162 protein-coding genes, 5 pseudogenes and 1 riboswitch (1 of these 168 only partly in view) are annotated in these 184,844 nt (G+C 69.0%); of the genes and pseudogenes, 92 read left to right on the top strand and 75 right to left on the bottom strand.

What is annotated here, in order from left to right; translation table 11 throughout:
- Nucleotides 1-427 carry the final stretch of a molybdopterin-dependent oxidoreductase gene (locus ACFXKA_RS12985; RefSeq protein WP_379427340.1) on the top strand. Its footprint begins 1,148 nt before the window's first position, so 427 of the gene's 1,575 nt are visible here — the last part of the coding sequence; its start codon lies beyond the left edge, outside the window; its stop codon occupies nucleotides 425-427.
- 99 nt (nucleotides 428-526) lie between these two features.
- Here the strand turns inward: ACFXKA_RS12985 and ACFXKA_RS12990 are convergent, their stop codons facing one another.
- Entirely contained in the window at nucleotides 527-2,023 is a 1,497-nt protein-coding gene (locus ACFXKA_RS12990; RefSeq protein ID WP_379427341.1) for a DHA2 family efflux MFS transporter permease subunit, read from the bottom strand.
- A 14-nt stretch (nucleotides 2,024-2,037) separates the two neighbouring features.
- A complete protein-coding gene (locus ACFXKA_RS12995; RefSeq protein ID WP_364607256.1) occupies nucleotides 2,038-2,727 on the bottom strand; it encodes a PadR family transcriptional regulator in 690 nt (229 codons plus the stop codon).
- Nucleotides 2,728-2,975: 248 nt separating this feature from the next.
- Between ACFXKA_RS12995 and ACFXKA_RS13000 the strand changes: the two genes are divergently transcribed.
- On the top strand, nucleotides 2,976-3,101 hold the full coding sequence (locus tag ACFXKA_RS13000; protein WP_379427342.1) for a hypothetical protein: 126 nt from the start codon (nucleotides 2,976-2,978) through the stop codon (nucleotides 3,099-3,101).
- Between the two features lie 177 nt (nucleotides 3,102-3,278).
- Here ACFXKA_RS13000 and ACFXKA_RS13005 read toward each other — a convergent pair whose 3' ends face one another.
- Both ACFXKA_RS13005 and ACFXKA_RS13010 read right to left on the bottom strand, forming a co-directional pair.
- Nucleotides 3,279-7,070, bottom strand: a complete 3,792-nt coding sequence (locus ACFXKA_RS13005) for a multifunctional oxoglutarate decarboxylase/oxoglutarate dehydrogenase thiamine pyrophosphate-binding subunit/dihydrolipoyllysine-residue succinyltransferase subunit (RefSeq protein ID WP_379427343.1) — start codon at nucleotides 7,068-7,070, stop codon at nucleotides 3,279-3,281.
- 112 nt (nucleotides 7,071-7,182) lie between these two features.
- Complete coding sequence (locus ACFXKA_RS13010; RefSeq protein ID WP_379427344.1) at nucleotides 7,183-10,929, bottom strand: ABC transporter ATP-binding protein; 3,747 nt, start codon at nucleotides 10,927-10,929, stop codon at nucleotides 7,183-7,185.
- A 142-nt stretch (nucleotides 10,930-11,071) separates the two neighbouring features.
- Here ACFXKA_RS13010 and ACFXKA_RS13015 point away from each other — a divergent pair, with 142 nt between their 5' ends.
- On the top strand, nucleotides 11,072-11,605 hold the full coding sequence (locus tag ACFXKA_RS13015) for a VOC family protein (RefSeq protein ID WP_379427345.1): 534 nt from the start codon (nucleotides 11,072-11,074) through the stop codon (nucleotides 11,603-11,605).
- Here the strand turns inward: ACFXKA_RS13015 and ACFXKA_RS13020 are convergent, their stop codons facing one another.
- The 3 genes from ACFXKA_RS13020 to ACFXKA_RS13030 form a co-directional block, all read right to left on the bottom strand.
- Nucleotides 11,606-12,394 carry a hypothetical protein gene (locus tag ACFXKA_RS13020; protein ID WP_354833801.1) on the bottom strand — a complete coding sequence of 263 codons (789 nt, stop codon included), beginning with the start codon at nucleotides 12,392-12,394 and terminating at the stop codon, nucleotides 11,606-11,608.
- A gap of 223 nt (nucleotides 12,395-12,617) precedes the next feature.
- Entirely contained in the window at nucleotides 12,618-13,565 is a 948-nt protein-coding gene (locus ACFXKA_RS13025) for an ABC transporter ATP-binding protein (RefSeq protein WP_354833803.1), read from the bottom strand.
- Nucleotides 13,562-14,278, bottom strand: coding sequence for a hypothetical protein (locus ACFXKA_RS13030; RefSeq protein WP_354833804.1), 717 nt, complete (start codon nucleotides 14,276-14,278; stop codon nucleotides 13,562-13,564). Before ACFXKA_RS13030 ends, ACFXKA_RS13025 begins: the two co-directional genes overlap by 4 nt.
- Before the next feature lie 128 nt (nucleotides 14,279-14,406).
- On the opposite strand from ACFXKA_RS13030, the gene ACFXKA_RS13035 reads away from it, so the two are divergent.
- Both ACFXKA_RS13035 and ACFXKA_RS13040 read left to right on the top strand, forming a co-directional pair.
- Nucleotides 14,407-15,246 carry a helix-turn-helix transcriptional regulator gene (locus ACFXKA_RS13035; protein WP_379427346.1) on the top strand — a complete coding sequence of 280 codons (840 nt, stop codon included), beginning with the start codon at nucleotides 14,407-14,409 and terminating at the stop codon, nucleotides 15,244-15,246.
- A gap of 4 nt (nucleotides 15,247-15,250) precedes the next feature.
- Nucleotides 15,251-15,670, top strand: a complete 420-nt coding sequence (locus ACFXKA_RS13040) for a VOC family protein (RefSeq protein ID WP_379427347.1) — start codon at nucleotides 15,251-15,253, stop codon at nucleotides 15,668-15,670.
- A 5-nt stretch (nucleotides 15,671-15,675) separates the two neighbouring features.
- On the opposite strand, the gene ACFXKA_RS13045 is transcribed toward ACFXKA_RS13040, so the two are convergent.
- Nucleotides 15,676-16,707 (bottom strand): glutathione S-transferase C-terminal domain-containing protein, encoded by a 1,032-nt coding sequence (locus ACFXKA_RS13045; RefSeq protein ID WP_354833810.1) that lies wholly within the window; start codon nucleotides 16,705-16,707, stop codon nucleotides 15,676-15,678.
- A 205-nt stretch (nucleotides 16,708-16,912) separates the two neighbouring features.
- Between ACFXKA_RS13045 and ACFXKA_RS13050 the strand changes: the two genes are divergently transcribed.
- Both ACFXKA_RS13050 and ACFXKA_RS13055 read left to right on the top strand, forming a co-directional pair.
- Nucleotides 16,913-17,707 (top strand): enoyl-CoA hydratase/isomerase family protein, encoded by a 795-nt coding sequence (locus ACFXKA_RS13050; protein ID WP_354833811.1) that lies wholly within the window; start codon nucleotides 16,913-16,915, stop codon nucleotides 17,705-17,707.
- A 332-nt stretch (nucleotides 17,708-18,039) separates the two neighbouring features.
- Complete coding sequence (locus ACFXKA_RS13055) at nucleotides 18,040-19,278, top strand: class I adenylate-forming enzyme family protein (RefSeq protein WP_379427348.1); 1,239 nt, start codon at nucleotides 18,040-18,042, stop codon at nucleotides 19,276-19,278.
- Between the two features lie 32 nt (nucleotides 19,279-19,310).
- Here the strand turns inward: ACFXKA_RS13055 and ACFXKA_RS13060 are convergent, their stop codons facing one another.
- Nucleotides 19,311-20,045: a tyrosine-protein phosphatase gene (locus ACFXKA_RS13060; RefSeq protein WP_354833814.1), complete on the bottom strand. Its 735-nt coding sequence runs from the start codon at nucleotides 20,043-20,045 to the stop codon at nucleotides 19,311-19,313.
- Nucleotides 20,046-20,421: 376 nt separating this feature from the next.
- Here ACFXKA_RS13060 and ACFXKA_RS13065 point away from each other — a divergent pair, with 376 nt between their 5' ends.
- Nucleotides 20,422-20,904: a TetR family transcriptional regulator gene (locus ACFXKA_RS13065; RefSeq protein WP_354833816.1), complete on the top strand. Its 483-nt coding sequence runs from the start codon at nucleotides 20,422-20,424 to the stop codon at nucleotides 20,902-20,904.
- Between the two features lie 64 nt (nucleotides 20,905-20,968).
- A complete protein-coding gene (locus tag ACFXKA_RS13070; RefSeq protein ID WP_379427349.1) occupies nucleotides 20,969-22,147 on the top strand; it encodes an amino acid deaminase/aldolase in 1,179 nt (392 codons plus the stop codon).
- A gap of 20 nt (nucleotides 22,148-22,167) precedes the next feature.
- Here the strand turns inward: ACFXKA_RS13070 and ACFXKA_RS13075 are convergent, their stop codons facing one another.
- A complete protein-coding gene (locus tag ACFXKA_RS13075; protein WP_379427351.1) occupies nucleotides 22,168-25,752 on the bottom strand; it encodes an AAA domain-containing protein in 3,585 nt (1,194 codons plus the stop codon).
- Between the two features lie 391 nt (nucleotides 25,753-26,143).
- Here ACFXKA_RS13075 and ACFXKA_RS13080 point away from each other — a divergent pair, with 391 nt between their 5' ends.
- Complete coding sequence (locus tag ACFXKA_RS13080; protein WP_354833821.1) at nucleotides 26,144-26,866, top strand: alpha/beta fold hydrolase; 723 nt, start codon at nucleotides 26,144-26,146, stop codon at nucleotides 26,864-26,866.
- Nucleotides 26,867-26,883: 17 nt separating this feature from the next.
- Nucleotides 26,884-27,411 carry a gamma carbonic anhydrase family protein gene (locus ACFXKA_RS13085; RefSeq protein ID WP_379427352.1) on the top strand — a complete coding sequence of 176 codons (528 nt, stop codon included), beginning with the start codon at nucleotides 26,884-26,886 and terminating at the stop codon, nucleotides 27,409-27,411.
- On the opposite strand, the gene ACFXKA_RS13090 is transcribed toward ACFXKA_RS13085, so the two are convergent.
- On the bottom strand, nucleotides 27,405-28,052 hold the full coding sequence (locus ACFXKA_RS13090) for a phosphoribosyltransferase family protein (RefSeq protein ID WP_354834105.1): 648 nt from the start codon (nucleotides 28,050-28,052) through the stop codon (nucleotides 27,405-27,407). The genes ACFXKA_RS13085 and ACFXKA_RS13090 overlap by 7 nt on opposite strands.
- Nucleotides 28,053-28,106: 54 nt before the next feature.
- Entirely contained in the window at nucleotides 28,107-28,931 is an 825-nt protein-coding gene (locus tag ACFXKA_RS13095) for a carbon-nitrogen hydrolase family protein (RefSeq protein WP_354834108.1), read from the bottom strand.
- A gap of 251 nt (nucleotides 28,932-29,182) precedes the next feature.
- Here ACFXKA_RS13095 and ACFXKA_RS13100 point away from each other — a divergent pair, with 251 nt between their 5' ends.
- Entirely contained in the window at nucleotides 29,183-30,979 is a 1,797-nt protein-coding gene (locus tag ACFXKA_RS13100; RefSeq protein ID WP_379427353.1) for a DEAD/DEAH box helicase, read from the top strand.
- 81 nt (nucleotides 30,980-31,060) lie between these two features.
- Here ACFXKA_RS13100 and ACFXKA_RS13105 read toward each other — a convergent pair whose 3' ends face one another.
- Nucleotides 31,061-31,804, bottom strand: coding sequence for a hypothetical protein (locus ACFXKA_RS13105; RefSeq protein WP_379427354.1), 744 nt, complete (start codon nucleotides 31,802-31,804; stop codon nucleotides 31,061-31,063).
- Between the two features lie 230 nt (nucleotides 31,805-32,034).
- Between ACFXKA_RS13105 and ACFXKA_RS13110 the strand changes: the two genes are divergently transcribed.
- Together ACFXKA_RS13110 and ACFXKA_RS13115 are read left to right on the top strand one after the other, a co-directional pair.
- Complete coding sequence (locus ACFXKA_RS13110) at nucleotides 32,035-33,204, top strand: acyl-CoA dehydrogenase family protein (protein ID WP_379427355.1); 1,170 nt, start codon at nucleotides 32,035-32,037, stop codon at nucleotides 33,202-33,204.
- 9 nt (nucleotides 33,205-33,213) lie between these two features.
- Nucleotides 33,214-34,341 carry an acyl-CoA dehydrogenase family protein gene (locus ACFXKA_RS13115; RefSeq protein WP_379427356.1) on the top strand — a complete coding sequence of 376 codons (1,128 nt, stop codon included), beginning with the start codon at nucleotides 33,214-33,216 and terminating at the stop codon, nucleotides 34,339-34,341.
- A 194-nt stretch (nucleotides 34,342-34,535) separates the two neighbouring features.
- On the opposite strand, the gene ACFXKA_RS13120 is transcribed toward ACFXKA_RS13115, so the two are convergent.
- On the bottom strand, nucleotides 34,536-35,033 hold the full coding sequence (locus ACFXKA_RS13120) for a hypothetical protein (protein WP_379427357.1): 498 nt from the start codon (nucleotides 35,031-35,033) through the stop codon (nucleotides 34,536-34,538).
- Between the two features lie 303 nt (nucleotides 35,034-35,336).
- Between ACFXKA_RS13120 and ACFXKA_RS13125 the strand changes: the two genes are divergently transcribed.
- Nucleotides 35,337-35,582 (top strand): hypothetical protein, encoded by a 246-nt coding sequence (locus ACFXKA_RS13125; RefSeq protein WP_354833831.1) that lies wholly within the window; start codon nucleotides 35,337-35,339, stop codon nucleotides 35,580-35,582.
- Between the two features lie 11 nt (nucleotides 35,583-35,593).
- On the opposite strand, the gene ACFXKA_RS13130 is transcribed toward ACFXKA_RS13125, so the two are convergent.
- The 4 genes from ACFXKA_RS13130 to ACFXKA_RS13145 form a co-directional block, all read right to left on the bottom strand.
- Nucleotides 35,594-36,520, bottom strand: coding sequence for a hydroxymethylglutaryl-CoA lyase (locus ACFXKA_RS13130; protein WP_379427358.1), 927 nt, complete (start codon nucleotides 36,518-36,520; stop codon nucleotides 35,594-35,596).
- On the bottom strand, nucleotides 36,517-37,728 hold the full coding sequence (locus ACFXKA_RS13135; protein WP_379427359.1) for a CaiB/BaiF CoA transferase family protein: 1,212 nt from the start codon (nucleotides 37,726-37,728) through the stop codon (nucleotides 36,517-36,519). Before ACFXKA_RS13135 ends, ACFXKA_RS13130 begins: the two co-directional genes overlap by 4 nt.
- 270 nt (nucleotides 37,729-37,998) lie before the next feature.
- Nucleotides 37,999-38,949: a TauD/TfdA dioxygenase family protein gene (locus ACFXKA_RS13140; RefSeq protein WP_379427360.1), complete on the bottom strand. Its 951-nt coding sequence runs from the start codon at nucleotides 38,947-38,949 to the stop codon at nucleotides 37,999-38,001.
- Nucleotides 38,950-39,096: 147 nt separating this feature from the next.
- Nucleotides 39,097-39,867 carry a deoxyribonuclease IV gene (locus ACFXKA_RS13145; RefSeq protein ID WP_354833838.1) on the bottom strand — a complete coding sequence of 257 codons (771 nt, stop codon included), beginning with the start codon at nucleotides 39,865-39,867 and terminating at the stop codon, nucleotides 39,097-39,099.
- A 224-nt stretch (nucleotides 39,868-40,091) separates the two neighbouring features.
- Here ACFXKA_RS13145 and ACFXKA_RS13150 point away from each other — a divergent pair, with 224 nt between their 5' ends.
- From ACFXKA_RS13150 to ACFXKA_RS13185, 8 genes are all read left to right on the top strand, one after another.
- Nucleotides 40,092-41,987 carry a serine/threonine protein kinase gene (locus ACFXKA_RS13150; RefSeq protein WP_379427361.1) on the top strand — a complete coding sequence of 632 codons (1,896 nt, stop codon included), beginning with the start codon at nucleotides 40,092-40,094 and terminating at the stop codon, nucleotides 41,985-41,987.
- Between the two features lie 224 nt (nucleotides 41,988-42,211).
- Nucleotides 42,212-43,933, top strand: a complete 1,722-nt coding sequence (locus ACFXKA_RS13155; RefSeq protein WP_379427362.1) for a serine/threonine-protein kinase — start codon at nucleotides 42,212-42,214, stop codon at nucleotides 43,931-43,933.
- Nucleotides 43,934-44,033: 100 nt separating this feature from the next.
- The gene (locus tag ACFXKA_RS13160) at nucleotides 44,034-44,825 is read left to right on the top strand and encodes an ABC transporter ATP-binding protein (RefSeq protein WP_354833844.1); all 792 of its coding nucleotides are present in this window, start codon (nucleotides 44,034-44,036) and stop codon (nucleotides 44,823-44,825) included.
- Nucleotides 44,825-47,353 carry an ABC transporter permease gene (locus ACFXKA_RS13165; protein WP_379427364.1) on the top strand — a complete coding sequence of 843 codons (2,529 nt, stop codon included), beginning with the start codon at nucleotides 44,825-44,827 and terminating at the stop codon, nucleotides 47,351-47,353. Before ACFXKA_RS13160 ends, ACFXKA_RS13165 begins: the two co-directional genes overlap by 1 nt.
- A 157-nt stretch (nucleotides 47,354-47,510) precedes the next feature.
- A complete protein-coding gene (locus ACFXKA_RS13170) occupies nucleotides 47,511-48,521 on the top strand; it encodes an ABC transporter ATP-binding protein (protein WP_379427366.1) in 1,011 nt (336 codons plus the stop codon).
- Nucleotides 48,522-48,561: 40 nt separating this feature from the next.
- Nucleotides 48,562-49,614, top strand: a complete 1,053-nt coding sequence (locus tag ACFXKA_RS13175) for an extracellular solute-binding protein (RefSeq protein ID WP_379427367.1) — start codon at nucleotides 48,562-48,564, stop codon at nucleotides 49,612-49,614.
- On the top strand, nucleotides 49,611-51,326 hold the full coding sequence (locus tag ACFXKA_RS13180) for an ABC transporter permease (protein WP_379427368.1): 1,716 nt from the start codon (nucleotides 49,611-49,613) through the stop codon (nucleotides 51,324-51,326). The genes ACFXKA_RS13175 and ACFXKA_RS13180 overlap by 4 nt, the downstream gene beginning before the upstream one ends.
- Nucleotides 51,323-52,219, top strand: coding sequence for an exonuclease SbcCD subunit D (locus ACFXKA_RS13185; protein WP_379427370.1), 897 nt, complete (start codon nucleotides 51,323-51,325; stop codon nucleotides 52,217-52,219). The genes ACFXKA_RS13180 and ACFXKA_RS13185 overlap by 4 nt, the downstream gene beginning before the upstream one ends.
- 53 nt (nucleotides 52,220-52,272) lie before the next feature.
- Here ACFXKA_RS13185 and ACFXKA_RS13190 read toward each other — a convergent pair whose 3' ends face one another.
- From ACFXKA_RS13190 to ACFXKA_RS13200, 3 genes are all read right to left on the bottom strand, one after another.
- Nucleotides 52,273-53,145, bottom strand: coding sequence for an SDR family oxidoreductase (locus ACFXKA_RS13190; RefSeq protein ID WP_379427371.1), 873 nt, complete (start codon nucleotides 53,143-53,145; stop codon nucleotides 52,273-52,275).
- 168 nt (nucleotides 53,146-53,313) lie between these two features.
- Nucleotides 53,314-54,279 carry a DMT family transporter gene (locus ACFXKA_RS13195; RefSeq protein ID WP_379427372.1) on the bottom strand — a complete coding sequence of 322 codons (966 nt, stop codon included), beginning with the start codon at nucleotides 54,277-54,279 and terminating at the stop codon, nucleotides 53,314-53,316.
- Between the two features lie 172 nt (nucleotides 54,280-54,451).
- Nucleotides 54,452-55,909: a protein kinase gene (locus tag ACFXKA_RS13200; protein WP_379427373.1), complete on the bottom strand. Its 1,458-nt coding sequence runs from the start codon at nucleotides 55,907-55,909 to the stop codon at nucleotides 54,452-54,454.
- 367 nt (nucleotides 55,910-56,276) lie between these two features.
- On the opposite strand from ACFXKA_RS13200, the gene ACFXKA_RS13205 reads away from it, so the two are divergent.
- The 11 genes and pseudogenes from ACFXKA_RS13205 to ACFXKA_RS13255 all read left to right on the top strand — a co-directional run bounded on the left by ACFXKA_RS13205 (nucleotide 56,277) and on the right by ACFXKA_RS13255 (nucleotide 63,980).
- Nucleotides 56,277-56,879: a TetR family transcriptional regulator gene (locus tag ACFXKA_RS13205; RefSeq protein ID WP_354833862.1), complete on the top strand. Its 603-nt coding sequence runs from the start codon at nucleotides 56,277-56,279 to the stop codon at nucleotides 56,877-56,879.
- Nucleotides 56,880-57,004: 125 nt separating this feature from the next.
- Nucleotides 57,005-57,886 (top strand): LLM class F420-dependent oxidoreductase, encoded by an 882-nt coding sequence (locus ACFXKA_RS13210; protein WP_379427376.1) that lies wholly within the window; start codon nucleotides 57,005-57,007, stop codon nucleotides 57,884-57,886.
- Complete coding sequence (locus ACFXKA_RS13215; protein WP_379427378.1) at nucleotides 57,883-58,359, top strand: nuclear transport factor 2 family protein; 477 nt, start codon at nucleotides 57,883-57,885, stop codon at nucleotides 58,357-58,359. The genes ACFXKA_RS13210 and ACFXKA_RS13215 overlap by 4 nt, the downstream gene beginning before the upstream one ends.
- A 93-nt stretch (nucleotides 58,360-58,452) precedes the next feature.
- Nucleotides 58,453-59,301 carry an SDR family oxidoreductase gene (locus ACFXKA_RS13220; RefSeq protein ID WP_379427379.1) on the top strand — a complete coding sequence of 283 codons (849 nt, stop codon included), beginning with the start codon at nucleotides 58,453-58,455 and terminating at the stop codon, nucleotides 59,299-59,301.
- Nucleotides 59,302-59,508: 207 nt separating this feature from the next.
- Nucleotides 59,509-60,669, top strand: a complete 1,161-nt coding sequence (locus tag ACFXKA_RS13225; protein ID WP_379427380.1) for an acyl-CoA dehydrogenase family protein — start codon at nucleotides 59,509-59,511, stop codon at nucleotides 60,667-60,669.
- Nucleotides 60,666-60,848: pseudogene (locus ACFXKA_RS13230) on the top strand (zinc ribbon domain-containing protein); the annotation flags it as partial. The gene ACFXKA_RS13225 and the pseudogene ACFXKA_RS13230, both read left to right, overlap by 4 nt.
- An 18-nt stretch (nucleotides 60,849-60,866) precedes the next feature.
- On the top strand, nucleotides 60,867-61,115 hold the full coding sequence (locus ACFXKA_RS13235; RefSeq protein ID WP_379427456.1) for a Zn-ribbon domain-containing OB-fold protein: 249 nt from the start codon (nucleotides 60,867-60,869) through the stop codon (nucleotides 61,113-61,115).
- Entirely contained in the window at nucleotides 61,115-62,167 is a 1,053-nt protein-coding gene (locus ACFXKA_RS13240; RefSeq protein WP_379427381.1) for an acyl-CoA dehydrogenase family protein, read from the top strand. The genes ACFXKA_RS13235 and ACFXKA_RS13240 overlap by 1 nt, the downstream gene beginning before the upstream one ends.
- A gap of 23 nt (nucleotides 62,168-62,190) precedes the next feature.
- Nucleotides 62,191-62,400 (top strand): annotated as a pseudogene (locus ACFXKA_RS13245) (lipid-transfer protein); the annotation flags it as partial.
- Nucleotides 62,401-62,454: 54 nt separating this feature from the next.
- Entirely contained in the window at nucleotides 62,455-63,195 is a 741-nt protein-coding gene (locus ACFXKA_RS13250; protein ID WP_379427382.1) for an SDR family NAD(P)-dependent oxidoreductase, read from the top strand.
- Between the two features lie 236 nt (nucleotides 63,196-63,431).
- A complete protein-coding gene (locus tag ACFXKA_RS13255) occupies nucleotides 63,432-63,980 on the top strand; it encodes an MFS transporter (RefSeq protein ID WP_379427383.1) in 549 nt (182 codons plus the stop codon).
- A 30-nt stretch (nucleotides 63,981-64,010) separates the two neighbouring features.
- Here the strand turns inward: ACFXKA_RS13255 and ACFXKA_RS13260 are convergent, their stop codons facing one another.
- The 6 genes from ACFXKA_RS13260 to ACFXKA_RS13285 all read right to left on the bottom strand — a co-directional run bounded on the left by ACFXKA_RS13260 (nucleotide 64,011) and on the right by ACFXKA_RS13285 (nucleotide 73,249).
- On the bottom strand, nucleotides 64,011-64,721 hold the full coding sequence (locus tag ACFXKA_RS13260) for an IclR family transcriptional regulator (RefSeq protein WP_379427384.1): 711 nt from the start codon (nucleotides 64,719-64,721) through the stop codon (nucleotides 64,011-64,013).
- A 292-nt stretch (nucleotides 64,722-65,013) separates the two neighbouring features.
- Entirely contained in the window at nucleotides 65,014-65,448 is a 435-nt protein-coding gene (locus ACFXKA_RS13265) for a hypothetical protein (RefSeq protein WP_379427385.1), read from the bottom strand.
- A gap of 269 nt (nucleotides 65,449-65,717) precedes the next feature.
- Nucleotides 65,718-66,878 carry a VWA domain-containing protein gene (locus ACFXKA_RS13270; RefSeq protein WP_379427386.1) on the bottom strand — a complete coding sequence of 387 codons (1,161 nt, stop codon included), beginning with the start codon at nucleotides 66,876-66,878 and terminating at the stop codon, nucleotides 65,718-65,720.
- Between the two features lie 46 nt (nucleotides 66,879-66,924).
- On the bottom strand, nucleotides 66,925-69,267 hold the full coding sequence (locus ACFXKA_RS13275; protein ID WP_379427387.1) for a DUF5682 family protein: 2,343 nt from the start codon (nucleotides 69,265-69,267) through the stop codon (nucleotides 66,925-66,927).
- Entirely contained in the window at nucleotides 69,264-70,358 is a 1,095-nt protein-coding gene (locus tag ACFXKA_RS13280; RefSeq protein ID WP_379427457.1) for an AAA family ATPase, read from the bottom strand. Before ACFXKA_RS13280 ends, ACFXKA_RS13275 begins: the two co-directional genes overlap by 4 nt.
- A 2-nt stretch (nucleotides 70,359-70,360) precedes the next feature.
- Entirely contained in the window at nucleotides 70,361-73,249 is a 2,889-nt protein-coding gene (locus ACFXKA_RS13285) for a DUF5691 domain-containing protein (RefSeq protein WP_379427388.1), read from the bottom strand.
- A 137-nt stretch (nucleotides 73,250-73,386) separates the two neighbouring features.
- Between ACFXKA_RS13285 and ACFXKA_RS13290 the strand changes: the two genes are divergently transcribed.
- Nucleotides 73,387-73,677, top strand: coding sequence for a SelT/SelW/SelH family protein (locus tag ACFXKA_RS13290; protein WP_354833890.1), 291 nt, complete (start codon nucleotides 73,387-73,389; stop codon nucleotides 73,675-73,677).
- On the opposite strand, the gene ACFXKA_RS13295 is transcribed toward ACFXKA_RS13290, so the two are convergent.
- The 3 genes from ACFXKA_RS13295 to ACFXKA_RS13305 form a co-directional block, all read right to left on the bottom strand.
- Nucleotides 73,674-74,888, bottom strand: coding sequence for an FAD-dependent monooxygenase (locus ACFXKA_RS13295; RefSeq protein WP_379427389.1), 1,215 nt, complete (start codon nucleotides 74,886-74,888; stop codon nucleotides 73,674-73,676). The genes ACFXKA_RS13290 and ACFXKA_RS13295 overlap by 4 nt on opposite strands.
- Before the next feature lie 105 nt (nucleotides 74,889-74,993).
- Nucleotides 74,994-75,359: a hypothetical protein gene (locus tag ACFXKA_RS13300; protein WP_379427390.1), complete on the bottom strand. Its 366-nt coding sequence runs from the start codon at nucleotides 75,357-75,359 to the stop codon at nucleotides 74,994-74,996.
- Nucleotides 75,360-75,476: 117 nt separating this feature from the next.
- The gene (locus tag ACFXKA_RS13305; protein ID WP_379427391.1) at nucleotides 75,477-75,698 is read right to left on the bottom strand and encodes a zinc ribbon domain-containing protein; all 222 of its coding nucleotides are present in this window, start codon (nucleotides 75,696-75,698) and stop codon (nucleotides 75,477-75,479) included.
- A 111-nt stretch (nucleotides 75,699-75,809) separates the two neighbouring features.
- Here ACFXKA_RS13305 and ACFXKA_RS13310 point away from each other — a divergent pair, with 111 nt between their 5' ends.
- A complete protein-coding gene (locus ACFXKA_RS13310) occupies nucleotides 75,810-77,369 on the top strand; it encodes a carboxylesterase/lipase family protein (protein WP_379427392.1) in 1,560 nt (519 codons plus the stop codon).
- Nucleotides 77,370-77,401: 32 nt separating this feature from the next.
- On the opposite strand, the gene ACFXKA_RS13315 is transcribed toward ACFXKA_RS13310, so the two are convergent.
- From ACFXKA_RS13315 to ACFXKA_RS13325, 3 genes are all read right to left on the bottom strand, one after another.
- Nucleotides 77,402-78,697 (bottom strand): cytochrome P450, encoded by a 1,296-nt coding sequence (locus ACFXKA_RS13315; RefSeq protein WP_379427458.1) that lies wholly within the window; start codon nucleotides 78,695-78,697, stop codon nucleotides 77,402-77,404.
- 124 nt (nucleotides 78,698-78,821) lie between these two features.
- Nucleotides 78,822-79,538 (bottom strand): TIGR03089 family protein, encoded by a 717-nt coding sequence (locus ACFXKA_RS13320; protein WP_354833896.1) that lies wholly within the window; start codon nucleotides 79,536-79,538, stop codon nucleotides 78,822-78,824.
- Nucleotides 79,526-80,947: an LCP family protein gene (locus ACFXKA_RS13325; RefSeq protein WP_379427459.1), complete on the bottom strand. Its 1,422-nt coding sequence runs from the start codon at nucleotides 80,945-80,947 to the stop codon at nucleotides 79,526-79,528. Before ACFXKA_RS13325 ends, ACFXKA_RS13320 begins: the two co-directional genes overlap by 13 nt.
- 341 nt (nucleotides 80,948-81,288) lie before the next feature.
- Here ACFXKA_RS13325 and rfbD point away from each other — a divergent pair, with 341 nt between their 5' ends.
- Genes rfbD through ACFXKA_RS13340 form a run of 3 tightly spaced genes read left to right on the top strand, consistent with a single transcriptional unit; the run spans nucleotide 81,289 to nucleotide 84,151 of the window.
- Complete coding sequence (rfbD, locus tag ACFXKA_RS13330) at nucleotides 81,289-82,098, top strand: dTDP-4-dehydrorhamnose reductase (RefSeq protein ID WP_379427460.1); 810 nt, start codon at nucleotides 81,289-81,291, stop codon at nucleotides 82,096-82,098.
- The gene (locus ACFXKA_RS13335; protein ID WP_379394200.1) at nucleotides 82,095-83,015 is read left to right on the top strand and encodes a glycosyltransferase family 2 protein; all 921 of its coding nucleotides are present in this window, start codon (nucleotides 82,095-82,097) and stop codon (nucleotides 83,013-83,015) included. Before rfbD ends, ACFXKA_RS13335 begins: the two co-directional genes overlap by 4 nt.
- Nucleotides 83,016-83,059: 44 nt before the next feature.
- Nucleotides 83,060-84,151 (top strand): NDP-sugar synthase, encoded by a 1,092-nt coding sequence (locus ACFXKA_RS13340; protein ID WP_354833902.1) that lies wholly within the window; start codon nucleotides 83,060-83,062, stop codon nucleotides 84,149-84,151.
- A gap of 135 nt (nucleotides 84,152-84,286) precedes the next feature.
- Here the strand turns inward: ACFXKA_RS13340 and ACFXKA_RS13345 are convergent, their stop codons facing one another.
- A complete protein-coding gene (locus ACFXKA_RS13345) occupies nucleotides 84,287-85,267 on the bottom strand; it encodes an ArsR/SmtB family transcription factor (protein WP_379427393.1) in 981 nt (326 codons plus the stop codon).
- Nucleotides 85,268-85,325: 58 nt separating this feature from the next.
- Here ACFXKA_RS13345 and ACFXKA_RS13350 point away from each other — a divergent pair, with 58 nt between their 5' ends.
- Complete coding sequence (locus ACFXKA_RS13350; RefSeq protein WP_379427394.1) at nucleotides 85,326-86,528, top strand: MFS transporter; 1,203 nt, start codon at nucleotides 85,326-85,328, stop codon at nucleotides 86,526-86,528.
- Nucleotides 86,529-86,534: 6 nt separating this feature from the next.
- On the opposite strand, the gene ACFXKA_RS13355 is transcribed toward ACFXKA_RS13350, so the two are convergent.
- Both ACFXKA_RS13355 and ACFXKA_RS13360 read right to left on the bottom strand, forming a co-directional pair.
- A complete protein-coding gene (locus ACFXKA_RS13355) occupies nucleotides 86,535-86,753 on the bottom strand; it encodes a DUF4287 domain-containing protein (protein ID WP_354833907.1) in 219 nt (72 codons plus the stop codon).
- 75 nt (nucleotides 86,754-86,828) lie between these two features.
- The gene (locus tag ACFXKA_RS13360) at nucleotides 86,829-87,251 is read right to left on the bottom strand and encodes a DUF4267 domain-containing protein (protein WP_379427395.1); all 423 of its coding nucleotides are present in this window, start codon (nucleotides 87,249-87,251) and stop codon (nucleotides 86,829-86,831) included.
- Between the two features lie 90 nt (nucleotides 87,252-87,341).
- On the opposite strand from ACFXKA_RS13360, the gene ACFXKA_RS13365 reads away from it, so the two are divergent.
- Genes ACFXKA_RS13365 through ACFXKA_RS13375 form a run of 3 tightly spaced genes read left to right on the top strand, consistent with a single transcriptional unit; the run spans nucleotide 87,342 to nucleotide 89,868 of the window.
- Nucleotides 87,342-87,920: a TetR/AcrR family transcriptional regulator gene (locus ACFXKA_RS13365; RefSeq protein WP_379427396.1), complete on the top strand. Its 579-nt coding sequence runs from the start codon at nucleotides 87,342-87,344 to the stop codon at nucleotides 87,918-87,920.
- A 47-nt stretch (nucleotides 87,921-87,967) separates the two neighbouring features.
- A complete protein-coding gene (locus ACFXKA_RS13370; RefSeq protein ID WP_379427397.1) occupies nucleotides 87,968-89,449 on the top strand; it encodes a phytoene desaturase family protein in 1,482 nt (493 codons plus the stop codon).
- Nucleotides 89,450-89,466: 17 nt separating this feature from the next.
- On the top strand, nucleotides 89,467-89,868 hold the full coding sequence (locus ACFXKA_RS13375; RefSeq protein WP_379427398.1) for a hypothetical protein: 402 nt from the start codon (nucleotides 89,467-89,469) through the stop codon (nucleotides 89,866-89,868).
- Nucleotides 89,869-89,980: 112 nt separating this feature from the next.
- Here the strand turns inward: ACFXKA_RS13375 and ACFXKA_RS13380 are convergent, their stop codons facing one another.
- The 5 genes from ACFXKA_RS13380 to ACFXKA_RS13400 form a co-directional block, all read right to left on the bottom strand.
- The gene (locus tag ACFXKA_RS13380) at nucleotides 89,981-90,916 is read right to left on the bottom strand and encodes a cation diffusion facilitator family transporter (RefSeq protein ID WP_379427399.1); all 936 of its coding nucleotides are present in this window, start codon (nucleotides 90,914-90,916) and stop codon (nucleotides 89,981-89,983) included.
- 77 nt (nucleotides 90,917-90,993) lie between these two features.
- Entirely contained in the window at nucleotides 90,994-92,253 is a 1,260-nt protein-coding gene (gene manA, locus ACFXKA_RS13385; protein ID WP_379427400.1) for a mannose-6-phosphate isomerase, class I, read from the bottom strand.
- The gene (locus ACFXKA_RS13390) at nucleotides 92,253-93,440 is read right to left on the bottom strand and encodes a tobH protein (protein ID WP_379427401.1); all 1,188 of its coding nucleotides are present in this window, start codon (nucleotides 93,438-93,440) and stop codon (nucleotides 92,253-92,255) included. The genes manA and ACFXKA_RS13390 overlap by 1 nt, the downstream gene beginning before the upstream one ends.
- 70 nt (nucleotides 93,441-93,510) lie before the next feature.
- Nucleotides 93,511-94,887: a phosphomannomutase/phosphoglucomutase gene (locus ACFXKA_RS13395; RefSeq protein ID WP_379427402.1), complete on the bottom strand. Its 1,377-nt coding sequence runs from the start codon at nucleotides 94,885-94,887 to the stop codon at nucleotides 93,511-93,513.
- 189 nt (nucleotides 94,888-95,076) lie between these two features.
- A complete protein-coding gene (locus tag ACFXKA_RS13400; RefSeq protein ID WP_379427461.1) occupies nucleotides 95,077-95,466 on the bottom strand; it encodes a DUF3499 domain-containing protein in 390 nt (129 codons plus the stop codon).
- 251 nt (nucleotides 95,467-95,717) lie between these two features.
- On the opposite strand from ACFXKA_RS13400, the gene ACFXKA_RS13405 reads away from it, so the two are divergent.
- Nucleotides 95,718-96,197, top strand: a complete 480-nt coding sequence (locus ACFXKA_RS13405) for a metallopeptidase family protein (protein WP_354833925.1) — start codon at nucleotides 95,718-95,720, stop codon at nucleotides 96,195-96,197.
- 177 nt (nucleotides 96,198-96,374) lie between these two features.
- Here the strand turns inward: ACFXKA_RS13405 and ACFXKA_RS13410 are convergent, their stop codons facing one another.
- Complete coding sequence (locus ACFXKA_RS13410; RefSeq protein WP_379427462.1) at nucleotides 96,375-96,635, bottom strand: WhiB family transcriptional regulator; 261 nt, start codon at nucleotides 96,633-96,635, stop codon at nucleotides 96,375-96,377.
- Between the two features lie 599 nt (nucleotides 96,636-97,234).
- Between ACFXKA_RS13410 and cofD the strand changes: the two genes are divergently transcribed.
- The 4 genes from cofD to ACFXKA_RS13430 all read left to right on the top strand — a co-directional run bounded on the left by cofD (nucleotide 97,235) and on the right by ACFXKA_RS13430 (nucleotide 100,840).
- The gene (cofD, locus tag ACFXKA_RS13415; RefSeq protein ID WP_354834126.1) at nucleotides 97,235-98,194 is read left to right on the top strand and encodes a 2-phospho-L-lactate transferase; all 960 of its coding nucleotides are present in this window, start codon (nucleotides 97,235-97,237) and stop codon (nucleotides 98,192-98,194) included.
- Nucleotides 98,191-99,555, top strand: a complete 1,365-nt coding sequence (locus tag ACFXKA_RS13420) for a coenzyme F420-0:L-glutamate ligase (protein WP_379427403.1) — start codon at nucleotides 98,191-98,193, stop codon at nucleotides 99,553-99,555. The genes cofD and ACFXKA_RS13420 overlap by 4 nt, the downstream gene beginning before the upstream one ends.
- On the top strand, nucleotides 99,552-100,070 hold the full coding sequence (locus ACFXKA_RS13425) for an NUDIX domain-containing protein (protein WP_354833929.1): 519 nt from the start codon (nucleotides 99,552-99,554) through the stop codon (nucleotides 100,068-100,070). The genes ACFXKA_RS13420 and ACFXKA_RS13425 overlap by 4 nt, the downstream gene beginning before the upstream one ends.
- A 76-nt stretch (nucleotides 100,071-100,146) precedes the next feature.
- Nucleotides 100,147-100,317, top strand: a riboswitch (FMN riboswitch).
- 76 nt (nucleotides 100,318-100,393) lie between these two features.
- The gene (locus tag ACFXKA_RS13430; protein WP_379427404.1) at nucleotides 100,394-100,840 is read left to right on the top strand and encodes a 6,7-dimethyl-8-ribityllumazine synthase; all 447 of its coding nucleotides are present in this window, start codon (nucleotides 100,394-100,396) and stop codon (nucleotides 100,838-100,840) included.
- Nucleotides 100,841-100,983: 143 nt separating this feature from the next.
- On the opposite strand, the gene ACFXKA_RS13435 is transcribed toward ACFXKA_RS13430, so the two are convergent.
- Complete coding sequence (locus tag ACFXKA_RS13435) at nucleotides 100,984-102,348, bottom strand: cation:dicarboxylate symporter family transporter (protein WP_354833932.1); 1,365 nt, start codon at nucleotides 102,346-102,348, stop codon at nucleotides 100,984-100,986.
- Nucleotides 102,349-102,574: 226 nt separating this feature from the next.
- Here ACFXKA_RS13435 and ACFXKA_RS13440 point away from each other — a divergent pair, with 226 nt between their 5' ends.
- The 4 genes from ACFXKA_RS13440 to ahcY all read left to right on the top strand — a co-directional run bounded on the left by ACFXKA_RS13440 (nucleotide 102,575) and on the right by ahcY (nucleotide 107,604).
- Entirely contained in the window at nucleotides 102,575-104,035 is a 1,461-nt protein-coding gene (locus tag ACFXKA_RS13440) for an ATP-binding protein (RefSeq protein ID WP_379427463.1), read from the top strand.
- The gene (locus ACFXKA_RS13445) at nucleotides 104,032-104,745 is read left to right on the top strand and encodes a response regulator (protein WP_354833936.1); all 714 of its coding nucleotides are present in this window, start codon (nucleotides 104,032-104,034) and stop codon (nucleotides 104,743-104,745) included. Before ACFXKA_RS13440 ends, ACFXKA_RS13445 begins: the two co-directional genes overlap by 4 nt.
- A 192-nt stretch (nucleotides 104,746-104,937) precedes the next feature.
- Nucleotides 104,938-106,095, top strand: a complete 1,158-nt coding sequence (locus ACFXKA_RS13450) for an alkane 1-monooxygenase (protein WP_379427405.1) — start codon at nucleotides 104,938-104,940, stop codon at nucleotides 106,093-106,095.
- A 33-nt stretch (nucleotides 106,096-106,128) separates the two neighbouring features.
- The gene (gene ahcY / locus ACFXKA_RS13455; RefSeq protein WP_379427406.1) at nucleotides 106,129-107,604 is read left to right on the top strand and encodes an adenosylhomocysteinase; all 1,476 of its coding nucleotides are present in this window, start codon (nucleotides 106,129-106,131) and stop codon (nucleotides 107,602-107,604) included.
- Between the two features lie 80 nt (nucleotides 107,605-107,684).
- Here the strand turns inward: ahcY and ACFXKA_RS13460 are convergent, their stop codons facing one another.
- Together ACFXKA_RS13460 and ACFXKA_RS13465 are read right to left on the bottom strand one after the other, a co-directional pair.
- Complete coding sequence (locus ACFXKA_RS13460) at nucleotides 107,685-107,981, bottom strand: hypothetical protein (RefSeq protein WP_354833941.1); 297 nt, start codon at nucleotides 107,979-107,981, stop codon at nucleotides 107,685-107,687.
- Nucleotides 107,982-108,061: 80 nt separating this feature from the next.
- The gene (locus tag ACFXKA_RS13465) at nucleotides 108,062-109,150 is read right to left on the bottom strand and encodes a glycerophosphodiester phosphodiesterase (protein ID WP_379427407.1); all 1,089 of its coding nucleotides are present in this window, start codon (nucleotides 109,148-109,150) and stop codon (nucleotides 108,062-108,064) included.
- A 99-nt stretch (nucleotides 109,151-109,249) separates the two neighbouring features.
- On the opposite strand from ACFXKA_RS13465, the gene ACFXKA_RS13470 reads away from it, so the two are divergent.
- The 11 genes and pseudogenes from ACFXKA_RS13470 to ACFXKA_RS13520 all read left to right on the top strand — a co-directional run bounded on the left by ACFXKA_RS13470 (nucleotide 109,250) and on the right by ACFXKA_RS13520 (nucleotide 120,653).
- Nucleotides 109,250-109,897 (top strand): dTMP kinase, encoded by a 648-nt coding sequence (locus ACFXKA_RS13470; RefSeq protein ID WP_354833944.1) that lies wholly within the window; start codon nucleotides 109,250-109,252, stop codon nucleotides 109,895-109,897.
- Nucleotides 109,898-109,975: 78 nt separating this feature from the next.
- A complete protein-coding gene (gene mtrA, locus ACFXKA_RS13475) occupies nucleotides 109,976-110,653 on the top strand; it encodes an MtrAB system response regulator MtrA (RefSeq protein ID WP_033090495.1) in 678 nt (225 codons plus the stop codon).
- A pseudogene (mtrB, locus tag ACFXKA_RS13480) lies at nucleotides 110,650-112,317 on the top strand (MtrAB system histidine kinase MtrB); the annotation flags it as partial. The gene mtrA and the pseudogene mtrB, both read left to right, overlap by 4 nt.
- A 434-nt stretch (nucleotides 112,318-112,751) precedes the next feature.
- The gene (gene lpqB / locus ACFXKA_RS13485) at nucleotides 112,752-114,548 is read left to right on the top strand and encodes an MtrAB system accessory lipoprotein LpqB (protein ID WP_379427408.1); all 1,797 of its coding nucleotides are present in this window, start codon (nucleotides 112,752-112,754) and stop codon (nucleotides 114,546-114,548) included.
- Between the two features lie 16 nt (nucleotides 114,549-114,564).
- Entirely contained in the window at nucleotides 114,565-115,209 is a 645-nt protein-coding gene (locus ACFXKA_RS13490; protein ID WP_379427409.1) for a ComF family protein, read from the top strand.
- 183 nt (nucleotides 115,210-115,392) lie between these two features.
- A complete protein-coding gene (gene hpf, locus ACFXKA_RS13495) occupies nucleotides 115,393-116,109 on the top strand; it encodes a ribosome hibernation-promoting factor, HPF/YfiA family (protein ID WP_379427410.1) in 717 nt (238 codons plus the stop codon).
- A gap of 112 nt (nucleotides 116,110-116,221) precedes the next feature.
- The gene (locus ACFXKA_RS13500) at nucleotides 116,222-117,514 is read left to right on the top strand and encodes an acetyl-CoA C-acyltransferase (protein WP_379427411.1); all 1,293 of its coding nucleotides are present in this window, start codon (nucleotides 116,222-116,224) and stop codon (nucleotides 117,512-117,514) included.
- Between the two features lie 519 nt (nucleotides 117,515-118,033).
- Nucleotides 118,034-118,486 (top strand): hypothetical protein, encoded by a 453-nt coding sequence (locus ACFXKA_RS13505; RefSeq protein ID WP_379427412.1) that lies wholly within the window; start codon nucleotides 118,034-118,036, stop codon nucleotides 118,484-118,486.
- A 293-nt stretch (nucleotides 118,487-118,779) separates the two neighbouring features.
- The gene (locus ACFXKA_RS13510; RefSeq protein ID WP_379427413.1) at nucleotides 118,780-119,529 is read left to right on the top strand and encodes a hypothetical protein; all 750 of its coding nucleotides are present in this window, start codon (nucleotides 118,780-118,782) and stop codon (nucleotides 119,527-119,529) included.
- Nucleotides 119,508-119,825 carry a YciI family protein gene (locus tag ACFXKA_RS13515; RefSeq protein ID WP_379427414.1) on the top strand — a complete coding sequence of 106 codons (318 nt, stop codon included), beginning with the start codon at nucleotides 119,508-119,510 and terminating at the stop codon, nucleotides 119,823-119,825. The genes ACFXKA_RS13510 and ACFXKA_RS13515 overlap by 22 nt, the downstream gene beginning before the upstream one ends.
- Before the next feature lie 63 nt (nucleotides 119,826-119,888).
- Nucleotides 119,889-120,653, top strand: coding sequence for a type 1 glutamine amidotransferase domain-containing protein (locus ACFXKA_RS13520; protein WP_379427415.1), 765 nt, complete (start codon nucleotides 119,889-119,891; stop codon nucleotides 120,651-120,653).
- Between the two features lie 5 nt (nucleotides 120,654-120,658).
- Here ACFXKA_RS13520 and ACFXKA_RS13525 read toward each other — a convergent pair whose 3' ends face one another.
- From ACFXKA_RS13525 to ACFXKA_RS13555, 7 genes are all read right to left on the bottom strand, one after another.
- A complete protein-coding gene (locus ACFXKA_RS13525; protein ID WP_354833955.1) occupies nucleotides 120,659-121,195 on the bottom strand; it encodes a YceI family protein in 537 nt (178 codons plus the stop codon).
- A gap of 69 nt (nucleotides 121,196-121,264) precedes the next feature.
- The gene (gene bluB / locus ACFXKA_RS13530; RefSeq protein WP_379427416.1) at nucleotides 121,265-121,933 is read right to left on the bottom strand and encodes a 5,6-dimethylbenzimidazole synthase; all 669 of its coding nucleotides are present in this window, start codon (nucleotides 121,931-121,933) and stop codon (nucleotides 121,265-121,267) included.
- Nucleotides 121,934-122,039: 106 nt separating this feature from the next.
- Nucleotides 122,040-123,290, bottom strand: coding sequence for a fatty acid desaturase family protein (locus tag ACFXKA_RS13535; RefSeq protein ID WP_379427417.1), 1,251 nt, complete (start codon nucleotides 123,288-123,290; stop codon nucleotides 122,040-122,042).
- 95 nt (nucleotides 123,291-123,385) lie between these two features.
- A complete protein-coding gene (locus ACFXKA_RS13540) occupies nucleotides 123,386-124,840 on the bottom strand; it encodes a fatty acid desaturase family protein (RefSeq protein WP_379427418.1) in 1,455 nt (484 codons plus the stop codon).
- Nucleotides 124,841-124,971: 131 nt separating this feature from the next.
- Nucleotides 124,972-126,135 (bottom strand): ferredoxin reductase, encoded by a 1,164-nt coding sequence (locus ACFXKA_RS13545; RefSeq protein ID WP_379427419.1) that lies wholly within the window; start codon nucleotides 126,133-126,135, stop codon nucleotides 124,972-124,974.
- Nucleotides 126,136-126,429: 294 nt separating this feature from the next.
- Complete coding sequence (locus ACFXKA_RS13550; protein ID WP_354834135.1) at nucleotides 126,430-126,966, bottom strand: DUF6912 family protein; 537 nt, start codon at nucleotides 126,964-126,966, stop codon at nucleotides 126,430-126,432.
- Between the two features lie 46 nt (nucleotides 126,967-127,012).
- On the bottom strand, nucleotides 127,013-128,434 hold the full coding sequence (locus ACFXKA_RS13555; RefSeq protein ID WP_379427420.1) for a wax ester/triacylglycerol synthase family O-acyltransferase: 1,422 nt from the start codon (nucleotides 128,432-128,434) through the stop codon (nucleotides 127,013-127,015).
- A 483-nt stretch (nucleotides 128,435-128,917) separates the two neighbouring features.
- On the opposite strand from ACFXKA_RS13555, the gene secA reads away from it, so the two are divergent.
- The 3 genes from secA (at nucleotide 128,918) to ACFXKA_RS13570 (ending at nucleotide 135,217) form a co-directional block, all read left to right on the top strand.
- The gene (gene secA, locus ACFXKA_RS13560; RefSeq protein WP_379427421.1) at nucleotides 128,918-131,752 is read left to right on the top strand and encodes a preprotein translocase subunit SecA; all 2,835 of its coding nucleotides are present in this window, start codon (nucleotides 128,918-128,920) and stop codon (nucleotides 131,750-131,752) included.
- Between the two features lie 182 nt (nucleotides 131,753-131,934).
- Nucleotides 131,935-132,174, top strand: a complete 240-nt coding sequence (locus tag ACFXKA_RS13565) for a hypothetical protein (RefSeq protein ID WP_354833969.1) — start codon at nucleotides 131,935-131,937, stop codon at nucleotides 132,172-132,174.
- A 421-nt stretch (nucleotides 132,175-132,595) separates the two neighbouring features.
- Nucleotides 132,596-135,217 (top strand): AAA family ATPase, encoded by a 2,622-nt coding sequence (locus ACFXKA_RS13570; RefSeq protein ID WP_379427422.1) that lies wholly within the window; start codon nucleotides 132,596-132,598, stop codon nucleotides 135,215-135,217.
- Between the two features lie 31 nt (nucleotides 135,218-135,248).
- Here the strand turns inward: ACFXKA_RS13570 and ACFXKA_RS13575 are convergent, their stop codons facing one another.
- Both ACFXKA_RS13575 and ACFXKA_RS13580 read right to left on the bottom strand, forming a co-directional pair.
- On the bottom strand, nucleotides 135,249-135,566 hold the full coding sequence (locus tag ACFXKA_RS13575; protein ID WP_379427423.1) for a hypothetical protein: 318 nt from the start codon (nucleotides 135,564-135,566) through the stop codon (nucleotides 135,249-135,251).
- A 99-nt stretch (nucleotides 135,567-135,665) separates the two neighbouring features.
- On the bottom strand, nucleotides 135,666-135,869 hold the full coding sequence (locus ACFXKA_RS13580) for a hypothetical protein (protein ID WP_379427424.1): 204 nt from the start codon (nucleotides 135,867-135,869) through the stop codon (nucleotides 135,666-135,668).
- A 307-nt stretch (nucleotides 135,870-136,176) separates the two neighbouring features.
- On the opposite strand from ACFXKA_RS13580, the gene ACFXKA_RS13585 reads away from it, so the two are divergent.
- The gene (locus tag ACFXKA_RS13585) at nucleotides 136,177-138,849 is read left to right on the top strand and encodes an AAA family ATPase (RefSeq protein ID WP_379427425.1); all 2,673 of its coding nucleotides are present in this window, start codon (nucleotides 136,177-136,179) and stop codon (nucleotides 138,847-138,849) included.
- 57 nt (nucleotides 138,850-138,906) lie between these two features.
- On the opposite strand, the gene ACFXKA_RS13590 is transcribed toward ACFXKA_RS13585, so the two are convergent.
- The 4 genes from ACFXKA_RS13590 to aroA form a co-directional block, all read right to left on the bottom strand.
- Nucleotides 138,907-139,431, bottom strand: coding sequence for a nitroreductase family deazaflavin-dependent oxidoreductase (locus ACFXKA_RS13590; protein ID WP_379427426.1), 525 nt, complete (start codon nucleotides 139,429-139,431; stop codon nucleotides 138,907-138,909).
- A 15-nt stretch (nucleotides 139,432-139,446) separates the two neighbouring features.
- Nucleotides 139,447-139,665, bottom strand: coding sequence for a hypothetical protein (locus tag ACFXKA_RS13595; protein WP_379427427.1), 219 nt, complete (start codon nucleotides 139,663-139,665; stop codon nucleotides 139,447-139,449).
- A 72-nt stretch (nucleotides 139,666-139,737) separates the two neighbouring features.
- Nucleotides 139,738-140,781 (bottom strand): ribosome small subunit-dependent GTPase A, encoded by a 1,044-nt coding sequence (gene rsgA / locus ACFXKA_RS13600; RefSeq protein WP_354834138.1) that lies wholly within the window; start codon nucleotides 140,779-140,781, stop codon nucleotides 139,738-139,740.
- Complete coding sequence (gene aroA, locus ACFXKA_RS13605; protein ID WP_379427428.1) at nucleotides 140,742-142,025, bottom strand: 3-phosphoshikimate 1-carboxyvinyltransferase; 1,284 nt, start codon at nucleotides 142,023-142,025, stop codon at nucleotides 140,742-140,744. The genes rsgA and aroA overlap by 40 nt, the downstream gene beginning before the upstream one ends.
- A gap of 202 nt (nucleotides 142,026-142,227) precedes the next feature.
- Between aroA and ACFXKA_RS13610 the strand changes: the two genes are divergently transcribed.
- The gene (locus ACFXKA_RS13610) at nucleotides 142,228-142,521 is read left to right on the top strand and encodes a hypothetical protein (protein ID WP_379427429.1); all 294 of its coding nucleotides are present in this window, start codon (nucleotides 142,228-142,230) and stop codon (nucleotides 142,519-142,521) included.
- 78 nt (nucleotides 142,522-142,599) lie between these two features.
- Here the strand turns inward: ACFXKA_RS13610 and ACFXKA_RS13615 are convergent, their stop codons facing one another.
- Nucleotides 142,600-144,108, bottom strand: a complete 1,509-nt coding sequence (locus tag ACFXKA_RS13615) for an aldehyde dehydrogenase family protein (RefSeq protein ID WP_379427430.1) — start codon at nucleotides 144,106-144,108, stop codon at nucleotides 142,600-142,602.
- A gap of 131 nt (nucleotides 144,109-144,239) precedes the next feature.
- Here ACFXKA_RS13615 and ACFXKA_RS13620 point away from each other — a divergent pair, with 131 nt between their 5' ends.
- Nucleotides 144,240-145,007 carry an SOS response-associated peptidase gene (locus ACFXKA_RS13620; RefSeq protein WP_379427464.1) on the top strand — a complete coding sequence of 256 codons (768 nt, stop codon included), beginning with the start codon at nucleotides 144,240-144,242 and terminating at the stop codon, nucleotides 145,005-145,007.
- Between the two features lie 74 nt (nucleotides 145,008-145,081).
- Here ACFXKA_RS13620 and ACFXKA_RS13625 read toward each other — a convergent pair whose 3' ends face one another.
- The 4 genes from ACFXKA_RS13625 to ybaK form a co-directional block, all read right to left on the bottom strand.
- Nucleotides 145,082-145,378: a hypothetical protein gene (locus ACFXKA_RS13625; RefSeq protein ID WP_354833988.1), complete on the bottom strand. Its 297-nt coding sequence runs from the start codon at nucleotides 145,376-145,378 to the stop codon at nucleotides 145,082-145,084.
- Nucleotides 145,379-145,550: 172 nt separating this feature from the next.
- A complete protein-coding gene (locus ACFXKA_RS13630; RefSeq protein ID WP_379427465.1) occupies nucleotides 145,551-147,173 on the bottom strand; it encodes an MDR family MFS transporter in 1,623 nt (540 codons plus the stop codon).
- 71 nt (nucleotides 147,174-147,244) lie between these two features.
- Complete coding sequence (locus ACFXKA_RS13635) at nucleotides 147,245-147,793, bottom strand: MarR family winged helix-turn-helix transcriptional regulator (protein ID WP_379427431.1); 549 nt, start codon at nucleotides 147,791-147,793, stop codon at nucleotides 147,245-147,247.
- 155 nt (nucleotides 147,794-147,948) lie between these two features.
- Nucleotides 147,949-148,443: a Cys-tRNA(Pro) deacylase gene (ybaK, locus tag ACFXKA_RS13640; protein ID WP_354833994.1), complete on the bottom strand. Its 495-nt coding sequence runs from the start codon at nucleotides 148,441-148,443 to the stop codon at nucleotides 147,949-147,951.
- A gap of 149 nt (nucleotides 148,444-148,592) precedes the next feature.
- Between ybaK and ACFXKA_RS13645 the strand changes: the two genes are divergently transcribed.
- Together ACFXKA_RS13645 and rsrA are read left to right on the top strand one after the other, a co-directional pair.
- On the top strand, nucleotides 148,593-149,465 hold the full coding sequence (locus ACFXKA_RS13645) for a sigma-70 family RNA polymerase sigma factor (RefSeq protein WP_379427432.1): 873 nt from the start codon (nucleotides 148,593-148,595) through the stop codon (nucleotides 149,463-149,465).
- Nucleotides 149,466-149,473: 8 nt separating this feature from the next.
- On the top strand, nucleotides 149,474-149,749 hold the full coding sequence (rsrA, locus tag ACFXKA_RS13650) for a mycothiol system anti-sigma-R factor (RefSeq protein WP_354834147.1): 276 nt from the start codon (nucleotides 149,474-149,476) through the stop codon (nucleotides 149,747-149,749).
- Nucleotides 149,750-149,928: 179 nt separating this feature from the next.
- Here rsrA and ACFXKA_RS13655 read toward each other — a convergent pair whose 3' ends face one another.
- On the bottom strand, nucleotides 149,929-150,003 hold the full coding sequence (locus ACFXKA_RS13655) for a 50S ribosomal protein bL37 (RefSeq protein ID WP_154787346.1): 75 nt from the start codon (nucleotides 150,001-150,003) through the stop codon (nucleotides 149,929-149,931).
- 91 nt (nucleotides 150,004-150,094) lie between these two features.
- Between ACFXKA_RS13655 and ACFXKA_RS13660 the strand changes: the two genes are divergently transcribed.
- Entirely contained in the window at nucleotides 150,095-150,310 is a 216-nt protein-coding gene (locus ACFXKA_RS13660) for a biotin/lipoyl-binding carrier protein (protein ID WP_379427433.1), read from the top strand.
- Nucleotides 150,311-150,398: 88 nt separating this feature from the next.
- Complete coding sequence (locus tag ACFXKA_RS13665) at nucleotides 150,399-151,913, top strand: histidine kinase N-terminal domain-containing protein (RefSeq protein WP_357002128.1); 1,515 nt, start codon at nucleotides 150,399-150,401, stop codon at nucleotides 151,911-151,913.
- 215 nt (nucleotides 151,914-152,128) lie between these two features.
- Here ACFXKA_RS13665 and ACFXKA_RS13670 read toward each other — a convergent pair whose 3' ends face one another.
- Together ACFXKA_RS13670 and ACFXKA_RS13675 are read right to left on the bottom strand one after the other, a co-directional pair.
- Nucleotides 152,129-152,383, bottom strand: a complete 255-nt coding sequence (locus ACFXKA_RS13670; protein WP_011211115.1) for a WhiB family transcriptional regulator — start codon at nucleotides 152,381-152,383, stop codon at nucleotides 152,129-152,131.
- Between the two features lie 255 nt (nucleotides 152,384-152,638).
- Nucleotides 152,639-153,577 carry a diacylglycerol/lipid kinase family protein gene (locus ACFXKA_RS13675; protein ID WP_379427434.1) on the bottom strand — a complete coding sequence of 313 codons (939 nt, stop codon included), beginning with the start codon at nucleotides 153,575-153,577 and terminating at the stop codon, nucleotides 152,639-152,641.
- A gap of 198 nt (nucleotides 153,578-153,775) precedes the next feature.
- Here ACFXKA_RS13675 and ACFXKA_RS13680 point away from each other — a divergent pair, with 198 nt between their 5' ends.
- The gene (locus ACFXKA_RS13680; RefSeq protein ID WP_354834004.1) at nucleotides 153,776-154,213 is read left to right on the top strand and encodes a hypothetical protein; all 438 of its coding nucleotides are present in this window, start codon (nucleotides 153,776-153,778) and stop codon (nucleotides 154,211-154,213) included.
- 134 nt (nucleotides 154,214-154,347) lie between these two features.
- Here the strand turns inward: ACFXKA_RS13680 and ACFXKA_RS13685 are convergent, their stop codons facing one another.
- The 4 genes and pseudogenes from ACFXKA_RS13685 to ACFXKA_RS13700 all read right to left on the bottom strand — a co-directional run.
- Nucleotides 154,348-154,827: a GNAT family N-acetyltransferase gene (locus ACFXKA_RS13685; protein ID WP_354834006.1), complete on the bottom strand. Its 480-nt coding sequence runs from the start codon at nucleotides 154,825-154,827 to the stop codon at nucleotides 154,348-154,350.
- A 14-nt stretch (nucleotides 154,828-154,841) separates the two neighbouring features.
- Nucleotides 154,842-155,453, bottom strand: coding sequence for an acid phosphatase (locus tag ACFXKA_RS13690; RefSeq protein ID WP_354834008.1), 612 nt, complete (start codon nucleotides 155,451-155,453; stop codon nucleotides 154,842-154,844).
- Between the two features lie 73 nt (nucleotides 155,454-155,526).
- A complete protein-coding gene (locus ACFXKA_RS13695; RefSeq protein ID WP_379427435.1) occupies nucleotides 155,527-156,750 on the bottom strand; it encodes a hypothetical protein in 1,224 nt (407 codons plus the stop codon).
- Nucleotides 156,751-158,064: 1,314 nt separating this feature from the next.
- Nucleotides 158,065-159,330: pseudogene (locus tag ACFXKA_RS13700) on the bottom strand (DEAD/DEAH box helicase); the annotation flags it as partial.
- A gap of 483 nt (nucleotides 159,331-159,813) precedes the next feature.
- Here ACFXKA_RS13700 and ACFXKA_RS13705 point away from each other — a divergent pair.
- The 3 genes from ACFXKA_RS13705 (at nucleotide 159,814) to ACFXKA_RS13715 (ending at nucleotide 162,080) form a co-directional block, all read left to right on the top strand.
- Nucleotides 159,814-160,848: an alpha/beta fold hydrolase gene (locus ACFXKA_RS13705; RefSeq protein WP_379427436.1), complete on the top strand. Its 1,035-nt coding sequence runs from the start codon at nucleotides 159,814-159,816 to the stop codon at nucleotides 160,846-160,848.
- 104 nt (nucleotides 160,849-160,952) lie between these two features.
- Nucleotides 160,953-161,678: a ferritin-like fold-containing protein gene (locus ACFXKA_RS13710; RefSeq protein ID WP_379427437.1), complete on the top strand. Its 726-nt coding sequence runs from the start codon at nucleotides 160,953-160,955 to the stop codon at nucleotides 161,676-161,678.
- Nucleotides 161,679-161,852: 174 nt separating this feature from the next.
- Nucleotides 161,853-162,080: a DUF3107 domain-containing protein gene (locus tag ACFXKA_RS13715; RefSeq protein ID WP_354834015.1), complete on the top strand. Its 228-nt coding sequence runs from the start codon at nucleotides 161,853-161,855 to the stop codon at nucleotides 162,078-162,080.
- Between the two features lie 102 nt (nucleotides 162,081-162,182).
- Here the strand turns inward: ACFXKA_RS13715 and ACFXKA_RS13720 are convergent, their stop codons facing one another.
- Nucleotides 162,183-162,848: a TetR/AcrR family transcriptional regulator gene (locus ACFXKA_RS13720; RefSeq protein WP_354834016.1), complete on the bottom strand. Its 666-nt coding sequence runs from the start codon at nucleotides 162,846-162,848 to the stop codon at nucleotides 162,183-162,185.
- Nucleotides 162,849-163,379: 531 nt separating this feature from the next.
- Between ACFXKA_RS13720 and ACFXKA_RS13725 the strand changes: the two genes are divergently transcribed.
- Entirely contained in the window at nucleotides 163,380-164,339 is a 960-nt protein-coding gene (locus ACFXKA_RS13725; protein WP_379427466.1) for a DUF3152 domain-containing protein, read from the top strand.
- On the opposite strand, the gene ACFXKA_RS13730 is transcribed toward ACFXKA_RS13725, so the two are convergent.
- Nucleotides 164,324-165,742: a DHA2 family efflux MFS transporter permease subunit gene (locus tag ACFXKA_RS13730; RefSeq protein ID WP_379427438.1), complete on the bottom strand. Its 1,419-nt coding sequence runs from the start codon at nucleotides 165,740-165,742 to the stop codon at nucleotides 164,324-164,326. The two genes, ACFXKA_RS13725 and ACFXKA_RS13730, sit on opposite strands and share 16 nt — an antisense overlap.
- Before the next feature lie 127 nt (nucleotides 165,743-165,869).
- On the opposite strand from ACFXKA_RS13730, the gene ACFXKA_RS13735 reads away from it, so the two are divergent.
- From ACFXKA_RS13735 to ACFXKA_RS13745, 3 genes are all read left to right on the top strand, one after another.
- On the top strand, nucleotides 165,870-166,820 hold the full coding sequence (locus ACFXKA_RS13735) for a sigma-70 family RNA polymerase sigma factor (RefSeq protein WP_379427439.1): 951 nt from the start codon (nucleotides 165,870-165,872) through the stop codon (nucleotides 166,818-166,820).
- A 96-nt stretch (nucleotides 166,821-166,916) separates the two neighbouring features.
- The gene (gene moeZ, locus ACFXKA_RS13740; protein WP_354834022.1) at nucleotides 166,917-168,101 is read left to right on the top strand and encodes an adenylyltransferase/sulfurtransferase MoeZ; all 1,185 of its coding nucleotides are present in this window, start codon (nucleotides 166,917-166,919) and stop codon (nucleotides 168,099-168,101) included.
- A gap of 208 nt (nucleotides 168,102-168,309) precedes the next feature.
- The gene (locus ACFXKA_RS13745; protein WP_354834152.1) at nucleotides 168,310-169,161 is read left to right on the top strand and encodes a TIGR02569 family protein; all 852 of its coding nucleotides are present in this window, start codon (nucleotides 168,310-168,312) and stop codon (nucleotides 169,159-169,161) included.
- Nucleotides 169,162-169,285: 124 nt separating this feature from the next.
- On the opposite strand, the gene ACFXKA_RS13750 is transcribed toward ACFXKA_RS13745, so the two are convergent.
- Together ACFXKA_RS13750 and ACFXKA_RS13755 are read right to left on the bottom strand one after the other, a co-directional pair.
- The gene (locus ACFXKA_RS13750; protein ID WP_379427440.1) at nucleotides 169,286-170,746 is read right to left on the bottom strand and encodes an MFS transporter; all 1,461 of its coding nucleotides are present in this window, start codon (nucleotides 170,744-170,746) and stop codon (nucleotides 169,286-169,288) included.
- Nucleotides 170,747-170,919: 173 nt separating this feature from the next.
- Nucleotides 170,920-171,603: a FadR/GntR family transcriptional regulator gene (locus ACFXKA_RS13755; protein WP_354834026.1), complete on the bottom strand. Its 684-nt coding sequence runs from the start codon at nucleotides 171,601-171,603 to the stop codon at nucleotides 170,920-170,922.
- A 149-nt stretch (nucleotides 171,604-171,752) separates the two neighbouring features.
- On the opposite strand from ACFXKA_RS13755, the gene ACFXKA_RS13760 reads away from it, so the two are divergent.
- From ACFXKA_RS13760 to ACFXKA_RS13795, 8 genes and pseudogenes are all read left to right on the top strand, one after another.
- Nucleotides 171,753-172,976: an MFS transporter gene (locus ACFXKA_RS13760; RefSeq protein WP_379427467.1), complete on the top strand. Its 1,224-nt coding sequence runs from the start codon at nucleotides 171,753-171,755 to the stop codon at nucleotides 172,974-172,976.
- Between the two features lie 268 nt (nucleotides 172,977-173,244).
- Complete coding sequence (locus tag ACFXKA_RS13765) at nucleotides 173,245-174,735, top strand: nitrate/nitrite transporter (RefSeq protein ID WP_379427441.1); 1,491 nt, start codon at nucleotides 173,245-173,247, stop codon at nucleotides 174,733-174,735.
- A gap of 24 nt (nucleotides 174,736-174,759) precedes the next feature.
- Nucleotides 174,760-177,324 carry a nitrite reductase large subunit NirB gene (nirB, locus tag ACFXKA_RS13770; protein WP_379427442.1) on the top strand — a complete coding sequence of 855 codons (2,565 nt, stop codon included), beginning with the start codon at nucleotides 174,760-174,762 and terminating at the stop codon, nucleotides 177,322-177,324.
- Between the two features lie 64 nt (nucleotides 177,325-177,388).
- Entirely contained in the window at nucleotides 177,389-177,784 is a 396-nt protein-coding gene (gene nirD, locus ACFXKA_RS13775) for a nitrite reductase small subunit NirD (protein WP_354834030.1), read from the top strand.
- Nucleotides 177,781-178,926 (top strand): annotated as a pseudogene (locus tag ACFXKA_RS13780) (uroporphyrinogen-III synthase); the annotation flags it as partial. The gene nirD and the pseudogene ACFXKA_RS13780, both read left to right, overlap by 4 nt.
- A gap of 263 nt (nucleotides 178,927-179,189) precedes the next feature.
- A complete protein-coding gene (locus tag ACFXKA_RS13785) occupies nucleotides 179,190-180,002 on the top strand; it encodes a sirohydrochlorin chelatase (RefSeq protein WP_379427443.1) in 813 nt (270 codons plus the stop codon).
- A gap of 93 nt (nucleotides 180,003-180,095) precedes the next feature.
- Nucleotides 180,096-180,371 carry a hypothetical protein gene (locus ACFXKA_RS13790; RefSeq protein WP_354834036.1) on the top strand — a complete coding sequence of 92 codons (276 nt, stop codon included), beginning with the start codon at nucleotides 180,096-180,098 and terminating at the stop codon, nucleotides 180,369-180,371.
- A gap of 201 nt (nucleotides 180,372-180,572) precedes the next feature.
- Nucleotides 180,573-180,980, top strand: coding sequence for a nuclear transport factor 2 family protein (locus tag ACFXKA_RS13795; protein ID WP_379427444.1), 408 nt, complete (start codon nucleotides 180,573-180,575; stop codon nucleotides 180,978-180,980).
- Between the two features lie 12 nt (nucleotides 180,981-180,992).
- Here ACFXKA_RS13795 and ACFXKA_RS13800 read toward each other — a convergent pair whose 3' ends face one another.
- Nucleotides 180,993-181,631: a TetR/AcrR family transcriptional regulator gene (locus tag ACFXKA_RS13800; RefSeq protein WP_354834040.1), complete on the bottom strand. Its 639-nt coding sequence runs from the start codon at nucleotides 181,629-181,631 to the stop codon at nucleotides 180,993-180,995.
- Nucleotides 181,632-181,747: 116 nt separating this feature from the next.
- On the opposite strand from ACFXKA_RS13800, the gene ACFXKA_RS13805 reads away from it, so the two are divergent.
- From ACFXKA_RS13805 to ACFXKA_RS13815, 3 genes are all read left to right on the top strand, one after another.
- On the top strand, nucleotides 181,748-183,130 hold the full coding sequence (locus ACFXKA_RS13805) for a flavin-containing monooxygenase (RefSeq protein WP_379427445.1): 1,383 nt from the start codon (nucleotides 181,748-181,750) through the stop codon (nucleotides 183,128-183,130).
- 12 nt (nucleotides 183,131-183,142) lie between these two features.
- Nucleotides 183,143-184,291 carry a serine hydrolase domain-containing protein gene (locus ACFXKA_RS13810; protein WP_379427446.1) on the top strand — a complete coding sequence of 383 codons (1,149 nt, stop codon included), beginning with the start codon at nucleotides 183,143-183,145 and terminating at the stop codon, nucleotides 184,289-184,291.
- 58 nt (nucleotides 184,292-184,349) lie between these two features.
- The coding region (locus ACFXKA_RS13815) for an AMP-binding protein (RefSeq protein WP_379427447.1) at nucleotides 184,350-184,844 on the top strand (495 nt) is incomplete at its 3' end.

Consider the following 184,844-nt stretch of genomic DNA (forward strand, 5'->3'; position numbering starts at 1 on the left):
CAAATGGGTGACCGAGCTGGAGATCACCAGATTCGATCGCGCCGAGGCGTTCTGGACCAAGCGCGGCTGGTCGGCCAAGGGCCCGATCAAGACCGAATGCCGTATCGACACCCCCCGCGGCCGCGGCACCATCGCCCCGGGCAAGGTCACCATCGCGGGTGTGGCATGGGCGCAGCATCGCGGCATTCGCGGCGTGGAAGTCCGCATCGATCAAGGGGATTGGCGGCCCGCCCGGCTGGCGGTGGCGCCGTCCATCGACACCTGGGTGCAGTGGGCCTACGACTGGGACGCCACCGGCAGCACCGGCGTGCACACGGTCTGGGCGCGGGCGACCGACGGCACCGGGGAGACCCAGACCGACCGGGAACAGGACGTCGTGCCCGACGGCGCGACCGGATATCCCTCGCTCACCGTGCGAATCGGCTGAGGGCACAGCGGACTCCAGCGAGCCTGCCGCTCCGACCGCACGGACAGCGCTGCCCGCCGGGAAAGCCCCGGCGGGCAGCGCTTTTCGAATATCAGCGGATCAGTGCACCCCGATATCGGCCTTCGCCATATCGTCGCGCTGATCGCCCTCCGCCTTGCCGTGCCCGATGAACAGCGCCGAGGCGGCGACGCCGATCAACAGGATCAGGGCGGGCAGATAGATGGACTGGCTCAGCGCGGTGCTGAGCTTCTCCAGGATGGGACCTCGGACCTCGGCCGGCAGGCTGCTCAGGCTCTTGCCGCCGCCGCCCTCGCCGATCGGGCCGCTGGGCAGGCCCTGCGCCGAGATGCGAGCCGAGAGCAGTGCGCTGATCGTGGCCGAACCGAGTACCGAACCGATCTGACGGGTGGTGTTGTAGACCCCCGCGCCCGCACCGGCCTGCTGCACCGGCAGGTTGTGGGTGGCGGTGGTGGCCAGCGGCGCCCAGATGCAGGCATTGGCGATACCGGAGATGCCGCCGACGATCATGAACAGCGGGATCGAGCCGTCCGGCTTCATCAGGACGCCGAACCCGAACAGGGTCGCCGCGAAGAGCGCGAAACCGATGGTCGGAATGACGCGCGGCGCGACCTTGTCCGAGATCTTGCCGATGATCGGCGCGAACACACCGGTCAGAATCGCCATGGGCGCGAACACCAGTGCCGAGCGCGTCGGCGTCATGTCGTGTACCTGCTGCAGATAGAAGTAGGCGGGCACGAACACGCTGGTCACCGCCGCGCCCATGGCCGCGATGGCCAGGTTGGACAGCGCGAAGTTGCGGTCCTTGAACAGGCTCAGCGGCACCAGCGGCTCACCGGTATTGCGAGCCTGGTTGACGATGAACAGCGCCAGCACCGCCACGCCGGCGATGATCATGGCCCAGATCCAGGCGTCCCAGTGGTGGCTGTTGCCCTCCTGGATGCCGAACACCAGCAGGAACATGCCGACGCCCGAGAGCACCACACCGACCAGGTCGAACTTGTGCTCGTTGGTGGGCAGCGACGGCACCAGCCAGAAGGCCAGGGCGAAGGCGATGATGCCGATCGGCACGTTCACGTAGAAGATCCACTGCCAGCCCTGCCAGTCCACCAGCACGCCGCCCAGGATCGGGCCGACCAGGGTGGCCAGACCGGCCACGCCGCCCCACAGGCCCATGGCCGCGCCGCGCTTGTCCGGCGGGAAGGTGCGGGTGATGACCGCCATGGTCTGCGGCGTCATGAGCGCCGCGCCCAGGCCCTGCACGGCGCGGGCCGCGATCAGCATGTTGATGCTCGTCGACTCGGCACACCACAGCGAGGCCAGGGTGAACACGGCCAGGCCGCCGAGATAGATGTTCTTGGGGCCGAAGCGATCTCCGAGCCGGCCGGTGACCAGCAGCGGCACCGCGTAGGCCAGCAGATAGGCGGAGGTGACCCAGATGACCTGGGAGACATCGGCCTGCAGGTCCTTCATGATCGCCGGATTGGCCACCGCGACGATGGTCATGTCCAACAGGATCATGAAGAACCCGACGACCAGCGCGTACAGCGCCAGCCACGGATTGCGTTGAGTGGACATGGAATTCGGGTTTCCTATCTCGGGTGGTGGGTACGGACGGCGGCCAGGTCCTCGGCGGTGAGGCCCGCGCCCCAGTCATGGCCCTTGTTTTCCTCGGGGATGGCGCAGCGTTCGCCTTCGGCATCGAAGGGCTCCCACTCCAGTGCGCCGCTGTCCAAGTCGTCGATGAAGCCGCGCAGCCAGCGGGCCTCGGTCACGGACAGGTCGTGGACATAGTCGATGGCCACCCAGTACCGCCGGGGGACCTGGCGGTTGCTCGCCCACTCGCGCAGCGCCTCGAGTTCGGTGATCCGGCTCTCGATCCAGGCGATCCGTTCGCGTAGCACGGCGGCGACTTCGCCCGCGGGCAAATTGTGTGCCTCGGCCAGCGCGACCGGAAAGATCGGATACTCCTTCACCGGCTGCCGCAGTAATTCCGAGATGCGGGCCCGCAGTGCCGCGCGGCCGGCCGTGCGGATCCGGTAGGTGGTGCGTTCGGGCCGGTTGCCGGCGCGATCGGTGCCCTCGGCCAGGACCAGTTCCTGCTCGGCCAGCCGGGCCACGGTGTGGTAGAGCGAGCCGGGCTTGATCTTCACCAGCTCGTCCTCATGGCGGCTGATCAGGAGCTGATACATCTCGTACGGGTGCATGGGCCGTTCTTCGAGCAGCGCGAGCACCGCGATCGCCAAGGGCGTCAACGCTGGTATCGCCTGCCGTTTCGTCACCGGTCCTCCGTTCTCGTGACCGACGCTAGCGTCGGTCACCGACATCCTCCGTATCAAATATTCCACGTGGAATATACGACGCGGAACATGCTGAGAGCAACCCCGCCCCCCACCCCGCCCCTCTCTGTGATGACCATCACGACTTCGGTGAAATGCCTTGTCGCAGACCATTTCCCGACAGGCCGCAAGCAATTCCGGCCGGTAGCATCAACTTTCGTTACGGAAGTAGCAGAAAGAGGTACACGCAAATGTCCGATCAGGAATCGACCCAGGACACCGCCGCCACCGAGGGCATCGCCGCCATGATGGCGGTCTGGGACCTCGAGGGCGCCAACGATTCCGCCAAGGGCGACGCGGACGCGCAGGACAAGTAAGCGCTCTGGCAACGGAAAAGCAGGGAGCCCCGGCGCTGACAGCGCCGGGGCTCCTGTTTATTCATACGTAACAACTGATTTCGGGAGGCGAGGGTAACTCCCCGGCCACACCCGACATCGGTTCGGCACGTGACCGCCGGCACGCATGCACGGCGGTCAACGGCTCCTGGCCGGGGGCTACAGTCCCGGGGAGGCGGTAAAAGCCTCGTCGATGATCTCCTGCTGCTCCACCGCGTGCACCTTGGACGAACCCGAGGACGGGGCCGACATGGCGCGGCGCGAGATGCGGCGCAGCTTGCCGAAGCGGGCGGGCAGGATCTCCGGCAGGTTCAGGCCGAAGAACGGCCACGCGCCCTGGTTGGCCGGCTCCTCCTGGACCCACGCCAGATCGACGGCGTTGGGGTACTGCTCCAGCGCCTCGTTCAGGCGGAACTTCGGAATCGGGTACAGCTGCTCGACGCGCACGATGGCCACGTCGTCGCGGTTGTGCTTCTTCTTCTCGGCCACCAGCTCGTAGTAGATCTTGCCGGAGGTGAGCAGCACGCGCTTGACCTTGGCGCGGTCGCCGTCGCCCGACTCGTAGGTGGGCTCCTCGAGCACGGTGCGGAACTTGTTGTCCGTGAAGTCCTCGACCTCGGAGATCACGGCCTTGTTGCGCAGCATGGACTTCGGGGTGAAGACCACCAGCGGGCGGCGGATGCCGTCCAGGGCGTGGCGGCGCAGCAGGTGGAAGTAGTTCGACGGGGTGGACGGGACCGCCACCGTCATCGAACCCTCGGCACACAGCTGCAGGAAGCGCTCGATACGACCCGAGGTGTGGTCCGGGCCCTGGCCCTCGTGACCGTGCGGCAGCAGCAGCACGACCTCGGAGAGCTGACCCCACTTGGCCTCACCGGAGGAGATGAACTCGTCGATGATGGACTGCGCGCCGTTGACGAAGTCACCGAACTGCGCCTCCCACAGGACGAGTGCGTCCGGGTTGCCCAGCGAGTAGCCGTACTCGAAACCGACAGCGGCGTACTCGGACAGCGCCGAGTCGTGCACCGCGAACCAGCCCGGGTTCTTCGACCCGATGTTGTGCAGCGGGGTGTACTCGTCACCGCTCTTGCGGTCGATGATCACCGAGTGCCGCTGCGAGAAGGTGCCGCGGCGGGAGTCCTGACCGGTCAGGCGGACGGCCTTGCCCTCGTCGATGAGCGTGCCGAAGGCCAGCAGCTCGGCCATGGCCCAGTCGACCTTGCCCTCGTAGGCCATCTCGCGGCGCTTCTCCAGCACCGGCTTGACGCGCGGGTGCACGCTGAAGCCCTCGGGCACGTTCACGAAAGCGTCGCCGATGCGCTGCAGCACCGTCTTGTCCACGGAGGTCACCAGGTTCGGCGGCAGCTGCTGCTCGTCCTCGACCGACTCCGACGGCTCCGGCGGGAACTTCTCCAGCTCACGCACCTCGTTGAAGATCCGCTCCAGCTGACCCTGGTAGTCACGCAGGGCGTCTTCGGCTTCCTTCATGGAGATGTCGCCACGGCCGATCAGGCTCTCGGTGTACGCCTTGCGGACCGAGCGCTTGGTGTCGATCACGTCGTACATGCCCGGCTGGGTCATCGACGGGTCGTCGCCCTCGTTGTGGCCGCGACGGCGGTAGCAGATCATGTCGATGACCACGTCGCGGTTGAACTTCTGCCGGTAGTCGACGGCCAGCTTGGCCACCCACACACAGGCTTCCGGGTCGTCGCCGTTCACGTGGAAGATCGGGGCGCCGATGAACTTCGCGATGTCGGTGGAGTATTCGGTGGAGCGCGAGTACTCCGGCGCGGTGGTGAAGCCGATCTGGTTGTTCACCACGATGTGCACGGTGCCGCCGGTGCGGTAGCCGCGCAGACCCGACAGGTTCAGGGTCTCGGCCACCACGCCCTGGCCGGCGAAGGCCGCGTCACCGTGCAGCATGAGCGGCACGACCGAGAACGACCGCGCCTCTTCACCCTTGGTGACGATGTCTTCCTTGGTGAGCAGGTCCTGCTTGGCGCGGACCAGGCCCTCGAGCACCGGGTCGACGGCCTCGAGGTGCGAGGGGTTGGCGGTCAGCGAGACCTCGATCTCGTTGTCGCCGAACATCTGCAGGTAGGTGCCGCGCGCGCCGAGGTGGTACTTCACGTCGCCGGAGCCATGGGTGGCGGCCGGGTTCATGTTGCCCTCGAACTCGGTGAAGATCTTCGAGTAGGGCTTGCCGACGATATTGGCCAGCACGTTCAGGCGGCCGCGGTGCGGCATACCGATGATGACCTCGTCGAGGGCGTACTCGGCGCACTGGTCGATGACGGCGTCCATCATCGGGATGACCGACTCGGCGCCTTCCAGCGAGAAGCGCTTCTGGCCCACGTACTTGGTCTGCAGGAAGGTCTCGAACGCCTCGGCCGCATTGAGCCGGGACATGATGTACTTCTGCTCGGCCACAGTGGGTTTCGCGTGCTTCTGCTCCACGCGTTCCTGAATCCACTTGAGCTGCTCGGGATCCAGGATGTGGGTGTACTCCACACCCACGTGGCGGGCGTAGGCGTCGCGCAGGATGGACAGCACGTCGCGCAGCTTCATGCGCTCCTGGCCGTGGAAGCCCGCGACATTGAATTCGCGGTCCAGGTCCCACAGGGTCAGCCCGTGCTGGGTGACATCCAGGTCGGGGTGCGAGCGGAACTTGTCCTTCACCAGCCGCAGCGGGTCGGTGTCGGCCATCAGGTGGCCGCGGCTGCGGTAGGCGTTGATCATCTCCTGCACGCGGGTCGACTTGTCGATGCCGCGTTCCTGAATGTCCTTGCGCCAGCGCACCGGCTCGTAGGGGACACCCATGCCGTGGAAGATCTCGTCGTAGAACTCGTCGGAGATCAGCAGGTTGTGGACCGTCCGCAGGAAGTCGCCGGACTCCGCGCCCTGGATGATGCGGTGGTCGTAGGTGGAGGTCAGGGTCATCAGCTTGCCGATGCCCATCTCCGCGAGCTGCTGGTCGCTCATGCCCTGGAACTCGGCCGGGTACTCCATGGCGCCCGCGCCGATGATCGCGCCCTGGCCCAGCATGAGGCGCGGCACCGAGTGGTTGGTGCCGATGGTGCCGGGGTTGGTCAGCGAGATGGTGACACCAGTGAAGTCGTCGTTGGTCAGCTTGCCGTCACGGGCGCGGCGCACGACGTCCTCGTACGCGCTGTGGAACTGCGCGAAGGTCATGCCCTCGGCGTTCTTGATGGCCGCGACCGCCAGCGCACGGCTGCCGTCCTTGCCCGGAAGGTCGATGGCCAGACCGAGATTGGTGTGCGCGGGGGTGACCGCGTTCGGCTTCCCGTCGACCTCGGCGAAGTGCCGGTTCATGTTCGGGAAGGCCTTGATGGCCTGCACGATGGCGTAACCCAGCAGGTGGGTGAAGGAGATCTTGCCACCGCGGGTACGGGCCAGGTGGTTGTTGATGACCAGGCGGTTGTCGATCATCAGCTTGGCCGGGATGGCACGCACCGAGGTCGCGGTGGGGACGGCCAGCGACGCCGACATGTTCTTGACGACGGCCGCGGCGGGACCGCGTAGCACCTTGGTCTCGTCCTCGGCGGTGGGCTTGGGGCCGCCCGAGGTCGGGGCCGCGTTGGAGCTGGGGGCGGGGGTGGTCTGGGGGGTGCGCACCTGGGCGGGGGCCGGAGCCGGGGCGGGGGCGGCCGGGGCGGGGGTGGCGACGGGGGTGGAATTCACGGCGGGGGCGCTCTGGGCGGGTCCGGGGGCAGTAGGCACTGCGGCGGGTGCCGGAGCGACGGCGGCGGCCGCCTGGCTGTTGTTACCAATCTCGGCAGTGTTCTCCGGCGTGTAGTCCGCCAGGAACTCGTGCCAGCTCTCATCGACGGACGAGGGGTCTTGCTTGTACTTCTGGTACATCTCGTCGACAAGCCACTGGTTCTGTCCGAACTGGTCTGTTGAGCTGCTCACAGCAGGTGTTCGCCTCATTTCGTTCTTCGCGCTGCGACGTTTGTGACGTGCCCGGCACGGGTAATCGGCGGATGCGCGCCGATGCGCCCCCACTGAGGATATGCCCACCCCTGTTCGCCGTCGGGCATGGCTACCACCGAGCGGACACATTCTCTGATGACGACTCGTCTTCGCCCGAGAATATTCCTTCCGTCGCCTGCGCCGCAGCCCACAAGCGCGAGTACGCGCCCTGTGCCGCGAGGAGTTCGTCGTGGCCGCCGATTTCGCTGATCCGGCCGTGCTGCACGACGGCGATCCGGTCGGCCTGGGCGGCGGTCGCCAGCCGGTGCGCGACGATGACCGAGGTGCGGCCGCGCGTCACCGATTCGTTCGCGACCAGCACCGATGCCTCGGCGGCCGGATCCAGTACGGCCGTGGCCTCGTCGAGCAGCAGCAGATCGGGGCGGACCAGTTCGGCGCGGGCCAGGGCGATGAGCTGCCGCTGACCGGCGGAGAGCCCTCGTCCGCGTTCGCCGACCGGCTGCCGCATGCCCTGAGGCAGGGCGGTGATGGTGTCCAGCGCCCCGACTGCCGCGGCGGCCGCCTCGATTTCCCCGGGACTCGCAAAAGGTTTGCCAAATGCAATGTTGCTGGCGATGTCGCCGGTGAACAGGTGAGCTTCCTGAGGGACCACGCCGAGCCGCGAGCGGAACTCGGCGAGCCGATAGTCGCGAATATCCACGCCGTCCACGCGAATTGCCCCGGTGCCGTCCGGATCATGGCCGATGTCATGCATATCCGCTATGGAGAAGGGCGTAACACTGCCGGAAAGTTCGTGATTCCCGTCACCCGATGTCCGGGCTGTGTGGTCACCCGGTGTCCGGGGCATGTCATAGAGCCGGGCGAGCAGCTTCACGATGGTCGACTTGCCCGCGCCGGTCTCGCCGACCAGCGCCAGGCTGCCGCCCGCCGGGATGGTCAGGCTGACGCCCTCGAGCGCGGGCCGCACCGCGCCCGGGTACTGGAAGCGGACATTGTCGAAGACGACCTCCCCGCGCAGCCGCCCGTCGATGGGCGCCGCGTCCGCGGGATCCGGCGCGATGGAGGACCGGGTCCGCAGCAGTTCCCCGATGCGCCGCAACCCGACTCGTGCCTGCTGATACCCGTCGAACAGCTGCGAGAGCTGCATGATCGGCCCGAACAGCAGCTGCAGGTAGAGCACGAACGCCACCAGCGTGCCCGGCGTGGTGGACCTGTGCGCGACCGCCCACGCCCCGGTGAAGACCACCGACGCCAGCGCCAGATCCGCCCACATGCCGACGAAGGCGAAGAAGGTGGCGATGGCCCGCTGGGCCCGCATGCGGCTGACCCGGAAATTGTCGGAGTACCCCGCGAACCGGCGCGCGGAGATGGCCTCGTGCCGATTGGCCTGCACCACCCGCAGACCCGCAACATTCTCGGCGAAGTCGGCGTTCACGGTGGCCGAATGTTCGCGCGCCGCACTGTAGGCGGAATCGGAGACCTTGCGGAACCACCAGATGGCCAGGAGCAGCGGCGGCAGCGTCACGAACACGACCAGCGCCAGCTGGAAGTCGATCACCAGCAGTGCCACCGCGATGCCGGCCACCGTCAGCAGCGCGACGAGCGCGTCCGGCAGTCCGGTCTGCATGAAGGTGGACAGGGCGTCGATGTCGGTCGTCATCCGGGTCATGATGCGGCCGGACAGTTCTCGCTCGTAGAAGTCGAGCCCGAGCCGCTGCAGGTGGGCATAGCTGCGGACCCGCAGCCCGAAGAGCACGCGCTCCCCGGCCCGGTTGCTCCACAGCAGTGAGGTCGAGGCGACCAGCCAGCCGAGCCCGACCAGCACGGCTCCGATCACGGTGGCCTGCACCAGCGCCCAGCCGTCGTGCTTGCCGACGCCCGAGTCCACCGCGTACCTCACCACGGATGGGAAGCCCACGCCCACCACCGCGTTCAGCGCGAGCAGCACCATGGTGCCGGCGACCAGCCACTTCACCAGCCGCAGCGCATGACTCAGCCGGAAGCCCGGGTCGGGCCGGCGCAGCTCGGCCGCGTCCAGCCCCGGCCGCTCGGTGGCCGGGGGCAGCTTCCCCAGCACCCGCCGCACCTCCGCCGGGGTGTCCCGATCGACCGAGTGCCGGCCTCCGGCAGCCGTTTCCGCGATCACGTCCCGTGCGTCCGCAATCACCGATACCCGCTCGTCGCCGGATTCCGGTGCGGGCAGCCGGATCACGCGGTCGGCGTGGGCGAGGGTGGATTCGCGGTGGGCCAGGATGAGGGTGGTGCGTGCGGAATCGGCGGGGAGGGAGGCGAAGATGGCGGCCTCGGTGACGGCGTCCACCGCGGAGGTGGCGTCGTCGAGGACCAGGATGCGCGGGTCGGCGAGCAGGGCGCGGGCCAGCGCGATGCGCTGGCGCTGACCGCCGGAGAGGGTCAGGCCGCGTTCGCCGACCACGGTCGCGTAGCCGTCGGGCAGGGCGTTGATGAAGTCGTCGGCCGCGGCCTGTTTGGCGGCGGCCTGGATCTCCGCCTCGGTGGATTCGGGCCGGCCCAGGGCGATATTGGCGGCGATGGTGTCCGAGAGCAGGAAGGCCTCGTCGAAGACCACGCCGACAGCCGAGCGCAGGTCGGCGGCGCGCAGGTCGGCGATGTCGGCGCGGGAGTCCTTGCCGTACAGGGTGATCCGGCCGGAGCCGGGGGAGTAGAAGCGGGGCAGCAGCAGGCTCAGGGTGGATTTGCCCGAGCCCGCCGGGCCGATGACGGCCACCGTCTCGCCGGGTGCGATGTTCAGTGTGAAGTCGCGCAGCACGGGCCGGCCGGGCTCGAAACCGAAGGTGAGATCGTCGATTTCGATGCCGAGCGGTCCCTCGGGCACCTGTACCGGGTGTTCCGGATCGATGCGTTCGGGCGCGCTGTCGATGACCTGGTTCACGCGTTCGGCCGCCGCGCGCGTCAGCTGCGCCATGACCACCACGTACGACACGATCCGGGTGGAGTTGGTCATCGTCGACACGTAGGCGACGAAGGCCAGGAAGGTGCCGAGCCCGATGCTGCCGTGGAAGGCGAGCAGCCCGCCCGCCGCGATCACCGCGACCAGACCGGCCTGCGGAATCGAGCCCAGGGTGGGGCTGAAGCGGGCATCGATATGGGCGGCGCGCATGCGCTCCGAGTACAGCGTGCGGCCGTGCTGCTCGAGCACGTCGACCATGCGGGCCTCCTGCCCGAAGCCCTTCACCACGCGCACGCCGGTGACGGTCTCCTCGACATGCTGGGCCAGGTCGGCGGCGCGCTGCTGCGCGGACCAGGTGGCCGCGTACAACCGCGGCCGCACCCGGTAGACCACCAGCGCCAGCACCGGCACCACCAGCAGCGCGGCCAGGGCCAGTGGCGGCGAGAGCCAGAGCATGACGCCCGCGGCCAGCACGAATTGCAGTGCCGCCACCGCGGACCAGGGGCCCATGGCCAGCAGGCCCTGCACCAGGGTCAGGTCGCTGATCGAGCGCGAGATGACCTGCCCGGTGCGCAGCCCGTCCTGTCCGGGCCCGTCCAGCCGTTGCAGCGCGGACAGCAGATCCACGCGCAGTTCGTGCTGGACGTCGAGGGCGAGCCGCCCGGCTAGCATGCGCCGCCCGAAGGAGGCGAGGAAGCGGCCGACCGCGAGCACGCCCAGCGCCACGGCCATGGCCGCGATGATGCCGGTGTTCCCGGCGGTCGCGCCGTCGAGGGCGCGCTTGGCCAGCAGCGGGCCGGTCACCTCCACGATCGCGCCGAGCACGATGGCCAGCCCCAGCCCGGACAGCATCCACGGGTGCCCGGCGCACCGTTCCCACAACCTGCGCAGCCAGCCGCGCACCCTGTCCACATCCTTCGAAGTCATCCCGGAGAACAACCGTCTCCCCACCCCCACTTTGTTCCCGTCGTCGTGCCGCCCAGTCCAGTGTGCCGGGACGGTGGCTTGTGCGGCGCGGCACGCCGTGGTCGGCTGGATGGTCACGGTCCTTCGAAACGGAGTCGCCCCCATGCCGATTCAGCGTCTCAATCACGCCGTCCTGTTCGTCTCCGACCTGGAGCGCTCGGTCGCCTTCTACAGCGAGGTGCTGGGCTTTCGTCGCCTGCCCGGCGGATTTCCGGGCGGGGCGTTCCTGCAGGCGGCCGGGTCTGCCAACGACCACGACCTGGGCCTGTTCCAGTCGCCGGACCCGTCGGTCCCGCACCGTACCGGCCGGGTCGGCCTCTATCACCTGGCCTGGGAGGTGGACACGCTGAACGAACTGCAGCGGGTGCGTGACGCCCTGGTCGCGGCGGGCGCGCTCACCGGGGCCTCCGACCACGCCTCCACCAAGGCCCTCTACGCCGCCGACCCCGACGGCATCGAATTCGAGGTCTGCTGGCTGGTTCCCGACGCCGCGGTGGAAGCGGAGCTGGCCGCCATGACCGCGCCGAGCCTCCCGCTGGACCTGCCGGGCCTCATCGCGCAGTACGGTGCGGACACTCCCGGCGGTCCGCGCACCGATCACGAGGTGTGGCGGCGGTTGTTCTCCGGCCGCGCCTGATCAGAGGTCGCGGCGGGTGAGCATCCACCAGGCGCCCGCACCCGCCGCGGCGCTCCACAGCACCAGCAGCGCCATGGCGGCCGGGGTCGGTGCGATGAGCGCGCTCTTGGCGTAACGGCCGCCGCTGATCGCCCCGACCGTCGAGGACACCGGCAGGATGGCCGCCAGCCCGCCGAATCCGATGGCGCGCGCGGTGATCCAGATCAGCGGCTCCAGCACGGCCCAGCCCAGCACGGCGGCCAGCGCCCGGGTGGGCGAGCGCAGCAGGGCGCCGATCGCGGTGCCGATCACCGCCCAGCACACCGCGGCCAGCGCCACCCCGATCAGCACGCCGAAGAAGCCGCCGTCCATGGGCACCCGGGAGCCGCCGGCCAGCCGCATCGCGGCCCCGCCGAGCACCTCCATCAGCAGCACGGTGCCGAGCGAGAACGCCCCCGCCACCGCGAGTTTCGCGCCGAGCAGCAGGGTGCGGTCGGGGGTGTACAGCGAGCTCATCGCCAGCGATCCGGACTGGAAATCGGTGCCGGCGCCCAGCGCCCCGAAGGTGGCCGCCGCCGCGACCGTGAGGACCAGCACCCAGGTGGTCAGCAGCGCCGCCCAGCCGGATCCGGAACTGAAGCCCTGCGCATGCTGGTCGCCGGGCTGGAATCCGGTGCCCAGCCCCACGAACGCGATCACGCCCGCCACGACGACCCCGCCGCCGATCAGCCAGTTCGACCGCACCGAAGTCACCTTCCGCACTTCGGAATTCGCGGCCCGGACCACCACCGGCGGCACAGTGAGGATCATCGAATGTCCTTTCGTGGGAGGTCGTCGACCCCGCGCGGGTGGGTGGCCGCGATGAGGCGGGCGCGGCCTGGTCGCCGATGACCGGAATCCACAGCGGTGGCGGGAAACCCGGCCGGGGCTGTACCGGGCTGGCGGGCATGGCGTCCGCCGTTGGGTCGACGCCCGTGATGCTCGCCCGTCCGGTGTGCCGACCGGCGGCGGATTTCGTTGTGGCGCAATGACTTCACCGGTAGGTCCGGTGGGCGGCCGGGCTCGGGTACACGGGGGACGGGGGTCCGCTGTGGGTGAGGGCGGCCAGGACCTGGTCAGGATGAATGTGTTCGGGGGTGATCTCGGTGAGCTGGACGCGGGCCGTGGAGGCGGCCGATTCCAGTTGCGAGAGCGAGGCTTCCGCGATGGCGAGGCGGCCGTCGGGCCGCATGACCGCGTCGGTGAAGCCCTGCGCGGCCAGGGTGGTGGCCAGCGCGATCGGGCTGGAGGCCTTCACCAGCAGCCGGTCCGGGTGGCTGCGGCGCAGCCGGGCCGGGCTGCCCTGGTAGGCGATGCGGCCGCGGTCCAGCACCAGGAGCTCGTCGGCGATGGGCAGCACGGTGCTGAGCATGCGGGAGGTGAGCAGCACGGTGCCGCCGCGGCGGGCGTGGCCGCGCAGATAGTCGTTGAGCCAGGCGGTCTCCCCGATATCGAGCCCGGCGGCCGGATCGTCGAGCACCAGCAGCGGCGGATCGCCGAGCAGCGCGACGGCCAGCGCCAGCCGGGTCCGCATGCCCTCCGGCAGGCCGCCGATGCGCTGGTCGGCGGCTTCGGTGAGCCGCACCAGCGCCAGCAGTTCCTCCGCCCGGGCATCGGAAACGCCTGCGGCCGAGGCGTAGACGCGCAGCTGGGCGAACACCCGGCGGGCCGGGTGCAGGCCGCGCGGATTCAGCATGGCGCCCACCACCTGTCGTCCGGCCCGCACGCCGGAGCCGGGTCCGCCCACGCTCGCGGTGCCGGAGGTGGGGGTGAGCAGTCCGAGCAGCATCCGCAGCACCGTGGACTTGCCCGCGCCGTGCGGGCCCACCAGGGCGGCCACCTTGCCGGCGGGCACCACGAAGCTCACGTCCTCGACCGCGGTGACGCTCTCGAAGGTCTTGGTCAGCCCCCCGGCGGCGAAGGCGAGCGGCCGCGCGCTCACGGCTGCCAGGTCCGGGTCGGCGCCTCCACCGCGGGCAGCGGATCGGCGTCGATGACCAGGGGCTGGGGCCAGGTCAGCGGCGGCGCGCCGAACGCCCTGCGGGCATTGTCGACCACGCCGCGCCCGATCGCCCGGTTGCCGAATCCGCCGATGGCCGCGCCGATTCCGGCCGGAATCACCTTGCCGACCATGAGCGCGCCGCGTTTGGCGATGAACTGGATCACGAACCGTTTGAGCAGCGAATCGTTCATGGCGCTCAGGCCCGGGATCTTGCCCGCCAGCAGCCCGCCCCAGTTCGCGGCGGAGTGCCCGACGCTCTTCTGCACGATCTCCATGCCGCTCTCGCCGAGCACCACGGCCAGCACCAGGGCGCGGCGGCGCTCCTTGTCCTCGGGCGCGACTCCGTGCACGGCCGCCACCGCCAGGGTGAACACCGCGGACGCCTCCAGGAAGAAGGCGGTCTCCGCGCTCATGGCCGCCAGCGACGCCACCGTCCCGACGCCCGGCACCGCCGCGGTCGCGCCGACCGCCGTGCCGGAGGTGGTCACGGTATTGAGGTAGAGCTTCTCGATGCGGGCGATGATCTGCCCGGGCGTCTCACCCGGATGCGCATCCCGCAGCTTGCCCACGTATTTCGTGACAGCCGGGGCCTGTACCTGGGACCCGTTGTCGAGCAGCGAGACGACCGCTTTTTCGAGCCCGGTCTTGAACATCGACGACAACCCCTTCTTCGTGCGGTCCTCCAGACCGAAACTCTATGGCACCTCGACAACGATTCGCGAGATAGTCCGGTTCCGGGCGGGAGTCCCGAGCCGGAGACCATCGGCCTAGGGTGGACGGCGTGGCAGGCGTGTCCGAAGGCGCGTCGGGAGTGCCCGACCCGCGATTACGCGCGTACGTCCTCGGGTACGAGGGCTATCTGCTGCACGGCTTCGCGCCGGGTACGCATGTCGGGATGCCCGGGGCGGCGCTGACCGTGATCATCACCATCGACGAGCCCATTCACGTGCCGGTGTCCTCGCATCCGGAGCAGGCGGGCGGTCACTGGGACATGCTGGCCAGCGGGCTCACGGTGCGGCCGGCGGTGATCGCGCACAACGGGTTCCAGCACGGGGTACAGCTGAACCTGACGCCGCTGGGCTGCCGGGCACTGTTCGGGATGCCCGCGGCGGCGCTCGGATCGTGGATCGTGGATCTGGCCGACGTGCTCGGGTCGCGCGCGACGGAGTTGCGGGAGCGGCTGTCGTCGGTGCGCTCATGGCGGCAGCGCTTCGCCGTCATCGATGAAATCCTGCTGCGCCAGGTGGATCCGGTGCGCTGGGCTGCCGAGCTGACCCACGCCTGGACGCTGCTGTCGGGCCCCGACCCCGCGGTGCGGGTGGCCGCCGTGGCCGACGAGATCGGCTGGAGCCGAAGACATCTCGGCAGTCGCTTCAGCGCCGAATTCGGCATCACCCCCAAGGACGCCGTCCGGGTGGCGCGCTTCGAGCGCTCGCACCGCCTGCTGCGGGACCCGATCCTGCCCCCGCTCGCCGAGGTGGCGGCCGCCGCCGGGTACTACGACCAGGCGCACATGGCCCGCGAATGGCGGGAACTCGCGGGCATGCCGCCGTCGGTGTGGCGGGAACGGGAGGAGTTCCCATTCGTCCAAGACCAGCAGGCCGCCGAGATCGGAGGCTAGTCCCATGAGCGAAACGACAACCCCCATCGAGACCGGCACCGTCGTCTGGCCGACCCTGGTCTACCGCGACGCCCCGGCCGCCATCGCATTCCTGGAGCGGGCCTTCGGCTTCGAGACCACCGCCCGCTACGACGAGGGCGACACCGTCGCGCACGCCGAACTCGCCTGGCCCGGCGGCGGCGCCATCATGCTCGGCGGCGTCCGCGAGGGCATGGCGCTGGACTGCCAGCCGCCCGGCGTCGGCTCGGTGTACATCGCCGTCGACGACGCGGACGCCCTGTACGCCCGGGCGCGGGCCGCGGGCGCCTCCGTCACCCGCGAGCTGCGCGATGAAACCGATTACGAGTCACGGGGTTTCACCTGCCGCGACCCCGAAGGCGTCTACTGGAGCTTCGGCACCTACCGGGGCGCGGCCGGCGAGTAGCCGGGTCAGGCCGGGGCGTGTCCCGCGGGCACGCGCTCGGCCTCGACCGGCGGGGGCGGCGGGGTACCGTCGCCGAAGGGCCTGCCGCCCAAAGCTTCCCGGCCGTGCGGGGTCAGCCAGTTGCCGAGCTCGGGCCCCTTGGGCACCACCCGGGTCGGGTTGATGTCGGTGTGCACGATGTAGTAGTGCTGCTTGATCTGCACGAAGTCGATCGTGTCGCCGAACCCGGGGGTCTGGTAGAGGTCGCGGGCGTAGGCCCACAGCACCGGCATCTCGGTGAGTTTCTGCCGATTGCACTTGAAGTGGCCGTGATAGACCGGATCGAACCGGGCCAGTGTCGTGAACAGCCGCACGTCGGCCTCGGTGATGGTGTCGCCCACCAGGTACCGCTGCGTCGCCAGTCGCTCGGACAACCAGTCCAGTGCGGTGAAGAGCCGGTCGTAGGCGGCGTCGTAGGCGTCCTGCCCGCCCGCGAACCCGCACCGGTACACGCCGTTGTTGACCTCGGTGTAGACGCGGCGGTTCACCGAATCTATCTCCGCGCGAAGGTCTTCCGGATACAGCCGCGGCGCGCCGGGCCGATGGTACCGCGCCCACTCGGTGGAGAAGTCGAGGGTCATCTGCGCGTAGTCGTTGGTGACGACCGCGCCGGTGCGCTCGTCCACGATGGCGGGCACGGTGATGCCGCGCGGATAGTCGGGGAACCGCTTGAAGTAGGCGTCCTGCAGGAAGTGGACGCCCAGCACCGGATCCACCCCGCCCGGATCCAGGTCGAAGGTCCAGCTGCGCTTGTCGTGGGTGGGCCCGCACAGTCCCAGCGACAGCACCGATTCCAGTCCGAGCAGCCGCCGCACGATGAGCGTGCGATTGGCCCATGGACAAGCCCGCGCCGCCACCAGCCGATACCGGCCGGGCTCGACCGGATACCCGTCTCGGCCGTCGGCGGTGATCCGCGTGTCGATGTAGTTCGTATCGCGCTTGAATTCGCCCGGTTCGACGTAGGTCCCCGGCTCGGATTTCGAGGTCACTGTGTTCATTTTGCCCCTCCGCTTCGCTCCGGGGCGGGTTCGCGGCCCCTAGGTCTCGATTCTTCCCTCCTCCGCTCCTCCGCTTCGCTCCCCCGCTCCGTCAGTCCAGAATCGAGACGGCCGCGAACCATTGGCTGATCTACTACTCGGTCGGCATCGCCGATTTCGTGCTCGACCCTTTTGCAGAAGTAAGCGTCCGCATACATTCAGGGTCATGACTGACTCGAAGCCCACCCGCCTGGAGCGCATCGTCACCGACGGCGGCGCGGACGCGGCGATCCTCACCATCGACAATCCGCCGCTGAACCTCTTCGACAAGGCCCTGATGGACACGCTGGCCGCGGATCTCGACGAGCTGTCGGCGAATCCGCCCCGCGCGCTGCTGATCCGCGCCGACGGCAAGCTGGTCTCCGGTGGCGTCGACGTGCACGTCTTCGACGGCCTGTCGGAGGAGGAGGGCGCGCAGCTGTGGCGGACCCTGTTCGCGCGCATCATCCACCCGCTCGAGGCGCTGCCCTGTCCGGTCATCTTCGCCGCGCACTCGCTGACCCTGACCGCGGCCTTCGAGATGTCGCTGGCCTGCGACATCATCCTGGCCGCGCCCAAGGCCAAGTTCGGCCTGGTGGAGACCGTGGTCGGCCTGACCCCGTCGATGGGCGGCCCGCAGCGGCTGGCCGAGCGCGCCGGGTCCGGCCGCGCCCGCGAGTTCGTCATGACCGGTGACACCTACTCCGCCGCCACCATGGCCGAGTGGGGCGTGGTCAATGCGGTGCACGAGGATGTCGACACCGCGGCCCGGGCGCTGCTGGCCCGGCTCGCCGAGGGCCCGACCCGCGCGCACGCCGCCACCAAGGCGATCATCGAGGCCTGGCGCTCGGGTGGTGTGGCGCACGCGGATTCGGTGACTCCGGAGGTGTCCGGGCAACTTTTCGGCACCGCGGATCTGCGGGGCGCGGTGCGCAGCTTCCTCGAAGTCGGCCCCGGAAAGGCCACCTACACAGGCCAGTAGGCGCTGATCGGCCGTGCCGCGGCCGATCAGCTGCGCACGTCCGGGCGCGTCGGCTGCCGCCCGGGCGTGTCAAGCCCGCTACCTGCACTGGTATGGGATCGGGGGTGGCACGAGACCAGCCGGCGGGGAATCCCGGTGCGACTGTTGCGAAGCCACCGCAAAATCGATGTTTCCGCAGGCTCGATCGGGGGAATGGGGGGTCGACCGGGCGGCGATCTGTTTCCGTGGTGTGAAAGCCTGACATCCGTTTGCCGACAATCCGCCCATCGATGTGATCTGCATCATATAGTCACTCTTGCCTGCAGGGCTTCGAGGTACCCGGAGGGACGACGATGTCGCAGTTACTCGTGGAATATCCGCAGACGCGAAACGGCTGGTGCGACAACCCGCTTGCCCGCGCCGCAGACGGCATCCTGCGCTATGGCAACCTCACGCCCGCGCTCACCGAACTCCTCGACGTCCAGGTCCACACCTTCGCCGCCCGCGAGGCCGTGGTCGAGATCGGCGGCCCCCGGCTCACCTACCGCGAACTCTGGTACTCGGCCTCCCGCATCGCCGGCGGCCTGCAGGAACACGGCATCGGCTACGGCGACCGGGTGGCGGTCCGCATGCCGGTCGGCGCCCGCTGGGTGCAGGCGTTCCTGGGCGCGCTGCTCTCCGGGGCGGTGCCGGTGCTGGTCCACGACGGGCTGCCGGATGCCGTGGCGGACCGTGTGATCCACGACGCCTGCGCCGACTTCGTGCTCGACGGCGGCGGCCGCGCGGCGGGCTTCCGCGACGCGCTCCCCGACGGTGCGGCCTTCATCGACGACGGCGCGTCCCTCGGCGAACTGGCACTGCTCAGCTACACCAGCCCCTGCTCCGGGGCGGGCCCGCGCGGGGTGGAGCTGACCAACGAGAACCTGCTCTCCGCGGTCCGTTCCGTGGTCGGCGCGCTGGATCTGCCGACCGACGGCCTGCGCAATCTGGTGCTGTTGCCGCTCGCGCACGCCAGCGGCTGCGTCGACCAGTTGCTGCCCACCTTCGCGGTCGGCGGCACCGTGGTGCTGACCCCCGACCGGTCCGCGGTGCCGGAAGCCCTTGTCGCCGAACGCATCGACATGGTCGCCGCGACCCCGCGCATCTTCGCCGGCCTGCTGCCCGGCCTGGCCGGGCTGCGGGTGGAGCGGGTGCGGCAGATCTGCAGTGCCGGGCACCGCGCCGAACTGGCCGCGGCCGACCCGGCCACCTCCGAATCCGTCGCCAACTCCCTGCGTGCGGTCTTCCCGGAGGCCCGGCAGTGGTCGGTGTGGGGCGCGACCGAGACCTCCGGCATCGGGCTGGCCCGTGACGACACCGCCCCGGGCCGGGACGCGCTCGGATTCGCCTTCGGCGGAACCGAACTCGCGCTGTGCGGCCCGCTCGCGGCGGTCGGCCACGGCGAGCTGCTGTGCCGCGGGCCGAATGTCAGCCCCCGCTACTGGAACGACCCGCAGACCACCCAGTCCCGCTTCACCGGTTCCTGGTTCCACACCGGAAACCAGGTCAGCATCGACCGCAACGGCCTGGTCCGCCGGTCGAACGCGGACTGATCGCGCGCTGCCACGGAGAACAACCGCAGCGGTCAGACGAGCAGCCGGGCGCGCAGCGCGTCGCGCAGCTCCTGGGTGATGCCGATCTCGGCGAGATAGCCGTCCAGGCCGCCGTACATGGCGTTCATGGAGTTGGTGCCCGACTCCAGGTATTCGGGGCGGACACCGAGCAGATCGTCGGAGAGTTCCTCGTCGGTGCCCGCGGTCATCAACGCGCGCAGGTGGGGGACAGCGTCATTGCTGAGCAGGTAGTCGGCGTAGATGTCCTCTTCGGTGACATCGACCGCCCGCAGCAGTGTGGCCACGGCCCACCCGGTGCGGTCCTTGCCCGCGGCGCAGTGCACCAGCGCGGTGCCGCTCAGTACGGAGTCGGCGAGCGACCGGATGGCGACGTGCGCCTCGGGCAGGGCGGGGAAGAGCCGGTAGACCTCGAGCATGTGGCCGGAGGCGCTGCTGTGGCGGCGCGCCTCGTGCGGCGGGGTCTCGCCCATGCGGGGGTCGAAGGGGGTGACCTTCAAGCGCACGCCGTCCGGGACGACGTCGTGGCCGATGTGGTCGATCTCGGCGAACCCGCGCAGGTCGTGGACGTCGGTGACGCCCAGCTTCCCGAGGGTGGTGAGGCCCGTCTCGTCGAGCCGGCTGAGCTGGGCGGACCGCAGCAACACTCCGTCCCGCACGGTGGAACCGCCCGCGGTGCGGGCGCCGCCGAGATCGCGGAAATTGAAGGTGCCGGAGATCAGGAATTGGTCGTGGCGCGCAGAAGTCACCCGCTCAGGCTAACGGTGGGCGGGTAACGCCAGAGTGTCGAACAGTGGAGCGTTGTGGGTTCGCGCACACCCGCTATGTTTCATCGCACACCCGCCGATAAAATACCGTGCGGTCCAAACAACGGCTTTACCGGGCGATCGTTCAATTTGATCATTCCCATCCGGTCGCGGGCCTGTTCCAATTAGGTAACAAAACATTCTTGAGGTATGGAATCGGCTATCAAAGCTGGTTGCCGGGCCAGAAAAAGACGTAACATCAATACCCGTTGAACGGGTACGTAGGCGTACAAGCCGGAGATCAGTGCCGATCTGCAACACCCGTTGAGCGAGCCGCGCAGGCGAGGTGCGCGAGTTCTTTCGCCAAAGGGAGTCGTCGTTGAGCGCAAGTGGAGAAATCACCCAGGTCGGACTTCGTCCGGCCATGACCGAGGCCATCGAGACCGCGGCCGTGTCGCTTGATTTCAGGGGTAATCGTGCCCTGCGCATCCTGCTGCACGCGGGACTCAGCACGCTGTGGCCGATCCTGAAATCCTCCCCGGACCGGCAGATCCGTGCCTACGAGTCCACCCTGGCGGTGCTGCGGCGGCGTTGGGAGAACCAGGCCACCTGTGTCCCGGACCCGGTCGCCACGGCCATGTTCCGGGAGCTGGACGCCGACGTGACGTCCTTCCTGGACCACTGCGCCAGCCGCTCGGGCACCCAGTGGCTGGAGCCGGTGGATGCCATCGCCGCCTATCTGCTGGCCGTCATCCAGGGCATGGTGCTGCGCTGGCTGGCCGACTGTGATGACGAGATCTCGCTGGTGGTGCTGGACGACCTGGTCTCGTACCTGTCGACCAAGGCCGTCGACCTGCCCTGACACACCCGGCCTGCCCCGAAACTTAATGCTGGACGCATGACCAGGTTCATGGTCGAATGATCTGGTGACCGATTCGTCGCCGATCAGCGGGCTGCACGCGGCCACCGCCGACCTCGAACCTCCGCTCGCCGCGGTCGATATGACCGCCCTGCGTGCCAATGCCGACGATCTGGTGCGCCGCGCCCGCGGCGTCCCGATCCGGGTGGCCAGTAAATCCGTGCGCTGCCGCGCCGTTCTCGAGGAAGTCCTCGGGCCCAAGCTCACCGCCTCCGGCGGCTTCGCGGGCATCATGGGTTACTCACTGCGCGAAGCCATCTGGCTGGTCCGGGAGGGCGCGCGCGATGTACTGCTCGGCTATCCCACCGCCGACCGGCACGCCCTGGCGGAACTCGCCTCCGACCAGTTGCTGCTCGACTCCATCACCCTCATGGTCGACGACACCGCCCAGCTGGACCTGATTCGCGAGGCCGTCGGCAGCGAAAAGGTCGCGCCCCGTGTGTGCCTGGATGTCGACGCCTCCCTGCGCCTCGGCCCGCTGCACCTCGGGGTGCGCCGTTCGCCCATCCGCACCCCCGAGCAGGCCGCCCGGCTGGCCACCGAAACCCGTTCCCGCGGTTTCCGGGTCGTCGGCGTGATGACCTACGAGGCTCAGATCGCTGGTCTGCCGGACACCAATCCCGCTGTGCGCCTGGTGAAGTGGGCGTCCGCAGCCGAGATCGGGAAGCGCCGCCGCCAGGTGCTGGAGGCGGTGCGGTCGACGGCCGGTGAACTCGAGCTGGTCAACTCCGGCGGCACCGGGTCCATCGAGGTCAGCATTACCGACCCGGGCGTCACCGAGGTGACCGCGGGTTCGGGCCTGTACCTGCCGACCCTGTTCGACGGCTACCGCAATCTGGCGCCACGGCCGTCGATGTACTTCGCCACGCCGGTGCTGCGCCGGCCGGCGCCGGGCATCGCCACCGTCTTCTCCGGCGGCTACATCGCCTCCGGGCCCACCGGGGCCTCGCGGGTGCCGAAACCGGTGTGGCCCTTGGGCTTGAAACTGATCGGGACCGAGGGCGCGGGCGAGGTGCAGACCCCGCTGACGGGCGCCGAGGGCCTGGAGATCGGCGACCGGGTCTGGTTCCGGCACGCCAAGGCGGGCGAGCTGTGCGAGCGCTTCAACGAGGTGCATCTGATCGACGGGGACGGCAGCCGCACCACGGTGCCCACCTATCGCGGTGAAGGGCACTGCTTCGGCTGAGCCGAGGGACGGGGCCCGGGCTAGACCCGGTCGAGCTGCAGTACCGCGGCCAGGTCGGACAGCTCGGCGGTGGTGGCCGGGAGGTATTCGGTCAGCAGCGGCGAGCGCACGATGATCGCCGACCACATGGCCCGCGAGATCGCGCTGGTCAGCCAGTGCCGCGACAGCAGCGCGCCGATCCCGTGCGGGGCGTCCTCGGGCGCGGAGGTGGTCATGGAGACCAGCACCACCGCGGCCTCGCGGCCCTGGAAGTGGTCGGGCGTGCCGACCAGGACGTCCTCGATGCGGGCCCGCGACAGCAGGGTCCGGATGCGCGCCACCTGGGCGTGGTAGGGGGCCACCACCAGGATGTCGTGCGGATGCAGGCGGCGGGTGAGTGCGCCGGTGTGCCAGGGCAATCCGAGCAGCGTGCGCACCTGGCGCACGATTTCCCGTGCCTCCTCGGCGGATTCGGTGCTGTTGCCGTGATGCTCCACCGGCACGGTGCGCACGCCGGGCGGGATGCCGTCGAGTTCCCGTGCGAGGGTGACGGTTTCATTGGAGCGCAGCCGATTGTCGTAGCGCAGCCGCGACACCGGGCCACACATGCGCGGGTGCATGCGCCAGGTGCGGTCCAGGAAGTAGCCGTAGGCGGCGGGCAGGGTGCGGTGCGCGCCGAGCAGCCGGCCCAGCACGGATTCGGCGATCGGCTCGGGATGCGCGCCGTGTCCGGTCGGCGGCGCGGGGTCGCCGACCAGCAGCAGGTTCCGGGCGCACACGGCCACAGCCACCGCCTCGGCCAGCGGGAACTTCCCGGCGTCCACGATGACCAGCAGGTCCAGGCTGTCGCGCGCGATGCGCTCGGGGTCGGTGAAGTCGCTCGAGAGTCCGCCCACCACACAGCCGTTCACGGCATTGTCGAGGAAGCGCGGATAGCGCGAGGCCTCGATGGGCAGCCATTCCGGCGCCACCGCCCGGGTGTCGGCCTTGGCGACCAGCTCCGGCAGCACGCCCATCTGCACCACGGCGTCGAGCACGTGCTCGACCACCTGGTGCGAGCGCGCCACCACGCCGACCCGCCACCGGTAGCGGGTGACGAGCCGTTCCACGGCGCGCGCGGTGGTGTCGGTCTTGCCGGTGCCGGGCGGGCCCTGCACGGCCACATACGAATTGTCGAGATCCAGGACCGCGGCGGTGACGGCGGCGGCGTGATCGCCGAACACCTCGGGCAGCGCCGCGCCCGCGCGCAGGCGCGGCGGGCGGCGGCACAGAATGTCGAAGACGGCGGTCTCGGGCACCTGGGGGAGGGTCACCAGCAGCTGATGTGCGGTGTCCTCCAAGGCTTCCGCGAGATGGATGTCGTGGCCCGGCGGGCAGGGCGCGATGGCCGAGGGCAGCTCGTCGTAGGGTTCGCAGCCCACGGGGAGTATCTCCACCACCCGCACCACGTCCTCGAAATTGGTGTCCAGTGCGCAGCCGAGGACGGTGGCGTGTGCCGTCGCGCGCTGGCCCGGGGTGACCGTCATGCCGGGCGCGGGGCGATCGTAGAGGGTGAGCACCGCCGTGCCCGGCGGCGGTGCGTTGCCGGTGCCCAACCGGCCGGTGAGGGTCAGATAGCGGCGCATGGGCTGCTGTCCGGTGCCGTGCCAGTCGGTGTCGACCGAACCTGAGTCGGCGACGAGAACCCCTGCCGTGTCGGCCCATTCGGCTACCGGATGGTCGAGCCGGTCGTCGTGCGCCCAGCGCAGCGGCCGCCGCTCGCGCCGGTGATAGCCCAGCGCGGCCGCCGCGAGCCCGGCCGCCTCCTGCGCCGGGCCGCGCTCCTCGCCGTCGGTCTCCGCGAATTCCCGTAGGGCCGCCTCGATTTCGTCGGGCCCGGTCTCGGCGTAGTCGTAGGACCACCGCCGGCTGGGCCGGACCTCGTGCCCGGCGGCCAGGTCGAGCAGCCAATCCCGCAGCCGCAGTACGGCTTCCGCGCCACCGTCGCTCTCCTCCTGATTGGGCGGCAGCTGGTGCAGGTCGTAGGAGCGCTCGCCGACCACCAGCGCCGCCCGCACCACCGGGTAGAGGTCGGCCAGCGCGGGTAGCAGCTCCGCCACCACATCCTCACCCTCGGAATCGCGTTCGCCGATGGTGTGCAACAGGCCGCGCAGATCGCCGCGATAGTGGTGGATCCGCAGATCCGGGCATTCGCGCTGGCGCTCGATCAGGAACTCCAGCAGCGCGTCCGCGTCGTCGCGGCGGCGGGAACGGCTCCCGTGACCGAGGCCGTCCGGGCCGTCGGCTCGAATGACGAAGGTGCGCTCCGGTTTCGGCACGGCGGGCGCGGGCACGAATCCCAGCGCGACCGTGCTCACCCCGGGCCCCTGCTCGAAGGTCGCGACCGCGGCGCTGCCGCGCTGTTCGGCGAGCTGCTCGCCGTCGGCCGATTCCACCGGGTCCTGGACGAATATCGCCGGCGCGGAGGAGGTTTCGGCCGCGCGGAGGGCCGGCGCGGCCGGGTAGTCCGCCGGCGTCCGGTCGGCCGGCTCGAGCGCGCTGATCTGCACGATCACATCGCCTGCGGTGCGGGCGATTCCGGACCCCGCGCGCGGGAGGTCGGCGGTGTCGGGGGGATTGACCGGGGTGACGCTGACGAACAGGTCGCCACGGGTCGGCGCGGGCAGGGCGGCCAGCGCGGCCGGATCGATGAGGGCGTGCACCGGGCGGCCGGTGCGCTCGCGCAGGATCTGGACCTCGGCCTGGCGGCGCAGGGTGGTGAGGGTGGCGGACGGGATGCCGGTGACGGCGGCGTCGGCGACGGCCAGCCGGTCCACGCTGGCGATCCCCGCGTCGCGCAGGTGGGCGCGGGTGGCCGGGCGCATTCCCGCCACCAGCAGCAGATCCCGGCGGGTCTCGAGTTCGGTCGTACAGGTGGGGCAGTGGCCGCAGGCCAGGAAGCGCCGGTCACCCCACTGGACGGGGAGCAGCTCGCCGAGCTTGGTGTCGACGATGAGGTTCAGTCGCGCCCGCCGCGCCTCGTAGACGACCGCCATGTCGGCGAGCGTGTACGTGACCGGGACGCCGTCCTCCCACACCCTTACCTGCGGCGCGGATCGGAAGCCGTTGCGCCGCAGTGCCTCCGCGGCGGCGGCCAGGCCCAGCAGGGTCGCGATCCCGCCGCGCCGGCCCGCCACCCCGGCCACGATGTAGTCGTGTCCCTCGGGGGCGTGATCGCGCACCAGGAATTCGCAGCGCGCCACGAAGTCCCCGTCGAAGACCACACCGCCCGCGACCGCCTCGGCCTCCGCCCGCAGTGCCGTCAGCGTCCGGTCGTGCGCGTCCCGCAGTCCGGCCAGTGCGCGCTCGCGCAGGTCCTCGGAGACGAGCGCGGTCGTGGCGAGGGCGTCGGCCGCGGGCTCGGATACGCGGATGCGGGTGACGCCCGGCCCGTATCGGTCGCGTAGGTCGGCGAGGCGGTGTTCGACGGCCGGGTCGGGGGTGCGCGTGAGCGTGCCGGGCGACGGGAACTCGACCGGCGTCACCAGTCCCAGTTCGGCGTCGAGCGCGCGCAGCAGCGCGAACTCACAACGCGCCGCCGCCACCAGGTCTCCGGTGCTGCACACGACACGATCACCGAACAGCATCAATCGCGGCCCTCCTGTGCCTCTCCTCCGCCGACACCCGCACCCGGCCGGGGTCTCGTCGTCACATGGCCGAGTCGGGCCATAGCGTAATGACTACGGGCGGTGTGATGTGCTGCCAGGTGCGGCCCGCGCACCGGTCCGGACCCGCCATGACCCGCCCACGTCAGCACGCGTTTGCGGGCGATGTTGGGAGACAACGCGACTCGCGCGCCCCGCAGCCGCCGACAGCGGCTCGAGGCCCGGTCGGACACCAGAAATCGGATCGCCATTCCGGCGTGTCGCCCCGCGGACCGCCGGGCGGCGCGTCGCTGTCCGGCAGGTTCGCTCGTTACTCGCCAGTCGCTTGTTTCGAGCGGCCCCGCAACCCGTGCGCGTCTGTCACAATCTGCCGATGCTCTACCTAGCGGGCGCTCGCGGCCGCCTTCACTACCGCCGATGGCAGCTCGATGACGCACAGGCCGTCCTGGCGTTCTTACCCGGAATCGGCCAGCACAGCGCGCACTACCACCGATTCGCGCGGGCGCTGGCCGCCCGCGGCATCGAACTCTGGGCCCTGGACACCTCCGGGCACGGACTCAGCGAAGGAGATCCCGAAAGGCCGGGCACGATCCACGAGCTGGCCGCCGACGCCCGGCTGTTCCTGGACCAGGTGCACGCGCACGCGACTTCGACCCCGTTCCTGATGGGTCACTCCCTGGGCGCGGCCACCACGCTGGCCGTGCTGCGCGACGCGCAGCCGGGCGACTTCGCCGGACTGGTGCTGTGCGGGACGCCCAAGGCGGTGCTGGAGGGCAGGTCCCCGAAGTCCGCCCGCGGTGCCGAATCCGCGAATCATGCTCGCGCCCAGGGCGGTTCCCGCTCGCGTGCCGCACTGGCGACCGAGCAGGAGTCGGACTGGCCGGGACCGCGGCTGCCCGCGGGCCTGCCGGTGCTGATCGTGCACGGCGCGGACGATCGCCGGGCGCCGGTGGAACCGGTGCGGGAGTGGTCGGCCCAGGTCGGCGCGCGTTTCCACACCTACCCCGATGCCGGTCACGACCTGCTGCACGAGCCCGCGCACGCCGAGGTCACCGCGGAGATCGTCGAATTCGTGCACGCCCGCTCGCTGGTCTGAAGGATTACGGTGAGGGCGTGCCCCTCTACGAATTCGAAGGCAAGCGCCCGACGGTCGATCCGACCGCGTTCATCGCGCCCACCGCGACCCTGATCGGCGATGTGCGCGTCGAGGCGGGCGCCTCGGTCTGGTACGGCGCGGTGCTGCGTGCGGACCTGGCGCCCATCATCATTCGGGAACGCGCGAACGTGCAGGACAACGCCGTGATCCACGTGCCGCAGGACGTCACGGTGGAGATCGGCGCGGGTTCGACGATCGCGCACTCGGTGGTGTTCCACGGCGCGACGCTGGGCGCGGAATCGATTGTGGGCAACGGCAGTACGGTCCTGGACATGGCCAAGATCGGCAGCGGCGTCATGATCGCCGCGCACTCGCTGGTCGGCCCGGGGCAGGAGATTCCCGACGGCGTGCTGGCCGCCGGCTCACCCGCCCAGATCAAGAAGCCGCTCGCGGGCACCCCGGCCGAACTGTGGGTCAAGACCAATCCGAGCTTCTACGCCGACCTCGCGCAGCGACACCGCACGGGCATCACCGAGGTTCATTGATCCGCATCCCGGGAAGCGGTGGGGCGCAACAGCTTCACCACTTCCGCATCGGTGAGCTGATGGAAGTCCCGGTAGGCCCCGCCCACCCCGCCGAGGGCCCGCGGCACCAGCGGGCACACCACCTCGTCGGCGATCTCCTGGATCCGGTGCAGCGCTTCGACCGAGGACACCGGCACCGCCACCACCACCCGGCGCGGCTCGTGCAGCCCGGCGATCTCACAGGCGGCGGCAACGGTCGCGCCGGTCGCCATGCCGTCGTCCACGATCACCACGGTCCGGTCCTTCAGATCGATCGGCGGCCCGGCCCGCAGTATCCCGCGGCGGCGCTCCAGCTCGGCCCGCTCGACGCTCTCGATGTCCGCCAGCTGATCGGGCGTCACCCCGGTATGCCGCACCACGTCGTAGTTCAGCACCCGGACGTCGTCCTCCCCGATGGCCCCCATGGCCAGTTCCGGCTGCCACGGCACCCCGAGCTTGCGCACCAGCAGCACATCGAGGTCGCCGCCGATCACGTCGCGCACCGCCACGGCCACCGGCACCCCGCCCCGGGGCAGCCCCAGCACCAGCGGATCCGCCGCGCGCAGGTGCCCCAGCACCCCACCCAGCGCGCGTCCGGCGGCCGCCCGATCCGGATAGATCATCGCTCTGTCCATTTTGCCCCTCCGCTCCGCTCCGGGGCAGGGTTCTGGGTGGCTCTACTCTCCGCGGATCGTGTAGCGGCGTAATGCCAGGCTCGGATTCGTGGTGCGGACCTCGGTGAGGTGGCGCAGGTCGATGTGGGCGGTGGCGATGCCCGGCTGGTCGCCGAGTTCGGCCAGCACCGCGCCGGTGGGGGAGACGATCATGGAGGCGCCGGATCCGCGCGGGGCGGCCTGGTCGGCGGCGGCGACGTACATGGTGTTCTCGATGGCCCGGGCGCGCAGCAGCGTGGTCCACTGGTCGACCTTGCCGGGACCGGGAATCCACTGGGCGGGCAGCAGCAGCACGTGCGCGCCGGCGGCGGCCAACCGGCGAATTCCTTCGGGGAAGCGCAGATCGAAGCAGGTCTGCAGCCCGAACACCACGCCGTCCACGGTGAAGGTCGGGGACTGGTCCAAGGGCCCGGGGATGAGCAGATCGGATTCGCGCGATCCGAAAGCGTCGTACAGATGCACCTTCCGGTAGACGGCCGCGAATTCGGCGTCGGGCGAGGCGGCGACCAGGGTGTTGTAGACGTGCCCGGCGGGCTGGTCCGGGCCCCCGGACTCGACCACGCCGGCGACCACGTGCACCCCGAATTCGGCTGCGATACCGCGCAATCCGGTGACGAACGGTCCGGTGAGCGGTTCCGCGGCGGCCAGCACCCGATCGTCGAGGCGCTTGGTGGCGAACATCGAATACTCGGGCGCCACCACCACCTTCGCTCCGAGTTCGCTGGCGGCCTTGACCTCCGCGCGCAGAGCGGTGAGATTGGCCACGGTGTCGGTGTAGGGATCGAACTGCACCACCGCCACATCCACCGACCCGGCCGGTTCGGTCACGACGGGCCGCTCCGCCGCGGCGGCCGTTTCGTGCACGGCCGTCACCACTGCTCCCGAGCTGCCCGCATCGGCGGTGGCCAGGGTTCCGGTGACGTAGTTGCGAGCGGGAGCGGGTTCGGGATTTCCGAGTCCGGACACGGAACTCGAGGGCGTCGGGGCGGCGGGCGCGGGCGGGTTGTCCGGTTGCACGACTCCCAGGGTATTCACCCGATGGTCAAGCCCGCAGCTAGCAGGCAGTAAAATCCGTGGCAATGAGTACCTCACCGGCCGACAGCGTTCCCACTGACGACGAGAGGGACGTTTCCGGCCCGTCCTTCGCTGATTTGGGTATCGATGACCGCATCCTGCGGGCCATCGCCGATGTCGGCTACGAATCGCCGTCGCCCATCCAGGCGGCGACGATTCCGCCGTTGCTCGACGGCGCGGACGTGGTGGGCCTGGCCCAGACCGGTACCGGCAAGACCGCGGCCTTCGCCATCCCGATCCTCATGGGCATCGAGATGACCGGCAAGGCCCCGAAGGCGCTGGTGCTGGCCCCGACCCGGGAGCTGGCCATCCAGGTCGCCGAGGCGTTCGGCCGCTACGCGGTGCACATGCCCGGCCTGCACGTGCTGCCCATCTACGGCGGTCAGAACTACGCGGTGCAGCTGTCCGGTCTGAAGCGCGGTGCGCAGGTGGTCGTCGGCACGCCGGGCCGCGTCATCGATCACCTCGAGCGTGGCACCCTGGACCTGTCGCAGCTGCAGTACCTGGTGCTCGACGAGGCCGACGAGATGCTCAAGATGGGCTTCCAGGACGATGTCGAGCGCATCCTCGCCGACACGCCCGACGAGAAGCAGGTCGCGCTGTTCTCCGCGACCATGCCGTCGGCCATCCGCAAGATCTCCAAGCAGTACCTGAAGAACCCGACCGAGATCACGGTCAAGACCAAGACGTCGACGAACACCAACATCACCCAGCGCTGGGTGCTGGTGTCGTATCAGCGCAAGCTGGACGCGCTGACCCGCATCCTCGAGGTCGAGTCCTTCGAGGCCATGATCATCTTCGTGCGCACCAAGCAGGCCACCGAGGAGCTGGCCGAAAAGCTGCGCGCGCGTGGGTATTCCGCGGCCGCCATCAACGGCGACATCGCGCAGGCACAGCGTGAGCGCACCATCGGCCAGCTCAAGTCGGGTGTGCTCGACATCCTGGTCGCCACCGACGTGGCCGCGCGCGGCCTGGACGTGGAACGCATCTCGCACGTCGTCAACTACGACATCCCGCACGACACCGAGTCCTACGTGCACCGCATCGGCCGCACCGGCCGCGCGGGCCGCTCCGGTGACGCGCTGCTGTTCGTGGCCCCGCGCGAGCGCCGGCTGCTCGACGCCATCGAGCGCGCCACCCGCCAGCAGGTCACCGAGATGCAGCTGCCCAGCGTCGAGGACGTCAACGCCCAGCGTGTGCAGAAGTTCGGCGACACCATCACCGAGAATCTGACCTCGGTCAATCTGCCGTTGTTCCGCAAGCTGATCGAGGACTACGAGCGCGAGCACAATATCCCGCTGGTGGATATCGCCGCGGCGCTGGCGGTGGGCGGCCACGACGGCGACAACTTCTTCATGGAGCCCGATCCGGAGCCGACGGCGCGCGAGCGCCGCGAACGCGCCCCGCGTTCCTTCGACGACCGTGACCGCGGTCCCCGCGAGCGTCGCGAGCCGAGTGGCCCGTCCCGGCATCGCCAGACCGGCGCGGAGCTTGTCACCTACCGCATCTCGGTCGGCAAGCGCCACAAGGTCGCCCCCGGCGCGATCGTGGGCGCCATCGCCAATGAGGGTGGCCTGCGCCGCAGCGACTTCGGCCACATCAGCATCCGTCCGGACCACTCGCTGGTGGAGCTGCCGGCCGACCTGTCCAAGGAAACTCTGAATGCATTGAGCCGTACCCGGATCAGCGGTCAGCTCATCGATCTCCAGCTGGACCAGGGCCCGCCCGGAGGGCGCTCCATGAGCCGCGCCCCGCGCCGCGAGGGCAAGCGCCCGGACGCCCGGCGCAAGCCGCGGTTCTGAGCCCGCCGCTCGAAACGATCAACGCCCGCATCCGGAAGGGATGCGGGCGTTGCGTTTTCGAGGGTGCGGCGTTGCCGTAGGTCAGTTCGTTCCGGGTGCGCCCGCGGCGGGGGCGGCGTCGGGAGCCTGCGCCGGGGTCGCCGGGGCGGCCGAGGTGGTCGGGGCCGAGGCGTCCGGGGTGGCGGGGGCGGCAGGCTGGGCGGGCGGGGTGTCGGACACGGTGAACAGGCCGACGGTCGGCAGCACCACGCAGCGCGCGCCCGGGTAGTCGATGGTGCCCCACAGTGAGGCGACGACGGTGCCCGCGCCGGCGTCGACGGTCTTCGACAGCGAGGGCAGGTTGTACTCGGTCTGGTCGTCCAGGGCGGTGATGCCGCTGCGGCCGTTGTTCACATTGAGCCAGGCCACGTTCAGACCGGAGGTGGTCGGAAAACCGTTCTGCTGCGCCATGACCTGGAAGCTGACATTGCCCGGCGGCAGCGACACCGAGGTGTTGGGACCGGTGACGCCGGTGACGGCCATCGCCGAGGTCAGGCTGAACGGCATATTGAAGCCGCAGCCGAGGGTGGGCGCCAGGTACGAGAACGGCGTGAACTGAACGTTTTCCAGCTTCGCGGCGGCGATCAGCTGGGCCGATCGGGCGATGTCGGCGACCGCCGCTCGGCCGTCGGCATTGTCGCCGACGGCCTGGGTGAGCTGGTCGATGCCGGTTTCGACGGGCGTCTTCGGCTGGTCGGCGGTGGCCGCGCTGGTCGCGCCGACGGTGGCCGCGGCCGTGAGGGCGGCGACCGCCAGGGCGCGCCGGGACAGAGTCCAACCGTTCACTCGTGCTGCTCCTGCGTCGATATTCTCGCCGAGCCACAACAGCCCGACGTCCCGGAATTCGGGTATCGGATTCCTGGGCAACCTACCAGCTCGGCTCGAGAGCCGGGATGCCGAGTCGCTGCGAGCCGAGCGCCCGGGCCGTCCGGTCGGTGTGATCCGGGTGACAATCAGACCATTACCGGGGGGTAAGTTTGATGGCGACATCACAGCGACGCTCCTCGGGAGAAGCAATGAAGCTGGCCCTATCACCCGATGAGGTGAAATTCCGGGACGACCTGCGCGAGGTCTACCGGACCAAGATCCCGGCGGAGATCCGTGACCGCATGAAATACGGTCACGAGCTCTCTCGCGATGACATTGTCACCAGCCACCGCATCCTCAACGAGAACGGCCTGGCCGTGCCCAAGTGGCCGGTGCAGTGGGGCGGCCGCGACTGGTCGCCCATGCAGCTGCACATCTGGGAGGACGAGATGCAGCTGGCCTCGGTGCCGGAGCCGCTCACCTTCAACGCCCAGATGATCGGCCCGGTCATCGCCCAGTTCGGGTCCGAGGAGCTCAAGCAGCGCTTCCTGCCGGCCACCGCCAATCTCGACATCTGGTGGTGCCAGGGCTTTTCCGAGCCCGACGCGGGCTCGGACCTGGCGGCGGTGCGCACCACCGCGGTGCGCGACGGCGACTCCTACATCGTCAACGGCCAGAAGATCTGGACCACCCTGGCCCAGTACGCCGACTGGATCTTCTGCCTGGTGCGTACCGACCCGACCGTCAAGAAGCAGGCCGGCATCTCGATGCTGCTCTTCGACGTCAAGACCCCCGGCGTGACCATCCGGCCGATCAAGCTCATCGACGGCCACCACGAGGTCAACGAGGTCTTCTTCGAGAACGTCCGGGTGCCCGCCGATCAGCTGGTCGGCGAGGAGAACATGGGCTGGACCTACGCCAAGTTCCTGCTCGGCAACGAGCGCACCGGCATCACCGGTGTGGGCCGCACCAAGGTGAAGCTGGGCGTCGCGAAAGAGTATGCGGCGCAGATCCGTTCGGGCAGCGGCACGCTGCTCGAGGACCCGGCGTTCGCCGCGCGCGTGGCCGAGATCGAGAACGAGCTGCTGGCGCTGGAGCTCACGCTCATGCGCGTGGTCTCCAATTCCAATGACGGCAAGCCGAATCCGGCCTCCTCGGTGCTGAAGCTGCGCGGTTCGGAGCTGCAGCAGGCCGCCACCGAGCTGCTGCTGGACGTCGCCGGGCCGGACGCGCTGCCGGTGAACGCCGGGGACATCGCCTCGCCCGGCTGGGCACAGCGCAGCGGTCCCGGCTATCTCAACTTCCGCAAGACCACCATCTACGGAGGCTCCAGCGAGGTGCAGCGCACCATCATCGCCTCCACCATTCTCGGATTGTGAGCCGCCGCCATGGATTTCGAACTCACCGATGAACAGGTCATGCTGCGGGACACGGTCCGGGATCTGCTGGGCCGCGCCTACGACCCGGAGACCCGCCTGAAGGTCACCGACACCGACCTCGGCTGGAACCGTGACGTCTGGCGGCAGCTCGCCGAATTGGGCGTCCTCGGACTGGCTTTCGACGAGGAGGACGGCGGCGTGGGCGCCGGGCCGGTGGAGACCATGGTGGTCATGGAGGAGATCGGCCGCCGCAATGCGCCCGAACCCTTCCTCGACGCCGTGCTCGTGCCCGGCGGGCTGGTGGCCCGCGCCGGCACCGCCGACCAGCGGCAGCGCGTGCTGCCAGCGCTCGCCGGCGGCGAGACCCTGCTGGCCTTCGCGCACCAGGAGCCCGGCACCCGATGGCCCGCAACCGAACTGGTCACCACCGCGGTCCGCGACGGTGACGGCTATCGGATCACCGGCGTCAAGAACCCCGTCCCGCACGGTGACTGCGCCGATCAGCTGGTGGTCAGCGCCGCCCTTCCCGGCGGCGGCATCGGCCTGTTCCTGATCGCGGCCGACGCCGAGGGCGTCACCAGCACCCCCTACCGCACCTTCGACGAGCGCCGCGGTGCGCAGCTCGAATTCGCTTCCGCCGCAGCCGAGCTCCTCGGCGACGGCGGTGACGCGCAGCCGGTGGTGGACGCGGTGGAGGTGGCGGCGCAGGCGAGCCTGTGCGCCGAATCCCTCGGTGCGATGGAGGAGGCCCTGCGGCTGACCGCCGAATACCTGAGGACGCGTAAGCAGTTCGGCGTCACGCTGTCCAAGTTCCAGACCCTGACCCAGCGGGCCGCCAATATGTATGTGTCCCTGGAACTCGCGCGCAGCATGAGCCTGTACGCCACGGCCGCCGTCGCCGACGGTTCCGCCGACCGGGTGGCGGTGTCGCGCGCCCGGCTGCAGGTCGGTCGCTCCGCCCGCCACATCGGGCAGGAGTCCATCCAGATGCACGGCGGTATCGGCATCACGACCGAATACCCGGTCAGTCACTACGTTGCCCGTCTCACCGCCATCGCCCGCACCCTGGGCGGCGACCTGGAACACCTGCGCGTTCTCGCCGATCGCGTGGGCGACTACACCCTCGTGGAGTTCTGACCCGCACCACCGAGGCCGCGCCCCGCTCCAGCCGGAGCGGGTGCGTTGGCCGACGCAGAATTCACTGGTGCACAGTGGATCTCGGCATGCTCCTGCTCTCGGTGGTGCCGAGGGCCGGGTACACCAGCTCGGTGACCGGAAGGGCGCTCCGGTCGAAGACGGCGACTGGTGAGCTCGGTGGGGGACCGGCCGCGCTACCCGTCGGAGTTGTCCGAGGCCGGGTGATCCGTCGTCGGGAGGGCGGTCGGCGGCACCGTGGTGACCGGGAGTTCGGTTGTGGCGCGCGGGCTTTCGGTGGTGGCCGGGCGCGTGGTGGTGGCGCGCGACGGCGTGGAGCGGATGCTCGCACTCGGGTCCGCGGCCGGATCGTCGGGGGTTCCGGTGATGGTGGAGATCGGCGCGCGCCGGGAGGGCTGGTCGGCGGCCACCCGCCAGGTGGGGGACGGCGGGATGACGACGGCGGGCGTGGTGCTCGCGCTGCTGTTCGTCGAAGTCACCGGCGCCGCTTGCAGATCGGCGTTCAGCGGCGGCGGCGCGACGTAGGTGTCGTTGTGCCCGAGGCCGCAGGCGCCCAGGAGAATGAGCCCGGCCGACACCGCGCCGACTGCCGCGGCGGCACCCGCCACGGGCTTGGGCAGGTGACGCAGCGGGGTGAGGCCGCGCTCGTCCGCGCCGGCGTTGCTGCCGTCCATTGGTGGCACTCCTGATTCGTGTCGAGTGGGCTCACCCTAACGGAGGCCGCAGGGCGGGGCCAGGCGGGTGGTCGCTTCGATAACCGGACGGCGCAAGCGATTCCGTAGGCCTCGGAAATATCTCAAACAGCCATGATTCAGATATCGAATTAGTAAACTCACCGCGTTTTGGGCACGTGTCGTATGGACTTTCCGTTGCAGAGCCGTAATGTGTGTCCAAAGTTACACGTGAGACGCTCGAAATTTGCCGAGGGGCGCGCCGAAGAATCGCGAGACCCGGCGGGCGTCATCGAGGAGTGGATGATGGGTGCATTCTCGGCATCTCCGCTGCGCGCATCGGCGCGTGCAGGAGAACCTGCGGCCCCCGGGCTGCGGATGTCGGCAATCCTGGCCCGCGCCGTCGCCTGGCTGATCTTCCTGGGTGGGCTTACCGGCGCGGTACTCGGCATTGCCGGGCTACGCGTCGAAATCACCGTCGCCGGACTGATTCTCGCCTGCACCGCGGGTTTGGTGTTGCTCAAACTTCGGGCCGACGCGCACGCTGGCTAATCTTCCGCGAATTAGGCATTTGCGGCAATTACCCATTCGAATGCTTCGGCTTCGGATCGTGCGCCCTCAATCGTCCGAGATCGGTTGGGCTCACCGAGTTCCGTCAGCAACTCCTCGGAAATCCCCACCAGATCCGACAATACGGACGGGGTGAACCATTCCGGACGGGTAGCGAACAGCAGATCCTCGCTCGAGGTGTTGCCGGAGGCGCCCGGCGCGAACGGGCACCCGCCCAGCCCACCCAGCGAACCGTCCACCACGGCCGCGCCGGCGCCCAGGGCCGCCAGGGAATTCGCGACGCCCATGCCCCAGGTGTCGTGACCGTGAAAAACGATGCGGTGCTGCGGCGCTCCCCAGCGCCCGGTCGCCGCCACCGCGCCGATGAGCGCGCGGACCTGACCCGGATGCGCCTGGCCGAGAGTATCGGCCACCACGATGTCCGCCGACCCCTCGGTGCGCGGATCCGTGGCGATGGCCAAGACCCGCGCGGGATCCACGGGCCCGTCGAACGGGCAGGTGAAAGCCGTTGCGAGGCAGAGCTGAATGCGCCCGCCCGCCTCCGCGGCGAGCCGCACCGCCTCCGGCATGGCGGCCAGGCTGTCCTCGGTGGTGCGGCCGATATTGGCCTTGTTGTGCGCATCCGACACCGAGAAGCAGTACTGGAAATTGCGCACGCCGGCCTCCGCGGCCCGCGCCACGTGCCGGGGTGTGGCCACCCAGACCCAGCAGCGTTCCAGTTCCGCGGGCGTGAGCTGGGCGACCAGCTCGAGGGTATTGGCCATGGGCGGCACCAGATCCGGGCGCGCCATGGATCCGATCTCCAGCTCGGGCACGCCCAGCGCCAGCAGCTGCCGCGCGATCTGGACCTTGCGCTCGGTGGGCAGCACTTTCCCGGTGAGCTGCAGGCCGTCGCGCAGCGTGACATCGCGCAGGGTCATGAGTTCGCCTCCAGGGCATCGATATCGGCGTCGGTCAGGCCGAGCAGGCCGGTGAGCACCTCGCGGGTGTGCTCACCGAGGTCCGGGCCGACATTGCGGATGGGCAGCGATCGGCCGCCGATCACCGGGACGATGCCCGGGAAGCCGACCTCCTTGGGCTCGGGCTCGCCCACGTCCACCCGGAAGGGCTGGATCATATTGCGCGCCCGGTACTGCTCGTCGGAGACGATGTCGGCGGCGGTGTAGATCGGCCCGCACGGAATCGCGGCCGCCTCCAGCACCCGCAGCGCCTCCTCGCGGGTGCGCACCCGCGTCCACTCGGCGATCGAGGCGTCGAGCCGCTCGCGGTGGCGCCAGCGTCCGGCATTGTCCTGCAGCTCCGGATCGGCGGCGAGGTCCGGACGGTCGATGACCTGCATGTACCGCTGGAAGATGGCGTCGCCATTGCCGCCGATGATGATGCTGGTGCCGTCGCTGCACGGATAGGCATTGCTGGGCGCGATGCCCTCCATGCGCCCGCCGACGCGTTCGCGATTGATGCCGTAGGCCAGGTAGTCGGGCACCAGGGATTCCATGACCGACAGAATGGATTCGTTGAGGGCCACGTCGATCACGCGCTGCTCCAAGGGAACCCGCTGCACCCGCTCGCGCTGGAACAGCGCCATCACGGTGCCGAACGCGGCGTAGATCCCGGCAATGGAATCGCCGATGGACACGCCGACCCGCACCGGCGGCCGGTCCGGATCGCCCACGAGTTCGCGCAACCCGCCGACTGCCTCGGCCACCGCCGCGAAGCCCGGCCGCTGCGCGAGCGGACCGGTCTGGCCGTACGCGGAGATGCGGGTGATGACCAGATTCGGATTGGCCTCGTTGAGCGCCTCGGGCCCGAGCCCCCACTTCTCGAGCATCCCGGGCCGGAAGTTCTCCAGCAGCACATCGCACTGCTCGATCAGATCCAGCACGATCCTGCGTCCGGCCTCGGTGCGCAGATCCAGCGTGATGGACTTCTTGTTCCGGTTGACCGTCCGGTACAGCATCGAGGTATCGCCGCCGTAGAGCCGCCAATTCCTCAGCTCATCACCGGTTTTCGGCCGCTCCACCTTGATCACCTCGGCCCCGAAGTCCCCGAGGATCCGCCCGGCCGTCGGCGCGGCCACGTAGTTGCCCAGTTCCAGAACCCGAACGCCGTCGAGCGGCCGAATATCCATGCTCACAGTCTGCACGATGGGCGGTCCCCGAAAACGGCGAAGCCGGTGCGACGGTCGAGAGGACAGTTGCACCGGCGTGCCGATCGCGGAACCTACAACGACTCCACGAAAGTTCGGACCACCCTGTCGGTTCGCGGCCCGTCTCGTTCTGGACTGCGGCTTGATAGACCTCCGCCTCGGAGCGGGGGAGCGAAGCGGAGGAGGGACCAACGAGACCTTCAGGGCCGCGAACCCGCCCGGAGCGAAGCCGAGGGCAAATCAAACGCAGCTTCAGGCGGCGCGGGGTGGGACCTCCTCGATGATCGAGTAGTGCTCGGCATTACCGGTGATGATGGTGCTGGTTTCTCCGTTCACGCCGACCGGGACGTCGCCCGCCAGGGTGATGCGGGTGAGGCGGCGGGGCTGGCCGTCGTAGTCGTCGATGGCGTAGTGCTGGGTGGCGCGGTTGTCCCAGATCGCCACATCGCCGAGCTGCCAGTTCCAGCGCGTGGTGTTCTCCAACCGGGTGACGCGGTTCTGCAGCAGCTGGAACAGGGCCTGCGATTCGGCGGCGGAGAAGCCGACGAAGTTCTTCACGAAATGCCCGAGCAGCAGCGCGCGTTCGCCGGTGACGGGGTGCACGCGCACCACCGGGTGCTCGGTCTCGTAGTAGGTGGACTCGAATTCCTCGCGGTAGGCCTTGATATTGGCCGTCACCTGCGCGTTCTCGCCGCGCGCGACCTCGGTGCGGTCGGCGGCGTAGTCGTAGGCATTGGTGTGACGGGCGCGCAGGTTCTCGACGAGGGCCCGCAGTGGCGCGGGCAGCGAGTCGTAGGCCGCCACGGTCGACGCCCAGGTGGTGGAGCCGCCATAGGGCGGCAGGTGCACCGCGCGCAGGATGGACGCCTTGGGAATCCGGTCCACGAAGGTGACGTCGGTGTGCCAGCTGTTGGCGCGGCCGTACTCGGAGTCGATGGGCAGCGTCTTGACGCCCTTGGAGGTGACGGTCGGGTGCGGGGTGGTCGGCGCGCCCAGCAGCTGCGCGAACTCGTACTGCCCGTCCTCGGTCAGGTGCTCCTGCCCGCGGAAGAAGATGACCTTGTGCTTGTGCAGCGCGTCCTGGATGGCCTGCACGGTCACCGAATCCAGATCGCCGCCCAGTCGCACGCCGTCGATGCGCGCGCCGATCTTGCTGCCCAGCTGCACGACAGTGAGGTTGGATGTTGCGTAATCGACGGACATGCAATGCCTTTCGCCCGATGGAGTCCGGCCCGGATTCGAGCCGTGACCAGCACACCATCGCGGCCTCCGGTGAAACAGGTTCAGGATCAGCCGGATCGAAAGGCTCGTGAGCGAACGCCCGGCGCTACCCGAGGTGTTCGGGCAGAACTACCCGAGGTGTTCGCGGAGATAGGCCAGATCGTCGGCGACACCGTCGGCCGGGGTCTCCAGGATCACCGGCGCTCCGGCCGTGCGGCACACCTCGGCCAGCAACTGCGGGTCGATGGTCCCGTCGGCGAAGTTGGCGTGCCGGTCCGCGCCCGAATCGAAGGCGTCCCGCGAAGAGTTCAGGTGCACCAGGTCGATGCGCCCGGTGATCCCCTTGATCCGCTCCACGATCCCGACCAGTTCCTCACCGCCCGCCCAAGCGTGGCAGGTGTCGAGACAGAACCCGGCCCCGAAGTCGCCGACCGCGTCCCACAGCCGCCCGATATCGTCGAAATACCGTGCCATGGCGTGATTTCCGCCGGCCGTGTTCTCGATGAGGATGGGCACCGCGAATCCGCCCTTGTCCTGCTGCCGCTCGAACAGCTTGCGCCAGTTGACGAATCCCTCGGCCATCTCCTCGTCGGAGCGCACGTGGCCGCCGTGCACGACCAACCCGAAGGCGCCCAGCTCGGCGGCGGCCTTGGCCTGCTGCGCCACCGCGTTGCGCGAGGGCATGCGCAGCCGGTTGTTCAGGCTGGCCACGTTGATCTGATAGGAGGAGTGCACCACCAGGTCGATATCGCTGGCCTTGATCTCCTCGGCCCGCGGGTGGGGTTGGGGCTTGTCCCAGCTCTGCGGATCCACCACGAACATCTGGATGACGTCGGCCCCGAGCTTCTCGCCGAAGCCGATCGGGTCGCTGTCCATTCGGACGTGAGCTCCAATGCGCATGCGGCCAGCGTATCCCCGACCCCCGACAGCGCAGACGGGGTCACCAGCGGCGATAAGCAAACGTTGAGTGTTGCGTTAGCGGACTGCGCGTAGATAGTTCGGTAGGCCGCGAATCGGCTACAGTTTCGGTGTTTTCGGATCGGCCCGAACGATCACGCCGATCGTCTGTGGTACCTCGCGCGCTGGTGGGTCCCGGCACGTGGAATGGGAAGTGGGAGATCGTCATGCTGTCCAACGGTGACGTTTTTGCTGGGTATGTCATCGAACGGCAGCTCGGCCGGGGTGGCATGGGTTCGGTGTACCTGGCCAAGCATCCGCGGCTGCCGCGAATGACGGCGCTCAAGCTGCTGAATCGGGAGATGGTCTTCGACAAGGAGGTCCGCGCCCGCTTCGAGCGCGAGGCCGACCTGGTCGCGCAACTGGACCACCACAATATTGTCACCGTCTACGACCGCGGGCTCGAGGACGGCCAGCTGTGGATCTCCATGCAGTACATCGACGGCATCGACGCCGCCAGCGTGAATCCGCAGACGCTGCCGCCCGAGCGGGCCGTGCAGATCGTCGCCGAGATGGCCGACGCCCTGGATTACGCGCACCGCAACGAGGTGCTGCACCGGGATGTGAAGCCCGCCAATATCCTGCTGGCCCGCTCGACCGGCGGTAAGGGCGAGCGGGTGTACCTGACCGACTTCGGCATCGCGCGGCTGCGCGACGACAGCGGTCACCTGACCCAGACCGGGACGTTCACCGCGACCCTGGCCTACGCCTCGCCCGAGCAGCTGACCGGCTCCGCGCTGGACGGCCGCTCCGACCAGTACTCGCTGGCCTGCACGCTGTTCTGGCTGTTCACCGGGTCCGGTCCGTTCTCGGCGACCAATCCGGCGGCCGTCATCCAGGGGCATCTGCAGAATCCGCCGCCGCCGCTGGGCAGCGCACGCGCCGGACTGCCGCCGAGCCTGGACATGGTGATCGCCAAGGCCATGGCCAAGCGTCCCGAGGATCGTTTCCCCAGCTGCAGCGACTTCGCGGCGGCCGCCCGTCGCGCCCTGGCCAATCCGAGCGCGCCGGCCATTCCGCTGGTGCAGCGCACGTCGCCGCCGATGCCGGTCATGCCGTACACCGGCGGGCCGAGCCCGGTGGCGCCGTCCCCGACCGGGGGCGCCATGCCGACCGGTATGCCCATGTATACGGGTGGTGCCATGCCGACCGGCAATCCGATGACCGGAGGCTCGTACTCGACCGGGGTGCCGATGACCGGTGCGCCCATGCCGACCGCGGGCACACGCCCGCAGACCGCGCCGCCGTCCGCGGCGGTGCCGTATCCGGCTCCGACACAGGTCAATCCGGCTCCGCCCAAGCCGGTCGCCGGTAACTACACCGGGCGCGGGACCAATCAGTACACCCAGCCGCCGTCCTACACCTATCCGAGCCCGGGGCAGCCGCAGCGTCCGCCGGTCGCGCCGGTGGGGGCGCATCGGCCGGCGACGCCGGCGAAGTCGAACACCGGGCTCATCATCGGCATCGTGCTGGCGGTGGTGGTGCTGCTCATCGTGGTGGTCGCGGTGATCGCGGCGGCGGGCAGCAAGGCCGGTGGCAGCAAGGCCGGTGGCGGGCCGGACAGTGTGGTGAACACCTCGGCGGGCGCGGCGCCCGGGGGCGCCCAGCAGATCGACTGGTCGGTCGCGGCCAAGCAGTTCCCGAAGCTGCTGCCCGCCGTCAAGACCGGCGGCAAGGGTTACAACGGCGCGACCTGCTGGGTGGCCGACTCGCCGGTCTCCTCCGACGCCTCCGACGGCACCCCGGACTTCGGCGACTGGAAGGTGCAGTGGCGCTGCTACGGCGGCAGCAACAACAACGACCCCTTCTACCGCATCTTCGCCTACGACTCGGCCGCCACCGTGCAGACCGTTCTGAGCGGTCTGACCCCGGACACCAAGTCGCAGGACGCGAACGGCGGCAAGACCTACACCAACTACCAGCTCACCGACGACAGCCACCCGCGCCTGGTGACCGCCTTCACCGGCGACAACAACCGCGCCCAGTACCTCATGTACACCGACGGCCTCACCGGCAGCCTCGATCCGGTCCTGAAGTGGTGGAAGAACGCCCCCATCAACTGACCGCTCGCTGACCTCGCATATTCGAATCCCGAAGCTGATCAGGCTAGGGTCGGCGCAGTATCTGGTTCGCGGCCCGTCTCGTTCTGGACTGCGGCTCCATTGGCCAGCGCCTTGGAGCGAGACGGGGAGCGAAGCGGAGGAGCGGAGGAGGGACGAACGAGACCCCCAGGGCCGCGAACCCGCCGGAGCGAAGCGGAGGCAAATAGATACAGAAAGGGAAGTTTGTGCTGCGCGCTGGGGAAGTGTTCGCGGGTTACGAGATCGAACGCGAACTCGGCCGTGGCGGCATGGGGTCGGTGTATCTGGCCCGGCACCCCCGTCTTCCTCGGTTGATCGCGTTGAAGCTGCTGAGCCGGGACGTGTTCGGCGATATCGAGATCCGGCGGCGGTTCGAGCGGGAGGGTGATCTCGTCGCGCGGCTGGATCACCCCAATATCGTGCCGGTCTACGACCGCGGCATCGACGACGCGCAGCCGTGGATCGCCATGCGCTACATCGACGGTCCCGACGCGTCGCAGCTGGAGGCCGCGAATCTGCCGCCGCGCCAGGCGATCCGGATCATCGCAGAGACCGCGCGTGCCCTGGATTTCGCGCATCGCCGTGGCGTGCTGCACCGGGATGTGAAGCCCGCCAACATCCTGCTCGAACGGCTGGACGGCGAGGAGCGAGTGTTCCTGGCGGACTTCGGCATTGCCCGCCTACGCGATGACGCCACCAAGCTGACCCAGACCGGCTCGTTCACCGCGACGCTGACCTATGCCTCCCCGGAGCAGCTCTCGGGTCAACCGCTGGATCCGCGCTCGGATCAGTATTCGCTGGCCTGCACGCTGTTCCGGTTGCTGACCGGGGATGTGCCGTTCGCCGCCGAGCATCCGGTGGGCATCATCCACGGTCACCTCAATCAGGCGCCGCCGCCGGTCAGCGCGCTGCGGGCCGGACTGCCGCAGGCGCTCGACGCCGTGCTGGCCCGCGCGCTCGCCAAACACCCTGAGGGACGGTTCGATTCGTGCGGCGAGTTCGCCGCGGCGGCCCAGCAGGCGCTGGAGAATCCGGCCGGGGCCACCGTGGTGGCGCACTCGCCGTTCGCTGCGCAGTCCGGCGGATCACCGGCGGCGCCAGGGCAATTCGGTCCCGCGCCGACGACCCCGTACGGTGTCGATCCGAATCCTGTTCCCGGACAGCAGCCGCCCGCGACCATGCGCTACACCGCCCAGGCGCCGGCGCCCGCCCCGCCCGCGCCGCGTCCGGCGCCGGCGCGGAAGAAGCGGTCGAAGCTGCGGGGCTGCCTGCTGGGTGCGGCGGCCGTCGTGGTGCTGCCGCTGGTGGCGGTCGGCGGGTGTCTGGCCGCGCTGGATCGGAGTGGGACCTCGCACACCCCGGCGACCACCTCCGCGGCGCCCACGCCGACCACCGACGACGAGCCGGCCCCGACCGAGACCACCGATCCCGCCGCCGGTATCCCGGAGCATTCCGGCACCGACGCGCAGGTGCTCAGCCAGCGCTTCCCGCAGATGCTGCCGCAGTCCGACCCGAACGCCGACTCGAACTCCGGCACCGGCTACCAGGGCGCGGCCTGCGCGACCTACCAGCACTCCGCGCCCCCGCCCGACACCGGATCCGGCGATCCGGACCTGGGCAACTGGGCGGTGACCTGGAACTGTGCGGGCGGCGTCGGCCACCCGAGCTACCGCTTCGTCATGTACCGGTCGGCCGCCGACGCCGAGGAGGCCCTGAACACGCTGTCCGGGTTCTCCCGGTCCGACGTCAAGGTGCGCGGCAACCTGTACACGAACTACCAGCTCAGCGACAGCGCCCTGCTGCGTCCGCGCCTGGTGACGGAGTTCCACTCCCAGGACGGCAAGCACGCTTTCCTGATGTACAGCACCGGTTTCCTCGCCACCGACGACCAGCTGCTGGATTGGTGGCGGTCCGCCCCCATCAATTGAGGGCTGTTCGACGCGGGTGTTCGTGTGGAGTCTGTGAGGACATCGGCATCGGGGACATCCCGGATGGCGTCCATCTCACAACCTAGACACACTGGACAGCATGACTTCGAACGTCTCGGAATCCGCCACGCTCGCGCAGAGCACGGCCGCGGTCGCCGCCCGAGCGACCGATCTTGTGAAGATCTACGGATCGGGCGACACACAGGTACGTGCACTGGACGGGGTGACGGCCGAGTTCGCGAAGGGCGAGTTCACCGCCATCATGGGGCCCTCGGGCTCGGGCAAGTCGACCCTCATGCACTGCCTGGCCGGTCTCGACGCCGCCACCGCCGGCACGGTCCACATCGGTGACACCGATCTGACCAAGCTCTCGGACAAGCAGATGACCACGCTGCGCCGCGACCGCATCGGCTTCGTCTTCCAGGCGTTCAACCTGGTCCCCACGCTGACCGCGCTGGAGAACATCACGCTGCCGCTGGACATCGCGAACCGCAAGACCGACGAGGAGTGGCTGGCGACGGTGATCAAGCGGCTGGGCCTGGGCGATCGGCTCACCCACCGGCCCGCCGAGCTGTCGGGCGGTCAGCAGCAGCGCGTGGCCTGTGCTCGCGCGCTGGCCGGCAAGCCGGACATCATCTTCGGTGACGAGCCGACCGGCAATCTGGACTCGCACTCCTCCGGGGAGGTGCTCAACATCCTGCGGGCGGCGGTCAACGAGTTCGGGCAGACGGTGGTGATCGTGACCCACGAACCACACGCGGCCTCCTACGCCGACCGGGTCGTCTTCCTCGCCGACGGCCAGATCGTGGACGAATTGCGGGAGCCCACCGCCGATTCCGTGCTCGACAAGATGAAGTCGCTGGACACGAAGCGCGAGGAGGCGGAGCGCTGATGGCTGCCTCCCCGATGCGCAAGGTCGCCTTGCGCAATCTCGCCGCGCACAAGGTGCGCCTGGTGCTGACCGTGCTGTCCGTGGTGCTCGGAACCGCCTTCATCTCAGGGTCTTTCATCTTCACCGACACGCTGTCGAGCACCTTCGACAGCATCTTCGCCGCCCAGGCCAAGGGCGTGGACGTGCGGGTGCAGCCCAAGGAGCAGCAGTCGCTCGGTGTGCCGAACGACGTGGTGGACAAGCTCTCCCACCTGGACGGCGTCAAGACCGTCGCGCCCAGCGTCAACGGCCCGGTGGTGCTGCTGAAGGACGGGCACGCCGTACAGACCGGTGGCGCACCGAGTTTCGGGCAGTCGTATCTGCCGCCGGGCCAGTCGGTGGCCGAGCCGGACAAGTTCATCGACGGCGTGCCGCCCGCCCAGCCGGGTCAGGTCGCCATCAACAGGGGCGGTGCGGAGCGGGCCGGGCTGAAGGTCGGCGACCACACCACGGTGCTGGTGCCGTCCAAGGGCAATATCGACGTCACCGTCTCCGGCATCTACGACATCGACGCCTCCAATACCGGCGGGTTCGTCGCGCTGCAGTTCGAGGATGCGCAGGCTCGCCAGCTGTTCACCGACGGCCTGCACGTGGCGTACGTGGACATCGCGGCCCAGCCCGGATTGAAGGCCGATGATCTGCGCGATCGGATCAAGGCGGCGCTGCCCGACTACAAGGTGCAGGACGCCCAGCAGGTGCGTGACGACTTCAAGGCGCAGCTCGGTAATGCGCTGAAGTTCATCAACTACTTCCTGCTGGCGTTCGGGTCCATCGCATTGCTGGTGGGCACGTTCATCATCTACAACACCTTCTCCATGCTGGTGGCGCAGCGGCTGCGCGAGCTGGCGCTGCTGCGCGCCGTCGGCGCGAGCCGCGGGCAGATCTCGCGGTCGGTGGTGGGGGAGTCGCTGATCGTCGGATTGATCGGCAGCACACTGGGTCTGGCGGCGGGCGTCGGCCTGGCGTTCGGCCTGTCCGGGCTGCTGAATGCCTTCAAGCTGGGGCTGCCCACCGGCACCATGTCGCTGGAGTCGCGCACCGTGTTCGTTGCCCTCGGCGTCGGCACCGTGGTCACGGTGCTCAGTGCGTACGCGCCGGCGCGGCGGGCGGCCAAGGTGCCGCCGGTGGAGGCGATGCGCTCGGAGTCCAACTCGGCCGGAGAATCGTTGCGGCTGCGCACCATTATCGGCGCGGTGCTGGCGGTGGCCGGCGCGGTGCTGGTGGTGCTGGGTGCGCGCGGTACCGGCGGCAGTGCGGCGACGGTGGTCGGAATCGGCGCTGCCGCACTGATTTTCGCGGTGCTGTTCGCCTCCCCCGCGTTGTCGCGACCGGTGGTGACCGGGTTGGGTGTGCTGGTGCGGCCGTTCGGTCCGGTCGGAAGGATGGCGCGCAACAACGCGATTCGCAATCCGCGCCGGACCGCCGCGACGGCTTTCGCGCTGACCCTGGGCCTGATGCTGGTGTCCGCCATCGGCATGCTCGGCTCCTCGGCCAAGGCCAGCGTGAGCGACCTGGTCGACAAGGGCGTGAAGGCCGACTACATCCTGGCCGGGCCGCCCGGCGGCATCATCGGCGTCCCGCTGGCCGCCACCGCCACCGTCGCGCAGCTGCCGCAGGTCAAGGACGTGGTGGCCTTCCACGGTGTCGCCCTGCGGGTCGACGGCAAGCAGGTGATCGGCACCGCGCCCGAGGGGCCGATGGCCAAGGTGCTCAACTACACCGTGGAGCAGGGCACCGACCAGCTCGGCGACGACGACATCATGGTGTCGGAAACCTATGCCTCCGACCATGATTGGAAGCTCGGCGAGAGCGTCGAGATCTCCAGCATGGACTACAAGAAGTTCAAGGTCACCGTCGCGGGCATCTACAAGGACACCCAGCTGCTGCAGAACATGGTCACCCCCATGGCCCTGTACCAGAAGACGGTCCCGGTCAGCTACCAGTCCAGCTTCCTGGTCCTGGTCGCCGCCCAGCCCGGCGCCGACCTCCCCGCCATGCGCAAGAACCTGGAGAAGGCCACCGAGCAGTACGTCATCGTCCAGGTCCTGGACCGCAACGACTTCAAGGGCGCCCAGGGCAAACAGATCGACACCCTGCTGGCCATCCTCTACGGCTTGCTGGCGCTGGCGGTGGTCATCGCCATCCTCGGCATCGTCAACACGCTGGCCCTGTCGGTGGTGGAGCGCCGCCGCGAAATCGGCATGCTCCGCGCGGTGGGCATGCAGCGGGCCCAGGTCCGCCGCAGCATCTACCTCGAATCCATGCTCATCGCCATCTTCGGCGCGGTGGTAGGCGTCTTCCTCGGCCTCGCGCTCGGGGTAGGCTTCCTCAAAACCCTTGCCGACCTGGGCATTGCCACCATCGCCGTGCCCTGGGCCCAAATCGTGTTCATGCTCCTCGCCTCCGGCGTGGTCGGCGTCCTCGCCGCCCTCTGGCCCGCCGTGCGAGCCGCCCGCACACCCCCACTGGCCGCCATCGCCGACCTGTAAGCACTCCGGACCGATCTGGACCCCTCGGGATTTCGATCCCGAGGGGCCCATTTCGTCTCCACCGCCGCGGCCTCGCTGCCGGGCTGAGACGAGTTGTCATCGAGCGTTCACCCCGCGCGCCCGCAGAAGTCAGATTTGCTGCCTACTGTCAGCCGCCATGTTTGCTGTGGCCGGGGAGGGACTCGGGACGCGGGTCGTCCTGGAGGAACTGAGCCGTACCTATTCGGACGGGACAGGTTTGCTGCCCACCGATCTGGTGATCGAACCCGGGGAGTTCGTGTCGGTGCTGGGGCCGTCCGGGTGTGGGAAGTCCACGCTGTTGCGGCTGCTGGCGGGGTTGGATCGGCCGCAGCAGGGGCGGATTCGGCTCGGCGACGAGGTGGTCTGCGACGTCGGACGGGGAGATTTCGTGCCGCCGCGGCGCAGGCGTCTGGGGATGGTGTTCCAGGATCTGGCGTTGTGGCCGCATCTGACTGTCGCGGCGAATGTCGGGTTCCCGCTGCGGGTTACCGGCGTCGCGCGCGCCGAGGCGGGGCAGCGGGTGGCCGAGGCGCTGGCGCGGGTCGAGCTGGCCGCGGCGGCGGAGAAGATGCCGCATCAGTTGTCCGGCGGGCAGCAGCAGCGCGTCGCCATCGCCCGGGCGCTGGTGGCGCGGCCGAGCCTGCTGCTGATGGACGAGCCGCTATCGGCGCTGGACGCGGCGCTGCGGGAGCAGTTGCGCACCGAGATTCGCTCGCTGACCACGGAATTGGGTCTCACCACGGTATTCGTCACCCACGATCAGGCGGAGGCGTTGAGCATGTCCGACCGCATCGTGGTGATGCGGGCCGGGCGCGTGCTGCAGCACGGTAGTCCGGAGGAGGTGTATCACCGGCCCGCCGATCTGTTCGTGGCCGAGTTCGTCGGCACCTTCAATCCGCTGCCGTCCGGTGGCGGTGTGCGTGCCGAGGCCGTGCGGGTCCTCGGCGACACGCCCGCCGCGCCGGACGAAGTGACCGTGTCGGGGACGGTCCGGTCGTCCGTCTTCACCGGTGGCGCATACCAGTTGCGCTGCGCGGTCGACGGTGTCGATCGGCTCTGGACGGTTCCGGACCGGCGCGCGCACGCGGCCGGGACCGAACTGCGGCTGGCGGTGCGAGCAGACGACGTCGTCACCCCCGCCGCCTGAAACCGTTCTCCACCAGGCTTTTTCGAAAGGAATACTCGAAATGTCGATGTCCCGTCGCGCTTTCGCCGCGGCCACGCTCGCGTCGGCGCTCGTGCTCGCCGGTTGCGGTTCGGCCGCCGACGACACCGCGAAGACCGCGGTCACCAGCACCTGGACCGCCCCGGCGGGCCTGTCGGGCGAACTCACCCTGTACTCGGCCAACCCGCAGGAACTCACCGACGACCTGGTCGCAGCGTTCACCAAGGCGTCCGGCGTGAAGGTGAACGTCTTCGCCGGTGAGACCGGCAAGATCACCGCGAAGCTCGATGCCGAATGGGCGAATCCGCAGGCCGATATCGCCTACCTGGCCTCCTGGACCCCGGCCGCGAAGTACGCCGCCGACGGCCGCGCCCTGCCCTACCGCCCGGCCGGATCCGACCAGATCCGCGCCGGCTGGGCCGGCAAGGACGACGCCTTCGTAGGCCGCGACGGTTCGGCGCTGACGCTGGTGGTCAATACCAAGGCCACCACCGCCCGCCCGCAGGACTGGGCCGATCTGGCCGGGCCGGACTACAAGGGCAAGGTGATCATGCCCGACCCACGCGAATCCGGCACCGCCCGTGACCTGATCGCCGCCATGGTCGCGGCCTGGGGCAAGGACAAGACCTGGGAGCTGTTCGACAAGCTCTTCGCCAACGGCATGGTGGTGCACGGGGCGAACGGCCCGGCCCTCGACGATGTCACCGCCGGATCGCACGCCGTGATCCTGGGCGGTGTCGACTACTCCGCCTACGACGCCATCGCCAAGGGCGAACCGCTGCAGGTGATCTCGCCCTCCTCGGGCTCCACCATCACCCCGCGCCCGGTGTTCGTGCTGAAGACCGCCAAGAACCCGGCCGCGGCGAAGGCGTTCCTGGACTTCATGTTCGCCCAGCAGGGTCAGCAGATCTCGGCCGCGCACAAGATGATTCCGGCGCGGCCCGAGGTGTCCGTCGCCGACGGCACCCGCAAATACGAGGACGTCAAGCAGCTTTCGTTCACCTGGGACCAGGTGAAGAGCAGTGGCAGCGACGTACTCGCCGAATTCACCAAGCGCTATCTGGGCGCGGCGTGACCGCACGCCTCGACGAGGCCCCACCCGGTCGCGCGCCCACCCGCCCGCGCACCGGCGGTGGGGTCTACGCCCTGCTGGCGCTGCTGCTGGTCGGTGTGGCCGCGCCGCTGGTGGCGGTGCTCATCCGGGCGGTGACCGGCTACGACGGGCGGCCGTCCGCGCTCGGGCAGCTCACCGAATCGGCGAATCTGCGGATCGTCGGCAATACGGTGCTGCTGGGTGTGCTGGTCGTGGTCATCGCCACCGTGATGGCCGCGCCGCTCGCCTTCCTCATGTCGTGGACGCCGCTGCGGCGGCACCGGTGGATCGACATCGCCGTCATGGTCCCGTTCCTCACCCCGCCGTACGTGGCGGCCATGGCGTGGCTGGACTTCACCCGCGTCAACGGTCTCGCCGAACGGTGGTTCGGGCCGTTCGGCGCGGGGTTGCGCGCGGTGGTGGAAACCCCGGTCGGGATGGCGGCCATCATGGCGTGCGAAATCTTCACCTTCCTGTACCTGCTGCTGCGCAACCGGCTCGACACCATCCCCGCCAGCGCGGATGAAATGGCCGCGGTGGCAGGGGCATCCGCCGGACAGCGGCTGCGGCTGGTGCTGGCCCCGCTGCTGACACCCACCTATGCGCTGGGCGCGCTGATCGTGTTCATCCGCGCCGCGGGCGAATTCGGCACGCCGGTCACGCTCGGCAATCAGATCGGCTTCCCGGTGCTGGTGTCGGAGATCTACGGGAACGTCACCATCGACCCGCTGAATTTTCCACGGGCCGCCGCATTGTCGAGCCTGCTGCTGGCGATGGGCATGACCGTGTGGGGGCTGCAGCAGTGGGTGAGCCGCCGCGATATCGGGTTCGGCGGCCGCGCCGCGCGCCGCGCCACCGTCGGGACCGGTCGCTGGACCGCGGCCGCGCTGCTGTGGCCGGGCCTGGTGCTGCTGGTGTCGGTGGTGGTGCCGTATATCGCGATCCTGCTGGGCGCCATGACCATTCTGCGGTCCAAGCCGCCGACGCCGGACAATCTCACCCTCGATTACTTCGCGCGGGTACTGCGGCCGGGCCGGGGGCTGGAGGCGCTGCAGAACAGCGTGGTGCTGGCCTTCATCGCGGCCACCGTGACGACCGTGCTGGCCGTCGCCTGCGCCCTGGTGATCGTCCGGCGCGGCCGGGATGCCGTGCCGCGGGCGCGATCCGCGGCCCGGCGGGGCGTCGACCTGCTCGGTATCGCGCCCGACACCGTGCCCACCATCGTGCTGGTCATCGGCTTCATCTTCTTCTGGAACGCACCCTGGCTGCCGGTCACGCCGTACAACACGCGCGCGATGGTGGTGCTCGCCTATGTGGTCATCACCCTGCCCATGGCGTTGCAGCAGGTGAAGACCGCCTATGCCGCCATCGACGACACCCTGCTGGAGGCCGCGGCCGCCGCGGGCGCGGACACCTGGCAGATCCTGCGCCGCATCACGATTCCGCTGCTCGTCCCCGGCATCGTCGCGGGCTGGCTGCTGGCGTTCCTGCTCGGTGTGCGCGAGGTCGTCGCGTCCTCGATGGTGCGGCCGTCCTCGCTGCCGCTGCTGTCACCGTGGATTCTCGGCCAATTCGATCAGGGCCACCGTGCCGAGGCCATGGCCATGACGGTGATCGGCGTGCTCAGCTCGACCGTTGTCCTGGTGGTCCTGGAGTGGTGGCGGCGCCGCCTCACCGACCGGTCCACCCGATGATCCGGCTGGCACACGTCGCCGACGTCCACCTGGGTGCCCGCCTGCGGGCGGTCCCGGACTATCCCGGATGCCCCGCCATCGATCCGGTCGAGGACGCCTACGCCGCGTTCGCCGCTCTCCTGCAACGGATTCGCGACGAGCGCTACGACGGCGTCCTCCTCGCCGGCGACCTCTTCGACCGGCACGAGGCCACCCCTCGCGCCCTCGCCACCGCCGAACAGGCGCTGGCCGACCTGCACGATGCGGGCATCCCCGTGGCCCTCATCTGGGGCAACCACGACGCCGAATCTCCGCTCCCGCAACAGCTCCGGCTACCACCCACGACCTGGCTCGCCCCCGCCGACTACCCTGCCACCCACTACTGGCCCGACCTCGGCGTCGCCCTGCACGCCCAATCCATCGCCGCCCGCGACGACCTCCGCGACCTCGCCGCCGGCTACCCCACGCCCCTCGCCGCCGCGACCAACATAGCCCTTCTCCATACCAGCCTCACCGGTCGACACAGCCGACGCGCCTGCGCCCCGACCACTCTCGCCACTCTGGCCGCGCATGGCTACGACCACTGGGCACTGGGCCACGTCCACCAGCGCACCCATCTCGGCCCGGCCTCGTACGCGGGAAGCCCCCATCCCGCCCGCAAGTCCGAGACGGGCCCGCGTGGTTTCCTCGAACTGCGCCTGTCCGGCACCCTCACCACCCACCCCGTCGACACCTCACCGGTCATCCGCGAACCTCTCACCGCCACAACAGAAGGCGACATCCGGAAGCAGTTCGACAACTATCCGACGGCCGCCCGTCTCGTGATCTGGACCCTGGACGCCCCCGCGCACCTCCTCGCCCCCGCCCGCGCCGCAGCCCGCAACTACCCCAACTTCGCAGTGGCACTTCCATGATCAACCGCGTGTAGCCCGGCCTGGATGGCCGGGCTACACGGTCGGTGGAGTTGTCAGGCGCCGAAGTCGGCGCGGTGGTCTTCGGCCCACTCGGCGAGGGTGCGTCCGGGCTTGCCGGTCACCTCGGTGGCGGGACGTACCCGGTCGGGGGTGGTGAGGGTGTCGCTCCAGTAGTCGAGCAGCATCTTCATGATCGGCTCGGGAATGAATTGCGCTGTCTCGGCGCGGAATTCGTCGGCGGTGACCTCGATCAGCGAGATCTCCCGGCCGAGCACGGCGCTGAGCGTGGCGACCTGCTCGGTGCGGGTGAGCGCCTGCGGGCCGGTGATCGGGATGATCCGGCCGATGTGCTCGTCGGACAGCAGCGTCTCGGCCGCGGCCTCGGCGACGTCGAATTCGTGGATCGGGGCCTGAGCGGACGCCAGGTACGGTGCCCGGATCGGCGCACCCGAGCTGATCTGCCACCGCCATTCGAGCAGGTTGTTGGCAAAGGTGCCGGGGCGCAGGATCGCCCACCCGTCGGTGCGCTCGGTGACGGCGGCTTCCACGGCACTGTGGTGCAGCTGGCTCGCCGAGCCGTGGTCACGGGGGAATTCCATCGCCGCGGCCAGCGAGGACAGGACCGTGAAGCGTTGCACGCCGGCGGCGACAGCCGCGTCCATGAAAACGTCGACCCCCCGCGCCGGGAACACGAAGGCGCGATCAACACCTTCGAACACCTGCGAGCCGAGGGTCGACACCTCAGCCAGATCACCGGCGACGACCTCGAGCCCCTCGGGCAGGTTCGCGTCCTCGGGCTTACGGGTCAGCGCGCGGACCGTGACGCCGCGAGCGAGGAGGGTGGCCACGAGGTGGCGGCCGACGGCGCCGGTCGCTCCGGTGACGAGGACGGTCGGGCGGGAGTTGCGAATCTCTGTGCTGCTCATGACATGAATATTTCCGATAAAGCCCACCCCGCCACATCACGAGAATTCGTTATTTACCGCGGCATTCACTCGGTGGGTTGCCGTTGCGTCAGGCCAGGATCATCGGGCAGATCCAGCGGGTGGCGAACGCGTGGAGCTCGTGCTCGGTGGCCAGGTGCGGCGGCGAGATCAATTGTCCTGCATTCGATCAGGAAATGCGGGAGCGGTTTCGGGCATGGTCGTCTGCGCGAGCACGGCGCCGATCAGCATGATCACCGCCCCGACTATCTGTGCCGGTTCGAGCGATTGGCCGAGCAGCAGCCAGGCCAGGACGGCGGCGACCAGCGGTTCCACCACGGCCAGCACACTGGCCGGAGCCGAGGGCAGGTCGCGGAGGGCTCGGAGTCCGGCCAGGTAGGGCAGCACGGTGCCGGCGACGGCCAGGGTCAGCACGAGCAGCCACACCGGAGCCTGCAGGCCGCCCAATACAGCAGGGGCTGTGAGTAAGTGGGTGGGTAGCGTCCACGGCGGAGTGAACATTGCCACCACTACCGCGCCGATGGTCAATCCGAGGGCAGTCAGCCCGGCCGGGTCGTGCCTGCCGGCACCGTGCTCGCCGAGCAGGAAGTATCCGGCCGAGCAGATCGCCGAGCCCAGACCGGCGGCGATACCGAGCATGGTCAGGTGGGTGCTCTGCCAGAGCTGTGCGACCAGGGCCAAGCCGGTCAGCGCCAATCCGACGCCCAGCCAAACCGGCGCGGGCAGCCGAGTGTGCCGTGCCGTCTGCACCCACAGCGCGACCAGTACGGGCGCGAGATTGACCAGCACCATCGCTACTGCGACTGGGATCCGGGCCACCGCAACGAAGAACAACAGTTGCACCCCGGCGACGCCGAGCGCCCCATAGCCGAGCAGTAACCACAGGTCGGCACGGCGGAACCGCAGCGCCCGCGGCCGCAATACGGCAACGACCGGGACGAGGAGTATCGCGGCCAACGTGATCCGAACCGAAGTCACCGCCGCCGGGGACCAGCCCGTCGCCATCACCGCCTTGGCCACCGGCCCGGAACTCGCGAACAGTGCCCATGAGGTCAGAGCCCACCCGATCGCCTGGACTCGGATCGGAGGCCGCCCAACCCTTTCCGTCGTCGCCATCGCTGCAGTCTGACCGCGTGATAGCCCACCTGACCACAGAATTTCCGGCGTGCGTCATCGAAGCCGGCCGCTGCGACGCCTACCGGCGTGGTCGTTGCTCGGCCGATGGCACATCGCCGTCGGGCGGGCGGTGCTTGGCTGTAGTGGAACTCGGTTGACCGCCAGGGCTGGTTCAGAGGGTGATGTGGAAGGGCTTGTCGCCCAGGACGTTGTCGGGGGTCAAGGCGTCGGCGAAGGCGAGGGTGACGACTGTGTCCGGGTGTTGCGGGGCGTCGGCCTTGGACTTACTGCTCTTGATGATCACCGCGATCACGATGATGACGATGACCAGCACCGTCACGATGGCGGCGATCAGCCAGGCCGTCGTGTTCGAATTGCGTTGCGGGGGAGCGTAGGTCGGGGGTGGATTGGTGCGGGGGGCGTAGGCCTGCGGTTGGTTGCACGACGGGGACGGGGCGACCGCCGGATTCGAAAAGGTTTGCGGCGCGGACTGATTCGGGTACGCCGGGGTCGATACCTGCTGATTCGGAATCGGCTGGTTGGGGAAGGACGGGTTCGACGTGGGCGGGACCGGGTACGCGGGGCCCGGGCTGGGGTAGGACGGGGCCTGGTTCGGGTAGGACGGGCCCGGGCCCACGAGCGGGCGCGGCGTCGACGGTGTCGGACTGGGCGGCTGCTGGATCACCGGCTGTGGCCGGACGGGAGTCGGCGGGCGCGGGGCGACGACGGGCTGCGGACGCGCGGGTGTCGGCGGGCGCGGGGGCGCGGCGGTGCGGGGCGCCTGGAGGGCGCGTTCGGCGGCGGCGGCGAATTCGACGCAGGAGCGATACCGGTCGGCCGGCCGCTTGGAGAGCGCCTTGGTGAGGACCGCGTCGATGGTGCGCGGCAGCGCCTGGCGGAGCGGGCTCGCCGGCGGCGGGGGCTGCTGGAGATGGCCGCGGATGACCGCGGCGGGGCTGGTGCCCTCGAACGGGACTGTGCCGGTGAGGAGTTGGAAGAGCGTGCAGGCCAGGGAGTACTGGTCGGAGCGGCCGTCGAGGGACGCGCCGGTCAACTGTTCGGGCGAGGCGTAGGCGAGCGTGGCGGTGACCGTGCCGGTCTGGGTGAGGTGGCCGGTGTCGTCGCGCAGGCGGGCGATGCCGAAGTCGGTCAGGTAGACGCGTTCGCCGGAGCCCGTCTTGGACGACGAGCGGGCCAGCAGGATATTGGCCGGCTTCACATCGCGGTGCAGGACACCCAGGCCGTGCGCGTAGTCGAGCGCCTTGGCGGTCTCGCCGATGATCTGGGCCGCGCGCAGCGGCGGCAGCGTGCCGGGGGTGATCGAGGAGGCGTTGATCCCGTCGATGTACTGCATGGAGATCCACAGCTGCTCGCCCTCGTCACCGCGGTCGTACACGGTGACGATATTCGGGTGGTCCAGCCGGGCGACCAGATCCGCCTCGCGGATGAAGCGGGCGCGAATCTCGTCGTCGGCGAACATTTCCTGATTCAGCAGCTTCAGCGCCGTCATGCGTGGCAGCCGTGGATGCTTGGCCAGATACACCGAGCCCATGCCGCCGCGTCCGAGCTCGCGTTCGATGACGTAACCGGCGAACACATCACCAGAGCGCAATTCAGCCCCCGTTTCCACGAGTCAAATCCGCAGGGCAGCCTATCAGTGTCCGATGCTGCCCCATTGTCGCCGACGCAACACCCGAGACAGCGTGACCGGGGACGACGAGCGCTCGGTGCGAAGAGCGGCAACGGGTTGCCTTGGCACAGTGTGGCTTCCGGTTCGACACGCGCCCGCAGGAAACACTCGGCGGGTTTCCCGGGCGCTGATGCGGGGCCTGCGAAGGCGAAGGCGCCCGGCGGTTTTTCTGCGCTTCCGCTGACCGGAATCGCCACCTGGGCAGGTGAGAGGTAGGAGTCACGATGGCACAGTCGGTCGGGCTCAGCGGCGGGTAATTTTGGCGGAGACGACAACGACAGCCAGACATCACACACGGAGGGACGCTGTGCCACGCATCGCGGAGGATCGGCTTCCGGCCCAGCCGAGTTCACCCGAACAGGAGTCGCGTCGTCAGCGGATCCTGCGTGCCGCGGCGCACCACGGGGCCGAAAAGGGCTTGGAACGGGTTCAGATGCACGATGTCGCCAAGGATGCCGGGGTGGCAATTGCCACGCTGTACCGCTATTTCCCGTCTAAGACACACCTGTTCAACGCACTGTTGTCCGACCGCGTGAAGCATCTCGCCGAGACAACCCCACTGACTCGCCCCGGCGTCGACCGGGTGCAAGCGGTCAGCGATCTGCTCGTCGAGGGCGGCCGCGAGCTACTGTCGCGACCGTTGCTCGCGCATGCGATGCTGCAGTCGAATCTCGCTGCCGTCGCCCAGGCCGGCGGTGTGGTGACCAACCGATTCAGCGACTTGATCACCCAGCTGCTGGGGGTCGAAAACGCCAGCGACGCCCAAGTCCGCCTGGTGCGCATCACCGAGGCGGCCTGGTACGGGGTGCTCAATGCGGCGCTCAACCACCACATCACCGCCGAGCAGGCCGAGGAGGACACCCGGGTAGCGTGCCGGAAGCTGCTCAGCGGTATCGAGGAACTGGCGTGATGATCGAACTGGCGTAATGATCGCGCCACGGGCGGCCCGGTGCCGACTGTCGCCCTGGCGGCGATGTCTCGCTCACCGAAAACCTCCCAGCTGCGGTGCCGCGCAGCTCCGTAGCATCGCCGTCCATGAAATACGCGATCATCGCCCCTGCGGCCGCGGGCACCAGCGCCGATCCCGCGTGGATATCCGGCTTCGCCAAGCATGTGGAAGCGTGTGGCTTCGAATCTCTGGTCGCCATCGAGCACGCCGTCGTGATGAGCCACTACGCCAGCGTCTACCCCTATGCATCGTCGGGAAAGATGGAGCTCCCCGACGACTGCGATATTCCCGATCCCCTCGAACTTCTGTCGTTTCTGGCCGGCCAGACCACGCGGCTCGGCTTGGCGACCGGCGTACTCGTGCTGCCCAATCACCATCCCGTGGTGCTGGCCAAGCGGCTGGCCACCCTCGATCGGTTGTCGAACGGGCGGCTGCGGGTCGGCATCGGTATGGGGTGGATGAAGGAAGAGATCGAGGCATGCGGAGCCCCCTTCGAGGCCCGCGGGCGAAGGGCCGACGAGCAACTGGAAGTGCTCGCCACATTATGGGCCGATACAGGCGAGACCGGCGTCGACCACAAGGGTGAGTTCTTCAGCTTCCAATCAGCGATGTGCTACCCGAAGCCGGTCCGGGCCGGCGGTGTGCCGATTCACGTAGGCGGCCACACCAAGGCCGCGGCGCGCCGCGCGGGACGATACGGTGCCGGGCTGCAACCACTGGGAGTCACCGGTGACCAGTTGGCCGCGCTGGTCGCGCTGATGCACGAAGAAGCGACCCGAGCAGGCCGCGACCCTGCGGAGCTGGAGCTGTCGCTGGGCCACCTGGTCTCCCGTATCGACCTCGACCGCGCCGGCCGCCTGGCCGAACAGGGCGCCGATCGGCTCTTGCTGGCCCCGACCGCGACAGCGGATCTGCAACAGGCGATGGACGAGCTGTCGGCCTGCGCGCAACGGCTGGGCCTGTCATGACCGGGCTGACCATTCACGACCGAATCGCCCTACAGGACCTCGTCCACCGCTACGCGGAAGCGGTCGACGAGCGCGATTTTCCCAGAGCCGCCGCACTTTTCACCGGTGACGGGGTGCTGGAGCTGCCGAATCCGCCGGCCACTCTCGACCCGGTCGTCTCGCATACCGGGATCGATGCGGTGACCGCGGCACTGGGCGCCGTGGCCGCCGTGCCGGTGACATTCCACGCGATCGTGGGCGCTGCCTTCGATCCCGGGCCCACCGCGGCAACGGCCACCGGGAGGGTCACGTGCATCGCACATCACCTCACCCGACGCCACGACCGCGACGCCGACCTGGTCTGGCACATCATCTACCGCGACCACTACCGCAGCACCCATACAGGCTGGTTGCTCGCACGCCGCAGCCTGCATGTGGCATTCATCGAGTCCCGGCCGGTGGCGGCGATGCGAGCACCAGGCCCGACAGGGTAGACGTCGTCTCCACCCCGATTCCCTGTTCATCTCCGCGGTCCGCAGGCCCGTCCACCGCGCCGAGGGACCATCTGTCTCGAGGAGCTTCACACAATGTCTTCGTCTCGTCCCACAGCACTCGTGACCGGCGCCAGCCGAGGTATCGGCCGCGCCACAGCGCTGGTGCTGGCAGGCTCCGGATTCGACGTCGCATTCACCGCGCGCACCGTGGTGGAAGGCGAAGGGACCGTGCCGGCGCGCACTACGCGGGAAGGGGAAATCAGCTTCGGTGTGCCGGGCAGTCTGGCCACGACCCGCGCTGAGATCGAAAGACTCGGAGCGCATGCGTTACCGCTGCGGATGGACCTGGCAGATCCGGCCTCGGTGACCACGGCAGCAGCGGAGTTGCTTGACCGCTGGGGAGCCCCGAACCTGTTGGTCAACAACGCCATCCTGCACAAGCCGCACGCACGGTTCCTCGAATTGGATCTCGATGACCTGCGAGAATCGCTGGAAGCCAATCTCATCGAGCAGATCCGCCTGACCCAGGCACTTCTGCCGGCGATGATCGATTCCGGCGGCGGCACGATCGTCAGCCTGTGTTCGGGCTCAGCCGTCGTCGATCCCCCGGCCCCGCCCGGCGAAGGAGGCTGGGGGCTGGGCTATTCGGCGGCGAAGGCAGCTTTCGGGCGCCTGGCCGGCGCCATCAATGCCGAACACCGCGGCGACGGGATCCGCGCATTCAATATCGAGCCGGGATTCGTCATCACCGAGTCGGGCGCCGCCCGAGGAGGCACCGCCGACATCAAGGCCAGCGGCTTCACCGGGGCACCCCCGGACGCGTCGGGCCGAGTGATCGCATGGCTGGCCTCGGCACCGCATACCGAAACCGACCCACTCCTGGGAGTTCTGATCAACGCCCCCCGCGTCGCCAAATCCCTGGCCACGCACACGCAACGGTAGGTTCCCCGCCGACAAATTCTCGCAGCAAACCGCCTTGGGTGGCGCCGTCGATCGACCATCGACGACGCCGCCCCGTCTGGCATTCGCTGATGGTCCACGACCGCCCATCGACGGCTCTGTTCGCGCAAATGCCGCCCCCAAATGCCTTGTCCCGGTGAGCAGAAGGGCCGGTTGCACGTTCTCGCCCCGACAGCAGAATGACGACCCATGGATCTGCGAGAGACAACCCAGCAACGGGCCCTGCGCAGAGAGCTGCGCGAGTACTTCGCCCGACTCCTGCCCCCGGCGCAACGTCGAGAGGTGGCCGAGGCCGGCGCCGGCGGGCCGCGATTCCGCGAGGTGACGCGCATGCTCGGCCGGGACGGATGGCTCGGCGTCGGGTGGCCGCCGGAGTACGGAGGCCGCGGGTTGACCGCCGAGGAGCAGTTCATCTTCTACGACGAAATTCAGCGCGCGGGAGTGCCGTTCCCCCTGGTCACCATCAATACCGTGGGCCCGGCACTCATGCAGTACGGCACCGAGGAACAAAAGGCCAGGTTTCTTCCGGGCATGCTCAGCGGCGAGATCGTGTTCGCGATCGGCTACACCGAACCCGAGGCGGGAACAGACCTCGCGTCCCTGCGGACTCGCGCTGTCGCTGACGGTGACGGGTTCATCGTCGACGGAACCAAGATCTTCACCACCGGCGGCAACACCGCCGACTACGTGTGGCTGGCCTGCCGCACCGACCCCGAGGCCCCCAAGCATCAGGGCATCTCGATCCTGATCGTGCCCTGCGATGACCCCGGCTATTCGTGGACCCCGATCTCCACCGTCGGCGGCATGACCGTGACCGCCACCTATTACTCCGGCATCCGTATCCCCGCGACCGACGTCGTCGGTGAGGTCAATGGCGGCTGGCGGCTGATCACCACCCAGCTCAACCACGAACGGGTGGCGCTGGCCGCCCTCGGCGGCCGGATGATCCAGCTGTGGGAGGAGACGCTCGCCTGGGCCCAGGACACCGGAGCCGCCGAACAACCCTGGGTGCGGCGCGAATTCGCGCGCACACACGCGCGGCTGGAAGCGATGCGGCTGATGAACCACCGGCTCGCAGCCGAGGTCGGTAACGGAACCCTGAGCCCCGAGAAGGCCGCCGCCGCAAAGGTTTACGGCACCGAAACCCATATCGACCTACAGCGGTCGATGAGCTTCGTGCTCGGCGCCGGTGGACGGCTCCGCCCCGAGGCGGGCCGGGCCGCGTTGCACGGACAGGTCGAGCAGCTGTCCCGGCAGGGCATCGTCAACACCTTCGGCGGCGGAGTCAACGATGTACTGCGCGACATGGTCGCCACCAGCGCCCTGGGGCTGCCCCGAGGTGCGCGATGAACCACGAATCCTCCGACGGCACCGGAGCAGAAACCCGCGAGCTCCGCCCGCGGCCGGCGATCAACCTCGACAACCAGTTCTGGTTCGAAGCCGCACGCCGGCATCAGCTCCTGGTGCAACGCTGTGCAGCGTGTCGAACACCTCGGCACCCACCCGGTCCCCAATGCCCGCGGTGTCAGTCCTTCGACTGGGACGCCGTGCAGGCAACCGGTCGGGCCACCCTCTACTCCTGGGTCGTGGCCCACCATCCCCGCCACCCCGCCTTCGACTACCCGCTGATCGTGGGGCTCGTCGAGCTCGAAGAAGGAACCCGGCTGATCACCAATCTCACCGACGTCGCCATCGCCGACCTCGAAATCGGCATGCCACTGATCCTCGGCTGGTTCGACGCCGACTCCGAGCTGAGCCTGCCGGTCTTCGCACCGGCCACTATCGAGGACCGCTGATGGACTTCCGACTCACCGATGAACTGCTCGAGGTCCAAGCGCTGGCCGCCCGCCTGTTCTCGGCGCTCGGCGATTCCGACACCCTGTGGACCGAACTCGGCCGTACCGGACTGCTCGGGCTGGCCCTCCCCGACGAGCACGGCGGCGCGGGACTCGGCATGGACGCTGCCTGCGTGCTGCTCGAAGAACAGGGCCGGACCGTCTCGGCCGCCCCGGTCTGGCCACACATCGTCGCCGCCACGGCGCTGGCCCGCCACGCCTGCGGCGACGTGCTCACCGGCATAGCCGGCGGCGCCGTCCGACTGACGGTGGCGCTCGAGGAATACGGGAGTGCCACCGCGGCCGCACCGACGTGCCGAGCTACCCCCACCGAGTGCGGAAGTGGCTCGGGCACATGGCGACTGTCGGGTGTCAAGGCTGCGGTCCCGACACCCGAGGGCGCTGATTTCGTGCTCGTCTCCGCCGCCGCCGATGACGGGCCGGGCCTGTATCTGGTGACGAACCACGATCTGGCCTGGGAACCCGCGCCGACGACCGATCTCGACCGCGCGCAGGATCTGGTGCTCGAGTCGACACCGGCTCTGTGGGTCGGTGGTAGGCAGACGTTGACCGAGGTAGTGCGCTGGTCGCGGCTGGCGGTGGCCGCACTGCAGGTGGGCGTTGCCGACGGCGCGCTGCGCCTGGCCGCCGACTATGTCCGCGACCGCCGCCAGTTCGGCCGCTCCATCGGCTCGTTTCAATCCGTTCAGCACCAGCTGGCCGACTGCTGGACCGACGTCGACGCCATGCGCCTGACCCTGTGGCAGGCCCTCACCTGTGATACCGACGAAAACCATGCGGACAGAGCGGCATTGGTCGCCGCATGGTGGTGCGGGCAGGCCGGACTCGATGTCGTGCACCGCGTCCAGCATGTCCACGGCGGCATCGGAGTCGACACCGATTACCCCGTCCATCGCTACTTCCTCTGGGGCAAACAACTCGCCGCCACCTTCGGCGGACCCGAAGCCGTTCTGCAGGAACTCGGCGAACTCCTCGCAGGGAACGAACGATGAGCCCATCCATCACCGGTGCGGCGGCGATCGCCGGCACCGGGGCCACCGAATTGAACACCCACGGCGGCCAGCTGGGCGAGGCATATCTGCATGGAATGAACGGCATCGCAGAGGCGGTACGCCTGGTCCGGGGAACGGCGGTGAACCAGCCGCCCGACCTCGCCAACGTCCTGGTCACCGCGGGCACGGGCGTGCCGATCAGCGGTCTCGTCCTCGGCAATATCTGCCCATGACCCATCGCATAACTCCGGAAATACACGGCGTCATCGAGAAATGAGAAAACAAGTATGCAAACACTGAAAGACAAAGTCGCAATCGTCACCGGCGCAGCCGGGGGAGTGGGTCGCGGTATCGCCCTCGCCCTCGCACATGCGGGAGCCCGGGTGGCAATACCCGATATCAAACCGGCCGACGATCTCGTCGCCGAACTCGGCGACGACACCGCACTCGCAAAGATCTGCGACATCCGCGACAGTTCCCAGGTCAACGCCTTCGTCGACGAGGTTGTAACCAGGTTCGGGACCGTCGACATTCTCGTCAACAATGCCATGGCATCCGCACTGTTGCCGCTGACCGAAACCAGCGACAGGGATATCGAACTGGCGATGAGTACCGGCCCGATGGCCACCCTGTACTTCATGCGCGCCTGCTATCCGCACCTTGTCGACGGAGGCAGAATCATCAACCTCCGATCCGGCTCGGAAGTGACCGCGATTCCCAACTTCGTCACCTATATCGCGGCCAAATCCGCGATCGCGGGCATCACTCGCGCCGCCGCGCGCGAGTGGGGCCGATCCGGCATCACCGTGAACGCCATCTGCCCGTTCGTCCTGTCCGACGCCGCTGCAGTCGAATTCGAAAAGCACCCGGGACAGCTCGACAACATCCTCGCCAACCTGTCGATCCCTCGCCTCGGCCATGCCGAGAACGACATCGGGCGAGCCGTGGTCTACCTGGCCGGACCGGACGCGAGCTACGTCACCGGAACCACCATCAGCGTGGACGGCGGCGCCGCCTTCTTGGCGTAGCGGTCGCATCGCCTCGACCTCCCACCCGCTATCGCCAAGCGCCCCAAGGACGCCCGATGGCCCCAGCCACCTCGACCGACGCCAGCCCTCCGCCGTCCCAGGTTCCCTCGGCTGCGGGGCGCCCGATCGCCGACCGTTCCCTGCGGCGCCTGTTCCTCAGCGCGCCGTTCGCGCACATCTGCCCACAATTGTGCTTTCGGTCCGTCGGATATTTCGCTGCGCTGCAGGTCCAGTCGATGGATCCCGATCACAAAGTGCAGCAGCTCGCACTGGTCAACGCGGTCGTCGCGACCGTCTCGGTTCTCACTCAACCGGTCGTGGGCGTCTTGTCCGACCGCACGCGGACCCGGTTCGGAGCACGATCGCCATGGATGCTGGCCGGCGCACTGCTCGGATTCCTGGGCCTGATCGCGGCCGGGTTGTCCACGTCGGTCGCGACGCTGCTGATGACCGCGAGCATCGCCTACCTGGGCTTCAACACATTCGGTGGCCCCCTCACCGCAATCCAGCCGGACCGGGTGCCGGTGGATCGGCGCGGCCGCTATTCAACCCTGGCCGGCCTGGGAACAGTGATCGCGGCGATCATCGGTCCGGTGATCGGGGCAATCTTCGCCACCCGAATCCCCTTGGGATACACCGTCATCGCCACCATCGCCCTCGTCTTCTCGCTCGGATTCCTGACAGCGAACCCGGACGCCGACACTCGAAACAGCAGCCGATCTCCTCTTTCGGTCAAACGCTCGAAGTCCCGCGTGCGCAGCAACGGGCGGTGGTGTCGAGTTTGAACTACCCCTGCAGTTCGGAAGGTGGGCGAATCAAGGTTGGGGAAAAATCGCGGCGGTCACCTGTCGGGCAGCGTCGAGCACCAGCGGCGCGACTCGCTTCAGCTGTGCGTCGCTTTTACCGGTCAACGAGATTGCACCGATCGTGCTGTCGAGGGGGGTGCGGATAGCGACAGCGGTGCAGGCGATGTCATCGAAGCATTCTCCGCGCGCGAACGCGATGCCGTTTCGGTCGCGTATGGCGCCGAGTTGCTTGTGAAGCAGGTTGATATCGGTGATGGTGCTCGCAGTCGACCGGGTCATCGCGCCCGCGACGCGTCGGTCCACCTCTTCGGGTGTGAGCCGAGCCAGCATTGCTTTCCCCAGCGCCGTCGCGTGCGCGGGTGCTGATGCACCGACACGCGACGGCACGCTTGCGGCGAAGTGGCCACCCATCTTGTCGAGGAAACACACCTGCCCTTTGTCGAGGGTTGCCAGGTGCACTGTCATACCCGTGCGCAGCATCAATGCGTGCAGCAACGGTGCCGCGGCCGATCTGAGGGCGTTGGCGTCGTCGTTGCTGCCGACCTGCAGCGCCCGGGGTCCCAGGCTGTAGCCCAAACTGGTGCGATCGAGCCACCGGACTCTGATCATCTGTTCGATGATCCGGTGGGCGGTGGAGCGGGGCAGCCGGGTAGCTCGGGCGACATCGTCGAGTGTCAGGCGGCTGGTGCGGTAGGGGAACGTGTCGAGGATCAGGCTCATCCGCTCGATCATCGAGGGCGGGACCTGTGGACTCTGGGGGTGTGAAGCTGCGAGGACTGAGGCAGTCACGGGACCTCCGGAAACGGAACTGAAATGAATTCTAGTGACGGCTCCACGTTAGCAGCGCCCTGACCTCACAGGAAGGAAAAACTGAAATTCATTCTGCCCAGTGGTCGGCTGGGTACCTCTCCCGCGTGCCTGAAATCGAAGGCGCCGCGACGCCGAGCAGCTCGAGGGTCGCCGCCCAGATCTGTGCGCCGGGCGATCCACTGCGAGGCGTCGAGCCGCCTGCCTATCGAGCGCTCGGAAACGAGGTGCTCAGCGCTGCACAGGGGATGTCGTGCAGAGAACTCCGGCGCGGCCGGACGGCTCGGCAGCCGGCACTGGTCTGCCCGCGCGGCACCGTCTCGGCGACGAGAACCGCTGCGGCCGTGTAGAAGAAGCCGAGCGCCAGCCCGAAGGCTGCGTTGGTGAGGGTGAGAATGTCCCAGGTGTGCGATCCGGCAGCCTCGACAAGTGCGCTCGCCGCGAACAGCACCGCGGCGGACCACAGCGGGAGCCGGGCGCGAAGCCGACGCGCCACGACCGCGCCGATCACGCCGAAGGCAATCGTGACCATGCCTTGCAAAAGCGCGATACGCAGGCCGTACTCGTGCGTGGTGAAGCCACTGCTGTAACTGAATCCTGGGACCAGGCTCACCTCGACGGCTTCGGGGGGCAGCAGCATTCCGCCGGCCTGCGCAACCTTCGCGAGTGTGCCTGCGACAACACTGTTTTCGATCTCGGCCGGGCTGGGTGTGCGGGCCCTCTCAGCTATTGTCCGGTGCGTCGATCCAGGGTATCGATGACGCCGTGAACCAGTTCCATCCCCGGGCATTCCACACTCTCGAATGAGTGGCGAGCCGCTGCCTGTAATCGGGCCAGTCTGGCGATGAACGACCTGATCAACTCGGTTGGCACCGCCCGTGCGTCGCTTCCTCATTTACGAATGCGGCGTCAGCCCGCGTTGAGATGCGCCCAAGCCTGCACGTCACCGCGATCGAGGGCCACCGCGAGCAGGTCGGGGAAGCGGTCCGGAGTGCAGGCGAAAGCGGGCACACCCAGCGCGGTCAGCGCCGCCGCATTGTCGCGGTCGTAGGCCGGAGCGCCCTCGTCCGAGAGCGCCAGCAGCACCACCACCTGCACCCCGGCCTCCTTCATGGCGCGAATGCGCCGCAGCATCTCCGCGCGGACGCCGCCCTCGTACAGGTCGGAGATCAGCACGAACAGCGTGTCCGCCGGCCGGGTGATGAGCGATTGCGAGTAGGCGATGGCGCGATTGATATCGGTGCCGCCGCCCAGCTGCGTGCCGAACAGCACCTCCACCGGATCCGCCAGCTTCTCGGTGAGATCCACGACGGCCGTGTCGAAGACCACCAGCGAGGTGCGCAGCGACCGCATGGACGCCAGCACCGCGCCGAACACCGAGGCGTACACCACGCTCGACGCCATGGATCCCGACTGATCGATGGCCAGCACCACATCCCGTTTGACCGCCTGCGCCTTGCGCCCGTACCCGACCAGCCGCTCGGGTACCACGGTCCGATGCTCGGGCAGATAGTTCGCCAGGTTCTTGCGAATGGTCCGGTCCCAGTCGATGTCTCGCAGCTTCGGCCGCGACACCCGCGCCGCCCGGTTCAGCGCCCCGCCCACGGCGGCCACGGTCGCTGCCGCGATCCGCCGCTCGATCTCCCGTACCACCTTCTCCACCACCGTGCGGGCGGTGGCCTTGGTGGTCTCCGGCATCACCCGGTTCAGGCTCAGCAGCGTCCCCACCAGATGCACATCCGGCTCGACCGCCTCCAAAAGCTCGGGCTCGAGCAGCAATTCGGTGAGGTCGAGCCGATCCACCGCGTCCCGCTGCATCACCTCCACCACCGTCGACGGGAAGTACCGGCGGATATCGCCGAGCCACCGCGACACCTGCGGCGCGGAACCCCCGAGCCCGCCCGAGCGCCGCCCGCTCCTGCCCTGCCCGCCGGAATCGTAGAGCGCCCCCAGTGCCCGATCCATCGCCTGATCGTCGGCATTGCCCAGCCCGCCCCCGAGCCCGGCCTCACCGGCGCTGCCGAGCACCAGCCGCCACCGCCGCCCCTGTGTCTCGTCGATCTCGTTCATGACAATCCCCTCGAAAGTTCGGCAACGCCCCGGTTTCGATGTGCAGTCATCCCGCCACTCCGAGGATCTCGGCCGCCCCGCGCATGGCGAGCTCGCCGCGGCCGGTGTCGTAGTCGGTGCGGCGGGCGCCCGAAGCCGTTGGCGCGCCGTGCCGTACGGCCTGGCCGATGGCCTGCCGCTCGCCGGATTCGAACGCTCCGAAGGTCCGGCGCAGCAGCGGCAGGGTGGCGACGAATTGCGCCTCGTCGAGTCCGCACAGCCAATCGTCGATGAGCGACAACAGGTTTCGGTCGTGGACCAGGAGCAGTCCGCGCCCGCCCAGGAAGCCGTCGATCCAGGCAGCCTTGTCGGGAGGGGTGCGCCCGACCGACAGTGCCGCGGATAGTCGGCGTGCGGATTCCGAGCCGTCGATGCGCTCGGCATCGCAGAGCAGGCGGACCGCGCGCCCGACGATCCCGCCGTTGACGTCATCACGATCGGCGAGAGTCTCCAGCGTGGACAGCCAAGTCCCGGTGGCCCATTCGTCGTCACGCGCCGACAGCGCCAGATGGACCGCATCGATCTGAGCCCGCAGCGCGGCGGACGCGTCGGCATCCAGCCCGGTCACCGCGCCCGGCAGACCCGCGCAACTGCGAACCAGCAGACTGTCCGCCACCCGGGTCAGCGCCGCGCTGTCCGTGCCGCGCACATCGCCGTAGCGCACGATCCGCAGCAATCCGGGCAGCGCGGACATCAGATGGGTGACGTCGTGATCCAGTGCCGCAACCGATTCCAGCCGCACGATGAGCCCGTCGGTGGCCCCGCCGAGATCGGCCAGCAGCGCCTCCTCCAGCGCGGACGCCACCTTCCCGACCGTCGCGTCCGGATCCTGCGCCGTATCGAGGATTTTCGCCTCGGCCGCCGACCGCAGCGTGGTGCCCCAGCGCGACGCCTCGACGATCGAGATCGCCAGCTCCGGCCGCCATCGCAGCGTCCAGGTTTCCCGGAAGGTGCCGGTATTGCGCACCTGGCTGTCGGTCAGCCTGCCCCACCCGATGCCCAGCAGCCGGAGCCGGTGCAGCAGTCGCGATCTCGCCAGCCCGCCATCGGTGCGCAGATCCAGATCCACCGTCCGTTCCAGGGCCTGCTGCTTCAGCCGCAGCGTCCTGATCTGGGCCCGCAGATCCGCCTCCAGCGGCACCGTCGGCGTCCCGTCCGGGACCGTCCCCAGCGCCTCGCCCACCACCAGTTCGGTGCTGACCAGACGCAACAGCGTCTCGTCGCCGTCGCACAGCACCGACCGGGTGGCCTCGGTGACCTCCGACAGTCCGGCCAGCGGCCGCCCCCGCAGGGTCGCGAGGGTGTCGGCCAGCCGGACGGATTCGATGATGTGCGCGCTGGACACCGGCAGATCGTGGGCCCGCAGCGTGCCCGCCACCTTGGTCAGCCACCGCGCGATGGGCTGCTCGGTCTCGGTGAACAGGTGGTGGTACCAGCCCGGCGAGGTGATGCCCGCGCCGTAGCCGGACGAGCTCGCCAGCCGCGAATGCGTCCACGGCACCCAGGTCAGTGTGGCCTTGCTCTTCGGCATGCCCTTGAGGACCCGGGCATCGGCCGCGGCCGGTCCCAGCTTGCCCTCCAGTGCCGGCGCGTGCCACGCGCCGCACACCACGGCGAGCCGCCGTGCACCATCCTTCAAGGCCTTTCGCATGATCTGCCGCATGTGCGCCTCACGCCGCAACGTATGCGCGTCCACTGTGATCCGCACCGATTCGATGGAGACCGGTCCATCCTCCGGGAACGGTTCGCCCTCCTCTGCTGTCCCGGACCCCTCGAACGGGACAACGGAATCGGATTCCCGGCCGGTGGTCGCATCGTCCAGGTGCTCGGCGTGCTCCCGCAAGGCGCCCATGGCCTCGTTGACGGCAGCGAAGATATCGGCGTCCGAGGCGGATTCGACGATGGCGTCCCACCAGCGTTCGGCGTCGTCGTACCCGGCGGCGGCCGCCAGGATGGCCAGTGGATCGGTCCGGTCGCCGGGCTCGTCCGCCACCGCGAGCGCGACACTCGCGGGCAGATCGCAGAAGCCCACGGCCACATCGTTGTCCACCGCGTACCGCAGTGCCACCCACTCGGGCGAGAAGGTCGCGAAGGGCCAGAACGCGGCCTTGGCCGGGCTGTCGGGCTGATAGGCGAGCAGCGCCACCGGCGGCGACATCCCCTCGGCCGCAAGGTAACCGATGAGCGGATCGGCGTCGGAAGGCCCCTCGATGAGGATGGCGTCCGGCCGGAACCGAGCCAGCGCCAACGCGAGCGAGCGCGCCGAACCCGGCCCGTGGTGGCGGATGCCGAACACCCGCGTCTCGGTCGACACTCCGGCCTCGGTCGACACCGCGACGGCAGTGGTCATTCGTGGACCTCGCGGCAGGCCCGGTAGAAGTCGGCCCAGTCGGGGCGCTGTCGCACCACGGCCTCCAGGTATTCCGTCCACACCACCTGGTCGGCGACCGGATCCTTGACCACCGCGCCCAGCACCGCGCCCGCGATGTCGGCGGGTCGCAGCACGCCGTCGCCGAAGTGCGCGGCCAGCGCCATGCCATTGGTGATCACCGAGATCGCCTCAGCCGTCGACAGCGTGCCCGTCGGCGACTTGAGTTTGGTGCGCCCGTCCTCGGTCATGCCCGAGCGCAGTTCGCGGAAGACCCGCACCACGCGCCGGATCTCCTCGGCCGCCGCCGGGACGGCGGGCAATTCCAGTGCGGCGCCGAGCTGTTCGACGCGGCGGGTCACGATGGAGACCTCCTCGTCCTCGCCGGCCGGCAGCGGCAGCACCACGGTGTTGAACCGGCGGCGCAGCGCGGAGGAGAGCTCGTTGACGCCGCGGTCGCGGTCATTGGCGGTGGCGATCACATTGAAGCCTTTGGCCGCCTGCACCTCCAAGCCCAGTTCCGGCACCGGCAGTGTCTTCTCCGACAGCACCGTGATCAGCGCGTCCTGGACATCCGAGGGGATGCGGGTGAGCTCCTCGAGCCGCGCGATGGAGCCGGCGCGCATGGCGGTCATGATGGGCGAGGGCACCAGTGCGGCCTCGCTCGGACCCTCGGCCAGCAGCCGGGCGTAGTTCCAGCCGTAGCGGATGGCCTCCTCGGCGGTGCCGGAGGTGCCCTGCACCAGCAGTGTGGAATGCCCGGCGATGGCGGCCGAAAGGTGTTCCGACACCCACGTTTTCGCAGTGCCGGGCACGCCGATCAACAGCAGGGCGCGATCGGTGGCGAGGGTGGCGACCGCGACCTCCATGAGCCGGCGCGGGCCCACGTACTTGGGGGTGATCACGGTGCCGTCGGCCAGCGTGCCGCCCAGCAGGTAGGTGACCACCGCCCACGGCGACAGCTTCCAGGAGGGCGGACGCGGGCGATCGTCGGTGGCGGCCAGGGCCTTCAGTTCGTCGGCGAAGGCCTGTTCGGCGTGCGGGCGCAGCAGGGCGTCCTGTTCCTGAGTCATGGTCACTGCAGCTCCTCGAGCATCGTCTTGCGGTCGATGAGGTCATGGGCGAGCTGGTCGAAGGCCTGCTCCCAGTACGGATCCGCGCACCGGCGGGCGATACCGGACACCATGCCCGCCACCGCCACCGGGAAGTGAGCGGACGCCGCGCGGAACAGCGTCCGATAGGAGCCTGGCACCAGGCTGGGCGCACCCGGCCGGTCGGCACACAGCTGGGCGCGCTCGGTGAGCAGCCGCAGCACGTGCTCGGCCATCGGGCCGGGCCACGGATGCGGCATGGCGCGCAACATGGATTCGATCTCGGCCAGCCAGCTGGAATCCAGGCCACGCAGGTAGCGCACCTGATCGGCCTCCGGCTGGAGCGCGAACAGCTCGCGCAGCTTGTCGGTGTCGGCGTCGCGGGCGTCCGCGCCGGAGACGGCCCCGAACAGCGCCCGGGCCCACTCCGGATTCCGTTGTGCCAGCGCGGCATCCGACCAGCCCGCGATCATGGGGCCGCGCATGCCCTCGGCCATGGGCACCCGCACCGCCTCCGCGGCCGGGCCGAGCAGCCGCTCCCAGTGCCGCAGCGGCGTGGCGGCCACCACCCGGTGCAGCCATTCGGTGGACAGATCGGGGGCGCCGTCGGCGCGATAGGCGGTGTAGCCGAAGGAGTCTCCGACACCGTCGCGCCGGGCCTCCTCGTCGAGGACGCCCGGACCGGTGGTGACCAGCTGCGGCCGCACCGGACGGGAACCGAAACTCAGCCAGGCCGCGGCCCGGCCGGCCATCCGCCGCGCGAAGGCCGAATCCGGCAGCCGCCCCAGCAGATCCGCGGCCAGCCGGCGCACCTCAGCGCGCCGGTCGTCGAGGGCGGTCTCCAGCAGCGCCTCGTCATCGAGTGAGAGGCCGTCCGCCAGCACCGCCAGCAGTTCGGCCTTGCCCGGCCCGGACTCGGTGCCCCAGGACGCCGCCAGCGCCGCCCGCGCGGCCGCCGCATCCCGCTGTCGCAGCTGCGACAGCCAGCTGCGCCGCTCCGCGGCCCGGCCGTGCGACCACACGCTCTCGTCCTCGGCGGCGGCCCGCACCAGCGACTTCCAGCCGGGATGCTGCGCGGCCAGCCAGCGACCCCGCGCACCCGCCAGCCGCAGCAGCGGTTCCCGATGCGACGCCAGCGCCTTGGCCCGATCCAGCAGGCCGCTGACCATTGCGTCCGGAGCGCGGAAGTCCCGCGGCCCGGCCAGCGCGAACCACTCGTCGAGGAACGGCGAATTGTCGGCCAGCAGGTGGGTCAGCCGCGCACCCGCCGCGACCGGCAGCAACCGCCGTTCGTCATCGGCCGCGGCCGCGCTGCGCTCCGCCGAGGTGGCCGAGACGCCGCCGCGTGCGAAACAGTCCTGCAGCGCAATCGATTCCAGCAGGACCGCGGCCCGATCCCCGGTCAACGCGGTCGTCGCGGCGGCAACCGGCGACGCCAATCCCGACAGGTCGGCCTGACGTCGCGCCGTGCCGACGAGCGCCGCCGAAACCAGCTCGGCACTCGCGGTATCCTCGACGCCACCTCGGATCGGCATCGGATTTCCCTGTGCCACACCGACATCCACCATGGTCCCGGCGGCGAGTGCCGCAACCGGCACCAACCCGTCCACCGTCCACTCGCCGATCACCGTGACCGGATGCCCACCGGAGAGCCCGAGCAGTCGCCACGGCTCACCTTCGGCTGTCGACACCGGCAGTGCGTCGCCACCGGATTCCGCTATGTACCAGCCCTTTTCACCACGAACGGGCACGACCTCGGCCAGCAGCACCGGCCACGACCGCAGAAACGGATCGGCCCCCAACGCCCGCGCCTGCTCGGCGAGAGCGGCGGCGATGGTGCCGTTCCGGTCCGGGGAACCGGCCATGTGCAGCGGGATGGTGGTGAAGGGTTCTGGGATGTCTTCGTGGCGGTCGCCCCAGAGGGCGCGCAGGGGTGCGGCGCTCGGGTAGAAGTGGAGGTTCGCGTCCACCTGGAAGCCGGGGGCCGGGGTGTCGTTCGGGAAGGCGGGGCTGCCGTAGTGGTGGTCGACGAGCAGAGCCCAGCGACCGGATGCGCGGCCGCGCAACCAGACTCGGCGGGTGTAGAGGCCGTCTTCGGTGGTGATCCGGATGCCCAGGACCAGCCAGCGGTCACGAACCGCCGGTTCGGCGCGGACCGTGTCGGCCGGCGTGGGGTACCCGATGTGGGTGCGCACGCTGGCGCGCAGGCCGGGGGAGAGGGCGTCGAGACGGGCGTGCGCGGCGGTCAGCAAGTGCAGGCGGGCGTATTCGCGCAGCAGCAGCCGAGGCCATTCGGAATGGGTGGTGGCGAGCGGCAACTGGCGCAGGGTCGCGGCGATGCCGGGAGCCTGCGCGTCGACCATGCGGGCCGCCACCGTCTCGAAGGCCCGGATCGAGCGATCCGACTGCGCGAGGCCGGTGCGCACCTGGTCGGTGAGCCAGATGTCCAGATCGGCCAGACCCGCGGTGACCCGGACGCGGCGCTGATCGGCGGCAGCCCCGGCGCCGCGGGCGGGCTTGGCCTCGGGCGCGGCCTGCTTCTCAGCGCGGGCGGCCCGGCCGGCCAGCCAGTCGGCGGCGAAATCGGCCGCTGTGTCCGCGGCGGGCACGTCACCCGCACTCCACGACAACAAAAGGGACAGTGCGTGTTTGCACGGAAACTTGCGACTCGGGCAGGTGCATTTGTACGCGGGCCCCGACAGATCCACGATGGTCTGATACGGTCGGCTGCCGCTGCCCTGGCACAGTCCCCACAGCGCGGTGTCGTGAATGCCGGTGCCGCTCCATTTGCCACGCAACGTGCGCGCGGCGGTCAGCGCTGCGGCGTCCGGTGCGAGCGATCCGACGTGATCGGCGGTCCAAGCGGTGGTCATCCATCCCCCCTTCCTCGGTTGAGCAAAGTTGTATCCGAGGGCACCGACAGATCCGGGCCATGATCGGGCCCGCTCCAACAACCACGAGCGGGCCCGCTCCAACGGCCGCGCGGGGCCGGCCCGGTAAGGTCGCGGACATGCCCCGCGTCGCGATCGAATACTGCACGCAGTGCCGCTGGCTGCTCCGCGCGAGCTGGATGGCTCAGGAGTTGCTCACCACCTTCGCCACCGACCTGTCCGAGGTCGCCCTCATCCCCGGCGAGGGCGGCGTCTTCCGCATCACCGTCGACGGTGACCAGATCTGGGAACGCAAGGCCGACGGCGGTTTTCCCGATATCGCCATCCTCAAGCAGCGCGTCCGCGACCGGGTGGCGCCCGGCCGCTCGCTCGGCCACGCGGACAAGAAGGACACCGAACCGGCGAGCTAGCGGCTCGAGCGGGGCGCCATCGCGAGCTCCCCACGGCGGGCAGCCCGCCGCCACCGCTGTCCGGAGTCGATGGCACGCCTGATCTTGCGCACACTGGGTACCTGTGTGAGCAGGTGCAGCTGATACCGCCACGGCATTTGCCGCCCGTGCCGGACCGACATCGCATAGGCGAACTGCACGGCGCCGCGATCGAGATACCGGTCGGCGTGTTCGAACCAGACCATGCTGGTACGGGCGGCGGCCTGTATCGGGCGCAGTGCAGCGCGCCGCTGCGCATCGTAATTCTTCAGTGCGTCGGCGACCTCGGCATGCTCGTACAGGTTCTGTGCGAGCACGACAGCGTCGACGATTGCCAACCGGGTGCCCGAGCCGATGGTGAAGTGCGTCGTGTGCGCCGCATCGCCGAGCAGCACCACGTTGTCGTGATACCAGGTCTTGTTGGTCACCTCGGGAAAGCGGCTCCACCTTGCGAATTCGCCTCGTGTCTTGCTGATCAACGAGTGACCGTCGAGAGGGCGGCCGAATATGTTCTCCAGAACCCGCACGTTCTCCAGATTGTCCAGGGAATCGAATCCCAGTCCATGCCAAGTCCGCGGTTGGCATTCGACGATGCAGGTGCTGATTCTCCCGGCAATCGACGGGTAGGCGTGAAACCAGATCCAACCGGCCGAGGTGTGTTCGAAGGCGAAGGTGAATCGGGTGAAGACCTTGTCCGTGCCGAGCCAGATATATCGATTCTCGCCGAGTGTGACCGACGTGCCGAAACGATGATCACCCAGCTGTCGTATCCGGCTGTTCGCGCCGTCGGAGGCGACGATGAGATCGAAATCGTCGAAGCCGGACAGATCATCCACGTTTCGCCCGTGCTGGACATCGACGCCCAGGTCCCTCGCCCGTCGCGAAAGTACGTCGAGCAAGGCCGCGCGTCCCATGCTGAACCCGTAGCCCCCGAAATGCGCGGTCTCGTTGTCGCCCACATGGATTGCCTGTTCACGCCATACGACCGACCCGGCACGCACCGCCTGGGCGCTGTCGGGGTCATTCCGATACAGAATGTCGAGCAGGTCGTCCCAATACACGACGCCCCAGCCATAGGTGGACCCGGGAGGATCGCGGTCGATCACCGTGATGTCATGGGCCGGGTCGCGGCGCTTCATCGAAATAGCGAAGTACAACCCGGCCGGCCCGCCACCGACACACACGATCTTCATCTCGTCACCGGCTCCAGCCGAGTTGGTCGAACCTGGCTTCACATGGGTGGTACTCGATGCGACCGAGCCCGGCACGCTGTGCGTGTCCGGGCTCGATCACCAGCGCTAGAAGCTGCCCCAGCCACCGGGTAGCCACCAGCCGGGATTCCATCCCCAGCCGTTGCCGCCACCCCAACCCCAGCCACCGCCACCCCAACCCCAGCCGCCGCCACCCCAACCCCAGCCGCCACCGCCCCAGCCGTGGCCGCCGCCCCAGCCGGGGCCGTTTCCCCAGCCGTGGCCGCCGCCCCAGCCATGGCCGCCGCCCCAACCAGGGCTGTCGACTTGCTGGGTTACAGACGTTGGCGTGGTTGCTTGCGCGGTAGGCGCTTTTGCCGCGGCTGCGGCGACCGGAATCGCGGCGAGTGCGGCTATACCGGCGGCAGCCGCCAGCCGGGTGAACCTTGTGCGTGAACTCTTTCTCTCGGTCATGATAGGGCTCCAGAAATGCTGTCCCGACCTGCTGGAAGTCTACGCGGTTTCGCTGAACTCCAGAAGACATAGCATTGGCCCATATATAATGCCCGCCGCGTCCCGCCGGCCGCCGGCTCAGCTACAGCAGCCGCCCCCACAGCAGCCGCCACCGCTCGACGGGGCCGGCGTGGGTGCGGGGGCGGTGCCGCCGCGAGTCACGGTCCCGAAGGTGGTCAGGAGTTTGACGGTGTCGTCATGGCCCTCCGGGCAGCTCGCAGGGGCGGACGCCTCGGCCATGGGACGGGTCAGGTCGAAGGTGTCGCCGCAGCTGCGGCATCGATACGCATAGCTCGGCACCCGCCCAGCGTAAACGACGCCCGGGCGTACCGGCGGCGCGCTGACGTCGATCCCGCGGTGCACCCGGGACCACCCAGTACCCTCGATTTACGGAGTACGAGGAGGTGTGGTGTGAGCACTCGATTCTTCGACAGGCTGTCGGAACGTAATGGCGCGCCGGTTGCGCGGACCGCGAACGGCGAGGTGTCCGGTGTGCTGGACGGTGCGGTGGCGCTGTGGCGCGGCATTCCCTACGGCGCCAGCACGGCCGGGCCCAATCGCTTCCGATTGCCCCAGCCCCCGCAATCCTGGACCGGCGTCCGCGAATGCGTGCGTGTCGGTGACGTCGCACCGCAGACCCCGGGCTTCGTGCCCGTCGACGCCAACCTGCGCATGGGCGAGAACTGTCTCTGGCTCAATCTCTGGGCCCCGGTCGCCGACGCGGACGAACTCCGCCCGGTCCTGGTGTGGCTGCACGGCGGGGCCTTCTGCTTGGGCACCGCCGCCCAGGCCATCTACGACGGGCGGCGGCTGGCCGAGACCGGTGACGTGATCGTGGTCGCGGTCAACTATCGGCTCGGCGCACTGGGTTTCCTCGACCTGTCCTCGCTCGGCGAGGAATTCGTCCCGAATCTGGGCCTGCACGACCAGATCGCCGCCCTGCAGTGGGTGCGCGACAATGCCGCGGCCTTCGGCGGCGATCCGGGCAATGTCACCATCTTCGGCGAATCCTCCGGCGCGGGCTGTGTCACCGCGCTGCTCACCTCACCGCTGTCGGCGGGCCTGTTCCATCGCGCCATCGCCCAATCCCCGCCCGCCACCACGGTTTTCGGGCCCGAACGCGCCGCCGTGGTGGCCAAGCGCTATCTGGAACTGCTGGAGCTGACCCCCGACCATTCGGCCGAGCTGCTCACCATGCCCATCGAACGCATCGTGACCGCCGCCGGCGCCCTGCTCGACGAGGTGCCGCTGCGCGAACCCGGCCGGCTGGCCGCCGCGCCCGTGGTGGACGGCAACCTGCTGCCCGCGTACCCGAGCGAGCGCTTCCAGCAGGGCCGTTCGCACCGGGTGCCGCTGATCATCGGCACCAACAAGGACGAGGCCTCGCTGTTCCGGCTGTTCCGCTCGCCCATCATGCCGGTCACCCCGGACGCGGTGAACGCCATGCTGCGCGGGGTGGCCGCCGAACACCCCGGCCTGTCACCGGAGCGGCTGGCCGAGATCGCCTCCGCCTATGAATCCAGCACCCCGCGCGGCGCGCTCACCATGTCCACCGACGCCGCCTTCCGCATGCCCTCGCACTGGGTGGCCGACGCGCATTCGGCGCACTCGCCGACCTGGATGTACCGCTTCGACCACGCCACCCCGATGCTCAAGGCCGCCCGGGTCGGCGCCGGCCATGCCACCGAATTGCCCTATGTCTTCGGCAATTTCGGCTCCTTCGACTACGACCCCACCTTCTGGCTGGGCGGACGCAAAGCGGCACAGGAGGTTTCGGGCCGCATGATGCGCCGCTGGCTGGCCTTCGCGGAATACGGCGTGCCCGCCGCCATCGACGGCTCCAAGCACTGGCCGCCCTACAGCGCCGCGACCCGCACCACCCTGGTCATCGACAATATGGACCGGGTCATCGACGACCCCGACCGCGATCGCAATACCGTGTGGGGCGACGACGTGGTCGGGTTCTACTGAGCCACAACGGATCACACGGTGGGCACAATCGATCACACAGTGGCGGTGGCGCGCCGGCCCAGCCGGGCGGGCATGTGCGCGTAGCCGTGCAGGGTGTAGAGCCGGCGGCGTTCGGGCGTGCTCGCCAGGGTGAGATCGGGGAAGTTGTCGAACAGCGCGCGTAGCGCGTACGCGCCCTCCATCCGGGCCAGGCTCGCACCCAGACAGGTGTGGATGCCGCTGGAGAACGTCAGGTGTTCGCGGGCATCGGCGCGGGTGATGTCGAAGCGGTTGGGGTCCTCGAACTTCTTCGGATCCCGGTTCGCGCCCGCCAGCGACATCACGAGCACCGTGCCCGCCGCGAGCCGGAAATCACCGACCTCGGCGTCGCACAGGGCGATTCGCGCGGTCATGGTGACCGGTGGGTCGAAGCGCAGGATCTCGTCCACGGCCTGCGGCCACAGGTCCGGGTCCGCGCGCAGCATGGCCAATTGCTCGGGATGCGAGAGCAATTGGACGATGCCGTTGCCGATCAGGTTGACGGTGGTCTCGAACCCCGCGCCCATCAGTAGGCTCGCCGTCGCCTTGAGCTCGCGCTCGTTCAGTTCCCCGGCCGTCACCAGGCTGGAGAGGATGTCCTCGCCGGGCGCGCGCCGCAGTTCGGCCAGGTGTTCGTTCAGATAGCTGTCCATGACACCCATGGCCGTGTAGGCATCGCGCCACGACCGCCAGGAGATGCCGATGTCCAGTAGCGGGCTGGCCGCGTCACCCCAGCTGAGGAACTCGTCGCGGGAGGCCTGCGGGAAACCCAGCATCTCGGTGATGATGGCGATCGGTACCTGCTGGGCGAAATCCGCGATGAGGTCGGCGGAGCCGTTCGGCGGCAGCGCGTCCAGCAGCTCGGCGGTCACCGACTCCACCCGGTCGCGCAGCCGGCCGACGGCGCGCGGGGTGAAGGCCGCCGACACCGACTTGCGGATGCGGGTGTGATCCGGCGGATCGATCATCAGCATCGACGGCGGTTCGACCGGATTGGGCGGGGTCTGCGCCCGCTTCAGCCGATCGCGCAGCCACGCCGGCATATCCACGCCATCGGGCCCGAATGCGCCGAAGCGATTGTCACGCAGGATGGCCCGGGTCAGCTCGTAGTCGGCGCTGGCCCAGGTGTACGGGTTGTGCACCAGGCGGCCGCGGCGGCGAATCTCCTCGATATGCGGATACGGGTCGTGCAGCGCGTCCGAGGTGGTGATCAGTTTCGCGAACGGGTTGTCCTGCCGCGCCTGCAGTCGCAGCGCCCACCGCGGGGCGCCGTGCTCGACCAGCCACCGGGTCCAATATCGCGGACTCATCATCGCGGGACTCCCTCGTCGTCGGATGATTCCACCGTACGGAAACCGCCGCGGACGAGAAACATCCCGAGGAGGGAAAAGGCCCTCCTACCGCGGTAGGAGGGCCTTACTCGGAAAGGCGTGCTCAGCGGCGCTGGGCGGTCACCCGCTCCGATGTCAGGCGGCGTTCCTGCGCGGCCGGGTCGGGATTGGCGACCTGGACCAGCGAGGCGCCCGCGGCCAGTACCGCCACGAACCCGTCGACGAGTTCGGCCGGGGTGTCCCAGGACGCGGTCGACAGCACCCGGTCCTCGGCGGTGAAGCCCTGGCGGGCAGCGGATTTGCGGGCCTCGTCGAGGACGGCGGAGACCGAGGTGCCGTCGAGCGCGCAGCCGATGCCGCGCGGATGGAACTGGTCGCCGTGCACGCGCACCGCGGTGGCGTAGTCGGTGACGCCGATCGGCAGATCGCGCACCGGCATGCCCATCGGATCCAGGGAGAGGGCGGCGACCTCCGCGATCCCGTCGGCCTCGTCGATGCGGTCGGCGGTGACCAGCGCCAGCTCGGCGTCGGGATCGGCGTGCAGCACCACCTCCACACCCGCCCACCAGCAGCCCAGCAGCACGGCCGCGGTCTGCCAGTGCGCCGGGAGCAGCACCGCGACCCGGGCGCCGGAGGACAGCCCGAATTCGTCGCGAATCATATTGGCGGTCTTGGCCGCCCAGTTGGCCAGCGTCAGCGCGGACAGCTCGATCCGCGCGCCGGTGGCGTCGTCGTAGTAGGTGATGCGCGGGCCCGCGGGGTCGCGGGCGAGGATGGGGTCGAGTACCGCTTCGGTGAGGGTCTCGTTCAATTCACGCATTTCGGTCCGTTCGTACCGGCGTCGATGGGTGGGGCGGGCGGCACCGGCGTCGCGGTCGTACTGCTTCCGGAGAAGTCGAAGGAGGCGCTGCCGGTCGCCGAACCCGGACCAGCGTAGTCAGTCGCCAGCACCACGCGAACCGCCCCCTCGGGCAATCCCGACTCCGCCATCACCGGCAGCCCGCCCAGCGCCTGCGCCACCGCCCGCGCCTTGGCGTCGCCGCCCGAGGCCGCCAGCACCCGGCTGCTCTGGATCGGGCCGCCGATCCAGTTGTCCACCGTCCCGGTGCGGAAACCCTTGGCCGCCAATGCCTGCGCCGCCTGCGCGGCCAGGCCGGCGGTGCCCGAGGCGTTGTAGACGTCGACGGTCACCGTGAACGGGTCCACCCCGCCCTCGTTCGGGGCGTCGTCGCCGACAGCCCTGGCCACGTACTTGCGCACCGCCGCCGGATCCACCCGGACCACGGATTCGCCGTTCTCGGTCCAGCCGTTGAGGTCCTTGACCGGGATGGTCTCGAACTTCACCTGGCCGCCGGACAGGTCCTGCAGCTCGTGCAGGAAGCCGAGCACATCCCAGCCGTCGTCGAGCACGACGGTGCGGCCGACGGCGTCGCTGAGATCCTCGAGCCGGCTGGGACTGGTGAGCGTCTTGGCGCTGAGCACCTGGTGCACGAGCTGCGCCATGTACACCTGCTGGCGCACGATCCGGTCCACGTCGCCACGTGGCAGCTGGTGGCGCTGGCGCACGAAGCTCAAAGCGTGTGCGCCATCGAGCTTCTGCTCCCCGGCGGGGAAGTCCGCGCCCGAAAGCGGTTCGTCCACCGGATTGTTCAGGCACACCTCGACGCCGCCGACGGCATCGGTGAGCAGCACGAACCCCAGCAGCCCGACCTCGGCGTAGTGGTCGACGTTGATGCCGGTGAGGTTGGCCACCGTCTTGACCAGCGCCTGCCGCCCGGCCTCCGTCGACTGCCGATCGGCCTCGGCCGGATCGGTGCCCTTGTCGATCAGCTTCTGCTCCGTGGTCGCCTTGGTGATGCCGTAGGCGGAGTTGATCTTTCCCATGCCCACCCCGGGGATGTCGACGTAGGAGTCGCGGGGGATGGAGATGGCGGTCGCGGAGCTGCCGTCGTTGGGCACCCGGATGAGCACGATGGTGTCGGTGTTGAGCCCGCCCTCGCCGTCGTCGCCGGCGTGCAGCATGGCCAATTCAGCGGCGGTGAGCGAGTTTCCGTGGGCGTCGGTGCGGGAGTCGATGCCGACCATCAGGATGTCGGTCGCGCCGTCGGCCTTGTCGCCGCCGAGCCCCAGATTGCCGATCCGCTCGATGCCCGCCACCAGCTGATCCACGCTGTGCCAGCCCAATCCGGTCACCGTCAGCACCAGCGCCGAGAGCACGGCGGCCAGCACGCGGCCCGGACCGCCGCCCCATAGCTCGCGCGATCCCGTACCGGAGCGCGGCGATAACGGCGCGGATGCCCAGGTGCGGTCCGGCAACCCGATCTCCCTTTCGCGTCTTCGGCCGAGCGGACCCCGATGAGCGAGGTCGCGTCGATGGGAAGCCCCCGTCAGTCAGGCTAGTGGCGGTAGCGGCGATGTTGCCGTATCGCCGGCTCCGTGAGTCGTGCGGGGTCCGTGCCAGACTGGCAGCCGTGACCGCCCATGACGTGAGCCCGACCACCGGCCGACCGCGCCCGGATTTCGCGCGACTGCTGGTGACGGGGGCGCGCGGTCAGCTCGGGCGCGCAGTGATGAGGCTCGCACCCGGCGCGCGTGGCGTGGCTCACACCGATCTCGACATCACCGACGCCGATGCCGCGCGCAAGCTGGTGAATCCCGGTGACGTGCTGATCAACTGCGCCGCCTACACCGCCGTCGACCGGGCCGAGACCGACGTGGACGCCGCCTTCGCGGTGAATGCCACCGGGCCGGGCGTGCTGGCCCGGGTGTGCGCCGAGAACGGCGCGCGGCTGATCCACGTCTCCACCGACTACGTCTTCCCCGGCACCGGCACGCACCCGTACGAACCGGACGATCCGACCGGCCCGGCCACCGTCTACGGACGGTCGAAACTGGCTGGGGAGCAAGCGGTTCTGGAGTTCGCGCCCGAGGCGGACATCGTGCGCACCGCGTGGGTCTACACCGGCGCGGGCGCCGACTTCGTGGCCACCATGCGACGGCTGGAAAGCGAGCGCGACACCATCACCGTGGTGCGCGACCAGATCGGGTCGCCCACCTACGCGCGCGATCTCGCGGCCGGCCTGCTGGAACTGGCGAGCCGGCCCGGCAATCCCACGACACCCCGAATCCTGCACGCCACCAATGCCGGACAGGCCAGTTGGTTCGAGCTCGCCCGGGCCGTCTTCGCCGGTCTCGGCGCGGACCCGGAACGTGTACTGCCCTGCGGCACCGAGGATTTCCCGAGACCCGCTCCGCGCCCGGCATATTCGGTCCTTTCGGGCAATTCGTGGTCCGCCGCGGGCCTGGCGCCGCTGCGTCACTGGAAGCAGGCACTGAACGACGCACTGACCGCCATCTCCGACTATCCTGGGCCCCCGTGAGCCCCTCGGATTCTGTCGGACAACCCCCCGCCGCGGAGAAAAAACCGCAGCTGGCCGTTGTCACGGTGACCTACTCGCCCGGCGAGCACCTGGAACACTTCATCAGCACGCTGGCCACCGCCACCGGTGAGAAGCCGCAGGTCATCCTGGCCGACAACGGCTCGGTGGACGGCACCCCGGAAATGGCCGCCGAGGCCAACGCCCACGTGCGCCTGCTGCGCACCGGCGGCAATATCGGCTACGGCGGCGCCATCAACCGCGCGGTCGCCGAGATCGACCCGGACATCGAATTCATCGTCATCGCCAACCCGGACGTACGCTGGGGCACCGACTCCATCGACGAGCTGCTGGCCGCGGCCCGCCGCTGGCCGCGCGCCGGGGCCCTGGGCCCGATGGTGCTCGAGCCGGACGGCAGCACCTACCCGTCCGCGCGCTCGGTGCCCGGCATCGCCGACGGCGCCGGCCACGCCATCCTGGGCAGCATCTGGCCCAAGAACCCGTGGACCCTGCGCTACCGCCAGGACAACGAGGAGATCTCCGAGCGTTCGGTCGGCTGGCTGTCGGGCTCGTGCCTGCTGGTGCGCCGGGCCGCCTTCGACTCCATCGACGGTTTCGACTCCCGCTACTTCATGTACATGGAGGACGTCGACTTCGGTGATCGGATGGGCAAGGCCGGCTGGCACAATGTCTTCGTGCCGTCCGCGGAGGTCACGCACGCCAAGGGGCATGCCGCGGGTCGTCACCCGGAGACCATGCTGCCCGCGCACCACGCCAGCGCCTATCGTTTCCAGGCCGACCGGCATCCGCACTGGTGGCAGGCTCCGCTGCGCATCGCGCTGAAGGCTGGACTTGCGATCCGATGCCGGCTTGCGGTTCGATCCGCACTGCGCGAACGTGATCGAAACGAGAGTGTTTAACATCGCGGGCGCGCATTCCTGACAACCTGACAACAGGGGAGAAGATGGCGAACAGCGGTAGTACCGCCGGGTCGACGGACGCGGTGATCCTGGTCGGAGGCCAGGGCACCCGCCTGCGTCCGCTGACCTTGTCCGCCCCCAAGCCGATGCTGCCCACGGCCGGACTGCCGTTCCTGCAGCATCTGCTGGCCCGCATCGCCGATGCCGGCATCACCCACGTGGTGCTCGGCACCTCCTACAAGGCGGAGGTGTTCGAGGAGCACTTCGGTGACGGCTCCGACCTCGGCCTCGAGCTCGAATACGTCACCGAGACCGAACCGCTGGGCACCGGCGGCGGCATCCGCAATGTGCTGCCCAAGCTGCGCGCCGACACCGTCCTGGTGTTCAACGGCGACGTGCTCGGCGGCACCGACCTCGGCAGCGTCCTCGAGACCCACCACACCTCCGGCGCGGATGTCACCCTGCACCTGGTGCGTGTGAGCGACCCCCGCGCCTTCGGCTGCGTCCCCACCGACGAGAACGGCCGGGTCACCGCGTTCCTGGAGAAGACCCAGGATCCGCCGACCGATCAGATCAACGCGGGCTGCTACGTCTTCCGCCGCGAGTACATCGAGAAGATCCCCGCCGGCCGTCCGGTCTCGGTCGAGCGGGAGACCTTCCCGTCCCTGCTCGCCGAGGGCGCGCACATCCAGGGTCACGTGGACATCTCCTACTGGCGTGACATGGGCACCCCCGAGGACTTCGTCCGCGGCTCGGCCGACCTGGTCCGCGGCATCGCCCCGTCCCCGGCCCTGCCGGGCCAGCGCGGCGAATCCCTGGTCCACCCCGGCGCGGGTATCGCCCCCGGCGCCCTCCTCATCGGCGGCACCGTCGTCGGCCGCGGCGCCGAGGTCGGCGCGGGCGCCCGCCTCGACGGCGCGATCCTCTTCGACGGCGCGCGCGTGGAAGCCGGTGCCACCGTGGAGCGTTCGATCATCGGCTTCGGCGCCCGCATCGGCCCGCGCGCCCTGGTCCGCGACGCCGTCATCGGCGACGGCGCCAACGTCGGCGCCCGCTGCGAACTCCTCCGCGGCGCCCGCATCTGGCCCGGCGTCGACATCCCCGACGGCGGCATCCGCTTCTCCACCGACGTCTGACCCCGCCAACCCTACCGGCCGTCCACCTCCCGAGGCGGACGGCCGATCACGTTCCGGCAGTTCGACATTCGCCACGTAGCGGTCGCCATACACTGTCCATCGCGGGCGACGATAACGTCCGATCGCGGACCGCGATCACTCCGAAGCGAGTGCGGCCAGCAGGGATTCGCCGCGCGGCGTGAGGTGGTAGACGACGTTTCGGCCCGTGCGGGCGCCGGCGATGATGCCCGCGTCGCGCAGTACGGCGAGGTGGGCGCCGACAGTGCCGAGGGAGATGTCGAGCAGGGCGGCCAGCTGGGTGCTGGTGGCGGGGGCCGTCAGTTCGCGGGTGACGCGGGCGCGACCGGGGCCGAGCAGGGTGGCGAGCGGGTCGGAATCGGGGGCAGGCATGGGGGCGGCGGTGCCGCGGGCCTGGTAGACCAGGGCGTAGGCGGGCGGATTGTCGCAGGTCCACCAGCCGCCCGGGGTAGTGCGGGGGACGAAGATCAGGCCTTCCCCGGTGATGTCGAGGTCAGGATAGTCCTGGTTGCTGAAGCGGATGGCGGTTTCGGCGGCGGACCAGATGGGTTTGGCGCGCAGTGAGGCGATGGCCTCGTGCCAGCCGTGGTCGGCGACCAGTCCGGCGCGAAAGGTGATGTCGCGGTCCAGGATCGCGCGCCGGCGCGCCCAGTCCGGGGCGACCAGCGCGGTCCACGCGTGCTCGAAAACGGCGGCGACGCGCGGTCCCAGATTGTCCAGCGTCAGCCAGCCGGTGTCCGGTTCTGCCCAGCACGCCGTCAGTGAATCGCGGATCTCGGCCCGCACCAGATCATCGGAATAGGCTGCGACCGAGGCCAATTCGTCGGCCAGGCGGGTGTTCATCCCACCGGTGGGCGGGATGGCGACGAAGGACGGGAACCATTTGGTGGCGGCGACCAGCGGCACCAGCCCGGCGGCCACCGGATCGCGATCCAGCCATTCCGAAAGAGCGGGCCGGAGGCGGGCATGCCGGTCCGAGTAGGCCGGATCGGTGTTCGGCCGGTGCAGGGCGATGAGCGTGCCGAGCGTTTCGGCCAGGGGTGACAGGGCGAAGCGGCACCGCGTCAGCGCGACCGCATTCAATCTGAGCAAGGTCATGTTTCGCCTTTCTCCGAAGCGTTAGCCTAGCGAGCCCCCGCCTGATGAATATCGGAGCGTGGTCTCGCTTTCCGTTCAGCCCCGTCTGTCGCCGCCGTTCCGGCGGTTCCTGCTGATCCGTGCGATCTCGCTGGCGGGGAGTGCGATGACGCCGGTGGCGTTGGCGCTCGCGGTGCTGGGGGTGTCGGGGCGGCCAGGGGATCTGGGGATTGTGCTTGCGGCGCAGGTGATTCCGCAGATCGGCTTGCTGTTGGTCGGCGGGGTGGCCGCCGATCGGTGGTCCAGGCGGGCGGTGTTGGTGGGGGCCAATCTGTGTGCGGGAGTGACACAGGCCGGGGTGGCGGCGGTGCTGATCGGCGGGCACTACAGCCTGCCGGTGATCGCGGGGTTGGAGTTGCTCAATGGGGCCGCCAATGCGTTCGCCGCGCCCGCGTTGCGCGGGATCGTGCCGGAACTGGTGGCGGATGATGCTCTGCAACGGGCGAATTCGCTGTTGGCGGGGACCCGCAATGCCGCCAAGATCCTCGGGCCGACGGTGGCGGGGGTGCTGGTGGCCACGGTCGGCGGGGGCTGGGCGATCGCGGTCGACGCGGCGAGCTTCCTCGTCGCCGCCACGCTGCTGACCCGGCTGCGGCTCGCCCCGGCCACCACCCCGCCGGGTGCCGGGCTGTGGCGGGAGCTGCGGGCCGGGTGGCGGACCTTCCGGGGCATCCGCTGGGTGTGGATGATCACGGTGTCGTTCTGCCTGATCAACCTGCTGTATGCCGGTGTCTGGCAGATACTCGGCCCGGCGCTGACCCAGCAGCGGGCCGGGGACGCGGCCTGGGGACTGGTGCTCGGCGTACGGGCGCTCGGACTGCTCGCCATGAGTGCGCTCATGTATCGGCTCACGTTCCGATATCTGTTGCGCGCCGGGCAGTTGCTCGGGGTGTTCGGCGGATTCGGGCTGCTGGCACTGGGTTTCGGGGCCGGTCTGCCGATGCTGCTGGGGTGTGCCTTCCTGGCGGGGGTGGGGTTCACCGCCCTCGATATCGCTTCGGAAGTCTCACTGCAGCAGCATGTTCCGCGTGACATGCTCTCGCGGGTCACCGCCTACGGCGATCTGCTGTCCTATGCGGCGATCCCGGCCGGGCAGCTGATGGTGGGGCCGTTGGCCGCCCGTTTCGGTGCGTCGCCGGTGACGCTGGTGGGGGGATTCGCCTTCGCCGCGGTGTCGCTCGGGCCGCTGCTGGTGGCCGAGGTGCGTGACCTTCCCGGGTAGGGCGGGTCAGCGCTCCCACTTGCCGGGGTTGAGGTGGAACTGGACCAGGGCGGTGGCGTGGCCGTGACCCAGCTCGTGTTCGGTCTTCAGCCAGCTGACCAGGTCCTTGTGGCCGGTGCGGCCCGAGGTGGTCAGTGCGGCGAACCATTCGTCCACGGGGCGGCCGTATTTGGCCTCGATGGAGGGGAAGTACGAGGCCGGGCCGTGGGGTTTGGTGGTCGCCATGATCATCTCCTTGCGCTGTGGTGTCGAAGGGATCGACGGTGCGGCGCGGGCGAATTCATCGCGGTGTGACGCGGGTCATGCTGTGATGGCGCGGCCTGCGGTGGCGGTGCGCTCGTTGACCAGGAGCAGGCCGGTGGCGGCGACCAGGGCGGCGGTCACGCCGTGGACGCCGAAGGCCGTGGCCGTCGAGCCGTCGTGGCGCAGGATGGTGAGCATGTCGCCGGTGGGGATGGTGGCCATGACCAGCATGACGATGCCGAGTGCGTACCGCTGGCGGGCGGCGAGCAGGGCCACGATGAGCAGCGCGCAGGCCGCATCGCGGACGCCCTTCACGTTCAGGAAGTCGGCGGCTTCGCCGGTGGGGGAGACCCGCATGCCGAAGGTGGGCGCCATGGCCTGCGGATCGGTCAGATAGCGGAACCCGATGTAGGCGATGAACCCTGCTCCGGCGACGGCGAGGGTGGTGGCGATGCGGGAGGTGAGGCGCGAGGCGATCATGTCCGGTGCTCCAAGTTCTAGCGATGCTAACTGATGAAGCAACGCTAAATCATTCATCGGTAGTTTGTCTAGCGATGCTAGAGTTTTCCTATGAGCGTCATCCAGACCCGTAAGGAACGTGAGCGCGCCGAGCGCCGGCAGCGCATCGTCGACACCGCACGTGAGATCGCCGAGACCGACGGCTGGGACGCGGTCACCGTGCGCAAGCTCGCCGAGCGCATCGAATACAGCCAGCCTGTGCTGTACAGCCATTTCGCGGGGAAGGACGCCATCGTGTCGGCCGTCGCCGAGGCGGGCTGTACCGAATTCGCGGCGGTCGTCAAGCAACTGCGCGCCTCCGCCGCCACCCCGGAAGAGGCGTTGCGCGCGGTCGCCCAGGGCTTCCTCGACTTCGCCCGCGACAGCGCCGCCCTCTACGACGCCATGTTCCTGCTGCACACCGACCTGAAATTCGGTCCCGAGGCGCCGCAAGAGTTGAAGGACGCCTTCGGCGAGCTGCTGGAGACCTTCGCCCCCTTCGCCCCGCCCCACGACCCCGAGACCTTCACCGAGGTCGGCTGGAGCAGCCTGCACGGGCTGGCCACCCTGGATCGCAGTGGCCGCCTGCGGCCCGGCTTCCGGGACCAGCGGCTGGAAATCCTGGTCGCGCAATGGGTTCGCGGTAACTGACCCCATGGTTGCGCCACTACCGGCCGTGCCCGGCCTACGCTGAATTCATGGCTGACGCGGTGGTGGTCGGATCCGGGCCCAACGGGCTGGTGGCGGCGGTGATCCTGGCCCGGGCCGGGCTCGAGGTGGAGGTGTACGAGGCCTCCGACCACATCGGCGGGGGCTGCCGCACCGGCGAGGTGACCCTGCCGGGCTTCCACCACGACCTGTGCGCGGGCGCGCATCCCATGGCGGTGGCGTCCCCGGTCTTCCGGGCTTTCGATCTGAAGACGCACGGTGTCGAACTGCTCACCCCGCAGGTTTCCTACGCGCATCCGCTCGACGGCGGGCATGCCGGTCTGGCCTGGCTCGATCTCGACCGCACGGCCGACGGCCTGGGGCGCGACGGTGGTTCCTGGCGGCGGCTGTTCGGCCCGCTGGTGCGCAAGTGGGAGGACCTGGTCGGGCTGGCCATGTCGGACCTGCGGCATCCGCCGATCGACCCGGCCGGCCTGCTGCACCTGGATCCGGGCATCGAACTGCGCTTCGTCAGGCGGCTGCTCGAACAGTCGACGCCGTTGTGGAACATGCGTTTTCGCGAGGACATCGCACCCGCCCTGCTGACCGGCGTGGCCGCGCATGCCATCCGGCCCCCGCGCGGTGTGCCGGGCGCGGGCGTCGCGATGCTGCTCGGCACCCTCGCCCATGTGAGTGGCTGGCCGGTCCCGCGCGGCGGCAGCCAGGCCATCGTGGACGCGCTCGCCGATGATCTGAAAACCCATAGCGGCCGCATCTTCACCGGCCACCGCGTGGATTCCCTCGACGAATTCGACGAGGTCCGGGCCGTGTTGCTGGATGTCGCGCCCGCCGAACTCCAGCGCATCGCGACCCTGCCCGCCCGATACAACTTCGCGCTCAACAGGTTCCGCTACGGCGGCGCGGCCTGCAAGGTGGACTTCGCGCTCGCCGGACCCGTCCCGTGGCAGGCCACCGGCTGTGATCGCGCCGGCACCCTGCACCTGGTCGGCACCCGCGCCGAGGCCGTCGCCGCCGAAAAGGCCGTGGCCGCAGGGCGGCACGCCGATCGCCCCTACGTGCTGGCCATCCAGCCCGGCGTCGTCGATCCGACCCGGGCCCCGGAGGGCAAGCACACCCTCTACACCTACGCCCACGTCCCCCACGGTTCCGCCGAGGATCTCACCGAGGCCGTCACCGCCCAGGTCGAACGCTTCGCCCCCGGCTTCCGCGACCTCGTTCTCGCCACCCATGTCCGCACGGCCGCCACCATGCCCGCCCACAACCCGAACTACATCGGCGGCGACATCTCGGCGGGCGCGATGACCTTGCGCCAGACCGTCTTCCGCCCCGCGCCCCGCTGGAATCCGTACTCGACCCCGCTACCCGGGGTCTACCTGTGTTCCTCGGCCACCCCGCCCGGCCCGGGCGTGCACGGCATGAACGGCTACTTCGCCGCCCGCCACGCCCTGCGCACCGAATTCGACGTCCGCACCGACCCCCTCGAACTACTCACCGACCACTGGCGCATCTGATTGCTACGCTCCGGGGCATGGCCGGATATTCGGGCACGCCCCTGCCGCGCAAGCTCGGCATCAAGGCCGAGAGCCGGGTGCTGTTGGCCGGTGCGCCGGCGGGTTTCGAGCTGGGTGAGCTGCCCGGCGGGGTCGAGGTGCATCGCCGTGCGGCCACCGGGCCCTACGACGTGATCCTCGGGTTCTGTCCGGACCGCGCCACCCTGACGCGCCGATTCCCCGGCTGGCGGCAGCGGCTGGCGGTCGACGGCGGCCTGTGGCTGGCCTGGCCCAAAAAGGCGAGCGGCGTGCCCACCGATCTCGGTGAGAACGCCGCTCGGGAATACGGTTTGGCTCAGGGGCTGGTCGACAACAAGGTCGCCGCCATCGACGACACCTGGTCGGGATTGCGGTTCGTCATCCGCCTCGCCGACCGGTAAGTGACAACTGATTTCGTGCCGGTTGGAGTAACTCGTCGAGTACCTCCGAAATCGGTTGGGCTGCCATCCGCCGGCATGGGTTCCCAACTGTCAACGGCACCTGAGCCGTCCGCTAAAGGCTCGGGGAGGCGGGGGAGTGTGTCCGGTATAGATCCGGCTCCAGGTAGATGACCCGGGCGGCCGGGACCTCGGCGCGCACCCGCGCCTCGGCGTCGTCGATCGCGGTCGCGATATCGGCGATCGTCAGGCCGGGCACGATGGAAACCTTTGCGGCCACCAGCATTTCCTCCGGACCCAGGTACTGGGTGCGCAGGTGGATGACCCGGTCGATGTGCCGGTTGTCGACCAGCGCGGTGCGGATCGCGGCGTCCTCCTCGGGCGTCGCGCCCTCGCCGATGAGCAGGCTCTGCATCTCGATGATGAGGATGACGGCGATGGCGCCGAGCAGCAGCCCGATGGCCAGGGTGCCCACGCCGTCCCACACCGGATCGCCGGTGATCATGGTCAGGCTGATGGCCGCGAAGGCGAAGATCAGGCCGATCAGCGCGCCCGAGTCCTCCAGCAGCACCACCGGCAGCTCCGGATTGCGCGAGTTGCGGATGAACCGCCACCAGCTCGAATTGCCCTTGAGCGGCTTGGATTCCCGCATGGCCGTGATGAAGCTGAAGCCCTCCAGGCAGATGGCGAGGCCGAGGATGACGATCGCGACGATCGGATTGGACAGTTCCTCGGGATGCTGGATCTTGTGGATGCCCTCCCAGATCGCGTACAGCGAGCCGAGCGCGAAGATGACCAGCGCGACCACGAACGAATAGAAGTACCGGTTGCGCCCGTAGCCGAACGGGTGCAGCTGGTCGGCCTCCTGTTCCGCGCGGCGCTGACCGAGCAGCAGCAGCCCCTGGTTGGAGGTGTCGGCCACCGAGTGCACGGCCTCGGCCAGCATGGACGCCGATCCGGTGATCGCCGCGCCCACGAATTTGGCCGCCGCGATACCGGCGTTCGCGCTCAGCGCCGCCAGGATGGCCTTCTTACCGCCGCCCGCAGACAATGAACCGCCCCTTCCCGAATCTATGTCCGTTTTGTCCTAAACGCCTGTGACCGGGAGAGCCTACTAGAGCCCGGGCGTCACTCCTCGCCGACGGCCGCGCAGAACAGCTGCGCCGAGCCGTCCGCGTCCCCGTCGCCATCCTCGTCCACCGCGATCGCCTGCGCGCGAATCCCGCCGTCGGCAGCCGAGATCCACGCCGCGCGCCCGCGTTCCACGATCAGCTCGTGATTGCCCTGGGACAGCTTCACCCGCCCGTGCGTGACCAGCGCGATCCCCGGTCCCGACCGCAGCACCGGCACCGGCTCGGCCCCCGCGGCCAGTTCGAAACGGCTGAGCGCGAATTCGGGCGCGGGCGTGTGATAGCGGAACACGCTGTCCGACACCCGCTCCGCCGTCACGACCGGCAGGTCCAGCGGCTCGAAGTCCAGCACCCGCAGCAGCTCCGGCACATCCACGTGCTTGGGCGTGAGCCCGCCGCGCAGCACATTGTCGGAGTTGGCCATGATCTCCACACCGACCCCGCGCAGGTACGCGTGCAGGTTCCCGGCGTCCAAGAACAGGCCCTCGCCCGGCTCCAGGGTGATGCGGTTGAGCAGCAGCGCCGCCAGCACCCCGGCGTCGCCGGGATACGCCTCGGCGAGCTCGAGCGCCGTGCGCACCTCGGCCACGAATTCCTTGCCGGCGCCGCCGCTTCGGGCCTCCGACAGATACCGCACGCAGCCGTCGAGCACCTTGGGCAGCAGCATGCTCAGACTGCCCTGCGGCAGCGCGATCCAGGTGGTGAACAGCGTGCGCAGCCCCGCCGAGTCGGGCTGGGCGGCAAGCAGTTCGGCGTACTGGCTCAGTTCGGGCACGTCCAGGGCATTGAGCAGCCGCACGGTCTGGCGCGGATCGCGGAATCCGGCCAGCGCCTCGAAACGGTGCAGCGCCACCACGAGTTCGGGCTTGTGGTTCTCGTCGCGGTAGTTGCGCATGGGGGAGTCGATGGCGACCCCGTTGTGGTTCTCCCGCGCGAACCCGGCCCGGGCCTGTTCGACGCTGGGGTGCGCCTGCAGCGAGAGCGGCTCCTCGGCGGCCAGGACCTTCAGCAGGAACGGCAGCTTTCCGCCGAATTCGCCCGACACCGGCCCGAGTTCGCGCTGCGGGTCGGCGCTGACCAGCTCCAGCAGGGATTCGCTGTGCCCGTTGATCTGCACCCGCGCCGGATCGGCGGGATGCGCGCCGAACCAGAGTTCGGCCTCCGGGTGCGCGGAGGGGACCGGTCGTCCGCACAGCTGAGCGAGCGCGGTGCGCGAACCCCAAGCGTAGGAACGCAGCGCACCAACGAGTTCGTGCACTAGTAGTTGCCCCCGTCGTAGCGTCCCGGTCCGGTGGCCGGGCGGGAACCGAGTAGTCGGAGATAGGCGGCCGCCATCTCCAGCCGAAGTGCGAGTACCGCAAGCTTTTCCAGCTCACCACCCTGGACGGCGGGTGCGGTCTGCCCCGCCGCCTCGGCGGCAACGGCGGCTGCGGCGGCCACCTCGGTGTCCACGGTGATCAGGTCGGTGTCGACCAGCCCTGCGGCGGAACCGAACACGGCCAGTCGCCGGCGCACCGTCACCTCGTCCGGATCGGCGCTCACCACGAACACCCGCACCTGCTCCACTGGCGCCGGCCCGTCCAGCTGCTCGTCGTGGAACAGCGGATCGAATCCGGGGGCGGCCACCCCGGCGGTGTCGACCAACCGGCCGTGCGCCGCAACGGCTTCCGAGAGCGTGACCGCGGCAGCGGTCTGCCCGGCCGTGGCCAGCAGCACCTCGGCGCCGTGCTCGGCGAGCACGGTGGCGGCGCCGGAATCACCGGCCAGCACCAGGCGCTTGCGCTGCTGCATGCGAGTGGCCAGGGTCTTGGCGGGATTGTGGAAGGCCTCGTGCTGCGGTCCGTCGCGCAGCGCCTCCCCGTCGAGCAGGTCTGCGAGAGCGTTCAATTCGGGCACCAGCGGCCCGATGCGGTGCGGGTCGATGGTGGTCAGCACGGCCAGGCCCGCGGCCAGATAGCGCAGCATGCGGTTGTGGTCGAGGACCCGCACCCGCGGCGCGAGAATGGTGGCGCGCCCGGCGGCGGCCGCCCGGATGGGTCCCTCGTCCGGCGCGGCCACGACCACTTCGGCACCCCGTCGAAGTGCTCGGTCCACCGCTTCGGACAACCGCGGATCACCCGCGTCGTCGCCCGCCACCAGCACCACGTCCAGCGGCCCGACCCACGGCGGGATCGAAGTCGCCGGTACCAGCGGCATACTCGTGCGGTCACCGAGGGCTGCGATCAACAGCGCCGCCGCGCGTGCGGCGCGCCCGCTGCCCGACACCAGGACCAGACTGCGGGGCCGCAGATCGGTCAGCCGGGTCAGCGCATCTTCGGAAAGTGCCGCGGCGGTTGCCCTTACCTGGGCTCCCCCCGACGCGGCGGAGCGGAGTACACCCCCGGCGTCCGCCGCCTCCAGCGAGGCGACGTCATCGAGGTCGATTACCGGTGTCCCAGCGATCATCGGGCGTTGCCACCTCCCCTCATCGGGTCACCAGACGGTGAATCCAAGCTCTGTGATTCCACTATTCCAGTCAGGCGCGGACGATGCTCAGGATCTCGGTTACGAGTGCGTCTACTTCATCCTGCGATCGCGCCTCGACGTTGAGTCGCAGCAGCGGTTCGGTATTGGAGGCGCGCAGGTTGAACCACGCGCCGTCGGCCAGCTGCACGGTCACGCCGTCCAGCCGATCGACCGATTTCGCCCGCTTGCCGAACGCCTCGAGTACGGCCAGGGTCCGCTCCTGCGCATCCGCCACCGTCGAGTTGATCTCCCCGGAGGCCGCGTACGTCGCGTAGGCGGAGGCCAGTTCCGACATGGGCCGGTCCTTCTCACCCAGCGCGGCCAGCACGTGCAGGGCCGCGAGCATGCCGGAGTCGGCGCCCCAGAAGTCGCGGAAGTAGTAGTGCGCCGAGTGCTCGCCGCCGAAGATCGCGCCGGTGGCCGCCATCTGCTGCTTGATGAACGAGTGGCCGACCCGGGTGCGCACCGGGGTGCCGCCGAGTTCGGTCACCAGTTCCGGCACCGCCCGGGAGGTGATCAGGTTGTGGATGACGGTCGCGCCCGGTTCCTTGGTCAGCTCGCGCTCGGCCACCAGGCCGGTGATGGCCGACGGCGAGACCGGGTCGCCCTTCTCGTCCACCACGAAGCAGCGGTCGGCGTCGCCGTCGAAGGCCAGGCCGAGGTCGGCGCCGGTCTTGCGGACGTGGTCCTGCAGATCCACCAGGTTCTTCGGATCCAGCGGATTGGCTTCGTGATTGGGGAAGCTGCCGTCGAGTTCGAAGAACAGCGGCTCGACCGTGTACTGCGCCAGCGTGCCCAGCACGGCGGGCACCGTGTAGCCGCCCATGCCGTTGCCGGCGTCCACCGCGATGCGCAGCGGACGCGAACCGCTCAGGTCGACCAGCTTGTGCAGGAAGTCGGCGTATGCCGAGAGCAGGTCCTCCCGGGTCTCGGTGCCGCGCGGCCCGTCGAAGGCCGGGACGCCCGCGACGACCTCCTCGGTGATGATGGCCAGCCCGGTGTCCTGACCGACCGGCAGCGCCTTGGCGCGGCACAGCTTGATGCCGTTGTATTCGGCGGGATTGTGGCTGGCGGTGAACATGGCCCCGGGGCAGTCCAGGTGGCCGGAGGCGAAGTAGAGCTCGTCGGTGGAGGCCAGGCCGATGTGCACCACATCGAGTCCCTGGGCGAGCACGCCGTCGGCGAAGGCGGCGGCCAATTCCGGTGAGGAGTCGCGCATATCGTGACCGATGACGATGCGCCGGGCGCCCTCGCCGCGCATCAGCCGGGCGAAGGAACCGGCAACATCCCGGACGAAGTCCGCGTCGATCTGTTCGCCGACAACTCCGCGAACGTCGTATGCCTTGATGACTGCTTGAACGGACTCGGCGGACCGGGCGACTGTCATGCGCACCACCCTAGTAGCTGACCGCGACAATGAGAGACTTCCCCCGACCCTTGCCAACCGGACAACTGATTTCGTGAGGCGAGGGTAACTCGCCGGGTACGTCCAAATTGGTGACGGCACTCAACCGCCGGCACGGGATGTCGATGGTTCACGGCTCTCAACCGTCCGCCGAAGGCGCGGGGAGGCGGGCTAGCCCGGCGGGTCCGGCAGGACGCGTAGATGGCCGCGTCTGCCGGTACGACCCGTGCGGGTCGGGCGCTGCGGGGCGGGAGCGTAGTCGCTGTAGCCGCGCGGATCGGGTTCCGGTGTGCGGCGGCGCAATCCGGCCTCGCGGACGGCTTCGGCGAGCGCGGTGAGATCGTCGTCGTCCGGAGTCGAGGAGGAAAACCCGCCCTCGTGGCGGACCAACTCCCATCCCTTGGGCGCGGTGATCCGGGAAGCATGCGTTTCACACAGGTCCCAGGAATGTGGCTCCGCCACCGTGACCAGCGGACCCACGACTGCCATCGAGTCGGAGTACACATAGGTCAGCGTCGCGACGGCCGGGTTCTTGCAGCCTGGACGGCAGCAACGACGCATGGGGATCACGCCATGCAGGGTAACCCCCCTCACGCCCTCGTGGACACAGACACGCTCAATGAAGCCCGTCTCACTCGCGCCACGAGGGCCTCGGGTAGCTGTGCGCTTTCGTGCCGCGGGCGCGTCGCGACGGCCCCCGGAACGCGGTCGCCGGGTCTCCGGAATGCCGTCGCGGCGGGCCGCCGCACCGGCCGGGCGGCCCGGCGAGGCGGGTGCTCACACCCGCCCGGGGTAGGGGTTAGATTCAAGGTATGACCCGTTCACGTAAGAGGCGACCGCCCACCGCGCGGTCGGTCATCCGCCGCGGGCGGGGTGTGCGCGGGCCGATGTTGCCACCGACCGTGCCCGCCCGGCGCACCCGGGGCCAGGAGTTCGACCGTCTGGTGCTGGAGGCCTTCGCGCCGCTGGAGACCCGCTGGCACGAGCAGCTCACCAAGCTCGACATCGCCGTCGACGACGTGCCGAAAATCCGTCCGCTGCACCCGGATTCGGTCACCTGGCCGGAAGAGGTGGTGGCCGACGGCCCGGTGCCGCTGTCCCGCCTGATCCCGGCCGGTGTGGACCGCTACGGCATGGCCACCCGCGCCCGCGTCGTCTTGTTCCGCAAGCCGTTGGAGCTCCGTGCCGGCGACCCCGACGACCTGGTCGACCTGCTGCGCGAGGTCCTCGTGCAACAGATCGCCACCTACTTGGGTGTGGAACCCGACATCATCGATCCCGACCCGGAGTAGCCGGATGCAACCGCATACCCCGAACTACGTTTCGCAACAACTGATTTCGTAAGTTCGGGGTAACTCGCCGGGTACCTCCACGGTGGTCTCGGCACCCAACCGCCGACACGGGCTGCCAGCGCTCAACGGCTCCCAAGTCCCCCGCTGAAGGCTCGGAGAGGCGGGGGAGCGGGAGCGTCAGCTGATGCCCCGCTTCAAGCGGCGGCGCTCCCGCTCGGAGAGTCCGCCCCAGATGCCGAAGCGCTCGTCGTTGGCCAGGGCGTATTCGAGGCACTCGTCGCGGACCTCGCAGCCCATGCAGATGCGCTTGGCCTCGCGGGTGGAGCCGCCCTTCTCCGGGAAGAACGCCTCCGGGTCGGTCTGGGCGCACAGCGCCCGTTCCTGCCACTGTTCGGCCTCGGTCATCGTGCGACCGCCGCGCGAGAAAGTGTCGTACATATCCTCGGCACCGGTGACGATCAGGCTCAGCCGCGGCGGTTCGGGCTGGTAGGCGGCTCGCGCCCACTGTCCGCCCCCCGGTCGCGCAGTCGTCATCGGTTCACCCCCCTCGTATCCGTTCCGATCGTCGGCGCAGAAGTCAGGTGCTGCGCCAGTCGTGGAATCGGTTTGCGATACACCGCCCGGAATGCCCGACGGGGCCAGCTCTTCGGCCATCGCTCCGCCTCCTCACTGTGTGTTAGCGCAGAATGATTAATCCGTCGGAGCCGATCCCACCGACGGCCCAACACCGCGGCGTAGTCCCGCGGCCATCCCCGAGCTTGGCGTCACTCCGGTGCGAACGCCTGTTCGAAAACCCGTCCGCGCCTTGCACTCTCACGCGGACCCGGAATGACATGCCTGTGATTAGACACGCCGGGAGCGGCGATGGTCAAGCTGCCGAAGCGATTCCGTTACCATCTGCGACCCCGTCGGGACGTGTTCCCGCAGTTCAAATAGCAAATTCGCAGCAAATGAGCTGCGGAACGACTTTCCGCTTCGAACGCATAGGCTGTGCGGATGTGACTCGAGAACAAGCGGACACCGCGCCCGGCACCGGCCTGCGGATCGCCGTCCTGGTCGGCGGAGTCGGCGGCGCGCGGTTCCTGACGGGGGTGCGCGAACTGCTGCCCGGAGCCGACACCACGGCCATCGTCAATGTCGGCGACGACGTGTGGATGCACGGGCTGCGCATCTGTCCTGACCTGGACACCTGCATGTACACCCTGGGTGGCGGCATCGACCCCGAACGGGGCTGGGGGCACGCGAACGAGACCTGGAGCGCCAAGGAGGAGCTGGCGAAATACAAGGCTCAGCCCGATTGGTTCGGGCTGGGCGACCGGGATATCGCCACGCATCTCATTCGCACCGAAATGCTGCGTCAGGGATACCCGCTCTCGGCGGTCACCGAGGCGCTCTGCAATCGGTGGCAACCGGGTGTGAAACTGCTTCCGGCAACCGACGACCGATGCGAAACACATGTCGTAATCGGTGACCCGGAGAACCCTGGCGAACGCCGCGCGATCCATTTCCAGGAGTGGTGGGTTCGATACCGGGCGAACGTAGAGACCCATGGATTCGTGACTATTGGGGCAGATGCTGCGAAACCAGCCCCGGGTGTGATCGAAATCATAGACTCAGCGGATGTGATCCTGCTCGCTCCGTCGAACCCCGTCGTGAGCGTGGGCGCCATCCTCTCGGTTCCCGGCATTCGCGGCGCACTGCGCACCACCGATGCCAAGGTGATCGGATTGTCCCCGGTGATCGGCGGAAAACCGTTGCGCGGCATGGCCGATGAGTGCCTGTCGGTGATCGGCGTCGAAACCTCCGCCGAGGCCGTCGGCAACTACTACGGCGCGCGCTCGAGTACCGGCATTCTCGACGGCTGGCTCGTGCACACCGGCGACACCGCCGACATTCCGGGCGTCGAAGTCCGGAGCGTGCCACTGCTCATGACCGACCCGGCCGCGACCGCCGAGATGGTTCGCGAAGCCCTCGATATCGCGGGAGTCAAACCGTGACAACGGATTCCATCGAAGCGCTGGGCGATCACGCGTCCGGCGGCGAACTGCGCATCCTGCCCGTTCCGGGCCTGCCGGAATTCCGCCCGGGCGACGATGTCGCCGACGCGATCGCGGCACGGGCGCCCTGGCTCCAGGACGGTGACGTGCTGGTGGTGACCAGCAAGATCGTCGCCAAGGCCGAGGGCCGCATCGTGACCGTGCCCAGCGACCCCGAGGAACGCGACGCGGCACGCCGGCAACTGGTGCTCGACGAGTCGGTGCGGGTGCTGGCGCGCAAGAACCGCACCCTCATCACCGAGAACCGGCTCGGCATCGTGCAGGCCGCCTCCGGAGTCGACGGCTCCAATGTGGAACAGGGCGAACTGGTCCTGCTGCCGGAGGATCCGGACGCCAGCGCCAAGGCGCTCCGTACCGCGCTGGCCGACCGCCTGGGCGTGCAGGTGGCCGTGGTCATCACCGACACCATGGGCCGGGCCTGGCGCAACGGCCAGATCGACGCCGCCATCGGGTCGGCGGGCATCCGGGTGCTGCACGACTACGACGGCGCGGTGGACGGACAGGGCAATGAACTGCACGTCACCCTGGTCGCGGTGGCCGACGAGCTGGCCGCGGCCGCGGACCTGGTGAAGGGCAAGCTGGGCGGGGTCCCGGTCGCGGTGGTGCGCGGGCTCGACTACACCGACGACGGATCCACCGCCGGGGATCTGCTGCGGAGCGGCGAGGACGATCTGTTCTGGCTGGGCACCGAGGAATCCGTCGAGCTCGGCCGCAGACAGGCGGTGCCGCTGCGGCGTTCGGTGCGCCGGTTCGCCGAGACGCCGGTGCCGCCGGAGCTCATTCGCGAGGCGGTCGCCGCCGGGCTCACCGCGCCCGCGCCGCACCACACCCGTCCGGTCCGCTTCGTCTGGGTCCGCAAGCGTGGCCTGCGCGAGCAGCTGCTCGAGGCCATGGCCGAGAAGTGGCGCACCGACCTGACCGGTGACGGCCGCACCCCGGAGAGCGTGGAGAAGCGGGTCGCGCGCGGGCGCATCCTCTTCGACGCCCCCGAGATGATCATCCCGTTCTGCGTGCCCGACGGCGCGCACGATTATCCGGACGAGCGCCGCCGCGCCGCCGAGCAGACCATGTTCACCGTCGCGGTGGGCGCGGCCGTGCAGGGCCTGCTGGTCTCGCTGGCCGTGCGGGGTGTGGGCAGCTGCTGGATCGGGTCGACCATCTTCGCGCCCGAGGTCACCCGCGACGTGCTGGGCCTGGAGGCGGACTGGAATCCGCTGGGCGCCATCGCCATCGGGTACCCGCTCGACGAGATCGCCCCGCGTGAGGCGCGCGAGCCCGGCCTCGGGCTGGTCGAGCTGTGAGCGCGGAGTCGCTGCACAAATCGGCGACCGAGCTGCTGGAGACCTGGTCCCCGGCAACGGGTCCGGAGTGCTCCATCCGGGAGGCCATGCTGGCCTTCCTGGGTTCCGCGCCGCGCGGCTGCCTGCGCGAGCATGCGGCCGGGCACATCACCGCCTCTGCCATCGTGTTCTCCCACGACGAGCGCGAGGTGCTGCTGACCCTGCACCCGCGGGTGGGCCGCTGGATCCAATTGGGCGGGCACTGTGAGGAATCCGACGATTCGGTCGCGGCGGCCGCCTTCCGTGAGGCGACCGAGGAGTCCGGTATCGACGGGCTGGTGCTCGAGCCCGGCCTCTACGGCGCTCAGGCGCACCCCATCACCTGCTCGCTGGGCGTGCCGACCCGGCACCTGGACCTGCTGTTCAAGATCAAGGCGCCGGAAGGCGCTGTGCCGGTGCGCAGTTCGGAGTCGACCGACCTGCGCTGGTGGCCGGTGGACGGGCTGCCCGCCGATTCCGACGTGCTGGTGCGCTGAGACCCGGCCGTGCTGTCGTGTTGTGCGGTACACGGGGTTCCGGATGCCGGAATCCCCGTGTTACTGTCCGCTACGTACACGTTCTCAGGGCGGGGTGGAATTCCCCACCGGCGGTAATGGCATCCGGACCGATCCGGAGTGCACGAGCCCGCGAGCGCCACAGTGTCTCTCATCGGCAGTGTGGGTCGAGCAGATTCCGGTGTGATCCCGGAGCCGACGGTCACAGTCCGGATGAAAGAGAACGCGGCACCGGCACGTCCGCACCGCTGGACGGGCCTGTTCGCGTCTTGCCCTGGGTGACATCGCGAACAGGAGGAATCCCCATGTCACCCACTTCCACTCGCATCGCCCTCGTCGCCGCGCGCTGGCACAGCGACATCGTCGACAAGGCCCTCGCATCCTGCCGGGCCGGGCTGCTCGAGCGCGGCTACACCGAGGTCGACGTGATCGAGGTGCCCGGTGCGTTCGAAATCCCGTTGCAGGTCAAGCGTTTGGCCACCCGCGGCTCCTACGCCGCGGTCGCGGGCTGCGCGCTCGTCGTGGACGGCGGCATCTACCGGCACGACTTCGTGGCCTCGACGGTCGTCGACGCGCTCATGCGGGTGCAGCTCGAGACCGATGTGCCGGTCTTCTCGGCCGTGCTGACCCCGCACCACTTCCACGAGCACGGCGAGCACCTGACCTATTTCGCGCGGCATTTCGAGGTGAAGGGCGCGGAGCTGGCCAATGCCATCGCCGCCACCCTGGCCCTGGACGCGGTCGGGGCGTAGACAACGCGGTCGCCGCCTGGACAAAAGGGAAACCCTGCCCGCACGAGCCGGAGGCGGCTGGTCGTGCGGGCAGGGTGCGGGTTCCGCCGGCGCGTACGGGGGGAGAACGCGCCGACGGTCCGGGTTCGGCCTGGGGGTTGGGTTCAGGCCGGAACCAGGTCTTTCTCTTGCGGGCCCGGTGCTTCCGGGGCGGCGGGGGCCGGGTGGTCCTCCACCATGGCCTGCTCGTCGAAGGGGATCTCGCGATCCAGCACCGCGCGGACGCGGGCCGGGTCGATGGTCTTGGTCCAGGTGCCGATCAGCAGCGTGGCGACCGCATTGCCCGAGAAGTTGGTCAGCGCACGGGCTTCCGACATGAACCGGTCGATGCCGACGATCAGGCCGACGCCGTCCAATAGTTCCGGGCGATGGCTCTGCAGGCCGCCGGCCAGCGTGGCCAGGCCCGCGCCGGTGACACCCGCCGCGCCCTTGGAGGCCACGATCATGAACAGCAGCAGGCCGATCTGCTCGTGCCAGGCCAGCGGCTTGCCCATGGCGTCGGCCACGAACAGGGTGGCCATGGTCAGGTAGATGGCGGTGCCGTCCAGGTTGAACGAATACCCGGTCGGGACAACCACACCCACGGTGGTGCGGTCCACGCCCACATGCTCCATCTTGGCGATGAGCCGCGGCAGCGCCGACTCCGAGGACGAGGTGGCGAAGATCAGCAGGTACTCCCGCGCCAGGTAGCGCACCAGCTTGAAGATGGAGTTCCCGGCCACCAGCCGCAGCAGCAGGCCCAGCACGCCGAAGATGAACACGACGCAGGTGAGATAGAAGGCCACCATCAGCAGCGCCAGCTGCTTGACCGCGTCGAGCCCGGTGCGCGCCACCACATTCGCCATGGCGCCGAACGCGCCGATGGGGGCCAGCCACAGGATCATGGTCAGAATCCGGAAGACCAGCTTCTGCACCGACGCGACCCCGCGCAGGATCGGCTCGCCCGCAGTGCCCATGGCCTGGATGCCGAAGCCCACCAACAGCGCCACGAACAGCGCCTGTAGCACCTTGCCCGAGGTCAGCGACGACAGCAGGGTGGTCGGCACGATGTCCTCGAGGAACTGCCAGGTGCCGCCCGCCGCCTTGGCGTCGGTGGCGTACTTGCTGATCTCCTTCGCGTGGGCGGCCACGTTCAGCCCCGAACCCGGGTGCAGCAGGTTGCCGACCAGCAGGCCGATGGCCAGCGCCACCGTGGACATGATCAGGAAGTAGCCGATGGCCAGGCCGCCGACCTTGCCGACCTTGGCGGCCGCCCGCACCGAGCCGATGCCGAGCACGATGGTGCAGAAGATGACCGGGGCGATCATCATCTTGATGAGGTTCACGAAGATCGTGCCGAGCTCGCCGACGCTCTTGCCGACGCCCGGGGCCAGCCAGCCGACCAGGACGCCCGCGACGACGGCCACGATGACGGCCAGATAGAGCCAGTGGGTACGGTCTCGGCGCTGCCGGGTTGTCGTGTCGCTCATCTCGCTGGTGCCTCCGGGTCAGTGCCCGCATGACGTTTGCTCCACGCGGGTGTTCGGAGAGAATCATGATCCGGGTAGTGACCTGGGTCACTGTTTCGTAAATTATGTTCATGAAGTACCCGGAGGAATCGTGAGAGGTCGAAGAACCCGGGCCCGCCGTACGCTGGCCGGGCAGGTGTTCGTGGTGCAGGTGCTGGTACTGGCGGTGGTGATCACCGCCGCGTCGATGCTTGCGTTCCTGCAGACCCGCCGGGTGCAGGACGACGCCACCCGTGCGGAGGTCATCGATACCTCGATCGCGGTGGCGCAGTCGCCCTCGACGCTGGCCGGGGTGCGGAGCCCGAATCCGACCGCCGCACTGCAGCCGGTGACCGAGGCCATCCGCAAGGCGACGGGTATGGACTTCATCGTGGTGATGGCCCCCGATCGGACCCGCTACACCCACACCGAGACCGACCGGATCGGAAAGCCCTTCAGCGGCAACATCGATCGCGCCCTCGCGGGGGAGACCTTCACCGAGACCTTCACCGGCACGCTGGGCCCGTCGATTCGCGCGGTCACCCCGGTGCGCGATGCCGACGGCCGCATCGTCGCGCTGGTGTCGGCGGGCGTCACCCGCACCCACATCGGTGAACAGGTGCGCGCCCAGCTACCGCTCATCCTGGCCGCCGCGGCCGGCGGCCTGGCGCTGGCCATGATGAGTTCGCTGTTGTTGCGGCGCAGGCTGTTACGGCAGACGCACGGCCTCGGGCCCGCCGAGCTGCGAGCCATGTACGAGCATCACGACGCGGTGCTGCATTCCATCCACGAGGGCCTGCTGGTGTTCGACAGATCCGATGAGCGCGCCGAGGTGGTCAACGATCAGGCGCGGCTGCTGCTCGATCTGCCGGACGGGCCGATCACGCGCGCGGATCTGCCGGTGTCGTTGCAGCGCTTGGGAACCGGTGTGGTCCGTGACGAGATGCACGTGACCCCGGACCGGGTGCTGGTCGTCAACCAGGACGTGGTGGAGCACGCCGGGCGCCGCATCGGCACCGTGCTCACCCTGCGCGATCACACCGAATTGCGGGATGTGCTGGGCGAATTGGATTCGGTGCGCGGCTTCGCCGAATCGCTGCGCGCCCAGGCGCACGAATCCGCCAACCGGCTGCACACCGTGGTCACCATGGTGGAGCTGGGCCGCCCGCGCGAAGCGGTGAACTTCGCGACCGCGGAACTCGAACTGTCCCAGGCCCTCATCGACCGGCTCACCGGTGCGGTGGCCGAACCCGCGGTGGTGGCGCTGCTGCTGGGCAAGGTGGAGCAGGCCGCGGAGAACGGGGTGGAGCTGACCGTCACCGGCGACACGCTGCTCGACACCACCGACCCGCTGACGCCGCACGAGATGGTCACGCTGCTGGGCAATCTCGTCGACAACGCCCTGGACGCGGTCGGGCACGACGAGGACGCGTGGGTGGAGGTGACGGTGCGGCGGGACGAGCCGGAGCTGTACGTCCGGGTGGCCGACAGCGGCCCGGGCATGTCGGAGGAGTTGTTCACCCGTGCCACCGAACGCGGCTATTCCACCAAGACCGACCACCACGGGCTGGGCCTGGCGCTGGTACGCCGGTTGGTTGCCAGGCATGCCGGCGAGTTGCGGGCCCAGCGGGAACCGGAATCCGCGGTGATCGTGAGGTTTCCGCGATGAATGCCGCGCCGGCATCGGCGATCCGCGTGCTGATCGTCGAGGACGAGCCGAAAATCGCTGCGGCACATCGCTCTTACGTGGAGCGGGTGCCGGGTTTCACGGTGGTCGCGGTGGCGCACACCGGTCGCGACGCCATCTCGATCGCGAAAAGGTCACAATCTTCCGGTGTCCCCATTGATCTGGTGCTGATGGATATCGGATTGCCGGATATGAGCGGGCTCGCCGTCGCCGCCGCGCTGGCGGGACTGCGGCCGCGGCCCGACGTCATCGCCGTCACCTCGGCGCGCGATCTGGCCATGGTGCGCTCGGCCGTCTCGCACGGCGTGGTGCTGTATCTGCTGAAGCCCTTCACCTTTGCGGCCTTCCGCGAGAAACTGGACCGCTACGTCGAATACCGGGCGGCGCTGCCCGCCGGGGAGACGGCGGTGTCGCAGCAGGACATCGATCGCGCCTTCGGTGTGCTGCGCACTCCGGATCAGCGACCCACCTCGCCGAAAGGCATTGCGCCGCAGACGATGGACGAGGTGTCGCGGGCGGTGCGGGCCGCGCCGGACGGGCTGTCCGCGGGCGAGGCGGGGCGCGCGGTGGGGGTGTCCCGGGTGACGGCGTGGCGGTATCTGGAGCGGATGGCCGAAGACGGCGTGGTGGAGCGGCGGACCGACTACGGTCGGACCGGCCGCCCGCAGGTTCGATATGTGTGGTTTCGCTGAGCCCGGTTTCGCTCCTGGTTTGCGTTCGAGGCCCAATGACGGGAACCACGCGGTCGGTTGCGGCAGAACCGACTGCTCATGATGTAACGGTGGCCACCTTTCGGTCCGGCCGGGTGCTGTAACAGGGACTAGGTTCCAAGATATGTAGCTGCGAAGTTCTTCGAGGTATTGATTAGCGGGGCAAACGTGCAAATGGTCGGCAAACGGTTGGGTTCGCCGGATCCGAAACGACACCTGTGGGTGCTGGGGTTGATCGCGCCCGGGTGTGCGTTACTGCCCTCGCAGCTGGTGTTGCACACCAAGCTGGAGGTGTTCTGGTGGATCGGACCGATCATCATTCTGATCGCCATTCCGGTCCTGGACTGGCTCGTCGGGGAAGACGGCACCAATCCGCGCGACGAGGATTACGAGTTACTCTCCAATGACCGGTACTACCGGTGGTGCACCTACATGTTCCTGCCGATCCAGGTGGTCGGCCTGATCATCGCCGCCTACATGTGGGCCGGCGACGATCTGTCCGTCGTCGACAAGCTCGGGCTCGCGGCCACTCTCGGGTTCGTCAGCGGCATCGGCATCAACGCCGCCCACGAACTCGGCCACCGGGTCGAGCGATTGGAGCGCTGGCTGTCGAAAATGGCGCTGGCGCAGTCGGCCTACGGGCACTTCTTCGTCGAGCACAACAAGGGCCACCATGCCCGGGTCGCGACGCCCGACGATCCGGCCAGCGCCCGCATGGGTGAGTCGCTGTGGGAGTTCCTGCCCCGCAGCGTGGTCGGTGGCTTCCGGTCGGCAATCCATCTCGAAGGAGAACGGCTGCGCCGCAAGGGACACCGCTGGTTCAGTGTCCACAACCATATCCTGCAGGCCTGGGCTATGACCATCGTGCTGTTCGGTGGGTTGCTGGCGGTCTACGGCTGGCGGGTGCTGCCGTATCTGCTGCTGCAGGCGGTGATCGGCGCGGGCCTGCTCGAAACCGTCAACTACGTAGAGCATTACGGCCTGCTGCGACGCAAGCGGCCCAATGGCGGCTGGGCCCGCTGCTCGCCGAGCGACAGCTGGAACAGTGACCGGCTGGTCACCAATATTTTCATGTTCCACCTGCAGCGGCACAGCGACCACCATGCCAATCCGGGGCGGCGGTATCAGACGCTGCGCACCTCCGAGGAGGCGCCGCAGCTTCCAGCGGGGTACGCCACCATGATTCTGCTGGCATTGTTCCCGCCGCTGTGGCGCTACGTCATGGATCCGCGCCTGCTCGCCCACTACGCGGGCGACGTGAGCCGGGCCAATATCCAACCCCGTAAGCGGGAGCGCATCCTCGCCGAGTACGAGTACCAGGCCGCCGCGTAGGGTTTGGGGGAACCAGCCGACCAGGAGAGGCAGATGACGACAGCAGTGTCCCGCAACATGACCCCTGACGTCCGCAATGGCATCGACTACAAGGTGGCGGACCTGTCACTGGCCGACTTCGGCCGCAAGGAGATTCGCCTGGCCGAGCACGAGATGCCGGGCCTGATGGCGCTGCGTCGCGAGTACCACGACGTGCAGCCGCTCAAGGGCGCCCGCATCTCCGGCTCGCTGCACATGACCGTGCAGACCGCGGTGCTGATCGAGACCCTGGTCGCCCTCGGCGCCGAGGTCCGGTGGGCCTCCTGCAACATCTTCTCCACCCAGGACCACGCGGCCGCCGCGGTCGTGGTCGGCCCGCACGGCACCGTCGACGAGCCCAAGGGCACTCCCGTCTTCGCCTGGAAGGGCGAGACCCTGGAGGAGTACTGGTGGGCCGCCGAGCAGATGCTGACCTGGCCGGGCGAGCCGGCCAACATGATCCTCGACGACGGTGGTGACGCCACCATGCTCGTGCTGCGCGGCGCGCAGTTCGAGAAGGCCGGCGTGGTCCCGCCCGAGGACGACACCCACTCCGCCGAGTACAAGGTCTTCCTGAACCTGCTGCGCGCCGGCATCGAGACCGACAAGGGCAAGTGGGGCAAGATCGCCGAGAGCGTGCAGGGTGTCACCGAGGAGACCACCACCGGTGTGCTGCGGCTGTACCAGTTCGCGGCCGCGGGTGAGCTGGTGTTCCCGGCGATCAACGTCAACGACTCGGTCACCAAGTCGAAGTTCGACAACAAGTACGGCACCCGTCACTCCCTCATCGACGGCATCAACCGCGGTACCGACGTGCTGATCGGTGGCAAGAAGGTGCTGATCTGCGGCTACGGCGATGTCGGCAAGGGCTGCGCGGAGTCGATGGCCGGGCAGGGCGCGCGGGTGCAGGTCACCGAGATCGACCCGATCAACGCGCTGCAGGCGCTGATGGACGGCTTCGACGTCGTCACCGTGGAACAGGCCATCGGTGAGGCCGACATCGTCATCACCTCCACGGGCAACAAGGACATCATCCTGCTCGACCACATGAAGGCGATGAAGGACCAGGCCATCCTGGGCAACATCGGCCACTTCGACAACGAGATCGACATGGCCGCTCTGGAGCGTTCGGGCGCCGACCGACTGAACATCAAGCCGCAGGTCGACCTGTGGACGTTCAAGGAGTCCGGCAAGTCGATCATCGTGCTCTCCGAGGGCCGTCTGCTGAACCTGGGCAACGCGACCGGGCACCCGTCGTTCGTGATGTCGAACAGCTTCTCCAACCAGGTCATCGCGCAGATCGAGCTGTGGACCAAGCCCGACGAGTACGACAACGAGGTCTACCGCCTGCCCAAGCACCTCGACGAGAAGGTCGCCCGCATCCACGTCGAGGCGCTCGGCGGCACGCTGACCAAGCTCACCAAGGACCAGGCCGAATACATCGGCGTGGACGTGGAGGGCCCGTACAAGCCGGACCACTACCGCTACTGAGCGGAAACCGCCTGTAGCGCACGAAGATCCGGCCGGTCACCCGAGAGGGTGACCGGCCGGATTTCGTTGGCGTGCGTCCGCTACTTGAGGCAGATGTCGATCAGGGGGACCCATTTGCCGCCCTGGATGGTGCAGATGGCGGCGCTGAGGAGTTCACTGGCGCTGGAGCCGGTGCCGGCGACATTGCTGGAGCCGGAGCTGCTCGACAGGGAGGACGCCGAGCCGGAGTCGGCCACGGGGGCCGCCTGGTCGGCGCCGGCGGGTTCGAGGGTGACGGGGGCGGCGGTGGCGGTACCGGCCGTGGAAAGAGCGGCGGCGGTGATCGCTACGGCGGCCAGGGCGGCCCGCGGACCGTGGTGTGCGAGATGGGACTTCATCAGGGTTGCGCTCCTTGCAGGGGGAGTGTTGCCCGGGACCCTACAAGAGTTGAAGGGCGCGCGTTTCTGATTTGCGCGGCTTATTTGTGGAAGGACCTCGGGAGGGGGTAGCCCTTCTCCTGCATGACGTCGCGCGCGCGGTTCGGATAGTCGGTGATCAGGCCGTCCACGCCCTGGTCGAGCGCCAGTCCGATGGTGGCCTTGTCGTTCACGGTCCAGGGGATCACCCGGATGCCGAAACCGTGCGCTTCGCGGACGTACTCGGCGGTCGTGGTGAGCTTGAAGTACTTGTCGCCGACCTTCGCGTCGATGTTCCAGGGGTCGACGTAAGCGGGGGAGGAAATGTCCGCGCCCAGGGCCTTGATCGCGTCCAGCGGGTCCCCGGCGTGTTCCTCGTACCGAATCGGGCCCAGCCACGGGCTGTTCGGTGCGAAGGTGGTCTCGTCGTACAGCGCGACCGTGGGGATGTTCGCGTTCTGGGCCTTCACCAGCGGCAGGCTGCTCCAGTCGAAGCTCTGGATCTCGACCTTGCCGATCGCCCCGGCCCGTTCGACGGCGCCCAGGATGGCGTCGACGAATTCCCTGGGAGTGGCGGACTGTTCGGGGTGGGCGGCCTCGATTTTGGTCTCCACGTTGTAGCGCACGGTGCCGAACGCGCCCGGGTGGCTCTTCACCAGATCGAACAGTTCCGGCAGCGTCGCGATCCTGTTGCCCGGAAGCTCCTGTGCCACTGGGAATTCCGCGAGCTTCCTGCCGCAGTCGAGGGTGTGGACCTGGTCGTAGGTCAGGTCGTGGACCAGCTTGCCGACGTAGGGGAACCGCGGATCGCCGGGGAAGGCCGGGGCGGTGTCGGCGCACTTCTCGGCCTGGATGACCGGGTCGTGCCAGATGAGCGGCGTCCTGTCGGCGGTGAGCACGATGTCGAGTTCCAGGGTGGTGACACCCAGTTCGATGGCCTTGGCGAAGCCGGGCAGCGACTCCTCGATGGTCATGCCGCGGCCGCCGCGGTGGGCCTGTAGATCGAAGGGGCGGTGGGGATCGGCCACGGCGGCCGGGTTCGTGTGGCTGGAGTTGCTGCCGCAGGCCGTTGGGCCGATGGCGGCAATCACTACCGCGAGGATCGCAAAAGCGCTCTCGAGCTGCGTTGACCTGGCGTATCCAGCAGTCATGGCCGGACTATAGCAATCGAATGGCTACAAAAATCTGGGCCTTTCGAACAAACGGGATCCCGCCGGGGCGGACGGCGGCCGATTCGGTACTCTCGCGGCATGGGTGCACTGGTTCCGGTGGAAGGGCTCGACGGCGCGGGCAAACGCACGCTCACCGATGCCGTTGTCACCGGTCTGCGCGCCCGCGGGCTGCGGGTCGCCACCCTGGCCTTCCCGCGCTACGGCGTCTCCGTGCATGCCGACCTCGCCGCCGAGGCGCTCCGCGGCGGTCATGGAGATACCGCTCGGTCTGTGAATGCCATGGCGCTGCTGTTCGCGCTCGACCGCGCCGACGCGCGCGACGAGCTCTCGAAACTGCTGGCGGACAACGACATCGTGCTACTGGACCGCTATGTCGCCTCCAATGCCGCGTACTCCGCGGCCCGCTTGGAGCAGGACGCGCACGGCGAAATCGTGGCCTGGATCGAGGAATTGGAGTTCGAGCGCTTCGGATTGCCCGCCCCAGATGTCCAGATTCTGCTGGATGTTCCGGTCGATGTGGCCGAGGAACGCGCGCGCCTGCGCGGCGAAGCCGATGCCGCACGGGCTTTGGACGCTTACGAGAAAGACGGGGGACTGCAGCGTCGCACCGGTACTGTCTACCGTGAGCTGGCCGAAATCAACTGGCACGGACCGTGGTGGGTGCATCGGACCGGTGACGATCCGGCAACACTGGCCGCGCGCCTCGCGGAAATTATTGCTGGATAGGGTTGGATGTGCGCCGACAGGTCACGAGTGTTGGCGTGGCGGCCGAATCAGAGCCGGAGAGGTGACAAACTAGACGTTATGAAGCCGAAGATTCTGGTCGTCGACGACGATATGGCTCTCGCGGAGATGCTCACGATCGTCTTGCGGGGTGAGGGTTTCGACCCCCACGTCGTCGGTGACGGCACGCAGGCGCTGACCGCGGTCCGGGAGCTGCGTCCGGATCTCGTGTTGCTCGATCTCATGCTGCCCGGCATGAACGGCATCGACGTATGCCGGGTGCTGCGAGCCGATTCGGGAGTGCCCATCGTGATGCTGACGGCGAAGACCGACACGGTCGACGTCGTCCTGGGTTTGGAAAGTGGCGCGGACGACTACATCGTCAAGCCGTTCAAGCCGAAGGAACTCGTGGCCCGGGTGCGGGCCCGCCTGCGCCGCACCGAGGAGGAGCCGCAGGAGCTGCTGTCCATCGCCGACATCGTCATCGACGTGCCCGCGCACAAGGTGACTCGCGGCGGGGCACAGATCTCGCTGACTCCACTGGAGTTCGATCTGCTGGTGGCGCTGGCCCGCAAGCCGCGCCAGGTGTTCACCCGTGAGGTGCTGCTGGAACAGGTCTGGGGCTATCGGCACGCCGCCGATACCCGCCTGGTCAACGTGCACGTCCAGCGGTTGCGCGCCAAGGTGGAGAAGGATCCGGAGAACCCCGAGATCGTGCTGACCGTCCGAGGTGTGGGCTACAAGGCCGGACCGCCGTGATCGCTGGCTCCAGAAACCGCGTTCAGCGGTGGCTGGCGGTAGCGGTGGCCTGGTTCCGCAATCTCGGCGAGCAACTGGGCCACGTCTGGCGGCGTTCGCTGCAGTTGCGTGTTGTCGTGTCCACGCTCACCCTGTCGCTGATCGTCATCACGATTCTGGGCGTCGTGCTCACGAGTCAGATCACCGACCGGTTGTTGGACGCGAAGATCAACGCGGCCGTCGAGGAAATGGGTCGCGCCCGCAACACCGTTCAGAATCAACTGACCGGTGTGCACGATTCGGGTACTCAGCAGAGTCGCCTGGACGACGCCCGCCGCGCGCTGTTCAGCAGCGCCGGCGGGACCCAGACCGGCGGCGCCGCAGGCAGTTACGAGGCGGCCCTGGCCATGACGGGCGACAGCGGGCAGGAGATCACCTCGGGCGCCATCCAGGAGATCCCCGCCGAGCTGCGCCAATTCGTCAAGCAGCGGCAGGTCTCCTATCAGTTCGCCACGGTCTCCAGCCCGGACGGGTACAAGGGCTCGGCGCTGATCATCGGCAGCCCCTCGGCCGATATCGACTCGCTGGAGATCTATCTGATCTTCCCGCTCACCAATGAGCAACGGAGTCTGTCGCTCATGCGCGGGACCATGCTCATCGGTGGCATCGTGCTGCTGGTGCTGCTGGCCGCCATCACGGCGCTGGTGACGCGACAGGTGGTGCTGCCCATCAGATCCGCGGCGCGGATCGCGAGTCGGTTCGCCGACGGACGGCTCAAGGAGCGCATGCTGGTGCGCGGCGAGGACGACATGGCGCGGCTCGCCATGTCGTTCAACGAGATGGCCGAGAGCCTGTCCAACCAGATCACCCAACTCGAGGAGTTCGGAAATCTGCAGCGCCGCTTCACCTCCGACGTCAGCCACGAACTGCGCACGCCATTGACGACGGTGCGCATGGCGGCCGACCTCATCCACGGATCCAGCGACGACCTGGACCCGGCGCTGGCGCGCTCGGCCGAACTGCTCGTCAACGAACTCGACCGCTTCGAGGGACTGCTCAACGACCTGCTCGAGATCAGCCGCCACGACGCGGGTGTGGCCGAGTTGCAGGTGGAATCCCTGGACGTGCGCATGTGCGCGCGGGCCGCGGTCTCCACGGTGCGGCACCTGGCCAAGGAGTCCGGCGTCGAACTGGTGGTGGACCTGCCCGAGGAACCGCTGGTGGCCGAGGTGGATCCGCGCCGCGTCGAACGCGTGCTGCGCAACCTGCTCGCCAATGCCATCGACCACAGCGAGGGCAAGCCCGTGCTCATGCGCATGCGCGGCGACGCGGACGCCAATGCCGTCGCCATCGTGGTGCGCGACCAGGGCGTGGGCCTGCGGCCGGGCGAGGAGAAGCTGGTGTTCAACCGCTTCTGGCGCTCGGACCCCTCACGCATGCGCCGCTCCGGCGGCACCGGCCTCGGCCTGTCCATCAGCGTCGAGGACGCCAACCTGCACGAGGGCAAGCTCGAGGCGTGGGGCGAGATCGGTGTGGGCGCGAGCTTCCGGCTCACCCTGCCACTGGTGCGCGGCCGCAAGCTCGGCACCAGCCCACTCTCGTTGGAGCCGCCCAAGATTCGCGGCGCGGTCTCGCCCGAGCAGCTGGCCCTCGACATCGCGGGCTCGGACGCCGGCCCGGCGGCCGTCACCTCCGTCGCGTCGGTGCTCGAATCCGCGCCCGGCGCAGTGGAACCGGGCGCCACGGGCCCGGACGACCTCGGGGCCGAGCCCGGCCCCGAAGCGCCGACCGGGGAAACCGGGGACGAGGAACGGGGATTCGAGGCCATCGCCCCGGAATTCCCCTCTACCACCGGGGCTGGTGACGGAACCACCGCCGGGACCGAAAACGGCACTGCCGCAGGGGCCGAGAACGGCACCGCTGCTGGGCCGGAAAGCGGCACCGCTGCTGGGTCCGACAACGGCACTGTCGGTGGACCCGACAACGGCACCGCCGCCGCGGCCGGCGCCAACGGGGAAAACCATGCCGCCGACAGTGATTCCGCCGGTTCCGGCGGAAGCGGTTCCGGCCGAGACACTTCCGGCGGCTCGGTTCCGGCCGCTCAGGGGGACGGCCAATCATGAGGCCGTCCGCGGGCCTGCGCCGGGCCCTGGTGGTGGTCGGCTGCCTGCTCAGTGTCAGCGCGTGCGCGAGCCTGCCGGACTCCTCGGCGCCGCAGGCGCTGGGCAGCCTGGACCACCAGCCCACCAGCGCCTCGCCGCTGCCACCCGTCGCCGGGCGGGAACCCGAGCAGCTGCTGCTGGACTTCATGGCCGCCACGGCTGATCCGTCCGACCGGCATCAGGCGGCCCGGCAGTTCCTCTCGCCCGCGGCGAATGCGCAGTGGGACGACGCGGCGTCCACCAGCATCGTGGACTCGCAGCCCAATACGCTGCGGGAGTCCCGCAACGGCGACTCCGCCACCTATGTGATCCGGGCGCGCAAGATCGGCGAGCTGGCGGCCGACGGCTCCTACCGGCCCGGTGACGGCACCCTGGAGACCAAGGTCGACATGGAGAAGATCGACGGCGAGTGGCGGATCAAGGATCTGCCGCCCGGCGTGATCGTCGAACAGGCCGCCTTCGCCAAGTCCTACCACCGGTATTCGCTGTTCTTCCCGAACCTGGCCGGGCAGGCCATGGTGCCCGACCTGCGCTGGATCTCCGCCCGCAAGGACCAGCTGGCGCAGCGGCTGCTCGGCCTGCTCGCCCAGGGACCCCAGTCCGCGCTCGCACCCGCCGTGCGTAATCCCATGGGCGCGCCGCTCACCCTGCGCGGGCCGATCACCAGGGCCAACGGCGATGTCGGCAATGTCGGCGTCGGCGGCGGCGGGCTGGGCGCCGACTTCTCCGGCGCCACCGCCCTCGACCCGCCCACCCGCGATGTGATGGCCGCCCAGATCGTGCTCACCCTCTCCGGCGCCGACGTGCCCGGGCCCTACCTGCTCAACGCCGACGGCAAACCGCTCGACGACAGGCACGTAGGCGGCTGGCAGCGCGCTGACGTGGATGCCCGCAGCCCCGACGCCATCGCCCGCAACCGGGCCGGCATGCACGCCGTGCGCGACGGGTCGCTGGTGGCGATCACCGACAGCGGAATCACCGCTGCCCCGGGCTTCTTCGGAGCCACCCACACCCTGCAGTCGGTGGGGCTGTCGCCGGACGGGCAGCTGGTCGCCGCCGTCGCCAAGTCCGGCCGCCCGGACCCCGAGCCCGAGCGCACGCTGATCATCGGAACCTATGACGGCCAGGGCTTCCCGGTCGCCACCGGCGGCACCTTCACCCGGCCCACCTGGCCCGCCGACGGCAGCTCGGCCTGGTCGGTGGTGGACGGCGACCGGGTGATCCGGGCCGTGCACGACCGCACCACCGGCAATGTCTCGGTGCAGGACGTCGACATCGCGGAACTGACCGCTGCGGCGGCCAATTCGACCTCGCCGCGCCCGCCCATCACCGAGCTGCGCATCTCGCCGTCCGGGGCGCGGGCGGCCCTCATCGCCAACGGCAAGGTGTACGTGGCGGTGGTGGTGCCGCAGCCGAACGGGAAGTTCTCGCTGTCCTCGCCGCTGCCGCTGGCCGTCGGGCTGAGCACGCCCGCGGTGTCCATCGACTGGCTCAGCGACGAGAAGGTCGTGGTGGGCCGCGACGGCAATGTGGACCCGGTGGCCGGGGTGCTGGTGGACGGCTCCGAGTTCCGCGCCCAGACCTCCCAGAACCTCACCCCGCCGGTGCGCGTGCTGAGCGCCTCACCGGACCAGGAGTACGTGGCCGACTCCCGCGCGGTGCTGGAGCTGACCCGCAATCCCGAAGGGCGCGAGGACTACTGGCGCGAAGTTCCGGGCCTGGGGGCCAACGCGGTTCCGGTGCTGCCCGGCTAGGCGCACACTGAGGAGCATGGGGGAACTGCTGGATCTGATCCTGCCGCGCGCCTGCGGCGGGTGCGGGCGGGCCGGGACGGGGTGGTGCGCGGACTGCGCCGCCGCGCTGTCGGGTCCGCCCATCCGGATTCGTCCGCGCGCCGATCCCGGGGTGCCGTGCTGGGCGCTGGCCGGTTACGCGGGCGCGCCGCGGCGGGCCGTGCTGGCGATCAAGGAGCAGTGCCGCCGGGACCTGGCGCGGCCGCTCGGCGCCGGATTGGCCAGGGGGCTGGATCATTTGCGGGACACCGCCCGCCCGCTGGTGCTGGTGCCGGCGCCCAGCCGCGGGTCCGCCGCCCGGCGGCGCGGGGGAGATCCGGTGGTGCGTGCCGCGAACGTCGCGGCGAGTTCGCTACCTGGTTGCCGACTGGTCCGTCTGTTGCGCATGCGGCCAGGTGTGCGCGACTCGGTGGGCCTGGGACACCGCGATCGCCAGCACAATCTGCACGGGCGGATCATAGTAGCCACCACCCGCCCGCCGAGTAGCCTGTTTCCGGCAAATGCCGAGGTAGTGGTGATCGATGACGTGTTGACCACGGGCGTCACGGTGCGGGAATCGGTACGTGCGCTGGCTGCTGCGCGGGTGGGGGTCCGTGCCGTGCTGGTTACTTGCGCGGCTTGATTCTCCGAAATTTGCGTGAACACTGGCGGACGGGTCGCTGGCGCACTAGGTTGGCGATCAGACACCCGAACCGCAAGTTTGGAGGTGGCGCCTCGGACATTTGTGCCGAGCGAGTTCATCGATCGGCACACGTTTCAATCCCGCCGCACGAGCGGCTTGTGCGGCCAGATCCGGGAGGTACGCGTGACGACTACTTCACGACTCTCAGCGAAGAACGCAGACACCACGGTGCTGCTCGATGACGAGGTCATCTCAGACGATTCATCCACTCGGGCCACCATCGCGGATGTCGTGGTCAAGGGCAGGACCCTCGGTGAGGGCGGAGTGCCCGACCATTTCCGAATTCACGTGGCGGACAAGCTCTCTCGGCTCGAGCGGTTCGACCCCACCATCTACCTCTTCGACGTGGAACTCACCCACGAACGCAACCGTCGTCAACGCAAGAACTGCCAGCGGATAGAGATCACCGCCCGCGGCAAAGGCCCGGTCGTCCGCGCCGAAGCGCGCGCGGACAGCTTCTACGCGGCCCTCGAGTTCGCGGTCGAGAAGTTGGAGAGCCGACTGCGCCGGCTCAAGGACCGCCGTCGCGTCCACCACGGGGACAAGACACCGATCTCGGTGTCCGAGGCGACCGCCGATCTCATCGACGAATCCCTGTTCTCCGCCAATGGATCCATCGCGCACGAGCACGCGGCCGACGAGATGGACGAAGCCGCCGGCCCCGGCCATGTGGTGCGCACCAAGCAGCACTCCGCGATCCCCATGACGGTTGACGACGCCCTCTACCAGATGGAGCTGGTAGGCCACGATTTCTTCCTGTTCCAGGACAAGGAGACCGACCGACCGTCGGTCGTCTACCGCCGCCACGCCTTCGACTACGGGCTCATCAGGCTCGCGTAACCAGCGGCTGGGGAACATCCACCTTTCGACCGGGGTCACGAACAGGACCCCGGTCGCCTGTTGTGTCCAGGGGCCTCTTGCTGTTACGGCGCGTATCAGTTAAAACTGTGCCATGGCTACCAAGGGCGCTCGCCGTGCTGTCATCGTCGCCGGGGCTCGGACCCCGTTCGTGCGGGCATTCAGCGAATTCACGCGGATGGACTCCATCGACCTCGCCGATAGCGCGGTGCGCGGGCTGCTGGAACGGACCGGGCTGGCCAAGCAGGACGTCCAGGCCATCGTGTGGGGCGGGGTGATCCTGCCCAGCGGCGCACCGAACATCGCGCGGGAGATCGCGCTCGACCTGGAACTGGATCCGGGCTGCGAGGGCTACACGGTGACGCGCGCCTGCGCGTCCGGGCTGCAGGCGGTGGTGTCGGCGGCGGCCGCCATCGAACGCGGCGAGTACGACATCATGGTCGCCGGCGGCAGCGACTCCACCAGCAATGCCGAGATCAAGCTGCCGCAGAAGCTTGTGCACGCCGCCGCGCCGCTGGCACTGGGCAAGCCCAAGGCCAAGGACTATCTCACCGCCGCAACCCAATTGGCCCCGTTCTTCGACCTGATGCCGCGCCGGCCCCAGATCGCCGAGCGCACCACCGGTGAGGTCATGGGCGAGTCGGCCGAGAAAATGGCGCGCATACACGGGATTTCGCGCGGCGCACAGGACCACTTCGCCGCCACCTCGCATCACCGGGCCGCCGCGGCCATCGCCTCCGGCCGCTTCGACCGCGAGGTGGTGCCGGTCCACACGCCCGACGGGACCGCGGTGTCGCGGGACGGACTGGTGCGGCCGGACACCAGCCTGGCCAAACTCTCCAAGCTGGCACCGGTTTTCGCCGAGAACGGCACCGTCACCGCCGGCAATTCCAGCCCGCTCACCGACGGTGCCGCGGCGGTGCTGCTGATGAGCGAGGAGAAGGCGCGCGCGCTCGGCTACGAGCCCCTCGCCGCCTTCCGCTCCTGGAGTTTCGTCAGCGTCGACCCGCGCGACCAGGTGCTGATCGGCCCGGCCGTCTCCATGCCGCGAGCCCTGGACCGGGCCGGAATGTCGCTCGCGGACATCGATTTCGTCGACATCCACGAGGCCTTCGCCGCCCAGACCCTGTCCGTGGTCTCGGCGCTGGCCAGCGACGAATGGGCCAAGACCCGCCTCGACCGCGACGCCGCGGTGGGCGCGATCGACCCGGCCAAGCTCAATGTGCACGGCGGCTCGGTGTCTCTCGGCCACCCCTTCGGCGCGACCGGCGCGCGCATGGTCACCACGATGGCCAACGAACTCGCCCTGACCGGCAAGTCCACCGCCCTGCTCGGCATCTGCGCCGCCGGCGGCATCGGGGCCTCGGCGGTACTGGAGCGGGTCTAGCCGACACGCTTCTGTGCCAACGGGTTTCGGCAGCCGTCGCCCAGCCGGTTCCCGCAGGCCAGGAGGATTCGAACCGGCTCGATCGGGGTCGGCGGGTGTGCCAGCGGTTTCGATCCGCGGCCCGGCTCGCCGCGGCCACCGGCGCTGGCCCGGGTCATCCGGGCCGCGCTCGCCGACGCCCGTGCCGTGCCGGGGAGATCGGGATGGTGTTCGCCGACGCGGCCGGAGTCGCGCCGCGACCGGTTGACCGGCATTCCGATCGACACCCCGAACGGCGCGGGTGGAGATTTCCGGGGCAGTGCGCCGGCCGCCGCGGGTGTCGGAGGTGCCATCGGTGCCGGCGGCGGTTACCCGAATGCGCCGCCGCGGTGAGGATCGGCGCGAACACGACTTCGTGCAGGTGAGACCCCGGCTCGCGGATGTGGGCCGGGGTCTTTTGCGTGCTGTGCGGAAATGGTTGGTGGTGAGGTGATGTCGAGTGGGTATTCCCGGGGTGACCGAGATGAGCGGAGGTAGGTCATGGTCGCGAGGACGATGGTCGGCGCCGCGGCACTCGTGGTCGCGGCGGGCGGCTGTGGCGTGGGCAGCGCTGCGGTCGGTATGGGAAGCGCTGGGGCGCTGCCACTTCCGGTGACCGGGTCCGAGGGCGGGCAACCGGTGGCGGACCACGACCTGTATCTGCGGCTGCGCAATGCAGAACAGCACTCGGGGGAACGGTATCCCGTGTACGGGTTGGTGTATTCGGATGCGGCGGTGTGGACTCTGGCGTTCGTGAGCGGCGGGCCGACCGACTACTACACCATCGACGGCGCCCGGGTGGAGCTCGCCGCACCGGCGGGCCGCACTGTGGTGCAGGGCGACGTGTTCACCGGGACCATCACGATCACCGGCAAGCGCGACTCCGGGGATCCGGTGGTGACCCTCGACGATGTCGCGGTCATCGGCCATCGCCCGGCCGAGGCGCTGCGCTGACACCCGGACGGACCGTAGCGCCGTGCGGGTATCCCGTCATCTGAGCAGCGACTCGCCGATCGTGGAAACGGGTCATCGCCGTCGGCCGCACCTATGGTGTGAGTCCGATCGACGGTTTGATCGCGGCCCGATTTCCGGATCCGCCGGATGCGCAGCGCGCCGCCGTGCCGAAGGCGGCCCGGCGGCCGGCCCCCGCGCCGAGCAGCGATCCGAATACCGATCCAAGACAACACGATGCGAACGGCTCGGGCGTGGATTGCTGGACGAATCGCGCGCGGCCGCCGGAGGAGCGGATGGAGAGTGTCTTCGCGATCGCCCTCGCGATCACGGCCGCCGTGGCGCTGGCCCGGCTCGCCCTGTGGTGTGACGCGCCGCGGACCCGCCCCATCACCGTGGTGCTGTCGCTGCTGGCGACCGGTGCGATCTTCATAGCGCCGCAGTGGCGGGACGGCGTCGATTCCGTCTTCGTCACCCGTGGTCTGGCGGGCCTCGTCTCGGATGTGGCGCTGCTGGTCGCGGTCTGCCTGCTGTGCGCGCACGTCGCGCGGGTGTGGGACAACGACTGGCTCCACCGGGCGGCGCTGGTGATCGCAGTCGCCGGGGGTCTCGCGCTCGTCATCGTCCACGCGATCGCCGAGCACGCGGGCGACCGCCGCGGATACACCGGTCAATTGAGCGGTCCCGCAATGGTCTACGAGATCGTGCTGTCGGTTCTGCTGATCGCGGTGAACGTCGCTCCGCTGATCACGGTGGCGCTGGCGCGCCCGGTCACCCGCGGCCAATTCTGGTTCGCCGCCTCGGCCCTGACCTGGATCGGGGTCGCGGGGCTGCGCGGTGCGGCGACCGCCGACCCGGATGGGTTCGCGGACACGTTCTGGCAACTGCGGCTGCCGTTGAACACGCTCGTGCTGGTGGCCGGGGCGGGTCTGGGGTTATCGGATCTGCGGCGCACGCGACGGCGGTTATTCACAGCCACCGAGCAACGACCTGGCAACTGCCACGGCGAACGTATACTCGGCAAATGGCCGAGTGGATCTTTTTGATGCATCCGCCCCGCGACAATTTCATCGCCACCATGACCACAGACGAAAGATCGGCGTTCGCGGCGCACAGGGAATGGCTGGCGCGCCTGGACAGCGCCGGTGTGCTGCTGGTGGCCGGGCCTACCCTGGGCAGTGTCAATACCGGCGTAGGGATCTTCACCGCCGATGACGAGGCCGCCGCGCAGCGCATCATCGCCGATGAACCTGTCACCAGCGCAGGCTTCATGCGCGGCGATCTGCGGCCGATCCAGCTCGGCTACCTCAACCCCCGCACCGAGAGCGAACCCGTCACCTGATCGTCGCGCCAGCAGGATGGCGTGCGCAGTCAGAAGTCCTTCCCTACCATCCGAGGACCGACAATGGCCATCGCGCAGCCGACCGAGCATCACGAGATCATCGATGTGACCCGTGCCCAGCGTCCCCGAGTGCTGATGGTGGTCGCCAACCCGGCGACCTCGACGACGCTGAACATTCCGGTGGGCTTCTGGGCCGCCGAACTCACACATCCCTATTACGAATTCACCAGAGCCCGCTATGAGATCACCATAGCCAGCCCCGACGGCGGGCGAGTGGAGATGGACGCCATGTCCGACCCGCGCGACGCGAGCAAGTGGTCGGCAGACGATCTGATCACCATGGGCTTCGTCAACACCCCCGAATTGGCTGCTCTGCTGGACGATACCGCCGTATTGGCTGATCTGGACCACGACGACTTCGACGCCATCGTGGTCTGTGGCGGTCAGTCGCCGATGTTCACCTTCCGGGGCCGCAAGGATCTGGCCACCACGATCGGGGCATTCCACGCCGCCGAGAAGCCTACTGCGGTGCTGTGTCACGGTACCTGCGCGCTGCTGGACGTTGTCGCCGACGACGGCACGCCGTTCATCACGGGCAAGACCATGACCGGCTTCGCCAATGTCGAGGAGGACTTCTCGGATCAAGCCTTGGGCCGTACCGTGATGCCGTTCCGAATCCAGGACGAGGCCAGCGCGCTGGGCGCCAACTTCGTCACCGGTGGCCTGTTCCGCGCCTTCGCCGTCCGCGACGGCAACCTCATCACCGGTCAACAGCAGTACTCCGGCGCGAAAGTCGCTCAGCTGGTGATCGAGTCGCTGGGAATCTGAACGGATCAGGCCGGTGCGTTCAACTGGATGCCGAGGTCGACGGTGAGGATGCGGCCGATCATGCCGCCGAAGGACGGGCCGACACCGAAGTCGCCGCGGTCCAGGCTGCCGGTGGCGGTGAAGCCGATGGACGGGCGGCCGGTCACGGGATGCGGCCGCAGTCCGTTCCAGGACACGGTCAGGGGCAGCGGCCGCGTCAGCTCGCCGAAGGTGACTTCGCCGTTCACGTCGAAGGATTCGCCGATCCGGATCGGGCCGGGCGTCCGGAAGGTCATGGTCGGCCGGCGCTCCACATCCAGGAAGTCGGCGTGGCGGACGTGGTCGTCGCGTTTGGCATTGCCGGTGTGGAAGGAATCCAGGTGGATGGTGGCCTCGATGGCCGCCGCCCCGGCGTCGTCCACCACGAATCCGGTGTCGAAGCGCCGGAATTCACCGCGCACGCGCAGCAGTCCGAAGTTGCGCAGCGAGAAGCCGACGGTGGAGTTCGCGGCGTCCAGGGTCCAGAGGCCGGGGGTGAGGGCGATACCGGTCGAAGTCGTCATGGCCACGACTGTCGTCCGGTCGCGGGAGCGTAACCAGACCGGCTTGGTCCAGGGACTGCCGGTCCGTGGCTAATCGTCCGTGCGTGGCGTGAATCGTTCCCAGTGCACGGCCGACTCGAGGGGCCGCCGATGGCGCCAGCCGAAGCGCTCGAGGTCCGGGACCGGCTGGAACTCGTCGACCGGGCCGACACAGAGCCAGGCGACCGGTTTCACGCCCGGCGGCAGCGAGAGCAGGTCGGTGAGGAACGGCTCGTCGTAGAAGCTCACCCAGCCCACGCCCACGCCCTCGGCGGTGGCGGCCAGCCACAGGTTCTGGATGGCCAGGATGGTGGAGTAGATGCCGGTCTCCGGCACGGTCGCGCGACCCAGCACGTGGGTGCCGCCGCGCGCCTGATTGTGGGTCACCACGATGCCGGTGCCGCTCTCCACAATTCCTTCGATCTTGATCGGATTGAAGGTCTGGGCGCGATCGGACGGCAGCGAGTCGTGGAACTGCTGCCGTTTCTCGGCCACATGATCGGCGAATTTGGTCAGCGTGGCCGGATCTCGCAGCACCACGAAATCCCACGGCATCGAATTGCCGACGCTGGGCGCCCGATGCGCCGCCTCGAGGATCCGGAGCAGCGTGGTGTCGTCGACCACCTCGCCGGTGAATTCGGCGCGGACATCACGACGCAGTTTGATGGCGTCGTAGACGCTCAGACATTCGGTGGCGCTGACAGGACCTTCGGAACACACGGCGTCCAGTGAACCAGGCCGGAGGTCGACGGGGGTCATCGGCCCATTCCCGCGAAACGCCCCCTGCCGGAAACTCGGCGGGGGGCGTTTCGGGATGCCGGGTGGCTCAGCCGACCAGGGCCGGTTCGCGCCGGGACAGCTTGCGGCGGCCCTCCCGCAGCGCGGTGCGCAGGCCGCGGCGGCGTCCGGTCATCGGGTCGATGGTGGACTCGCCGCCGAAGATCTTCTCCGACTTGGTTTCCGGAGCGTCGTCGGTGGAGCGGCGCAGGTACTTGTTGGGCAGCGACAGCTTCATGATGGTGCGCCACGACTTGGCGTACTGCACCGGCAGCGAACCCGTGGTGTAGGGCAGGTCGTACTTCTCGCACAGCGCCCGCACCCGCACCGCGATGGCCGACAGATGGTTGGACGGGATGTCCGGGTACAGGTGGTGCTCGATCTGGTGCGAGAGGTTGCCGGTCATGAAATGCATGAGCGGGCCACCGGAGATGTTGGCCGAACCCAGCATCTGGCGCAGGTACCACTCGCCCTGCGTCTCGTTGTCGCAGTCGAACTTGGTGAACTTCTCGGCGCCGTCGGGGAAGTGACCGCAGAAGATGACCGCATTGGTCCACACATTGCGCACGATGTTCGCGGCCAGGTTGGCGGTCAGCGTGCCCAGGAAGGCCGGGCCGGTGAGCAGCGGGAAGATCAGGTAGTCCTTGGCGGCCTGCTTGCCGATCTTCTTCAGAACGGTCTTGCGGTCCTCCTCGAACTGGATGCGCTCGGGCGAACCCGGGGCCCACTTCTTCTTGGCGACCTTGCCCAGTTCCAAATGCTGGATGGCGACACCGTATTCGAAGAACATCTGCAGCAGCAGGTTGTAGACCGGCTGTCCGAGATAGAACGGCGACCAGCGCTGATCGCGGGTGACGCGCAGCAGGCCGTAGCCGATGTCGTCATCCATGCCCAGCACATTGGTGTACTTGTGGTGCAGGAAGTTGTGGGTGATCTTCCAGTGTTCGGACGGGCCGGCGTTGTCCCATTCCCATTTGGTGGAGTGGATTTCCGGATCGTTCATCCAGTCCCACTGCCCGTGCATCACATTGTGGCCGATCTCCATGTTCTCGATGATCTTGGCGGTGCCCAGCAGGGCCACGCCGGCCAGCCACGCAGGCGGGAAGAGACTCGCGAAAAGCACTGCGCGGCCACTGATTTCGAGGCCGCGCTGGAGACGGATCACATTGCGGATGTAACGGGCATCCTGCTCGCCCAGGGACGATTCGACCTCACGGCGGATGGCGTCCAGCTCCGCCCCGATCGCTTCGACGTCCTCCGGGGTGAGGTGTGCGTATTCCTTGACATCCGAGATCGCCATGGCGGTTACACTACCGTAGGTTACGGTCCCGTAGGTTGGCGAAGATCGAATCTCTAACGTGTCGAATACCGCATTGTTTTCGTGACTCGAATCTGCTAACGATTGCGTCGGAGTTTACGCGAGAACCAGCCTCCGCGTTGTGCTTTATCGGCGAACGCGGCCTTTTCCGTCCGAGCTTTTTCCTGCAGTGCGGCCTTGGCCTCGCGCAACACCTGCTTCTCGTGCGCGGCCTTCTCCTTGAGCGCTACTTTGGCCTCCTGCATGGCCGACCGCAGCCCGCGCCGCTCACCGGTCTCGGGGTCCAGGCCCCAGCGCGGCTGGTGCTCGGCCAGCCACTCGCTCGCGCTGTGCTCGGCCAGCCATTCACTGCCGTTCCAGGTCGGCATGGACGGCAGCGAGATGCCCGCGAACTTGCGCTCCGAGGAGGTCTCCGGCGCGTCGTCGGAGGTCCGCTTGAGCCACTGGTCCGGCAGCGCCAGCTTGTGAATCGTGCGGAACGCCAATAGGTATTGCTTGCCCAGCGAGCCGGTGGTGTACGGCAGGTCGTACTTGTCGCACAGCTCCTGCACCTTCACCGAGACCTCGGGATACCGATTGCTCGGAATATCCGGGAACAGGTGGTGCTCGATCTGGTAGCTGAGATTGCCGCTCATGAACGCCATCACCGGGCCGGCATCGAAATTGGCGCTGCCCAGCATCTGGCGCAGGTACCACTCGCCCTGCGTCTCGTTCTCGAACTGGTCCACGGTGAACTTCTCGGCGCCGTCCGGGAAATGGCCGCAGAAGATGACCGCGTATGCCCACAGATTGCGAATCAGGTTCGCGGTGGCATTCGCCTTCAGTGTCGACTTCCAGGCACGACCGGTGAGCGCCGGATAGATCACGAAATCCTTGGCGACCTGTCTACCGGCCTTGCGCCAGAACGCCTTGTTCGGTTCGTTGACGATGTGGCGCGGGGGGAAGAGCCGGCTCGGGGGCACACCCATTTGCTCCTTGGTGGCCGCCAGATCGTGCAGCGCGATGCCCCACTCGAACAGCGCGGCCAGAAACAGATTCGCCACCGGTTGCGCCAGATTGATCGGCTTCCATTCCTCGTCGCGCGTCATGCGCAGGATGCCGAAGCCCAGATCGTCATCCATGTCGAGGATGTTGGTGTACATGTGGTGCGAATAGTTGTGCGCGGCCTTCCACTGCGCCGAGGTGCCCGTCATATCCCACTCCCAGGTGGTGGAGTGGATCTCCGGGTCGTTCATCCAATCCCATTGCCCGTGGCTGATGTTGTGCCCGAGCTCCATGTTCTCGATGATCTTGGCGACCGACAGCAGTGCGGTGCCGGTCAGCCACGCCCAGCGCTTCTTCGACGCGAAGAGCGTGGCGCGGCCGGCGGCCTCCAGAATCCGTTGCGCCGCAATGGTGCGCCGGATGTAGCGGGCATCGCGTTCACCGAGCGAGTGCTCGATATCGCGTCGAACGGTGTCGAGCTCCTGACCCAGGGTCTCGATATCGGCCGCCGTCAGATGAGCGAATGCCTTGATGTCGGTGATGGCCACCGGCGGTCCTTCCGTGGTTGATCTGCCTCGCACCGCTGCGCGGGTGGTCGGTCCCGATGGGACCGTGTTCAGGCTCGATTGTCATCGAGGGTAGCCGTTCTCGGGCGGGGTCGTCTCACACGGTGTGCGCGTCATACTTCGAGGGTGCAGTCACCCGCCGCGGCCGAGATGCAGGTCTGGATCTTGTCCCCGGCGCGGTGCTCCTTGCCGTTGCGCAGATCGCGCACATGGCCCTCGGTGACCGTGACAACGCAGGTCTGGCAGATGCCCATGCGGCAGCCGAACGGCATCTGCACGCCCGCGCCCTCACCGGCCTGCAGCAGCGTGGTCGCGCCGTCCACCTCGGCCGAGCGGCCGGCCTTGGCGAAGGTGACGGTGCCGCCCTCAGCGGTGGCGTTGCGCTCGATCTCGAAGCGCTCCACGTGCAGCTTGGACTCCAGACCGGCGGCGGCCCAATGCTTCTCGATCTCGTCCAGCATGGGCAGCGGGCCGCAGGCCCAGACCTCGCGCTCGTGCCAGTCCGGCACCACCTCGTCCAGATCGGCGAGCGCGAACTTGCCCTGCTCGCCGGTGAGGTGCAGGTGCGCGGTGAAACCCGGGTGCCGGTCGTGCATGTCGCGCAGCTCGTCACCGAACATCACGTCGTCGGGGGTGCGGGCGGAGTGGATGTGCATGAGATCCGGGACCGCATTGCGGCGATCCATGGTGCGCAGCATGGCCATGACGGGCGTGATGCCCGAGCCCGCGGTCAGGAACAGCACCTTGGACGGCGCCGGATCCGGCAGCACGAACCCGCCCTGCGGCGCGGCCAGCCGCACGATGGTCCCGGCCGGCACCCCGGAGACGATATGGCTGGACAGGAAGCCCTCCGGCATCGCCTTCACCGCGATGGAGATGAGCCGCCTGCCCTTGTGCGCGCTGTCGCCGGTCCAATCCGGCGGGCAGGTCAGCGAATACGAGCGCCAGTGCCAGCGGCCGTCCACCAGCACGCCGATGCCGATGTACTGGCCCGGCTCGAATTTGAAGTCGAAACCCCAGCCCGGCTTGATCACCAGGGTGGCCGAATCCGCGGTCTCCTTGCGCACCTCCACGACGCGGCCGCGCAGCTCGCGCGCCGACCACAGCGGGTTCACCAGGTGCAGGTAGTCGTCGGGCAGCAGGGGAGTGGTGATGCGCGCCGCGGCGCCGCGCAGTGCGTCGAGGGGAGTCCGCCCGCCGGTGCCGCCTTCGGCCACGGGGGCTTCCAGCCAGTCCCGCAGTCCTCGCACGGAGAACCCACCACTCTTCGATGCCATATCCCGGAACGCTTCCTGTCGTCGTGCGCGCTGGTCAGCGCGTCGTCGTACGCCTGTCGCCCATGTGATGAGCAACCATCACAGCCAGGTTACGGCATCGTAGGTTACGGGGGCTGTGTTGGATTGCCCCTCCGCTTCGCGCCGGGGCGCGGGTTCGCGGCCCTGAGGTCTCGATTCTTCCCTCCTCCGCTCCTCCGCTTCGCTCCCCCGCTCCAAGGCGGAGGTCGATTCCAGCCGCAGTCCAGAATCGGGACGGCCGCGAACCTGTGGGTTTACGCGAACCTGCCTGTGGGATTACAGGAGATCGAGCAAGAAGGGGAGTTCTTGCGCTGCGTACCAGGCGAGCTGGTGGTCCTCGGCGTCGCCGAGCACGAATTCGGCGTCGGCGTCGCCCATGTCGGCGGCGTCGATGACCTCGACGGCCTTGGCGACCTCGGATTCGGCCTCGGCCAGGTCCACGTGGATGGACGCGATGCGGTCGTAGGCGATCGGGCCGGACAGCCGCACCACGGCGTCGTCCAGATCCGGGCGCAGGGTCGCGCCGTCCACATCGGCGGCGATGACCGCGCGACGGAAGACCGGTCCGGCCGGGGCGGGATCGGATTCGTCGCCGGATTCGTCGCCCGCGCGATCGCCGCGGACCTCCGCGGCGGCCTGTTCCTCGGCGAGCAGTCGCAGCGAGGCGCGTGCGGCCTCGGCCATGGCGACCTCGGCCAGCTCCTCGTCGTCGCCGGAGGCATAGGCCTCGCGCAGCGCCGGCGTCACCGCGAAAGCGGTGTCGTTGAGGGCGCGAATCTCGCGGTCGGCGACCAGTTCCCGCAGCATCGGCATCGTGGCCGGGACGTAGACCCGTAGTTTCTTCGAGACGCGGGACGACTCACTGGACGCAGGCACCGAGCATCTCCTCCATCGACTCGTGCACCGAAGCGGTCAGCACCGCGATGTCCGCCATGGCGTCGCGATCGGCGGTGAGTCCGTAGAACACCCGTCCGTCGTAGGACGTGAGCCCGATGCTCAGAGCCTGAAAGCGCAGCAGCGGCGACACCGGGTACATCTCCAGCATCCGCGCGCCGCCGATGTACATGGGCTGCTGCGGACCCGGCGCGTTGGTGATCACCAGATTGAACGTGTGCTCTGCAAAAGTACTCGCCGACCGCACGCTCATGGCATGCAGGCTCGCCGGAGCGAATCCGGCCATGTGCATCAGCGTGCGGGCGCGGACCCCGAGCTGATGCCGGGAATGGGGTTCGGTCGCGTGCTTGATGTGCTCCATGCGGATCACCGGATTCGGTTCGCCCACCGGCAGATCCACCAGCAGCGAGGTGACCTGGCCCGCGGGTTTGAGCTCACCGTTCGGTCCGTCGGCATAGACCGACATGGGGACGACCGCCCGCAGCGCGTCGGCCTCGGTCAGCACCTGCCCGCGTGAGAGCAGCCAATTGCGCAGCGCCCCCGTCACCACCGCGAGGATCACGTCGTTGATGGAGCAGTCGAACCGCTTGCGGATCTTGCGGTAGTCCTCGAGATCGGTGCGCACCACCTCGAACCGGCGATTGCGCGAGGTGCGGGTGTTCAGGGGGCTGTCGGGCGCGCCGATGGCCGCGGTCCGGACCATGGACACCAGCTTCTGCACCGCCTTGCCGGTGGCGTCGACCATGGCGAAGGCCTCGGCCACGTGGTGGCGGGCCACCTCCAGGCCCTCACGCGGCTGGGTGGCCAGGTGCAGCACCGCGCCGAGCAGCAGTTCGAGGTCGGCGGGCTCGCGATGGGCGATCCAGGCGTCGTCGGCGACCTCGCGGGGCGCGGTCGAGGTGTCCAGGATCACATGCCCGATCTCGAGCGCGCTGTCCCCGTCGACCAGGGCGGAATGGGTCTTGGTGAAGATGGCGCAGCGGCCCTCGGACAGGCCCTCGACCAGGTACATCTCCCACAGTGGCCGGGAGGGGTCGAGGGGGCGTGACGCCAGCCGCGCCACCAGGTCGAGCAGCTGCTCGTCGGTACCCGGCTCGGGCAGGGCGGAGCGGCGGATGTGATAGGTGATGTCGAAGTGGCTGTCGTCCACCCACACCGGGCGGCCCAGCGTGAACGGGATCTCCCGCACCTTGCGGCGGTACAGCGGCACCAGCGGCAGCCGCGACTCGACCAGGGTTGCCAGCCGGTCATAATCCAGCGGCCCGTGCCCCGCGTTTCCGGCCGGCGCGGGATTGCGCAGGATGGCCAGGGAACCGATGTGCATGGGGTTGCTGCTGGATTCCAGCCGGTAGAACGACGCGTCCTGCGGCGTCAGTCTGGTGATCACGCTGCCCGCTACTCCCTAGTCCCTGCCTGCGCCCGCAGTGTCCCCCTGCCTAGGCGCCGGCGGTTCTTCCATCAAATGTTGCCGTGGCATTCTTCGAAGGCAAGCTATCGCAATCCGATCACCTGGGGGAATGGATGGGCGGCACTGCCCGAGATCACACACCGTCAGCGGTGTCCCCAGCTCCGGGTGCGCGGGCGCAGGCCTCCGCACGCCGGACCCCCTACATCCTACGGCAGGGGTAACGAATCAGCCTCGGACGCAAGATCATTCGCTGAACGGTCGCTGGCGGCCCCGATCGGCTCCCGGGCAACCCTGCGGGCGGCCCGGTTTCACAGCTTTCCCTCAGCACGCACGCCCTCGCCCGCGCAGTTCAGCACCTACGATGGGCTCCGGATTACCATGGCTAGTGATTGCGCGCCCGCGCGCAGGCTTCCCGCCATGGTGGGGGCTACCGACAACACCGACCAGAGGACTACAAGACCCGTGCCTGCGCTGAGTTTTTCAAGGTTGCTACGGATTGGTGAAGGTCGCACGGTCAAGCGGCTGGCAAGTCTGGCGGACGAGGTCATCGCCCTCGACGAGGAGTACACGGCCCTCACCGACGCCGAGTTGCAGGCCAAGACCGCGGAGTTCCAGCAGCGCTACGCCGACGGCGAGAGCCTCGACGAACTGCTGCTCGAAGCCTTCGCGACCGCGCGGGAAGCGTCCTGGCGAGTGCTGAACCAGAAGCACTACAAGGTGCAGATCATGGGCGGCGGCGCCCTGCACATCGGCAATGTGGCGGAGATGAAGACCGGTGAGGGCAAGACCCTGACCTGTGTGCTGCCCGCCTACCTCAACGCCATCTCCGGCGAGGGCGTGCACGTCGTCACCGTCAACGACTACCTGGCCAAGCGCGACGCCGAGTGGATGGGCCGCGTGCACCGCTTCCTCGGTCTCGAGGTCGGCGTGATCCTGGGCGGCATGAGCCCTGCCGAGCGCCGCGAGGCGTACGCCGCGGACATCACCTACGGCACCAACAACGAGTTCGGCTTCGACTACCTGCGCGACAACATGACCCACTCGCTGGACGATCTGGTCCAGCGCGGGCACAACTTCGCCATCGTCGACGAGGTCGACTCCATCCTCATCGACGAGGCCCGCACCCCGCTCATCATCTCGGGGCCGGCCGACGCCTCCTCGAAGTGGTACGCGGAGTTCGCGCGCATCGCGCCGCTGCTGAAGAAGGACCTGCACTACGAGGTCGACATCAAGAAGCGCACCATCGGTGTGCACGAGGCGGGCGTCGAATTCGTCGAGGACCAGCTGGGCATCGACAACTTGTACGAGGCGGCCAACTCGCCGCTGGTGAGCTACCTGAACAACGCCATCAAGGCGAAGGAGCTCTACACCAAGGACAAGGACTACATCGTCCGCAGCGGCGAGGTCATCATCGTCGACGAGTTCACCGGCCGAATCCTGGTGGGCCGCCGCTACAACGAGGGCATGCACCAGGCCATCGAGGCCAAGGAGGGCGTGGAGATCCAGCCGGAGAACCAGACGCTGGCCACCATCACGCTGCAGAACTACTTCCGTCTCTACGACAAGCTCTCGGGCATGACCGGTACCGCCGAGACCGAGGCGGCCGAGCTGCACCAGACCTACGGCCTGGGTGTGGTGCCGATCCCCACCAACAAGCCGATGGTCCGTCAGGATCAGTCCGATCTGATCTACAAGACCGAAGAGGCCAAGTTCGCCGCGGTCGCCGACGACATCCAGGAGAAGCACGAGCTGGGTCAGCCGGTCCTGGTCGGCACCACCTCGGTCGAGCGCTCGGAGTACCTGTCCAAGCTGCTAACCAAGCGCGGTATCCCGCACAACGTGCTGAACGCCAAGTTCCACGAGCAGGAAGCGCAGATCGTCGCCGAGGCGGGTCGCCCGGGCGCGGTCACCGTCGCCACCAATATGGCCGGCCGTGGTACCGACATCGTGCTGGGCGGCAACCCGGACATCATCGCCGACATCCTGCTGCGCCGGCAGGGCCTGGACCCGGTGGAGACCCCGGACGAGTACGAGGCCCACTGGCACCCGACCCTCGAGCGGGTCAAGGAGCAGGTGGACGAGGACGCCGAGGCGGTCCGCGACGCGGGTGGCCTCTACGTGCTGGGCACCGAGCGGCACGAGTCGCGGCGCATCGACAACCAGCTGCGCGGTCGTTCCGGCCGTCAGGGCGACCCGGGCGAGTCCCGGTTCTACCTGTCGCTGGGCGACGAGCTGATGCGGCGCTTCAACGGCGCCGCGCTCGAGTCGATCATGACCCGGCTCAACCTGCCCGACGATGTGCCGATCGAGGCCAAGATGGTCTCGCGTGCCATCAAGTCCGCGCAGACCCAGGTCGAGCAGCAGAACTTCGAGATCCGCAAGAACGTCCTCAAGTACGACGAGGTCATGAACCAGCAGCGCATGGTGATCTACGCCGAGCGCGCCCGCATCCTCGAGGGCGAGGACATGGAGGGCCAGGTGCAGGAGATGATCACCGACGTGATCACCGCCTACGTCAATGGCGCCACGGCCGAGGGCTATGTCGAGGACTGGGATCTGGAGAAGCTGTGGGGCGCGCTGAAGACGCTGTACCCCATCGGCATCGACTACAAGGACCTCACCGGCGAGAGCGACGGCGGCGAGGTGGGCGAGCTGACCCGCGAGGAGCTGCTGGACGCGGTGCTCGAGGACGCGCACGCCGCCTACGACAACCGCGAGTCGGAGATCGACGGCCTCGCGGGCGAGGGCAGCATGCGCAATCTGGAGCGCCAGATCCTGTTGAGCGTCCTGGACCGCAAGTGGCGTGAGCACCTCTACGAGATGGACTACCTCAAGGAAGGCATCGGCCTGCGCGCCATGGCGCAGCGCGACCCGCTGGTCGAGTACCAGCGCGAGGGCTTCGACATGTTCGCGGCCATGCTCGACGGCCTCAAGGAGGAGTCGGTCGGCTTCCTGTTCAATCTCCAGGTCGAGGTGCAGCAGCCGCAGCCGGTCGGCGTGAACGTGGCCGCGGGCCTGCAGTCGCCGGTCGGCAACCGCCCGCTCCCCACCGAGGAGGACGCGGCCGCCAACGGCAATGGCGCTCCGGCGGCCCTGCGCGCCAAGGGCATCGACGAGTCCGGTCCGCGCGGCCTGTCCTACTCCGGTCCGGACGAGGGCGGTCATGCCGCCATCCGCAGCGACCGTGACGAGTACGGGCTCGAGGACGGTCAGGGCGGCACCCGCCGCGAGCGCCGGGAGGCGGCCCGCGCCCAGGGCAAGGCCGACCGCGCCCCGCGCTCCAAGCGCCGCCACTGAGCCAAGCGCCGCCACTGAGCGAAGCGAAACCCACTGCGCCCCGGGTGTTCACACCCGGGGCGCAGTGTTTTCCGCTCTGGACCAGCGGTTTTCGCGTGGTCATGAAACAGTCACGATCGGTTCGCTGAAATGGGTTCCAGTCCGGTCGCCGTGGGGCGGCCGAGCAGGAAGGAATCACGATCATGCGCAAGACTTTTGCCCTCACCGCCATGGCTCTGGGCATCGCCGGGCTGGGCGCCGCGACCGCGCACGCGGAGACCCTGACGGTCGACGGTAACTACGCCACCGTCGACGCCTGCGCCGCCGACGGCAATGGCGGCCAGTTCCAGGCGGGCGGCGTGCAGCTGCGCGGCGAGGACGGCTGGCAGTGGCGGTGCGATCAGGGCGCCGACGGCCTGTGGTACATGACCATCTTCCGTTGATCGAACGCCGGTCTCCGGCTCGAACGGAAACCGTGCCCTCGGCGAAATCGCCGGGGGCACTGTCGTTTTCGGGAATGAATCAGAGGGCTGATTCCGAAGGAAGCGGACAATTCGGACGACGGCAGGGTCGCTCGGGTCGGCCTTCGGTGAAATTTCCTGCCGCTCAGGTGTTTCGGCGGCCCGGCAACGGGTATTCGGTCTCTGGGCGCGGTCGTTGCGGCCTGTCGCCGATCCGAATCTCATTCGTACCCTTTTAGCTTCGCTGGGATCGCAATCAAGGCCATTTTTATCGCGCGAACCGGGCTGCGCGTTAATTGAATTACTCCCCTCAAATTTGTGATGTGCGTCATTCGAGACATTTTGTGCCATTTACTCGGCGGTAGCTTGGTTGCGCTCTATTAGCTGGGCTAAATTCCCGGATGTGTGGGAGGACCTGAGGTTTTACGGGCGGGAACATGAACGGAGCCAGTTGGATCGCGCTCTCGCGGCGGCCCGTTCGGGGCGGGGATCGGCGCTGGTGCTGTACGGCGATCCGGCCATCGGCAAGACCGCGCTGCTGCGCACCGCCGTCGATCGCGCCGCCGATTTCCGGGTGCTGCGCTGTCAGGGCATGAGCACCGAATCCGAACTGAATTTCGCTGCCCTGCACGAACTTCTGCTGCCGGTGGCCGACCGGCTGCCGACGCTGCCCACCGCCCAGTCCCGGGCTCTGGGCGTGGTGCTCGGCCTGGACGCCGGTGCGGCCGACGCCTTCCTGGTCGGCGCCGCCCTGGTGCGGCTGCTGTCGGCGCTCGCGGCCGAGGGCCCGCTGCTGCTGGTCGTGGACCAGGCCCGGCTGGTGGATCCGGAGTCGGCGCAGGCGCTCGTGTTCGCCATCCGCCGGCTGACCGCGGCGCCGGTGACGCTGCTGGTGGCGCTGCGCGACGATCCGGCCGACACGCTCTGGCGGGAACTGCCCGCGCTGCCGGTCACCGGCCTGCCCGAGGCCGACGCCCGCCGTCTCGTCGCCGAGCGGCACGGCCCGCTGGGCGCGTTGCGGCTGGCCCGGATCCTCGACGTAGCCGGCGGCAATCCGCTGGCGCTGCACGAATTGCCGGATGTCGTCGGTGATCTCGCGGGCACCGCGCCCGAGCCGATGGCGCTGGGGCCCGGACTGCGCGCGGCCTTCCGCGATCGCGTCGCCGCGCTGCCCGCCGGGGTGCGCGTGCTGCTGATCGTCGCCGCCACCGAGACCCGCGGCGTGCTGGGTATCGTGACCACCGCCGCGGCGGCCCTCGGCGTCGATGACGCCGCGTGGGAATTCGCCACGGCCGCAGGCCTGCTCACGGTCGGCGACGGCCGGGTGGAACGCACCCACGCCCTGCTGTGCGCCGCCGTTCACGATGCCGCCACGGCCGCCGAGCGCCGCGCCGCGCAGCTGGCCGTGGCGGACGCGCTGACCGGACCGGGCACGGCGGATCTGCACATCTGGCACCGGGCCATGGCCGCCGAGTGCCCGGACGAGGAGCTGGCCGCGGCCTTGACCGCTGTTGCCGCCGGCTCGGATCACGGGCACATGACCGCCGCGGCCATGCTGCGGCAGGCCGCCGCCATCACGCCGGATCCGGAGCGGGCGGGGGAGCGGCTGGCCGCGGCCGGTCGATCCGCCTGGGCGGGCGGCGATATCGCCTCCGCGCACGGCCTGCTCGATCGCGCCACCGCCCGGCTCGGGCCGGAGCGGGCCGCGGTGGCCGGGCGCGGGCTGGCCGGGCTGCTGGAATTCGTTGCGGGAGAACCGGAGCGGGCGAGCCGGCTGCTGCTGCGCGATGCCGAGCTGGTGGATCCCGAGACGGCCGTGCTCCTGCGGATCGACGCCGAACGCGCGCGCTGGGTGGCCGGGCACGGCGTCCTCGATCTGGATCCCGCGGAAATAACTGTGCGGGAGGGTATTTCGCGCTTCCACACCATGATCCGGCCGCTGCCGCCGGCGCCGCTGGTGCTGCTGTGGGGAATGGCGGACGCGGCCCTGGAGCCGTACACGCAGGCGGCGGCGTACCTGCGGGGCAGTTCGGCGCCCGCCGCGGTGTCGCTACTACCGCAGCTGGCGATCATCCAGTTCGCCAATGGCCGGTTCGCGGCCGCCGAGCAGACCTTGGCCGAGGCGTTCGAACTGGCCACTGCGGGCGGGGTGGAGAACGTGCTCGCCCAGTGCTGGGCCCTGCGCGCGAAGATCGCCGCGCTGCACGGTGATTCGGACACGGTGCTGGACAGTGCGGACCGGGTGCTGGCGCTGGCGCGGCCGCGCCGGTCGCACGCGCTCATCGCGTCGGCGCACTGGCATCTGGGCTTCCACGCGCTGAGCCTCGGCGATCCGGAGACCGCGTACCTGCGGTTGCGGACCCTGGCCCAGCCGGGGCACGACGCCCGGCATCCGACCTACGCGCGGCTGGCCGCGGTGGAGCTGGTGGAGGCCGCCACCCGGGTCGGCCGGCAGGCCGACGCGCTCGAATATTACGGGGAGATCCGGGATTGGGCGGTGCGGTCCCGCGCGGATTGGGCGCTCTCGGCCGCCTACACCTGCCGGGCCCTGCTGTGCTCCGGCGATCGGGCCGGCCACTACTTCCGGCGTGCGCTGGCCGTCCGGCGCACCCGCCACGATCTGAATCATGTCCGCACCCAGCTGCTCTACGGCAAGTGGCTGCGCCGGGCCCGGCGGCGCGCCGACGCGGCCGAGCAATTGCGCACGGCCGCCGAGGCGTTCGAGGGCATGGGTGCTGCCCAGTGGGTGCTGCGCGCCCGGCAGGAACTCGAGCTGACCGGCCGCCGGGCCGCACCGGTCACCGCGCACGGCGAGACCTCGGTGCTGACGGCGCAGGAGCTGCGGGTCGCGCGGCTGGCGGCGCAGGGCCTGACCAACCGGGAGATCGGGACCGACCTGTTCCTGAGCCCGCGCACGGTGGGCCATCACCTGTCTCGGGTGTTCGGCAAGCTCGGGCTCAGCGGCCGGACCGATCTGGTCGACGTGGATTTCGACAATGGCATGCGAATTGTGCGGCCGCGCTGACGTTCTCGTATCGGAGTGACGCTCCCGGGCACTATTCCAGGTGGACCGACTCGCCCCAGTAGCGCGGGTCCCAGTTGATGAGGATCATCCCGGCCACGCTGCCCGCGCAGCCACCGCAGGCGTGTACCTGGATCAGGTTGTCCACATCGGTGTCTCCGGCGAGCACGGCGCGGGTGGAAAGCCACACCGCCCGCAGGTGTAGGGCGGCGGGCTTTCCACAGCGCACGCATTCCGGCAGCACGCCTTCCGGATCGTTGCGCCCTATCCGGACTTCCGGGGTGACGGGCGCGCCGGGTCCGAGGGCGTCGTCGAGGAGCGGCGAAAATTCCTTGCGCTCACGGTCTTCCACCTCGGCAGGCTAACTATTTCCGGCGGTGTCCGCACCCTGGCCGCCGGGATCGGCGGCGCCCTTCGGCGTCGATCCGGGACGGCGTGGGAACCGGTCGGATCAGTTTCCGGTGGTGGCGGGCGGCGTAGTGCCCGGGGTGGAGGCGCTACCGGTGATCAGCGCCTTGATGACGTTGGTGAGGATCTCGGCCGATCCGGTGGTCGGCGTGGTCGGGGCGGTGCCGTCGGCGGAAGCCAGGCCCGCACCGGCGAACAGCAGACCGGCGGCAGCGGCGGCCACACCCAGAACACGGATCTTGCGCATGAAATCTCCTTGGAATCAATCGATCAGCGGAAATTCAGCTGATGGCGAGTGTTTAGCACGCAATCTTATGGGAATGCAATGGATATCGAATTGGGCGAGTCGCCCGATTTTGGATCGAATCCGTGCAGCATTTTAGCCGACAGTATACGAATCAAAATCGGTCGCTGTATCGGTCATCGTATCGGTCATCGATGAAAGACTCGGAATCGCATATCTCCCAGGTGATCTCAGCCGATGGGACAGCGGCGACTTCGAGTTTGTCCGGCTCTCGGGCATCGAGGTAGCTTGCAATGTGCGCGATATCCGGATGCTCCAGGGGAGGGAGCGAGAACAGGCCGAACTGTCTCGTGTATTGAGCGAGGCGCGCGCCGGTCGCGGCGGGGGATTGCTCTTGTGGGGTGAACCGGGAATCGGAAAAACCGCACTGTTACGCGACGCCGAGCTACGTGCCACCGATTTTCGAGTGGTGACCTGCCGTGGATTTCCCGCCGAATCGGAGCTGGATTTCGGCGCGCTGCACGAACTGCTGCTCCCGCTGATCGATCGGGTCGCCGCGCTGCCCGTCCCGCAGGCGCGGGCCCTGGCCGCGGCTCTCGGCCGGGACGCCGGGCCGGCCGATCGCTTCCTGGTGGGCGCGGCCCTGGTGACACTGCTGGCGACGGTCGCCCGGGAACGGCCGTTGCTGCTCATCGTCGACGACGCCCAGTGGGTGGACGCCGCGACCGGGCAGGCGCTCACCTTCGCGCTGCGCCGCCTGGGCGCCGTCCGGGTGGCGCTGCTGGCCGCCATGCGTGAATGCCCGGCCACCACGGTGTGGCAGGCGCTGCCCGTGCTGCCCGTCGCACCGCTGACCGAGGAGCACGCGCGACGGCTGCTGGCCCTGCGCTCCGGCGGCATCGGCGAGCCGCGCGCGACGCGCATGCTGCGACTGGCCGACGGCAATCCGCTGGCGCTGCGGGAATTTCCGATCGACTCCGAGGACGGCGCCGGAATCGGCTGCGGACCGGCGCCTTTCGGTCCGCGGCTGCGTGCCGCCTTCGCCGATCGGCTGGCCGCCCTGGAGCCGCGGGTGCGGATCCTGCTGACCGTGGTGGCCGCGGCGGATGGGGGCACGCTGTGCCCGGTCGCGACGGCCGCGACCGAACTCGGTGTCACCGCGGCGGATTGGGAGTCGGCGGTGGCGGCCGGGCTGCTCACGGTCACCGACGGGCGCGTCGAAATGCGGCACCGTCTGCTCTGCGGCGCGGCCTACGACGCCGCGTCCACGGCCGAGCGCCGCACCGTCCACCTGGCCCTGGCCGATGCCCTGCCGGGCCCCGAGAACGCCGACCTGCGCACCTGGCAGCTGGCCGCCGTCCTCGATGGCCCGAATCCCACGCTGGCACAGTCGCTCGCCGACGGTGTCGAGCGGGTGCGGGCCCGCGCCGGAACGCTGGCCGCGGCCGCGGTGCTGCGCCGCGCCGCGGCCATCACCCCGGACCCGGACACCGCCGGAGTGCGGCTGGCCGGAGCGGCCCGATTCGCCTGGGAGGGCGGTGATATCGAGTCGGCGCAGCGTCTGCTCGCTCTCGCCGAGACCCGCACCACGCCCGCCGCCATCGCCGCGGCCAGCGGCGGCCTGCCCGGCCTGCTGGAATTCGTCACCGGCGACCCGGCCCAGGCGCACATCCTGCTGCTGCGTGATGCCGAGGCCGTCCGCGCATCCGCCGCGAGGCCGGAAACCGCTGCCGTGAGCCCGGATTCGCGATGGCAGGGCGGCGGCACCGGCCTCGCGGCCGGCCTGCGGCTGCTCGCCGACCGGGCGGCCTGGTCGGTGGGCCGCGCCGCGGACCTGCCGCTGGACGGTCAGCTCGAAGCGGCCGGGGCCGCGTCCTCGCCCATCGCGGCCGCACGTCTGCTGCCGCCGGCCGGGCAGTTGCTCGAGTGGGGTCTGGCCGAGCGGGCGCTGGAGCCGTACCTCAGAGTGGCCGGGGGCCTGCGCGATTCGGCCGGCCGGCCGGCCACGCTCGGCGTGCTGCCGCAACTGGCCGTGGTGCAGTTCGCCACCGGTCACTGGGAGGCGGGGGAGAGCACCCTGGCCGAGGCGTTCGACCTGGCCGCGGGCGCGGGCGCGGGCAATATCCTGGCCCAGTGCTGGAACCTGCGGGCCCGGCTGGCCGCCCAGCGCGGCGACGCGGACACGGTGGCCGACAGCGTGGATCGCGCGCTGGCCCTGGCCCGCCCGCACGCGGTGTCGGCGCTGATCGGCGGCGCGTACTGGCATCACGGCTTCCACTCGCTGACCGCCGGGGATGCCGAGTCGGCCTATCGCCGCCTGCGCGCGCTCTACCTGCCCGGCCACGAGGCCGCGCATCCCACGCCGGCCCGGCTGGCCACCCTCGACACGGTCGAGGCCGCCTGCCGCGTGGGCCGTTTCGACGAGGCGGCCGAGTACGCGGAGCTGATCGCGGCCTGGACGCGGCGCACGCGAGCTCGCTGGGCACTGACGACCGCCTATGCCTGCCGGGCGCTGCTGGCCGACGAAGACCGCGCCGAGCACTACTACCGCCGTGCCCTGGCGGTCGGCGACACCCGGCATACCAGCTTCGGCCGCGCCCGTACCCAGCTGCTCTACGGCAAGTGGCTGCGCCGGGTCCGCCGCCGCCGCGACGCCGCCGAGCAATTGCGCGCCGCCGCCGACGCTTTCGACCTCATGGGCGCCACCGCCTGGGCCACCCGCACCCGCTCCGAGCTGGAGCTCACCGGCACCGGCGCCAAGCCCGGCGCCGGCTCGACACCGCTCACCGCGCAGGAGTCCCAGGTGGCCCGGCTGGCCGCCCAGGGGCTCACCAATCGGGAGATCGGCGCGGAACTGTTCGTCAGCCCGCGCACGGTCGGGCACCACATGTCCCGGATTCTCGAGAAGCTCGGTCTCACCAGCCGTTCCGAGCTGCGGGGCATCGACTTCGACAATGGCATGCGCCTGACGCGCCCGCACTGAGGCGTGGTTCCGGCCGCCGCGAACGCTGACAGCTAATGTCCAGCAGCAATTTTCGGATCAGGTCCGGGTGAGCTCGAACAGCCGGAACCGGCGAGTGCCCGCGAGTCGCTGCTCCATGGCGTAACCCGGCCAGAACTCCAGCGCCCGCCGCCACGCGCGATCCCGTTCGGCGCCCGTCAGCTGCCGCACCTCGACCGGGAACCGTTCCCCGCGGACCAGCAGTTCGGCCCGTTCGGCGCCACGCAGATTGGCCGACCAGGACGGCTGTTCGGGCAGGCCCCAGTTCGACGAGACGATCAGGAAGCGCTTCTCGTCGTACGGGTCCGGGACGTAGAGCAGGCTGACCGTGCGCGGCAGGCCGGTGCGGCGCCCGGCCACCGTGAGCTGCAGCGCGGGCAGGCCCGCGACATCGAGTATTCCCTTGCGGCCGTGTGTTGCTCGCCGCGTGAAGCGTTCGAGCGCGAACACCGCCGGTGCGATGCGCATGATGGTCCGGTGGCGGGCCAGGCCGCGGCCCAGCCGCGGGAGCGGGTTCCAGCGGGCGGGCGCCTCGGGCCGGCGCCGCCATTCAGCGAATGCCATGCCCCGATTATGTTGCTAGGGCGCCCAGCGCGCCCGATCCCAGTCGTCCTGCCAATCGTGCGCGCCGGCCGGGGACCGGTCGTCCGGATGCGCGGACGGCAGGGTCTCGTCCTGGTCCAGCGGCCCGGAATCGTCCTGTTCCCGCCCCGATCGATCGGCCTCGTCGGGTGCGGGCCGGACATCGCTGTGCCGCCGCCCGTTGGCGTGCCGCAACTCGGGAAGTTCTTCGCTCATGACCATCCCTTCGTGCCGGTTATGCACAAAAGGTATCGAATGGGCGATTTTCCAGCTAACTCAGGGCTAGCTTCAGGTGTCGCTGCTGCCCCGGAACCACGGATCGTTCGAATTGAGCGCGGTGAGCAGGCGGCGGATGGCAGCGACCCGGAGCTCCTTGCCGGGCAGTTCGTCGAGCGCGCACTCCGGGTCGGCGGGCGGGCCCAGGTGGGTGCAGCCGCGCGGGCAGTTCTCGATGGCGTCGGCCAGATCGGAGAACGCCTGGATGACGTCGTCGGGGGTGATGTGCGCCAGGCCGAACGAGCGCACACCGGGCGTGTCGACGACCCAGCCGCCATCGGGCAGCGGCAGCGCCACCGACTGGGTCGAGGTGTGCCGGCCCTTGCCGACCCCGGACACCTCGCCGACGGCGCGCTCCGCCTCCGGAACCAGCCGGTTCACCAGGGTCGACTTGCCCACCCCGGAGTGCCCGATGAACGCGGTCAGCCTGTCGTCCAGCAGGTCCAGCACCGGCTCCAGCGGATCCTCGATGCCGCCGTAGACGATGGTCAGATCCAAATCCTCGAAGGCCGAGGCGAATTCGGAGTCGGCGGCCAGATCGTGCTTGGTCAGGCACAGAATCGGTTGCAGCCCACCGACATACGCCGCCACCATGGCCCGCTCCACGAATCCGGTACGCGGTGGCGGATCGGCCAGCGCCACCACGATGAACAGCTGCTCGGCATTGGCCACCACCACGCGCTCGAACGGATCGGTGTCATCGGCGGTGCGGCGCAACACCGTTCGCCGATCGACCACCCGCACGATGCGGGCCAGGGTGTCGGGCTTGCCGGACAGGTCGCCGACCACGTCCACCTGATCGCCGACCACGATCGGCGTGCGGCCGAGCTCGCGCGCCCGCATGGCCGTCAGCGGCCGGTCCGGATCCCCGTCCAGCACGCACCCCCAGCGTCCGCGGTCCACCGAAACCACCATGGCCGCTTCGGCATCCAGGTGCTGCGGCCGGGTCTTGGTGCGCGGACGCGAGCCCTTGCCCGGGCGCACCCGGACATCGGACTCGTCGTACTCGCGCCGCCTCAGTGGTCTGCTCCCGACGAGCCGAGCATGCTGTCCCAGAGGTCGACGAAGTTCGGCAGCGTCTTGGCGGTGGTGCCGATGTCCTCGATCTCCACACCCGGCGTCACCAGGCCGATGATTGCGCCGGCGGTGGCCATCCGGTGGTCGGCGTAGGAGCGCCACTGCCCGCCGGTGAGCGGGTTGGGCACGATGGCCAGCCCGTCCTCGGTCTCGGTGACCTTGCCGCCCAGCCGGTTGATCTCGGTGGCGAGCGCGGCCAGCCGGTCGGTCTCGTGCCCGCGCAGGTGCGCGATGCCGCGCAGCCGGGACGGCGAATCCGCCAGTGCCGCAAGGGCGGCCACGGTCGGGGTCAGCTCGCCCACGTCGTGCAGGTCGATGTCGATGCCGGCCAGGCGCTCGGGCCCGCGCACGGTGAGCACGCTGTCGAAGAAGCGCGCCTCGGCGCCCATGCGTACCAGGATCTCCCGGATCACGTCGCCCGGCTGGGTGGTGAGCCGCGGCCAGTGCGGAATGCTCACCTCGCCGCCGGTGACGGCCGCCGCCGCCAGGAACGGGGTGGCATTGGACAGGTCCGGCTCGACCTCCCAGTCCACCGCCCGGATCGGGCCGGGGGCCACGGTCCAGGTCTGCGCCTTGCGCGGATCGTTGGGCGCGTCGACGCGAACGTCGGCCCGCCGCAGCATCTCCACGGTCATCTCGATGTGCGGCATGGACGGCAGCGCCGCGCCGTCGTGGTTCACGGTGACGCCCTGCTCGAACCGCGCCGCCGACAGCAGCAGCCCGGACACGAACTGCGAGGAGCCCGAGGCGTCGATGGTGACCGGACCGCCGCGCAGCGCGCCCATGCCGTGCACCACGAAGGGCAGCTGGTTGCCGTCGATGTCGAGGCCCAGTGCGCGCAGCGCGTCCAGGATCGTGCCGAGTGGCCGCACCCGCGCCTGCTCGTCGCCGTCGAAGGCGACATCGCCGCGGGCCAGCGCCGCCACCGGCGGCAGGAAGCGCATGACGGTGCCCGCGAGCCCGCAATCGACCATGGCGCTGGTGAATTCGGCGGGCGGGGTGACGGTGAGCGTCTCGCCCTCGCCCTCGATGCCGGTGCCCATGGCCCGCAACCCCGCGATCATGAGGTTGGTGTCCCGGCTGCGCAGCGCGCCGGTGATGGTGGACGGCCGATCCGCCAGCGCGGCGAGGATCAGCGCCCGATTGGTAATGGATTTGGACCCGGGCAGGGTCACGGTCGCGTGCACGGGAACTCGGACATGGGGCGCGGGCCAGAAAGTCACATGGCCATCTTCGCACTCCCGGCTCCCCGAGCCTTTTCACCGACCGATAATTCTCACGGGACTTGCGTTGCGGCCCGGCGGTCGGGTGCCGTGCCCGACCGAGTCCGTACCCGATGAGTTACCCCGGACTCGCCAGATCGGTTGTTCCGTCGGGCATGGAAAAGCCCGGGCGTATACGTATATGAGTACGTATACTGGTCGGGTGATCGATCCCATCAGTCTCATGATCGGTGGCGCGCTCGTCGGCGGCGGCTGGCTCGCGGGCCGATTCGGCTCCCGCCGCAGCAAACCCGGCACCGCGGCCGGCCCGGCCGTCTGCGGCTGCGGCCACGACCTCGCCCTGCACGACCGCGAAGCGGGTCATTGCCACGCCGAGACCTTCCGTAAGACCGGCGTCGGCATCAAAGCCTGGGCGCGCTGCAACTGTCAGCGCTACACCGGTCCCACGCCGCTCGAAGAGTTCTTCACCCCCACGCCCTTGCCACCGGCTCAGTGAACGCGCGATGCCGGTCTCCGTGGTGGAGACCGGCATCGACTGCCTGTGGCGCCCGGCATTTCAGGCTGAGCGCTCTCCCTACTTGGCGCGCCCGTGAATCAGCGGCACGATCTTGCGCAGCAGCTTCATGGTCCGGTCGGTACGGGTGTAGGACAGCAGCGCCATGCCGGGAATCGCGAAGCGCTGCACCGCGATCGAGTGCGGACGCGAGAATTCCAGCAGGCCCGGCGCACCGTGGATGCGGCCGATGCCGGAGTCGCGCACGCCGCCGAACGGCAGCCCCGAGATCGCCGCGTAGGACAGCACCGAGTTCACCGAGGTGCAGCCGACCTGGAGGCGCCGGGCGATCTCCATGCCCTGGTTCTTCGAGTACACCGCGGACCCGAGCCCGTACTTGCTCTTGTTGGTCAGCTCCACGGCCTCGTCCACACCGTTGACGGTGCGGATGGTGACGGTCGGTCCGAAGGTCTCCTCGCACACCGCATCCGAGGACTCGTCCACGTCGACCAGCACGACCGGTTCGATGAAGGGCCCCTTGACCGATTCGGGCCCGCCCAGCACGGCCTTGCCGCCGTTCTTCAGCGCGTCGTCGATGTGCCGGCGCACGATGTCGACCTGGCTGGGCATGGTCATCGGACCGTAGGAGGCCTTGGCGTCCGAACCCGGCTTGATGTCGGTGAGGATGCGCTTGACCTCGGCGACGAACTCGTCGGCGACCGACTTGTCCACGTACACCCGCTCCACGCCCGCGCAGGTCTGGCCGGAATTGGCGGTGGCGCCCCAGGCGACCGCGTCGGCGGCGGCCTTGATGTCGGCGTCCGCGGCCACGATCACCGCGTCCTTGCCGCCGCACTCCAGCAGCACCGGGGTGAGGGTCTCGGCGGCGGCGGCCATGATCTTCTTGCCGGTCGCGGTGGATCCGGTGAAGGCCAGCTTGTCGACGCCCGACTTGACCAGCGCCGCACCGGTCGCGCCGTAGCCGTTGATGGTGATGAAGACGCCGTCCGGCAGTTCCGGATTCGCCTCGGCGAACGCCTTGGCCACGAAATTGCCGATGCCGGTGGAGAATTCGCTCGGCTTGAAGACCACGCAGTTGCCGGCGGCCAGGGCGTAGGCGATGGAGCCGTTCGGGGTGTAGATCGGGTAGTTCCACGGCCCGATCACGCCGACCACGCCGAGCGGGCGGTACTCCAGGTGGGCGGCGAAATTGGCCATGAACGCGCCGGGCGCGACCTTCTTGGGCTCGAGCACCTTCTTGGCATTGGACGCGGCCCACTTGATGTGCTCGAGGGCCAGCATGAGCTCGAGGAAGGCGTCGTCGAGGGGCTTGCCGTTCTCGGCGTGGATGAGCTCACTGAGCTCGTCGGACTTCTCGACCAGCTTGCTGCCCCAGCGCAGAATGTGCTTCTTGCGCTCGGCGTAGGTCAGCGCGCCCCAGGTGGCGGCGGCGGTCCGGGCCTTGGCGACGGCCGCGCGCACCGCCGCCTCATCATCGATCTTGTAGGTGGCGAGGGCCTCGCCGGTGGCAGGGTTGACCGAAGTCAGCGTGTCGGCCTGATCGAGCGGGGCGGTTTCGGTTGCAGTCATGATTGGCGGCGTCCCTTGATGAGAGTGTGATGAGACGAACGTCTCATACCGTCCATGTGATGTCAATTGCCATCACATCGTGGGCGATTCACTTCTGGAGACTGTCGGCACCCGGTGGCAGCATGGTCGTCATGTGCGGTAGATACGCGACCACGACGAATCCCGCGAAGCTGGCCGTCGAGCTCGACGCTATCGACGAGACCGGCGCCAAGGGCTTCGATCCGAATTACAACGTGGCCCCCACCAATCAGGTGCTCACGGTCGTCGAACGCCACGACCGCGACCACCCGGAGGACCCGGCCACCCTGCGCATCCGGGCCATGCGCTGGGGCCTGATCCCGCCCTGGACCAAGGCCGCCGAGCCCGGGATCCCGGTCAAGGGCAAACCGCTGTTCAATGCCCGCGCCGACAAGGCCGCCACCACCGCCTCCTTCCGCGATGCGGTGAAGAAGCGCCGCTGCCTGGTGCCCATGGACGGCTGGTACGAGTGGGTCACCGAGGCCGATGCGCTCGGAAAGGCCGTCAAGCGGCCGTATTTCATGTCCCGCGCCGACGGGGGACGCCTCTATATGGCGGGTCTCTGGTCGGTCTGGCGTGACCGCGCCCAGGGCGACGAGGCGCAGCCCCTGCTGTCCTGCACGATCCTGACCACCGATGCGGTCGGCGATCTGACCAAGGTGCACGACCGCATGCCCCTGCCGATGCCGCGCGAGCACTGGGACGCGTGGCTGGACCCGGACCACCCCGCTCCCGAATCGCTGCTGGAAACGCCTTGCCCCGCAGCGGTTTCGGACATTCTGGTGCGCGAAGTGCCGTCGCTGGTCAACAGCGTCAAGAACAACGGCCCCGAGCTGCTGGCGCAGGTGGACGAACAGGCCGGTCAGATCAGCCTGATCTGAACGCCTTCCTTCCCGTTCCAACACCGTGCCCCGCCGCGGAATGCGGCGGGGCACGGGAGCTTCGAGAGTTCGTCTCAACCGCACTTCACGGTCGGCAGCCCGATATTGAGCGTGCACTTCAGGGTGTCGGCCATCGAGTCGATCATCCTGGTGATGATGTTGCCGCCGAGCTTCTCCGCCTTGTCGATGCGCTCGTCCTTCTTCGGCTGCTGCCCGCCGCCCGGGGCGCCCGGGTCGGGGAAGCTCGGATTGACCGGAGCGGCGTGCACCGGCGCGGCCGTCGCGAGCGCCATCGTCAGCGGGGCGGATCCCAGTGCCAGTACCAGCGCTCCGGCGGCGACGGCCGTGCGAATTCGCCGATGGTGAGACATAAACCGCATCACATCCTCGGGTTCGTATCGGACCTTGCGGACAAAAGGTTCACAACAAGCTCACTGCGCGCTCCCAAGTAACTCACAGAAATTCGGCCGAATTGTGAAAGGGCAATGCCCCCGCCGCGTCTTCGCGTCGGGGGCATTGCCGATTCGATGGTCGTCCGGCCGGTCAGACCGCGGCGGCGTCCGCCGTCTCGATGGCTTCCTTTCTGGCCTGGATGCCACCTGCGCTGCGCAGCGGCACCTCTTTCCAGAACAGCACCAGGATGAATCCGAGCAGCGCCACGAAGGTGGCCGACAGGAACACCCGGTCCATGGACTTGGCGAAGCCCTCCTTGAAGGGGTGCGCCAGCGTCGGGTTCAGCTGCTGGATCACCGAGCTGTCGTTGAGCACCTGGCCCACGACCGCCGGCGCGGTCTCCTGGTTCGACAGGCCGAGGACGACCTTCTTGTCGACCGAGTCGGGGCCCTTCACCGCGTCCCCGGCGGCCTGCGTGTAGGCCTGGTCGGTCCGGACGCTCTCCAGCGAGGTGGTGATGTTCGGAGCCAGCTGGGTGAACAGCACCGACAGGAACACCGCCACACCCAGGGTGCCGCCGATCTGCCGGAAGAAGGTCGCGGCCGCGGTGGACACGCCCATGTCCTTGGGCGGCAGCGCGTTCTGCAGCGCCAGGGTCAGCGGCTGCATCAGGTTGCCGAGGCCGAAGCCGGTGATGGCCATGAAGATCATGACGACCCACAGCTCGGTGTCGGCCGACACCAGGTGCAGCAGGAACAGGCCCAAGGTCAGCAGCGCCGCGCCCACCGGCGGGAAGTACTTGTACCGCCCGGTCCGGGCGATCAGCTGACCGGCCAGGATCGAGCCGGTCATCATGCCCGCCACCAGCGGCAGCATCAGCAGACCCGCCTTGGTCGGGCTCGCGCCCTGCACCACCTGCAGGTACTGCGGCAGCAGGGTGATGCCGCCGAACATGGCCGCACCGACCACCACCGAGATGACCACGCCGAGGGCGAAGGTGGAGTTCTTGAACATGCGCAGCGGGATCAGCGCCGCGTCGCCCTGCCTGGCCTCGACCGCGATGAAGGACAGCACGCCGATCGCGCCCAGTGCGTAGCAGAGGATGGAATGGCTGCTGGTCCAGCCCCATTCGCGGCCCTGCTCGGCGACCACCAGCAGCGGCACCAGGCCGACGATCAGCGCCGAGATGCCCATCCAGTCGATCGGCACCTTGGTGACGGGGCGCTTGGGCAGCTTGAGCACGCGGGTCACCACGGCCAGCGCGATGATGCCGACCGGCACGTTCACCAGGAACACCCAGCGCCAGCCGGTGACGCCGAGGATCTGGTCGGTGCCCGACAGGATGCCGCCGACGACCGGGCCGACCACGCTGGAGGTGCCGAACACGGCCAGGAAGTAGCCCTGGTAGCGGGCGCGCTCCCGCGGGGACACGATGTCGCCCATGATGGTCAGCGCCAGCGACATCAGACCACCCGCGCCCAGGCCCTGGAAGGCCCGGAAGGCGGCCAGCTCGTACATGGAGGTCGCCATGGAACAGGCCAGTGAGCCGACCACGAAGATGGAGATGGCGGCCAGGTAGAAGGGCTTGCGGCCGTACATGTCCGAGAGCTTGCCGTAGAGCGGCGTCGCCAGGGTCGAGGTGATCAGGTAGGCGGTGGTCACCCACGCCTGCGCCGAATAGCCGTGCAGCTCATCGGCGATGGTGCGGATGGAGGTCGACACGATGGTCTGATCCAGGGCCGCCAGCAGCATGCCCATGATCAGGCCGCTCATGATGACCAGGATCTGCTTGTGGGTGAAGCCGGCCGAATTGATCTCCGGCTCCGCCACTTCCGTTTGTGTTGTCACGAATTGCTCTCCGCGGGTGCGTAATAGGACTGAAGGTCTTTGTGGGCCGCGATATCGGCCAGCATGCGCTGCCGGGTCTCCTCGTAGCCGTCGACGAAGCGCCGCAGCAGGGCGGCGAAGGTCTCCCGTTCATCGGGATCCCAGCCGACCAGCATGTGGCGCAGCGAGTCGTTGCGGCGGGCCCGGATCTGGGCGGCCACGGTGCGGCCGGTGTCGGTCACGTCGAGGACGCTGACCCGGCCGTCGGCCGGATCCGCGCGGCGCTCGATGAGTCCGCGCTTGACCAGGCTCGCGACCTGCCGGCTGATGGTGGAGGCGTCGGAATAGAGGGCCTCGGCCAGCGCGCCCGAGCGTTTCGGGCCGTCATGGATCAGCTGGAACAGGATGCTGAACGCGGCCGGTTCGATTTCGCCCTGGGTCATGGACGCGATCTGCGCATTGGTGCGGTCGCGCAGTTTGGTGAGCCGGGCGATCTCGTAGGCGATGGCGTCGACAAGGCCGTCGTCGATGTCGGTGGGGGTAGTCGCCGGGTCATCGTCGGTCACGGTCGGTCTCACCTCCTTGCGTCGGTCAACTGCTTGTATGCGTCAACTAGTTGTACGGCGCAAGTATTCCGACATAGTTGTCCCTTGGCAAGTTTTTTCCGGAGGTTGTGTCTCCGCTCACGGGAGAATCGGACAATTCGCCCCTTGGGGGCGGGTCAGGCCACCGCGACCGCGGCCGTCACCGCTCCCGTGAGCCGGACCAGATCCGCCGGGGCGAGCTCGATCTCCAGCCCGCGCCTACCCGCGCTGCACAGCACCCGATCCCACTCCAGCGCCGACTCGTCGATGACGGTCGGCAGCCGCTTCTTCTGCCCCAGCGGCGAAATCCCGCCCAGCACATACCCTGTCGTCCGCTCCGCCTTGGCCTTGTCGGCCATGGCGGCCTTGCCGCCGCCCAGCGCCGCGGCCGCCGCCTTCAGCGACAGCGTGGTCGGCACCGGCAATACCGCCACCGCCAGCCCGCCCGACCCCAGCTCGATCACCAGCGTCTTGAAGATCTGCCCGGCGGTAACCCCGAGCTCGCCGGCGAGCGCCTCCACCGCCTCCGCCCCGTACGAATCACTGCGCGGGTCATGGGGATACGAGTGCACCCGGTGGTCCACCTTCGCCTGCATCAGAGCCTTGATCGCCGGGGTCGGAGCTGCAGCCATGGGCTCACCCTATCCAGCCGACGCAACCGGATTTCCGGTGCTGGGAACAGGGTGAGCGCCACGCCTGTTGCACGCGATACGCGCTTCGCAGCAACCGCAGGGCCCACGGTTCGCGAGCGCACGCATCCCATTCATCCAAGGAGGAGTCGGTGACCGTTCTGGTCGAAGAGCCCCCGGTGCGGACCGGGCCGCTGCTGTTCCGCAGGGGAGCCGCCGACGTCGCGCCCCCGGCCGGTTTCCTGGCCGAATCCCTGTTCGCGGTAGATTCAATTGCTACGGCGATCGAAGGGATTAGCGTGACGAGCGACGACGACATGGTCGATCGCCAGCGTGATGACGACGCGGACAGCGAGCGCATCGACGCCGGCGACGATCAAGCGGTCGACTATGACGAGGTGAGCGAATCCGGTGCCAGGAGTACCGAATCCGTGGCGGAACTGGCCGCGCGATTCGAGCGTGACGCGCTCCCGCTGCTGGACCAGCTCTACGGGGCGGCGTTGCGCATGACGCGCAACCCGGCCGATGCCGAGGATCTGGTGCAGGAGACCTTCGCCAAGGCCTACCAGGGGTTCCGCTCGTTCCGCGAGGGCACCAACCTGCGGGCGTGGCTGTACCGCATCCTCACCAATACCTACATCAACTCGTATCGGAAGAAGCAGCGCCAGCCCGCGCAGTATCCGACCGACGAGATCACCGACTGGCAGCTGGCCTCCACCGCCGAGCACACCTCCACCGGTCTGCGCTCCGCGGAGATGGAAGCCCTCGAGGCGCTGCCGGACGACGACATCAAGGCCGCTCTGCAGTCGCTTCCCGAGGAGTTCCGGATGGCGGTGTACTACGCCGACGTGGAGGGCTTCCCTTACAAGGAAATCGCCGAGATCATGGGAACTCCCATCGGTACCGTCATGTCCCGTCTGCACCGTGGCCGTAAGCAGCTCAAGGGCCTGCTCGCCGACGTGGCGCGGGAACGTGGATTCAATCGGTCGGGCAGCGATGCGGCGCGTGAGGAGGTAACCCAGTGAGCGACGAGATGGAAGAACTGGACTGCTCGGCGGTGCTCGCCGATGTCTGGCTGCTCCTGGACAACGAGTGCGACGACACCGTGAAGGCACGGTTGCGTGAGCACATCGACCGTTGCTCGCCGTGCATCGAGGCCTACGGCCTGGAGGAGAAGCTGAAGTCGCTGCTGAATCGCAAATGCGGCGGCGACCGCGCGCCGGATTCCCTGCGCCAGCGCCTGACGATGGAGATCCGGACCAGCTACACGCATGTGGAAACGCGTGTCGTTACGGAGCCGGAGAACTGATTTGGTGGCGACCCGGGTAACTCACCGGGTACGTCCAAAATAGGTTCGGCACTTGACCGCCGGCACGGGTGCGAACGGCAACCGGCTGTCCGCTGAAGTCCCGGAGAGACGGAACTGAGCGGCACCCTTCCCGATGGGAAGTGGTGCCGCTCAGCAGTTTTCGAGCTTTTCGCTACGGCTCAGGCGTTCGGCCGCTTGCCGTGGTTGGCGGCACTCTTCTTGCGGCCACGCTTCTTACGTCCACGCTTACCCATAGGTAATCTCCCTTCAGTCGGCCGCCATTCTTTCATGTGTGGTTGGCTGTACCGTCAGGGGCTACGGGTCACGCGAACGCGAGAGGTGTACATGGCTGAGGAAGTGAAGGCCGAGATGGTGTCGACTGTGCTGAACATCGAGGTCACTGTCGGCGAGAAGGTCAGCGTCGACCAGACCCTGGTCCTGCTGGAGTCGATGAAGATGGAGATCCCCGTCATCTCCGAGATCGAGGGCACCGTCGCCTCCATCCACGTCAGCCCCGGCCAGGTGCTGCAGCAGGGTGACCTGATCGCCGTCATCTCCTGAGCGACGACCCCCCGACCTGCTCCTGACGCGCCCTTGCCGTGTCGCGTGGGAACATACACGCGACGTGGGAACAGAGGAGCGTGGGTGAATGTCGACACTGAGTGAGCTACTGGCCGAGCACACCGATCTACCGGGTGCGGCCGTCGACCATTTGCAGCGGGTGGTGGGGGACTGGCAGTTGCTGGCGGATCTGTCCTTCGCGGATCTGCTGCTCTGGGTGGGCACGGGCCCGGTCAGCGCGGGCGCGGAGGTGGTGTGCGTCGCCCAGTGCCGCCCCACCACCGCGCCCACCGTGCACCTCGAGGATCTGGTCGGCACCCTCGCCACCAAGGAGGCGAATCCGCAGGTGTTCGAGGCCCTGCTGACCGCCGATATCGCTCGCACCGAAACCGATACCGCCCTCACCGGCGTCTATCACCCGCATCCCGTGCATGCCATGCGCGAGGCGATTCCAGTGCGGGTCGGTGACGACATCATCGCCGTGCTCGGCCGCGACACCGATACCCAGCGCCGCAAGATGCGCTCCAGCCTCGAGATCGCCTACATGTCCTGCGCGGACGACCTGTGCCAGATGGTCGCCGACGGCACCTGGCCCGCGCTCGAGGACCGCACCGGCGCGCACTCCAGCCCCCGCGCGGGCGACGGTTTCATCCGCCTCGACACCGAGGGCACCGTCGTCTACGCCAGCCCCAATGCCCTGTCGGCCTATCACCGCATGGGTTTGCAGAACGACCTGGTCGGCCAGGATCTGGCCCTGACCACCCGCTCGCTGATCACCGATCCGTTCGACGCGCAGGAGGTCGTCGGCGACATCCAGGCGGCCCTGGCCGGAAAGGCCGGGCGCCGAATGGAAGTCGAGGCGCGCGGGGCGACCGTGCTGCTGCGCACCCTGGTGCTGCGCCCGCACGGGGAACTCGCCGGGGCCGCGGTGCTGGTCCGCGATGTCACCGAGGTGAAGCGGCGCGACCGCGCGCTGCTGTCCAAGGACGCGACGATTCGCGAGATCCACCACCGGGTGAAGAACAACCTCCAGACGGTGGCCGCGCTGTTGCGACTGCAGGCCCGCCGCACCGAGAACGAGGAGGCTCGCCTGGCCCTGACCGAATCGGTCCGCCGGGTCACCTCGATCGCCTCGGTGCACGAAATGCTGTCCATGTCGGTTGACGAAGAGGTCGATCTGGACGAGGTGGTGGACCGCCTGCTGCCGATCATGGCCGATGTGGCGACCGTGCACACCGCCCGCATCAAGGTGCGCCGCGCCGGATCGCTCGGCGTCTTCTCCGCCGAACGGGCGACGCCGCTGGTCATGGTGCTGACCGAGCTGGTGCAGAACGCCATCGAGCACGCCTTCGACGCCGGCGAGAACGGTACTGTCACAATCCGTTCCGAGCGTTCGGCGCGCTGGCTCGATGTCATCATCAGCGACGATGGCCGCGGCCTGCCCGACGGATTCAGCCTGGAAGCTTCCGACCGGTTGGGCCTGCAAATCGTCCGTACTCTCGTGACGGCGGAATTGGGCGGGTCCATCGGACTTCATCCCGGTGCCGATGTCGGCACCGACGCGGTCCTGCGAGTTCCCCTCGGTCGTCGCTCCGCCCGCTGAAACATATTGCGCGGCACACGAGTTCGGGCGTAGTGAAAAATCTGCGCCCGAACTTTCGTTCGAAGAGTCAATCCCGTTGAACGGGAATTACTCTCGTGATCGGACTTGGTCCGGCCCCTTTACACACTGAAGCCCGGCACCTGAATGTGGTGCCGGGCCGAATTGCGTTGCGGCCGCGAGGCTGGGGTCGGCCGTAACGCCTGTCGCCTAGCTGGTTAGACGACGGTGCGGGTACGCGTACGCGCGTTGCGGCGCTTCAGCGCGCGACGCTCGTCTTCGCTCATACCACCCCACACGCCGGCATCCTGGCCCGACTTCAGGGCCCAGGAAAGGCAGTCAGCGGTGACGGGGCAGCGAGCGCAGACCAGCTTGGCATCGGCAATCTGCGCGAGCGCCGGACCACTGTTTCCCACCGGGAAGAACAGCTCGGGGTCCTCGTCGCGACAGATGGCCTTGTGGCGCCAGTCCATTCCTCTGCTCCTTTGCTAGGGCGCGCACGGCGCTGCCCCTCGGGTTTGTGGTCCGTTCACTTGTGCGACTCGAATGTTTCCGCACGGTTGCTTGTGAATGCTTTCACGAACACCGTAGATGTCAATAGATACCCGGTGCACCGTGGGGAAGCTCACGCTGTAAGACCCCTACATGGGGATCCGCCGTGTCATTTGTACTCGGTTGAGCCAGTTTTCGCAGCGCAACCGCGATGTTTCTAGGGCGTGTCGAACCGGCTAGGGCTTCGGCGCGACCACATCGAGGATATCCGGGACTGCTGTGAAATTCACCATGTTGCGGCGTCCGATGAAGTCGCCGTCGATTTGCAAGCCGATCGGTTCGGCTGCGGTGACGGTCACGGCCGGCACGTCGTCATCGCGAAACAAGGTGCGGCTCTTGGGATCTCCATGGGCTGACAGCAACTGCCGGGCGACCATGAGGGTGGGCAGAACGCCCATGGTGCGCATCGCAAACACTCCGAGACCCGATTCGAATGCGGTCCCCGGGTTGGTGACCACGGGCCTGTTGTCGAGAAAAGTCCAGGGACTGGCATTCGTCACGAATGCGTAATGCGCGTCTGTTACCGGTTCGTGACCTGGAATGTCGAGACGCACTTGCGGGGCATGCCGTTTGGCGCGAAAGAACTGCCGGACCGTAGTGCGCAGATAGCGAGCGGGCGTCGCGGTTTTGCCATCCGCGCGCTTGGCGTCGATGGCCTCGCACACATCCGCGTCGAGCCCGACACCGGCGCTGAAGAGGAACCAGCGATCGTCGGCGACGCCGAGCCCGATACGGCGGTCCGCGTCGTCGGCCACCAGATCGATGAGCTGATTGGTGGCGGTCACCGGATCCGGCTCGATGCCCAGCGAGCGCGCGAACACATTCGCCGAGCCGCCCGGGATGACGCCGAGCCGCGGCAGCCATTCCCGCTGCGGCTCACCCGGCAGCGGGAGGAAACCGTTGACGGTCTCGTTCACCGTGCCGTCCCCGCCGTGCACCACGATCAGGTCCATCCGGGTGTCGGCGGCCCAGCGCGCCAGCTCGGCGGCGTGCCCCCGGTGCTCGGTGTGGCGAACGGTCAGCTGGGTGCGGCTTTCCAGTGCGTGAGCGAGCAGATCGCGAGTGGACCGAGTGGTCGAAGTGGCATTCGGGTTCACGATAAGCAAGGTCCGCACGATGCCTATTTTGCCTCCGCTCCGCTCCGGCGGGTTCGCGGCCCCGAAGTCTCGTTCTTCCCTCCTCCGCTCCTCCGCTTCGCTCCCCCGCTCCGTCAGTCCAGAACGAGACGGCCGCGAACCTTGAAGTGCCAGTTCCGAACTGATTTCGGCCGGACGGGTGCACTGCGCAACGACGCCCGGTCGTAGGCTGGGCGGGTGGCTGAGCAGAACAACGGCGAGAACAAGCCCGCGGGCGAGAGCGACGTAGTGCCCGCGACGGTGCGCGTGGCGGGCGCGCTGGTCGCCCTGGAGGGCGCGCTGGGCCTGGTCGCGATGGTCGTGCTGATCATCGTCGGCGCGAACGGGTCGGCGCAGAGCCCCAAGAACAGCTATCTCACCGCCGGGTACGCGGCCATCCTGGGCGGCGCGGTGCTCGCCGCGGGGATCGGGCTGATGCGCGGGAAGCGGTGGGGGCGGGCCATCGCCACCTTGACCCAGCTGCTGCTGCTGGGTGTCGCGTACTACATGTTCACCTCGGATCGACCGGAGTTCGGGGCGCCGCTGGGATTGCTGGCGCTGGGTGCGCTGGGTGCGCTGTTCGCCCCGGCCTCGAATCGGTGGATGGCCGCGGGCTACGGCTCCGTCGAGGAGTAGCCGCCGCGGTGTGCGCAGAGTCGCCGTAATCGTTGCTCAGTGGCCCGTGAGCGAGTTTTCGGACGCTCGCCCACCACTCCGGTGAGCGAGCGCTTTCCAGCGATGCTGCGGCGAATTCGGATGCCGCGGCGAATTCAGTCGTCGGCGTGCGTCGCCAGGCGGGCCAGGGCCGCGCCGCGCAGGCGGTAGCCGGTCCACTCGTGCTGGTGCTCGGCCCCGATGGATTCGTAGAAGTCGATGCTCGGGGTGTTCCAGGTGAGCACCGACCAGTCGACGCGGGCGTACCCCTGCTCGACGGCCTCGCGGGCCAGCGTCGCGAGCAGGCTCTTGCCCAGCCCACGGCCGCGGACCTCCGGCTTGACGTAGAGATCCTCCAGATAGACCCCGTGCACGCCCTTCCAGGTGGAGTAGTTCAGGAACCAGATGGCGCAGCCCACCACGCCGTGATCGGTCTCGGCCACATGGGCGTAGAGCGCGGGCTGCGGCCCGAACAGGGCCGTCTCGAGCTGGGCCGCGGTGAGGGTGCACTCGTCGGCGGCCTTCTCGTACTCGGCCAGATCGTGGACGAGCTGGACGAGCGCCGGGATGTCGGCGGGGGTGGCGCGGCGAATCATTCGGCGGCCCCTTCCTACGGGTTGAGCGGCGGAACCAGATTGTGCGCGAGCACGGTTCGAGCCTGGTGATCGTGTCCCAGCACCGTAACCGCGGCGGTGGACAGGAAGAATCGGCGGCCTTCGATCACCTCGAACTCGGCCCAGCGGGCGATGAGCGCGCGCGAGAAGTGGCCGTGGCCGACCAGCACCACATCGCGGGTGGCCAGCTCGGGGATGACGGTGGCCAGCACGTGGTCGGCGCGCTTGCGGACGTGCTCGGCGGTCTCGCCCTCGGGGGTCTCGCCGGTCCAGATGGTCCAGCCGGGGGACATCTGCTGGATCTCGGGCGTGGTGAGGCCCTCGTAGTCGCCGTAGTCCCACTCCACCAGGTCGTCGTCGACGACGACGCCGGGGAGCCCGGCCAGCGCCGCGGTGCGCAGCGCGCGCTGCCGGGGGCTGCACAGCACCAGCGGATTCCGCAATTCCATGTCGTACAGCAGTTTTCCGGCGGCCCGGGCCTGCGCCTCGCCGATCTCGGTGAGGGGCACATCGGTGCGGCCGGTGTGGCGGCGCGCGGCCGACCAGGCCGTCTCCCCGTGTCGCAGCACTACCAACCGGAATTCGCCACCACTCATGAATTCGATCATGCTCCACCGCCTCCCCGAATACCTAGCGGGCGCCAGCGACCCGTCGGAATCGGGCACCCCGTGAGCGACCGGGTCAAGCGGCCGCGCCGACGCCGTACACCTGGGTGCCCCGGCGCTCCAGGAAGACGCTGCCCGAGACGCTCAGCCCGATGGGCTCGTTGTGATAGTCGCTGCGCTGCAGCGGGATTCGCGAGACCTGCGCGCCGGTGCCGGGATCCAGGACGGCCAGGCCGTCCGGGACCGGAGCCACCAGCTGGCCGGCCATCAGCGCCGGGGTGCCGAGCACGTGCTGGGCGCCCCACTGCGGGTCGAGGGTGGTGGGGTTGAGGGCGATCAGGCTGTCGCCGGTGAAGACGAAGAAACCGGTGGACAGGCGCGCCACCATGGCGGTGTCCGTGAAGGCCGGAACCTGGTGGGTGGCAAGCAGATTGCCGCTGACGTCATAGATGGTCAGCACCGGCGGGGTGGTCGGGCCGGCGGGGAGGTAGAGCGCGGTCCGGGTGTCGGACACCGCGATCACGCGCGCCCCGTCCACCGCGCCGCCGGGCTCGTTGAGCACGTGCGTGCTGTACTCCTCCGGCACCGTGCCGTCCTTGGGCGCGGGATTGAGGATGGACAGCCGGTCGGCGGAGTCCTTGGGGCAGCGTTCCAGTACCGCCACCCGGCTGGGCGCCGAGCCCGCCGAGAGCAGCCGGCAGTCGGTGCGCGGCTGGGTGTGCGGATTCACCGGGGCGTCCACATAGCCGTATTCGAGGGTGCGGACCAGATCCGAGCGCCACATCTCCAGGCGGTCGTCGCCCAGCGCGAGCACATAGGTGCCGTCCGGGGCCAGGGTGATCCGCTTGTCCATGTAGCTGGACCGCGCCGCCACCCGGGTCCCGGTCTCGGCGTTGAGCAGGGTGGTCTGACTGCAGCCGCGCTGATCCAGGTAGGTGGCGATGACCGTCCCGAACTGGACCTCCACCGCGCACAACGGCATGTCCCGCTGGTACTTCCAGACCTCGTCGCCGGTGCGGGCATCCCGCCCGATGACGGTGCCGTCGTCGGCGGTGACGGCCACCGCGCCCACCGTCAGCGAGCGCATGGCCGCGCCGTCCGGTGCGTGCCACAGCTCCTTGACCTGCGCGGGCACCGAGTCGGCCGCCGGTGGCGGGGTGAGGGTGTGGTTCGCGGGCTGCGCGTGGGTGCCGCGCACATCGCTGGTCAGCGCCACGACCGCTGCCGCGATCGCCACCAGAGCGGCGATCGCGACAGCGGTGAGAATATCGGCGCGTGTCCGCCGCTCGGGTGCGAGCACGACAGCGAGAGTAACCGATCGGCGCGGCTAGGCCGAGGCCGCGACCGCGGTATCGGTCACCACCACGGCGGCCTCGGCGTCCACGTCGGCCTTCTTCCGCCGCGTCCGCCGCACCGGAGCCGCCGCCGCGGGCTCGTCGGAACCGCTTGCCGCAGTACTCGACTCGACCGCTTCGACCTCCGCCTTGACGGCCTTGCGGGCCCGCTTGCGCGGCGCGGCCTTCGGCGCCTCCGCGACCACCTCGGCACCGTCCGCCGCCTCCGCGACCACCGCGGTCGCGCCGTTGGCGTCCACGGTCGCCGCGGCCGCCTTACGAGTCCGCTTGCGGGGCGCGGCCTTCGGCGCTTCCGCTCCGGCGGTGGCCTCGGCGCCGCCGGCCTCGACGGTCGCAGCCGCGGCCTTGCGAGTCCGCTTGCGCGGCGCGCTCTTCGGAGCCTCCGCGGCGACCTGGGCGTCGCCGTCGGTGGCGGTCTCGTCGGCGGTCGGCGCAGTGCTCGCGGCGCGGCTGGCGCGCTTGCGCGGCGCCCGCAGGGCGGGCTCGGCCGAGTCGCCATCGGTGGCGGAGGATTCCACCGCGACGGCGGAACCCTCTGCGCCGGTGCCGGATTCGGCCACGGCGGCCTTGGTGCGGCGAGTGCGCTTGCGGGGCGCGTCCGCTTCGGCGGTCACGGGAGCCGCTGTCGCGACGTCGGTCTCGGCGACGACCGTCGACTCCGTGGCCACCGGGGCCTCGGCGGCAGTGACCGGAGCCTCGGCGGCTGCCTTGGTCCGGCGGGTGCGCTTCCGGGGCGCATCGGCCACGACCGCCTCGGCGACCGGCTCGACCGTCGTGGTGGCCACGCTCGCCTCGACCGGCGCGGGCGGCTCGGCGACCGCGGCCTCCGAGACGACGTCGGCGGCGGCCTCGGTCACGCCGGTGCCCTCGGCGGAACCCTTGCCCCCGCGGCGGGTGCGCTTGCGTCCCCGGCGGGCGCCGTCCCCGGCATCCGCTGAGACGACGTCGGCAACCTCGGAGACGACGTCGGCAACCTCGGCGGGTCCGTCGGTATCGAGTTCGGTCTCGACCGTGGTCGCGACGACGGCGTCGGCCGGGGTGTTGCCGCCCTTGCCACGGCGGCGACGGCGGCGACGGCGGCCGGACTTCTCCGGATCGCCGGCGGCCGAATCGGCCTCGGCGGCAGGGGTTTCGGTGGTCACCACGGCCGTATCGCCCTCGACCGGCCGGCCGCCGCGGGTACGACGGCGATTGCGGCTGCGGGTGCCGCCGCGTTCGCGCTCCACCACGACGGCGTCCTCGTCGCGCTCGGGCTTGCGCTTGCGGATGACGCCGGTGACGCCCTCCGGGATGCCGAGCTCCTCGTACAGGTGGGGGGAGCGGGAATACGTTTCGACCGGTTCCGGGATGCCGAGGTCGAGGGCCTTGTCGATGAGGCTCCAGCGGTTCAGCTCGTCCCAGTCCACCAGGGTGACCGCGACACCGGTCTTGCCGGCGCGGCCGGTGCGGCCGATGCGGTGCACGTAGGTCTTCTCGTCCTCCGGGCACTGGTAGTTGACGACGTGGGTGACGTCGTCGATATCGATGCCGCGGGCGGCCACATCGGTGGCGACCAGCACGTCGATCTTGCCCTCGCGGAACTTCTTGAGCGCCTTCTCGCGGGCGATCTGCCCCAGGTCGCCGTGCACCGCGCCGACGGCGAAGCCGCGCTCGGCCAGATCGTCGGCGACCTTCTGCGCGGTCCGCTTGGTGCGCGCGAAAATCATTGTCGCGCCGCGGGTTTCGGCCTGCAGGATGCGAGCCACCAGCTCGCTCTTGTCCAGCGCGTGGGCGCGATAGACCAGCTGGGTGATCCGGTCGTGCACCGCGGACTCGTGGTGCTCCTCGGCGCGGATGTGCGTCGGCCGGTTCAGGAAGGTGCGGGCCAGGGTGATGATCGGACCCGGCATGGTGGCCGAGAACAGCATGGTCTGGCGCTGCTCGGGAACCATATTGAGAATGCGCTCGATATCAGGCAGGAAGCCCAGGTCGAGCATTTCGTCGGCCTCGTCGAGGACCAGCACCTGCACCTTGCCGAGGATCAGATATTGCTGCTCGGCCAGATCCAGCAGGCGGCCCGGGGTGCCGACGACCACGTCGACACCGGCGCGCAGCGCCTCGATCTGCGACTCGTAGGGGCGGCCGCCGTAGATCGACGTGATGCGCACCTTGGTTCCGGTGCTGTCGTCGAGATATTTGGCGGCGTTCTCCAGATCCTGGGTGACCTGGATGCACAGCTCGCGGGTCGGCACGATGACCAGCGCACGCGGCGTGCCGTCGAGGGCCTTGGTGCCGGAGTCGCCGGTGGCGATGCGGTGCAGCAGCGGCACGCCGAAGCCGAAGGTCTTACCCATACCGGTGCGGGCCTGGCCGATGAGATCCTCACCGGCCAGCGCGAGCGGCAGGGTGAGTTCCTGAATGGCGAAAGTGCGTTCGATGCCGATCTCGGCGAGGGCCCGGACGATTTCCGGCCGCACGCCCAATTCGGCGAAAGTGGGAGCGAGGTGGGTGTCGTCGAGTTCCGCGGTCAGCAGCGTGTCCGCCACACCCGGTTCCTGCTCTACGGTGATCTTGCTCAGGTTCTTGCCTTTCCTCGTTTATCGCGTCTCGCGCGCACGAGGCGTGGGGCGGACCCGGTCGGTCCGCGACGACCACTTGATCCGTGTTTCTCGCCGCTGCGGGATGCCTCTCCGGTGGATGGGCGTCGACCTGGCGCGGCGGTGCAGTGCTGCGGATCGGAGTGCGCGCACATTTTCCATGGACTACGGGCATGAATTCCGCCGTCCGCGGAGATTGTAGCGTGATACGGCCTTCGCCCTGATTTCCGCCACCGCTAATGTGTGGCGTTATTGCGCTGGTCGGCGCGCTTATCGGTAGCGAAAGACGGTCTGATCCGGGGTTTCGCATTGCCGTTAATGATTGTGGCGCACCATAATTCGTCCGGGGACAACCGTGTCGGCCACCGCGCGGACAGTTGAGTTGCTCACATAGGTGATACACCATGTAGCACTATCTGCGAAGGTATTGCCGTGAGCTTGGCAGACACCGTGACCACCGCCGCCCGCAACATGTGGTCGCTGACCTTCGGCGACGGCATCGAGGCCCCCGAATCCACCCCGTCGACGGTGCTGTCCGACGCGCCGCATCGCGAACTGCGCCGCTACGACGGCGCGGGCGCCGACGATCCGGCCGTGCTGCTGGTACCGCCGCTGGCCGCGCCCGCCTTCTGCTTCGACCTGCGCCCCGATCAGAGTCTGGCCCGGTTCCTGCTGGAGACCGGCCGCGCGCCCTACCTGGTCGACTACGGCGACATCACCTTCGAGGACCGGCGCATGGGCTTCGAGACCTGGATCGACGACATCCTGCCCGAGGCCATCCGCGAGGTCTCGGCCGATCGCGGCGGCCGTTCGGTGGATCTGGTGGGCTGGTCCATCGGCGGCGTCCTGGCCCTGCTGACCGCCGCGGCCGATCAGGCGCTGCCCATCCGTTCCATCACGGCCGTCGGCGCGCCGCTGAGCTACGACCACATGATCGGTGCGCGCGAACTGCGCACCCTGGCCCGCATCGACGGCGGCCGCACCGCCACCGCGGCCATTCGCGCCGCCGGCGGGGTCTCGGCGCAGCTGACCCGGATCGCCTACCGCGCCACCGCCTGGGATCGGGAACTCAAGCGGCCGTTCTTCATCGCGAGCAATCTCGCGGACACCGCGACCCTGGCCCGGATGGAGACCATCGACCGGTTCCAGAATTCGCTGCCCGGCTATCCGGGGCGTTTCTACAACCAGCTGTGGGGCCGCTTCATCCTCAACAACGACATCGGCAAGGGCGTGGTGCACCTGGGCGAGCAGCAGATCGCGCTGGCCGACATCACCCAGCCGGTGCTGCTCGTCGGCGGACCGAACGACGTGATCACCCCGGCCGCCGCCGTGGAGCACGGGACGACGACGCTGACCGGCTCGCCGGAGGTGCGATACGAGACCGCACCCGGCTCTCACCTCGGCATTCTCATCGCCCGCGACACCACGTGGACCCATCTGGACAAGTTCCTGCGCGACCAGCCCTGAATTACGTTGTGTCGCAAGGCCTTACGAACGTATTGAGGGTACGCTCCGAGTGTCGTCGCCGATGGGTGAATGCGCGTCGTTTCCGGCCGCTAGGGTGGGGTCCCATGGGAGCAAACTCGTCCACTGCGCTCGGCGCTGCCTCGGAGTCCTCTGGCGACCGTATGTCAGTGCCTTCCGACGGCCGTATCTCCGCCGAACATCCTGGAGCCACCGATCTCTTCGCGGTCCTCGCCTACGGTGAGATCTCCGCCTTCTACCGTCTCGCCGAAGAGGCCAAGCTGTCGCCCACGCTGCGCGGCCGGGTGGCCGTCGCCAAGATGGCCGGCAACGAGATGGAACACTTCAAGACCCTGGAGCGGGCGCTGGCGGATCGTGGCGTCGACATCTTCGACGCCATGGCCCCGTTCGTGCGCGCCCTGGACGCCTATCACGCCTCCACCGACCCCTCCACCTGGCTGGAGTCGATGGTCAAGTTCTACGTCGGCGACGGCATCGCCGCCGACTTCTACACCGAGATCGCCGGCGCCCTGGCTCCCGAGGTCGCCGACGTGGTGCGCGACGTGCTGGCCGAGACCAGCCACTCCGAATTCGTCATCGAGGAGGTGCGCACCGCGGTCGCCCAGAACCGGTCCGAGCGGGACCGGCTGGCGCTGTGGGGCCGCCGCCTGCTGGGCGAGGCCATCACCCAGGCGCAGTACGTGATGGCGCAGCGCGACGGGCTCACCGAGCTGGTGCTCACCGCCACCGGCGATCTGAACGGCGTCGCCACGCTGTTCGAGCACATGCAGAACAGTCACGCCGAGCGCATGCGCGTCCTCGGCCTGAGCTGACGCTCCCGTTCTTCCCGCCGTCTGCGCTGTTCCCCGGCAGCGCCGTGGGTGGCTGTTCCCCGACAGTGCCGTGGGTGCTGTTCGCTGACAGCGCAGGCGGTCGCGGCCGGCCGCTGTCCCGGCTGCGCTAGCGTGATCAGGACAGCACAAGGACTCTAGGTTCGGAGGTTGGCCGTGGAGGTCAAGATCGGCATTTCGGATAGCCCGCGTGAGCTCGTCATCAACAGCTCGCAGACCCCCGCCGAGGTCGAGGCGGCCGTCACCGGCGCGCTCCAGGGTGAGGGCGGCGTCGTCACGCTGACCGACGAGAAGGGCCGCAAGTTCCTGATCCAGGCCGCGAAGGTCGCCTATGTCGAGATCGGCACCCCCTCCTCGGGTCGCGTCGGCTTCGCGGCCGTCTAGCCGAACTCTCGGGGCTTCCTGAAACCCCCAGTGACATAAAAGAATTGCCCCGCCGAGCCGCTCGGCGGGGCAATTCTTTTATTGTTGCCGGGGATTCAGATCTCAATCCATCGGGTGCAGCGGCACGTGCTTCAGGCCGCCCCAGCACAATGCGACAGTGGTGTCGACCGCGTCGTCCTTGCTGATCGGCCGGTCCGCCTCGAGCCAGTAGCGCGCGCTCAGCTGGCTGGCGCCGACCAGGCCGACGGCGAGCACCCGGGCGCGGTAGGGCTCCAGGCCGGAGTCGTGGGCGACCAGGTCGAAGACCGCGTCCACGCAGGCCTCGGTGGCCTGCTCGACCCGGCGCTGCACCTGCGGCTCATTGGTCAGATCGGATTCGAAAACCAGTCGGAAGCCCTGGGTTTCGTGATCGACGAAGTCGAAGTAGGCCTGCACGGCGGCGCGCACACGCTGCTTGTTGTCGGTGGTGGAGCGCAGCGCCTGGCGCACGCTCGACACCAGGGCGTCGACGTAGTTCTGCAGGACCGCCAGATACAGTTCGAGCTTGCTCGAGAAGTGCTGGTAGAGCACCGGTTTGCTGACGCCGGCGCACTGCGAGATCTCATCCATGCCCGAGGCGTGATAGCCGCGTAGCACGAAGACCTCGCTGGCGGCCGCGAGTAGCTGCGCCCGGCGCGCCTCACGGGGCAGGCGGGTTCCGCGCTTGCTCGCCGCCATGGCCTCGGATGACATGCGGTGCGACGTCATCCGGTCCACGAGGTCAGTCATTGCCTTTTCTCCCAGTTGATTCCCGGTGGGAAGGATGTCACCGGTATCCCACGAACGATACTCGCTCATGGGCCCCGTGCCGATCCAGGTTCCGAATTTTGGTGTGCTGGTTGTTGTCGATCAGCACTGTGATGGTCGAGTGGGACTCGCATCGATTATGCGAGGCCGATCACAACTGTGTAGCACATGTTCTGATTTGTGAGCTCTGCCGCTTTGGCGTGAGATATCTCGCAGCAATAGCACCGCGCGGCGACGGCCCTTCCGTGCGTGGGGGCGGGCTATGAGAGTCTGTCAGTCGTGACCGACCATGGGGGCAGTAGTTCCGGCGGGCCTGATTCGGGCCGCCCCGTGGGGGCAGGTGCGCCGAAGACCGCCGGTAACAAGCGCCGAGGAAGACCCAGCGGGCCGATCTACGATCCGCTCGGTTTGTACACCGGCGCCAGCGCATCGCAGACCGGCCCCTCGGTATCTTCCGGGCTCATCACACCGCCCGGACCCGCACCCGATCCAGGTCAGCCCGCCGGTGATCACCTGCCGCTGCCGCACCAGCCGCTGCGCGCCCGCTGGGATCCCACCGCCCCGCCCGCCGACGCCCGCAACCGGCAGCGCCCCGATCGCGAGACCAAGAAGCAGAGTCCGCTGGGCCGCTTCGTGAGCACCTACGGCTGGCGCGCCTACGCCCTGCCCGTGCTGCTGGTCATCACCGTCCTGGTCGCCGTGGACGCCCTGCGCCACACCGGCGACGCCAGCACCGGACTCCCCGGCTTCGGCCGTCTCAGCGAGCACACCGACAAGCCCAGCGGCATCATCGGCGGCGCTCCCAAGGGCGACGGCAAGTACGCGGCCGATCTGCCCACCGGCGCGGTCCCGCCCGGCGGGCCCTACACCGACACCGGCACCGGCAACTGGCACGTGGTGCCCGGCAATACCGCGCAGGTCGGCACCGGCTCCCAGCACGTGTTCACCTACACGGTGGAGATCGAGGACGGCGTGGACACCGCCAGCCTCGGCGGTGATCCGGCCATCGGCCAGATGGTCGACGCCACGCTCGCGAATCCCAAGTCCTGGACCCACGATCCGCGTTTCGGCTTCCGGCGCGTGGACACCGGCATTCCGGATTTCCGCATCTCGCTGACCTCCCGCGACACCACCCGCAAGTCCTGCGGTTTCGAGATCCCGGTCGACTCCTCCTGCTACAACGCCGATCTGGGCCGCGTGGTGCTCTCGGAGGTGCGCTGGGTGCGCGGGGCGCTGGCCTTCGAGGGCGACGTCGGCTCCTACCGGCAGTACCAGATCAATCACGAAGTGGGACATGCCATCGGCTACCACGAGCACCAGCCGTGCGAGGTCGACGGCGGGCTGGCGCCGGTCATGATGCAGCAGACCTTCGGGACCAGGAACAACGACATCGCGAAGCTCGATCCCGAAGGCGTGGTGCCGATGGACGGCAAGACCTGCCGCTTCAACCCGTGGCCCTACCCGCGGGCCTGAGCTCCCTCCACCACGACGGCGGGCACGGATTCCGTTGCGGCCGAAGGCCGGTGCCGTGCGACGCCCAGACCCGCCAGGGCGCCCAGAGTCGCCGCCGCGGCCGCGGTGAGCAGCGCCGCGCGGAAGCCGTGCTGAACGGCCGTCGTCGAGGTGTAGCCGCCGGTGACGGTGAAAACCGCTGAGGTGACCGCGATTCCGAAGCTGCCGCCGAGCTGGCGCAGGGCGTTGTAGATCCCTGACGCGGTGCCGATGGACTCCGGTCCGACCGAACTCATCGCGGCGTTCTGCACCGCGGGCATGGCGGCCGAGATGCCGATACCGGTCAGCAGCATCGGCCCGATCAGCGCCGGGTATCCGGCCCCGGCCCCGGCGGCCAGGGCGATCCAGAGCAGGCCGATCCCGGCCAGCAGCAGTCCGGCCACGATCAACCGGCGCTCGCCGATCCGGCTCATGCGCGCGCCCGCCAGCGGCGCGACCACGAAAAGCGTTGCGGTCCAGGGCAGCAGGCGCAGCCCGGAGCCGAGTGGGGTGTTGTGCAGCCCGGCCTGCAGGTACTGGGCGAAGAAGAACGCGGTGCCGAAGATCGCGGCGGTCATCAGGAGCCCCGCCAGATTGGCGGCGCCGAAGCCGGGGCGGGTGAACAGCCGCATGGGCACCATGGGCTGCGGGGTGCGCAGCTCCCAGCCGACGAAGGCCGCCAGCAGCGCACCGCCGCCGAGCAGCGCGCCCAGGATCTCGGCGCTGGTCCAGCCGATCGCATTGCCGCGCACCAGTCCGAGCACCAGCCCGAGCACGCCGAGCCCGGACAGCAGGACGCCGACGGTGTCGACCTGGGCGGCGGGCCCGGTGCTCTCCGTGACCCAGCGGCGGACGGCCGGAATCAGGGCCGCGCCGATGGGCACATTGAGCCAGAAGATCCACTGCCAGGTCAGGCCCTGCACCACGGCCCCGCCGACGACGGGTCCGCCCAGGATGGCCAGCCCGGTGACCCCGGCGAAGATGCCCATGGCGCGTCCGCGCTGGGCGGGCGGGAACGCCACGCCGAGCAGGGCGAAGGCGGCCGGCATGATCATGGCCGCACCGATGCCCTGCACCGCGCGGGCGGCGATCAGCGCGCCGATGCCGGTGGCCAGCGCGCAGGCGGCGGAGGAGACGGTGAACAGCGCGAGCCCGGCGATGAGCAGGCGGCGGCGGCCGATGCGGTCGCCGATCACCGCGGCGGTCAGCAGGAATACCGCGAGTGCGAGCGTGTAGGAGTTGAAGGTCCAGCCGAGCGCCTCGAGCGACGCGCCGAGTTGGATCCGGATGGTGTTGAGCGCGGTGGTGACGACGAGTGCGTCGAGCCCCACCATGAGTGACGCCACCGAGGTGAGGGCGAGCGTCCAGCGCTGGTGAGTGGTCATGGGGGAGTGACCTTTCGGGTCGGTTCGGGTGTCACGGGTACGTACTCACCGGCTCGCGAAAACTCATCGGCCGCTGGTCGGCGGCCCATGGCTCGACGGCTCGGCGACGCCGTGCTAGCAAGGTGGGATGACCGCCACCGTCGACGACGTGGTCGCCGTCGCCGATTCGCACCGCCCCGAACTACTCGCCTACTGCTACCGGATGACCGGCTCGCTGCATGATGCCGAGGATCTGGTGCAGGAAATCCTGGTGCGCGCCTGGCGGTCGGCGGATTCCTATGACCCGCAACGGGCTTCGCTGCGCACCTGGCTGTATCGGATCGCCACCAATGTCTGCCTGACCGCGTTGAAGAGCGCGCAGCGGCGAGCGCTGCCGGTCGATCTGGCACAGCCGAATCCGGTGGTGGGGGCGGAGCGTCTCGATCCTTCGCCCGAACTGCCGTGGCTGGAGCCGTTCCCGGACGCGCTGCTCGGGGACGGCGATCCGGCGGCGGTGGTGGCGGCCCGGGAGAGTGTGCGCCTGGCGTTCGTGGCCGCGCTGCAACACCTTCCGCCGTTGCAGCGCGCGGTGCTGATCCTGCGGGACGTGCTGGCGCTGCGGGCCGCCGAGGTGGCCGGGCTGCTCGACACCAGCACCGCCGCCGTCAACAGCGCCCTGCAGCGGGCGCACGCGCAGCTGTCCGGCGTCCAGGCGGGTTCCGCCGAACTGGGGGACGACGAGCAACGCGAGCTGCTGAAGCGCTACGTCGAGGCGTTCGAGGCCATGGACATCGACGCCCTCAAGCGCATCCTGCGCGACGACGCCGTGCTCCAGATGCCGCCGTTCCTGGCCTGGTTCGAGGGCCGCGACGCCGTCACCGCCTTCCTGGGCCGGGTCTTCGCCCGCGGCGAGGCCTTCCGCCTGCTACCCACCCGCGCCAACAATCGCCCGGCCCTGGCCGCCTACGTCGAGCGCGGCGATGTCTTCGAGGCCGCCAACCTCCACGTCCTCACCCTCGACCGCGACGGCTTCGCCCGCCTGGACCTGTTCCACTCCCCGGACCTCTTCGGTCTGTTCGACCTCCCCGCCCGGCTGTGACGTGACATCCGTAGGCTTGGGGAAGAACGCCCCGCCCTGCGGTGTTGCAGCAGTGGCCGCGAGTTTCCGGCGAATTCGATTGAGGAGTCCGAAGACGTGTCATCGCATCCCTCCCTGCCGCCCCTGGTGGAGCCGGCGACGGAGCTGACCCGGGACGAGGTCGCCCGCTACAGCCGCCATCTGATCATCCCGGACCTCGGGGTGGACGGTCAGAAACGCTTGAAGAACGCCAAGGTGCTGGTGATCGGCGCCGGCGGGCTGGGCTCCCCGGCGTTGCTGTACCTGGCCGCCGCCGGTGTCGGCACGCTCGGCATCGTGGAGTTCGACGAGGTCGATGCCTCCAACCTGCAGCGTCAGATCATCCACGGCGAGTCCGATATCGGCCGTTCCAAGGCGGACAGCGCCCGCGATTCGATTCTGGAGATCAACTCCGGAATCACCGTGGAGCTGCACAAGATTCGCCTCGAACCCGACAATGCGGTCGAGCTGTTCAGCCGTTACGACCTGATCGTCGACGGCACCGACAACTTCGCCACCCGCTACCTCGTCAACGACGCCGCGGTGCTGGCCGGCAAGCCCTACGTATGGGGTTCGATCTACCGGTTCGAGGGCCAGGTATCGGTGTTCTGGGAGGACGCCCCCGATGGCCGCGGCATCAACTACCGCGACCTCTACCCGGAGGCTCCGCCGCCGGGCATGGTCCCGTCCTGCGCCGAGGGCGGCGTGCTGGGCGTGCTGTGCGCCTCCATCGGCTCGATCATGGTGACCGAGGCGATCAAGCTGATCACCGGTATCGGCGATCCCCTGCTGGGCCGGCTCATGGTGTACGACGCACTGGACATGAGCTACCGCACCATCAAGCTGCGCCGCGATCCGGAGCGTCAGCCCATCACCGAGCTCATCGACTACGACGCGTTCTGCGGCGTGGTGTCGGAGGAGGGCCAGGCCGCGGCCATCGGCTCCACCATCACCGCCCGGGACCTCAAGGAGCTGCTCGATGCCGGCAAGGACGTCGCCATCATCGACGTGCGCGAGCCCGTCGAATGGGACATCGTCCGCATCGAGGGCGCGACCCTGATCCCCAAGGACCGCATCCTCTCCGGCGAGGCCCTGTCCGAACTGCCCCAGAACACCCCGATCGTCCTGCACTGCAAGACCGGAATCCGCTCCGCCGAGGCGCTCGCGGCGCTCAAGAACGCCGGTTTCTCGGACGCCACCCACCTCCAGGGCGGAATCATCGCCTGGGCCAACCAGGTCGACCCGTCGCTGCCGGTCTACTGACCGAGAGCATCGATCGATCGGGAGGCGACAACTGATTTCGGGAGGATTCGGGTAACTCCCCGGGCACGTCCGAAATCGGTCGCGTACTCGACCCGCGGTCGCGTACGCGATGCCGACGGCACCCGAGTCCGGCCTCGGGCCGCGGGGAGGCGAGACAGCGTGGCGTCCGATTTACGCCTCTTCACAGCGGTACCGTACGCGCGTGACCATGACTGCTGTGGAACCTCCCGAGCATGTGCGCTCGACCTTCGGGTTGCGCGAGGAAGTGCCGGTTCCGCTGGGGAACTGGGACGGCGGCTGGCGTTGTGGCGATGTGGTCCTGAGCCCGGTGACCGATCACGCGCGAGCGGCGTGGTCGGCGAAGGTGCGCGAGACCCTGCGGGTGGACGGGCTGCGCCTGGCGCGGCCGGTGCGGGCCACCGATGGACGGTATGTCGTATCCGGTTGGCGCGCCGACACCTTCCTCGAGGGCATGCCGGAGCCGCGGCACGACGAAGTGGTGTCGCTGTCCTTGCGCCTGCACCAGGTGACCGCGCGGCTGGAGCGTCCGCGTTTCCTGGCCGCGCAGCCGGTCGCGCCGTGGGTGGACGTGGATGTCTTCGCGGCCGCGGATCGCGCTGCGTGGGAAGCGGTTCCGCTGCGCAGTCTCAAGCTGGGCGGCATGCTGCAGGCCACCTCCCCGGACGGCGACCGCAGCCAGATCCTGATCACCCAGCTGTCCACGCTGCGCAAACCGGTGACCACTCCCGCACAGCTGGTGCACGGCGATCTGTTCGGAACCGTCCTGTTCTCGGGCGGTTTCGCGCCCGGTCTCACCGACATCACCCCGTACTGGCGACCGGCGCCCTGGGCGGCGGCGGTCATCGTGGTCGATGCCCTGTCCTGGGGCGGCGCCGACGACGGCCTGCTGGAACGCTGGGGCGATCTCCCCGAATGGCCGCAGATGCTGGTGCGCGCGGTCATGTTCCGCCTCGCCGTACACGCCCTGCACCCGCGATCCACCCCCGAGGCGTTCCCGGGCCTGGCCCGCACCGCCGACATGATCCGCCTGCTGCTCTAGGGGGATGAACAGAACGGAAAGGCCGCGCCGGGCGACGAATCCGGCGCGGCCTTTCTGTACCCCTGAGGATGGGGATCTCTGGAAGGGCGCGCTTCCAAAGTCATTGCCTGAGTACTGGGTCCGCTCAGACGTTGGCGTGGGCCAGGGAGGGTGCGCGTCCGACCGCGAAGGACGAGCGCAGGTAGAACCACCAGCAGACCGCGCCCATGGCGAGGTAGGCCACCACGTAGCCCCAGAAGGCCGGATTCATGCTGTGGTAGTGGGTGTTCGACAGTCGCAGGGCCTGCTGCAGGATCCAGCCGCCCGCCGCGCCGATCGCGCCGATGACGCCGATGGCCGCACCCGCCTGCCGTTTCGCGGAGATCAGGGCCGCCCCGATGTCCTGACCGGTCTCCGAGGCATGCCGCCGCGCTTCAGCGGTGAAGATCATCGGGATCATCCGGTAGGTCGACCCGTTGCCGATGCCGCTGAACACGAACAGCAGCAGGAACGAGATCAGGTACAGCGGAAAGTTCTTGGCCGACAGCGACGCCACGATGAGCGCGGCGGCGACCGCCATGCCACCGAAGACGTACAGCGTGATCTTCGCGCCGCTGAGCTTGTCGGCGATCCAGCCGCCGAAGGGCCGGCTCATGGAACCCACGAGCGCGCCGAGGAAGGCCAGGTTGCCCAGGGTGCCCATCCAGCCGATCTTGGCCAGGCTCGGGAAGTTGGCCTTGAGCAGGGTGGGGAAGGCGAAGGAGAAGCCGATGAAGGAGCCGAAGGTGCCGATGTAGAGGATGGCCATCACCCAGGTGTGCCGGTTCTTCAGGGCCAGTTTGTAGGACTTGCCATCGGATTTCGCGCCGGACAGCGAGTCCATGTAGCGCAGCGCGCCGAACAGGGCGACGAGGATGAACGGAATCCACACCAGCACAGCGAGTGTGATGCCGAACCGGTAGCCGCCCGGGTTCTTGGCCATGATGTGGGTGCCCAGCGTGATGATGAGCGGGACGAACAATTGTGTCTGTGCCACACCGAGATTGCCGCCCGCGGCATTGATGCCCAGCGCCGCGCCCTTCTTACCCTCGGGGAAGAAGAAGTTGATATTGGCCATCGACGACGAGAAGTTGCCGCCGCCGACACCCGCGAGTGCGGCCAGCGCCATGAACACCCACATGGGTGTGCTCGGCTGGTTGATGAAATACGCCAGACCCAGCGTGGGGAGCAGCAGCATGGCCGCGCTGAAGGCGGTGAAGGCGCGGCCGCCGAAGCGCGGGATGGCGAAGGTGTAGGGCACGCGCAGGGCCGCGCCGACCAGGGTCGGGGTGGAGGTGAGCAGCAGCGCGTTGTTGACCGCGTCGGGATTCTTCGCGCTCAGGAAGGCGAATCCGGCCGAGCCCATGGCGGTGACCACGCTGGCCCACAGCACCCAGACGCTGAATCCGAGGTTCTCCGCGAAAACGGAGAAGATCAGATTTTTCCGGGCGGTTTGTTTACCCCCGTTTTCCCAGAATTCACTGTTGTCCGGTTCCCAGCGGTCGATCCACCGTCCGCGTCTTTGGAAGGCGAAGGTTGTTTCCGGTGCCTCTACCACTGTTGCCATGAGCAGCTGTCCTCTCGCCTGTCGCGACCGCCCTCATCATGGGTTCCCGGTCGTCGGGGAACCGCTGCGGTCGCGTCCAACCGTAGGAAGCGCTTTTTACATCCGAGTGTTTTTCCGTGACGGAGACGGTAATTCGACCTCACCCGGCGGCGTGTCGAGTGGTGACCTTTCGGTTACTCGAATTTCGTATCAAGCGTCCGGTATTCGGCCATGAGCGAGTCGAGGAAGCAATTGGCGGTGCGGGCCGCCCGTTCCGGATCGCCGTCGATGACCGCCTGCACCAGTTCGGCATGCTCGTCGTGGTACGTCTCGCCCTCCCGCTCGGACCGGAACCTGATCCCGGCCGCGATGACGGGCAGCAGCGAGTCGTAGAACTCCAGGTATACCGCATTGTGGCTGGCGACCACGATAGCGCGGTGCAGTTGCACGTCGGCCTCGATGGCGGCATCGAAGTCGGTGTCCCAGTAGCGGTTTCGTTCCTCGAGCACGCGTCGCAGGGTCGCGATGTCGGTGTCGTCGCGGCGCTCGGCGGCCAGCCGGGCGGCGGTGGTGTCGAGGGCCCGCCGCAGTTCCAGGACATCGCGCTGCTGGGCGTCGGCCAGGTACTCGGTGAGGGTGCCGCCGAGGGTGGAGGTGGAGATGACGTAGGTGCCCGAGCCCTGTCTGCGCTCGAGCATGCCGGCGTGCACGAGGGCCTGGACGGCCTCGCGCACGGTATTGCGGCCGGTGCCGGTGAGTTCGGTGAGCTCGGGTTCGGTGGGGATACGCGAGCCGACGGCCCAACGGCCGGAACGGATTTCGGCACGAAGCTGCTCGGTCACCTGGGCGATGAGGCTCGTGCGCCGGACTGGTTGCACGGGTGACAGCGTACCTTGCCTCACATTCGTTGCATCACATCATCGGGTCATCCTATGATTTCCGGGTGACTGCGACGATGGATGAGACGATGGCCCCGGTGCGGGGCCTTTCCAATGCCCCGAGCGAGACGACCGGGTTCCGCCCCGAAATGTCGAAGCGCGCCCAAGCGCGGAGGGGCGGAGCGGTCGAGGGCCGCCTGCTCGTGCTCGTCGCCATCGTGATGTCCGCTCTCACCCTCCGCGTCGCCGTCACCGCGTTCACTCCGCTCGCCGCCCGCATCGGGCAGGACATCGGCTACTCCACCGCGGTGGTCGGCGTGTTCGGCATGCTGCCGACCGCCATGTTCGCCCTCGGCGGGCTGCTGACCCCGGTGCTGTCGCGTCGGCTGGGCCTGGAGACGACCGCCCTTCTGGCCATGCTCATGACCGGTGTCGGCTCGGTGATCCGCGCCCTGGTGCCCGCGACCTGGGAGCTGCTGGCCTTCTCCGCGCTGGCCCTGGCCGGCATGGGCATCGGCAATGTGGTGATCCCGCCCCTGGTCAAGCGGTACTTCTCGGATCGGCTGGCCGCGCTCAGCTCGGTCTACATCGTGATGGTGCAGCTGGGCACCGTCTTCCCGGCCCTGATCGCGGTGCCGGTCGCGGACGCGCACGGCTGGCGGCTGTCGCTGGGCATGTGGGCCGCGCTGGCCTTCGCCGCCGCGCTGCCGTGGATCGCGGTGCTGCGGGTGCGGCGTGATCACGCCCGCGTCGACACCACCGAATTGCCTTCGGAGGCGGTCGAATCCACCGGCAAGGTGTGGCGTTCGCCGGTGGCCTGGGGCATGGCCTTCATGTTCGGCATGACCTCGCTGATCACCTACTCGCTGTTCACCTGGATGCCGACGATCTTCAGCGACGCCGGCGCCAGCGCCTCCTTCGGTGGCAGCATGGTCGGCATCTTCGCCCTCATCGGCCTGGTGGCGGCGTTGAGCGCGCCGATCGTGGTGGGCCGCATGGCCAATCCGTTCCCGGTCGTCATCGGCTGCGCGGTGTTCTTCTTCATCGGCTTCGCCGGTCTGCTGCTCGCGCCGATGAGCGCCCCGCTGCTGTGGGTGCTGGCGGTGGGCCTGGGCCCGTCGACCTTCCCGATGGCGCTGACCCTGATCAACCTGCGGACCCGCACCGGCGCCGGTTCGGCCGCGCTGTCCGGCTTCACCCAGGGTGTCGGCTACTCGGTGGCATGCGTGGGCCCGTTGCTGTTCGGCGCCCTGCACACGATGACCGGGGGTTGGCTGGCGCCGTTCGGCTTCCTGGTGGTGGCGGTCCTGATCCTGATGGCGGGCGCCTGGGTGGCATGCAAGCCGCAGATGCTGGAGGACACCTGGAAATAAATTCACCGTTCGAGTTGCCGAGCCGTGAGGTTGGGGCCATGATTTTGTGGCAAGGCTCTCAACTTCCGGCTCGGTTACGCGTTTCTTCGCGTTTCCTGGCGATTTGTGGCCGCCGGAAACCCTTGTGTCACATGGTTGAAACATAGGGCACTTCTCACGCCGGTTGCCCGATATTCGTGAGCAACCGTTGATTTGCCGGTCATTTCGCGCAGCATCGACGCAATACCGATTTCCTACCTTGGGGCCATCCAGATTTCAGGAGGGCCTCTTGTTGACGACGCTGACCCGCAAGCGCGACATCGAGCATTGGGATGCCGAGGATGTCGTGGCCTGGGAAGCCGGTGGTAAGGACATCGCTCGCCGCAACCTGATCTGGTCGGTGTTCGCCGAGCACGTCGGGTTCTCGGTGTGGTCGATCTGGTCGGTCATGGTGCTGTTCATGCCGACCGACAAGTTCGGCATCGACCCGGCCGGCAAGTTCTTCCTGGGCGCGATGCCGACCCTGGTCGGCGGCTTCATGCGGATCCCGTACACCGTGGCCACCGCCAAGTTCGGCGGTCGTAACTGGACCATCGTGAGCGCGCTGCTGCTGCTGATCCCGACGCTGCTGACGCTGTACTTCGTCAACCAGCCGGGCACCTCCTACTCGACCTTCCTGGTCGTGGCCGCCTTCGCGGGCTTCGGCGGCGGCAACTTCTCCTCGTCGATGTCCAACATCAATGTCTTCTTCCCGCAGCGGCTCAAGGGCTGGGCGCTGGGCGTCAATGCGGGCGGCGGCAATATCGGCGTGCCGGTGGTGCAGCTGGTCGGCCTGGCGGTAATCGCCACCCTGGGCAACCACTACGGCAATGCCTCGGTGGTGTGCGCGGTCTACCTGGTCCTGATCGTGGTGGCGGCGCTGGGCGCGGCCCTCTACATGGACAACGTCAAGAACCAGAAGGCCGACCTGTCCTACATGATCAAGGCGCTGAAGGTCCCGCAGTCGTGGGCCATCGCCTTCCTCTATATCGGCACCTTCGGTTCCTTCATCGGCTACAGCTTCGCCTTCGGCCAGGTGCTGCAGATCAGCTTCAAGGCCGGCGGCGCGAGCGTCGCCGCGGCCACCCTGCACGCCGCGCAGATCGCCTTCATCGGCCCGCTGCTGGGTTCGCTGGCCCGCCCCTACGGCGGCAAGTGGGCCGACCGCATCGGCGGCAGCAAGGTCACGCTGCTCACCTTCGGCGCCATGACCGTGGCGGCCCTGGTGGTCACGGTGGCCTCGACCCTGGGTGATCACGCCGGGCACCCGCAGGGCGGCGTGCTGGTGGCCATGATCGTCGGCTTCACCGCGCTGTTCGTCATCTCGGGCTTCGGCAACGGGGCGGTCACCAAGATCATCCCGTCGGTGTTCGAGGCCAAATCCCGCTCCCTGGACGGTGATTCGGCCAGCCGGGCGGCCTGGGCCCGCAACACCTCCGGTGCGCTCATCGGCTTCGTCGGCGCCATCGGCGCGCTGGGCGGTGTCGGCATCAACCTGGTGCTGCGCTCCTCCTACGCCTCCACCAAGTCCGCGACCACCGCGTTCTGGGTCTTCATGGCCTTCTACGTGGTCTGCGCGGCCGTCTGCTGGGCGGTCTTCATGCGCCGCCCGAGCCTGCGCTCGCTGACCTCCGAAACCACCGACGCCGATGTCGTCGTCGAGGCCGAGGCTCTGGTCCTCGAAGCCGAAACCAGCTCCGCCGCAACCGATTCCTCGTCCACCTCGTCGGCTCGCGCCTGACGTCCATTCGCGAAAGGGACTGTCATGACCCACAGCATCGAACGCAAAACCGTTGTGGTGGTCGGCCACGGCATGGTCGGACACCGCTTCGTGGAGGCGCTGCGCTCCCGTGACGAGGCCGGAACCTGGCAGGTCATCGTCCTCAGCGAGGAGAAGCTGGCCGCCTACGACCGCGTCGGCCTGTCCTCCTACGTCGGCATCTGGGAGACGTCCGCGCTGGCGCTGCCCGGCAACGACTACGAGGGCGACACCCTGGTCGACGTCCGGCTCGGCGTGAAGGCCGACGCCATCGACCGCATCGCCCGCAAGGTCACCACCTCCACCGGTGAGGTGATCGGTTACGACGCACTGGTTCTCGCGACCGGCTCCTACGCCTTCGTGCCGCCGGTGCCGGGCCACGACGCCGAGGGCTGCTTCGTCTACCGCACGCTCGAGGACCTGGACGGCATCCGGGCCGCGGCCGAGGCGGCCGGTCCCGGCGCGGTCGGCATCGTGGTCGGCGGCGGTCTGCTCGGCCTGGAGGCGGCCAACGCGCTGCGCCTGCTGGGCATGACCCCGCACGTGGTCGAGTTCAACAAGTGGCTGATGCCGGCCCAGATCGACGAGGGTGGCGGCGCCATCCTCGAGAAGCTGGTGACCGAGCTGGGCCTGGCCGTGCACACCGGTGTCGGCACCTCCTCGATCGAGACCGTCGAGGGCGCGCCGGTCGCCGAGCGGCTGTCGGTCAAGTTCTCCGACGAGAGCGAATTGCGCGCCGCGGTCGTGGTTTTCGCGGCCGGTGTGCGTCCCCGTGACGAAATCGCCCGTACCTCCGGGCTGGATGTCGGCGAGCGCGGCGGTGTCCTGACCGATCTGAGCCTGCGCACCTCGGACCCGAACATCTACGCGATCGGTGAGGTCGCCGCGGTGGAGGGCGTCTGCTACGGCCTGGTCGCCCCCGGCTACAACACCGCCGAGGTGGTCGCCGACCGCCTGCTCGGCGGCGCGGGCGAGTTCCCGGGTGCGGACCTGTCCACCAAGCTGAAGCTGCTGGGTGTGGACGTGGCCTCCTTCGGTGACGCGCACGCCCGGACCGAGGGCGCGCTGTCGGTGGTGCTGCACGATGCGGCCAAGGGCACCTACGCCAAGCTGGTCGTCTCCGATGACGCCCAGACCCTGCTCGGTGGTGTGCTGGTCGGTGACGCCACCCAGTACTCGGCGCTGCGCCCGCTCGTCGGCCGCCCGCTGCCGGCCGATCCGGCCGCGCTGATCTCCCCGGCGGGTGCGGAACTGGGCGCGGACGCGCTGCCCGACGACGCCCAGATCTGCTCCTGCAACAACGTGTCCAAGGGCTCGATCTGCGGCGCCATCGCCGACGGCGCCTGCGACGTGCCGGCCATCAAGAGCTGCACCAATGCCGGAACCTCTTGCGGCGGTTGCGTTCCCATGCTCAAGAAGCTGCTCGAGCAGTCGGGTGCGGAGGTCTCCAAGTCGCTGTGCGAGCACTTCACGCAGTCGCGCGCGGAGCTGTTCCACATCATCCAGTCGACCGGCATCCGCACCTTCTCGGGTCTGATCGCCAAGTACGGCACCGGAACCGGCTGCGACATCTGCAAGCCGACCGTCGCCTCCATCCTGGCGTCCACCTCGAGCGAGCACATCCTCGACGGCGAGCAGGCCTCGCTGCAGGACACCAACGACCACTTCCTGGCCAACCTGCAGAAGAACGGCACCTACTCGGTGGTGCCGCGCATGCCCGGCGGTGAGGTGACCGCCGAGCAGCTCATCACCATCGGTGAGGTGGCCAAGGAGTTCGACCTGTACGTGAAGGTCACCGGTGGTCAGCGCATCGACCTGTTCGGCGCCCGCGTCGAGCAGCTGCCGCTGATCTGGAAGCGCCTGGTGGACGCGGGCATGGAATCCGGCCACGCGTACGGGAAGTCGCTGCGCACGGTGAAGTCCTGCGTGGGTTCGACCTGGTGCCGCTACGGCCAGCAGGACTCGGTCGGCATGGCGGTGCTGCTCGAAAAGCGTTACCGCGGTTTGCGTTCCCCGCACAAGCTGAAGCTGGCGGTGTCGGGTTGCGCCCGCGAGTGCGCGGAGGCGCGCGGCAAGGACGTCGGCGTCATCGCCACCGAGCACGGCTGGAACCTGTACGTGGGCGGCAACGGCGGTCTGACTCCGAAGCACGCGGTGCTGCTGGCCGGCGAGCTCGACGACGAGACGCTGATCAAGTACATCGACCGCTACCTGATGTTCTACATCCGCACCGCCGACCGGCTGCAGCGCACCGCGCCGTGGCAGGAGGCCCTGGAGGGCGGCATCGACTACCTCAAGCAGGTCGTCTGCGAGGACAGCCTGGGCATCGCCGCGGATCTGGAAGCGGCCATGGCCAGGCACGTCGAGGGCTACAAGGACGAGTGGGCCGCGGTGCTCGAGGACGAGGGCAAGCTGTCGCGCTTCGTGTCCTTCGTGAACGCGCCGGAGGAGTCGGACCCGACCATCGGTTTCGACGAGACCGGTGAGCGCAAGGTACCCGTCCTGCTCGGAATCCCGGACATCCCGGTCAATGCGACCCACGCCACAGAGACCGCCACGCACGGGAAATGACTGCTTAACCGCGAGGAAACAGGGCGCCGGTACCAATAGGTAGGGCGTTCGGAGGAGAGTACCGATGACCGTGATCGACACACCCGGCACCGCAGTCACGACCGTTTCGGGTTGGACACAGGCCTGCCGGCAGGACTATCTGATTCCCGGCCGCGGCGTGGCGGTCCTGTTGAAGGGTGGCCGCCAGGCGGCGCTGTTCCTTACCACCGACGGGACGCTGTTCGCCGTCGGCAATATCGATCCCTTCGGGCGCGCGGCGGTCATGTCGCGCGGCCTGGTGGGCGACCGCGGCGGTGTGCCGGTGGTGGCGTCGCCGCTGCTCAAGCAGGCCTTTTCACTGATCGACGGGCGCTGCCTCGACGATGACTCCATTTCCTTGCCGGTGTATGCGGTCCGCGTCGCGGACGGTGTGGTCTCGGTGTCCAACGACCCGGTCCAATTCATCGGCGGTACGGCATGACCGAGGTTGACAGCGGTACCCCGCTGGCCGGCTTCACGGTCGGTATCACGGCCGCCCGGCGCGCCGAGGAACTCGGCACCCTGCTGGCCCGCCGGGGCGCGAATGTCGTTTCCGCCCCGGCCATCCGGATCATTCCGCTGGCCGACGACACCGAGCTGGAGCGGGTGACACGGCAGCTGGTCGCGGCCCCGCCGCAGATCACCGTGGCCACCACCGGCATCGGCTTCCGCGGCTGGATGGAGGCCGCGGAGGGCTGGGGCCTGGCCGAGGAGCTGCGCGCCACCCTGGGCTCGACCCGCATGCTGGCCCGCGGCCCCAAGGCCAAGGGCGCCATCCGTGCCGCCGAGCTGCGCGAAGAATGGTCTCCCGCTTCGGAATCCAGCGCCGAGGTGCTGGATCACCTGCTGGCCCAGGGGGTCGAGGGGGTCCGGATCGCGGTGCAGTTGCACGGCGCCACCACCGAATGGGAACCGGTGCCGGACTTCTGCGAGGTATTGCGCTGCGCCGGAGCCGATGTGGTTCCGGTTCCGGTCTACCGGTGGATTCCGCCGGAGGACCGTACTCCCATGGACCGCCTCATCGAGGGCATCGTCACCGCCGGACTGGATTGCGTGACCTTCACCAGCGCTCCGGCCGTGGCGTCACTTCTCATGCGCGCCAAGGAGACCGGGCTGCTGGAGGCCGTCCTGCACGCCTTCCGCACCCGGGTGCTGCCGGCCTGCGTCGGCCCCATCACGGCCGCGCCGCTGGAGGAGCTGGGCGTCACGACGTCCATGCCCGGCCGCGCCCGTCTGGGCGCGCTGGCCCGCCACGTCGCCGAGGAACTTCCCCGGCGCGCCAACCGGATTCAGGCCGCCGGGCACCTGCTCAGCGTCCGCGGCGGTTGCGTCGTCGTGGACGGCCAGGTGCGCCAGCTGGCCCCCGCGCCCATGGCGCTCATGCGTTCCCTGGCTCGCCAGCCGGGCCGGGTCGTCTCCCGTGAGGACCTGCTCGCCGCCCTGCCGGGTGGTGGCGACGATACCCACGCCGTGGAGACCGCCATCGCCCGTCTCCGCGCGGGCCTCGGCACCCCCAAGGCCATCCAGACCGTCGTCAAGCGCGGCTACCGGCTGGCCCTGGACCCCGCCGAGTGCACCGACAATCCGCACCCGGAGGGTCCGAATCAGGCTGCACGCCAGCAAGTTCCGGCGCACACCCAGGGTCTGGGCGCGCGCCGCGAGCTGCCGCCGCGCATCCCCGGCACCCGTGCGCCGCACGCGGAGGTCCCGCCGCCCGCCGCGGCGGCCCGCCGCCCGGTCGCCCCGGTGAACGGGACGGCCCGCCCGGTGGGCTTCCCGGCGCAGTCCGTCTCCGCCGCCCGCCCCGCGGTGGCCGCGCGCCCCGGCCGTCCGGCCGGGAGTGCGTGGTGAGCGCGCCGGCGCTGGTGCTCGTCGCGCACGGCACCCGGAGCGCCCGGGGTGTGGAGATGATCGCCGAACTGGCGGGAGCTGTAGTGCGGGAGCTGGGTGCGTCGGCGCTCGCGCACGGTGTCCGCGGCGGGGTCGCCGAGACAGGTGCCGGTGCCGATTTCGGGGCCGCATCGGCATCGTTGCGTGAGATCGCGATCGCCGGTACGCCGCGGGTGCGCACCGCGTTCGTGGATGTGCTGGGACCCTCCCCGGCCGAGGTGTTGCGGGATCTGGATCCGGTTCCCGCCGTGGTGGTTCCGGCCTTCCTGGCCTCGGGCTACCACGTGTACCAGGACGTGCCGCGAGAGGTGGCCGCGAGTGCTCATGACGCGGTCGCGGTCACCCAGGCGATGGGTCCGGATCCGGCGCTGGCCGAGGTGATGCACCTGCGGCTGCGTGCGGCGGGCTGGCGGCCGGGGGACGCGGTGGTGTTCGCCGCCGCGGGTTCCTCGGACGCGCGGGCGCGCCGGGATGTGCGGCGCGCGGCGCGCCTGCTGTCGGAGCGCGTCGGCACCACCGCCCATCTGGCCTATATCGCGACCGGCGAGCCCAAGGTGCCGGAAGTGGTTGCGGCGGTGCGGGCTTCGGGCGCGCGGCGGGTCTTCGTGGCCTCCTATCTGCTCGCCCACGGGCTGTTCCACCAGCGCCTGCACGAGGCGGGTGCGGACGGTGTCGCCGAGCCGATCGGTGTGCACCCGGCCGTGGTGCGCTTGCTGACCGATCGCTACTTCGCGGCGATAGATTCGCTGACGGCCGTCCGGGTCGCCTGATCGGCACGGTCCGGGCCCGCTCGGATTAGGGGCTCGCCCCGGTCCATTAGGGGCCCGGCCCGAAACCGAAACGCCCAATTCCCCTATCACTTGGTGATTTTCGATCCGCATGGCAACCTTTACCGCAATTCGGTAAAGACCCTGGAGGATCCCCACGTGAAGAAGTTTGTCGTCGCCGCTGTGATCGCGGGCGGTATCGCCGGCCCGGCCGCCACCGCCGCCGCCGATTTCCCCACGATCTACGACCCGTGGACGGCGTGCATCAAGTCGGGCCAGACCTATGACCAGTGCCAGGCGCTGGTCAACAACACCCAGCCGACGGATCAGGGCGCGGGTTTCGGCTGGACCGGTTCCGCCGCCGGCCACTGAATTCCAAAACAATTTAATTTCAGATTCCGGGCCGACGCCGAATAGCGTCGGCCCGAGTCGTATCTGTGTGATACACACCACAGTGGCTACTCCTTAACGGTGGTTAAGGCGCTCCGCTTATGTACCGTCCCGCAGCCTGGCCGGTCTCGCTCACCGGTATTCGCCGGGTCCCTTCGGTGCGGCGGCGATCAGGATGGCGGGATGTCGCTCGAACATCCCGCCCGCCGTGCCGGACTCGCCTCGCAGGCGGCGGTGCGCGCCAAGCGCAAGGCCGAGTGGCTCGCCCTCTTCGTGGCGGACGCGCGCGTCGAGGATCCGGTCGGCATCTCCCCGTATGACCCGGTGGGCGAGGGGCATTCGGGGCACGAGGCCATTGCGGCCTTCTGGGACAAAGCGATCGAGCCCAGCCGAATCGAATTCGAGTGGGCCGATTCGTTCGCGTGCGGCGATGAAGCGGCCTTCACCGGGACCATTCGCAGCGCACGCCCCGAGGTCGTCGTCGAGGTTGATCTCGTCGCCGTCTATCGCGTGAATGCGGAGGGGAAAATTGTTGCCCTGCGGGCGTTCTGGGAACTGGACCGCGCCCGCGTCACGCCGATCTCGGAGTAGCCCTCCGGGGGATCAGCCCTTCGGGGTCTGCAGGGCCGGGAACCAGATGTCGGTGAGGACACTCGCGGCTTCCTCGGCGGAAACGTCGATGGTGCCCTGCATGGCCCAGCGGGTGAAGAACCGTTCCAGTTGGGCGACAAGGAGTTCCACGCGCAGGCGCGCTTCGTCCTGGCGGTCGGCGGGCCAGCGGGACAGGTAGGAGCTCATGACATTGGGAAGGGCCATGATGCCCTCTCGTGCCACTTCCCGGAATTCGGGTTCCAGCGTCGTCGCCTCGTCCCAGGCGGGCAGTAGGTCCTTGTACTCCTGGAACCAGTCGATGGCGCGCCGCATCCAGGCGGCGAATTCCTCCCGCGAGCCGGTGTCGAGCACGTGGTCGAGGTCCTCGTAGAAGTGCTGGACGCTGGGCAGCGTGCCCTGCTCGGCGATCGCGCGCAGCACATCCGGTTTGCCGGTGAAGTGCAGGTAGAAGGTGGCGCGACTGCAGCCGACGGCGGCGGCGATGTCGTCGACGCGGACGGGCGCGTACCCCTGCGTGGTGAACAGCTGTTTGGCCGCGTCGATGAGCCGGCTGCGGGTCAGCCGCTTCTGTTCGTCGCGCAGCGAAGTGCGCCGGGGTGCGTCGGGGTGGTCTACGTCGGATCGGGTCACGCTTGAATAATAGACGCAAGTTCACTCACTAGACACGCTGTCTAGCGAGTGTTAGCGTGTGTGGCACATCACGTCCGGCAGGGCTCCAAGACCCGTCGCCGAACCAGGAGAGTGAATTGGCTGCGCTATCTGCACACAATCGTGAGCTGCCCCGGGTCGCCATCATCGGCGCCGGCCCGTCGGGCATCACCGCCGCGAAGCGGCTCGCCGAATACGGCATCCCCTTCGACTGCTACGAAGCCTCCGACGAGGTGGGCGGCAACTGGTACTACAAGAACCCGAACGGTATGTCGGCCTGCTACCAGAGCCTGCACATCGACACCTCGAAGTTCCGGCTGCAGTTCGAGGACTTCCCGGCGCCCGAGGAATGGCCGGACTTCCCGCACCACAGCCAGCTGCACCAGTACTTCAAGGATTACGTCGACCACTTCGACATCCGCGACCGGATCATCTTCAACAACAAGGTGACCTCGGCCGAGCGGGGCGCCGACGGCCTGTGGACCCTCACCACCGATCAGGGCCGCGTCGAGACCTACGACGCGCTGATCGTGGCCAACGGCCACCACTGGGATCCGCGCACCCCCGACTACCCGGGTGAGTTCGACGGCACGCTGATCCATTCGCACTCCTACAACGACCCGTTCGACCCGATCGACATGCGCGGCAAGCGAATCGTCGTGGTGGGCATGGGCAATTCCGGCCTGGACATCGCCTCGGAGCTGTCGCAGAAGTTCATCGCCTCGAAGCTGTGGGTCTCGGCCCGCCGCGGCGTGTGGGTGCTGCCCAAGTACGTCGGCGGCAAGGTCGGCGACACCCAGGTGGTGCCCGCGTGGATGCCACCCAAGGTGGCGCTCAAGCTCAAGCAGCGCTTCGTGGTCAAGAACCGCGGCCGCATGGAGGATTACGGCCTGCCCAAGCCGGATCACCTGCCCTTCGAGGCGCATCCGTCGGCGAGTGAGGAGTTCCTGCACCGGGTCGGTTGCGGCGACATCGATTTCAAGCCGGCCATCACCCGCCTGGACGGCAAGACCGTGCACTTCGCGGACGGTTCGTCCGAAGAGGTGGATGCGGTGGTGTGCGCCACCGGCTATCACATCAGCTTCCCGTTCTTCACCGATCCGGCGCTGCGACCGGATGCGAGCAACAAGCTGCCGCTGTGGCGTCAGATGCTGAAGCCCGAGATCGACAATCTCTTCTATCTCGGCCTGGCCCAGCCGATGCCGACCCTGGTGAACTTCGCCGAGCAGCAGTCCAAGCTGGTCGCGGCGTACCTCTCGGGCAACTACCGGTTCCCGTCGCAGGCGGATATGAACACCGCCGTGGCGAAGGCGGAGGCCGAACGCGCCGAGCGCTATTACAACTCGCCGCGGCACACCATTCAGATCGACTTCGACGTCTACGTCCGCGAGCTGAAGAAGGAACTCACCGACGGCGCGCGCCGGGCCGCCGCCGCGGGCAACACGCTGCCGGTGCGCAGTCGCGCGCTGGTGCGGGCGTAGGGAGCGGTCAGGATGAGCGACGTGGCTGGATTCTGTGCCGACGAATTCGAGTCTGTCCGTGCGGCTTTCACCGAGCAGGTGGAGTCGGGCGCGGAGCTGGGCGCCTCGGTGTGCGTGACCGTGGACGGCGAAACGGTGGTGGATCTCTGGGGCGGCTGGGCCGATCCGGAGCAGACCCGGCCGTGGACCGCGGACACCCTGGTGAACACCTTCTCCATCACCAAGACCATGGTCGCGCTGAGCGTGCTGCTGCTGGTCGACCGCGGTGAGCTGGACGTGCACCAGAAGGTGGCCCACTACTGGCCCGAGTTCGCGGCCAACGGCAAGGCCGATATCGAAGTGCGGCATCTGCTTTCGCACACCTCGGGCGTCTCCGGCTGGGAGGCCCCGATCGTGTTGTCGGACATCTACGACATCGACGCGGCCACCGATCGCCTCGCCGCGCAGGCGCCCTGGTGGGAGCCGGGCACCGTCTCGGGCTATCACGCCATGAACTACGGCCACCTGCTGGGCGCGGTGATCAAGCGCGTCACCGGCCGCCCGCTGGGCCGCTTCTTCGCCGAGGAGCTGGCGCAGCCGCTGGGCGCGGACTTCCACATCGGCACGCCCGCAGCCGATTTCGACCGCATCGCCACCCTGGTGCCGCCGGACCTCCCCGAGTTCGACCAGTCGCTGCTGCCGCAGGACAGCGTCATGTTCAAGACGCTGTTCCAGCCGCTGCTCGACTTCGCCGAGTGCGCGACCCCGGGCTGGCGGCAGGCGGAGCTGGGCGGCATGGGCGGCCACGGCAATGCCCGATCCATCGCCCGGCTGCAGTCGGTGATCAGCAATGGCGGCGAGCTGGCCGGCCGGAAGTTCCTGTCGGACAAGACCATCGACCTCATCTTCGAGCAGCAGTCCGACGGGGTGGACCTGGCCATCCTGCTGCCGCTGCGCTTCGGCATCGGCTACGGCCTGCCCCACGCGCAGACCGCGCCGCAGGTGCCGGACGGCCGCGTCTGCTGGTGGAACGGGCTGGGCGGCGCGCACGTCGTCAACGACCTGGACCACCGCGTCACGTTCGCCTACGCCATGAATCGCATGGCTCCCGGCCTGATCGGCTCCGAGCGGGCCGACGCCTACATGAAGGCGACCTTCGACACAGTGAGGGGACGTGCGTGACGGGCCTCACTCGGGCAAGCTGCGAAGGTTCGCGCAATCGGATTCGAGGACTTGATTCATGACCAACGCTGTTGATCTGCAGGCTCTGGCCGCGCAGGTGGCCGGGAAGCTGACCGGGCCGGGTGGGCCGTTCGAGATGGCGGTCGAGCCGGTGCTCGGGGTGCCGATGCCGGTGTTCGAGCATCGTCACGGTTCGCTGCTGGAGCTGCTGGAAGCCTCGCGTGAGCTGGGTGATCGTGAGTATCTGGTGTCCGCGCGGACCCGCTACACCTTCGCCGAGCATTACGCGGCCGCGGGCGCGCTGGCCGCGGCGCTGGCCCAACGGTACGGGGTGGGCAAGGGTGACCGTGTCGGCATTCTGGCCGCCAACACGCCGGAGTGGGTGCTGACGTTCTGGGCCGCGCAGCGATTGGGTGCGATCCCGGTCGGCTACAACGCGTGGTGGGTGCCGCGCGAGATCGCCTACGGCCTCGAGCATTCCGCGCCGAAGGTGGTGATCGCCGACGCCAAACGCGCGGCGCTGGCCACCGAGACCGGCACCGATATTCCGGTG

This window comes from Nocardia sp. NPDC059228, assembly GCF_042754245.1.
Taxonomy (GTDB): Bacteria; Actinomycetota; Actinomycetes; order Mycobacteriales; family Mycobacteriaceae; genus Nocardia.

Bases quoted from the DNA above. Each gene is read 5' to 3' on its own strand.
- ACFXKA_RS12990 (WP_379427341.1), bottom strand. From the start codon at position 2,023: ATGTCCACTCAACGCAATCCGTGGCTGGCGCTGTACGCGCTGGTCGTC.
- ACFXKA_RS13000 (WP_379427342.1), top strand. From the start codon at position 2,976: ATGTCCGATCAGGAATCGACCCAGGACACCGCCGCCACCGAGGGCATC.
- ACFXKA_RS13005 (WP_379427343.1), bottom strand. From the start codon at position 7,070: ATGAGGCGAACACCTGCTGTGAGCAGCTCAACAGACCAGTTCGGACAG.
- ACFXKA_RS13010 (WP_379427344.1), bottom strand. From the start codon at position 10,929: ATGACTTCGAAGGATGTGGACAGGGTGCGCGGCTGGCTGCGCAGGTTG.
- ACFXKA_RS13015 (WP_379427345.1), top strand. From the start codon at position 11,072: ATGCCGATTCAGCGTCTCAATCACGCCGTCCTGTTCGTCTCCGACCTG.
- ACFXKA_RS13020 (WP_354833801.1), bottom strand. From the start codon at position 12,394: ATGATCCTCACTGTGCCGCCGGTGGTGGTCCGGGCCGCGAATTCCGAA.
- ACFXKA_RS13030 (WP_354833804.1), bottom strand. From the start codon at position 14,278: ATGTTCAAGACCGGGCTCGAAAAAGCGGTCGTCTCGCTGCTCGACAAC.
- ACFXKA_RS13040 (WP_379427347.1), top strand. From the start codon at position 15,251: ATGAGCGAAACGACAACCCCCATCGAGACCGGCACCGTCGTCTGGCCG.
- ACFXKA_RS13045 (WP_354833810.1), bottom strand. From the start codon at position 16,707: ATGAACACAGTGACCTCGAAATCCGAGCCGGGGACCTACGTCGAACCG.
- ACFXKA_RS13050 (WP_354833811.1), top strand. From the start codon at position 16,913: ATGACTGACTCGAAGCCCACCCGCCTGGAGCGCATCGTCACCGACGGC.
- ACFXKA_RS13055 (WP_379427348.1), top strand. From the start codon at position 18,040: ATGTCGCAGTTACTCGTGGAATATCCGCAGACGCGAAACGGCTGGTGC.
- ACFXKA_RS13075 (WP_379427351.1), bottom strand. From the start codon at position 25,752: ATGCTGTTCGGTGATCGTGTCGTGTGCAGCACCGGAGACCTGGTGGCG.
- ACFXKA_RS13080 (WP_354833821.1), top strand. From the start codon at position 26,144: ATGCTCTACCTAGCGGGCGCTCGCGGCCGCCTTCACTACCGCCGATGG.
- ACFXKA_RS13090 (WP_354834105.1), bottom strand. From the start codon at position 28,052: ATGATCTATCCGGATCGGGCGGCCGCCGGACGCGCGCTGGGTGGGGTG.
- ACFXKA_RS13100 (WP_379427353.1), top strand. From the start codon at position 29,183: ATGAGTACCTCACCGGCCGACAGCGTTCCCACTGACGACGAGAGGGAC.
- ACFXKA_RS13110 (WP_379427355.1), top strand. From the start codon at position 32,035: ATGAAGCTGGCCCTATCACCCGATGAGGTGAAATTCCGGGACGACCTG.
- ACFXKA_RS13115 (WP_379427356.1), top strand. From the start codon at position 33,214: ATGGATTTCGAACTCACCGATGAACAGGTCATGCTGCGGGACACGGTC.
- ACFXKA_RS13120 (WP_379427357.1), bottom strand. From the start codon at position 35,033: ATGGACGGCAGCAACGCCGGCGCGGACGAGCGCGGCCTCACCCCGCTG.
- ACFXKA_RS13125 (WP_354833831.1), top strand. From the start codon at position 35,337: ATGGGTGCATTCTCGGCATCTCCGCTGCGCGCATCGGCGCGTGCAGGA.
- ACFXKA_RS13130 (WP_379427358.1), bottom strand. From the start codon at position 36,520: ATGACCCTGCGCGATGTCACGCTGCGCGACGGCCTGCAGCTCACCGGG.
- ACFXKA_RS13135 (WP_379427359.1), bottom strand. From the start codon at position 37,728: ATGGATATTCGGCCGCTCGACGGCGTTCGGGTTCTGGAACTGGGCAAC.
- ACFXKA_RS13140 (WP_379427360.1), bottom strand. From the start codon at position 38,949: ATGTCCGTCGATTACGCAACATCCAACCTCACTGTCGTGCAGCTGGGC.
- ACFXKA_RS13145 (WP_354833838.1), bottom strand. From the start codon at position 39,867: ATGCGCATTGGAGCTCACGTCCGAATGGACAGCGACCCGATCGGCTTC.
- ACFXKA_RS13150 (WP_379427361.1), top strand. From the start codon at position 40,092: ATGCTGTCCAACGGTGACGTTTTTGCTGGGTATGTCATCGAACGGCAG.
- ACFXKA_RS13160 (WP_354833844.1), top strand. From the start codon at position 44,034: ATGACTTCGAACGTCTCGGAATCCGCCACGCTCGCGCAGAGCACGGCC.
- ACFXKA_RS13165 (WP_379427364.1), top strand. From the start codon at position 44,825: ATGGCTGCCTCCCCGATGCGCAAGGTCGCCTTGCGCAATCTCGCCGCG.
- ACFXKA_RS13170 (WP_379427366.1), top strand. From the start codon at position 47,511: ATGTTTGCTGTGGCCGGGGAGGGACTCGGGACGCGGGTCGTCCTGGAG.
- ACFXKA_RS13175 (WP_379427367.1), top strand. From the start codon at position 48,562: ATGTCGATGTCCCGTCGCGCTTTCGCCGCGGCCACGCTCGCGTCGGCG.
- ACFXKA_RS13185 (WP_379427370.1), top strand. From the start codon at position 51,323: ATGATCCGGCTGGCACACGTCGCCGACGTCCACCTGGGTGCCCGCCTG.
- ACFXKA_RS13190 (WP_379427371.1), bottom strand. From the start codon at position 53,145: ATGAGCAGCACAGAGATTCGCAACTCCCGCCCGACCGTCCTCGTCACC.
- ACFXKA_RS13195 (WP_379427372.1), bottom strand. From the start codon at position 54,279: ATGGCGACGACGGAAAGGGTTGGGCGGCCTCCGATCCGAGTCCAGGCG.
- ACFXKA_RS13210 (WP_379427376.1), top strand. From the start codon at position 57,005: ATGAAATACGCGATCATCGCCCCTGCGGCCGCGGGCACCAGCGCCGAT.
- ACFXKA_RS13215 (WP_379427378.1), top strand. From the start codon at position 57,883: ATGACCGGGCTGACCATTCACGACCGAATCGCCCTACAGGACCTCGTC.
- ACFXKA_RS13220 (WP_379427379.1), top strand. From the start codon at position 58,453: ATGTCTTCGTCTCGTCCCACAGCACTCGTGACCGGCGCCAGCCGAGGT.
- ACFXKA_RS13225 (WP_379427380.1), top strand. From the start codon at position 59,509: ATGGATCTGCGAGAGACAACCCAGCAACGGGCCCTGCGCAGAGAGCTG.
- ACFXKA_RS13240 (WP_379427381.1), top strand. From the start codon at position 61,115: ATGGACTTCCGACTCACCGATGAACTGCTCGAGGTCCAAGCGCTGGCC.
- ACFXKA_RS13250 (WP_379427382.1), top strand. From the start codon at position 62,455: ATGCAAACACTGAAAGACAAAGTCGCAATCGTCACCGGCGCAGCCGGG.
- ACFXKA_RS13255 (WP_379427383.1), top strand. From the start codon at position 63,432: ATGGATCCCGATCACAAAGTGCAGCAGCTCGCACTGGTCAACGCGGTC.
- ACFXKA_RS13260 (WP_379427384.1), bottom strand. From the start codon at position 64,721: ATGAGCCTGATCCTCGACACGTTCCCCTACCGCACCAGCCGCCTGACA.
- ACFXKA_RS13265 (WP_379427385.1), bottom strand. From the start codon at position 65,448: ATGCTGCTGCCCCCCGAAGCCGTCGAGGTGAGCCTGGTCCCAGGATTC.
- ACFXKA_RS13270 (WP_379427386.1), bottom strand. From the start codon at position 66,878: ATGAACGAGATCGACGAGACACAGGGGCGGCGGTGGCGGCTGGTGCTC.
- ACFXKA_RS13275 (WP_379427387.1), bottom strand. From the start codon at position 69,267: ATGACCACTGCCGTCGCGGTGTCGACCGAGGCCGGAGTGTCGACCGAG.
- ACFXKA_RS13280 (WP_379427457.1), bottom strand. From the start codon at position 70,358: ATGACTCAGGAACAGGACGCCCTGCTGCGCCCGCACGCCGAACAGGCC.
- ACFXKA_RS13285 (WP_379427388.1), bottom strand. From the start codon at position 73,249: ATGACCACCGCTTGGACCGCCGATCACGTCGGATCGCTCGCACCGGAC.
- ACFXKA_RS13290 (WP_354833890.1), top strand. From the start codon at position 73,387: ATGCCCCGCGTCGCGATCGAATACTGCACGCAGTGCCGCTGGCTGCTC.
- ACFXKA_RS13295 (WP_379427389.1), bottom strand. From the start codon at position 74,888: ATGAAGATCGTGTGTGTCGGTGGCGGGCCGGCCGGGTTGTACTTCGCT.
- ACFXKA_RS13300 (WP_379427390.1), bottom strand. From the start codon at position 75,359: ATGACCGAGAGAAAGAGTTCACGCACAAGGTTCACCCGGCTGGCGGCT.
- ACFXKA_RS13315 (WP_379427458.1), bottom strand. From the start codon at position 78,697: ATGAGTCCGCGATATTGGACCCGGTGGCTGGTCGAGCACGGCGCCCCG.
- ACFXKA_RS13320 (WP_354833896.1), bottom strand. From the start codon at position 79,538: ATGCGTGAATTGAACGAGACCCTCACCGAAGCGGTACTCGACCCCATC.
- rfbD (WP_379427460.1), top strand. From the start codon at position 81,289: ATGAGGCTCGCACCCGGCGCGCGTGGCGTGGCTCACACCGATCTCGAC.
- ACFXKA_RS13340 (WP_354833902.1), top strand. From the start codon at position 83,060: ATGGCGAACAGCGGTAGTACCGCCGGGTCGACGGACGCGGTGATCCTG.
- ACFXKA_RS13345 (WP_379427393.1), bottom strand. From the start codon at position 85,267: ATGACCTTGCTCAGATTGAATGCGGTCGCGCTGACGCGGTGCCGCTTC.
- ACFXKA_RS13355 (WP_354833907.1), bottom strand. From the start codon at position 86,753: ATGGCGACCACCAAACCCCACGGCCCGGCCTCGTACTTCCCCTCCATC.
- ACFXKA_RS13360 (WP_379427395.1), bottom strand. From the start codon at position 87,251: ATGATCGCCTCGCGCCTCACCTCCCGCATCGCCACCACCCTCGCCGTC.
- ACFXKA_RS13365 (WP_379427396.1), top strand. From the start codon at position 87,342: ATGAGCGTCATCCAGACCCGTAAGGAACGTGAGCGCGCCGAGCGCCGG.
- ACFXKA_RS13370 (WP_379427397.1), top strand. From the start codon at position 87,968: ATGGCTGACGCGGTGGTGGTCGGATCCGGGCCCAACGGGCTGGTGGCG.
- ACFXKA_RS13375 (WP_379427398.1), top strand. From the start codon at position 89,467: ATGGCCGGATATTCGGGCACGCCCCTGCCGCGCAAGCTCGGCATCAAG.
- ACFXKA_RS13390 (WP_379427401.1), bottom strand. From the start codon at position 93,440: ATGATCGCTGGGACACCGGTAATCGACCTCGATGACGTCGCCTCGCTG.
- ACFXKA_RS13395 (WP_379427402.1), bottom strand. From the start codon at position 94,887: ATGACAGTCGCCCGGTCCGCCGAGTCCGTTCAAGCAGTCATCAAGGCA.
- ACFXKA_RS13400 (WP_379427461.1), bottom strand. From the start codon at position 95,466: ATGCGTCGTTGCTGCCGTCCAGGCTGCAAGAACCCGGCCGTCGCGACG.
- ACFXKA_RS13405 (WP_354833925.1), top strand. From the start codon at position 95,718: ATGACCCGTTCACGTAAGAGGCGACCGCCCACCGCGCGGTCGGTCATC.
- ACFXKA_RS13410 (WP_379427462.1), bottom strand. From the start codon at position 96,635: ATGTACGACACTTTCTCGCGCGGCGGTCGCACGATGACCGAGGCCGAA.
- ACFXKA_RS13430 (WP_379427404.1), top strand. From the start codon at position 100,394: ATGTCACCCACTTCCACTCGCATCGCCCTCGTCGCCGCGCGCTGGCAC.
- ACFXKA_RS13435 (WP_354833932.1), bottom strand. From the start codon at position 102,348: ATGAGCGACACGACAACCCGGCAGCGCCGAGACCGTACCCACTGGCTC.
- ACFXKA_RS13440 (WP_379427463.1), top strand. From the start codon at position 102,575: ATGCTTGCGTTCCTGCAGACCCGCCGGGTGCAGGACGACGCCACCCGT.
- ACFXKA_RS13445 (WP_354833936.1), top strand. From the start codon at position 104,032: ATGAATGCCGCGCCGGCATCGGCGATCCGCGTGCTGATCGTCGAGGAC.
- ACFXKA_RS13450 (WP_379427405.1), top strand. From the start codon at position 104,938: ATGGTCGGCAAACGGTTGGGTTCGCCGGATCCGAAACGACACCTGTGG.
- ahcY (WP_379427406.1), top strand. From the start codon at position 106,129: ATGACGACAGCAGTGTCCCGCAACATGACCCCTGACGTCCGCAATGGC.
- ACFXKA_RS13460 (WP_354833941.1), bottom strand. From the start codon at position 107,981: ATGAAGTCCCATCTCGCACACCACGGTCCGCGGGCCGCCCTGGCCGCC.
- ACFXKA_RS13465 (WP_379427407.1), bottom strand. From the start codon at position 109,150: ATGACTGCTGGATACGCCAGGTCAACGCAGCTCGAGAGCGCTTTTGCG.
- ACFXKA_RS13470 (WP_354833944.1), top strand. From the start codon at position 109,250: ATGGGTGCACTGGTTCCGGTGGAAGGGCTCGACGGCGCGGGCAAACGC.
- mtrA (WP_033090495.1), top strand. From the start codon at position 109,976: ATGAAGCCGAAGATTCTGGTCGTCGACGACGATATGGCTCTCGCGGAG.
- lpqB (WP_379427408.1), top strand. From the start codon at position 112,752: ATGAGGCCGTCCGCGGGCCTGCGCCGGGCCCTGGTGGTGGTCGGCTGC.
- ACFXKA_RS13490 (WP_379427409.1), top strand. From the start codon at position 114,565: ATGGGGGAACTGCTGGATCTGATCCTGCCGCGCGCCTGCGGCGGGTGC.
- ACFXKA_RS13500 (WP_379427411.1), top strand. From the start codon at position 116,222: ATGGCTACCAAGGGCGCTCGCCGTGCTGTCATCGTCGCCGGGGCTCGG.
- ACFXKA_RS13505 (WP_379427412.1), top strand. From the start codon at position 118,034: ATGGTCGCGAGGACGATGGTCGGCGCCGCGGCACTCGTGGTCGCGGCG.
- ACFXKA_RS13510 (WP_379427413.1), top strand. From the start codon at position 118,780: ATGGAGAGTGTCTTCGCGATCGCCCTCGCGATCACGGCCGCCGTGGCG.
- ACFXKA_RS13515 (WP_379427414.1), top strand. From the start codon at position 119,508: ATGGCCGAGTGGATCTTTTTGATGCATCCGCCCCGCGACAATTTCATC.
- ACFXKA_RS13520 (WP_379427415.1), top strand. From the start codon at position 119,889: ATGGCCATCGCGCAGCCGACCGAGCATCACGAGATCATCGATGTGACC.
- ACFXKA_RS13525 (WP_354833955.1), bottom strand. From the start codon at position 121,195: ATGACGACTTCGACCGGTATCGCCCTCACCCCCGGCCTCTGGACCCTG.
- ACFXKA_RS13535 (WP_379427417.1), bottom strand. From the start codon at position 123,290: ATGGCGATCTCGGATGTCAAGGAATACGCACACCTCACCCCGGAGGAC.
- ACFXKA_RS13545 (WP_379427419.1), bottom strand. From the start codon at position 126,135: ATGGCATCGAAGAGTGGTGGGTTCTCCGTGCGAGGACTGCGGGACTGG.
- ACFXKA_RS13550 (WP_354834135.1), bottom strand. From the start codon at position 126,966: ATGCCGATGCTGCGGGAACTGGTCGCCGACCGCGAGATTCGCGCCCTC.
- ACFXKA_RS13565 (WP_354833969.1), top strand. From the start codon at position 131,935: ATGCGCAAGACTTTTGCCCTCACCGCCATGGCTCTGGGCATCGCCGGG.
- ACFXKA_RS13580 (WP_379427424.1), bottom strand. From the start codon at position 135,869: ATGCGCAAGATCCGTGTTCTGGGTGTGGCCGCCGCTGCCGCCGGTCTG.
- ACFXKA_RS13585 (WP_379427425.1), top strand. From the start codon at position 136,177: ATGCTCCAGGGGAGGGAGCGAGAACAGGCCGAACTGTCTCGTGTATTG.
- ACFXKA_RS13590 (WP_379427426.1), bottom strand. From the start codon at position 139,431: ATGGCATTCGCTGAATGGCGGCGCCGGCCCGAGGCGCCCGCCCGCTGG.
- ACFXKA_RS13595 (WP_379427427.1), bottom strand. From the start codon at position 139,665: ATGAGCGAAGAACTTCCCGAGTTGCGGCACGCCAACGGGCGGCGGCAC.
- ACFXKA_RS13615 (WP_379427430.1), bottom strand. From the start codon at position 144,108: ATGACTGCAACCGAAACCGCCCCGCTCGATCAGGCCGACACGCTGACT.
- ACFXKA_RS13620 (WP_379427464.1), top strand. From the start codon at position 144,240: ATGTGCGGTAGATACGCGACCACGACGAATCCCGCGAAGCTGGCCGTC.
- ACFXKA_RS13625 (WP_354833988.1), bottom strand. From the start codon at position 145,378: ATGTCTCACCATCGGCGAATTCGCACGGCCGTCGCCGCCGGAGCGCTG.
- ACFXKA_RS13630 (WP_379427465.1), bottom strand. From the start codon at position 147,173: ATGAGCGGCCTGATCATGGGCATGCTGCTGGCGGCCCTGGATCAGACC.
- ybaK (WP_354833994.1), bottom strand. From the start codon at position 148,443: ATGGCTGCAGCTCCGACCCCGGCGATCAAGGCTCTGATGCAGGCGAAG.
- rsrA (WP_354834147.1), top strand. From the start codon at position 149,474: ATGGAAGAACTGGACTGCTCGGCGGTGCTCGCCGATGTCTGGCTGCTC.
- ACFXKA_RS13660 (WP_379427433.1), top strand. From the start codon at position 150,095: ATGGCTGAGGAAGTGAAGGCCGAGATGGTGTCGACTGTGCTGAACATC.
- ACFXKA_RS13665 (WP_357002128.1), top strand. From the start codon at position 150,399: ATGTCGACACTGAGTGAGCTACTGGCCGAGCACACCGATCTACCGGGT.
- ACFXKA_RS13670 (WP_011211115.1), bottom strand. From the start codon at position 152,383: ATGGACTGGCGCCACAAGGCCATCTGTCGCGACGAGGACCCCGAGCTG.
- ACFXKA_RS13685 (WP_354834006.1), bottom strand. From the start codon at position 154,827: ATGATTCGCCGCGCCACCCCCGCCGACATCCCGGCGCTCGTCCAGCTC.
- ACFXKA_RS13690 (WP_354834008.1), bottom strand. From the start codon at position 155,453: ATGATCGAATTCATGAGTGGTGGCGAATTCCGGTTGGTAGTGCTGCGA.
- ACFXKA_RS13710 (WP_379427437.1), top strand. From the start codon at position 160,953: ATGGGAGCAAACTCGTCCACTGCGCTCGGCGCTGCCTCGGAGTCCTCT.
- ACFXKA_RS13720 (WP_354834016.1), bottom strand. From the start codon at position 162,848: ATGACTGACCTCGTGGACCGGATGACGTCGCACCGCATGTCATCCGAG.
- ACFXKA_RS13730 (WP_379427438.1), bottom strand. From the start codon at position 165,742: ATGACCACTCACCAGCGCTGGACGCTCGCCCTCACCTCGGTGGCGTCA.
- ACFXKA_RS13735 (WP_379427439.1), top strand. From the start codon at position 165,870: ATGACCGCCACCGTCGACGACGTGGTCGCCGTCGCCGATTCGCACCGC.
- ACFXKA_RS13745 (WP_354834152.1), top strand. From the start codon at position 168,310: ATGACTGCTGTGGAACCTCCCGAGCATGTGCGCTCGACCTTCGGGTTG.
- ACFXKA_RS13750 (WP_379427440.1), bottom strand. From the start codon at position 170,746: ATGGCAACAGTGGTAGAGGCACCGGAAACAACCTTCGCCTTCCAAAGA.
- ACFXKA_RS13760 (WP_379427467.1), top strand. From the start codon at position 171,753: ATGTCGAAGCGCGCCCAAGCGCGGAGGGGCGGAGCGGTCGAGGGCCGC.
- nirB (WP_379427442.1), top strand. From the start codon at position 174,760: ATGACCCACAGCATCGAACGCAAAACCGTTGTGGTGGTCGGCCACGGC.
- nirD (WP_354834030.1), top strand. From the start codon at position 177,389: ATGACCGTGATCGACACACCCGGCACCGCAGTCACGACCGTTTCGGGT.
- ACFXKA_RS13795 (WP_379427444.1), top strand. From the start codon at position 180,573: ATGTCGCTCGAACATCCCGCCCGCCGTGCCGGACTCGCCTCGCAGGCG.
- ACFXKA_RS13810 (WP_379427446.1), top strand. From the start codon at position 183,143: ATGAGCGACGTGGCTGGATTCTGTGCCGACGAATTCGAGTCTGTCCGT.